Source organism: Vibrio sp. GJ43-1 (assembly GCF_055808835.1).
Window position 1 is genome coordinate 3287273 of the sequence record NZ_CM147884.1, and the last position, 230686, is coordinate 3517958.

The 230686-nt window shown below is 45.2% G+C and carries 176 protein-coding genes, 31 tRNA genes, 6 rRNA genes and 55 pseudogenes (2 of these 268 cut by a window edge); 84 read left to right on the forward strand and 184 right to left on the reverse strand.

What is annotated here, in order from left to right; all coding sequences use genetic code 11:
• Nucleotides 1-513, forward strand: a pseudogene (serA, locus tag AC0L66_RS15525) (phosphoglycerate dehydrogenase) (it extends 716 nt beyond the left edge of the window).
• A gap of 72 nt (nucleotides 514-585) precedes the next feature.
• Here serA and AC0L66_RS15530 read toward each other — a convergent pair.
• A complete protein-coding gene (locus tag AC0L66_RS15530) occupies nucleotides 586-1281 on the reverse strand; it encodes an oxidative stress defense protein (RefSeq protein ID WP_390902884.1) in 696 nt (231 codons plus the stop codon).
• Nucleotides 1282-1435: 154 nt separating this feature from the next.
• Nucleotides 1436-2333 (reverse strand): annotated as a pseudogene (locus AC0L66_RS15535) (LysR family transcriptional regulator ArgP).
• Nucleotides 2334-2443: 110 nt separating this feature from the next.
• Here AC0L66_RS15535 and AC0L66_RS15540 point away from each other — a divergent pair.
• Together AC0L66_RS15540 and AC0L66_RS15545 are read left to right on the forward strand one after the other, a co-directional pair.
• Nucleotides 2444-3064 carry a LysE/ArgO family amino acid transporter gene (locus tag AC0L66_RS15540; RefSeq protein ID WP_473567875.1) on the forward strand — a complete coding sequence of 207 codons (621 nt, stop codon included), beginning with the start codon at nucleotides 2444-2446 and terminating at the stop codon, nucleotides 3062-3064.
• A 3-nt stretch (nucleotides 3065-3067) separates the two neighbouring features.
• Nucleotides 3068-3568, forward strand: a complete 501-nt coding sequence (locus tag AC0L66_RS15545) for a YbaK/EbsC family protein (RefSeq protein WP_265673592.1) — start codon at nucleotides 3068-3070, stop codon at nucleotides 3566-3568.
• Nucleotides 3569-3600: 32 nt separating this feature from the next.
• On the opposite strand, the pseudogene AC0L66_RS15550 reads toward AC0L66_RS15545, so the two are convergent.
• The 4 genes and pseudogenes from AC0L66_RS15550 to epd form a co-directional block, all read right to left on the reverse strand.
• Nucleotides 3601-4465: pseudogene (locus AC0L66_RS15550) on the reverse strand (mechanosensitive ion channel domain-containing protein).
• Between the two features lie 262 nt (nucleotides 4466-4727).
• The gene (gene fbaA / locus AC0L66_RS15555) at nucleotides 4728-5804 is read right to left on the reverse strand and encodes a class II fructose-bisphosphate aldolase (protein WP_265673590.1); all 1077 of its coding nucleotides are present in this window, start codon (nucleotides 5802-5804) and stop codon (nucleotides 4728-4730) included.
• Between the two features lie 137 nt (nucleotides 5805-5941).
• Entirely contained in the window at nucleotides 5942-7105 is a 1164-nt protein-coding gene (locus AC0L66_RS15560; protein ID WP_473567877.1) for a phosphoglycerate kinase, read from the reverse strand.
• Nucleotides 7106-7255: 150 nt separating this feature from the next.
• On the reverse strand, nucleotides 7256-8281 hold the full coding sequence (epd, locus tag AC0L66_RS15565; RefSeq protein WP_265673588.1) for an erythrose-4-phosphate dehydrogenase: 1026 nt from the start codon (nucleotides 8279-8281) through the stop codon (nucleotides 7256-7258).
• Between the two features lie 282 nt (nucleotides 8282-8563).
• Here epd and AC0L66_RS15570 point away from each other — a divergent pair, with 282 nt between their 5' ends.
• Nucleotides 8564-8794, forward strand: a complete 231-nt coding sequence (locus AC0L66_RS15570; RefSeq protein ID WP_265673587.1) for a hypothetical protein — start codon at nucleotides 8564-8566, stop codon at nucleotides 8792-8794.
• A 53-nt stretch (nucleotides 8795-8847) separates the two neighbouring features.
• Here the strand turns inward: AC0L66_RS15570 and tkt are convergent, their stop codons facing one another.
• Nucleotides 8848-10842 carry a transketolase gene (tkt, locus tag AC0L66_RS15575; protein WP_473567879.1) on the reverse strand — a complete coding sequence of 665 codons (1995 nt, stop codon included), beginning with the start codon at nucleotides 10840-10842 and terminating at the stop codon, nucleotides 8848-8850.
• Nucleotides 10843-10859: 17 nt separating this feature from the next.
• On the reverse strand, nucleotides 10860-11012 hold the full coding sequence (locus tag AC0L66_RS15580) for a hypothetical protein (RefSeq protein WP_473567880.1): 153 nt from the start codon (nucleotides 11010-11012) through the stop codon (nucleotides 10860-10862).
• Between the two features lie 156 nt (nucleotides 11013-11168).
• On the opposite strand from AC0L66_RS15580, the gene metK reads away from it, so the two are divergent.
• The 8 genes and pseudogenes from metK (at nucleotide 11169) to ruvX (ending at nucleotide 17730) form a co-directional block, all read left to right on the forward strand.
• Complete coding sequence (gene metK / locus AC0L66_RS15585) at nucleotides 11169-12323, forward strand: methionine adenosyltransferase (RefSeq protein ID WP_265676298.1); 1155 nt, start codon at nucleotides 11169-11171, stop codon at nucleotides 12321-12323.
• Between the two features lie 348 nt (nucleotides 12324-12671).
• Nucleotides 12672-13468: pseudogene (locus AC0L66_RS15590) on the forward strand (DUF2189 domain-containing protein).
• 73 nt (nucleotides 13469-13541) lie between these two features.
• Complete coding sequence (locus AC0L66_RS15595; RefSeq protein WP_265676372.1) at nucleotides 13542-14039, forward strand: SprT family zinc-dependent metalloprotease; 498 nt, start codon at nucleotides 13542-13544, stop codon at nucleotides 14037-14039.
• Nucleotides 14040-14132: 93 nt separating this feature from the next.
• Complete coding sequence (locus AC0L66_RS15600) at nucleotides 14133-14843, forward strand: endonuclease (RefSeq protein ID WP_265676300.1); 711 nt, start codon at nucleotides 14133-14135, stop codon at nucleotides 14841-14843.
• 99 nt (nucleotides 14844-14942) lie between these two features.
• Complete coding sequence (rsmE, locus tag AC0L66_RS15605; protein ID WP_265676301.1) at nucleotides 14943-15674, forward strand: 16S rRNA (uracil(1498)-N(3))-methyltransferase; 732 nt, start codon at nucleotides 14943-14945, stop codon at nucleotides 15672-15674.
• A 13-nt stretch (nucleotides 15675-15687) separates the two neighbouring features.
• Nucleotides 15688-16635: a glutathione synthase gene (gshB, locus tag AC0L66_RS15610; RefSeq protein ID WP_265676302.1), complete on the forward strand. Its 948-nt coding sequence runs from the start codon at nucleotides 15688-15690 to the stop codon at nucleotides 16633-16635.
• A gap of 97 nt (nucleotides 16636-16732) precedes the next feature.
• On the forward strand, nucleotides 16733-17302 hold the full coding sequence (locus tag AC0L66_RS15615) for a YqgE/AlgH family protein (RefSeq protein WP_250615846.1): 570 nt from the start codon (nucleotides 16733-16735) through the stop codon (nucleotides 17300-17302).
• A 2-nt stretch (nucleotides 17303-17304) separates the two neighbouring features.
• Nucleotides 17305-17730 carry a Holliday junction resolvase RuvX gene (gene ruvX, locus AC0L66_RS15620; RefSeq protein WP_265676303.1) on the forward strand — a complete coding sequence of 142 codons (426 nt, stop codon included), beginning with the start codon at nucleotides 17305-17307 and terminating at the stop codon, nucleotides 17728-17730.
• Between the two features lie 123 nt (nucleotides 17731-17853).
• Here the strand turns inward: ruvX and luxS are convergent, their stop codons facing one another.
• From luxS to AC0L66_RS15730, 22 genes and pseudogenes are all read right to left on the reverse strand, one after another.
• Nucleotides 17854-18372, reverse strand: coding sequence for an S-ribosylhomocysteine lyase (gene luxS / locus AC0L66_RS15625; protein WP_265676304.1), 519 nt, complete (start codon nucleotides 18370-18372; stop codon nucleotides 17854-17856).
• Nucleotides 18373-18505: 133 nt separating this feature from the next.
• A pseudogene (gene gshA, locus AC0L66_RS15630) lies at nucleotides 18506-20089 on the reverse strand (glutamate--cysteine ligase).
• Nucleotides 20090-20176: 87 nt separating this feature from the next.
• The gene (locus AC0L66_RS15635) at nucleotides 20177-23032 is read right to left on the reverse strand and encodes a M16 family metallopeptidase (protein ID WP_265676307.1); all 2856 of its coding nucleotides are present in this window, start codon (nucleotides 23030-23032) and stop codon (nucleotides 20177-20179) included.
• 9 nt (nucleotides 23033-23041) lie between these two features.
• Nucleotides 23042-23497, reverse strand: coding sequence for a YqaA family protein (locus AC0L66_RS15640; protein WP_265676308.1), 456 nt, complete (start codon nucleotides 23495-23497; stop codon nucleotides 23042-23044).
• On the reverse strand, nucleotides 23491-24441 hold the full coding sequence (locus tag AC0L66_RS15645) for an NADP-dependent oxidoreductase (protein WP_473567884.1): 951 nt from the start codon (nucleotides 24439-24441) through the stop codon (nucleotides 23491-23493). Before AC0L66_RS15645 ends, AC0L66_RS15640 begins: the two co-directional genes overlap by 7 nt.
• A 182-nt stretch (nucleotides 24442-24623) precedes the next feature.
• Nucleotides 24624-25754, reverse strand: coding sequence for a sodium ion-translocating decarboxylase subunit beta (locus AC0L66_RS15650; protein WP_265676310.1), 1131 nt, complete (start codon nucleotides 25752-25754; stop codon nucleotides 24624-24626).
• Between the two features lie 9 nt (nucleotides 25755-25763).
• Nucleotides 25764-27549: pseudogene (oadA, locus tag AC0L66_RS15655) on the reverse strand (sodium-extruding oxaloacetate decarboxylase subunit alpha).
• Nucleotides 27550-27580: 31 nt separating this feature from the next.
• Nucleotides 27581-27838, reverse strand: a complete 258-nt coding sequence (locus tag AC0L66_RS15660; protein WP_265676312.1) for an oxaloacetate decarboxylase subunit gamma — start codon at nucleotides 27836-27838, stop codon at nucleotides 27581-27583.
• A 400-nt stretch (nucleotides 27839-28238) separates the two neighbouring features.
• A tRNA-Arg gene (locus AC0L66_RS15665) sits at nucleotides 28239-28315 on the reverse strand.
• Between the two features lie 38 nt (nucleotides 28316-28353).
• Nucleotides 28354-28430, reverse strand: a tRNA-Arg gene (locus AC0L66_RS15670).
• A 62-nt stretch (nucleotides 28431-28492) separates the two neighbouring features.
• Nucleotides 28493-28569, reverse strand: a tRNA-Arg gene (locus AC0L66_RS15675).
• A 40-nt stretch (nucleotides 28570-28609) separates the two neighbouring features.
• Nucleotides 28610-28686, reverse strand: a tRNA-Arg gene (locus AC0L66_RS15680).
• A gap of 63 nt (nucleotides 28687-28749) precedes the next feature.
• Nucleotides 28750-28826, reverse strand: a tRNA-Arg gene (locus AC0L66_RS15685).
• A gap of 39 nt (nucleotides 28827-28865) precedes the next feature.
• Nucleotides 28866-28942 (reverse strand) — tRNA-Arg (locus tag AC0L66_RS15690).
• A 65-nt stretch (nucleotides 28943-29007) separates the two neighbouring features.
• Nucleotides 29008-29100 (reverse strand) — tRNA-Ser (locus tag AC0L66_RS15695).
• Nucleotides 29101-29135: 35 nt separating this feature from the next.
• A tRNA-Arg gene (locus tag AC0L66_RS15700) sits at nucleotides 29136-29212 on the reverse strand.
• A 51-nt stretch (nucleotides 29213-29263) separates the two neighbouring features.
• Nucleotides 29264-29356, reverse strand: a tRNA-Ser gene (locus AC0L66_RS15705).
• 210 nt (nucleotides 29357-29566) lie between these two features.
• Nucleotides 29567-29764 carry a carbon storage regulator CsrA gene (gene csrA / locus AC0L66_RS15710; protein WP_009847619.1) on the reverse strand — a complete coding sequence of 66 codons (198 nt, stop codon included), beginning with the start codon at nucleotides 29762-29764 and terminating at the stop codon, nucleotides 29567-29569.
• A gap of 92 nt (nucleotides 29765-29856) precedes the next feature.
• Nucleotides 29857-31042 (reverse strand): annotated as a pseudogene (locus AC0L66_RS15715) (aspartate kinase).
• Nucleotides 31043-31297: 255 nt separating this feature from the next.
• Nucleotides 31298-33883, reverse strand: coding sequence for an alanine--tRNA ligase (gene alaS, locus AC0L66_RS15720; RefSeq protein ID WP_473567887.1), 2586 nt, complete (start codon nucleotides 33881-33883; stop codon nucleotides 31298-31300).
• Nucleotides 33884-34121: 238 nt separating this feature from the next.
• A pseudogene (gene recA / locus AC0L66_RS15725) lies at nucleotides 34122-35163 on the reverse strand (recombinase RecA).
• A 148-nt stretch (nucleotides 35164-35311) separates the two neighbouring features.
• A pseudogene (locus AC0L66_RS15730) lies at nucleotides 35312-35822 on the reverse strand (CinA family protein).
• Between the two features lie 113 nt (nucleotides 35823-35935).
• Here AC0L66_RS15730 and mutS point away from each other — a divergent pair.
• A pseudogene (gene mutS / locus AC0L66_RS15735) lies at nucleotides 35936-38495 on the forward strand (DNA mismatch repair protein MutS).
• 87 nt (nucleotides 38496-38582) lie between these two features.
• Here mutS and AC0L66_RS15740 read toward each other — a convergent pair.
• On the reverse strand, nucleotides 38583-39386 hold the full coding sequence (locus tag AC0L66_RS15740; RefSeq protein WP_265676321.1) for a glycosyl hydrolase 2 galactose-binding domain-containing protein: 804 nt from the start codon (nucleotides 39384-39386) through the stop codon (nucleotides 38583-38585).
• Nucleotides 39387-39513: 127 nt separating this feature from the next.
• Entirely contained in the window at nucleotides 39514-39930 is a 417-nt protein-coding gene (gene rraB / locus AC0L66_RS15745; RefSeq protein WP_250615864.1) for a ribonuclease E inhibitor RraB, read from the reverse strand.
• Nucleotides 39931-40489: 559 nt separating this feature from the next.
• Here rraB and arcA point away from each other — a divergent pair.
• The 5 genes and pseudogenes from arcA (at nucleotide 40490) to AC0L66_RS15770 (ending at nucleotide 45028) form a co-directional block, all read left to right on the forward strand.
• Nucleotides 40490-41710 carry an arginine deiminase gene (arcA, locus tag AC0L66_RS15750; RefSeq protein WP_265676322.1) on the forward strand — a complete coding sequence of 407 codons (1221 nt, stop codon included), beginning with the start codon at nucleotides 40490-40492 and terminating at the stop codon, nucleotides 41708-41710.
• 120 nt (nucleotides 41711-41830) lie between these two features.
• Nucleotides 41831-42837: pseudogene (gene argF, locus AC0L66_RS15755) on the forward strand (ornithine carbamoyltransferase).
• 288 nt (nucleotides 42838-43125) lie between these two features.
• Nucleotides 43126-44055, forward strand: a complete 930-nt coding sequence (gene pyrB, locus AC0L66_RS15760) for an aspartate carbamoyltransferase (RefSeq protein ID WP_265676324.1) — start codon at nucleotides 43126-43128, stop codon at nucleotides 44053-44055.
• A gap of 12 nt (nucleotides 44056-44067) precedes the next feature.
• The gene (gene pyrI / locus AC0L66_RS15765) at nucleotides 44068-44529 is read left to right on the forward strand and encodes an aspartate carbamoyltransferase regulatory subunit (protein ID WP_265676326.1); all 462 of its coding nucleotides are present in this window, start codon (nucleotides 44068-44070) and stop codon (nucleotides 44527-44529) included.
• Between the two features lie 109 nt (nucleotides 44530-44638).
• A complete protein-coding gene (locus tag AC0L66_RS15770) occupies nucleotides 44639-45028 on the forward strand; it encodes a RidA family protein (RefSeq protein WP_265676327.1) in 390 nt (129 codons plus the stop codon).
• A gap of 86 nt (nucleotides 45029-45114) precedes the next feature.
• Here the strand turns inward: AC0L66_RS15770 and AC0L66_RS15775 are convergent, their stop codons facing one another.
• From AC0L66_RS15775 to mlaF, 8 genes and pseudogenes are all read right to left on the reverse strand, one after another.
• Nucleotides 45115-45843, reverse strand: a complete 729-nt coding sequence (locus AC0L66_RS15775) for a 1-acylglycerol-3-phosphate O-acyltransferase (RefSeq protein ID WP_265676328.1) — start codon at nucleotides 45841-45843, stop codon at nucleotides 45115-45117.
• 69 nt (nucleotides 45844-45912) lie between these two features.
• A complete protein-coding gene (gene murA / locus AC0L66_RS15780; RefSeq protein ID WP_473567891.1) occupies nucleotides 45913-47178 on the reverse strand; it encodes a UDP-N-acetylglucosamine 1-carboxyvinyltransferase in 1266 nt (421 codons plus the stop codon).
• Nucleotides 47171-47443, reverse strand: coding sequence for a BolA family iron metabolism protein IbaG (gene ibaG / locus AC0L66_RS15785; protein ID WP_473567892.1), 273 nt, complete (start codon nucleotides 47441-47443; stop codon nucleotides 47171-47173). The genes murA and ibaG overlap by 8 nt, the downstream gene beginning before the upstream one ends.
• A gap of 9 nt (nucleotides 47444-47452) precedes the next feature.
• Complete coding sequence (locus AC0L66_RS15790; RefSeq protein ID WP_265676330.1) at nucleotides 47453-47752, reverse strand: STAS domain-containing protein; 300 nt, start codon at nucleotides 47750-47752, stop codon at nucleotides 47453-47455.
• Nucleotides 47749-48414, reverse strand: coding sequence for an ABC transporter substrate-binding protein (locus AC0L66_RS15795; RefSeq protein ID WP_473567894.1), 666 nt, complete (start codon nucleotides 48412-48414; stop codon nucleotides 47749-47751). The genes AC0L66_RS15790 and AC0L66_RS15795 overlap by 4 nt, the downstream gene beginning before the upstream one ends.
• The gene (mlaD, locus tag AC0L66_RS15800) at nucleotides 48395-48883 is read right to left on the reverse strand and encodes an outer membrane lipid asymmetry maintenance protein MlaD (RefSeq protein WP_265676331.1); all 489 of its coding nucleotides are present in this window, start codon (nucleotides 48881-48883) and stop codon (nucleotides 48395-48397) included. Before mlaD ends, AC0L66_RS15795 begins: the two co-directional genes overlap by 20 nt.
• Nucleotides 48884-48900: 17 nt before the next feature.
• Nucleotides 48901-49681, reverse strand: a pseudogene (gene mlaE / locus AC0L66_RS15805) (lipid asymmetry maintenance ABC transporter permease subunit MlaE).
• Nucleotide 49682: 1 nt separating this feature from the next.
• Nucleotides 49683-50477 carry a phospholipid ABC transporter ATP-binding protein MlaF gene (gene mlaF, locus AC0L66_RS15810; RefSeq protein WP_265676333.1) on the reverse strand — a complete coding sequence of 265 codons (795 nt, stop codon included), beginning with the start codon at nucleotides 50475-50477 and terminating at the stop codon, nucleotides 49683-49685.
• 301 nt (nucleotides 50478-50778) lie between these two features.
• Between mlaF and AC0L66_RS15815 the strand changes: the two genes are divergently transcribed.
• The 12 genes and pseudogenes from AC0L66_RS15815 (at nucleotide 50779) to mgtE (ending at nucleotide 59965) form a co-directional block, all read left to right on the forward strand.
• Nucleotides 50779-51747 (forward strand): calcium/sodium antiporter, encoded by a 969-nt coding sequence (locus AC0L66_RS15815; RefSeq protein ID WP_265676334.1) that lies wholly within the window; start codon nucleotides 50779-50781, stop codon nucleotides 51745-51747.
• Nucleotides 51748-51757: 10 nt separating this feature from the next.
• Nucleotides 51758-52726 (forward strand): KpsF/GutQ family sugar-phosphate isomerase, encoded by a 969-nt coding sequence (locus AC0L66_RS15820; protein WP_473567896.1) that lies wholly within the window; start codon nucleotides 51758-51760, stop codon nucleotides 52724-52726.
• Nucleotides 52726-53284, forward strand: a pseudogene (kdsC, locus tag AC0L66_RS15825) (3-deoxy-manno-octulosonate-8-phosphatase KdsC). Before AC0L66_RS15820 ends, kdsC begins: the two are co-directional and overlap by 1 nt.
• Nucleotides 53281-53846: pseudogene (lptC, locus tag AC0L66_RS15830) on the forward strand (LPS export ABC transporter periplasmic protein LptC). Before kdsC ends, lptC begins: the two co-directional pseudogenes overlap by 4 nt.
• A complete protein-coding gene (lptA, locus tag AC0L66_RS15835; protein ID WP_473567898.1) occupies nucleotides 53827-54321 on the forward strand; it encodes a lipopolysaccharide transport periplasmic protein LptA in 495 nt (164 codons plus the stop codon). Before lptC ends, lptA begins: the two are co-directional and overlap by 20 nt.
• Nucleotides 54322-54332: 11 nt before the next feature.
• Complete coding sequence (gene lptB / locus AC0L66_RS15840) at nucleotides 54333-55058, forward strand: LPS export ABC transporter ATP-binding protein (protein WP_265676340.1); 726 nt, start codon at nucleotides 54333-54335, stop codon at nucleotides 55056-55058.
• 45 nt (nucleotides 55059-55103) lie between these two features.
• A complete protein-coding gene (locus AC0L66_RS15845; RefSeq protein WP_473567900.1) occupies nucleotides 55104-56570 on the forward strand; it encodes an RNA polymerase factor sigma-54 in 1467 nt (488 codons plus the stop codon).
• A gap of 25 nt (nucleotides 56571-56595) precedes the next feature.
• The gene (gene hpf / locus AC0L66_RS15850) at nucleotides 56596-56883 is read left to right on the forward strand and encodes a ribosome hibernation promoting factor (RefSeq protein ID WP_265676343.1); all 288 of its coding nucleotides are present in this window, start codon (nucleotides 56596-56598) and stop codon (nucleotides 56881-56883) included.
• A gap of 1 nt (nucleotide 56884) precedes the next feature.
• A complete protein-coding gene (gene ptsN / locus AC0L66_RS15855) occupies nucleotides 56885-57331 on the forward strand; it encodes a PTS IIA-like nitrogen regulatory protein PtsN (RefSeq protein ID WP_265676344.1) in 447 nt (148 codons plus the stop codon).
• An 18-nt stretch (nucleotides 57332-57349) separates the two neighbouring features.
• Nucleotides 57350-58207, forward strand: a complete 858-nt coding sequence (gene rapZ / locus AC0L66_RS15860) for an RNase adapter RapZ (RefSeq protein ID WP_265676345.1) — start codon at nucleotides 57350-57352, stop codon at nucleotides 58205-58207.
• Nucleotides 58208-58216: 9 nt separating this feature from the next.
• Nucleotides 58217-58492 carry an HPr family phosphocarrier protein gene (locus tag AC0L66_RS15865; protein WP_265676346.1) on the forward strand — a complete coding sequence of 92 codons (276 nt, stop codon included), beginning with the start codon at nucleotides 58217-58219 and terminating at the stop codon, nucleotides 58490-58492.
• 114 nt (nucleotides 58493-58606) lie between these two features.
• The gene (gene mgtE / locus AC0L66_RS15870) at nucleotides 58607-59965 is read left to right on the forward strand and encodes a magnesium transporter (RefSeq protein ID WP_473567903.1); all 1359 of its coding nucleotides are present in this window, start codon (nucleotides 58607-58609) and stop codon (nucleotides 59963-59965) included.
• Nucleotides 59966-60137: 172 nt separating this feature from the next.
• On the opposite strand, the gene rplS is transcribed toward mgtE, so the two are convergent.
• From rplS to ffh, 5 genes and pseudogenes are all read right to left on the reverse strand, one after another.
• Entirely contained in the window at nucleotides 60138-60491 is a 354-nt protein-coding gene (gene rplS, locus AC0L66_RS15875) for a 50S ribosomal protein L19 (protein ID WP_265676348.1), read from the reverse strand.
• 49 nt (nucleotides 60492-60540) lie between these two features.
• Nucleotides 60541-61290, reverse strand: a complete 750-nt coding sequence (gene trmD / locus AC0L66_RS15880) for a tRNA (guanosine(37)-N1)-methyltransferase TrmD (RefSeq protein WP_265676349.1) — start codon at nucleotides 61288-61290, stop codon at nucleotides 60541-60543.
• Nucleotides 61291-61325: 35 nt separating this feature from the next.
• A complete protein-coding gene (rimM, locus tag AC0L66_RS15885; protein WP_265676350.1) occupies nucleotides 61326-61880 on the reverse strand; it encodes a ribosome maturation factor RimM in 555 nt (184 codons plus the stop codon).
• 20 nt (nucleotides 61881-61900) lie between these two features.
• The gene (gene rpsP, locus AC0L66_RS15890; RefSeq protein WP_250615891.1) at nucleotides 61901-62149 is read right to left on the reverse strand and encodes a 30S ribosomal protein S16; all 249 of its coding nucleotides are present in this window, start codon (nucleotides 62147-62149) and stop codon (nucleotides 61901-61903) included.
• A gap of 430 nt (nucleotides 62150-62579) precedes the next feature.
• A pseudogene (gene ffh, locus AC0L66_RS15895) lies at nucleotides 62580-63968 on the reverse strand (signal recognition particle protein).
• A gap of 172 nt (nucleotides 63969-64140) precedes the next feature.
• On the opposite strand from ffh, the gene AC0L66_RS15900 reads away from it, so the two are divergent.
• Both AC0L66_RS15900 and AC0L66_RS15905 read left to right on the forward strand, forming a co-directional pair.
• Nucleotides 64141-64935 carry a cytochrome C assembly family protein gene (locus tag AC0L66_RS15900; protein ID WP_265676352.1) on the forward strand — a complete coding sequence of 265 codons (795 nt, stop codon included), beginning with the start codon at nucleotides 64141-64143 and terminating at the stop codon, nucleotides 64933-64935.
• A 104-nt stretch (nucleotides 64936-65039) separates the two neighbouring features.
• A pseudogene (locus AC0L66_RS15905) lies at nucleotides 65040-66312 on the forward strand (HlyC/CorC family transporter).
• Nucleotides 66313-66387: 75 nt separating this feature from the next.
• Here AC0L66_RS15905 and metH read toward each other — a convergent pair.
• Nucleotides 66388-70065 carry a methionine synthase gene (gene metH, locus AC0L66_RS15910; protein WP_265676354.1) on the reverse strand — a complete coding sequence of 1226 codons (3678 nt, stop codon included), beginning with the start codon at nucleotides 70063-70065 and terminating at the stop codon, nucleotides 66388-66390.
• A 301-nt stretch (nucleotides 70066-70366) separates the two neighbouring features.
• On the opposite strand from metH, the gene AC0L66_RS15915 reads away from it, so the two are divergent.
• Complete coding sequence (locus AC0L66_RS15915; RefSeq protein WP_265676355.1) at nucleotides 70367-71692, forward strand: cation:proton antiporter; 1326 nt, start codon at nucleotides 70367-70369, stop codon at nucleotides 71690-71692.
• A gap of 340 nt (nucleotides 71693-72032) precedes the next feature.
• Here the strand turns inward: AC0L66_RS15915 and AC0L66_RS15920 are convergent.
• The 8 genes and pseudogenes from AC0L66_RS15920 to mutY form a co-directional block, all read right to left on the reverse strand.
• A tRNA-Asn gene (locus tag AC0L66_RS15920) sits at nucleotides 72033-72108 on the reverse strand.
• Between the two features lie 54 nt (nucleotides 72109-72162).
• Nucleotides 72163-72238: transfer RNA gene (locus AC0L66_RS15925), tRNA-Phe, on the reverse strand.
• Nucleotides 72239-72245: 7 nt separating this feature from the next.
• Nucleotides 72246-72321 (reverse strand) — tRNA-Thr (locus tag AC0L66_RS15930).
• Nucleotides 72322-72395: 74 nt separating this feature from the next.
• Nucleotides 72396-72471: transfer RNA gene (locus AC0L66_RS15935), tRNA-Phe, on the reverse strand.
• Between the two features lie 103 nt (nucleotides 72472-72574).
• Nucleotides 72575-73707: pseudogene (gene mltC / locus AC0L66_RS15940) on the reverse strand (membrane-bound lytic murein transglycosylase MltC).
• A gap of 52 nt (nucleotides 73708-73759) precedes the next feature.
• Nucleotides 73760-74032 carry an oxidative damage protection protein gene (locus AC0L66_RS15945; RefSeq protein ID WP_473567906.1) on the reverse strand — a complete coding sequence of 91 codons (273 nt, stop codon included), beginning with the start codon at nucleotides 74030-74032 and terminating at the stop codon, nucleotides 73760-73762.
• Between the two features lie 14 nt (nucleotides 74033-74046).
• Nucleotides 74047-74283, reverse strand: a complete 237-nt coding sequence (locus AC0L66_RS15950; RefSeq protein ID WP_473569281.1) for an NUDIX domain-containing protein — start codon at nucleotides 74281-74283, stop codon at nucleotides 74047-74049.
• 23 nt (nucleotides 74284-74306) lie between these two features.
• Nucleotides 74307-75092 (reverse strand): annotated as a pseudogene (mutY, locus tag AC0L66_RS15955) (A/G-specific adenine glycosylase); the annotation flags it as partial.
• A 152-nt stretch (nucleotides 75093-75244) separates the two neighbouring features.
• On the opposite strand from mutY, the gene trmB reads away from it, so the two are divergent.
• Nucleotides 75245-75964 carry a tRNA (guanosine(46)-N7)-methyltransferase TrmB gene (trmB, locus tag AC0L66_RS15960; protein ID WP_473567908.1) on the forward strand — a complete coding sequence of 240 codons (720 nt, stop codon included), beginning with the start codon at nucleotides 75245-75247 and terminating at the stop codon, nucleotides 75962-75964.
• 71 nt (nucleotides 75965-76035) lie between these two features.
• Nucleotides 76036-76958: pseudogene (gene glsB, locus AC0L66_RS15965) on the forward strand (glutaminase B).
• 89 nt (nucleotides 76959-77047) lie between these two features.
• On the opposite strand, the gene AC0L66_RS15970 reads toward glsB, so the two are convergent.
• From AC0L66_RS15970 to AC0L66_RS16010, 9 genes are all read right to left on the reverse strand, one after another.
• A complete protein-coding gene (locus AC0L66_RS15970) occupies nucleotides 77048-77551 on the reverse strand; it encodes a hypothetical protein (RefSeq protein ID WP_473567909.1) in 504 nt (167 codons plus the stop codon).
• Nucleotides 77527-78903, reverse strand: coding sequence for an LTA synthase family protein (locus AC0L66_RS15975; protein ID WP_473567910.1), 1377 nt, complete (start codon nucleotides 78901-78903; stop codon nucleotides 77527-77529). The genes AC0L66_RS15970 and AC0L66_RS15975 overlap by 25 nt, the downstream gene beginning before the upstream one ends.
• Before the next feature lie 95 nt (nucleotides 78904-78998).
• A complete protein-coding gene (hemW, locus tag AC0L66_RS15980) occupies nucleotides 78999-80150 on the reverse strand; it encodes a radical SAM family heme chaperone HemW (RefSeq protein ID WP_265676362.1) in 1152 nt (383 codons plus the stop codon).
• A gap of 2 nt (nucleotides 80151-80152) precedes the next feature.
• Nucleotides 80153-80755, reverse strand: coding sequence for an XTP/dITP diphosphatase (locus AC0L66_RS15985; RefSeq protein WP_473567912.1), 603 nt, complete (start codon nucleotides 80753-80755; stop codon nucleotides 80153-80155).
• Between the two features lie 45 nt (nucleotides 80756-80800).
• On the reverse strand, nucleotides 80801-81232 hold the full coding sequence (locus AC0L66_RS15990) for a DUF4426 domain-containing protein (RefSeq protein ID WP_265676364.1): 432 nt from the start codon (nucleotides 81230-81232) through the stop codon (nucleotides 80801-80803).
• A 26-nt stretch (nucleotides 81233-81258) separates the two neighbouring features.
• Complete coding sequence (gene yggU / locus AC0L66_RS15995; protein ID WP_473567913.1) at nucleotides 81259-81546, reverse strand: DUF167 family protein YggU; 288 nt, start codon at nucleotides 81544-81546, stop codon at nucleotides 81259-81261.
• Nucleotides 81546-82103: a YggT family protein gene (locus tag AC0L66_RS16000; protein ID WP_250615907.1), complete on the reverse strand. Its 558-nt coding sequence runs from the start codon at nucleotides 82101-82103 to the stop codon at nucleotides 81546-81548. The genes yggU and AC0L66_RS16000 overlap by 1 nt, the downstream gene beginning before the upstream one ends.
• Before the next feature lie 28 nt (nucleotides 82104-82131).
• A complete protein-coding gene (proC, locus tag AC0L66_RS16005) occupies nucleotides 82132-82950 on the reverse strand; it encodes a pyrroline-5-carboxylate reductase (protein ID WP_265676366.1) in 819 nt (272 codons plus the stop codon).
• A gap of 49 nt (nucleotides 82951-82999) precedes the next feature.
• The gene (locus AC0L66_RS16010) at nucleotides 83000-83707 is read right to left on the reverse strand and encodes a YggS family pyridoxal phosphate-dependent enzyme (protein ID WP_473567915.1); all 708 of its coding nucleotides are present in this window, start codon (nucleotides 83705-83707) and stop codon (nucleotides 83000-83002) included.
• A gap of 25 nt (nucleotides 83708-83732) precedes the next feature.
• On the opposite strand from AC0L66_RS16010, the pseudogene AC0L66_RS16015 reads away from it, so the two are divergent.
• Nucleotides 83733-84773: pseudogene (locus AC0L66_RS16015) on the forward strand (type IV pilus twitching motility protein PilT).
• 9 nt (nucleotides 84774-84782) lie between these two features.
• Nucleotides 84783-85893, forward strand: a pseudogene (locus tag AC0L66_RS16020) (PilT/PilU family type 4a pilus ATPase).
• Between the two features lie 121 nt (nucleotides 85894-86014).
• Here the strand turns inward: AC0L66_RS16020 and AC0L66_RS16025 are convergent.
• The 20 genes and pseudogenes from AC0L66_RS16025 to dusA all read right to left on the reverse strand — a co-directional run bounded on the left by AC0L66_RS16025 (nucleotide 86015) and on the right by dusA (nucleotide 106568).
• Nucleotides 86015-86090, reverse strand: a tRNA-Asn gene (locus tag AC0L66_RS16025).
• A 26-nt stretch (nucleotides 86091-86116) separates the two neighbouring features.
• Nucleotides 86117-86192: transfer RNA gene (locus tag AC0L66_RS16030), tRNA-Thr, on the reverse strand.
• Between the two features lie 33 nt (nucleotides 86193-86225).
• Nucleotides 86226-86301, reverse strand: a tRNA-Asn gene (locus tag AC0L66_RS16035).
• Nucleotides 86302-86322: 21 nt separating this feature from the next.
• Nucleotides 86323-86398 (reverse strand) — tRNA-Thr (locus AC0L66_RS16040).
• A gap of 56 nt (nucleotides 86399-86454) precedes the next feature.
• Nucleotides 86455-86530 (reverse strand) — tRNA-Phe (locus tag AC0L66_RS16045).
• Between the two features lie 225 nt (nucleotides 86531-86755).
• Nucleotides 86756-88383: pseudogene (locus tag AC0L66_RS16050) on the reverse strand (methyl-accepting chemotaxis protein).
• A 580-nt stretch (nucleotides 88384-88963) separates the two neighbouring features.
• Nucleotides 88964-89040 (reverse strand) — tRNA-Asp (locus tag AC0L66_RS16055).
• Between the two features lie 70 nt (nucleotides 89041-89110).
• Nucleotides 89111-89226 (reverse strand): 5S ribosomal RNA (gene rrf / locus AC0L66_RS16060).
• Nucleotides 89227-89358: 132 nt separating this feature from the next.
• Nucleotides 89359-92248: ribosomal RNA gene (locus AC0L66_RS16065) — 23S ribosomal RNA — on the reverse strand.
• 355 nt (nucleotides 92249-92603) lie between these two features.
• Nucleotides 92604-94158: ribosomal RNA gene (locus tag AC0L66_RS16070) — 16S ribosomal RNA — on the reverse strand.
• Between the two features lie 408 nt (nucleotides 94159-94566).
• Nucleotides 94567-94682 (reverse strand): 5S ribosomal RNA (gene rrf, locus AC0L66_RS16075).
• Nucleotides 94683-94814: 132 nt separating this feature from the next.
• Nucleotides 94815-97704 (reverse strand): 23S ribosomal RNA (locus AC0L66_RS16080).
• 316 nt (nucleotides 97705-98020) lie between these two features.
• Nucleotides 98021-98096: transfer RNA gene (locus AC0L66_RS16085), tRNA-Glu, on the reverse strand.
• Between the two features lie 68 nt (nucleotides 98097-98164).
• Nucleotides 98165-99719 (reverse strand): 16S ribosomal RNA (locus AC0L66_RS16090).
• Together the 16S, 23S and 5S rRNA genes with 2 tRNA genes alongside form the textbook arrangement of a ribosomal RNA operon.
• 650 nt (nucleotides 99720-100369) lie before the next feature.
• Complete coding sequence (locus tag AC0L66_RS16095) at nucleotides 100370-101143, reverse strand: phosphoadenylyl-sulfate reductase (RefSeq protein WP_265677649.1); 774 nt, start codon at nucleotides 101141-101143, stop codon at nucleotides 100370-100372.
• Nucleotides 101136-102850, reverse strand: a pseudogene (gene cysI, locus AC0L66_RS16100) (assimilatory sulfite reductase (NADPH) hemoprotein subunit). The gene AC0L66_RS16095 and the pseudogene cysI overlap by 8 nt, the downstream one beginning before the upstream one ends.
• A pseudogene (locus AC0L66_RS16105) lies at nucleotides 102850-104704 on the reverse strand (assimilatory sulfite reductase (NADPH) flavoprotein subunit). Before AC0L66_RS16105 ends, cysI begins: the two co-directional pseudogenes overlap by 1 nt.
• Before the next feature lie 97 nt (nucleotides 104705-104801).
• A complete protein-coding gene (locus tag AC0L66_RS16110; RefSeq protein ID WP_265677652.1) occupies nucleotides 104802-105032 on the reverse strand; it encodes a thymidylate kinase in 231 nt (76 codons plus the stop codon).
• A gap of 100 nt (nucleotides 105033-105132) precedes the next feature.
• Entirely contained in the window at nucleotides 105133-105342 is a 210-nt protein-coding gene (locus AC0L66_RS16115; protein ID WP_265677653.1) for an envelope stress response protein PspG, read from the reverse strand.
• A 224-nt stretch (nucleotides 105343-105566) separates the two neighbouring features.
• Nucleotides 105567-106568, reverse strand: coding sequence for a tRNA dihydrouridine(20/20a) synthase DusA (gene dusA, locus AC0L66_RS16120; RefSeq protein WP_473569283.1), 1002 nt, complete (start codon nucleotides 106566-106568; stop codon nucleotides 105567-105569).
• A 103-nt stretch (nucleotides 106569-106671) separates the two neighbouring features.
• On the opposite strand from dusA, the gene AC0L66_RS16125 reads away from it, so the two are divergent.
• The 3 genes from AC0L66_RS16125 to AC0L66_RS16135 all read left to right on the forward strand — a co-directional run bounded on the left by AC0L66_RS16125 (nucleotide 106672) and on the right by AC0L66_RS16135 (nucleotide 108448).
• Nucleotides 106672-106839 (forward strand): hypothetical protein, encoded by a 168-nt coding sequence (locus AC0L66_RS16125; RefSeq protein ID WP_265677654.1) that lies wholly within the window; start codon nucleotides 106672-106674, stop codon nucleotides 106837-106839.
• Nucleotides 106840-107524: 685 nt separating this feature from the next.
• Nucleotides 107525-107974 (forward strand): zinc uptake transcriptional repressor Zur, encoded by a 450-nt coding sequence (gene zur, locus AC0L66_RS16130; RefSeq protein WP_428754783.1) that lies wholly within the window; start codon nucleotides 107525-107527, stop codon nucleotides 107972-107974.
• Between the two features lie 12 nt (nucleotides 107975-107986).
• Nucleotides 107987-108448, forward strand: coding sequence for a chemotaxis protein CheX (locus AC0L66_RS16135; RefSeq protein ID WP_250619358.1), 462 nt, complete (start codon nucleotides 107987-107989; stop codon nucleotides 108446-108448).
• A gap of 139 nt (nucleotides 108449-108587) precedes the next feature.
• On the opposite strand, the pseudogene pmbA reads toward AC0L66_RS16135, so the two are convergent.
• Nucleotides 108588-109933: pseudogene (pmbA, locus tag AC0L66_RS16140) on the reverse strand (metalloprotease PmbA).
• A gap of 118 nt (nucleotides 109934-110051) precedes the next feature.
• Here pmbA and yjgA point away from each other — a divergent pair.
• A complete protein-coding gene (yjgA, locus tag AC0L66_RS16145; protein ID WP_265677656.1) occupies nucleotides 110052-110612 on the forward strand; it encodes a ribosome biogenesis factor YjgA in 561 nt (186 codons plus the stop codon).
• 78 nt (nucleotides 110613-110690) lie between these two features.
• Here yjgA and thiQ read toward each other — a convergent pair.
• The 5 genes and pseudogenes from thiQ to mpl form a co-directional block, all read right to left on the reverse strand.
• Nucleotides 110691-111397 (reverse strand): annotated as a pseudogene (gene thiQ / locus AC0L66_RS16150) (thiamine ABC transporter ATP-binding protein).
• Nucleotides 111398-111402: 5 nt separating this feature from the next.
• Nucleotides 111403-112998 carry a thiamine/thiamine pyrophosphate ABC transporter permease gene (gene thiP, locus AC0L66_RS16155; RefSeq protein WP_473567918.1) on the reverse strand — a complete coding sequence of 532 codons (1596 nt, stop codon included), beginning with the start codon at nucleotides 112996-112998 and terminating at the stop codon, nucleotides 111403-111405.
• A 97-nt stretch (nucleotides 112999-113095) separates the two neighbouring features.
• The gene (gene thiB / locus AC0L66_RS16160) at nucleotides 113096-114085 is read right to left on the reverse strand and encodes a thiamine ABC transporter substrate binding subunit (protein ID WP_473569285.1); all 990 of its coding nucleotides are present in this window, start codon (nucleotides 114083-114085) and stop codon (nucleotides 113096-113098) included.
• Between the two features lie 167 nt (nucleotides 114086-114252).
• A pseudogene (locus AC0L66_RS16165) lies at nucleotides 114253-114874 on the reverse strand (flavin prenyltransferase UbiX).
• On the reverse strand, nucleotides 114874-116223 hold the full coding sequence (mpl, locus tag AC0L66_RS16170) for a UDP-N-acetylmuramate:L-alanyl-gamma-D-glutamyl-meso-diaminopimelate ligase (protein WP_473569286.1): 1350 nt from the start codon (nucleotides 116221-116223) through the stop codon (nucleotides 114874-114876). Before mpl ends, AC0L66_RS16165 begins: the two are co-directional and overlap by 1 nt.
• A gap of 257 nt (nucleotides 116224-116480) precedes the next feature.
• Here mpl and fbp point away from each other — a divergent pair.
• Nucleotides 116481-117495, forward strand: a pseudogene (gene fbp / locus AC0L66_RS16175) (class 1 fructose-bisphosphatase).
• 150 nt (nucleotides 117496-117645) lie between these two features.
• On the forward strand, nucleotides 117646-118176 hold the full coding sequence (ppa, locus tag AC0L66_RS16180) for an inorganic diphosphatase (RefSeq protein ID WP_473567920.1): 531 nt from the start codon (nucleotides 117646-117648) through the stop codon (nucleotides 118174-118176).
• Between the two features lie 69 nt (nucleotides 118177-118245).
• Here ppa and AC0L66_RS16185 read toward each other — a convergent pair whose 3' ends face one another.
• From AC0L66_RS16185 to tamA, 3 genes are all read right to left on the reverse strand, one after another.
• Nucleotides 118246-118596, reverse strand: a complete 351-nt coding sequence (locus AC0L66_RS16185; RefSeq protein ID WP_473567922.1) for a DUF2799 domain-containing protein — start codon at nucleotides 118594-118596, stop codon at nucleotides 118246-118248.
• Nucleotides 118597-118680: 84 nt separating this feature from the next.
• Complete coding sequence (gene tamB, locus AC0L66_RS16190) at nucleotides 118681-122499, reverse strand: autotransporter assembly complex protein TamB (RefSeq protein ID WP_473569288.1); 3819 nt, start codon at nucleotides 122497-122499, stop codon at nucleotides 118681-118683.
• The gene (gene tamA / locus AC0L66_RS16195) at nucleotides 122499-124214 is read right to left on the reverse strand and encodes an autotransporter assembly complex protein TamA (protein WP_265677394.1); all 1716 of its coding nucleotides are present in this window, start codon (nucleotides 124212-124214) and stop codon (nucleotides 122499-122501) included. The genes tamB and tamA overlap by 1 nt, the downstream gene beginning before the upstream one ends.
• A gap of 166 nt (nucleotides 124215-124380) precedes the next feature.
• Here tamA and msrA point away from each other — a divergent pair, with 166 nt between their 5' ends.
• A complete protein-coding gene (msrA, locus tag AC0L66_RS16200) occupies nucleotides 124381-125001 on the forward strand; it encodes a peptide-methionine (S)-S-oxide reductase MsrA (RefSeq protein ID WP_265677393.1) in 621 nt (206 codons plus the stop codon).
• A gap of 81 nt (nucleotides 125002-125082) precedes the next feature.
• On the opposite strand, the gene AC0L66_RS16205 is transcribed toward msrA, so the two are convergent.
• Nucleotides 125083-125283 (reverse strand): DUF1107 family protein, encoded by a 201-nt coding sequence (locus AC0L66_RS16205; RefSeq protein WP_265677392.1) that lies wholly within the window; start codon nucleotides 125281-125283, stop codon nucleotides 125083-125085.
• Between the two features lie 280 nt (nucleotides 125284-125563).
• Here AC0L66_RS16205 and AC0L66_RS16210 point away from each other — a divergent pair, with 280 nt between their 5' ends.
• The 6 genes and pseudogenes from AC0L66_RS16210 (at nucleotide 125564) to AC0L66_RS16235 (ending at nucleotide 131154) form a co-directional block, all read left to right on the forward strand.
• Nucleotides 125564-126115, forward strand: a complete 552-nt coding sequence (locus AC0L66_RS16210; RefSeq protein WP_265677391.1) for a YtfJ family protein — start codon at nucleotides 125564-125566, stop codon at nucleotides 126113-126115.
• Nucleotides 126116-126585: 470 nt separating this feature from the next.
• Complete coding sequence (gene zrgA, locus AC0L66_RS16215; RefSeq protein ID WP_473567926.1) at nucleotides 126586-127344, forward strand: zinc uptake protein ZrgA; 759 nt, start codon at nucleotides 126586-126588, stop codon at nucleotides 127342-127344.
• Between the two features lie 63 nt (nucleotides 127345-127407).
• A pseudogene (locus tag AC0L66_RS16220) lies at nucleotides 127408-128098 on the forward strand (ABC transporter ATP-binding protein).
• Complete coding sequence (locus tag AC0L66_RS16225) at nucleotides 128095-129354, forward strand: ABC transporter permease (protein WP_473567928.1); 1260 nt, start codon at nucleotides 128095-128097, stop codon at nucleotides 129352-129354. Before AC0L66_RS16220 ends, AC0L66_RS16225 begins: the two are co-directional and overlap by 4 nt.
• A 10-nt stretch (nucleotides 129355-129364) precedes the next feature.
• Nucleotides 129365-129886 (forward strand): DUF3299 domain-containing protein, encoded by a 522-nt coding sequence (locus AC0L66_RS16230; protein ID WP_473567929.1) that lies wholly within the window; start codon nucleotides 129365-129367, stop codon nucleotides 129884-129886.
• A gap of 362 nt (nucleotides 129887-130248) precedes the next feature.
• Nucleotides 130249-131154: a TIGR03899 family protein gene (locus AC0L66_RS16235; protein WP_265677382.1), complete on the forward strand. Its 906-nt coding sequence runs from the start codon at nucleotides 130249-130251 to the stop codon at nucleotides 131152-131154.
• A gap of 145 nt (nucleotides 131155-131299) precedes the next feature.
• Here the strand turns inward: AC0L66_RS16235 and cysC are convergent, their stop codons facing one another.
• The 5 genes and pseudogenes from cysC to cobA form a co-directional block, all read right to left on the reverse strand.
• Entirely contained in the window at nucleotides 131300-131917 is a 618-nt protein-coding gene (gene cysC / locus AC0L66_RS16240) for an adenylyl-sulfate kinase (RefSeq protein WP_473567931.1), read from the reverse strand.
• A gap of 30 nt (nucleotides 131918-131947) precedes the next feature.
• A complete protein-coding gene (locus AC0L66_RS16245) occupies nucleotides 131948-133672 on the reverse strand; it encodes an SLC13 family permease (RefSeq protein WP_265677380.1) in 1725 nt (574 codons plus the stop codon).
• Between the two features lie 102 nt (nucleotides 133673-133774).
• Nucleotides 133775-135187 (reverse strand): sulfate adenylyltransferase subunit CysN, encoded by a 1413-nt coding sequence (gene cysN, locus AC0L66_RS16250; RefSeq protein WP_265677379.1) that lies wholly within the window; start codon nucleotides 135185-135187, stop codon nucleotides 133775-133777.
• Nucleotides 135188-135205: 18 nt separating this feature from the next.
• Nucleotides 135206-136135: pseudogene (gene cysD / locus AC0L66_RS16255) on the reverse strand (sulfate adenylyltransferase subunit CysD); the annotation flags it as partial.
• A gap of 36 nt (nucleotides 136136-136171) precedes the next feature.
• A pseudogene (cobA, locus tag AC0L66_RS16260) lies at nucleotides 136172-136995 on the reverse strand (uroporphyrinogen-III C-methyltransferase).
• A gap of 349 nt (nucleotides 136996-137344) precedes the next feature.
• Here cobA and cpdB point away from each other — a divergent pair.
• Both cpdB and AC0L66_RS16270 read left to right on the forward strand, forming a co-directional pair.
• The gene (gene cpdB / locus AC0L66_RS16265; protein WP_473567933.1) at nucleotides 137345-139306 is read left to right on the forward strand and encodes a 2',3'-cyclic-nucleotide 2'-phosphodiesterase; all 1962 of its coding nucleotides are present in this window, start codon (nucleotides 137345-137347) and stop codon (nucleotides 139304-139306) included.
• 94 nt (nucleotides 139307-139400) lie between these two features.
• Nucleotides 139401-139853 carry a GNAT family N-acetyltransferase gene (locus AC0L66_RS16270; protein ID WP_473567935.1) on the forward strand — a complete coding sequence of 151 codons (453 nt, stop codon included), beginning with the start codon at nucleotides 139401-139403 and terminating at the stop codon, nucleotides 139851-139853.
• Nucleotides 139854-139869: 16 nt separating this feature from the next.
• On the opposite strand, the gene AC0L66_RS16275 is transcribed toward AC0L66_RS16270, so the two are convergent.
• A complete protein-coding gene (locus AC0L66_RS16275) occupies nucleotides 139870-140466 on the reverse strand; it encodes an OapA family protein (RefSeq protein ID WP_473567937.1) in 597 nt (198 codons plus the stop codon).
• Between the two features lie 212 nt (nucleotides 140467-140678).
• On the opposite strand from AC0L66_RS16275, the gene AC0L66_RS16280 reads away from it, so the two are divergent.
• Both AC0L66_RS16280 and AC0L66_RS16285 read left to right on the forward strand, forming a co-directional pair.
• Nucleotides 140679-141302, forward strand: coding sequence for an FKBP-type peptidyl-prolyl cis-trans isomerase (locus AC0L66_RS16280; RefSeq protein WP_265677375.1), 624 nt, complete (start codon nucleotides 140679-140681; stop codon nucleotides 141300-141302).
• 91 nt (nucleotides 141303-141393) lie between these two features.
• A complete protein-coding gene (locus tag AC0L66_RS16285; protein WP_473567939.1) occupies nucleotides 141394-141864 on the forward strand; it encodes a DUF2780 domain-containing protein in 471 nt (156 codons plus the stop codon).
• A gap of 118 nt (nucleotides 141865-141982) precedes the next feature.
• On the opposite strand, the gene rplQ is transcribed toward AC0L66_RS16285, so the two are convergent.
• From rplQ to fkpA, 37 genes and pseudogenes are all read right to left on the reverse strand, one after another.
• A complete protein-coding gene (gene rplQ, locus AC0L66_RS16290) occupies nucleotides 141983-142369 on the reverse strand; it encodes a 50S ribosomal protein L17 (protein WP_031493230.1) in 387 nt (128 codons plus the stop codon).
• Nucleotides 142370-142395: 26 nt separating this feature from the next.
• Nucleotides 142396-143389: pseudogene (locus AC0L66_RS16295) on the reverse strand (DNA-directed RNA polymerase subunit alpha).
• 24 nt (nucleotides 143390-143413) lie between these two features.
• Nucleotides 143414-144034, reverse strand: a complete 621-nt coding sequence (gene rpsD / locus AC0L66_RS16300; protein WP_265677369.1) for a 30S ribosomal protein S4 — start codon at nucleotides 144032-144034, stop codon at nucleotides 143414-143416.
• A gap of 35 nt (nucleotides 144035-144069) precedes the next feature.
• A complete protein-coding gene (gene rpsK, locus AC0L66_RS16305; protein ID WP_001118870.1) occupies nucleotides 144070-144459 on the reverse strand; it encodes a 30S ribosomal protein S11 in 390 nt (129 codons plus the stop codon).
• Between the two features lie 18 nt (nucleotides 144460-144477).
• A complete protein-coding gene (gene rpsM / locus AC0L66_RS16310; protein WP_102471324.1) occupies nucleotides 144478-144834 on the reverse strand; it encodes a 30S ribosomal protein S13 in 357 nt (118 codons plus the stop codon).
• 149 nt (nucleotides 144835-144983) lie between these two features.
• Nucleotides 144984-145097, reverse strand: coding sequence for a 50S ribosomal protein L36 (gene rpmJ, locus AC0L66_RS16315; RefSeq protein ID WP_000868186.1), 114 nt, complete (start codon nucleotides 145095-145097; stop codon nucleotides 144984-144986).
• Nucleotides 145098-145124: 27 nt separating this feature from the next.
• A pseudogene (gene secY / locus AC0L66_RS16320) lies at nucleotides 145125-146460 on the reverse strand (preprotein translocase subunit SecY).
• Between the two features lie 20 nt (nucleotides 146461-146480).
• Nucleotides 146481-146916 (reverse strand): annotated as a pseudogene (gene rplO / locus AC0L66_RS16325) (50S ribosomal protein L15).
• A gap of 5 nt (nucleotides 146917-146921) precedes the next feature.
• The gene (gene rpmD / locus AC0L66_RS16330) at nucleotides 146922-147101 is read right to left on the reverse strand and encodes a 50S ribosomal protein L30 (protein ID WP_102471327.1); all 180 of its coding nucleotides are present in this window, start codon (nucleotides 147099-147101) and stop codon (nucleotides 146922-146924) included.
• 5 nt (nucleotides 147102-147106) lie between these two features.
• Nucleotides 147107-147608 (reverse strand): annotated as a pseudogene (gene rpsE / locus AC0L66_RS16335) (30S ribosomal protein S5).
• Nucleotides 147609-147622: 14 nt separating this feature from the next.
• On the reverse strand, nucleotides 147623-147976 hold the full coding sequence (gene rplR / locus AC0L66_RS16340; protein ID WP_250619389.1) for a 50S ribosomal protein L18: 354 nt from the start codon (nucleotides 147974-147976) through the stop codon (nucleotides 147623-147625).
• Between the two features lie 9 nt (nucleotides 147977-147985).
• Complete coding sequence (gene rplF / locus AC0L66_RS16345) at nucleotides 147986-148519, reverse strand: 50S ribosomal protein L6 (RefSeq protein ID WP_265677365.1); 534 nt, start codon at nucleotides 148517-148519, stop codon at nucleotides 147986-147988.
• Between the two features lie 12 nt (nucleotides 148520-148531).
• The gene (rpsH, locus tag AC0L66_RS16350) at nucleotides 148532-148924 is read right to left on the reverse strand and encodes a 30S ribosomal protein S8 (protein WP_265677364.1); all 393 of its coding nucleotides are present in this window, start codon (nucleotides 148922-148924) and stop codon (nucleotides 148532-148534) included.
• 29 nt (nucleotides 148925-148953) lie between these two features.
• A complete protein-coding gene (gene rpsN, locus AC0L66_RS16355) occupies nucleotides 148954-149259 on the reverse strand; it encodes a 30S ribosomal protein S14 (RefSeq protein ID WP_265677363.1) in 306 nt (101 codons plus the stop codon).
• 17 nt (nucleotides 149260-149276) lie between these two features.
• Nucleotides 149277-149816 (reverse strand): 50S ribosomal protein L5, encoded by a 540-nt coding sequence (rplE, locus tag AC0L66_RS16360; protein ID WP_250619391.1) that lies wholly within the window; start codon nucleotides 149814-149816, stop codon nucleotides 149277-149279.
• Nucleotides 149817-149840: 24 nt separating this feature from the next.
• Nucleotides 149841-150159, reverse strand: a pseudogene (rplX, locus tag AC0L66_RS16365) (50S ribosomal protein L24).
• An 11-nt stretch (nucleotides 150160-150170) separates the two neighbouring features.
• Nucleotides 150171-150542: a 50S ribosomal protein L14 gene (gene rplN / locus AC0L66_RS16370; RefSeq protein WP_017036074.1), complete on the reverse strand. Its 372-nt coding sequence runs from the start codon at nucleotides 150540-150542 to the stop codon at nucleotides 150171-150173.
• Between the two features lie 160 nt (nucleotides 150543-150702).
• A complete protein-coding gene (rpsQ, locus tag AC0L66_RS16375; RefSeq protein WP_265677362.1) occupies nucleotides 150703-150957 on the reverse strand; it encodes a 30S ribosomal protein S17 in 255 nt (84 codons plus the stop codon).
• Complete coding sequence (gene rpmC / locus AC0L66_RS16380; protein WP_102471336.1) at nucleotides 150957-151148, reverse strand: 50S ribosomal protein L29; 192 nt, start codon at nucleotides 151146-151148, stop codon at nucleotides 150957-150959. The genes rpsQ and rpmC overlap by 1 nt, the downstream gene beginning before the upstream one ends.
• Nucleotides 151148-151558 carry a 50S ribosomal protein L16 gene (gene rplP, locus AC0L66_RS16385; RefSeq protein WP_265677360.1) on the reverse strand — a complete coding sequence of 137 codons (411 nt, stop codon included), beginning with the start codon at nucleotides 151556-151558 and terminating at the stop codon, nucleotides 151148-151150. Before rplP ends, rpmC begins: the two co-directional genes overlap by 1 nt.
• 11 nt (nucleotides 151559-151569) lie before the next feature.
• Nucleotides 151570-152268: a 30S ribosomal protein S3 gene (gene rpsC, locus AC0L66_RS16390; protein WP_265677359.1), complete on the reverse strand. Its 699-nt coding sequence runs from the start codon at nucleotides 152266-152268 to the stop codon at nucleotides 151570-151572.
• Between the two features lie 17 nt (nucleotides 152269-152285).
• Nucleotides 152286-152618, reverse strand: a complete 333-nt coding sequence (gene rplV / locus AC0L66_RS16395) for a 50S ribosomal protein L22 (RefSeq protein ID WP_102471339.1) — start codon at nucleotides 152616-152618, stop codon at nucleotides 152286-152288.
• 9 nt (nucleotides 152619-152627) lie between these two features.
• Nucleotides 152628-152906, reverse strand: a complete 279-nt coding sequence (rpsS, locus tag AC0L66_RS16400) for a 30S ribosomal protein S19 (RefSeq protein WP_102471340.1) — start codon at nucleotides 152904-152906, stop codon at nucleotides 152628-152630.
• A gap of 19 nt (nucleotides 152907-152925) precedes the next feature.
• Nucleotides 152926-153750, reverse strand: coding sequence for a 50S ribosomal protein L2 (gene rplB, locus AC0L66_RS16405; RefSeq protein ID WP_102471341.1), 825 nt, complete (start codon nucleotides 153748-153750; stop codon nucleotides 152926-152928).
• Between the two features lie 15 nt (nucleotides 153751-153765).
• Entirely contained in the window at nucleotides 153766-154068 is a 303-nt protein-coding gene (gene rplW, locus AC0L66_RS16410; protein WP_031495626.1) for a 50S ribosomal protein L23, read from the reverse strand.
• Nucleotides 154065-154667, reverse strand: coding sequence for a 50S ribosomal protein L4 (rplD, locus tag AC0L66_RS16415; protein WP_265677358.1), 603 nt, complete (start codon nucleotides 154665-154667; stop codon nucleotides 154065-154067). Before rplD ends, rplW begins: the two co-directional genes overlap by 4 nt.
• 16 nt (nucleotides 154668-154683) lie before the next feature.
• Nucleotides 154684-155313 carry a 50S ribosomal protein L3 gene (gene rplC, locus AC0L66_RS16420; protein WP_265677357.1) on the reverse strand — a complete coding sequence of 210 codons (630 nt, stop codon included), beginning with the start codon at nucleotides 155311-155313 and terminating at the stop codon, nucleotides 154684-154686.
• Nucleotides 155314-155327: 14 nt separating this feature from the next.
• On the reverse strand, nucleotides 155328-155639 hold the full coding sequence (rpsJ, locus tag AC0L66_RS16425; protein WP_473567943.1) for a 30S ribosomal protein S10: 312 nt from the start codon (nucleotides 155637-155639) through the stop codon (nucleotides 155328-155330).
• A gap of 535 nt (nucleotides 155640-156174) precedes the next feature.
• On the reverse strand, nucleotides 156175-157359 hold the full coding sequence (tuf, locus tag AC0L66_RS16430) for an elongation factor Tu (protein ID WP_473567945.1): 1185 nt from the start codon (nucleotides 157357-157359) through the stop codon (nucleotides 156175-156177).
• A 124-nt stretch (nucleotides 157360-157483) separates the two neighbouring features.
• A pseudogene (fusA, locus tag AC0L66_RS16435) lies at nucleotides 157484-159582 on the reverse strand (elongation factor G).
• A gap of 77 nt (nucleotides 159583-159659) precedes the next feature.
• A complete protein-coding gene (rpsG, locus tag AC0L66_RS16440; RefSeq protein ID WP_102471084.1) occupies nucleotides 159660-160130 on the reverse strand; it encodes a 30S ribosomal protein S7 in 471 nt (156 codons plus the stop codon).
• Between the two features lie 116 nt (nucleotides 160131-160246).
• A complete protein-coding gene (gene rpsL, locus AC0L66_RS16445; protein WP_005417208.1) occupies nucleotides 160247-160621 on the reverse strand; it encodes a 30S ribosomal protein S12 in 375 nt (124 codons plus the stop codon).
• A 175-nt stretch (nucleotides 160622-160796) separates the two neighbouring features.
• Complete coding sequence (gene tusB, locus AC0L66_RS16450; protein ID WP_265677955.1) at nucleotides 160797-161060, reverse strand: sulfurtransferase complex subunit TusB; 264 nt, start codon at nucleotides 161058-161060, stop codon at nucleotides 160797-160799.
• Between the two features lie 8 nt (nucleotides 161061-161068).
• Complete coding sequence (tusC, locus tag AC0L66_RS16455) at nucleotides 161069-161425, reverse strand: sulfurtransferase complex subunit TusC (protein ID WP_473567947.1); 357 nt, start codon at nucleotides 161423-161425, stop codon at nucleotides 161069-161071.
• Nucleotides 161422-161817, reverse strand: a complete 396-nt coding sequence (gene tusD, locus AC0L66_RS16460; protein ID WP_265677958.1) for a sulfurtransferase complex subunit TusD — start codon at nucleotides 161815-161817, stop codon at nucleotides 161422-161424. The genes tusC and tusD overlap by 4 nt, the downstream gene beginning before the upstream one ends.
• 2 nt (nucleotides 161818-161819) lie before the next feature.
• Nucleotides 161820-162521 carry a helix-turn-helix transcriptional regulator gene (locus tag AC0L66_RS16465; protein WP_250618761.1) on the reverse strand — a complete coding sequence of 234 codons (702 nt, stop codon included), beginning with the start codon at nucleotides 162519-162521 and terminating at the stop codon, nucleotides 161820-161822.
• A gap of 192 nt (nucleotides 162522-162713) precedes the next feature.
• Nucleotides 162714-163499, reverse strand: a complete 786-nt coding sequence (fkpA, locus tag AC0L66_RS16470; protein WP_265674899.1) for an FKBP-type peptidyl-prolyl cis-trans isomerase — start codon at nucleotides 163497-163499, stop codon at nucleotides 162714-162716.
• Between the two features lie 168 nt (nucleotides 163500-163667).
• Here fkpA and AC0L66_RS16475 point away from each other — a divergent pair, with 168 nt between their 5' ends.
• Nucleotides 163668-164651, forward strand: coding sequence for a WD40 repeat domain-containing protein (locus AC0L66_RS16475; protein WP_473567949.1), 984 nt, complete (start codon nucleotides 163668-163670; stop codon nucleotides 164649-164651).
• A 4-nt stretch (nucleotides 164652-164655) separates the two neighbouring features.
• On the forward strand, nucleotides 164656-164883 hold the full coding sequence (locus AC0L66_RS16480) for a SlyX family protein (RefSeq protein WP_265674897.1): 228 nt from the start codon (nucleotides 164656-164658) through the stop codon (nucleotides 164881-164883).
• Between the two features lie 42 nt (nucleotides 164884-164925).
• Here the strand turns inward: AC0L66_RS16480 and rlmB are convergent, their stop codons facing one another.
• The 13 genes and pseudogenes from rlmB to tsaE all read right to left on the reverse strand — a co-directional run bounded on the left by rlmB (nucleotide 164926) and on the right by tsaE (nucleotide 180051).
• Nucleotides 164926-165669: a 23S rRNA (guanosine(2251)-2'-O)-methyltransferase RlmB gene (gene rlmB / locus AC0L66_RS16485; protein ID WP_265674896.1), complete on the reverse strand. Its 744-nt coding sequence runs from the start codon at nucleotides 165667-165669 to the stop codon at nucleotides 164926-164928.
• Complete coding sequence (gene rnr / locus AC0L66_RS16490) at nucleotides 165666-168155, reverse strand: ribonuclease R (RefSeq protein WP_473567952.1); 2490 nt, start codon at nucleotides 168153-168155, stop codon at nucleotides 165666-165668. The genes rlmB and rnr overlap by 4 nt, the downstream gene beginning before the upstream one ends.
• Nucleotides 168156-168258: 103 nt before the next feature.
• A complete protein-coding gene (gene motX, locus AC0L66_RS16495; protein WP_265674906.1) occupies nucleotides 168259-168894 on the reverse strand; it encodes a flagellar protein MotX in 636 nt (211 codons plus the stop codon).
• Nucleotides 168895-169141: 247 nt separating this feature from the next.
• Nucleotides 169142-170458: an adenylosuccinate synthase gene (locus AC0L66_RS16500; RefSeq protein WP_265674894.1), complete on the reverse strand. Its 1317-nt coding sequence runs from the start codon at nucleotides 170456-170458 to the stop codon at nucleotides 169142-169144.
• Nucleotides 170459-170607: 149 nt separating this feature from the next.
• Entirely contained in the window at nucleotides 170608-170793 is a 186-nt protein-coding gene (locus AC0L66_RS16505; RefSeq protein WP_265674893.1) for a DUF2065 domain-containing protein, read from the reverse strand.
• Nucleotides 170794-170863: 70 nt separating this feature from the next.
• On the reverse strand, nucleotides 170864-171844 hold the full coding sequence (gene hflC, locus AC0L66_RS16510; protein WP_265674892.1) for a protease modulator HflC: 981 nt from the start codon (nucleotides 171842-171844) through the stop codon (nucleotides 170864-170866).
• 2 nt (nucleotides 171845-171846) lie between these two features.
• A complete protein-coding gene (hflK, locus tag AC0L66_RS16515) occupies nucleotides 171847-173046 on the reverse strand; it encodes an FtsH protease activity modulator HflK (RefSeq protein ID WP_265674891.1) in 1200 nt (399 codons plus the stop codon).
• Nucleotides 173047-173090: 44 nt separating this feature from the next.
• A pseudogene (hflX, locus tag AC0L66_RS16520) lies at nucleotides 173091-174381 on the reverse strand (ribosome rescue GTPase HflX).
• Nucleotides 174382-174425: 44 nt separating this feature from the next.
• Nucleotides 174426-174689, reverse strand: coding sequence for an RNA chaperone Hfq (hfq, locus tag AC0L66_RS16525; RefSeq protein ID WP_250618659.1), 264 nt, complete (start codon nucleotides 174687-174689; stop codon nucleotides 174426-174428).
• Between the two features lie 188 nt (nucleotides 174690-174877).
• Nucleotides 174878-175825, reverse strand: coding sequence for a tRNA (adenosine(37)-N6)-dimethylallyltransferase MiaA (gene miaA / locus AC0L66_RS16530; protein WP_473567953.1), 948 nt, complete (start codon nucleotides 175823-175825; stop codon nucleotides 174878-174880).
• Nucleotides 175822-177826: pseudogene (gene mutL, locus AC0L66_RS16535) on the reverse strand (DNA mismatch repair endonuclease MutL). The gene miaA and the pseudogene mutL overlap by 4 nt, the downstream one beginning before the upstream one ends.
• Nucleotides 177827-177873: 47 nt before the next feature.
• Nucleotides 177874-179566 (reverse strand): annotated as a pseudogene (locus tag AC0L66_RS16540) (LysM peptidoglycan-binding domain-containing protein).
• 20 nt (nucleotides 179567-179586) lie between these two features.
• Complete coding sequence (gene tsaE, locus AC0L66_RS16545; protein WP_265674887.1) at nucleotides 179587-180051, reverse strand: tRNA (adenosine(37)-N6)-threonylcarbamoyltransferase complex ATPase subunit type 1 TsaE; 465 nt, start codon at nucleotides 180049-180051, stop codon at nucleotides 179587-179589.
• A gap of 245 nt (nucleotides 180052-180296) precedes the next feature.
• On the opposite strand from tsaE, the pseudogene queG reads away from it, so the two are divergent.
• Nucleotides 180297-181425, forward strand: a pseudogene (queG, locus tag AC0L66_RS16550) (tRNA epoxyqueuosine(34) reductase QueG).
• A gap of 687 nt (nucleotides 181426-182112) precedes the next feature.
• Here the strand turns inward: queG and AC0L66_RS16555 are convergent.
• From AC0L66_RS16555 to orn, 12 genes are all read right to left on the reverse strand, one after another.
• Nucleotides 182113-182188: transfer RNA gene (locus AC0L66_RS16555), tRNA-Gly, on the reverse strand.
• Nucleotides 182189-182218: 30 nt separating this feature from the next.
• Nucleotides 182219-182295 (reverse strand) — tRNA-Met (locus AC0L66_RS16560).
• 58 nt (nucleotides 182296-182353) lie between these two features.
• Nucleotides 182354-182429 (reverse strand) — tRNA-Gly (locus tag AC0L66_RS16565).
• Nucleotides 182430-182459: 30 nt separating this feature from the next.
• Nucleotides 182460-182536 (reverse strand) — tRNA-Met (locus AC0L66_RS16570).
• A gap of 58 nt (nucleotides 182537-182594) precedes the next feature.
• Nucleotides 182595-182670, reverse strand: a tRNA-Gly gene (locus AC0L66_RS16575).
• Between the two features lie 30 nt (nucleotides 182671-182700).
• Nucleotides 182701-182777 (reverse strand) — tRNA-Met (locus AC0L66_RS16580).
• 58 nt (nucleotides 182778-182835) lie between these two features.
• Nucleotides 182836-182911: transfer RNA gene (locus AC0L66_RS16585), tRNA-Gly, on the reverse strand.
• Between the two features lie 30 nt (nucleotides 182912-182941).
• A tRNA-Met gene (locus tag AC0L66_RS16590) sits at nucleotides 182942-183018 on the reverse strand.
• A 58-nt stretch (nucleotides 183019-183076) separates the two neighbouring features.
• Nucleotides 183077-183152, reverse strand: a tRNA-Gly gene (locus tag AC0L66_RS16595).
• Between the two features lie 30 nt (nucleotides 183153-183182).
• Nucleotides 183183-183259, reverse strand: a tRNA-Met gene (locus AC0L66_RS16600).
• 58 nt (nucleotides 183260-183317) lie between these two features.
• Nucleotides 183318-183393, reverse strand: a tRNA-Gly gene (locus tag AC0L66_RS16605).
• A 177-nt stretch (nucleotides 183394-183570) separates the two neighbouring features.
• Nucleotides 183571-184116: an oligoribonuclease gene (gene orn, locus AC0L66_RS16610; RefSeq protein WP_265674885.1), complete on the reverse strand. Its 546-nt coding sequence runs from the start codon at nucleotides 184114-184116 to the stop codon at nucleotides 183571-183573.
• 87 nt (nucleotides 184117-184203) lie between these two features.
• Here orn and rsgA point away from each other — a divergent pair.
• The 4 genes and pseudogenes from rsgA to AC0L66_RS16630 all read left to right on the forward strand — a co-directional run bounded on the left by rsgA (nucleotide 184204) and on the right by AC0L66_RS16630 (nucleotide 188991).
• Nucleotides 184204-185272 (forward strand): annotated as a pseudogene (gene rsgA, locus AC0L66_RS16615) (small ribosomal subunit biogenesis GTPase RsgA).
• A gap of 152 nt (nucleotides 185273-185424) precedes the next feature.
• Nucleotides 185425-186297 (forward strand): archaetidylserine decarboxylase, encoded by an 873-nt coding sequence (gene asd / locus AC0L66_RS16620; protein ID WP_473567954.1) that lies wholly within the window; start codon nucleotides 185425-185427, stop codon nucleotides 186295-186297.
• 248 nt (nucleotides 186298-186545) lie between these two features.
• Nucleotides 186546-187962: pseudogene (locus AC0L66_RS16625) on the forward strand (SLC13 family permease).
• A 134-nt stretch (nucleotides 187963-188096) separates the two neighbouring features.
• A pseudogene (locus AC0L66_RS16630) lies at nucleotides 188097-188991 on the forward strand (DMT family transporter).
• Nucleotides 188992-189016: 25 nt separating this feature from the next.
• Here AC0L66_RS16630 and epmA read toward each other — a convergent pair.
• A pseudogene (epmA, locus tag AC0L66_RS16635) lies at nucleotides 189017-189988 on the reverse strand (elongation factor P--(R)-beta-lysine ligase).
• A gap of 248 nt (nucleotides 189989-190236) precedes the next feature.
• Between epmA and frdA the strand changes: the two are divergent.
• From frdA to AC0L66_RS16660, 5 genes and pseudogenes are all read left to right on the forward strand, one after another.
• Nucleotides 190237-192055 (forward strand): annotated as a pseudogene (gene frdA, locus AC0L66_RS16640) (fumarate reductase (quinol) flavoprotein subunit).
• A pseudogene (locus AC0L66_RS16645) lies at nucleotides 192055-192815 on the forward strand (succinate dehydrogenase/fumarate reductase iron-sulfur subunit). The pseudogenes frdA and AC0L66_RS16645 overlap by 1 nt, the downstream one beginning before the upstream one ends.
• Nucleotides 192816-192817: 2 nt before the next feature.
• Complete coding sequence (gene frdC, locus AC0L66_RS16650; protein ID WP_250618672.1) at nucleotides 192818-193201, forward strand: fumarate reductase subunit FrdC; 384 nt, start codon at nucleotides 192818-192820, stop codon at nucleotides 193199-193201.
• A 10-nt stretch (nucleotides 193202-193211) separates the two neighbouring features.
• Nucleotides 193212-193574 carry a fumarate reductase subunit FrdD gene (gene frdD, locus AC0L66_RS16655; RefSeq protein ID WP_265674879.1) on the forward strand — a complete coding sequence of 121 codons (363 nt, stop codon included), beginning with the start codon at nucleotides 193212-193214 and terminating at the stop codon, nucleotides 193572-193574.
• A gap of 152 nt (nucleotides 193575-193726) precedes the next feature.
• The gene (locus AC0L66_RS16660; RefSeq protein ID WP_428754083.1) at nucleotides 193727-194422 is read left to right on the forward strand and encodes a VV20781 family protein; all 696 of its coding nucleotides are present in this window, start codon (nucleotides 193727-193729) and stop codon (nucleotides 194420-194422) included.
• Between the two features lie 83 nt (nucleotides 194423-194505).
• Here the strand turns inward: AC0L66_RS16660 and efp are convergent, their stop codons facing one another.
• Nucleotides 194506-195072: an elongation factor P gene (gene efp / locus AC0L66_RS16665; RefSeq protein WP_250618675.1), complete on the reverse strand. Its 567-nt coding sequence runs from the start codon at nucleotides 195070-195072 to the stop codon at nucleotides 194506-194508.
• A 34-nt stretch (nucleotides 195073-195106) separates the two neighbouring features.
• On the opposite strand from efp, the gene epmB reads away from it, so the two are divergent.
• Both epmB and AC0L66_RS16675 read left to right on the forward strand, forming a co-directional pair.
• The gene (gene epmB, locus AC0L66_RS16670) at nucleotides 195107-196129 is read left to right on the forward strand and encodes an EF-P beta-lysylation protein EpmB (protein ID WP_265674877.1); all 1023 of its coding nucleotides are present in this window, start codon (nucleotides 195107-195109) and stop codon (nucleotides 196127-196129) included.
• An 81-nt stretch (nucleotides 196130-196210) separates the two neighbouring features.
• The gene (locus AC0L66_RS16675; protein WP_473567956.1) at nucleotides 196211-196693 is read left to right on the forward strand and encodes an MgtC/SapB family protein; all 483 of its coding nucleotides are present in this window, start codon (nucleotides 196211-196213) and stop codon (nucleotides 196691-196693) included.
• Nucleotides 196694-196793: 100 nt separating this feature from the next.
• Here the strand turns inward: AC0L66_RS16675 and AC0L66_RS16680 are convergent, their stop codons facing one another.
• The 3 genes from AC0L66_RS16680 to AC0L66_RS16690 all read right to left on the reverse strand — a co-directional run bounded on the left by AC0L66_RS16680 (nucleotide 196794) and on the right by AC0L66_RS16690 (nucleotide 199544).
• Complete coding sequence (locus tag AC0L66_RS16680) at nucleotides 196794-197360, reverse strand: VC2662 family protein (protein ID WP_473567958.1); 567 nt, start codon at nucleotides 197358-197360, stop codon at nucleotides 196794-196796.
• Nucleotides 197361-197546: 186 nt separating this feature from the next.
• The gene (gene groL, locus AC0L66_RS16685) at nucleotides 197547-199184 is read right to left on the reverse strand and encodes a chaperonin GroEL (protein WP_250618679.1); all 1638 of its coding nucleotides are present in this window, start codon (nucleotides 199182-199184) and stop codon (nucleotides 197547-197549) included.
• Between the two features lie 69 nt (nucleotides 199185-199253).
• Nucleotides 199254-199544, reverse strand: a complete 291-nt coding sequence (locus AC0L66_RS16690; RefSeq protein ID WP_102471149.1) for a co-chaperone GroES — start codon at nucleotides 199542-199544, stop codon at nucleotides 199254-199256.
• Between the two features lie 233 nt (nucleotides 199545-199777).
• Between AC0L66_RS16690 and AC0L66_RS16695 the strand changes: the two are divergent.
• A pseudogene (locus AC0L66_RS16695) lies at nucleotides 199778-201117 on the forward strand (MATE family efflux transporter).
• 50 nt (nucleotides 201118-201167) lie between these two features.
• On the opposite strand, the gene cysE reads toward AC0L66_RS16695, so the two are convergent.
• From cysE to AC0L66_RS16715, 4 genes are all read right to left on the reverse strand, one after another.
• Complete coding sequence (gene cysE / locus AC0L66_RS16700; protein WP_473567959.1) at nucleotides 201168-201989, reverse strand: serine O-acetyltransferase; 822 nt, start codon at nucleotides 201987-201989, stop codon at nucleotides 201168-201170.
• 128 nt (nucleotides 201990-202117) lie between these two features.
• Entirely contained in the window at nucleotides 202118-203140 is a 1023-nt protein-coding gene (gene gpsA, locus AC0L66_RS16705; protein WP_473567960.1) for an NAD(P)H-dependent glycerol-3-phosphate dehydrogenase, read from the reverse strand.
• A 168-nt stretch (nucleotides 203141-203308) separates the two neighbouring features.
• On the reverse strand, nucleotides 203309-203776 hold the full coding sequence (gene secB, locus AC0L66_RS16710) for a protein-export chaperone SecB (RefSeq protein WP_265674872.1): 468 nt from the start codon (nucleotides 203774-203776) through the stop codon (nucleotides 203309-203311).
• 161 nt (nucleotides 203777-203937) lie between these two features.
• Nucleotides 203938-204372, reverse strand: coding sequence for a rhodanese-like domain-containing protein (locus tag AC0L66_RS16715; protein ID WP_265674871.1), 435 nt, complete (start codon nucleotides 204370-204372; stop codon nucleotides 203938-203940).
• 384 nt (nucleotides 204373-204756) lie between these two features.
• On the opposite strand from AC0L66_RS16715, the gene gpmM reads away from it, so the two are divergent.
• Together gpmM and AC0L66_RS16725 are read left to right on the forward strand one after the other, a co-directional pair.
• Complete coding sequence (gpmM, locus tag AC0L66_RS16720) at nucleotides 204757-206289, forward strand: 2,3-bisphosphoglycerate-independent phosphoglycerate mutase (protein ID WP_473567961.1); 1533 nt, start codon at nucleotides 204757-204759, stop codon at nucleotides 206287-206289.
• 125 nt (nucleotides 206290-206414) lie between these two features.
• A pseudogene (locus AC0L66_RS16725) lies at nucleotides 206415-207546 on the forward strand (murein hydrolase activator EnvC family protein).
• 53 nt (nucleotides 207547-207599) lie between these two features.
• Here AC0L66_RS16725 and AC0L66_RS16730 read toward each other — a convergent pair.
• The 3 genes from AC0L66_RS16730 to zapB all read right to left on the reverse strand — a co-directional run bounded on the left by AC0L66_RS16730 (nucleotide 207600) and on the right by zapB (nucleotide 209746).
• Entirely contained in the window at nucleotides 207600-208589 is a 990-nt protein-coding gene (locus AC0L66_RS16730; protein WP_473567963.1) for a DHH family phosphoesterase, read from the reverse strand.
• A 118-nt stretch (nucleotides 208590-208707) separates the two neighbouring features.
• The gene (locus AC0L66_RS16735) at nucleotides 208708-209352 is read right to left on the reverse strand and encodes a TetR/AcrR family transcriptional regulator (RefSeq protein ID WP_473567965.1); all 645 of its coding nucleotides are present in this window, start codon (nucleotides 209350-209352) and stop codon (nucleotides 208708-208710) included.
• Between the two features lie 151 nt (nucleotides 209353-209503).
• A complete protein-coding gene (zapB, locus tag AC0L66_RS16740) occupies nucleotides 209504-209746 on the reverse strand; it encodes a cell division protein ZapB (protein WP_250618688.1) in 243 nt (80 codons plus the stop codon).
• Between the two features lie 336 nt (nucleotides 209747-210082).
• On the opposite strand from zapB, the gene glpX reads away from it, so the two are divergent.
• The 3 genes from glpX (at nucleotide 210083) to AC0L66_RS16755 (ending at nucleotide 212299) form a co-directional block, all read left to right on the forward strand.
• Complete coding sequence (glpX, locus tag AC0L66_RS16745; protein WP_473567967.1) at nucleotides 210083-211090, forward strand: class II fructose-bisphosphatase; 1008 nt, start codon at nucleotides 210083-210085, stop codon at nucleotides 211088-211090.
• A 146-nt stretch (nucleotides 211091-211236) separates the two neighbouring features.
• Entirely contained in the window at nucleotides 211237-211854 is a 618-nt protein-coding gene (locus AC0L66_RS16750; RefSeq protein ID WP_265674865.1) for a helix-turn-helix transcriptional regulator, read from the forward strand.
• Nucleotides 211855-211969: 115 nt separating this feature from the next.
• Entirely contained in the window at nucleotides 211970-212299 is a 330-nt protein-coding gene (locus AC0L66_RS16755; RefSeq protein ID WP_265674864.1) for a DUF3135 domain-containing protein, read from the forward strand.
• Between the two features lie 81 nt (nucleotides 212300-212380).
• Here AC0L66_RS16755 and AC0L66_RS16760 read toward each other — a convergent pair whose 3' ends face one another.
• Nucleotides 212381-212806 (reverse strand): DUF805 domain-containing protein, encoded by a 426-nt coding sequence (locus AC0L66_RS16760; protein ID WP_265674863.1) that lies wholly within the window; start codon nucleotides 212804-212806, stop codon nucleotides 212381-212383.
• A 14-nt stretch (nucleotides 212807-212820) separates the two neighbouring features.
• Entirely contained in the window at nucleotides 212821-213168 is a 348-nt protein-coding gene (locus AC0L66_RS16765; protein ID WP_250618693.1) for a 5-carboxymethyl-2-hydroxymuconate Delta-isomerase, read from the reverse strand.
• Nucleotides 213169-213411: 243 nt separating this feature from the next.
• Here AC0L66_RS16765 and tpiA point away from each other — a divergent pair, with 243 nt between their 5' ends.
• The gene (gene tpiA, locus AC0L66_RS16770; RefSeq protein WP_250618694.1) at nucleotides 213412-214182 is read left to right on the forward strand and encodes a triose-phosphate isomerase; all 771 of its coding nucleotides are present in this window, start codon (nucleotides 213412-213414) and stop codon (nucleotides 214180-214182) included.
• Between the two features lie 158 nt (nucleotides 214183-214340).
• On the opposite strand, the gene pfkA is transcribed toward tpiA, so the two are convergent.
• The 3 genes from pfkA to AC0L66_RS16785 form a co-directional block, all read right to left on the reverse strand.
• Nucleotides 214341-215303, reverse strand: a complete 963-nt coding sequence (pfkA, locus tag AC0L66_RS16775; RefSeq protein WP_473567969.1) for a 6-phosphofructokinase — start codon at nucleotides 215301-215303, stop codon at nucleotides 214341-214343.
• 287 nt (nucleotides 215304-215590) lie between these two features.
• On the reverse strand, nucleotides 215591-216499 hold the full coding sequence (gene fieF, locus AC0L66_RS16780) for a CDF family cation-efflux transporter FieF (RefSeq protein ID WP_265674861.1): 909 nt from the start codon (nucleotides 216497-216499) through the stop codon (nucleotides 215591-215593).
• Nucleotides 216500-216633: 134 nt separating this feature from the next.
• Nucleotides 216634-217137: a CpxP family protein gene (locus tag AC0L66_RS16785; protein ID WP_265674860.1), complete on the reverse strand. Its 504-nt coding sequence runs from the start codon at nucleotides 217135-217137 to the stop codon at nucleotides 216634-216636.
• Between the two features lie 183 nt (nucleotides 217138-217320).
• Between AC0L66_RS16785 and AC0L66_RS16790 the strand changes: the two are divergent.
• The 4 genes and pseudogenes from AC0L66_RS16790 (at nucleotide 217321) to AC0L66_RS16805 (ending at nucleotide 221270) form a co-directional block, all read left to right on the forward strand.
• Nucleotides 217321-218006, forward strand: a pseudogene (locus AC0L66_RS16790) (response regulator).
• A gap of 2 nt (nucleotides 218007-218008) precedes the next feature.
• Nucleotides 218009-219398 (forward strand): annotated as a pseudogene (gene cpxA / locus AC0L66_RS16795) (envelope stress sensor histidine kinase CpxA).
• Between the two features lie 89 nt (nucleotides 219399-219487).
• Nucleotides 219488-220614 (forward strand): annotated as a pseudogene (locus tag AC0L66_RS16800) (M14 family metallopeptidase).
• 179 nt (nucleotides 220615-220793) lie between these two features.
• Nucleotides 220794-221270, forward strand: coding sequence for a tRNA (cytidine(34)-2'-O)-methyltransferase (locus AC0L66_RS16805; protein ID WP_473567970.1), 477 nt, complete (start codon nucleotides 220794-220796; stop codon nucleotides 221268-221270).
• 116 nt (nucleotides 221271-221386) lie between these two features.
• Here AC0L66_RS16805 and rpmG read toward each other — a convergent pair whose 3' ends face one another.
• The 3 genes and pseudogenes from rpmG to radC form a co-directional block, all read right to left on the reverse strand.
• A complete protein-coding gene (rpmG, locus tag AC0L66_RS16810; protein ID WP_002535344.1) occupies nucleotides 221387-221554 on the reverse strand; it encodes a 50S ribosomal protein L33 in 168 nt (55 codons plus the stop codon).
• Between the two features lie 14 nt (nucleotides 221555-221568).
• Nucleotides 221569-221805 (reverse strand): 50S ribosomal protein L28, encoded by a 237-nt coding sequence (gene rpmB / locus AC0L66_RS16815; RefSeq protein WP_076589033.1) that lies wholly within the window; start codon nucleotides 221803-221805, stop codon nucleotides 221569-221571.
• Nucleotides 221806-222101: 296 nt separating this feature from the next.
• Nucleotides 222102-222778: pseudogene (radC, locus tag AC0L66_RS16820) on the reverse strand (RadC family protein).
• 236 nt (nucleotides 222779-223014) lie between these two features.
• On the opposite strand from radC, the pseudogene coaBC reads away from it, so the two are divergent.
• The 4 genes and pseudogenes from coaBC (at nucleotide 223015) to lpxM (ending at nucleotide 226956) form a co-directional block, all read left to right on the forward strand.
• A pseudogene (gene coaBC / locus AC0L66_RS16825) lies at nucleotides 223015-224203 on the forward strand (bifunctional phosphopantothenoylcysteine decarboxylase/phosphopantothenate--cysteine ligase CoaBC).
• A gap of 257 nt (nucleotides 224204-224460) precedes the next feature.
• Nucleotides 224461-225051, forward strand: a complete 591-nt coding sequence (gene slmA, locus AC0L66_RS16830; protein ID WP_250618704.1) for a nucleoid occlusion factor SlmA — start codon at nucleotides 224461-224463, stop codon at nucleotides 225049-225051.
• A gap of 5 nt (nucleotides 225052-225056) precedes the next feature.
• A complete protein-coding gene (lpxL, locus tag AC0L66_RS16835) occupies nucleotides 225057-225998 on the forward strand; it encodes an LpxL/LpxP family Kdo(2)-lipid IV(A) lauroyl/palmitoleoyl acyltransferase (RefSeq protein ID WP_265674679.1) in 942 nt (313 codons plus the stop codon).
• A 7-nt stretch (nucleotides 225999-226005) separates the two neighbouring features.
• On the forward strand, nucleotides 226006-226956 hold the full coding sequence (gene lpxM, locus AC0L66_RS16840; protein ID WP_265674677.1) for a lauroyl-Kdo(2)-lipid IV(A) myristoyltransferase: 951 nt from the start codon (nucleotides 226006-226008) through the stop codon (nucleotides 226954-226956).
• 104 nt (nucleotides 226957-227060) lie between these two features.
• Here the strand turns inward: lpxM and mutM are convergent, their stop codons facing one another.
• The 3 genes from mutM to AC0L66_RS16855 are packed head-to-tail and all read right to left on the reverse strand — an operon-like array spanning nucleotide 227061 to nucleotide 228993.
• Nucleotides 227061-227873 (reverse strand): bifunctional DNA-formamidopyrimidine glycosylase/DNA-(apurinic or apyrimidinic site) lyase, encoded by an 813-nt coding sequence (mutM, locus tag AC0L66_RS16845; RefSeq protein ID WP_265674675.1) that lies wholly within the window; start codon nucleotides 227871-227873, stop codon nucleotides 227061-227063.
• 46 nt (nucleotides 227874-227919) lie between these two features.
• Nucleotides 227920-228468, reverse strand: a complete 549-nt coding sequence (locus AC0L66_RS16850; protein WP_473567973.1) for a hypothetical protein — start codon at nucleotides 228466-228468, stop codon at nucleotides 227920-227922.
• A gap of 6 nt (nucleotides 228469-228474) precedes the next feature.
• Entirely contained in the window at nucleotides 228475-228993 is a 519-nt protein-coding gene (locus AC0L66_RS16855; RefSeq protein ID WP_265674673.1) for an FxsA family protein, read from the reverse strand.
• Nucleotides 228994-229340: 347 nt separating this feature from the next.
• Between AC0L66_RS16855 and aspA the strand changes: the two are divergent.
• Nucleotides 229341-230686 (forward strand): annotated as a pseudogene (gene aspA, locus AC0L66_RS16860) (aspartate ammonia-lyase) (it continues 107 nt past the right edge of the window).

The window sequence follows — 230686 nt, forward strand, 5'->3', positions numbered from 1 at the left end:
TCGTGGCACCGTTGTCGATATCCCAGCACTTTGCTCGACGCTCGAAGCAGGTCACCTGTCCGGTGCGGCTATCGATGTGTTCCCAGAAGAGCCAAAGACCAATGCTGACCCATTCGAGTCACCATTGATGAAGTTTGACAACGTGATTCTAACGCCTCACGTAGGGGCTCGACACAAGAAGCTCAAGAAAATATTGGTGTGGAAGTGGCTGGAAAACTGGCTAAGTACTCTGACAATGGCTCAACACTGTCTAGCGTTAACTTCCCTGAAGTATCACTGCCAGAACACCGTGAATGTTCTCGACTGCTGCATATTCACCAAAACCGCCCTGGTATTCTGACGCAAATCAATACCATCTTTGCGAAGGAAGGCATTAACATTGCTGGTCAATATCTGCAAACAGCCTCAGATATTGGTTATGTGGTTATTGATGTGGAAACTGCACGCTCAGAAGAAGCATTAGAGCAACTGAAGCTCATTGAAGGTACGCTGCGCGCGCGAATTTTACATTAATTCTCTGCTGTAGGTATGACCTTCAACGTATCGCTTTCAAATAAAAATGCCCTTGCAAAGCAAGGGCATTTTTTAGTTCGATAACTTGTACACCACATCCACTCTATCACGGATAGTAATCACCGAATCTTGATAGCTGTTAGATTCAGGTTGACTGTCCATCATCATACTTCTCATCACGACAGGCTGATTTTGCGGCTGTTTATAGGTAATTTGCCACACTTTCCCAAGCTTTTGCTCAAACCCTTGCGCTAATGACTGGGCTTTTTTCTGTGCATCTTGGATAGCCGCAGTCCGTGCTTTCGCTTGATACTGACTTTCGTCTTTCACTTTTAAACGAATATTGTCAACTTGGTTAATCCCAGATGCCAAGGCCGAATCTAAATAATCATTAAGCCTTTCTATATCCATGACCTGAACGGTCACCGTTCTCGATGCTCGATATCCAACTAACTCAGGCTGACCTTTATCAGGGTATTGATATTGGGGGGTAAGATACAAATTTGAGCTTTTAATATCCTCTTTGCTTACACCCGCACTCGCCAGTTTCGCCAAAAAGGTATCGACAACTGAATCTACACCTTCTTTCGCTTGATCGGCATTGAGTTGTGACTGAACCACTCTAACGGAAAACTCCGCCATATCAGGCGTTGCTTCTATTTGCCCATACCCTGTTGTCACAATATGGGGAAAGTCTACCTGGCTTGCAACACTTGGCAGCGCAATAAAACTGGCGGCTAGAGCACAAAGCGTCAATGTTGATTTCATTATCTGTTTCCTCATCTAAGCAAAGATCGATTACTCAATGTTAGGCAAAATAATAACGTATGAGTTCCATCAAATGATAACCCTGACAAAACAATGACGTTATCGATAAACGTGTGGTTTGCTGACGATTTAAAAACACAGCGCCCGCTCCCCCTTACTGTGGCAAATACGCATGGGCGTAATGAGTAATGGCATCCGATAATTCACCAAGCACACCGCTTTCCAGCTGCCAATGATGCCAGTAGATACGATGTGACAGCTCAATATTAGGTGTCAGTTCAACTAGAGCCCCGCTGGCTAACTCATCCTCTATTTGCAGTCTCGGAATCAAACAGTAAGCCACATGCGGCGACCGCGAGCTTAACAAAGGCTTCTGAACTCCGCACTGTATGCTTAAGAATACTGCCAGGCATAATACTAAAGTGTTTATTAACAAAGTGTTGGTGCATTTTATCATGCTGATCAAAGGCCACAGCAGGCGCTTTTATCAACGCCTCGCGATTAACACCGTGATTAAAGTAACGCTTAATAAAACTTGGACTGGCCACACAAAGGTAGTCGACTCGGCCTAAATAATCCGCCACGCAACCCGGAATCGATTGTGGCTCTAAACTGATGGCTCCAACCACTTCGCCATTTTTAAGCTTTTCAATGGTCCGTCCCTCGTCATCCACAATAAGATCCAGCTCGATACGTTTAGACTCAACTAAAGGAAATAGACTGGGCAATAACCACGTCGCCAAACTATCGGCATTGGTCGCCAATGAGACGGACAGGGGTTTATCACTAAACTCAGACGTCAGCTCAGGTACCAATTCCTGTTCCAATAAGCACACACGGCGATAGAGCCCAAGCAGCTTTTTTCCTACGGCGGTTGGTCGTGGTGGCTGCTCTCGCACCAATATCGGTTGAGCGAGCCATTTTTCGAGTTGCTTAACTCGCTGAGAAACGGCAGACTGAGAAATATAAAGATGCTCCGCCGCCTTTTCAAAACTCCTTTGCTCAACAATCGCATCCAATGCTTCTATCCATTTGTAGTCAAGACCGCGCATCACCCTCTCCCATTAGACTTCCTTATAAAGCATAAATATTATTAATTTAACTAATGATAGTAAAAACCGTATTCTCACGCTCTCTTTAATTATTCAACTAGGAAATAAAAGTGAATTTTTGGGTACTTCTTCAAGGTTTTGGGCTAGGGGCGACAATGATTATTCCAATAGGCGCTCAGAATGCCTATGTATTGAATCAAGGGATTAAGCGCAATCACCACCTGACAACCGCAACAGTATGTAGCCTATTAGATGCGACTTTTATTTCTCTGGGCGTTTTTGGTGGCGGGGCCATTTTATCTCAAAATGAAATGCTACTTACCATGGTGACCCTAGGGGGGATCCTATTCTTAATGGGTTACGGCATGCTGTCATTACGTAGTGCTTTTAAACAACCCGCAAGCAGTGAGTCTAACGGAGAAGTATTGGCCAGAGGCAAGAGAACCGTTATTTTCGGTGCGCTTGCCGTTACGGTATTAAATCCCCACCTCTATCTTGATACCGTGGTCATTTTAGGCTCAATCGGTGGCCAATTTGAAGGAAGTGACAGAATGGCATTTGCTATTGGTACCGTTTTGGCCTCATTCGTTTGGTTTTATTCGCTGTCTATAGGCGCGGCGAAACTTGGCCCGACACTATCAAAACCGAAAGTAAAAAAGGGCATTGACCTAACTGTTGCGGCAATGATGTTTACTATTGCCGCAATGCTGACAAAAGGGCTTATAGCGTAACTGATGACAAATCGAACCCAAGAAATATATCAAACAAATAGGAAGCTCCTTCATCACCTATCGATCTCGTATCAACAATGGCAACATGAACCTATTTTAGACTTTGCTACCGATGAGCGGATCGCTCAGCAACTTGGCTGGACAGGTACTCATAGCAAGAGTTTGTTCTTAAAAAAGAAAGGCGGTGGCTTTGCGCTATTCTTGACTGACAAAGATAGTCGCTTAGACAAAACGCAGCTTAAGCAATTGCTAGGTAAGCGAACTTCAATCTGCAGCAATGACGAGATGATGGAGGAAATAGGTTGTCTTCCCGGCGCAGTATGCCCGTTTGGGTTACCTGAAGACATCACGCTTGTCGTCGATAGTCACTTGTTCACGCTCGAAGAGATTTTATATACACCTGGATTACCTGAGTGGACCTTTGCGATATCAGGTGCCGATCTGCATTTGCTGCTAACTACGATTCCTAACCACGTTATCGAAGCAAAAAAAGGTGAAGCTTGACGCTTCACCTTTTCACTGCAAACTCTAAAATCTTAGTCCGCTTTATTTAGATGTACGTCCATTTGAGGAAATGGAATTTCGATACCTTCTGCATCTAATGCTTCCTTGATCGCTTGTAGCGAATCAAAGTACACGTCCCAATACTGCTCAGTACGTACCCAAGGACGAACCACAAAATTCACTGATGAATCGGCTAGAGCAACAACACCAACAGTGATACCTGGCTCTTTAAGAATACGCTCGTCCGCTTCTAATGTTTTACGAATTACTTCTTGCGTTTTCTTCAAGTCAGCACCGTAAGATACGCCAATCACATGATCAATACGACGGGTTGCATGACGAGAGTAGTTAGTAATTGGTGAACCAATCACTGAAGCGTTAGGAACAACGACCATTTTGTTATCTGGTGTCGTTAAAATAGTTTGGAAGATTTGAATCGCATCCACAGAGCCAAGCTACGCCACCAATCTCAACATAGTCACCAGATTTAAACGGACGGAAAGCAACTATCAGTACACCTGCGGCAAAGTTAGACAGTGAACCTTGCAGTGCTAAACCAATAGCCAAACCTGCCGCACCAATTACCGCGACAACAGAGGCGGTTTGTACACCGACTCGGCTTAAGGCAGCAATCAATACAATAACGAACAAGGTATAGCGCACAATGCCATTCATGAACTCGACGACAGCTTTGTCCATCTTCTTCTTGTGCAAAACCTTAGAAACACTGTTTGCCACCGCTTTAACAAACAAGTTACCGATAAATAGAATCAAGAGCGCTGAAATGATGTTGACACCATATTGAACAAATAAGTCAGAGTTATTTGTTAGCCATTGTTCAGCTTTTGACAGACCATCCACCAGCGGGGTCTCGATATCCATAGACTCACCAGCCATACGTTTTACCTCATATTAAAATTTCAACATTCCGCTCGACCCACTAGTTACCACTGCTTAGTTAGCCAAACCACTTCCGCTTCATACAACATTGAATACATGAATATTCAAGATACATTACTTAACAAAAGGTTACGCAATCAGGTGACTTTGTGCCAGTTTTTTTCACCGCTTTAACTTTATTTTCATAAGACACAAAAAAAGCCGCTCAAAAGAGCGGCTTTTTAAACGGTCTATCAGTTAAATCTTATAAGATTTAAACTTATAGTACGTCGATAGCGTTAAGGTCAGCGAACGCTTTCTCTAGACGAGTTACCATAGAAGCTTGACCTGCACGTAGCCATACGCGTGGATCGTAGAACTTCTTGTTTGGTGCAGCTTCGCCAGTTGGGTTGCCGATTTGACCTTGTAGGAAATCAAAGTTTTCAGCAGAGTAAGTACGGATACCGTCCCAAGTCGCCCACTGTGTATCAGTATCGATGTTCATTTTGATAACACCGTAGCCGATAGACTCTTGGATTTCTGCTTCAGAAGAACCAGAACCACCGTGGAATACGAAGTTTAGAGCGTTAGGTGCGATACCGAACTTCTCTGCACAGTATGCTTGAGAATCACGTAGGATAGTTGGAGTCAGTACCACGTTACCTGCTTGGTAAACACCGTGTACGTTACCGAAAGAAGCCGCGATAGTGAAACGTGGGCTGATAGCCGTTAGTTTCTCGTATGCGTACGCTACATCTTCTGGAGAAGTGTAAAGCTCAGATGCGTCCATGTGAGAGTTATCAACGCCGTCTTCTTCACCACCAGTACAACCTAGTTCGATTTCAAGAGTCATACCCATTTTCGCCATGCGAGCTAGGTATTGACCAGAGATTTCGATGTTCTCTTCTAGAGACTCTTCAGAAAGGTCAATCATGTGAGAAGAGAATAGTGGCTTACCAGTTTGAGCGAAGAACTCTTCACCCGCGTCTAGAAGGCCGTCGATCCATGGTAGTAGTTTCTTAGCAGCGTGGTCAGTATGAAGAATAACTGGAACACCGTAAGACTCAGCTACAGCGTGTACGTATTTCGCACCAGCAACTGCACCTAGGATTTGTGCGCCTTGACCTTCAAGCTTAACGCCTTTACCAGCAAAGAAGCCAGCGCCACCGTTAGAGAACTGAACAACAACTGGAGCTTTTACTTTAGCTGCTGCTTCAAGAACACCATTGATAGAGTCAGTGTTAACCACGTTTACTGCAGGAAGTGCAAATTTGTTCTCTTTTGCTACTTCAAATACTTTCTGTACGTCATCGCCAGAGATAACACCAGGTTTTACGAAGTCGAAGATCTTAGACATGGAATAAGTCCTATTTTCTGTCGTTTTAAATAAAAAAGGGCAATCGTTTGCTCACAATGGGCGGCATTGTATCAAAGTTAACCACGCATTGCAGCATAGATAAAAGCGAGCCATAAGCTCGCTTTATCAAAAAATAATTAAACTTTAGCGCGCTCTTCAAGCATCGCTACTGCTGGTAATACTTTTCCTTCAACAAACTCAAGGAACGCACCACCACCAGTTGAAATATAAGACACGTCAGCTTTAATGCCAAACTTGTCGATAGCCGCTAGCGTATCGCCACCGCCAGCTACAGAGAAACCTGCAGATTCTGCAATTGCTTTAGAAATACCCGCTGTACCTGCTTCAAAGTTCTTGAATTCAAATACGCCTACTGGGCCATTCCAAAGAATAGTTTTAGCGTTACCGATGATTTCTGCAAGCGCCGCCGTTGAATCTGGACCAAGGTCGAAGATCATGTCGTCGTCTTGAACGTCAGCCACGTTTTTGATTTCAGCTTCTGCGTTTTCATCAAATGCTTTTGCACACGCAACATCAGTGGCAACAGGAATTGCACACTCTTTCATTAGCTTCTGCGCGGTTTCAACTAGGTCTGCTTCATAAAGAGACTTACCTACGTTGTGGCCGTCAGCTGCGATAAACGTATTTGCAATACCACCACCAACAACCAGTTGGTCAGCGATTTTAGAAAGAGACTCAAGAACAGTAAGCTTAGTCGATACTTTAGAGCCACCAACAATAGCAACAAGAGGACGAGCTGGGTTGTCCATTGCTTTGCCTAGAGCTTCAAGCTCAGCAGCAAGAAGAGGACCAGCACACGCGATTGGCGCGTTCATGCCAACACCGTGTGTAGACGCTTGAGCACGGTGAGCCGTACCAAATGCATCCATTACGAAGATGTCACAAAGTGCAGCATACTGCTTAGACAATGCTTCTTCGTTTTTCTTCTCGCCTTTGTTGAAGCGAACGTTTTCAAGAACGACTAGCTCACCTGCGTTTAGCTCTAAGCCATTCAGGTAATCTTTTGCTAGTTTAACGTCGCAATCAAGTGCGTCGTTTAGGTAGTTAACAACAGGTTGTAGAGAGAACTCTTCAGCGTATTCGCCTTCAGTAGGACGACCTAGGTGAGAAGTCACCATAACTTTAGCACCTGCTTCTAGGCAAAGCTTGATGGTTGGTAGCGATGCTAGGATACGAGCATCTGAAGTTACTTTGCCTTCTTTTACAGGAACGTTTAGGTCAGCACGGATAAATACGCGTTTACCTGCTAGATCCAGGTCAGTCATCTTGATTACAGACATGTTTAGTCCTCTCAACTAAAAATAAATAAAGTTTTTGAAAACTCGGCATCATGCCAAGTTTATGAATTCATCAACTGCTTACTTATATTGAGCCCATCAATATTAATTTCAACCCTCAAAATTAATATTTCGCTCAAGTAGCATCTTAAACTATTGAGACGCTTGCATGGCTAAAGCCGTATCAAGCATCCGATTGGCGAAGCCCCACTCATTGTCACACCACACTAGCATTTTAACTAAGCGTCCATCGCTGACTCGCGTTTGCGTACCATCAACAATTGCGCTGTGTGGATCGTGATTAAAGTCGATTGAGACTAGCGGCGCTTCAGTATAGTCAACAATGCCGCCTAATGTACACCGAGATGCGTTAATAATGACTTGATTTACGTCATTAACTTTCACATTTGTATTTATAGTTACACTTAAATCCATAGCGGTGACATTAACTGTCGGCACTCGTACAGAAATTGCTTCAAATTTGTTAGAAAATTTCGGAAATATTCTCTCAATACCTTTATGAAGTTTGGTATCAACAGGAATGATGGATTGACTCGCCGCTCGGGTACGACGCAAGTCCGGGTGATAGGCATCGATCACTTGCTGATCATTCATGGAAGAATGGATAGTAGTAATGGTACCCGAGTCGATACCAAAGGCGTCATCAAGCACCTGTATAATAGGTACAATACAATTCGTCGTACATGAGCCGCTAGATACGATGGTGTGCTCCTTTTTAAGGGAGTCGTGATTCACACCGTAGATTATGGTGTTATCAATATCATGAGCACCAGGGTGTGAGAATAGTACCTTTTTCGCACCCGCTGCAATATGCTCTAGACCATCGGCTCGACTACCAAAAACACCCGTACAATCTAAAACAATATCGACGTCTAAATTACGCCACGGCAATAGATTGATGTCCGCGAGGTGAAGAATTCGGATACTGTCAAACTCGCCATTCGAATGATTGACATACAAATACTCCTGATCATGAGAGATTTTCTTGGCGAATCGACCATGACTGGTGTCATATTGAAGCAAGTGAGCCATTGCCTCTGGTTGAGCAAGCTCATTCACTGCGACGATTTTTATTTTATCATTCTTGCCGCTTTCATAGATTGCTCGAAGGACATTTCGTCCAATGCGACCAAAGCCGTTAATTGCTACCTTTAGCATCGCATTACATCCTTAAATTCACGTTATAGAGGGTGTGCATATTAACCGATCGACATCGTTTACGCGACATCGTTTACGCAACTTGGTTTCACAACATTAGCTTCATGACATAGCTCTCGCATTCACGCTTTTTGCAATAATCACGGGAAAAAACATAAATCGTTGCGAAGCACTCCAAGAAATACCCCTCAGCCAACCAAGTGAGAGCTGTTACTATCGACGTGACGCATAAGCTTCGTGCCATTTGAACGACCTCGTTTTCACTGCACGGGAGGTGTGCTCATGTTTACAGGCAAACATCATTGCCAGTCATGCAATAAAGAAACTATTCATAAAGAGGTCTTGATAAGAAAACCCAGCAGCTATGACCAACAGCCCACTTTCCTAGGACGGTTTAAGCTATTGCTGCATAGCTTTATTAACGGCGGGCATTACTACGATATGGATCGCTATATAGCGTGCCAAACTTGTGGACAACGTAAGTTGGATAACAAGGGTAGTGAGTTTGAATAGACATAAAAAAACCGAGCCTTGGCTCGGTTTTTCATTTCAAGAAAACAAGAGGCTTACGCTAAAAGCTCTTTTGCAGTATTCACAACGTTTTCCGTTGTAAAGCCAAACATCTTGAATAGCTCACCCGCTGGCGCAGACTCACCAAATGTTGTCATCCCGATGATCTTGCCACCAAAGCCAACATACTTGTACCAGAAGTCAGCAATACCCGCTTCAACTGCAATACGAGCTGTCACGTCAGATGGCAATACAGATTCACGGTACTGCGCATCTTGCTTATCAAATGCATCGGTTGCTGGCATTGAAACCACACGTACCGCTTTACCTTCTGCAGTCAATTGCGCAGCCGCTTCAACAGCTAGCTCAACCTCAGAACCTGTTGCAATAAGAATTAACTCAGGCTTACCTGCACAATCTTTCAGGATGTAACCACCCTTGGCGATGTTTGCTACTTGCTCTGCGTCACGATCTTGCTGCGCAAGGTTCTGACGAGAGAAGATCAGAGATGTAGGGCCATCTTTACGCTCAATCGCCAGTTTCCAAGCCACTGCAGATTCAACTTGGTCACATGGGCGCCATGTGCTCATGTTTGGAGTTAAACGTAGCGATGCGATTTGCTCAACTGGTTGGTGAGTCGGACCATCTTCGCCAAGACCGATAGAGTCATGCGTGTATACTTGGATGTTTTGAACTTTCATCAAAGCAGCCATGCGCATTGCGTTGCGAGCGTATTCCATAAACATTAGGAATGTCGCGCCGTACGGTACGAAACCGCCGTGCAGAGCGATACCGTTCATGATAGCCGTCATGCCGAATTCACGAACACCGTAGTGGATGTAGTTACCTGAGAAGTCTTCTGCCGTTAGCGACTTAGAACCAGACCACATGGTTAGGTTAGAAGGCGCAAGGTCAGCCGAGCCGCCCATGAACTCAGGAAGCATTTGACCAAATGCTTCTAGTGCATTTTGAGACGCTTTACGCGATGCGATGTTTGCTGGGTTAGCTTGAAGATCAGCAATGATTGCTGATGCTTTTTCTTCCCACTCCGCTGGCAACTCACCGTTTGTACGACGAGTAAACTCAGCCGCAAGTTCTGGGTAAGCCGCTGCGTAAGCGTCAAACTTAGCATTCCACGCTGCTTCTTTAGCTGCGCCCGCTTCTTGTGCATTCCATTGCGCTGCGATATCAGCTGGAATTTCAAAAGGACCGTGCTCCCAACCCAGCGCGGCTTTAGTTGCTGCAATTTCATCGGCACCTAGTGGTGCACCGTGGCAGTCGTGCGTACCAGCTTTGTTTGGAGAACCAAAACCGATAACGGTTTTAGTACAGATTAACGTAGGACGAGGATCGGCCTTCGCCGCTTCAATCGCTGCATTAATGGCATCAGAGTCGTGGCCATCAACGGCAGGGATAACATGCCAACCGTAAGCTTCAAAACGCTTAGGCGTATCGTCAGAGAACCAACCTTCTACTTCGCCATCAATCGAGATGCCGTTGTCATCCCAGAAAGCAATCAGCTTACCAAGACCTAGCGTACCCGCTAGTGAGCATGCTTCGTGTGAGATACCTTCCATCAGACAGCCATCACCCATGAAGGCATAAGTAAAGTGGTCTACGATATCGTGACCTTCTTTGTTGAACTGCGCCGCCAACGATTTTTCTGCCATCGCCATACCAACCGCGTTGGTGATGCCTTGACCTAGCGGGCCCGTTGTCGTCTCTACACCCGGTGCGTAACCATACTCTGGGTGACCAGGGGTTTTAGAGTGTAACTGACGGAAGTTTTTCAGATCATCGATTGATAACTCGTAACCGCTTAAGTGAAGCAGAGAATAAATCAACATAGAACCGTGGCCGTTTGACAAAATAAAACGATCACGATCAGCCCATTCAGGGTTTTGAGGGTTGTGATTTAGGTGAGAGCGCCAAAGTACTTCGGCGATATCAGCCATACCCATAGGGGCGCCTGGGTGACCAGAGTTGGCTTGTTGAACACCATCCATGCTAAGGGCACGGATTGCATTAGCTAATTCTTTACGAGACGACATGTCTGCTCCTGAGTGCATTAAGCGAATTTCAAGTTGATTCCTTGCTGAATAAAGTCAGCGGCAAGCATTGTCGCAAAGCCCCCAACCTCTGCAAACGTTTTACCGCCATTTTGAGCATTTTTACTGGGTTTTTTTACCCCGTTCCACTGTGATACCTCCAAAATGCGCAAACGTTTGGCTATAACATAAAAGTAAAAATCGCTTGATTCTCAAACATCGATGACTAGAATAGACGTCTAGATGTAGATACACCTACAAAATATCATTGTATTTTTTATAGGCGAGCACAATATTGCTGGCCTTATTTAACTGTAATTGGAGCTCTCATGGCTAAGCACCTGTTCACTTCTGAATCTGTTTCAGAAGGACATCCTGATAAAATTGCTGACCAAATTTCTGATGCTGTACTTGACGCAATTCTAGAACAAGACCCGAAAGCGCGTGTTGCTTGTGAAACGTATGTAAAAACAGGCATGGTAATGGTTGGTGGTGAAGTCACGACCTCAGCGTGGGTAGACATCGAAGAAATCACTCGTGAAACGGTTCGCGAAATTGGCTACGTTCACTCTGATATGGGCTTTGATGCCGACTCTTGTGCAGTACTAAACACCATTGGTAAGCAATCTCCAGACATCAACCAAGGTGTTGATAAAGCCGATCCAAAAGAGCAAGGCGCGGGTGACCAAGGTATCATGTTTGGTTACGCGACTAACGAAACGCCAATCCTAATGCCAGCTCCGATTACTTACTCTCATTTACTTGTGAAAAAACAAGCTGAAGTTCGTAAGAGCGGCAAACTTGATTTCCTTCGTCCAGATGCGAAATCTCAAGTTACCTTCCAATACGACCAAGGTAAGATCGTTGGTATCGATGCGGTTGTACTTTCAACTCAGCACTGCGATTCCGTCACAACACCAGATCTTCGTGAAGCCGTAATGGAAGAGATCATCAAGCCAGTACTTCCGGCTGAGTGGATCAACAAAGACACTAACTTCTTCATCAACCCAACGGGTCGTTTCGTTATCGGCGGTCCTATGGGCGATTGTGGTCTAACGGGTCGTAAGATCATCGTTGATACCTACGGCGGCGCAGCTCGCCACGGTGGCGGTGCGTTCTCTGGTAAAGATCCATCAAAAGTTGACCGTAGTGCAGCATACGCGGCACGTTATGTAGCGAAAAACATCGTTGCTGCTGGCATGGCAGATCGTTGTGAAATTCAATTGTCGTACGCTATCGGTGTTGCTGATCCTACGTCGATCATGGTTGAAACATTTGGTACCGAGAAAGTCGCACACGACATCATCATTGAAGCAGTTCGTCAAAACTTCGACCTGCGTCCGTACGGCCTACAAGAAATGTTGAACCTGCTTCAACCTATCTACAAGCAGACGGCGGCTTATGGTCACTTTGGTCGTGAAGAATTCCCATGGGAAGCGACTGATAAAGCGGCAATCCTACGTGACTTTGCTGGTATTAAATAACGCTCTCTATCACGCATAGCGATAATTCAAACAAAAAGCCCTCAAAAAATATTTGAGGGCTTTTTTTACTATTAGTAATCATTTCAATCACTTTGTTATAAAAGTGTTATAAAGCTGCGTTATGGCCCATCTTTTCTACCCTACAAAAATTGTGTTTTTTCCCGACTAGGTCAATAGTTAACGTTAAGAGTATCGATGCAGAATGAGAATTACGCTAACTCATCAACACGCATCCTTAACTCCATTTTGGGAACACGCTGCGCCAATACCGTGATCACATGATCATACGGCTCGTTCATGTCCCTTAAATCAGAGACGAAGGCCAGATTGTCAAATCAGGGAGGACATATGCCTCGAACCGCTCAGACAGAAGACTTCCAAAAAAAACACGAAGTCAAAGATCAGGATTACGCTAAAACCATACCTTGTAACCAAGTCAGCATTTCTGCACCCTTTCACTGGCTCGCACTGGGCCTGCATGACCTAATCAGAATGCTGCGGTTATCAGCGCATTTTATGGGCTGTGTTTTACCGCAGCAGCCGTCGCGATTGTTCAGCTAGTACAGTGGCAAGGTACCCATTTAGTCATCATGCCAAGCCTTGTGGTGTATATGCTCATTGGCCCTTTCCTTGCATTAGGGCTTTATGACGCCGCTTGGGAAAGAGAGAAAGGTCATAAGGCCAGCTTATTTCATTCCATGAAAGCCATTGGTCGCAACTCCACCTCACAGTGGGCGTTCGCCGTGTTGCTCGCGGTTGCCATGATATTTTGGATGAGAATAGCCGCGCTGTTACATGCGCTTTACCCATCCGTCCAAGGCGCGCCACTGACAGAATTCGCTCCATTTCTCATTACTGGCTCTGTGATTGGCTTTGTCATCGCTAGCATCATATTTAGCTTATCGGCTTTCTCTATCCCTCTCATGATGGAACGTCGAGTTGATGTAATGACGGCGGTTTTCACCAGTTTTAATGCGGTCAAATCGAATATCCCAGCCATGATTGTCTGGGCATTCATTATTTGCGGTGGAATACTGATTGGCTTTGCCACCTTTGGGTTAGGTATGATTATCACCATGCCGATATTAGGATATGGTACTTGGCACGCCTATCATGAAGTCATTAAGAAAAGACACCATACGTAGTCTTGCTTTACTAGCCCGCTAACCTACAATAACGCCCTTCCATAGGGCGTTATTAGGTTTAACCATGGCTTCATTGACGACTGACTTACACTATCGAGCGTCAAAGCGCTTGGCCGAGTGCATATCAATTGCCGAGCAACACTTCCAACAAACTTTGCCAATACCGACACTCAGCTTCAAATTAAGAGGTAAGGCGGCGGGTAAAGCTTATCTACAAACATGGGAAATTAGGCTGAACCCAGTTCTCTTTACAGAAAACTGCGATACCTTTATTGATGAGGTTATCCCGCATGAGGTCGCCCACCTGCTTGCCTTTAAGTTCTATGGTCGAGTCCCTGCTCACGGTGCTCATTGGCAGTCCATAATGCACCACGTATTTAATGTCTCACCGAAAACCACTCACGCCATGGATATCACATCGGTACAAGGCAAAACATTTGAATATCAATGCCAATGCTCGACCTACCCGTTAACGATTCGCCGACACAACAAAGTACAACGGCAGCAAGCACGCTACTTATGTCAAAAATGCCGCGCTGCTCTTCAATTTTCGGGTAAGCAGCTTAGCTAGTATCCACGATGTCATTAATGTCAAATAAGGTAGTAGTCATAGACTAAAGTGCGATCTAAACTAGGTTATCTAGCACTTTTATCAGACTTATAAATGACCATTCGCGTAACTTCGGCCCTTGTAGTAGGCCTACTTTTTCTGCCCTTAACCGTACAATCAGCACCACCGAGCAGCTTTAGCTCAGCCAAAAGGCAGGCGGTTAAAATCTACGCCGATCACCCTATTAGCTTTTACTGCGGTTGTGATATTCAGTGGCAAGGAAAAAAAGGCACGCCCGATCTCGACTCTTGCGGCTATCAAGTTCGCAAACAACAAAAACGGGCAAGCCGAATTGAATGGGAGCACGTTGTTCCTGCATGGCAATTTGGCCACCAGCGTCAATGCTGGCAGGAAGGAGGACGAAAAAACTGCACTAAAAATGACAAAACGTTCCGATTAATGGAAGCGGATCTTCATAACCTGACACCTGCTATTGGCGAAGTGAATGGCGATCGCTCCAATTACAATTTTAGTCAGTGGAATGGCGTTGATGGTGTGAGCTACGGTCGATGCGAAATGCAGGTCAATTTCAAGCAACGTAAAGTGATGCCACCCGATAGAGCAAAAGGCTCGATTGCTCGAACCTATCTTTATATGAGCCAAGAGTATGGCTTCACACTGTCAAAGCAACAAAAACAGCTTATGAATGCGTGGAATCGTTCTTATCCCGCAGATGCATGGGAGTGTGAGCGCGACAAACGTATTGCTTCACGACAAGGTAACAATAACCCTTTTGTGGTCGCAGCTTGTCGTGATCGCTCGTAGGGCTAGAACATTGACTATTTTAGCCAGCAAGCCCTTGTAATTTCTGGGGCTTGCATCCATGTTATACCTCAATACCTTTTTTGTTCGTTGGAAGTTACTATGCGCGTACCTCGTATTTATCACCCTGAAACCATTGTCAGCTTGGGTAGACTCGCACTGAGCGAGGATGCATCCAATCACATTGGCCGTGTATTACGAATGAAAGAAGGCCAAGACGTATTACTCTTTGATGGCAGTGGACATGAATTTCCAGCCACTATAGATGAAGTCACAAAAAAATCAGTCACTGTCGCCTTAACCGAGAAAGTCGCTCACAGTATTGAGTCTCCGCTCGATCTGCATTTAGGGCAAGTAGTCTCTCGCGGTGACAAGATGGAATTTACCATCCAAAAATCGGTTGAATTAGGCGTCAATACCATCACCCCGCTTATTTCAGAGCGTTGCGGTGTAAAACTGGACCCTAAACGCTTTGAAAAAAAGATGCAGCAATGGCAAAAGATCGCCATTAGTGCCTGTGAACAGTGCGGCCGCAATACCGTGCCGACAATACGCCCAATCATGTCATTGGAACAATGGTGTGCAGAACCCTCTGACGCGCTAAAGCTCAATTTGCACCCTAGAGCAAAATACTCGATTAACACACTGCCTGAGCCAATTAGCAAGGTCAGACTGTTGATTGGCCCTGAAGGCGGCTTGTCTCCTCAAGAGATCGAGATGACGGAACAATACCAATTTGAAGAAACCCTGCTTGGCCCCCGCGTACTGAGAACGGAAACCGCTGCCTTAACAGCGATAACCGCCCTCCAAGTCCGCTTTGGCGATTTAGGCTAACTGGAGAACACGCATGATTAAACTCGGAATCGTAATGGACCCAATCTCGTCCATTAACATCAAAAAAGACTCTAGCTTTGCCATGATGCTCGAAGCGCAGCGTCGTGGCTATGAAATCCATTATATGGAAATGCAAGACCTGCACCTTGACCAAGGCGTTGCGGTTGCCGATACAAAAGTAGTAACGCTTAAAGAAGATCCGGCAAGCTGGTATGAGTTCACCTCAGAGCAGACGATTGAACTCGCTGATCTCGACGCCGTTCTTATGCGTAAAGATCCTCCTTTTGATACTGAGTTTATCTATGCGACCTATATTCTTGAACGAGCAGAAGAGAAAGGCACATTAATCGTTAACAAGCCGCAAAGTTTGCGCGATTGTAATGAAAAGCTCTTTACAGCGTGGTTCCCAGAACTCACCCCAACCACTATCGTGACCCGTAAAGCGGAGAAAATTAAAGCTTTCCGTGATACTCATGGCGATGTGATCCTAAAACCATTAGACGGTATGGGTGGCGCTTCAATTTTCCGCGTCAAGCAAGATGATCCAAACGTGTCGGTAATTATTGAAACACTCACCAATCACGGGCAAAACTACGCAATGGCGCAAACTTTTGTTCCCGATATCAGTAACGGTGATAAACGTATTCTCGTGGTTGATGGTGAACCAATGCCTTATTGTCTCGCTCGCATCCCAGCAAAAGGGGAAACACGTGGCAACCTTGCGGCAGGCGGTACAGGTGAAGCTCGTCCACTAAGTGAGACAGATAAACAAATCGCCCTTGCTGTTGCTCCCACTTTGAAAGAGAAAGGGTTAATATTTGTAGGTCTTGATGTTATTGGCGATAAACTGACAGAAATCAATGTGACAAGCCCAACTTGTATTCGCGAGATTGAAGCGGCATTTGATGTTTCTATTACTGGTAAGCTGATGGATGCTATTGAGCGCCGATTAGGTCAATAACCGAGGTTTGTGCCCGTGGTTAACTTAGCATAAGCCAACAGTTATGACTGATAGTTAACACCACAGGTTCCAAACCATGTCACGTTAGGAGGCGAAAATGAACTTAGCTAATCATTTTCTTGTAGCAATGCCCGGAATGAAAGACCCTTACTTTCAACGTACGGTTATCTATGTGTGCGAGCACAATGATGATGGTGCGATGGGGATTATCATCAATACCCCTATTGATGTCACCGTGGCCAACATGCTGTTGCAAGTACAAAATGAGCTACCCATCGCCTCCCAAACGCAGCACAGCAAAAGCCTAGATGAACCGGTTTTAAATGGGGGACCTGTCTCGGAAGACCGAGGCTTTATCCTGCATAAACCCAAAGATAAATATCAATCCAGTATCCAAATTACCGAAAAGATCTCCGTGACCACATCTAAAGACATCCTCGCGGTACTCGGCACTGATGCTCAACCAGAAAACTATTTGGTCGCCTTAGGCTACGCCGGGTGGGACGCGGGTCAATTAGAAACGGAATTGGCGGATAATTCTTGGCTAACGATTGAAGCAGACACTAGCGTGATTTTTGACACTCCGGTCAAAGATCGCTGGCACAGCGCTGTTCAAATGCTCGGTATTGATATTGCACACCTCTCCACTCAAGTTGGGCACGCATAGTCATGACAACAAGAACCATACTCGCCTTTGATTTTGGTACCAAAAGTATCGGAAGTGCCATAGGGCAAGAAGTGACAGGGACCGCGAATCCTTTAAAAGCGTTCAAAGCTAAAGATGGTATTCCCAACTGGGATGACATTGAGAAAACAATTAAAGAATGGCAACCCGATTTGATCGTTGTTGGGCTACCGACCGATCTTCATGGTAAAGATCTCGAGAGTATCACCCCAAGAGCGAAAAAGTTTGCTAACCGACTACACGGGCGCTTTGGTCTGCCCGTCGAGCTTCAAGATGAGCGCCTATCAACGACAGAAGCGAGAGCTGATCTGTTTAGTATGGGCGGTTATAAAGCCCTATCGAAAGGCAATGTAGACTGCCAATCGGCAGTCGTGATTCTAGAAAGTTGGTTTGAAACCCAATGGGGCTAACATCAAGTTGCTAACCTATTCTCGCTCTCTGATTCACGATCAGCGATTCTCACTCGCTTGAGCGCGAAGCTAAAATACAAAAAAAGGATGGCTAGGCCATCCTTTTTTGCTTTCATCGACTCACTAGTCCACTTTAAGCTCTTGTAGCATCGAGTCAGGCAACGCCAATTCATCGTTTTTATTCACTTGAATACCCGCAGCAATGATCGTCGTAGCAATCGATTTAGCCTCTTCTAGAGAGTGCATCGCGGCCGTACCACATTGGTACTCATTCAACTCAGGGATCTTGTTTTGGCTTTCTACTTTTAGTACATCTTGCATTGAGTCTAACCATGCTTGTGCGACGTCTGACTCAGAAGGTGTACCAATCAAGCTCATGTAAAAACCAGTACGGCACCCCATTGGAGAAATATCGATAATTTCAACTTGCTCGCCATTTAAATGCGCACGCATAAAGCCCGCGTATAAGTGCTCAAGTGTATGAATCCCTGTTTCAGACAAGATATCTTTATTAGGTACCGTAAAACGAAGATCAAACACAGTGATCGTATCACCCTTTGGCGTTTGCATTGTTTTGGCTACGCGCACAGCAGGGGCGTGCATTTTAGTGTGATCGACGGTAAAGCTATCCAATAAAGGCATCGTTGTTTCTCCGTTAAGGCTTCAAGACATGAAGCTTAGCATTCAATAGTGTATGGTCATTGTAAAAGCACAGCACACACGGTGCAAGCCGAGTATCTTCAGACTCGGCTTACGTGCAGATTGACTGAACTTACTAGTCCGCTTTCGTTTGCAGGTGAGCAAAGTAGTCCGCTAAAAACTCATCAAAGCCTTGCGTATCCGCCGCTTCAATGTCTTTCTGCGCCGCAAATGAGCGAGTCACTTCTTCTTCCATCATCGCCTCGCTATAAGTGCGATAACGTTGTTCCGTGTTGCTATTTCGGTATTTTTTACCTAACTCACAACCTACTTTTCCTAAACCACCCAACTCTTTCGTCATCGACAAAAGTTGACCTGAAATCGTTTGCTGAGGATCATCGTTCCATTGTTCTAACAAGTTGCACACCGCAACATAGTCATCACTGCCGTGCGCTTCATCCATGACAATAGCAATACTGCGAAGATCGTCAAAGACGCGCTTAACCCAAAGCTGGCTAGAGAGTTTTTCACCTTCACAACCAATTTTAAGCTCCAAGCCTTTTTTACGCCCTTCAAGAATGACTTTGTTCCAGTTCTGACGCCAGCATTCCAGCTCACAATCATCCATCGGCTCTGAATCTTTCAGCGCACACCACGTGATAAATAGATCGAGGAAACGAATCTGCTCTTTTGTAATACCAATAGGACTAAATGGATTCACATCCAACGAACGGACTTCAATGTATTCAACACCGTAGCTTCCTCGATAGCGCTTCAGACGGTTTTTCCCCGTTTTTCGCTACTCGCTTTGGTCGAATGGGTGCATAGAGCTCATTTTCAATTTGCAGAACGTAATCATTTAATTGACGGTATTCACCGTCAACTTTGACACCAATTTTGGCAAAGTCATCCGATGGGGTGTGAATCGCTTCATTCAACCCTTCTAAGTATTGATTAAGGCTGTTGAAACCGATTTTAAGCGAGCTTTGCGCATTATTGGTATAACCTAAATCGCTCAAACGCAATGACGTTGCTTCTGGGAGGTAAAGTGTTCCACCTATTTTTTCAAACGGCAGCGCACTCTCTTTTCCTTGCACGAACGAACTGCATAAGGCTAGTGTGAGGCTCCAAAGAAATAAGGGATGAGCCAACCAAAACGGTAGTAATTTCGGATTAAACCAAAATACCCTTCCGATTTAGAGGCTTGGCGAGAGGGCTCATCTTGTTCACCATAAAGCGCATCCCAAAAAGACTCTGGGAACGAAAAGTTAAAGTGCACACCTGAAATAACCTGCATTAAGCTGCCATAACGGTGCTTTAAACCTTGTCGGTACAAGGTTTTCATTCGTCCTGCATTTGAACTGCCGTACTGCGCAAGGGCAATATCATCTTCTTTGCCGACGTAGCAAGGCATCGAAAGCGGCCAAAGCTTTTCGTTGTCTAACTTCGCTTGAGTGAAGTGATGAATATCTGACAGTTGATTAACGAGAGTATCCACGTCGTGGGAGACTGGCGTAATAAACTCGAGTAATGATTCAGAAAAGTCCGTTGTAATATATTCATTCGTCAGCGCAGAACCTAGCGAGGTAGGGTGAGGCGTCATAGCCAATTGGCCATCTTCGGTATAACGTAACGTCTCTCTTTCTACACCGCGACCAAACTCTTTAAAGACAGTCTGATCTTTAGCAACCTGCTCCAGTCGCGTAGCAAAATTAGTCAAAATGCGATTCGCTTATATGTTGTTGTTCCAATTGAGGGCTAGGTGAAACATTATCAATGCCACTCCTATCCCCCCTATATGGTCACTCTATTGAGAGATTTCAAGCATTTCAATTGGAATATTCAGTTTCTCTAATTGTGGTTTTAATGCCTTGGCATCACCCACGACAATAATCTGATACTGACTCGGGTCAAACCATTTTTCCGCTAGGGCATCCAACTCCGATTTTTCAACGGTTTCAACAATCTCGTTACGCTGCTTGAGGTAATCTCTGTCTAAACTATAGGTCAAAATACTCGATAGTAAGCTGGCTTTTTGGCTCGGAGTTTCGTACGTCAACGCATCTTGCTGACCAACCGCTAATCGCATGAAATTCAGTTCATCTTCTGTCATGCCATTGTCACTGTAATTTTTTAGCTCTTTAAGCAACTCTTCAATGGAAGCAATGGTTGAATCTGCACGTACCTGTGCACTAAAAACGATCGCGCCCACTTCGCGGTTACTGGCAAAGTACCCACTCGCACCATAGGTGTAGCCTTTATCTTCACGTAAATTCTGATTAATCCTGCTATTAAAATTGCCCGCCAAGTTAAAGTTCGCTAAGCGGCTCAAATACAACTCTCCCGTTGCATCAAAGCGCATCCCTTGGCGAACCAAACGCACAATGCTTTGTGGCGCGGCGGGTTTATCCACCAAGTAAATGTGTTGACCCGCTAACGGCTTCACCGCTTCTGGAGCCAACAGAGGGGCAGCTGCACCCTGCCAGTTTTTCCAAAAGCCAAGATTTTGCTCTATCTGTTTACGGCTTACATCACCAACCACCACAATTTGCGCACTTTGCGGCGTGTAGTGCGAACGATAGAAGGCTTTAACTTCATCGAGTGTAATGGAGGCAATCGACGACTCTGATCCGTCAGAAGAACGCCCAAAGACCGTATCACCAAACAGTACATCACGTGTTGCTTGCGATGCCATCCAACTTGGTTTCTGATGCTGATATACCAAACCTTCTAACATCTGTGCTTTCAGGCGGTCAAAGTCACTCTGCTTCATCGCTGGGTTAAACAACACGTCTTGAACTAGCGCTAATGTTTGAGTCAGATTTTTCTCTAGAGAAGAGACGGTGACTCGTGTCGAGTACGAGCCTGCGCTGATGCTAATTTGGCTACCAAGCTGGTCAAGCTTTGCTTGCAGTTCTTCGACACTTAATGTTGTTGTGCCCTCTTCCATCATGGAGGCTGTCATACCAGCAAGGCCTTCTTTGCCTCTCTCGACGTAACGCTCTCCCGCTGGTAACTGAAAATGTATTTCTACGGTTGGTGTTTCTGAGCTCACGGTACCAAGTAGCTCACTACCGTTATCAAAGTGTACTTGGTAAAGCTCTGGCATGGTTGCTTTTACTGCCTGCGCCACTTCTGGCATCGCGCTGCGATCAAAATCATCAACCGGACGGCGGAACGTTAACTGATCTTCGGTCACTTTGACATAAGCAGGTAGCGTGCGTTTAGGGGTCTCAAAGTTCGCCTGTTGCACCGCCATATCCGACTGCCCCACAGGTACCACACTTAATGTCACTTTCGGTTTGTTGTTGATGAATTGATTGTAAGCCGCTTTAACATCTTCAGGTGTGACTGCACGGATCTGAGTAAGCTGCTGCTCTAACCTGTCTGGTTGATTAAAGAAGGTTTGGTTAGACGCAAGCTGCGTGACTTTGCCTTTAACACTTTGCAACGCAAAGACTGAGCCTGATTCAGACAATCCCGTGATCTGTTCTAAACGAGCCTGACTAATGCCTTCTTTTTCAAACTCATCCAGCGTGCTCAACAATTCTTGATAAAGTGCCTTTAAGCCATCTTTATCTGTTGAAGCGCCCATTGCATACACAAAGAAATTGCATGACAACTCATTACATTCGGTAAAAGCACCTGCATCGAGCGCTTTCTGAGTCTTAATCAACTTTTGATACAGTAATCCATTCGTCCCGCCACCAATAGCATCAGCCATTGCTTCGAGTGTGGCTTGATTGTCAGCCCCTCTATAGCTATCGGTCGGCCAGCCTATGACAACCATAGGTTGACGAATTCGGTCTTCTAATGTGACGTAACGATCATTTGGGACAATAGCTGGCTGTTTCGGCGCCTTATCGACACTTGGACCTTTTGGAATAGAACCATAGTACTTACTAATCCACTGTAAGGTCTGCTCGGTATCGATGTCGCCACCAATAGTTAATACCGCATTATTTGGACCATACCAACGTAAAAAGAAAGCTTTTAGATCATTCACATCCACACGATCTAAATCCTCTACATAACCAATTGGCTGCCACGAATATGGATGCCCTTCTGGATACATGGCCTCACCCATTTTTTCCCAAACTAAGCCGTAAGGGCGATTATCGTAATTTTGTGCGCGTTCATTTTTTACTGTATCTCGCTGGATCTCAAATTTGTGCTGAGAAACTGCGCCAAGTAAAAAGCCCATACGATCGGCTTCAAGCCAAAGAATTTTTTCTAACTGATTCGCAGGGACAGTTTCAAAGTAGTTGGTGCGATCACGTGTCGTGGTGCCATTAAGCGTACCACCAGCTTCGGTGATAATTTTAAAATGTTGCTGGTCACCAACGTGTTCCGAGCCTTGAAACATCATATGCTCAAAAAAGTGTGCAAAGCCCGATTTTCCCACTTCTTCGCGCGCAGAACCTACATGATAAGTGACATCGACATGCACTAACGGATCGGAATTATCAGGGGCAAGGATGACCGTTAAGCCATTATCTAACTGGTACTTCGAATAGGGGATCATCGTTTTACTCGGATCCGGCTTTGCTTCTTCAATCAGACGCACACCATCAGGCAAGTTAACTGTCGTCGATGTTGTAGTCTCGCTGCTACAACCGTAAATAAAGACTAACGACATCATGCCGAGCCAGATCTTTTTCATATATGCTCCTTAGAAGAGACCAAAGAAGATCGCTGCCAATGCAGCGTAGCGAAGCGCCTTACCAATTGCGATAAGTACAACACAAGGAAGAAATTTCATTCTTAACCACCCTGCGGCTAAACACAGGGGATCACCAATGACAGGTAGCCAACTGAACAACAGTGTCCAGTAACCATATTTTTGTATCCAAGCTATGGCTTTATGACCATGCTTTTCGTTTTGAGTTCGATTTGGTAACCAAAGACCGATCCAGTAATTCGTCAACCCACCGAGAGTGTTACCAATTGTCGCTACCAAAATAACGGTCAAAGTACTGTACTGACCTAGACTTAACGTTGCAACTAATCCTGCTTCCGACCCACCGGGTAGCAACGTCGCACTTAAAAAACCGGAGATAAATAAGACCGCTAACGCAGAGTCGGCAAACCAAGACTGCGCTAGATATTGAGAAAACGACTCTAACATTGCATATCCAATAAGACTTTCCCACGCGTGCGGCTGGTTTCAACTTGCTTATGAGCGCTAATAACATCATGCCATGGGAAAATGTGCTGTATTTCTGTTTTTAGTAAACCGACTCCGACCATATAAAGCAATGTCTCCATCTGTTTAGGATCTGGCGACACCAACATGCCGCTGGCACTAAAACCTAGCAGCGTCGCTTTCTCACAGACGAGTTCAGCCGTTACTGTAGGAATGGTGATCACTCGTGCATGGTCTTTTAAACACTTCAATGCATCAAGTGCAACCTCTCCACCAACAAGGTCAATCAGAACATCGATATCAGATAACCGTTCCGAGGCAGGTGCAAATTGATAGTTAATCGCATGTGCACCAAGCGTTGCCAGATAGTCCAAATTAGCTTCACTGCATGTGGTATACACTTCCGCTTTTGTCGCAATCGCAATTTGCACCGCAATATGCCCCACACCACCCGCTCCTGCTAAAATAAGGACACGCTCGCCTTCTTTAACTTGTGCTTTATTAATCGCTTGAGCGGCAGTTTGACCCGCCAAAGGCAATGCCGCCGCCGCTTCCAAAGTCACTGTGCTAGGGATTGAGGATAGCTCGCTCTCTGGGACGCAAACGTATTGGCTATACCCCCCACCTAGAGCCGGAAACCCAATAAAGCCCGCCACTTCATCACCAACAGAGAAACGGGATGCATTGTCGCCGCACTGCTCGATTTTCCCCGAAATGTCATATCCAGGCACCCAAGGCAAGTTGTCTTTATTCTCACTGGCTGCCCAACCAAGACCCGCCCGTGTTTTGACATCAATTGGATTAATGCTAGAAAACGCGACTCTGACTAGCACTTCCCCCTTCCGGGGTGTTGGCATGTCAATTTCACGCGTTTGGAGCACCTCTGGCGCGCCAAATTCAGGGATTACAATTTGTTTGCATTGCATGTCACTATCCTTTTTTCGTGCAGTGACAACATATTAGCCATTTAGTACCCAGACTACTAGGTCATTAAATCAACCATTCACTGCCGCTATGTAACAAAATAAGCGCCAGATATCGTATCTGAAATACGATAGGCAACAAAAAGGGGAAGCTTAGCTCCCCCTTTTACTATCTAGCAACCTGATTAGCCAACCAGCGCCAGTAGTATGCCTGCCGCAACGGCTGAGCCTAATACACCAGCAACATTTGGTCCCATCGCATGCATCAACAAGAAGTTTTGTGGGTTGGCCTCTAAACCAACTTTATTCACAACTCGCGCTGCCATCGGTACCGCAGAAACACCTGCAGCGCCAATTAATGGGTTAATGTCCTCTTTAGAGTACTTATTAAGAAGCTTAGCCATAAGCACGCCTCCAGCAGTACCAATACTAAATGCCACGGCCCCTAGGGCTAAAATGCCTAAGGTTTCAACGTTTAAGAATTGATCCGCTTGTAACTTTGAACCAACACCTAGCCCTAAAAAGATCGTCACTATGTTAATCAGCTCGTTCTGCGCGGTTTTTGATAGACGATCAACGACACCAGCCTCACGCATCAAGTTACCAAGACAAAACATTCCGACCAATGGCGTAGCTGAAGGTAAGAACAAGATAGTCATCAACAAGACAGCTAGAGGAAAGAGGATCTTCTCACCTTTACTAACATGACGCAGCTGAGCCATTTTTATCTTACGCTCTTCCGGAGTCGTCAGTGCTTTCATGATAGGCGGCTGAATTATCGGTACCAATGCCATGTAACTATACGCCGCAACCGCGATGGCTCCCAATAAATCTGGGGACAAACGGCTAGCTAGGAAAATAGCCGTCGGCCCGTCGGCACCACCAATAATGGCAATCGACGCCGCATCTGGCATAGAAAACTCCATACCAGGCACGTAGTTGAGTAAGATTGCGCCAAATAGCGTTGCAAAAATACCAAACTGGGCCGCAGCGCCTAGCCACAACGTTTTCGGGTTGGCAATTAATGCCCCGAAATCGGTCATGGCACCGACGCCCATAAAGATTAACAGTGGAAAAACGCCAGTTTCAATACCGATGTAATACACGTAGTACAATAAGCCGCCGGGATCGGTGAATCCAGCATTAGGGATATTAGCGAGCACTGCACCAAAGCCGATCGGCAATAGCAACAGTGGTTCAAAGCCCTTCTTTATCGCTAAAAACAGCAATAAACCACCGACTAACATCATACAGATCTGGCCAAACTCAAAGTTAGCGATCCCTGTTTCTGACCATAAGGTCATCAATCCGTCCATGGTACTCCCTTACGCCAAACTAACGAGAGGTGCGCCAACGGTAACCGCATCGCCCTCTTTGACATGTATATCGTGCACCACACCACTTTGCGCTGCTCGAACCTCTGTTTCCATTTTCATGGCTTCTAAAATCAGTAGTACGTCGCCCTCTTCCACCTGAGCACCGGACGCGACGTTGACCTTAAAGATATTACCTGCCAACGGTGCACCTACCGCTTCTACGTTCGTAGCAGCAACTGGGGCAGCTTGTACAGGAGCGGCGGCAGAAGGCGTGACTGATGTGAGTTCACCTTTAGGACCGACTTCAACATCATAAACTTGTCCATCCACCTTCACGCTATAAGACTCAATTCCACCACTGCTCGGTGCCGGAGACGCGGCTTGAGCAACGGGTTTCGCTGTTTCTAACGTCGGCGCTGGTTCAAATGCATCGGGATTGTGACGATTTTTTAGGAACTTTAATCCTACTTGTGGGAACAAGGCATACGTCAGTACATCATCAACCGTATCCTCTGCTAAGGAAATCCCCTCGGATTTCGCCTTAACGAGCAGCTCATCGGTTAATGTATGCATTTCCGCTTCCAATCGATCCGCAGGACGACAAGTAATAGGCTCTGCACCATCGAGTACTTTTGCTTGTAGCTCGGCGTTCACTGGTGCTGGCGCAGTTCCGTACTCACCTTTGAGGACACCAGCCGTCTCTTTAGTGATACTCTTATAACGCTCACCAGTCAGCACATTAATGACCGCTTGAGTCCCGACAATTTGCGATGTTGGCGTGACCAATGGAATATGCCCTAAGTCTTCGCGTACGCGAGGGATCTCTTCAAGTACTTCATCAAGACGATCAGCGGCGCCTTGCTCTTTAAGTTGACCTTCCATGTTAGTCAACATGCCACCCGGCACCTGAGCAATCAAAATACGCGAATCGACACCTTTCAGTTGTCCTTCCCATTTTGCGTATTTTTTACGAACTTCTCTAAAGTAAGCCGCGATAGGCTCAATTTGTTCTAGTTTGAGGTTAGTATCACGCTCAGTCCCTTGTAACATCGCCACCACGGTTTCAGTTGGTGTGTGACCATAAGTCTGACTCATTGATGAAATAGCGGTATCTAAAATATCAATGCCGAGCCTCAACCGCTTTTACTGCCGTTGCCGCAGATAAACCCGTTGTAGCATGGCAATGCAACGCGAGTGGCACATCACAAGACTCTTTAATTCTCGTGATAAGATCTTCTGCTTCATAAGGTTTTAAAAGACCTGCCATGTCTTTTATACAAAGAGAGTGACAGCCAAGATCTTCAAGGCGTTTCGCTAGATCAACCCAAGTATTCGTGTTGTGTACTGGACTTGTGGTGTAAGACAATGTTCCTTGTGCATGGGCACCCACGTCAACAGTTGCCTTCACTGCTTTTTCAAAGTTGCGAACATCGTTCATCGCATCAAAGATACGGAAAACATCCATGCCATTGGCATGAGCACGTTCAACAAACTTTTCCACTACGTCATCAGCATAATGGCGATAACCCAATAAATTCTGACCACGCAGAAGCATTTGCATCGGCGTATTTGGCATTGCCTTCTTTAGTTCACGTAAGCGCTCCCAAGGATCTTCACCCAAGAAACGAATACATGAATCAAAAGTGGCACCGCCCCATGTTTCCAACGACCAGTAGCCGACTTTATCCAGCTCGGCGGCAATAGGTAACATATCTTCAATTCGCATACGGGTAGCAAACAGTGATTGATGGGCGTCACGAAGTACCACGTCCGTGATAGCTAGTGGTTTAGACATGCTCATTAACTCCTTTTAATCTTAACTTAATCTATTTTGCGGCCGAAGTGCGGTATTGGTGTACGGCTGCAGAAATAGCAGCGACAACACTCGGGCTAACAGTATTCGATGGGGACAGTGATGGTTTAGTTTGTTTTGGGGCAGCGATCGGCTCTGGCGCTTCTTCTGGCACCAATTTCGACATTAACCGAACGAGATAAACAAGAATAGTTAGAAATACGAATACAACGGACATGCCCGTTAGCATTAGGGTAGCCGCATCGCCTAGCAGGCTTCCAATATTAGTCATTTTGCGTCCTTTCTTTGTCATCCTGACAAGTCATTCAACCAAGTACTAGGCATCATTGCCTAAGGTTAGATATGCATACGTTCTTACATTGCTTCCATTGCAAGAGGACTAGGATTATCTCGATTGGTGAAAGTTTGTCAATTTTGTTTAATCTAGAGTTGCCATTAAAACGTTATTCAAACGAAAAACTATGATGAAGCCGACAATTTATCGTGTAAGACACGTTACACAGAACTTCATACTGAGTGAACAACATAACAAAGTAAGGGTTTAAAACTGAGACACGCTTAAAATTACAAGTAACTTTCTTTTAAAAAACAGCCATTTGTAATAATAAGGTTAGTGATATGATCATTTTTTGTTAATAAAAAACCCCGCCAAAGGCAGGGTTTTAAATAAGTGGCGCGTCCTGGAGGATTCGAACCTCCGACCGCCTGGTTCGTAGCCAGGTACTCTATCCAGCTGAGCTAAGGACGCACAGATGCTTAATATTACTATCAAACACTTCCAAATTGTGGCGCGCTCTGGAGGATTCGAACCTCCGACCGCCTGGTTCGTAGCCAGGTACTCTATCCAGCTGAGCTAAGAGCGCACAAAGTTTTAATATCGTATTCTTTTTAAGAAAACCATATCAGGATCTAAGACCCTAAAAGGTGGCGCGTCCTGGAGGATTCGAACCTCCGACCGCCTGGTTCGTAGCCAGGTACTCTATCCAGCTGAGCTAAGGACGCACGGGATGTTTAATATTGCTATTAAACATTTTCCAAATTGTGGCGCGCTCTGGAGGATTCGAACCTCCGACCGCCTGGTTCGTAGCCAGGTACTCTATCCAGCTGAGCTAAGAGCGCACAAAGTTTTGATGTCGTATTCTTTTTCAAGAGAGCGGCATCAGGATCTAAGACCCTAAAAAGTGGCGCGTCCTGGAGGATTCGAACCTCCGACCGCCTGGTTCGTAGCCAGGTACTCTATCCAGCTGAGCTAAGGACGCACAGTATGCTCGATATTACTATCAAACATTTTCAAATTGTGGCGCGCTCTGGAGGATTCGAACCTCCGACCGCCTGGTTCGTAGCCAGGTACTCTATCCAGCTGAGCTAAGAGCGCGCAGAATGTGAAGCATATCACATTAAATTGTCTTGAGAACAAAAAAATTGACTCAAGGTCAATAATGGCGGTGAGGGAGGGATTCGAACCCTCGATACGGCTATAAACCGTATACTCCCTTAGCAGGGGAGCGCCTTCAGCCTCTCGGCCACCTCACCGTCTTGTATTGCTAATCTTCCTTTGCAAGGGGAAGTGGCGCGCTCTGGAGGATTCGAACCTCCGACCGCCTGGTTCGTAGCCAGGTACTCTATCCAGCTGAGCTAAGAGCGCATCATTTACTTCGTTTTATGAATTGCTTCATAAAATTAAGCAGTGCAAGAATGGCGGTGAGGGAGGGATTCGAACCCTCGATACGGCTATAAACCGTATACTCCCTTAGCAGGGGAGCGCCTTCAGCCTCTCGGCCACCTCACCGTCTTGCGGAGGCACATATTACGATTTACCAAAAATAAGTCAAACACTTTCTTGGCAAAAATTGCAAAAAACAGCTTAACCGTTGGCAAATTAATCAAAGTGCCACATAAGCACATTTTCACTGTTTAAAATTCGCACTAAGTCTAAGACATAATGGCAAATTGTAGATAATAAAAAGGCCAGCAAAATGCTAGCCCTCTTTAAAAGAAATTAGTAGTTGCCTGGTGCAACATTACCATTTCCCTTTTCTGCTTGAATGCGCATGTAAATTTCTTCACGGTGCACTGATACTTCTTTAGGAGCATTAACACCAATGCGAACCTGGTTACCCTTTACACCCAATACAGTAACAGTGACTTCGTCACCAATCATTAATGTTTCACCAACACGGCGAGTCAAAATCAGCATTCTTTGCTCCTTGAGTAATCTCTAATTATCTTGCTACGAAACACATTATCCAACATAAGTTATATTTTCGTAAACTATCTTCTAACAACTATTTACCCCAAATAGGCCAATTTCTCTTCTCTTGAAACGGTGTCATTGGAAATAATGTAGTTATCATGCAGTACGTTAGCCGCTTTGTCGATAGCCTCGGAGGCTATAACGAAAGTAAATGAGTGTTTATCTTCACAAAAGTGTAGAACAGATATTTCCGCCAAGTTGAGAAGTTGTTGAGATTGTGAGGTAAAGGGTGGCGAGATATCCCCCACAACGGTTACCAGCCCTACTGGACTTTTTTCTGTCGCAACCTCGGATAACATGGCCACAACTCTGTGTATCGCATCAGGCTGAGCAATTAGGGTGTAATCAGCGTCATCGGTAATCTGACAATCAATCTCGATACCACACAACTTAATTTGCTGGTCAATACGCTGCTTTTGGTGCACTGGTATCGATATTGCGAGCAAATGCTTTTTCAATGCGATACCAGACATACCTGGTGTGGGGTTCCATCCCTTAACCAACGTGCCAGATCCTGATTCAAAGCTTGAGAGTACACGTAGCGGAACATCATTTTTCCCGGCATGCGTTACGCAAGGTAGGTGCAGTACTTTTGCCCCTTTTTTCGACATAACTTCCATAGTGGTAAAGTCAATTTTATCTAAACACTTCGCATTCACCACAACACGTGGGTCAGCGGTATAAACACCCGCTACATCAGTATAGATTTGGCACTCATCAGCCAACAGCGCGGCCGCTAGTGTTACTGCGGTCGTGTCCGAGCCCCCCTTCCCAGAGTAGTAATATCGCCAAGGGCATTAACCCCCTGAAAACCTGCAACAATAACAATGAGGTCATCGTCTAGGTAGCGCTGTATTACTTGCGTGTTTATTTCGCTAATCGTGGCGTGGTTATGCTGATTATTTGTCTGGATCTGAGCTTGCTGCCCTGTCAACGAGACAGAATGATGCCCTAATTTACTCAAGGCCATGGCTAACAGTGCCATGGACACTTGCTCCCCGTAGAGAGCAGGACATCGAGCTCACGAGCATTCGGTACACTATCAATTTGTTTTGCCAACTCAACTAAGCGATTTGTCTCACCTGACATCGCAGATACCACGACTACAAGTCGATTACCCGCCAATTTAGCTTGAATCACTTGCTCTGCAACGCTTTGAATTCGCTCAATAGAGCCAACCGAAGTCCCACCAAATTTTTGTACGATTAGCGGTTTGTTCACCAGTTTTCACCTTCCCAGACAGCAGTAATGTGCCTTTGACTCATTGGGATCTACACCATTTGCCAGCTGAACCAGTCCTTCGTTAGCAGCAGCCAACACACTCGAAGCATGGTAAAGCTCTAGCGTGGTCATAGAACCATAAAATTATAACGCATTAGTTTGCATTGCCATTGACTGCGCTTATCAAAGGCACCTTAAAGCAACAATGCCCAATCAATAGCTATTGATTGGGCATTGTATTACGAGCTTAAATCGTTACAAGCGTTCTTCTAACCAAACGCGTACCGACAGAAGCGCTTCTGGCAGTGCCTCAACATCTGTGCCTCCAGCTTGGGCCATATCTGGACGGCCACCGCCTTTACCACCAATCTGTTCCGCTACCATCTTAACGAGATCACCCGCTTTGACTTTACCGATAAGATCTTTTGTCACACCAGCAATAAGACCGACTTTTCCATCCGCTACGTTGGCAATCAAAATAACGCCGCTACCCACTTGGTTCTTAGCATTATCGACCATAGTACGTAAGTTTTTATTGTCAGCACCTTCAATCGCTGCGACCAATACTTTTGTCCCTGCGATGTCTTCAACTTTACCCATGATATTGGCACTTTCTGCCGCCGCCATCTTGTCTTTCAGTTGTTGAATTTCTTTTTCAAGCGACTTCGACTTTTGAGCCGACTCTGCGAGTTTGGCTTCTAGTGCATGCTGTTGAGCTTCCACAGCATCAAGTGCTGTTTCACCCGTTACCGCTTCAATACGACGGATCCCGGCAGCAATACCACCTTCTGACGTGATCTTAAACAGACCAATATCACCCGTATTGTGTGCGTGAATACCGCCACACAATTCCGTTGAGAAGTCACCCATTGAAAGTACGCGAACTTCTTCGTCATATTTCTCGCCAAAGAGCGCCATCGCGCCTTTTTTCTTCGCCGATTCAATGTCCATAACTTGAGTTTCAATGCTATGGTTAATTCGAACCTGTGCGTTAACAAGTCGTTCAACTTCTTTAATTTCTGCTTTTGTCATGGCTTCTAAATGAGAGAAGTCAAAACGCAAGCTGTCGGCTTTAACTAAAGAGCCTTTCTGTGCAACATGCTCACCTAATACTTGACGCAATGCAGCGTGCAATAAGTGGGTCGCCGAGTGATTCAACGTAATCGCAGCACGACGCTCAGCATCAACGATGGCATCCACATCATCATGTTTAGCAAGCACACCTTCAATCAGCTCGCCATGGTGCGCAATCGCATTACCTAGCTTTTGAGTATCTTCAACTTTGAAGCGTCCTGCCGATGTTTTCAATACACCAGCATCACCACACTGACCACCAGACTCAGCATAGAAAGGCGTTTCTTCAAGAATCACAATCGCTTTATCGCCCGCAGAGAGTGCGTCGACTTCGTTGCCTTCAACAAATAGTGCTGCAACCGTGCTAGCCCCTTGCGTCGCGCTATAACCACAGAACTCGGTGTTTGTGTCAACTTTGATCGTCGCATTGTAATCAGTACCAAATTGACCCGCTTCGCGAGCACGTTGGCGCTGTGCTTCCATTGCTTTTTCAAAGCCCGCTTCATCAATAGTAAACTCGCGTTCACGAGCCACATCATTGGTTAAGTCAGCAGGGAAGCCGTAAGTATCGTAAAGCTTAAACACGGTTTCGCCATCAAGGATTTTCTCGTCGCCAAGTGCGTCCAGGGCATCATTTAGGATGACCATGCCACGCTCAAGTGTGCGGCTAAAGTTTTCCTCTTCGATACGTAGTACTTTTTCAACCAGCGCCTGCTGCTTCTTCAGTTCTTCGCCAGCTGTGCCCATGATCGTAGCCAGAGTGCCAACAAGCTTATAGAAGAACGCACCTTGTGCCCCCAGCTTGTTACCGTGACGTACAGCGCGACGAATAATACGACGTAATACGTAACCACGACCTTCATTTGAAGGCATCACACCATCAACGATCAGGAATGAACATGAACGAATGTGGTCTGCAATAACACGTAACGACTGGTTAGATAGGTCTTCATAACCAATCGTCTCTGCCGCGTCTTTGATTAGTGTTTGGAAAACATCGATTTCATAGTTGGAGTGCACCCCTTGCATGATGGCAGAGATACGCTCAATACCCATGCCCGTATCTACTGACGGCTTAGGTAATGGCTCCATCGTACCGTCAGCGTGACGGTTGAACTGCATAAAGACGTTGTTCCAGATCTCGATAAAGCGGTCGCCATCTTCTTCAGGCGTGCCAGGGCGTCCACCCCAAATGTGCTCACCGTGATCATAGAATATTTCCGTACAAGGACCACATGGACCCGTATCACCCATCTGCCAGAAATTATCTGACTCGTAGGCTTTACCACCTTTTTTGTCACCAATACGGATAATACGGTCAGCAGGAATACCAACTTTTTTATTCCAAATCTCAAACGCTTCGTCATCGGTCTCGTAGATTGTGACTAATAGGCGCTCTTGTGGAAGTTTCAATGCTTCTGTCAGGAATTCCCAAGCAAAGCCAATCGCATCTTCTTTGAAGTAATCACCAAAGCTGAAGTTACCCAGCATTTCGAAGAAAGTATGGTGACGAGCAGTAAAGCCAACGTTTTCAAGATCGTTGTGTTTACCACCAGCACGGACACAACGCTGCGACGTCGTCGCACGCGTATAGCTGCGTTTTTCTGAACCTAGGAAGCAGTCTTTGAACTGGTTCATCCCGGCGTTAGTGAAAAGCAACGTTGGATCATTGTGAGGAACCAATGATGAACTTTCTACGATTTGGTGCCCTTTGCTCTCAAAGAACTTAAGGAACGCGTTGCGAACCTCATCTGTGCTCATGTACATGCAGCTTTTCCTGAAATAATTCGAGTTAGATTTTGGGGACATATTGTAACCCCATGAATAAGCATTCGCCTAGTCTTCTCATAAAAAAGGACAGAAACAAAGCGATTTCATCGGTCATGTTAGGCAAGAAAAGTGATGTCTGCTACACAGACTTTACCGATAGAAATAATAAAGCCCCGCATTAGCGAGGCTTTATTCAATTTCAATCTATTTTAGGACGAGACAAGCTCAGTCAGCGTTAGAATTCTTCTTCTGCTGGAGCTTCACCTTTTTCAGGCTCTTCTGGTAGCGCAGGGGTAAGCAACATTTCACGAAGTTTTGTATCAATCGCTAGTGCAGCCTCAGGGTTTTCACGAAGATATTTACCTGCGTTTGCTTTACCTTGACCAATTTTATCGCCATTGTAGCTGTACCATGCACTAAGCTTTTTCAACGAGCTTGTGCTTCACGCCTAAGTCAATCAGCTCACCTTCACGGTTAAAACCTTTGCCATACAAAATTTGCGTTTCTGCTTGCTTAAATGGCGCAGCAATTTTGTTCTTAACGACCTTGATACGTGTTTCGTTACCAACAATCTCATCGCCTTCTTTGATAGAACCTGTGCGACGGATATCAAGACGAACGGAAGCATAAAACTTAAGTGCGTTACCACCCGTGGTTGTCTCTGGGTTACCAAACATCACACCAATCTTCATACGAATTTGGTTGATGAAAATACACATACAGTTAGACTGCTTAAGGTTACCTGTTAGCTTACGCATTGCTTGAGATAACATACGAGCTTGCAGACCCATGTGGCTATCGCCCATTTCGCCTTCAATTTCAGCTTTTGGCGTTAGTGCTGCAACCGAGTCGACAACCATGACATCAATCGCACCAGAACGCGCTAATGCATCACAAATTTCAAGCGCTTGCTCACCCGTATCGGGCTGAGAAACCAACAGCGCATCGATATCTACACCTAGCTTTTTAGCATAAATCGGGTCGAGTGCGTGTTCTGCATCGATGAAAGCACAGGTTTTACCAACACGTTGCGCTGCCGCAATCAGTTCGAGTGTTAACGTGGTTTTACCTGATGATTCTGGACCGTAAACTTCAACGATACGTCCCATTGGCAGACCACCCGCTCCCAACGCGATATCAAGAGAAAGTGAACCCGTTGAGATAGTTTCAACATCCATCGTACGGTTGTCACCAAGGCGCATGATAGAACCTTTACCAAATTGTTTTTCAATTTGACCTAGTGCTGCTGCTAATGCCTTTTGTTTATTCTCGTCCATTACTTTCTCCACAAGTATCCGCTAGGGATAACACGCTATGCGCAATTCTTAAAATAAGTGAGCGGTTAGTATTAAAAGTGACCGCGATATGGTTTTATTATACTGTTGATTCATACAGTGTCTATAGCTGTATGAAAATTTTATTGGTTTATTTAAAAGGGCGCCCTTCTAGAACCGAATGATACAAGATGAGCAAAGCATGCAACACCGCTTGTTGTCTGACTTGCGCACGATCTCCACGAAAACAACACGTCTCCGTCAAGCTCCACCCTGAAGAGGATGCCCAAGCAAAACATACCGTCCCTACTCGGTTTATCTTCTGTCCCGCCGCCAGGTCCTGCAATTCCACTAATTGCAACACTCAACGTCCCATTAGAAAACTGCAACGCGCCTCTCGCCATTTCAGTCACAACCGCTTCACTCACCGCCCCTTCTTGATGCAGCGTTTCTGACGATACTTGCAGCATCTCAAATTTAGCTTCATTGCTATAAGTCACAAAGGCGCGGTCAAACCACGCCGAGCTCCCTGCTATATCAGTAATCGCCGTCGCGACCCCACCACCAGTGCAGGACTCCGCGGTGACCAGCCGCTGATTTTTATCAAGGAGCAGCTCTCCAAGGGTTGCGCTTAATTCTTGAATATTGTGCATAAATTCCATCCTTCAACGCCGTTAACACAGCACGGTCGTACAGTTACTAACAATGTCTCTTTCCGCTCAGGGCGGTTTCACGTATCCTAACAACACTCCAAACTAGCAGCAAAGATGTCACAGTGAAATCGGAACAAAAACACACGCCAATGATGCAGCAATACCTGAAGCTAAAAGCTGAAAACCCAGAGATATTGCTTTTTTATCGCATGGGAGATTTCTACGAGTTATTTTATGACGACGCAAAAAAAGCGTCTCATCTACTCGATATTTCTCTAACCAAACGCGGCGCCTCTGCTGGCGAGCCAATTCCAATGGCGGGTGTTCCCTTTCATGCCGTAGAAGGTTATCTCGCAAAGTTAGTACAGTTAGGCGAATCTGTCGCTATCTGTGAGCAAGTGGGCGATCCCGCGACGAGCAAAGGCCCGGTAGAACGCCGAGTCGTTAGAATCGTAACACCAGGCACGGTGACTGACGAAGCGTTACTCTCTGAGCGACTCGACAATCTCATTGCCGCAATTTATCACCACAATGGTAAATTTGGCTATGCGACTTTAGACATCACCTCTGGTCGATTCCAACTTTGTGAGCCAGAAACCGAAGAAGCGATGTTGGCAGAGCTGCAAAGAACCGCGCCTAAAGAGCTGCTCTTTCCAGAAGATTTTGAGCCCGTTGATATTATGGCGAGCCGCAACGGTAACCGTCGCCGACCTGTTTGGGAATTTGAAATAGAGACAGCCAGACAACAGCTCAACCAACAGTTCGGTACCAAAGACCTGGTTGGTTTTGGCGTTGAACAATGCCTGCTTGGGCTATCCGCAGCAGGGTGTTTGATTCAATACGTCAAAGATACTCAACGAACCGCACTGCCTCATATCCGCGCATTAACACTTGTCAGCCAAGATCAATCCGTGATCTTGGATGCGGCGACGCGACGCAACCTTGAGCTCACACAGAATCTATCTGGCGGTTACGACAATACTCTTGCTGAAGTGCTTGATCATACAGCAACAGCCATGGGCAGTCGTATGCTTAAGCGTTGGATTCATCAGCCAATGCGTTGTCAAAAAACACTCAACTATCGTCTCGATGCTATCTCAGAGCTAAAAGAAGACACGCTATTTTCTGAACTTGCTCCAGTCCTTAAACAGATTGGCGATATCGAACGTATATTGGCGCGCCTTGCACTGCGTTCTGCTCGACCTAGAGACATGGCTCGCCTACGTAGTGCCATGCAACAACTGCCTGATCTTGCCCTCAGTTTAGAATCGGTGTCACACCCATATTTACAACAGCTCGCTCAGTTTGCAGCACCCATGAACGACGCCTGTGAATTGTTAGAACGTGCCATTAAAGAAAACCCACCGATTGTGATTCGCGACGGTGGGGTTATTGCTGATGGCTATCATGCTGAGCTTGATGAATGGCGTGAGCTTGCCAATGGCGCAACGGCTTACTTAGATAAACTGGAACTCGATGAGCGCGAACGTCACGGTATCGACACCTTAAAAGTGGGCTATAACAACGTCCATGGTTTTTTTATTCAGGTGAGTCGTGGTCAGAGCCACCTTGTGCCCGCCCATTACGTACGCCGCCAAACGCTAAAAAATGCCGAGCGCTACATTATTCCAGAGCTTAAAGAACACGAAGACAAGGTTTTAAGCTCGAAATCTAAAGCACTTGCGATTGAAAAGCAGCTCTGGGAATCGTTGTTTGATCTTCTGCTCCCTCAGCTTGAGCAATTCCAAAACTTGGCATCAGCACTGTCTCAACTCGATGTACTGCAAAATTTAGCCGAGCGCGCAGAAAGCCTAGACTATTGCCGTCCGACCATCAGCGACAAAGTAGGATTAAGTATTCAAGCAGGTCGTCACCCTGTGGTCGAGCAAGTGATGAACGACCCGTTTATTGCCAACCCAATTTCACTGAGTGCGCAACGACAAATGTTGATCATTACCGGACCCAACATGGGGGGTAAGTCGACCTATATGCGTCAAACGGCACTGATCGCCCTACTGGCTCACATTGGATCTTACGTCCCGGCGGAGAGCGCTGAAATTGGGTCGATTGATCGTATCTTTACTCGTATCGGCGCTTCTGATGACTTAGCATCAGGTCGCTCAACCTTTATGGTGGAGATGACAGAAACCGCAAATATTTTGCACAACGCCACTCCAAATAGCTTGGTGTTAATGGACGAAATAGGCCGTGGTACTAGCACCTATGACGGTTTGTCCCTTGCCTGGGCAAGCGCTGAGTGGTTGGCTGCAAAAATTGGCGCGATGACCTTATTCGCCACTCACTATTTTGAACTCACTGAGTTGCCCAACCAGTTACCTCATCTTGCTAACGTGCATTTAGACGCGGTTGAACATGGCGATTCCATTGCCTTCATGCATGCCGTTCAAGAGGGGGCGGCAAGCAAGTCCTATGGACTCGCGGTTGCTGGACTTGCTTAGTGTGCCAAAAGCAGTCATCAAAAATGCGCGTCAAAAACTTAGCCAGCTAGAGCAACTCGCACAGAAACCCACTCCTTCCTCTTCTCGAGTGGACGTGGCGAACCAACTTAGTCTGATCCCGGAACCAAGTGAAGTCGAAGAGGCATTAGCGGGGATTGATCCCGATGACCTCACTCCGCGCCAAGCACTTGAAGCCCTTTATCGCCTTAAGCATATGTTGTAGATCTCGCCATAACCGCTAGTTACACATGCGAAAAAGCGACCATTAGGTCGCTTTTTAACATTAAGTGGTACGTGCTTATAAACAAGATCAAAGTGGGCAATGCGTCGCACAAAGGGAGCGATTTAACACTACATCCAACGTCTGCTCTTGCCCATCGAGCTCGACATATAATGGATATACATCATCACTATTCGGCTGCTTAGGATCCGTATATCGCGGCGCTTCCACTTGAAACAACGCAGACACTTGCTGCTTTCTTACGTCAATGGGCAATGAGTAAGTCATGCCGTTAAATTTTACTGACGCCGACAATAAACCTGAACGATACGTTTTGTAGTAAAGATCCACCTTAAACTCACAACCACCACCATGGTGCCAAATTTGCTCCATAGCCACGTATTCTAAGCGAACATGAGGAATAAATTGCAAGTAAGGTAAATGCCAAATGCCCATTCTTGGGTCATTTTCAGGCGACATCACTCCTAATGAACATTGAGGCGTTGCAGCCTCTTCATCGACGAGTAAATCCTCTTCATCATACTCAAGGAACAGCACTTCAATGCGATTACGTCCAAGCTGTAGATGGGGTCGCACTTCTTTACGGTATGTCACTTCACTGCCGTCGCAATCCATAACAGCAACACCGTTAACTCTTACTTCCGCAAAGTAATCAATACCAGAGAAAACAAGATCGACAGCTGGGTGCGATAATTCATGCTCAGTCAGCTCAAAATCATGCATCAGATGCCATTCTTGCTCAGCAATCGTTGCTTCAGACAAGGTTTCTGGGAGGATTTGACTCAGGGCACCGGGAAATTGCAGATCCCCTTGAGGAATAGAAAGATCGGTCAGCGGGGAAAGCTGCCAATAACCTGAAATGTTTACTTTCATTGTAATAATGAGACCTACGCCGTATTTTGCGCAGTATAGTCAAATTGTTGCTAGAAAGATACCGTTGTTAAAAGCATGAACAAGAGACAAAAAAGGCCAGCAATGCTGGCCTTTCAATCAATGACGCTTACTCTTCGTCGGCATCATCTTCTTCGGTGTACAAGGCGTCTTCGCCTTCATAGTACGTACCCCAACCATCGTAGATGATGTCGTACTTTTCAGCGAGGTTCACAAGCTTTTCAACCTGAGCATCTATTTGCTCAGCGTTTAGCGCTGATTCCATCGTCGCATCACAACAAAGTAGCTTATTGCCATCTTCGTCTTCTGTTTCTTCAGCTTCAAGGACTTCAAAGCCCAACTTGAATGCTTCGACCACCGCTTTTTCTAAACGCTCAAAATCTTCAGCGAAAAAATGATGCTCGATCTCATAAAGAGAGTCTGGATCACTACCATCTTCAATTAATGCTTGAATGATATCGCGAGTTTCTTCCTTTTGAATTTCGATCAATTCTTCAACGGTTAGATACTCATCTTGTTGAGACATAAAAGTGCTCCAGCTAAATTAGGTTATCGGACGAATAATACGGTATGTCGCTATAAATCGAAAGATCGAAGCGAGATCTTTCGCAACAAATTTTCACTATTGTTGATTTTTTTAGATCGATCGAGATCACAGATACATAAATTTAACATTTCACTGTTACATTACGAGTCATGGCAATTTATGTCGCAGTACGTCATTTTGGCATCATCATCACCAAAGAAAAATTATGACTTCATTTTGCATATCATCTCGCCGCACCTCAGAGCGCTCATGTTGGTTTTAATCACTGTGCAAAGGAAAAACCATACCATTTTGTGTATTTATGCACTGATAATCGATGGATAGTAATGCCTCATCCGTTCCCCTTGCTGAATATTCAAGCAATAATGTCACGCTTACGCCGTTGACCAAAGCAGAAAATTTGTCTGCTTTGCATTCAAAAAATACCCATTAGTTGCTGCATATTGGCCTATTTGCAGCAACTAACGCCAGTTTCCACACTTGCATCTTGATAACAAGCTTGTCATAAATAGCGCATTGAAAATGGAAAGGAATCACAATGAGCACGTTGTACGTAGGGTCTGAAGTTGGCCAATTGCGCCGAGTATTACTAAATCGCCCGGAAAGAGCGCTTACCCACCTCACACCATCCAATTGTCATGAACTGTTATTTGATGATGTGTTGGCGGTGGAAGCTGCAGGGGTTGAACACGACGCATTTGCTGACACACTGCGTAGCCAAGAGGTCGAAGTACTACTACTTCACGATCTTCTTGTAGAAACACTTGCCGTACCAGAAGCAAAGTCTTGGCTGCTTGAAACTCAAATTTCAGATTATCGTTATGGCCCTATCTTTGCCGACGAGCTGAAAATTTACCTAGCAGAGATGGACAACGAACACCTTGCCTCTATTTTACTTGGCGGCCTTGCTTACTCAGAGCTGCCCATTAAAACCACGTCAATTTTACAAAAAATGAGCCGCCCACTCGATTTCGTTATCGAGCCTCTACCTAATCACCTATTTACTCGTGATACTTCATGCTGGGTTTATGGTGGCGTCTCATTAAATCCAATGATGAAACCTGCTCGTCAACGCGAAACTAATCATTTGCGTGCTATCTACCGTTGGCATCCTACTTTTGCGGGCCAAGATTTCATCAAGTACTTTGGCGATGAAGACTTACACTACGACAATGCCAATATTGAAGGCGGTGATGTCCTTGTCATTGGCAATGGCGCGGTACTTGTCGGAATCTCTGAGCGCACAACTCCTCAGGGTGTCGAAAACTTAGCGGCGAACCTCTTTAAAACTGGTCAAGCAAGCCAAGTGATTGCTCTGGATCTTCCTAAACATCGCTCTTGCATGCACCTTGATACTGTCATGACACATATGGACGTCGATACCTTTTCTGTCTACCCAGAAATTATCAGCGACAAGCTTGATACATGGCGACTCACTGCCGCTCCAGAAGGAAAAATGCAAGTTGAGAAACTGCCTAACTATTTAACTGCGCTGGAAAGTGCTCTCGATGTCGATAAACTGAATATCATTACGACTGGTGGTGACAACTATGAAGCTGAGCGTGAACAATGGAACGACGCAAACAATGTGCTGACCGTCAAGCCTGGTGTTGTCATCGGTTATGAAAGAAATGTCTATACCAATGAAAAATATGACAAAGCAGGAATAGAGGTTCTCACAATTCCTGGTAATGAACTAGGCCGTGGGCGTGGTGGCGCACGCTGTATGAGCTGTCCAATAGAACGGGATGGCATCTAGTTATCACGAGCAAAAAGCGCCATACCTAGCGCTTTTTTTAATTCAATCAAAAAATAAATATTCACTTTAAAAGCATTTATATGTATAAATAAGCTAACCCTCACTCACTAGGTACGGCACATGGCTTATAACTTACGTAATAGAAACTTTTTAAAGCTTCTCGATTTTACGCCCAAAGAAATTCAATTCCTTCTCGACCTTTCTCTGTCTTTAAAGTCGGCAAAATACGCGGGCACAGAACAAAAAAACTGGTCGGAAAAAATATTGCGTTAATCTTTGAAAAAGCCTCGACCCGTACCCGATGTGCTTTTGAAGTAGCAGCGTTTGACCAAGGTGCACAAGTCTCTTACCTAGGGCCTTCTGGGTCTCAAATCGGCCATAAAGAGTCAATGAAAGACACCGCGCGAGTGCTAGGTCGAATGTATGACGGCATCGAATATCGAGGCTTTGGACAAGAGATTGTTGAAGAGCTTGGCGCACACGCAGGTGTCCCAGTCTGGAATGGCTTAACCGATGAATTCCACCCCACACAAATCTTAGCGGATTTTCTCACTATGCTTGAGCATGGCAAAGGAAAACAACTGCATCAAATGACCTTCGCCTACCTTGGTGATGCCCGTAATAACATGGGCAACTCTCTTATGGTGGGCGCGGCAAAAATGGGCATGGATATTCGCTTAGTGGCTCCAAAAGCCTTTTGGCCAGAACAGGCGTTAGTCGAAGAGTGCCAGGCTATCGCAGAAAAAACAGGCGCAACGATCACCTTAACGGAGAATGTAGCGCAAGGTGTTAAAGGCTGTGATTTTCTCTATACCGACGTGTGGGTATCGATGGGCGAACCTGCTTCGGCTTGGGAGGAACGTATTGCACAAATGAAGCCTTACCAAGTCAATATGGCCATGCTTGAATCCACGGGTAATCGTGATGTGAAATTTATGCACTGCCTACCAGCATTCCATGATGACCAAACGACTATAGGCAAAGAGATTGCGGAAAAATATGGCCTTAATGGTTTAGAGGTCAGTGATGAAGTGTTTGAATCCGAACATTCTATCGTCTTTGATGAAGCAGAGAATAGAATGCACACCATAAAAGCGGTGATGGTTGCGACACTTGGCAATGGATAAAAAGTCACAATATAACGGTTAAACCTTTGATGTAATCGCTTGCGCTCACAATTGTTAAGAGTATAATCCTCGGCAATTTGTCAGGGGGATAGTACATGGCGCAACCGAGTTTCAATACATTGCTGAGCTTTACTACATGTTTAAGCGTTAATGCAGTGGCAACTCACGATAGGTTCTTTACTTATCACGCACCGTTATTATTTCCTATTGAATACTAAGCCTCCCGCTATGGGGGGCTTTTTTATGGCTGCTAACTCTGGTTTAGTTTTAACTATAGGGAAGATAAACATGGCGAATACGCTGTACCAAAAGCACATTATCTCAATTCCTGAGCTGTCTCGTGAAGAGCTAGAACTCATCGTGGAAACGGCTGGACAACTTAAGTCAAACCCACAACCTGAGCTGATCAAAAATAAGGTGATCGCGAGCTGTTTCTTTGAACCCTCAACTCGTACTCGCCTATCATTTGAAACAGCTATCCAACGCATTGGTGGTGATGTCATTGGTTTTGATAGTGGCGGCAATACATCGCTGGCTAAAAAAGGCGAAACACTTGCTGATTCCGTTCAAGTTATCTCCTCATACGTTGATGCTTTTGTTATGCGCCACCCACAAGAAGGGGCAGCTCGCCTTGCGTCTGAGTTTTCAAATGGCACGCCAGTTATCAATGCCGGTGATGGTGCGAATCAACACCCGACACAGACTCTTCTGGATCTCTACAGCATTTATGAAACACAAGGGCGACTCGATGACATCAATGTCGCATTCGTTGGTGATCTTAAATATGGTCGAACGGTTCACTCGCTAACTCAAGCGCTAGCAAAGTTTAATAATGTGCGTTTTTATTTCATCGCGCCAGAAGCACTTGCCATGCCTGACTATATCTGTGAAGAGCTAGAAGAATCGGGCATCAAGTTTAGTATTCACCAAGAGATTGAAGAAGTGGTGCCTGAACTGGATGTGCTTTATATGACTCGAGTGCAAAAAGAGCGATTTGATGAATCAGAATATGCGCACATCAAGTCAGCCTACATCTTGTCCGCGGATACCTTGAAACAAGCACGCGACAACCTAAAAGTCCTTCACCCTCTTCCTCGCGTTGATGAAATCACCGTGGACGTTGATAAAACGCCTTACGCTTACTATTTCCAGCAAGCAGAAAATGGCGTCTATGCGCGTGAAGCGCTCTTAGCTCTTGTGTTAAATGAAACGTTGTAAGGTAGGCATAACATGACTAAAGAAACTCAACTGCAAGTCGAAGCAATTAAAAACGGTACGGTCATTGACCATATTCCTGCCAATATTGGTATCAAGGTATTAAAGCTATTTGCGATGGATCAATCCCAGCAACGGGTAACGATTGGTCTAAACCTTCCTTCTTCAGCATTGGGCAGTAAGGACCTACTCAAAATTGAGAACGTCTTCGTTAGTGAAGAGCAAGCGAATAAATTGGCACTTTATGCGCCTCATGCCACGGTAAACCAGATCGAAAATTACGAAGTCAGTAAGAAGTTAGCACTGGAATTGCCAGAGCATATTACAGGCATCTTTGAGTGTCCAAATACGAACTGCATTACTCACAATGAGCCAGTAGACAGCAGCTTCCAAGTCTTCGAGAAGCATGATGACATTCGCCTAAAGTGTAAGTACTGCGAGAAAGTCTTTGCAAGAGAGATCCTAACTGAGCGCTAAGCACAATAATGTTATTAATCAAGCCTACTAAATGTAGGCTTGATTTTTATGGAGCCAGTTGGCAGTCTAGTCGTTATATTATTTCCCCTAAAACAATGGAAGATGAACAATGACTAAAGTACTTCATACTGAATCGGCTCCAGCTGCAATTGGCCCTTATGTTCAAGGCGTCGATCTCGGCAATATGGTTCTGACTTCAGGTCAAATTCCAGTCAACCCGATCACTGGCGACGTCTCTGATGATATCTCTGAACAAGCCCGTCAATCTCTAGACAACGTAAAAGCAGTTGTCGAATCATCAGGTCTAACGGTTAGCGATATTGTAAAGATGACGGTTTTTGTTAAAGATTTAAATGACTTTGGTACAGTCAATGAAGTCTACGGCAAGTTTTTTGATGAACACCAAGTTGCCAACTACCCCGCTCGTTCATGTGTTGAAGTTGCACGCCTACCAAAAGATGTGAAGATTGAAATCGAAGCCATCGCGGTTCGCAAATAACTCGCTCTCGACTTGTTTCACTATCGATTCGATAAAATATTGAAACGCTAGAAACTAAAAAGGGTTGTTCACACAACCCTTTTTTATTATTTCTTTTTATTGAGTTCGATAACTTCTGCATCAAGCTGCTCTAGCTTATGCTTCATCTGCTCTCGACACAGGTTGGCAAGTTCTCGAATATTATCCTTACTGCACCCTTCGGTAGAAACAGGTGGCAGCATTTCAACAATGATATGACCATTATCCCACTTATTCAGCTTTAAGTGAGAAGTGCTGCTACACACGATGGGGATAATTGGCACTTTCGCACCTATTGCAGCATGAAATGCGCCAGTTTTAAAGGGTAGCATCCCACGACCACGTGAACGCGTTCCTTCCGGAAACATCCAAACCGATAGATTGCTTTTCTTCATGCTGTCGACAACTTGGTCGATCGTCCCTTTCGCCTTGCTACGATTTGCGCGATCAATCAAAATATTCCCCGTGAGATAATACAACTGACCAAAAAAGGGCATCCACGCTAAGCTCTTTTTCCCAACCGTCACAACATTGGGTGTCACAGCGGCAGAGACAGTAAATAAATCCCAATTGTTCTGGTGGTTAGCAATATAGACATGCTGACCACGCTGATAGGCATCTTCTGGCAATCTAAGTTCGAGTTTAACGCCAAAGACTTTAGACATAGCGCCAAAGTAGCGGCCGAATCTAAATACGTGTTTTGGATTTCTTGGGCTCAATAAACAGTAGCCACACCCAAAAACAAACATGACGATAGCGAAAATAGCCACTGCGATGCAGCGGAAAAAAGCGATCATTTTGTGCTCCGACAAATATCAAAAAAAGCCGAAACCTCTCGATTCCGGCTAATTACTATTACTTAAACGCTATTCAGAGCCCTGAATGCGAGTAATATTCGCACCGAGCAACGTTAGCTTATCTTCAATGCGATCATAACCGCGATCGATATGGTAGATACGATCAACAATCGTTTCACCTTTCGCGATGCAGCCTGCGATAACCAAGCTTGCGGATGCTCGAAGATCCGTTGCCATCACTTGCGCACCACTCAACGATTCAACATCACCACAAATCACGGTATTGCCTTCGATGTCAGCTTTTGCACCCATTCTCATCAGTTCAGGTACATGCATAAAACGGTTTTCAAAGATGGTTTCGGTAATGACGCCACCACCTTTTGCCATAATATTTAATAGCGTAAACTGCGCTTGCATATCCGTTGGAAACCCTGGATGTGGTGCGGTACGAATAGAGACGGCTTTTAGATCACGTCCGGTCATATCAAGCGAAATCCAGTCTTCACCACTTTCAACCTTTGCTCCCGCTTCTTCAAGCTTAGCGATAACCGCTTCTAACAAATGCGCACTGGTGTTACGACATGTTACTTTACCGCCAGAGACTGCAGCGGCAACTAAAAATGTTCCGGTTTCAATGCGATCCGCAACCACACTGTGTTTGCCACCAGAAAGGCGCTCAACACCTTCAATGGTAATCGTATCCGTACCTGCGCCAGACACTTTTGCTCCGATAGCATTCAGGAAGTTCGCCGTGTCAACAATTTCAGGCTCGCGCGCCGCATTATCTAGAACAGTCTTTCCTTCTGCTAAAGTCGCAGCACACATAACGGTAATCGTCGCACCAACACTCACTTTGTCCATGACAATATGAGCGCCCTTTAAGCGACCATCGACTTCTGCTTTCACGTAACCATCTTCTAATGTAATGGTCGCACCAAGCTGTTCAAGGCCGTGAATATGCAGATCAACGGGTCTAGCACCAATTGCGCAGCCACCTGGAAGAGACACTTGGCCTTTACCAAATCGAGCCACCAGTGGACCTAGAGCCCAAATAGAGGCACGCATGGTTTTCACTAAATCATAAGGTGCGCAAAATTCATTAATTTGGCTACCATCGACATGAACTGAACCATTACGGTGAACTTTAGCGCCTAGACGGCCTAGCAGCTTCATCGTGGTATCGATATCACGTAAACGAGGAACATTCGCTACTTCTACTGGCTCTTCTGCAAGAATCGAAGCAAACAAAATTGGTAGTGCTGCATTTTTAGCACCTGAGATCAACACTTCACCTTGTAGCGGTGTGTCCGATCCAATAACTTTAAACTTATCCATTACTTAACCTTACAGTGACATCAACTTTTTTATCTCGAGCCCACTCTTCTGGAGTGAAGGCTTTTATCGAGACGGCGTGGATGTCATTACGCTGAATGTATTCCATCAGAGGCTTATAAATCATCTGCTGTTTTTTAACTCGGCTCATGCCTGCGAATTGAGCATCTACTGCGATCACTTCGTAGTGGCTACCTTCACCTTTAACATGTACTTCTTCTAGGTTTAGTTCGCTTTGCAATAGTTCCTGTACTTTTGTGCTATCCACAAGATACTCCTAAATGTGTTTCTCAATTACCGATTCAACATTACTTAGCTGAAACAACATTTTCAGCTCGTCGGGCACGAAGCTGAGCATTATATGACACTTTCGATTTTTTGCATGCTCTATTAAGTGAATTAGCATCACCATACCAGCAGAATCTATACGTTCTACCTCTTTTAGAGACACATTAATACTAGATTCAGGGTAGTCAAGCGCCTCAATTTGCTTCCAAAGTGAAGGAACGCTATCGCGAGTCAAGATACCGCTGAGACATAAATTGCTACCATCACTAAAGTCGAATTTAGCATTCACTGTCCTGACTTCCCTTCAAATCGAATCGATGCCTGAGACAATGCCTCCAATTCTTTCGCCACGGAGACGATGCCCTCTTGACGAATTTTACTGTTCCACTCTGATTGCTTACTCGACAATAGGCTGATACCTTCGGCGATCATATCAAACGCTTTCCAATCACCGGTTTTCTTATCTTTTCGTAGTTTGAACTCGAGATTAATGTTAGGTCTTGGCGAGTCCAATATCGTGACTCGCACGCCCGTTATCGTGGTTTTATCGTCAATAATAGGCCTAGGCCCAAATTGAATCTCTTGTCCTGTATATTGAGTTAACACTTGCGCATAAGAGGTGACGAGATATTCGCGAAAAGCTTTTGCAAACTCTAATACGTCCTCGCGCTTCGCCCCTTTTAAATTCGGACCTAACAATTTCAATGCCGCATAACGATCGTTGACGTAAGGCATCAGCTCTTCCTCAACCACCACTTTTAGGTAATTAGGGTCGCTTTGAACTAACGCCTGCTCTTTTGCCAGTCTCGTAAAAGTACGATCCGCTACCTTTTGCATCATCTCGTAAGGCTGACTTTTATCAATATCTTGGGCTGAAACACTGAACGTCCCTAAAACAACCATCAGCATCACCCAAATTCTGATCACGGTATTACTCTTTGTTAGTATCATCTGAATTTCCTCCAATGCTGTACAGTACTTGCCCTATCATATCTTCTAACACTAAGGCTGATTTGGTGTCTTCGATTCTGCCTCCATCCACCAAGTACTCTTCATCATCAAATATAAAGCCTGGAACAAGACCAACATATTGTTCACCAATCAACCCTGAGGTAAGGATCTGTGCACTAGAAGTATCCGGAAACTGATAGTCAGCATTAATCGATAACTCAACAACGGGTAAATAACTTTCCTTATCAAGGTGTATTTTACTGACTCTTCCAACAACGACCCCTCCTACTTTGACTGGAGAGCGTGCTTTTAAGCTACCAATATTGTCAAATCGAGCCTCTAATGTGTAAGTATCCGTTGAACCAAGCCCTTTAACGTCAGCAACCTGAAAAATGATAAACAAAATTGCGCAAAGTCCTGTGAGGACAAAGCCTCCCACCCACAATTCTAGCTTTCTAGTTTGTTGCATTCATAATTCCTTTATTCTTAATTACCAAACATCAATGCGGTTAGCACAAAATCCAAACCTAATACTGCCAATGACGAGTGAACAACCGTTCTTGTTGTCGCCTGGCTGATACCTTCTGATGTTGGTACAGCATCGTAACCATTAAAGAGTGCTATCCAAGTCACCGTTATCGCAAATACAATACATTTTAACGCACTGTTACCAATGTCTCTTCCCAACTCTACCGATGACTGCATCGCCGACCAAAAACTCCCATGATCGATACCTTTCCAATCCACGCCGACTAACTGCCCGCCCCAAATACCAATGGACATAAAAATCATCGCCAACAATGGCATCGAAATCACGCCAGCCCAAAAACGAGGAGCAATCACACGTTTTAGCGGGTCCACAGCCATCATTTCCATACTCGATAACTGCTCTGTCGCTTTCATCAAGCCTATCTCCGCCGTTAACGCAGAACCCGCTCGACCTGCAAATAACAATGCCGTCACAACCGCGTCCGAGCTCCCTAAGCAGTGACAACGACACCATTTGCCCAAGACTACCTTCCGCCCCATAATCCACCAGCACGACATAACCTTGTAGACTCAATACCATGCCAATAAATAGTCCCGAAACGGTAATGATGGCAAGAGACTGTACACCCACATTGTGTAATTGTTTAATTAGCAAAGGGAAATGTTTTATTGGTTGAGGCTTCGATAACAGCACGCCCAATAATACAAAGGTCGCACGTCCCCACGACTGACAAAACATCAGAGTGCGATGACCGAGCTTTTGTACCAGCTGTAACATATTAAAAAAGGTCCTGTTCTAGTGACTTGGCAGGATAACGAAAAGGCACAGGGCCATCAGCATCACCAACTAAAAACTGCTGCACTCTAGGGTCTGGGTTATTTCTAAGCTCCTCCGGTGAGCCTTTAGCGACGACTTTCCCGTCGGCCAACAAGTATACCCAGTCCGCAATGGACATGACTTCAGGGACATCGTGTGATACGACGATAGAAGTAAGATTAAGCGCTGTGTTTAACGAGCGAATTAATTCAACCAACACCCCCATGGTAATAGGGTCCTGCCCAACAAATGGCTCATCATACATTATCAGTTCGGGGTCGAGCGCAATGGCTCTTGCCAATGCAGCTCGCCGTGCCATACCACCCGAGAGCTCACTTGGCATTAACTGCGCCGCACCTCGCAGACCCACCGCTTCAAGCTTTAATAACACCAACGTTCGTATCAATGGTTCTGACAGCTGGGTGTGCTCTCGAAGGGGAAAAGCAACATTGTCAAAGACGGTAAGATCCGTAAACAGTGCCCCAGACTGAAACAGCATGCTCATTTTTTTTCGTACGTCGTATAAGCGTTTACGAGATAACGTGGGGATATTGGCATCTTCAAACCAGATCTCGCCACTATCTGGGTACAACTGCCCGCCGATTAGACGCAACAACGTTGTTTTACCTATTCCAGACGGCCCCATGATTGCCGTGATCTTTCCTTTAGGCACATGCAATTCGATATCATCGAAAATTACACGTTCACCTCGAGAGAATGACAGTCCTTTCACGGAAACCAAGTCATTGTTTGACATAGAGTTCCTTATCAATAAAGCCAAATCCGCAGAGCCTTACATCATAATGTTCGCAACGCACAATGAAAACCCTAAAATGATGATGGTTCGCGATACCGCAACAAACATGTATGAGTATTCATCGCATTTCCGACCGATAATGGCATGATCATTGATGCAGCACTCGGATTCACCACTATTATTAGCGTATATGGTTCTGAAACATATTGTGCATTTTATTTGTTGATTAGCTTCCATTTTGGATGCTAAACCGTCAAAATTACCCGCCAAATATCTTAATAAAAGTGAATGGATCTAAAGCATGCTTGAAGCAGTGGTGTTTCTTATTATTGGTCTGGTATTTCTAGTATGGAGTGCAGACAAACTCGTTTATGGTTCCGCAGCTTTAGCGCGAAACTTTGGTATATCACCGCTAGTCATTGGTATGACGATCCTAGCTATGGGCTCTTCTGCGCCAGAAATGATGGTTTCAGCAACGGCAGCCCTAGAAGGTAAAACGGACACCGCCGTCGGTAACGTTCTTGGCTCAAACATCGCCAACATAGCGCTGATCCTTGGTATCACCGCTATGATCAAGCCACTTTCAATTTCGTCTGGCATTTTAAGGCGTGAACTCCCGCTGATGATTGCGGTCACACTAATTGCTGGTGTTTTACTTTGGGATAGCCATTTAGGCTTTTATGAAGGCATCATCCTATTTGCGCTATTTGGTGCCTTCATCATCGCTATGCTTCACATCAGTAAAGCGGAAAAAGCCAGTGGCGGAGACGTCATGCTTGACGACCAAGAGTCCGAAATTCCAGAAGGGGTGAGTAACGGCAAAGCCGCTATGTGGGTTATTATTGGTCTCATTATTCTCCCTATCGCTGCTGACCGTCTCGTCGATAGCGCCGTGACCATCGCACAATATTTTGGTATGAGTGACCTTGTTATCGGTTTAACCATCATTGCAATTGGTACCAGCTTACCTGAACTCGCCGCTTCTTTGGCTGGCGTATTAAAAGGCGAAGATGACATGGCCGTCGGCAATATCATTGGCTCCAATGTCTTTAATATTCTTGCCGTAATGGGCATACCTGGCGTATTAAATCCGTCAGTATTGAGCGAATACGCTATGGGTCGTGACTTTTGGGTCATGCTCGGTGTGTCACTGTTACTTGTGGTCATGGCACTTGGAAAATCTCGCAGTATCAATCGCCTAGAAGGCTTTGTCTTATTTGCCTGCTTCCTAGCTTACCAAATCTACCTCATCGCCAATATGGCAGCTTAGGAGTCACACTATGCCTTCATTTGATTATATCGGTTCAGCAAAGCGCGTATTGAACACTGAAATCTTGGCTCTACAAAATCTTGAACATTACATCGATGCGAATTTTGAAGCGGTTTGTCATACCGTTTTGAACCACCAGGGCAAAGTGATTGTCATGGGGATGGGCAAGTCTGGCCACATAGGCAAAAAAATGGCGGCGACCTTTGCTAGCACGGGGACATCTGCTTTTTTCGTGCACCCTGGTGAAGCGGCGCATGGTGACTTGGGTATGATTGAAGCACAAGACCTCGTTATTGCGATTTCTAATTCTGGTGAGTCCCATGAAATCATCAGTCTTTTCCCTGTTTTTAAACGCCTAGGAATCACGACCGTAAGCATGACGGGCAAGCCAACCTCGACCATGGCTAAGCTCTCCGATCATCACTTACAAATCACCGTGCCTAAAGAAGCATGCCCATTAGGTCTAGCGCCTACATCAAGCTCCACCGCCACTCTTGTCATGGGAGACGCCTTAGCGATCGCCCTGCTTGAAGCGAGAGGGTTTAGTGAAGAAGATTTCGCACTCTCTCACCCTGGTGGTGCGCTTGGTCGTAAGCTACTGCTAAAATTAAGTGACATCATGCACTCTGGAGAGGCATTGCCCTTTGTTACCCCAGAAACCCTCATCCGCGATGCCCTGCTAAGAATTACCGAAAAAGGGTTAGGCATGACCGCTGTGGTCAATGAGTCTCGTGAGCTACTCGGTATTTTTACCGATGGCGACTTGCGACGCATTTTAGATAAACGCATTGACATTCACACGACGAGTATCGGTGAGGTGATGACGCTAAACCCGACTACGGCAACGCCAAATATGCTTGCGGCAGAAGGGCTTAACCTAATGCAATCTAGAAACATTAATGGCCTAATTCTATTAGAAGACAATCAGGTTGTCGGGGCGCTCAACATGCACGACTTACTAAAAGCGGGGGTAATGTAATGACTCAAATGACCGAAACACTTTATGGTCCGATCGCTACCACCCTTGTGAATAAAGCGGCACAAGTGCAACTGCTTATTTGTGATGTCGATGGGGTCTTTTCTGATGGCCTTGTCTACATGGGTAATGATGGCGAAGAGCTCAAAACCTTCCATACTCGTGACGGATATGGCGTCAAAGCCCTTATGAGTGCGGGTATTGAAGTCGCCATTATTACAGGTCGAACATCGAAAATTGTTGAAAACCGAATGAGTGCTTTGGGTATTTCTTTGATTTATCAGGGCCAGGATGACAAGGTCATTGCGTACCAAGATATCTGTAATAAACTCAATATAGCCGCCAGCGAAACGGCGTATATTGGTGACGATCTCATTGACTGGCTAAGTTATGGAACAAATTGGCTTTAGTGTTTGCGTGGCTGATGGACACCCGTTATTGGCAAGAAAGGCAGATTATGTCACCTCTATACCTGGAGGACGTGGGGCGGTACGAGAGGTTTGCGATATTATTTTAGAGTCGAAAGGGCAACTAGAACGTCATAAAGGTTTGAGTATATGAGTCTATCTCGTACTCTTTATACCCTTTTATTCATCATATCACTTGGTTGCGCGTATTATCTCTATACCAAAGAGGATACTGGCGTGATTCAAGTAGCGCCGAATATTGAACTTCCAGCCTTTAGTGGTAAAGATCTGCACAACATTTCTTATTCCGATAATGGTGTGCGCAGCTACAGCATTAACTCCATCCATCTCGAGCATTTTTCCAAAAAAGGCGAGACGGTGTTTGAGCGGCTTAGGTGCTAAAAATCTATGCGCAAGGCACGACTCAAGAATGGGAAATTTCAGCGGCAAAAGCCATTCTCGATAAACAAGATGTGCTAACGCTCTATGACGATGTCATTGCTAGAAATTTGCTTGATGACTCAGGTTTCGATACTTTATCAACAGACCAGATGAGCATTCAGTTAGACAATCGTGATTTTTGGGCTGATACTAACGTTCTTATGTTAGGCCCACAGTTTGAAACGCGTGGGGATGCGATGAAAGGAAACTTCGCAGACAACCTCGCAGAGCTCTATAAAAAAGTGAATAGTAAATATGAAACTCTCACACCTTAGCCTTGGGCTTTGCCTGATGTTCCCAGTAGCCGCATACGCACTCTCTACGGATACAGAGCAACCCGTGTATATCGACTCTGACAGCCAACAGCTTGATATGAAAAGTAATCAAGTCACGTTCGTTGGTGATGTAAAACTAAAACAAGGCAGCATTAATATTAATGCAGACAAGATTATAGTCACCAGAGAAGCGAAAACTGGAGCCCTTCAAGTCATTGAAGGATATGGTGATTTAGCGACTTTCTCACAGTTAACTGACGACGGTAAAACCTTGTACGGCGAAGCAAAGGCGTTACATTATGCCTTGCAAGCGGATCAATTAACGATGACGAACCAAGCCATGCTATCGCAAGATGGCAGCATTATTCGAGGCACCAAAATTCGCTATCGAATATCATCACAAAAACTTATTGCTGATGGTAACGCTAATGAACGAGTATCTACCGTTCTTCAACCTCAACAAGCTCAAGAGTAAATATTTCGATTATGGCGCTACTTAAAGCAACTCACCTGGCAAAAAGCTATAAAAATCGAAAGGTCGTGTCTGACGTGAGCCTCTCCGTAGAGTCAGGTCAGATTGTCGGCTTACTCGGTCCTAATGGTGCGGGTAAGACCACTTCATTCTACATGATCGTTGGGCTAGTTCCTCGAGACGAAGGGTCAATTACCATCGATGACGAAGACATCAGTATTTTACCGATGCACAGCCGCGCGAAAATGGGCATTGGCTATTTACCGCAAGAAGCGTCTATTTTTAGAAAACTAAGCGTTGAAAATAACATCTTAGCGGTACTAGAGACCCGTAACGAGTTGACGCAAGAGGAGCGTCAGGATCGTTTAGAAGACTTGCTCGAAGAGTTTAGTATTCAGCATATCCGTAAAAGTGCTGGTATGGCACTGTCTGGTGGTGAACGCCGCCGTGTCGAAATTGCTCGAGCATTAGCCGCTAACCCGCAATTTATCTTGCTCGATGAACCTTTTGCCGGGGTTGACCCTATCTCGGTTATTGATATTAAAAAGATTATCGAACACTTAAGAGACCGAGGTCTCGGCGTTTTAATCACAGACCATAACGTGCGTGAAACACTTGATGTTTGTGAAAAAGCCTACATTGTCAGCCAAGGTCACCTGATCGCCGAAGGAACACCGGAAGATGTTCTCAATAATGAACATGTAAAACAGGTTTATCTCGGAGAACAATTCCGACTATGATTTAATAGTCAGGTAGAACATTTATTAATAGGCCAACAAGACTGCATGAAACCCTCATTACAACTCAAGCTAGGTCAACAGTTAGCAATGACGCCACAACTGCAGCAAGCCATTCGCTTATTGCAGTTGTCTACACTCGATCTTCAACAAGAAATTCAAGAAGCCTTGGATTCTAACCCACTACTTGATGTTGAAGAGTCAGTAGAAGAAACTAGCGCTAATGAAGAAAAGACTAGCCTAGAAAAAAAAGAGGACACCAGTCTTGAAGCAACAAACGAGCCTGAGCCGAAAGACAGCTCTGAACTCATCGAGTCCTCTGAGATAACTACTGATTTAGAAATTGATACCACGTGGGATGATGTATACAGCGCTAATACTGGTAACACGGGTATTAGTTTGGACGACGACCTGCCTATCTACCAAGGCGAAACCACGCAATCTCTTCAAGACTACCTAATCTGGCAACTCGATCTTACTCCGTTCTCCGACACCGACCGAGCCATAGCTTTAGCGGTTATCGACGCGATTGATAGCCAAGGCTATCTCACTCAATCGTGTGAGGAGTTACTCGAAAGTGTTGATATTGACGATCTTGAACTTGACGAAGTAGAAGCGGTCCGTAAACGTATTCAGCAATTCGACCCACTAGGTGTGGCGTCAGTGAATTTGCAAGATTGCCTCTTGCTGCAACTGGCCACGTTCCCTGAAGATACCCCGTGGTTGCATGAGGCCCGACTGATTTTGGCCCATCATATTGACCAATTGGGCAATCGTGATTACAAACTCGTGATTAAAGAGACTAAGCTAAAAGAGACAGAACTTCGAGAAGTCCTACAGCTTATTCAACAACTCGATCCTCGTCCCGGCAGCAAGATTACGCCAGATGAAACCGAGTATGTGGTCCCTGATGTCTCTGTTTTTAAAGACCGCGGTAAGTGGGTCGTACAAATTAACCCTGACAGTGTGCCTCGATTAAAGGTCAATCAACAATACGCGCAGCTAGGTACCGGGAATAGCCCAGATAGCCAATATATTCGCTCAAACCTGCAAGAGGCCAAATGGCTAATCAAAAGCCTAGAGAGTCGAAATGAGACTCTGCTCAAAGTCGCGAAATGTATTGTTGAACATCAGCACGACTTCTTTGAATATGGAGAAGAAGCGATGAAACCTATGGTATTGAATGACGTTGCGTTAGCGGTTGATATGCACGAATCAACAATATCTAGGGTAACCACACAGAAGTATATGCATACGCCACGTGGTATTTTTGAACTGAAATATTTTTTCTCAAGCCATGTATCAACAGACAATGGTGGTGAGTGCTCCTCTACCGCCATTCGAGCCCTTATCAAGAAGCTTGTTGCTGGTGAAAATTCAGCCAAGCCATTGAGCGATAGTAAAATCGCAGCTCAGCTAGCTGACCAAGGCATCCAAGTTGCTAGACGGACTATAGCAAAGTATCGAGAGTCGTTAGGCATCGCACCTTCAAGTCAGCGCAAACGCCTACTTTAAGGCCCACAACCAAAAAGGAAAGTCTATGCAAATTCAAATCCAAGGCCACCATGTTGATCTTACTGAGTCCATGCAAGACTACGTTAATAGTAAATTTCAGAAACTAGAACGCTTTTTTGATCATATAAATACCATTCAAGTGATATTACGTGTTGAAAAATTAAATCAGATCGCTGAAGCTACGCTCCACATAAATCAAGCTGAAATTCATGCGACAGCGGAAGACGAGAGTATGTACGCGGCGATCGACTCACTCGTTGACAAGCTTGTCCGACAATTGAATAAGCACAAAGAAAAAATAAGTAATCACTAACATGCAAATAAGTGAAGTATTGACTCTGGACTGCACAAAAAGTGCAGTCCCTTGTACGAGTAAAAAACGCGCCCTTGAAATCATCAGTGAAATTGCGGCTGAACAGACGGGTCAAAACTCAACAGAATTGTTTGAGTGCATGCTAAATCGAGAGAAAGTCGGCAGTACTGGTATCGGAAATGGTATTGCGATCCCTCACGCGCGAATGCAAGATAGCGATAAAGCTGTCGCCATCCTGTTACAGTGCCAAGAGCCTGTTGAATTTGATTCAATAGATAATCGACCTGTTGATTTACTGTTTGCGCTGCTAGTGCCTGATGCTCAATGTAAAGAGCACCTTAAGACTCTGTCGTGTATGGCAGAGCGCTTGAACGACAAAGCGGTGCTTAAACAACTGCGTAAAGCCCAAAGCGATCAAGAGCTTTACGATATTATCGTTAGCCACTAATTATACAGAGTCAAAATTATGCGATTGGTTGTTGTGAGTGGGCATTCTGGTGCTGGGAAAAGCGTTGCTCTTAGGGTACTAGAAGACTCTGGTTACTACTGCGTAGATAACCTACCCGTCGATTTGCTTGATCATTTTGTTGAGAGTACTCAAGACTCTCAACAAAATGTTGCGGTCAGCATTGATATTAGAAACCTACCAGAAAATTTAAACCAACTCAGCATAAAGCTTGATGAATTGGCTAAGCAGCACGACGTAAAAGTATTATTTCTCGATGCGACAAAATCGGTTCTTCTTACTCGCTATAGCGAGACAAGACGGATTCACCCGCTTTCCCAACAAAAAGAAAAACTCTCTCTCGAGCAAGCGATTGATCTTGAGCACAAACTGTTAAAGCCAATCAAAGAGCAAGCCGACTACTTGATCGACTCTAGTGAACGCTCTATTCACGATCTTAGTGAAACCATCCGCATCGAACTAGAAGGCAAAGAGAAAAAAGAATTAGTGATGGTATTCCAATCATTTGGATTCAAATATGGGATGCCCAACGATGCCGACTACGTATTTGATGTGCGCTTTCTTCCCAATCCTCACTGGCAACCTGAGCTAAGACCACTCACTGGTCTTGATGCCCCGATCAAATCATTTCTCGAGTCACACCCTGAAGTCATTGAGCTGAAGTTACAAATCCAAAACTTCATAGAACGATGGTTGCCATTACTAGAGAAAAACAACCGCAGCTACTTAACGGTCGCCATCGGTTGCACAGGGGGCAAACACCGCTCAGTCTACATTACTCAGCAAATTGGTGAGTACTTTGCTCAAAGCGGGCATCAGGTCCAAATACGGCATGCTTCGCTAGAACATCATCAATAGGAACCTTTCATGTCGACATCCCGAACTGTTTTGATTCAAAATCGTTTAGGGTTGCACGCACGTGCAGCCGTCAAACTCGTCGAACTCGCACAAAGCTTTCATGCTACCGTTACCGTTTGCAATCACGAACAAAAAGAAGCGACGGCGGACAGTGTCATGGGGCTACTGATGTTAGAGTCCGCACAAGGTGAATTCATCACTATCAAAGCCGATGGAGAACAAGCTGAGCAAGCCCTACAGGCGGTTTGCGAACTGGTTGAACATCGTTTTGATGAAGATGAGTAAGCCAATTCTTAGCGAGTAAAAATTTCGCACTGCCATTTATACGTTGTTATTAATTAACGTGTAGAATTAGGCTAATATTCAGTACATTAAAGCAGTTAAGTTCAAGGGGTAGCCATGGCAGAGCAAATAGAATTCGACCAAGCTCACCAAACGCTCCAAGAAGTAAGTGAAGCGCTAGAAAATGGTCGCTTTGTTTACGTACGCAGACAGCTTCAGGATATGGAACCTGAAGACATTGCCCACCTTCTCGAGGCCTCCCCTCGTAAAAGTCGCGACGTCCTTTGGCAACTTACCGACCCTGAAGACTACGGCGAAATTCTTGATGAATTAAATGAAGACGTCAAAGATAACCTTGTGTCTAAAATGGCACCAGAGAAGCTGGCGGAAGCAACAGAAGGCATGGACACCGATGATGTCGCCTATGTTTTGCGAAGCCTGCCTGATGACGTCTCACGAGAAGTACTTTCCCAAATGGACACGGCTGACAGGCAGCGTGTAGAGACCGCCCTTTCCTACCCGGAAGACAGTGCCGGCGGCATCATGAACACTGACGTAATTACTATTCGTGGTGATGTCGATGTCGATGTGGTACTTCGCTACCTTCGCATGCGAGGGGAGCTCCCTGAAGCGACGGATGCCCTCTATGTCATCGATGAAGAGAGCATGCTAATAGGACACTTATCTCTCAGTACCATTTTGACCACTCAACCCGACGTAAAGGTGATTGATGTCATGGATGACGCTGACGAGGCTATCCATGTGGAAACCAGTGACTCTGATGTCGCATCCTTATTTGAACGTCGAGACTGGGTCTCAGCGCCAGTAGTAGATAGTGACCACCACCTTGTTGGTCGTATTACTATCGATGATGTTGTCGATATTATTCGAGAAGACGCCGAACACTCAATGATGAGCATGGCAGGGATGGATGACGATGAAGATACATTCGCACCAGTCGTCAAATCAGCAAGGCGCCGAAGCGTATGGCTGGGCGCCAATGTCCTAGCGGCACTTGCTGCGGCTTCTGTTTCTAATATGTTTGAAGCCACCTTAGAGCAAATGGCAGCTATCGCCGTGCTGATGACCATTGTACCTTCAATGGGAGGGGTTGCAGGGAACCAAACCGTCGCCCTGGTCATTAGAGGCCTTGCATTAGGCCACATTGGTGACAGTAACAAGCGAGAACTTTTACTGAAAGAAGCGGCGATAGGCTTTCTAAACGGCATATTATGGGCATTAATTATTGGCGGTATTGTCGTGGCGTGGAAAGGAAACTGGATGCTAGGAGGCATTATTTCAGCCGCCATGCTAACCAACTTACTGGTGGCAGGTATTGCTGGAGTCACGATCCCTATCTTCTTGAAGAAAATGAATATTGACCCAGCGCTTGCAGGCGGCATGGCATTGACGACAATTACCGATGTGATCGGTTTATCGGTCTTCCTTGGCTTAGCCACCGTACTCCTCACCTAACTGTCTTCACAGCGCTATCTCATTCGGCCCCTACTATTATCGTAATATTGGGGGCTTGTATCGTAATATTAGGGGCTGGTTTCCCCCAGAGACTAAAAATAAAGACGAAGTACAATAAAAAAACGGAGCCCATTGGGCTCCGTTTTTATTTGAGAACGCTAGTCTAATAGCATTACTTCTTAGTAAGTTTCTCTTTGATACGAGCTGACTTACCAGAACGCTCACGTAGGTAGTACAACTTGGCACGACGTACTGCACCACGGCGTTTAACTTCGATGCTATCAACCATTGGAGAGTGAGTTTGGAACGCACGCTCTACACCTTCACCGTTCGAGATTTTACGAACTGTGAATGCAGAGTGAAGACCACGGTTACGAATAGCGATTACAACGCCTTCGTATGCCTGTAGACGCTCACGGTCACCTTCTTTTACTTTAACCTGAACTACAACAGTGTCACCTGGTGCAAATTTAGGTAGGTCTGATTTCATTTGCTCTTCTTCAAGAGCCTTGATGATGTTACTCATGTTCTTAAATTCCTAGAATAAACTGATACTAAAATAAATAGGTTACTGCTTACTTTTCATCTAAACGATACGCTTTGACAAATTCAGCCAGTAATTGTTCCTGTTCGTCAGTCAGAGCTAGGTTTTCCAGGAGTTCCGGTCTTCTTAGCCAAGTACGGCCCAACGACTGTTGTAGTCGCCAGCGACGAATGTCTTTGTGATTTCCAGACTTTAATACACTAGGTATTTCCAGTCCGTCCAACACGTCAGGGCGCGTGTAATGCGGACAATCCAACAAACCATTTGCAAAAGAGTCTTCTTCTGCTGACGCAAAGTCACCCAATACTCCCGGAACAAACCGAGACACTGAGTCAATCAACGTCATGGCTGGGATCTCCCCACCCGTCATCACAAAATCTCCAATTGACCATTCTTCGTCAACTTCAGTTTGGATGATGCGCTCATCTACCCCTTCATAGCGACCACATATCAACACTAGGTTGTCGTTCTTCGCTAATTCCTCTACCCCTTGCTGATCGAGCTTTCGACCTTGGGGAGATAGGTAAATCACTTTCGTCTTACCCGGTGATGCAGCTTTGGCAGTTTTAATGGCATCGCGCAAAGGCTGAACCATCATCAACATACCTGGACCACCACCGTAAGGTCTATCATCGACAGTGCGATGTTTGTCATGAGTGAAATCTCGAGGATTCCATGTCTCAATAGACAATAAACCTTTTTTAACCGCTTGACCTGTTACTCCGTAGTCAGTAACGCTGCGGAACATGTCTGGAAACAGGCTAATTATGCCAACCCACATCTGTTCTCTCGCTCTGTTGGTTACCAGCTACTGGATTAGAATCCAGGATCCCAGTCAACTTCGATCCGTCGAGCTTCGCGATCAACATTTTTGATCACTTGCTCTTCAAGGTACGGTACCAACCGTTCCTTTTGCCCAAAAGCATCTTTAAGATTTGCTTTCACTACCAAAACATCGTTTGAACCGGTTTCTAACATGTCAGTTACTTCACCTAAGTCGTAACCTTTTGTTGTAAACACTTTCATGCCAAACAATTCACGCCAGTAGAATTCATCTTCTGACAGCTCAGGCAGCACCGCTGGGTCGATTGCGATTTCAAAGTTAGTCAGTAGGTGAGCTTCTTCTCGAACCTCTAAACCTTCTAGCTTACACACCATACCTTTGTTATGGCGCTTCCAACTTTCAACCTTAACCTCAACCCATTTGCCCTTTTGGTTAATATACCAAGGGCTGTAATCAAAAAGGTTTTCAGGATCGTCTGTATAGGAAAAAACTTTCAGCCATCCACGAATGCCATAAGTAGAACCTAATTTACCTACAACAATTCTTTCGCTTTGGTTACTCATCGTGTCTTTACCTTTCATCGACATACTGCTTACTGAGCTAATAATTAAGCCGCTTTTTGAGCGTCTTTAACTAGCTTAGCTACGCGGTCAGAAACTGTAGCGCCTTGGCTAACCCAGTGGTTAACGCGCTCTAGATCTAGACGTAGGCCTTCTTCTTGACCTTGAGCAGTTGGGTTAAAGAAACCTACTTTCTCAATGAAACGACCAGTTGCAGCATTGCGGCTATCCGCTACTACGATTTGATAGAATGGACGCTTCTTCGCGCCGTGACGTGCCAAACGAATGGTTACCATATCGTCCTCTTTGCTTTCTCAATAATAAAAATGACCTCAGAAGCGTTTCTCTTATGAAAAACCTGAGGTCTCGTGCCAAAATAAAGCCCCGGAATTTTACTCTTATTCCGTTTCAATGCAAGGTATTTAGCTATTTTTTCACCAGCACAAACGAGAGCTTTGTAGTGTGATTGAGTTAACAGTTTGAAAAGTAACATCACAACGATGAGAAATTAAACACAACTCATGATTAAAAAACCAACAATCGTTCTATAATTTCCGCTCACAAACAAGCCGTCACTCACCGCGATAACTGACATCTTTGATAGGTTGTATTTAGGTAGAAGCTGGCGATATAAAAACGGGTTACTCACATCGTTGTGAGCAACCCGAATTTCAAAATGGGTAGAGAAGCTGTGTTAGCTAGCTCATTCTATGAACAGCATGTCAATTAGCGTCCAAATGGGTTAAAACCGCCGCCGCCCATGCCGCCACCGCCCATCATACCTTGCATATTACGCATCATGCCGCGCATGCCACCTTTTTGCATCTTCTTCATCATCTTTTGCATTTGGGTAAACTGCTTAAGAAGACGATTAACATCTTGAACTTGAGTACCAGAACCTGCAGCAATACGCTTTTTGCGTGAGCCTTTAATAAGCTCTGGACGCTGGCGCTCTTTCATCGTCATAGAGTTGATGATGGCTTCCATCTGCTTAAACATTTTGTCATCAACTTTATCTTTAACATTATCTGGGACGTTCGACATGCCTGGTAGCTTGTCCATCATTCCCATCATTCCACCCATATTTTGCATTTGGCCAAGCTGTTCACGGAAGTCTTCAAGGTCAAAACCTTTCTTTTCCTTAAACTTCTTAGCCATTTTTTCGGCTTTTTCGGTATCGACATTACGCTGTAGGTCTTCAATCAACGACAGCACATCACCCATGCCTAAAATACGCGATGCCACACGATCCGGGTGGAAAGGTTCAAGCGCGTCAGTTTTTTCACCCACACCCAAGAACTTAATCGGCTTACTCGGTAATATGACGAACCGATAACGCAGCACCACCACGTGCGTCACCATCAACCTTGGTAAGAACGACACCCGTTAATGGCAGCATGTCCCCAAACGCTTTTGCCGTGTTCGCAGCATCTTGATGCGGTCATCGCATCAACAACGAATAGCGTTTCAACAGGATCGATAGCCGCGTGAAGATCGCGAATCTCTTCCATCATTTCATGATCAACCGCGAGACGACCCGCCGTATCAACAATCAATACGTCGTAGAATTTTTTCTTCGCATGCTCAATCGCATTGTTGGCAATATCAATCGGTTTTTGATCTGCCGATGAAGGGAAGAAATCAACGCCTACATCACTCGCCAATGTCTCAAGCTGTTTAATCGCCGCCGGGCGATAAACATCGGCAGACACAACCAGTACTTTCTTCTTCTCACGCTCATGGAGCATTTTTGAAAGCTTACCAACACTGGTCGTTTTACTAGGCACCTTGCAAACCTGCCATCAAAATAACGGCAGGTGGCTGTGCGGCAAGATCTAAAGCTTCATTCGATTCGCCCATCACAGACTCAAGCTCTGCTTGAACAATCTTGATGAACTCTTGGCCTGGTGTCAGCGATTTAGACACCTCAACACCAACGGCACGTTCTTTAACGCCTTTAATGAACTCGCGGATAACAGGCAATGCCACATCCGCTTCCAGAAGCGCCATGCGAACTTCGCGTAACGTGTCTTTAATATTCTCTTCGGTCAAACGACCTTTACCGCTGATGTTCTTCAGCGTTTTGGATAGACGATCCGTTAAATTCTCAAACATTTTTTTCTCTTCGCTTAAAAATTGCGATCAATTATGGTGAGTATACCTTAGCCAGCGATCAGAGTCATACTTAACAAGATCAAATACTAATCAATACTTTTTACATATGCCGTAGCTCATTGGGTCGATGCAGGGTATAATTCAAGCTCTAAACCATAGATTTTTAGGCAAAATGGACAGTTTAATCGCAACATCTGCAGCCATTTTTTATGCGCTTGCTATCGCTACCATCATCCCAGGCTTGGTTCAACAAGTCGGGATCCGCACGAAAACTGTTCTCATCAGTGCTTCGCTAGCCCTGCTATGTCATGCCTGGTTGCTAAGTGATCTTATCCTAAGTGGCTCTGGACAAAACCTTAGCATCCTAAATGTCGCCTCACTGATTGGCTTTATTATTTCACTCTTTATGAGTGCGGCTATGATGAAAACGCGCATTTGGTTTTTACTGCCTGTCGTCTACAGCTTTGCCGCTATCAACTTATCCGTCGCGGCATTTGTACCGACCGCCTTCATTACCCATTTAGAACATAATCCAAAGCTATTGCTTCATATTGCGTTAGCATTATTTTCGTATTCCACGTTATCCATTGGGGCTCTTTATGCTATCCAACTTGCTTGGCTCGATCACAAACTAAAAAATAAGAAAGCGTTGGGCATCAACCCGAACTTACCCCCATTAATGATGGTGGAAAGGCAACTTTTCAAGATCATTTTAATTGGAACCGCTCTACTCAGTGCCACACTGATCACAGGTTTCATCTTTGTCGAAGATATGTTTGCTCAAGGCAAGGCGCACAAAGGTATCCTGTCATTCATGGCATGGGTAATTTATTCTGTACTGCTTTGGGGTCACTACCATAAGGGATGGCGTGGTAAAAAAGTGACTTGGTTTGCCATTGCTGGCGCAACATTGCTCACCTTAGCGTACTTTGGTAGTCGCTTTGTTCAAGAAATCATACTCAACTAATTCAGAATGACGCCTTGCTCACTGTTATTCAAAAGTAGCATTGACATCAAGCGTCAACTCGCTCATTAATTGACCAATACTATTATTAAAGGAACGGCTACGTTTTGGACGACATTTCGACCTAGTATTTTATTTGCGATTCTCGCAGGTCTGATTGTAATTTCCGGCTATTTTTCTGGTTCAGAGACAGGGATGATGTCTTTGAATCGCTATCGACTCAAACATCTCTCAAAAACGGGTCATAAAGGCGCAAAGCGCGTTGAACGATTATTAAATCGTCCAGACCGCCTGATAGGATTAATCCTTATCGGAAACAACCTCGTCAATATTCTCGCGTCTGCAATTGCAACCGTTATTGGCTTACGTCTTTATGGGGATGTTGGTGTCGCGATAGCAACGGGCGCCTTGACCCTTGTTATTTTAGTCTTTGCGGAAGTCACCCCAAAAACTCTGGCCTCTCTCTATCCCGAGCGAGTGTCCTTCATGAGCAGCATCTTACTCACCATTTTAATGAAGTTACTCTCTCCTCTCGTCATTCTGGTTAACTTCATTACTAACGGCTTTATTCGACTTCTTGGCATTAAAGCTAACCACAATGATGAAGACCACTTAAGCTCTGATGAATTACGTACCGTGGTTAATGAAGCCGGGTCATTAATCCCTAGACGTCACCAAGACATGCTGATTTCAATTTTGGATCTTGAACATGTCACCGTAAACGACATTATGATTCCACGTAATGAAATCACCGGTATCAACATCAATGATGATTGGAAATCTATTGTGCGCCAGCTAACACACTCCCCTCACGGTCGAGTGGTACTTTATCGCGATCAAATAGATGAAGTTGTCGGTATGCTAAGACTTCGTGAATCTTATCGTCTTATGCTAGAAAAAAATGAATTCACTAAAGAGACACTGTTGCGCAGCGCCGATGAAGTCTACTTTATTCCGGAAGGCACTCCCCTCAACGTACAGATGCTAAAATTTCAGCGTAATAAACAGCGGATTGGTCTTATCGTCGACGAATATGGCGACATCAACGGTCTTGTAACGCTAGAGGATATCTTAGAAGAGATTGTTGGTGAATTTACCACTTCTATCGCCCCAACCTTAGCTGAAGAAATTTCACCACAAGGCGATGGCAGCTTCTTAATCGAAGGCAGCGCAAATATACGAGACATCAACAAAGGATTAAAGTGGTCACTACCCACCGATGGTCCAAGAACGCTTAATGGCTTAATGCTTGAGCACTTAGAAGATATTCCTGAAAGCCATCTAAGTATCGAAGTGGCCGAGCACCAAATGGAAATTGTCGAACTAGAAGAAAACCGAATAAAAATGGTTAAGGTCTTCCCTAAAAACCATCAGTCTTGATAGACGCATTTTCATCCAGAAAAAAACGGCTCTTTATGAGCCGTTTTTTGATTGTCTACTTCAGACACACTCGCGTTAGTTTATATTTGGTCCCAGCCACTTTTCAGCTTCAAGCCTATCCCAGCCTTTGCGATCTGCATAGCTCAACAATTGATCCTCTTGAATTTGAGCTATGGCAAAATAACGCGAATCTGGGTGGGAAAAATACCAACCAGACACCGACGCTCCTGGCCACATAGCATAGCTTGTTGTTAGCGACATATTGATAGATTCTTCCACTTGAAGTAAATCCCAAAGCGGCCCTTTCTCTGTGTGCTCAGGACATGCAGGGTAACCCGGCGCAGGTCGAATACCTTGGTATTTTTCACGAATCAGATCTTCGTTATCCAATGACTCATCGGGAGCATAACCCCAAATGTCTTTACGAACACGGACATGTAAGTATTCCGCAAATGCCTCTGCTAGGCGGTCAGCAACGGCTTGAATCATAATCGCATTATAATCATCGCCATTCGCTTTATATTCATCAGCTAACTCTCGCTCTCCAATTCCGCCCGTTACAGCGAAGGCACCTATCCAGTCATGCTTACCACTGCTCTTCGGTGCAATGTAGTCTGATAGACAGTAGTTAAAACCTTTAGGTTTCTTGGTTTGCTGTCTTAGATTACACAATAACTGTTTGACTTCGGTTCGTGACTCATCGGTATATACTTCAATATCGTCATCAACGCTGGCAGCAGGAAATAAACCACAGATGCCTCGCGCCTTCAGAAGTCCTTCTTTTTCAACACGATCGAGCATATCGTTCGCATCCTTAAACAAGCGCTTCGCTTCTTCACCAACTTCTTCATGTTCAAAGATTTTCGGATACTTACCCATTAGTGTCCACGTCATAAAAAATGGCGTCCAATCGATATACTCTCGCAACGTCGCAACGTCAAAGTCATCGAAAATATGAATGCCAGGTTTTAATGGTGCTGGAGGCGTATAACTATCCCAATCAATCGCGACTTTATTGTCTCGAGCTTGCTCAAGTGTGACTGGCGCGGTTCTTGGCTTCTTACGATTATGCTGATCACGTACACGGTCATAATCAATATCGAGCTTGCTAACAAAATCTGGTTTCAACTCGTTCGACAGTAGCGAAGTACACACGCCTACCGCCCGCGATGCATTGTTAACATAGACAACGGGCTGATTGTAATTTTGTTCAATTTTAACAGCGGTATGCGCTTTAGACGTCGTGGCGCCACCGATGAGCAATGGTAGGTCAAAGCCTTGTCGCTCCATTTCTTTAGCAACATGCACCATTTCATCTAACGATGGGGTAATCAATCCTGACAGACCAATAATATCGACGTTTTCTTCTTTAGCTACCTTCAATATTTTTTCGCACGGCACCATGACGCCAAGATCGATGATCTCGTAATTATTACATTGCAGTACAACGCCAACAATATTTTTACCGATGTCATGAACATCGCCTTTTACCGTCGCAAGCAATATTTTACCGTTGGTAGAGCCCGCTTCTTTCATCGCATTAATAAAAGGTTCTAAATGTGCCACCGCCTGCTTCATAACTCGAGCGGACTTCACTACCTGAGGTAGGAACATTTTGCCTTCACCAAATAAATCACCAACCACATTCATACCATCCATTAACGGACCTTCAATGACGTGTAGTGGTTTTTCGGCATTAATGCGCGCTTCTTCGGTATCCTCAACAATAAACTCGGTTATGCCTTTTACCAACGCATGCTCTAAGCGTTTTTCGACCGACCAAGTGCGCCACTCCAGTGCACTGGCATCTTCTTCCTTACCCACACCCTTATTCGCATATTCAGAGGCAATGTCCAGCAATCGCTCTGTTCCATCATCGCGACGGTTTAAGACTACGTCTTCAACCGCTTCACGAAGCTTATCTGGAACATTGTCATAAACCTCTAACTGACCCGCGTTGACGATGCCCATATCCATACCATTTTTAAAACAGTGGTAAAGGAACACCGCGTGAATCGCTTCACGAACGTAGTTGTTGCCACGGAATGAAAACGAAACATTCGAGACCCCACCGGAGATCATGGCGTGAGGCAAATCTCGTTTGATATCTGCGACGGCTTCAATAAAATCGACGGCATAATTGTTATGCTCATCAATCCCTGTCGCAACTGCGAAAATATTAGGGTCGAAAATGATGTCTTCCGGTGGGAAACCCACTTCATCCACCAGCACGCGATAAGCTTCAGTACAAATTTCAATTTTTCTTTCACGAGTATCCGCTTGGCCCACTTCATCGAATGCCATCACAATGACGGCCGCGCCATAACGACGAATCAACTTAGCTTGCGCGACAAATTTTTCTTTGCCTTCTTTTAACGAAATCGAGTTAACGATCCCTTTACCTTGGATACATTTCAATCCCGCTTCAATCACTTCCCATTTAGAGGAGTCGACCATAATCGGTACTTTGGAGATTTCAGGCTCTGACGCACAAAGATTTAAAAATCGCACCATGCAGGCTTCAGCGTCTAGCATGCCCTCATCCATATTGATATCGATGATCTGTGCACCGTTTTCAACTTGCTGACGTGCGACTTCGAGTGCTTCATCATAGAGCTCTTCTTTGATGAGACGCTTAAAACGAGCGGAGCCTGTCACATTGGTTCGCTCACCGACGTTAATAAATAAACTGTCTTTTTCTATGGTTAGCGGCTCTAAACCTGACAACCGACAAGCCACAGGAATATCAGGTAATGCACGAGGTGTTACGCCTTCCACGGCTAACGACATCTGACGAATATGCTCAGGAGTGGTTCCACAACACCCCCCGACTAAGTTTAGAAAGCCACTTTGTGCCCATTCACCAATGTGCTCTGCCATGTCTTCAGGCGATAAATCATACTCGCCAAATGCGTTAGGAAGACCTGCGTTAGGGTGAGCGGAAATATAGCCTTCACCAATACGGGAAATTTCTTGCACGTATTGACGCAGTTCATCAGGGCCTAGCGCGCAGTTAAGACCAAACGAGATAGGATTGACATGACGTAATGCGTTATAAAAAGCTTCGGTGGTTTGTCCGGATAACGTCCGTCCAGACGCATCGGTGATGGTCCCCGAAATCATAATAGGCAAATCGACATCAAGCTCTTCAAGTACCGTTTCAACCGCAAACGCACAAGCCTTAGCGTTCAGCGTATCAAATACAGTTTCGATCAAAATAAGATCCGAACCACCTTTAATCAAGGCTCGAGTAGACTCAGAGTATGCAATAACGAGCTCATCAAATGAGACGTTGCGGTAGCCGGGATCATTCACATCGGGAGAAATTGAACACGTTCGGTTTGTCGGGCCTAAAACTCCGGCAACAAATCTTGGTTTGTCCGGGTTCTTTGCCGTCCACTCATCAGCGACTTCGCGAGCAAGGCGCGCCGCTTCGAAGTTAATCTCATCACTCAAAGATTCCATATCATAATCGGCCATCGCAATCGTAGTGGCGTTAAATGTATTGGTTTCAAGGATATCGGCACCCGCTTCTAGGTAAGCACTATGGATTTCTTTGATGAGTTCAGGTTGAGATAAAACCAAAAGATCATTATTACCTTTAAGATCGGATGGCCAATCAGCAAAACGTTCCCCTCGATAATCGGCTTCTTCCAACTTATAGCCTTGAATCATCGTCCCCATCCCACCATCAATAAGTAGGATGCGTTTTTTCAATTGAGTCTCAATCACTTGTCTAATGCTGCTTACCACAATACTGCCTCGTTCCTTGCTGTTGTAGCCATCCTATCATAGTAACTTTAGAAATCTAGACGTCTAAAATAACTTTTGAGTGCTTTATTTCCAACCAAACTAACTAAGTCCAATCTCTCTCGCAACCTTTTCATTACTTCCTATGTCATAACAAGAATAAAAACAAAACTCGACGTAAAGAAGGTCAATTGATGACTAAACGTTCTATACCTAAAAGGTATGAATTTTCAATTAGTGATTGATCTTCACTCACGACAGGAACAAAATCCTATTCACAATTTATTACAATTAAGGTGACGTAATGTCCGTTTATCAGACACTCTGTTTTTTGTCTGCAGCAGCAATGCTGATTGCATTCATCAATAGTAAGATCGGTAAAATGCAAACCACCATCGCAATTACTGCGGGAGCCATGATCCTTTCTTTAATGATTCTCATTGGAGGACAAAACGGTTGGTTCGATCTAACGGGTGTCGCCTCTAAAATGGTCGCCAATATTAATTTCGAAGACTTTCTTCTTAAAGGCATTTTGGGCTTTCTTCTGTTCGCTGGCGGCCTAGGCATAAAATTGCCTCACCTGAAAGATCAACGGTGGGAAATCACCGTATTAGCATTAGGCGCCACGCTGTTTTCAACCTTTTTTATTGGCGCTGTGCTTTATGGATTTTGTCAGTTTATCGGTGTGCCATTTGACCTAATTTACTGCTTACTCTTTGGCGCGCTTATCTCCCCGACCGATCCTATCGCCGTGCTAGCCATTGTAAAAAAACTGGATGCGCCTGAGCGAATTTCAACACAAGTAGAGGGCGAATCTTTATTCAACGATGGATTTGGCTTGGTGATTTTCGTTACGCTATACACGATAGCCTTTGGCAACGAAGCTCCCAGTGTGACCGGGGTTTCCTTACTCTTCTTGCAAGAGGCCGTCGGCGGCATTGTTTATGGTTTTTTACTTGGTCTACTGTTTCATTACCTAATAAGTGCAACGGATGACCACTCAATGGAATTGTTGCTCACTATTGGTATTCCAACTGCAGGTTATGCCTTCGCGGATGTCCTACACGTCTCTGGCCCACTATCCATGGTGGTATCAGGCATCATGATTGGCAACTGGACTCGCTATATTGGTTTTTCAAAAGAATCAGAAGAGCATCTTGACCATTTCTGGGAATTAGTGGATGAATTTTTAAATGGCGTGTTGTTCTTATTGATCGGTATGTCGATGCTGCTATTTCAATTTCATGAAGAAGATTGGATTCTTATGGCTTTCTCCATTCCACTGGTATTAGGGGCTAGATATTTAAGTGTCGCGTTATCCTACGTAGGTTTTAAACGTTACCGACGTTATAACCCATGGTCGATAAGAATACTTACATGGGGTGGCTTAAGAGGAGGACTAGCGCTTGCTATGGCGTTATCAATACCAGCAGGGGTGTGGGTAATTGAAGATAAACTCATCGACGTGAAAGAGATTATCCTCGTCATGACTTACTCTGTGGTTGTGTTCTCCATTTTAATCCAAGGTTCAACTATTACTCCTATGATTGAAAAAGCCAAGTTAGCTGAAAAAAACATGGCGAATAAAGATTCGACTCCAACTGATATTTCATCAGATAAGACTGAATAGTACATTCTATTTCAATGCATTCAGAGAGCAGAAATAACGGATAATCTTTGTAAACTCCGCTCTGCTCTCTGTCCCCCCTCAGTAACAAGCAATAAAACCAACTGAAAGAGCTGTAGAGGCCGATACCCGCGCCAACCCTAGCTACCCTATACCCTTTCAACCAGCGTTCAATGGCGGGACTAGAAAGTGGCAAACCAATCAAATGCGCAATAAACAAGAAATACGACGGGGATAACGAAAGCGCGCCAAGCCCCTTAGGGCAGCACGATGCAAAACGATCAAGTGTAAAAGTATCAGATGCAAAAAAGGCCTCATCTTTCGATGAGGCCTTTTTCTAAAGTGGCTCCCCTTGCAAGACTTGAACTTGCGACATACGGATTAACAGTCCGCCGTTCTACCAACTGAACTAAAGGGGAATTATCTGTGTTAACATCAGGTCCTAAGACCATTATTTGTTAAGCACCAAATAATGGTGCCTCGAGGCGGAATCGAACCACCGACACGAGGATTTTCAATCCTCTGCTCTACCGACTGAGCTATCGAGGCAAAAGAATGGTGCCGACTACCGGAGTCGAACTGGTGACCTACTGATTACAAGTCAGTTGCTCTACCTACTGAGCTAAGTCGGCACACTAAATTCTTTATGCTTCTGTTCGTGCTACAAATCTTTACTAAAAATCGTTGGCACCAACAAATCAAATTGTGGTGCCCGGAGGCGGAATCGAACCACCGACACGAGGATTTTCAATCCTCTGCTCTACCGACTGAGCTATCCGGGCAACGGGGCGCTATTAAACGGATTTTCCGCTCTCCCGTCAACAGGTTTTTTAAAAAAACTTCAAAAAACCGTTTAAGCGCTGCATTTTTCAGCAAAAGTAACTATTAACCCTTTCCTGCGTTAAAATCCTTTTTGAATTTTGTTACTTTTTCTAGGTATCGGCGTGATTCAGAATTTGGGTGTTTTTTCGTTAATGCCCAATAAACTTGATTAGGTTGCAAAGAATTCAAATCATTCATTGCTCGCTTTCTATCTTTGCTGAACGTATTCAATACTCCCCCGTCCCACCGTTATACGCTGATATCATGCTGTACTCGAGAGATGTTGGATGACGAACCGCCTTCAGGTAGCGATTTTTTAGGATATAAAAATAAGCCGTACCGGTATCAATATTCTGCTCGGGATTAAAAAGGTACTCTGGCGATGGTTCACCAGGCTTATTTTTAACCAGCTTAAATACGTCTCGTCCCGCCGTTTTGGGCACCACTTGCATCAAACCATACGCATTGGCCCAACTTACCGCATAAGGATTAAAGCTACTTTCCGTTTTGATGATGGCGTATATGAGGTCTTCTGGGATGTCATATTTGAGCGACGCGCGCCTAACGATATCGGCATATTGATAACTTCGTTTGCTCGCATGGTCTTTTACCATGGGGATTTCTACGTAGTACGCTTTTTTATAATCGACATTCTTTGTTTTGACTTTATTGGCAATAAGATAGTCCGCAAAGCGACTCGCACGCCACGACCATTGCATCGGTTTTTGCTCTTGGTCGACAACTTGGTTGTAAAGAAAGGGCTGCCCCTCAAGCTTAATACTGCGAGACGAGAATAAATCGACACTCGCGGGATCATCAGGAGTGAGCAAGGTTGTGACGATCGCATTTTTAAGATGCTTTTCCGGCTCAGTAGGCGAGACGGTTTCAATCGTTATCAACCCTTTGCTAAAATCGACTTCTGCGCGACTCAGGTAATTATCAATGTACTTGACGTAATTGCTTTTCCCCGCCACTTTAATCTCACGGCTACCCCAGCGCTTTTCGATATTGCCATTGAAGCTACCAATTAAGGCATCCATCGCCTTGGTATCTTTGAGGTACTGCCCTGGAAGTTCAGCAAGGTTTTTAGCAAAACGGTTGGTCGGTTCATAATTAACATCGTAAATTTTTTCAATAAATTCACGGCTGCAGCCTACTAGCAGTATCGGTACCAAGAAATAAATCAGTTTTTTCATAGTCGCTAATAAAAACACCACGCTAGGTGGTGTTTTTCAATATCCTTATTTCTTACTCTGACGGCGGCGTGTACCCATCGATCACGATGTCTTTCCCTTCAAATAGAAAGTTGACCATTTCGGTTTCAAGCAACTTTCGATGTTCAGGATCCATCATGTTAAGTTTTTTCTCGTTGATCAGCATCGTTTGCTTAGATTGCCACTGCGCCCACGCTTCTTTTGATACGTTGTCGAAAATACGTTTGCCCAAACCACCAGGGTACAGCTGAAAGTCTAACCCTTCAGCATCTTTTTGTAGTCGAGCACAGAAGACCATACGGCTCATAATGTTATCCTTAATTATATTCGTTGCAAGGCATGGATAAGCTGCTTGACTGGTGCAGCTAAGCCAACCTTATCTGGTTTAGACATGTTATACCAAAGACCTTGCGACGGTTCCATGATCATTGTAGGAAGCTGATTCAAGGTCACGATGATTGGCGTTATATCGAGATGGTAATGGCTAAAAGTATGGCGAAAAGCAATATCTGTTTCCGTCGACTGAATGACACCTTCTTCAATGTTCAGTTTATCCAAGGTCTCCTTGATATCAGCCACTTGGCTTTCAGGGAAGCAAAAAGTCCTCCCCAAATCCCAGATTGAGGACGTTGCGCTAACCAAACGTCCTCCTTGTACTTTAAAATCACAAACCATGTTTCTTTTTCTGGCTTAATCTTTTTCGGTTTTTTACCAGGAAATTCTAATTGCCTATCTTGCTTGTTAGCGACACACAGCGTTGATACTGGACACAGTGTACATTTGGGACGGCTGCGCGTGCATACCAACGCCCCCATATCCATCATGGCCTGATTATACTTATCTGTCTGTGTTGACGGTGTATGACTCTCTGCTATTTCCCACAACACGTTCTCGACTTTCTTCTGCCCAGGCCAACCTTCTACTGCAAAGCTTCTCGCTAGGGTGCGTTTTACATTGCCGTCCAAAATAGCATGGGGCAATTTATACACCGACGACAAAACAGCCGCAGCGGTTGAACGCCCAACACCAGGCAACGCATTCATGGCCTCAAGCGATTTAGGAAATTCGCCCCCATGTTCACTCATCACGATTTGTGCGGCTTTGTGTAAATTGCGAGCCCTTGCGTAATACCCAAGCCCAGTCCATAAATGAAGTACTTCATCTTGTGGGGCACAAGCTAGGTCTTCCACTGTGGGAAAATGTTGTAAAAAACGTTCAAAGTATGGAATAACAGTGGTGACTTGTGTCTGTTGCAACATAATCTCAGATAACCAAACTTTATACGCAGTTTTGTCTTGTTGCCACGGGAGAGACTTTCGTCCGTATTTTTCATACCAATCTAAAATTGAGCTTGCATAAGGCGTCACATTTCTTCTCTTTTTACTTATAATTTGCGCGAAATTGCACCACACTTATTGAAAGAAGTAAAACACTGGGAATTTCCTGAGTAATAACACTTGCACCTTGGCAAATTCTTTGGATAATTCCCGCTCTGATTATTGATTGAACAGGCAGACCAATGAGTGAAGTGACAACAAATGAATACACAGAAGATGGCAAGCTAGTACGTAAAATACGCAGTTTTGTCCGTCGCGAAGGACGCCTAACAAAAGGGCAAGAAGCCGCGATGGAAGCATGCTGGCCAACAATGGGTATTGATTACCAAGACACTTTACTCGATTGGAATCAAGTATTTGGCAACGATAACCCCGTTATTCTAGAGATTGGATTTGGCATGGGTGCCTCACTCGTTGAGATGGCAAAAAATGCACCTGAGAAAAACTTCTTTGGTATTGAAGTGCACAGCCCAGGTGTTGGCGCTTGTCTGTCTTCAGCGAGAGAAGCCGGTGTAACGAACTTACGTGTTATGTGTCATGACGCCGTTGAAGTTTTCGAAAATATGATTCCAGACAGCAGCCTAACGACGCTACAGCTGTTTTTTCCAGATCCTTGGCACAAAAAACGTCATCACAAACGTCGCATCGTACAATTAGACTTTGCGGAAATGGTGCGCCAAAAGCTTAAGCTTGAAGAGGGCATTTTCCATATGGCCACCGATTGGGAAAACTACGGTGAACATATGATTGAAATCATGAATCAAGCACCAGGCTACGCCAATACGGCGACGGACGGAGACTTCATCCCAAGACCTGAAGATCGACCTCTGACGAAATTTGAGGCTCGCGGCCATCGACTCGGTCACGGTGTTTGGGACATTAAGTTCCTCCGTACGAAGTAACACTACGCCCCATTCGAAAGCCAACATTATGTTGGCTTTTTTGTTCCTAGCCCTTTACCTCTCAGGTGTATATGAAACCAACTCAGCAAATATTATCGCAAATCGTGAGCGAAGTTCGCCCTCTTATCGGTCAGGGTAAGGTCGCAGACTACATCCCTGCACTTGCTCGTGTCGCCAATGATAAGATTGGTATAGCGGTATGCACCAATGATGGCGAGATTATTTGCTCAGGGGACGCGGAAGAAGCTTTTTCCATACAATCCATTTCCAAAGCGTTAAGTCTTACCTTGGCGATGATGCTATACAAACCAGAGGAGATTTGGCAACGGGTTGGCAAAGAGCCGTCTGGACAAGCTTTTAATTCTCTAATTCAGCTCGAGATGGAACACGGTATTCCACGTAATCCATTTATCAATGCCTAGGTGCCATTGTCGTCGCAGACCTATTACAAAGCCGCTTGTCTGCGCCTAAGCAACGCATGCTCGAGTTTGTAAGGCTACTTTCAGGTGACAATCATATTGTCTACGACAAGGTGGTTGCAGCCTCTGAAATGATGCATAGCGATCGTAATGCGGCTATTGCCTATTTGATGCGTTCTTTTGGAAATTTTGAAAATGAAGTGATCCCGGTTCTTAATAACTACTTTCACGCATGCGCATTAAAAATGAGCTGTGTCGACTTAGCAAAAACCTTTAGCTACCTCGCCAATAAAGGTCAATCGGTCCACACAAAGAAACACATTATCACGCCAACACAGACCAAGCAGCTCAATGCTATGTTAGCCACTTGTGGACTGTATGACGGAGCAGGTGAGTTTGCTTATCGAGTAGGTATGCCCGGGAAGTCTGGTGTGGGTGGCGGTATTGTCGCGATAGTTCCAGGCGAGATGACCATCGCGGTATGGTCTCCTGAACTAGATTCATCGGGGAACTCCTTAATCGGCACTCGCGTCTTAGAGATGCTATCTACTCGAATAGGTCGTTCGATCTTTTAGTGACAGCCACCAGCATGACGTGTCTTCAATAACAATAAAGCCAGCAAATATTGCTGGCTTTATTGTTATCTGTTCAATTTATTGGCCGCTTAATATTGCTGGGTAGTGCCATCAAATAGGTGCTGTTGACTATACAACATGTAGCGTTTTCCTTGCTGATACATAGTCTGAAACTCTGGTGAATCACATGTTTGCTCAGTGAGGGTGGTCGTGTTATCGCCAATTTGGTAACACGCTTCTTTCTCCCCAGACGTTGCGTTGATTCTCACCAACTTTTGTTGTGCTGCCCAATAGAATTGATTATTAACCGTAAAATCAGCCCCTTGTTGGTAATTCGAAGACAACAAACTTCGGCCAGAGAACCCACTCACTTCGCCACCTAACCAGTCCATAATCGTTGGTGCAATATCTTTGTGTGCCCCCGCGACATCTAACTCCTGTGGAGTAAGTTCTGTATTAATGCCAACCATTAAAAACGGGATTGATACATGACGTAAATCACTACGAGATCCAACCATTGTATGATCCGCGACCAGCACTAATAACGTCGGTTTTTCCGTTTGCGCTTTCAGCTTCGAGACAAATCGTTCCAAAGATTGATCGGAATAATTGACGACACTGCGGCGAGTCTCATCCGGAGTTGACTTACCGAAAGCATAATCCGATTCATTCGGTAAATAGCTATCGTGAGTCGTGCTCGAGTATTAATGACCATAAATTGAGGCTGTGAGTGAGACGCCAGCTTTTCCAAAGCAAAATCATAGATGCCATCATCCATGTAACCCCAATAATTCTGCTCTTGTCCCACGTCTTCATAATCAAACTTACCAAATGAATCCGTGAATCCCAAAGCTTGAGCAAACGCACCGACCATCCCTTTACCACTACCTTGGACAAACGTGGTGTGCCAACCTTGCTCTTTTAATACTTGAGGCAAGCATTGGTAAGGCATACTCTCCAAGCGGCTACCAGCAACGCTGCCTCCGACTGGATTGGGGTGAGAACACATTGTGGTAAAGACACCTTCCACCGTTCGAAAGCCATTCGAATAGAAACTCGTGGTGGTCAATGACTCTTCTCGAAGAGAATCGAAAAAAGGTGTGGTATCAAATTCCGACCCGTAACTTTTCATATCAAAGGCCGTCCAGCTCTCCAGCAAGACAACAATCACATCATGATCAGAAAGCGTTTCTAGCTGAGTTGATGCAGTTCGGCTAAGTTGCTGGCGCAAGCTATCCATCGCCTCTGGCGACTGTTCAGGCGTCCAACGGTGGCCAGATTTATCTTCACCAATAAGAGAATAATAGGTAATGCCATACGGAGCACTCCAAGCAATACGCGCCTGATTCACGTCACCTATTTTGTAAGCATACATGGGACTTTGTGGTTTATCACTAAATCCACCACGAACCGCCGTAACCGTCAATAAAACCCAAACTAAGGCTATTGCAATACTGTTATACCATTTGTTGGCAAAGCGAATCGCAGGAACACAACGAATAACCACATAGCTATAAATCGCCAGCAATACCACAGCAACAAGTATCAAATGACCAAACTGAGTTAAGGCAGTGCTTGCGAGTTCCAGCTCCATCCCTTTGCCAAGATGCAAGTCAACCGTTACATGGCGACTAGCTTGGCTTAAATAAATCGTATCCCCCACAGTCGTGAAGATAATCCACGTTCCGCATAGCACTAACCATACTTTATGGCAGAGCTGATGAGCCTTAGAAAACGGGGCGATAGGCAATAACAACAGAAAGCCTAAACAGGACAGCAAAAAGGAAACCGTTAGATCAAATCTCACTCCCCAAGCTGTTGCCTTAAAGAATTCTAGCAATGAGGTAGTGGTATACGAAAATTCGTACCACCCAAGGAAGGTAACTTTGGAAATCACTGCCAATAATATGAATGACAGTAGCACTCGAGAAAGAGAAAGAAACATAACGCACCTAAAAACAATATATTACAGCATCCATACTGTTAAATTATCCAAGGCGCGTATATTAATGAGCTTTTACACAGTTGTGAAGTAAGTTACTAGATTTCGAAGATCTCTAGCAGATCATTGAGGAATAGCTTCCCTTTCTCTGTTAACTGCCAAGCTTCACCAGTATCGGTAATAAATTGACGCTCTAGCGCTTCAGCAATTGGTTTTTGAATCACATCTAGGCTTAGTCCAGTCCGTGTCACGAAATCTTGCTTAGGACACGGTTCGAGTAACCTAAAACGATTCATAAAGAACTCAAAAGGGCGATCTTGTAGAGAAACGTGAACTTCGCTATCTAGGTATGGCTTAACCAAATTCAGATACCCTCTTGGATGCTTAACTTTACTGGTACGAAGGATTCTCCCATCAGTAAAGCTTAACTTGCCATGAGCACCACAACCAATCCCAAGGTAGTCACCGAAGCGCCAATAATTGAGGTTATGCTGGCACTGGTAACCATGCTGACTGTACCCTGATATTTCATATTGCTCATAGCCTGCATTCGCGAGCATTTGATGACCTTTTTCAAAGATATCCCACAAGTCGTCTTCATCAGGCAGCGTTGGTGGCTTTGAATAAAATAACGTATTCGGCTCAATGGTTAGCTGATACCAAGATAAATGTGGCGGCGCTAAATCAATGGCCTGTTGCAGATCCTCAAGCGCGTCGTCGATGGTTTGCTCTGGTAAGCCATGCATTAAATCAAGATTAAAACTGTTTAGTCCTATTTCATGCGCCAGCTTGGCGGCGGTTACCGCCTCTTTCGCGCCATGAATACGCCCAAGTCGTGTCAGCTTTTCTTGCTGAAAACTCTGCACGCCAACAGAAATACGAGTCACCCCTGCGTGCTGATATTCGGCAAAGCGCTCAACCTCGATAGTCCCAGGGTTTGCCTCCATCGTGATTTCTATATCGTCACTAAATGGTAAACGGCGCTGTACCTGCTGCAATAGCTTCGCGATATATTGAGGCTCGATCAAGCTTGGTGTGCCGCCACCAATAAATATGGAATGCAATGGACGGACATCATCTTGCAGCTGATAGCGCATGATATCGGCATCCAAGTCCTCGATGAGTGCTGTCATATACTCCTGCTGAGGAATCCCTCCCTTAAGAGCATGCGAGTTAAAATCACAATAAGGGCACTTTTGCACACACCAAGGTATATGTATGTATAGACTAAGTGGCGGTGGCACTAGCATAGCTAAAGTCCCTGTGACTGAATCAGAGAAAACAGCTCACTTAGCGCTTTTCCACGATGAGACAACTGCTTCTTCCTTACAGGCTCAAGCTCCGCTGAGGCACAGTTATCTTCAGGCACAAAAAAGATAGGATCATAACCAAAACCCCGCTCTCCCGCTCTCTCAAATAAAATTCGCCCCTCCCATTTCCCGTGGCAAACGATCGGTGTAGGGTCATTAGCATGACGCATTAGTACTAGAACACAATGAAATCGAGCGGTACGCTTAGATTCTGGCACCTCGGCAAGTTCGGTTAAAAGCTTGTCGATGTTCGTCGCATCTGTCGCACCCTCACCCGAATAACGAGCAGAGTAAATACCCGGAGCGCCGTTGAGGTAGTCAACTTCAAGACCGGAATCGTCCGCTATCGCAGCTAAGCCAGTCTCTTTTGCAGCGTGTCTAGCTTTGATAATGGCGTTTTCTATAAACGTCGTGCCAGTTTCTGCAACATCAGAGACATGAAACTCACTTTGCGCGTGCACTTCAAAACCAAAGTCCGCCAGTAAATCGGCCATTTCCCGAACTTTGCCTTGATTACCCGTCGCCAATACTATTTTTGTGCTCATATTGTTCGTCTCTATTTACGCTCCTACCGACCCGTCGGTGTGAAGCTATTTTTCTGTATAAAGCTGTTGTGAAAATGAAATCGGCCCACGCCCTTTCATTCCTGCGTCGACATCAATCGTAAACTGATAACGCTCTTCATTTGTGATACTAAACTGAGCGAGATAGTATATCGCATCGCCTTCTTTAATTTCTTTAAAATCTAATTTTTTCGTTTGCCCTATTAGATTTTTAGCCTCTCCTGTAATCTCTGCCGACATTGCTGGTTTTCCAAGGCTTGCGCGATCTAACACGCTGATGTTAACAATCGCAATTGTGTCATTTCTCTTCAGGCCATAGCTTCGCGCGACTTCTGGCGTCAAAAAAGTTGAGTTAAATACCACATAGTGTACTTCCGCATCTTTGATTGTTTTGTACTGCCCGGCATACCCCGCCGTTGAAAACACCAGTAAGACCAATAACCATACGTACTTTCTCATCACTATCTCCTTGTAAAAAAAGACCCTCATAAGAGGGTCTGAAATTCATTTGGCGTCAACACGGGATCAATCACTCTTATCTGCTTATGTCGACCCAGTTCACCCTTTTCGATACAAACCTGACTTTTGGCGACTTTACACATTTTCGCTAAGTACTTAATCAAGTGAGCATTCGCTTTGCCGTCTACTGGGGGCGCTGTAATCGCTATCTTAAACTCATTGCCATGCAGGCCAACCAGTTTATCACGACTGGCCTTGGGCTGAATGTAAACATGCAGCACTAGATCACACCCATCCCAAGCAACCGCTGACACTATAGTTTATACCAAAGTGGGCCAACGAAATCGCCCATCAGAAAGTTGGCAAATTGCAAGACGATAAATAAAACCAGCACGCTCAAATCAAAGCCACCCATTGCTGGTAAAATCCGGCGAATTGGCGCAAGCATTGGCTCTGTTAGTTGATGAAATACGAACTCGATAGGGCTTCGACCTTGGCTAACCCAACTCAAAATAGCTCGAATTAATAAGACCCAGAAAAGCAAACCGCCCGCTGCTTTTAGTAAAGATAACAAGCCCAAAAATAAGAAATCTGGACTAAAGCTAAAGTTTGCACCAGCCGCAATTAATACCAAGGCAACATACTTACCAACACATAGTAAATAAGCGAATACCACCGTCGCCAAATCAAGCCCACCTATCGATGGAATAACTCGGCGAAGCGGGGCGACAACAGGCTGCGTCGCTTTAACAATAAACTGTGAAAATGGATTATAAAAATCGGCGCGAGAGGCTTGTAGCCAAATGCGCAGAAGCACAACCATGATGTACAAATCGAACAGTGTCGACACCAAAAAACTCATTGCATTCATAAGTAACCTTTACGATTTTGTAGATACGTTAAAATTGTTTTTCCATTTCTTCCGCGCGAGAAATAGCTGCTTGCATCGCTTGAGAGACAATATCTCGAAGACCGCTATCTTCGAAGGTTCTTACCGCCTCTGCTGTTGTTCCACCTTTTGATGTGACCTGCTGCCTTAAAGTGGCAAGATCTGTATCGGGGTTACAGCATACCATCTTAGCGGCCCCATACGCGGTTTGCTGTACCAGCAAACGGGCTGTTGCTTCATCCATTCCATTGCGCATGGCCTCTTGCTGAATCGCCTCCATAAAGAGAAAGAAGTACGCTGGTGCACTACCCGCAGCTGCAATCACGTCGTTAATAGCCGATTCTTTCTCTACCCAGCATACCTTGCCTACCGCTTCCATTAAGTCAGTAGCAAATTGCTTATCTAGAGAGAGTATTGCCTCATTCGCATACAAGCCACTCATTCCCTCCCCTAAAAGAGAAGGCGTGTTAGGCATAACACGTACTAAATTGAGTTCTGTAGCAAACATTTCCTCAAGGCGTTGAATAGAAATCCCCGCCGCAATGGAGACGACGAGCTTACTATTAAAATCAACCCCAACGAAGCCACGAACGACCGTTGCCATCAATTGTGGTTTTACTGCTAAAACAATCACATCAGCTTGCTCTGCCGCTTGAAGGTTATCATGAGTTGTCATGACACCGTATTCATTCGCTAGAGCAATTAACTTCTCTTTACTTGGGTTCGTCGCTGTGATTTTCGTAGGTTCATAACCACTGGCAACCAGCCCCGCAATAATTGAGCGCGTCATGTTTCCTGCGCCAATAAAAGCAATCTTTCTTTGTTCCATTAAAGATATTCCTAAACAAAGAGGCAACATAAGCGCCTCTAAACAATAATTATTGCTGTCCGTAATCTCGAGCACCAAAGATCGCTGTTCCGATACGAACCATTGTGCTTCCAGCTGCAATAGCAGCGTCCATGTCACCACTCATTCCCATGGAAAGCGTGTCGATATTGGCATACTGCGCCGCCAGTTTATTATTCACTTCTCGCAATACCATAAACGCTTGAAGCTGCTCTTCATATCCAGAGACATTAGCCGGAATAGACATCACCCCTCTAAGCACCAAATTGGGCAAGGCATCAATGACTTCTGCCAGTTCAAATACCTGATCAATTTGAGCTCCTGACTTTGTCGCTTCCTCGCTCGTGTTCACCTGTATGAGCACTTGTAATGGTCCCATACTCGATGGTCTTTGATCATTTAGACGCTGAGCTGTTTTGGCACGATCAATAGTGTGAACCCAATCAAAATGCTCAGCGACAACACGAGTTTTATTTGATTGAATCGGCCCTATAAAGTGCCATTCAAGATCAAATTCAGGGTGATGGTCGTTAAAGAACGCAACCTTAGATGCGCCTTCTTGAACGTAATTCTCACCAAACTGTCGCTGTCCTGCCAAGGCGGCCTGAATGATCGCTTCGTTAGGTTTCGTCTTACTGACAGCAAGCAATTGCACCTCACCTTGCACTCTCCCGCAATTTTGTTCTGCGCGAGCTATCTGGGTGGTGATTAGTTCTATATTTTGTTGAATACTGGTCATAGGTTACAAATCATAAGGAAATTAAATGGATATCACCGAGTTGCTAGACTTTAGTGTAAAGCATAATGCTTCAGATCTACACCTTTCCGCAGGCGTACCACCAATGGTACGAATTGACGGAGAAGTAAGAAAACTTGGTATCCCGGCTCTCGATCACTCTGCTGTACACAAGTTAATCTTTGATGTCATGAATGACAAGCAAAGAAATGATTATGAGTCCCGACTTGAAACCGATTTTTCTTTTGATATCCCCAATGTCGGCCGATTCAGGATCAATGCATTTAATCAATCCCGAGGATGCTCAGCTGTATTTAGAACCATCCCAACAACAACGCCTACCCTCGCACAGCTGGGCGTCCCAGATATTTTAACCGATATCGCAAACATTGAACGAGGCCTCGTTCTGGTGATCTAAACCCAACAGGTTCAGGAAAATCAACAACACTGGCTGCAATGGTTGATCATATCAACCAAAGCAAAAATAAACATATTCTGACGATTGAAGATCCCATTGAATTTGTTCACCAAAATAAGAAATGCTTAATCAATCAAAGAAGTGCATCGCGACACGCACAGCTTCCAAAACGCACTACGATCGGCGTTACGTGAAGATCCTGATGTCATTGTTGTCGGAGAACTTCGCGATCAAGAAACGATCAGCCTTGCTCTGACTGCTGCTGAAACTGGACACTTAGTCTTTGGAACATTACACACCGTTTCTGCGACTAAAACCATCGACCGTATCATTGATGTATTTCCTGGTAACGACAAAGATATGGCTCGCTCGATGTTATCAGAATCACTACGAGCGGTTATCTCGCAGCAACTTATAAAGCGCACAAATGGCGGCCGCATCGCATGCCACGAAATCATGACTGCAACACCTGCAATTCGAAATTTAATTAGGGAAGATAAAGTGGCACAGATGTACTCAATGATACAAACGGGCGCCGCTCATGGAATGCAAACGCTAGAACAACATAGCAAGCAATTACTCTCTCAAGGTATTGTTGAACTCGAAGAAGTGAATAAACAGGTCACCCAACATAACTCGATGTTTCATTAGGACGCAGTAATGAACAATATTGATGCCATCCTCGATCAAATGTTGACACTCAATGCCTCGGATCTCTACCTCACTGCTGGTGCCCCTATACTCTATCGAGTTGACGGAGATTTAAAGGCAATAGGTGATAGCTTATCTAATGCTGAGGTTACTACACTTCTAAAATTGATGATGGACGACGCAAAATATAGCGCCTACCTTGCAAGCAAAGAATCTAACTTCGCCATTGTTCGAACTACTCGGTCGATTTCGAGTCAGTGCTTTTTTTCAAAGAGAGCTACAAGGTGCTGTGATAAGAAGAATAGAAAGCCGTATTCCCACCTTTAAGGAACTTTCCCTTCCAGATGTGCTGCAAACCCTCTCAATAGCAAAAAGAGGCCTTGTCCTAATTGTTGGTGCAACAGGCTCAGGTAAATCCACAACAATGGCGGCAATGACTGGATATCGAAACCAACACCGAACAGGGCATATCCTCACGGTAGAAGACCCGATAGAGTTTATTCATGAACATCAAAAATGTATTGTGACTCAGCGAGAAGTGGGCCTCGATACTGAGAGCTATGCTGTGGCACTGAAAAATTCACTTCGGCAAGCACCTGATATGGTTTTAATCGGCGAAATCAGAACAAGAGAAACGATGATGTATGCCATGTCCTTTGCAGAAACCGGACACCTTTGTATGGCAACACTGCATGCTAACAACGCCAGTCAAGCGATCGAGCGCATTCTTCACCTTGTACCGAAAGAACAAAAAGAGCAGTTTCTTTTCGACTTAAGTTCAAATCTCAAAGGTATTATTGGACAGCAACTCATTAGGGATAAACAAGGCAAAGGTCGTCATGGTGTATTCGAGATACTACTCAATAGCCCAAGAGTTTCTGAACTGATTCGTAAAGGAGAGCTTGGCGAAATTAAAGTGGCTATGAGTAAATCTCGAGAGATTGGAATGCAAACCTTTGACCAATCACTCTTTGATTTAGTAAACGCAGGTAGTATCAACGAAGAGGACGCGCTACACAGTGCAGACTCATCCAATAACCTCCGTTTAATGCTAAAGCTAGCCAATTCAGAAACGTCTTCTAAGTCGGAACTATCGAAAATAAAAATAGACATGAGCTAGAAAGAAGTGCTCGTTTTACTCCCTTCTGAACTCGTGAATAGAGGCGTTTAACTGGAAGAAATCTAATTCACTTTTAAAAAAGCAAAAAGGCCTCATCTTTCGATGAGGCCTTTTCTTAAAGTGGCTCCCCTTGCAAGACTTGAACTTGCGACATACGGATTAACAGTCCGCCGTTCTACCAACTGAACTAAAGGGGAATTACTAGTTATACTCGAGTAAAGAGTGGTGCCGACTACCGGAGTCGAACTGGTGACCTACTGATTACAAGTCAGTTGCTCTACCTACTGAGCTAAGTCGGCACATAAAAACAAGCTAAGCTTATTTTTAAAAAGTGGCTCCCCCTGCAAGACTTGAACTTGCGACATACGGATTAACAGTCCGCCGTTCTACCAACTGAACTAAGGGGGAATTACTATATTGTGTAAAGAATGGTGCCGACTACCGGAGTCGAACTGGTGACCTACTGATTACAAGTCAGTTGCTCTACCTACTGAGCTAAGTCGGCGCACTTATCTTTACTTATTGACGCTTATTTTACTAAGCACCAACAATTTTAAATCGTGGTGCCCGGAGGCGGAATCGAACCACCGACACGAGGATTTTCAATCCTCTGCTCTACCGACTGAGCTATCCGGGCAACGAGGTGTATTAAACGGCTTTTCGGCCTTAACGTCAACACTAAATTGCAAAAAAAATATCGTTTGTCGATTTTCTATACTTAGCGTTCTATTTTTATGCATTTTGCGCCCACAATTAAGCCCTGTGGGCATACAGGGCTTAAGTTAAACCATGATTCCTTCCGCTAACCCTTTACTTAATTCCTGCATTAACTGAAGAAAATAGCTGTTTTTAACTCGATAACTTAACCGTTTTTGACTTCAAACTGATTCATTTTTTCAGTTAACTCTCCAGACAGTAGACCAAGAGAACGAGTCGCCGCTCTTGTTTGTTCAACTACCCCCCTTAATTCGCCGCCACTTTGCTCTATCAAATTAATTCTTACCGATATGTCATCGCTCACTTCAGTCTGCTCTGCGGCCGCCGTTGCTATCTGATGACTCATTTCAGAGATTTTTTCTAAGCTAACCACTACGTCATGTAGGGCTCGAGAGGCAGTTTGAGACTCTTCTACCGTTGCTTGACTGGTTTCGGTACAACTTTGAATACTTTGAATCGCTTTTTTGAGCCCGATTGGAGGTTCGAGATCATATCTTGAATCTCTTTCGTGCTGCTCTGTGTTCTTCCTGCTAAACTCCTTACTTCATCAGCAACAACCGCAAAACCCCGACCTTGCTCACCAGCGCGAGCAGCCTCAATTGCAGCGTTCAATGCCAGTAGATTCGTTTGTTCAGCAATATCACCAATAACCTCCAAAACACGCGCAATATTATTCACATCACTATCAAGCTCTGAGACCGCTGTATTCGCCCCATCCAATTGATGGGCTAGACCTTCGATATTTGAAAGGGCTGAAGAAATAAGCGAACTAACATGCTGGCTCTGCTTATCAGCTTCATCCGTACTCAACGCGGTATCCGTAGCAGACTTTGCCACATGACTTGCTGATGAAGCCATTTCTGTCATGGCGGTCGCAATCATCTCAGTGCTCTGTTGCTGGGTTTGCGTGAGTGTTGCAATAGAGAGTGCTCTCTTGTCTGTTTCAGAAAGCTGAGAACCAATAGAGCCAGTAACCTTTTCAATACTAGAAAGAAGTGCCGCTAGAGAATAATTCATCTGCTGAACAGAATGGTAAATACTGCTGGTTTGCGCTTTATTATCAAATTTAGTTTCAATTTTTCCCGACGCGACACTTTGAACAGCGTGCAGCACATCGGCAGGTTCTCCTCCTAATATCGCCAGTATCTTCCGAAGTGAAATAAGTAGAGTTGACAATATAATCGCCATAATCAGTACGCATAGCCCTAATTGCCACTGCGCTGTCGACCAGAAACGCTGATTAACTTCATTGAAGCCTATACCAGTACCAACGACCCACTGCCATTTCGGCGTTCTCTCGGCAATAGATAGCTTATTTTCAATCTCGCCATTAGGGAGTCTCTGAGACCACTCATATTCAATTAGATGATCCTTTCGATTACCTAGCGCCTTAACAATAATCTCACCGACACTTCTACCGGAGCTATCTTTAAAATCGTGAAAGCTAGTCCCGTGTAACTGAGGGTCTAAAGGCGCAGCTATGAAAGTCATATTTTCATCGGCGACATAAACATACTCATTATCTTTATAAATGTTGTTACGAAGCACTCTGGTCGCAATCATTTTCGCATCATTAGTACTCAAGACCCCTTCGTCAGCGAGTTTTTCTAGCTGAACAATCGTTGAATATGTACTGGTGAATATTTCCGTCACTCGCATCTTGTTGTCATTATTACTCGCTAGACGCAAGGCCCAAAGACCCGTAATGGTCACTGCTACCATGGCAAATAGGATTATTAATGACAAAAAATAAGTTTGTGTTTTTAACTTCATAGAACAGCTCTAAGTTATATCGCATAGAATTTTATAAGTAATTCGACATATTAGTCAGCCATTTTCAAATAGAAAGCACTTTATTACAGAACTATGACTGCGATTAAATTCACGAAGAAAAATATGTTTTCATCTAAACTTTTAAACCTTTTGGTCGACTCATGAAGAATTCTCAAAAAGGAAATCTTCATCTGTCTCACTTAGCTAGGTCCTAGGTGTAAACAAGAATGCCAAAACTCACCTAAGTGACATATACGCCGCTTAGGCGAATTCTAGGTAACAGAGAACCGTACTTTTTAGGGATGATATAGCACATTCAGACTGGAGAAAAACCATACTGACATGGAGTAACTCATTATATGCGCCAGGGAAGGCAGGGTGGGGAAACGCAAACGTCACAAATTCCCAACCTTCCAGCAGGGACGTCTAGCATAAGGGTGGGGGTAAGTGTCAGGTAAACAAGACTCGAACTAGCGTAATAGACCACTTATCTAAGAACAAGGTAAGCGGCTGAACGATCAAGCACAATTTATTTTAGACGTAAAAAAGCCCCAGTCTTTCGACTAGGGCTTAGTATAAGTGGCGGAGTGGACGGGACTCGAACCCGCGACCCCCGGCGTGACAGGCTGGTATTCTAACCAACTGAACTACCACTCCGCAGTGTCTATTCAGCATAATGCTATTTCTTGTTCTCATCTTTCATTAAAAAGATAACAACGAAATTAAAGCCTGGCGATGTCCTACTCTCACATGGGGAAACCCCACACTACCATCGGCGCTACTGCATTTCACTTCTGAGTTCGGCATGGGATCAGGTGGGTCTGCAACGCTATGGTCGCCAAGCAAATTCTTCTTTTACTTTCAGCTTTTCATAAAAACTGAAGGCAAAATTAATCTGGAAAGCTTAATAAAAGTTCTTAATACACATTCAATTATGTTCTTGCTTTGAGTCCATCAAAACCCTTTGGGTGTTGTATGGTTAAGCCTCACGGGCAATTAGTACAGGTTAGCTCAATGCCTCGCAGCACTTACACACCCTGCCTATCAACGTTCTAGTCTTGAACAACCCTTTAGGACACTTAAAGTGCCAGGGAAGACTCATCTCAGGGCTCGCTTCCCGCTTAGATGCTTTCAGCGGTTATCGATTCCGAACTTAGCTACCGGGCAATGCCATTGGCATGACAACCCGAACACCAGAGGTTCGTCCACTCCGGTCCTCTCGTACTAGGAGCAGCCCCCTTCAATCTTCCAACGCCCACGGCAGATAGGGACCGAACTGTCTCACGACGTTCTAAACCCAGCTCGCGTACCACTTTAAATGGCGAACAGCCATACCCTTGGGACCGACTTCAGCCCCAGGATGTGATGAGCCGACATCGAGGTGCCAAACACCGCCGTCGATATGAACTCTTGGGCGGTATCAGCCTGTTATCCCCGGAGTACCTTTTATCCGTTGAGCGATGGCCCTTCCATTCAGAACCACCGGATCACTATGACCTACTTTCGTACCTGCTCGAATTGTCATTCTCGCAGTCAAGCGGGCTTATGCCATTGCACTAACCACACGATGTCCAACCGTGTTTAGCCCACCTTCGTGCTCCTCCGTTACTCTTTGGGAGGAGACCGCCCCAGTCAAACTACCCACCAGGCACTGTCCGCAATCCCGATTAGGGACCAACGTTAGAACATCAAGCATACAAGGGTGGTATTTCAAGATTGCCTCCACACACACTAGCGTGCATGCTTCAAAGGCTCCCACCTATCCTACACATGTAGGGTCAATGTTCAGTGCCAAGCTGTAGTAAAGGTTCACGGGGTCTTTCCGTCTAGCCGCGGGTACACTGCATCTTCACAGCGATTTCAATTTCACTGAGTCTCGGGTGGAGACAGCGTGGCCATCATTACGCCATTCGTGCAGGTCGGAACTTACCCGACAAGGAATTTCGCTACCTTAGGACCGTTATAGTTACGGCCGCCGTTTACCGGGGCTTCGATCAAGAGCTTCGACCTAAGTCTAACCCCATCAATTAACCTTCCGGCACCGGGCAGGCGTCACACCGTATACGTCATCTTACGATTTTGCACAGTGCTGTGTTTTTAATAAACAGTTGCAGCCACCTGGTATCTGCGACTCCTAGTAGCTCCATCCGCAAGGGACTTCACCGCCAAGAGCGTACCTTCTCCCGAAGTTACGGTACCATTTTGCCTAGTTCCTTCACCCGAGTTCTCTCAAGCGCCTTGGTATTCTCTACCCGACCACCTGTGTCGGTTTGGGGTACGATTTCTTATAATCTGAAGCTTAGAGGCTTTTCCTGGAAGCATGGCATCAATGACTTCACTACCGTAGTAGCTCGACATCGTATCTCAGCGTTAGTAGTGGTCCGGATTTACCTAAACCACCCGCCTACGTACTTGAACCTGGACAACCATCGCCAGGCCCACCTAGCCTTCTCCGTCCCCCCATCGCAATTATAAGAAGTACGGGAATATTAACCCGTTTCCCATCGACTACGCCTTTCGGCCTCGCCTTAGGGGTCGACTTACCCTGCCCCGATTAACGTTGGACAGGAACCCTTGGTCTTCCGGCGAGGAGGTTTTTCACCCCCTTTATCGTTACTCATGTCAGCATTCGCACTTCTGATACCTCCAGCAGACCTTACAGTCCACCTTCAACGGCTTACAGAACGCTCCCCTACCCAATATGATAAATCATATTGCCGCAGCTTCGGTGTATAGCTTAGCCCCGTTACATCTTCCGCGCAGGCCGACTCGACTAGTGAGCTATTACGCTTTCTTTAAATGATGGCTGCTTCTAAGCCAACATCCTAGCTGTCTAAGCCTTCCCACATCGTTTCCCACTTAGCTATACTTTGGGACCTTAGCTGGCGGTCTGGGTTGTTTCCCTCTCCACGACGGACGTTAGCACCCGCCGTGTGTCTCCCGGATATTACTTACTGGTATTCGGAGTTTGCAAAGGGTTGGTAAGTCGGGATGACCCCCTAGCCTTAACAGTGCTCTACCCCCAGTAGTATTCGTCCGAGGCGCTACCTAAATAGCTTTCGGGGAGAACCAGCTATCTCCAGGTTTGATTGGCCTTTCACCCCTAGCCACAAGTCATCCGCTAATTTTTCAACATTAGTCGGTTCGGTCCTCCAGTTGATGTTACTCAACCTTCAACCTGCCCATGGCTAGATCACCTGGTTTCGGGTCTATATCCAGAGACTGAACGCCCAGTTAAGACTCGGTTTCCCTACGGCTCCCCTAAACGGTTAACCTTGCCACTGAATATAAGTCGCTGACCCATTATACAAAAGGTACGCAGTCACCCAACAAGTGGGCTCCTACTGCTTGTACGTACACGGTTTCAGGTTCTATTTCACTCCCCTCACAGGGGTTCTTTTCGCCTTTCCCTCACGGTACTGGTTCACTATCGGTCAGTCAGTAGTATTTAGCCTTGGAGGATGGTCCCCCCATATTCAAACAGGATATCACGTGTCCCGCCTTACTCGTTTTCACTGATTATGATGTGTCGGTTACGGGGCTATCACCCTTTACTGCGGCACTTTCCAGAGCCTTCACCTGCATCATTAAAAGCTTAAGGGCTAGTCCAATTTCGCTCGCCGCTACTTTCGGAATCTCGGTTGATTTCTCTTCCTCGGGGTACTTAGATGTTTCAGTTCCCCCGGTTTGCCTCATTAACCTATGTATTCAGTTAATGATACGTGCTTATGCACGTGGGTTTCCCCATTCGGAAATCCCAGACTCACAGGTTATTACTACCTAATCTGGGCTTATCGCAAGTTATTACGTCCTTCATCGCCTCTGACTGCCAAGGCATCCACCGTGTACGCTTAGTCACTTAACCATACAACCCCAAAAGGTCTTATGTATGGCAAACAACCAAAGTCGCTATCTCATTATTTGAATGAGCGAGATAGCATTCGATTTTGCCGGACTCAAATATAAACCTCACAACCGAAGTTGTGCTGTTTCCAAGAACACTTGAATGTGTGTTGGTACCTACATCTTAAAGACATAGGATTTGAGAACTTTTATTTGAACAACATTAAATCAAATGTTGTTCGTCAGCTTTCCAAATTGTTAAAGAGCATAAAGCACAAAGCTTTAATCAATGAGTAAACATTAATTAAAGCTCTATTGTTCTTAACTAATCAAACCTAATCAATCTGTGTGAACACTCATCAAGATAATCTTTCGTATAAGGAGGTGATCCAGCCCCAGGTTCCCCTAGGGCTACCTTGTTACGACTTCACCCCAGTCATGAACCACAAAGTGGTGAGCGTCCTCCCGAAGGTTAAACTACCCACTTCTTTTGCAGCCCACTCCCATGGTGTGACGGGCGGTGTGTACAAGGCCCGGGAACGTATTCACCGTGGCATTCTGATCCACGATTACTAGCGATTCCGACTTCATGGAGTCGAGTTGCAGACTCCAATCCGGACTACGACGCACTTTTTGGGATTCGCTCACTATCGCTAGCTTGCTGCCCTCTGTATGCGCCATTGTAGCACGTGTGTAGCCCTACTCGTAAGGGCCATGATGACTTGACGTCGTCCCCACCTTCCTCCGGTTTATCACCGAGCAGTCTCCCTGGAGTTCCCACCATTATGTGCTGGCAAACAAGGATAAGGGTTGCGCTCGTTGCGGGACTTAACCCAACATTTCACAACACGAGCTGACGACAGCCATGCAGCACCTGTCTTAGAGTTCCCGAAGGCACACCTGCGTCTCCGCTGGCTTCTCTAGATGTCAAGAGTAGGTAAGGTTCTTCGCGTTGCATCGAATTAAACCACATGCTCCACCGCTTGTGCGGGCCCCCGTCAATTCATTTGAGTTTTAATCTTGCGACCGTACTCCCCAGGCGGTCTACTTAACGCGTTAGCTCCGAAAGCCACGGCTCAAGGCCACAACCTCCAAGTAGACATCGTTTACGGCGTGGACTACCAGGGTATCTAATCCTGTTTGCTCCCCACGCTTTCGCATCTGAGTGTCAGTATCTGTCCAGGGGGCCGCCTTCGCCACTGGTATTCCTTCAGATCTCTACGCATTTCACCGCTACACCTGAAATTCTACCCCCCTCTACAGTACTCTAGTCCGCCAGTTTCAAATGCAGTTCCGAGGTTGAGCCTCGGGCTTTCACATCTGACTTAACGAACCACCTGCATGCGCTTTACGCCCAGTAATTCCGATTAACGCTCGCACCCTCCGTATTACCGCGGCTGCTGGCACGGAGTTAGCTAAGTGCTTCTTCTGCAGCTAACGTCAAATCCATACGCTATTAACGCATGAACCTTCCTCACTGCTGAAAGTACTTTACAACCCGAAGGCCTTCTTCATACACGCGGCATGGCTGCATCAGGCTTGCGCCCATTGTGCAATATTCCCCACTGCTGCCTCCCGTAGGAGTCTGGACCGTGTCTCAGTTCCAGTGTGGCTGATCATCCTCTCAGACCAGCTAGGGATCGTCGCCTTGGTGAGCCATTACCTCACCAACTAGCTAATCCCACCTGGGCATATCCTGACGCGAGAGGCCCGAAGGTCCCCCTCTTTGGCCCGAAGGCATTATGCGGTATTAGCCATCGTTTCCAATGGTTATCCCCCACATCAGGGCAATTTCCCAGGCATTACTCACCCGTCCGCCGCTCGACGCCCAACAAATCACCCGAAGGGTCAATGTTGTCGTTTCCGCTCGACTTGCATGTGTTAGGCCTGCCGCCAGCGTTCAATCTGAGCCATGATCAAACTCTTCAATTTAAGATTTTGTCGGCTCAATGAATACTGACTTCAAAACTGTCCCTTACTTAAAAAGTAAGAAGTAATTTTAAAGCTATTATCGTTCCAACAGAACGATAATGAATTTTGACTGTGTGACAGTAAGCGAGCTTACTACCCTTAGGTCACGTGTTCATTGAAAACCATTTTACTTCCGAAGAAGTGGTTCGTTTCTACTTTGCAGCAGAAGCAAACATAATGATTATCATCAACAAGTGTCCACACAGATTGATATAGGTCTATATTGTTAAAGAGCTTTGCTTTCAATGCCTTAGCACCTAAGCAGGACGCGTATAATACGCTATCTACTTTGAAAGTCAACATAATATTCTAAGTATTTGCTTAAAAAACTATGTTGACTCGTCTCAATTGAGACAAGTCGATATTAAAGCCTGGCGATGTCCTACTCTCACATGGGGAAACCCCACACTACCATCGGCGCTACTGCATTTCACTTCTGAGTTCGGCATGGGATCAGGTGGGTCTGCAACGCTATGGTCGCCAAGCAAATTCTTCTTTTACTTTCAGCTTTTCATAAAAACTGAAGGCAAAATTAATCTGGAAAGCTTAATAAAAATTCTTAATACACATTCAATTATGTTCTTGCTTTGAGTCCATCAAAACCCTTTGGGTGTTGTATGGTTAAGCCTCACGGGCAATTAGTACAGGTTAGCTCAATGCCTCGCAGCACTTACACACCCTGCCTATCAACGTTCTAGTCTTGAACAACCCTTTAGGACACTTAAAGTGCCAGGGAAGACTCATCTCAGGGCTCGCTTCCCGCTTAGATGCTTTCAGCGGTTATCGATTCCGAACTTAGCTACCGGGCAATGCCATTGGCATGACAACCCGAACACCAGAGGTTCGTCCACTCCGGTCCTCTCGTACTAGGAGCAGCCCCCTTCAATCTTCCAACGCCCACGGCAGATAGGGACCGAACTGTCTCACGACGTTCTAAACCCAGCTCGCGTACCACTTTAAATGGCGAACAGCCATACCCTTGGGACCGACTTCAGCCCCAGGATGTGATGAGCCGACATCGAGGTGCCAAACACCGCCGTCGATATGAACTCTTGGGCGGTATCAGCCTGTTATCCCCGGAGTACCTTTTATCCGTTGAGCGATGGCCCTTCCATTCAGAACCACCGGATCACTATGACCTACTTTCGTACCTGCTCGAATTGTCATTCTCGCAGTCAAGCGGGCTTATGCCATTGCACTAACCACACGATGTCCAACCGTGTTTAGCCCACCTTCGTGCTCCTCCGTTACTCTTTGGGAGGAGACCGCCCCAGTCAAACTACCCACCAGGCACTGTCCGCAATCCCGATTAGGGACCAACGTTAGAACATCAAGCATACAAGGGTGGTATTTCAAGATTGCCTCCACACACACTAGCGTGCATGCTTCAAAGGCTCCCACCTATCCTACACATGTAGGGTCAATGTTCAGTGCCAAGCTGTAGTAAAGGTTCACGGGGTCTTTCCGTCTAGCCGCGGGTACACTGCATCTTCACAGCGATTTCAATTTCACTGAGTCTCGGGTGGAGACAGCGTGGCCATCATTACGCCATTCGTGCAGGTCGGAACTTACCCGACAAGGAATTTCGCTACCTTAGGACCGTTATAGTTACGGCCGCCGTTTACCGGGGCTTCGATCAAGAGCTTCGACCTAAGTCTAACCCCATCAATTAACCTTCCGGCACCGGGCAGGCGTCACACCGTATACGTCATCTTACGATTTTGCACAGTGCTGTGTTTTTAATAAACAGTTGCAGCCACCTGGTATCTGCGACTCCTAGTAGCTCCATCCGCAAGGGACTTCACCGCCAAGAGCGTACCTTCTCCCGAAGTTACGGTACCATTTTGCCTAGTTCCTTCACCCGAGTTCTCTCAAGCGCCTTGGTATTCTCTACCCGACCACCTGTGTCGGTTTGGGGTACGATTTCTTATAATCTGAAGCTTAGAGGCTTTTCCTGGAAGCATGGCATCAATGACTTCACTACCGTAGTAGCTCGACATCGTATCTCAGCGTTAGTAGTGGTCCGGATTTACCTAAACCACCCGCCTACGTACTTGAACCTGGACAACCATCGCCAGGCCCACCTAGCCTTCTCCGTCCCCCCATCGCAATTATAAGAAGTACGGGAATATTAACCCGTTTCCCATCGACTACGCCTTTCGGCCTCGCCTTAGGGGTCGACTTACCCTGCCCCGATTAACGTTGGACAGGAACCCTTGGTCTTCCGGCGAGGAGGTTTTTCACCCCCTTTATCGTTACTCATGTCAGCATTCGCACTTCTGATACCTCCAGCAGACCTTACAGTCCACCTTCAACGGCTTACAGAACGCTCCCCTACCCAATATGATAAATCATATTGCCGCAGCTTCGGTGTATAGCTTAGCCCCGTTACATCTTCCGCGCAGGCCGACTCGACTAGTGAGCTATTACGCTTTCTTTAAATGATGGCTGCTTCTAAGCCAACATCCTAGCTGTCTAAGCCTTCCCACATCGTTTCCCACTTAGCTATACTTTGGGACCTTAGCTGGCGGTCTGGGTTGTTTCCCTCTCCACGACGGACGTTAGCACCCGCCGTGTGTCTCCCGGATATTACTTACTGGTATTCGGAGTTTGCAAAGGGTTGGTAAGTCGGGATGACCCCCTAGCCTTAACAGTGCTCTACCCCCAGTAGTATTCGTCCGAGGCGCTACCTAAATAGCTTTCGGGGAGAACCAGCTATCTCCAGGTTTGATTGGCCTTTCACCCCTAGCCACAAGTCATCCGCTAATTTTTCAACATTAGTCGGTTCGGTCCTCCAGTTGATGTTACTCAACCTTCAACCTGCCCATGGCTAGATCACCTGGTTTCGGGTCTATATCCAGAGACTGAACGCCCAGTTAAGACTCGGTTTCCCTACGGCTCCCCTAAACGGTTAACCTTGCCACTGAATATAAGTCGCTGACCCATTATACAAAAGGTACGCAGTCACCCAACAAGTGGGCTCCTACTGCTTGTACGTACACGGTTTCAGGTTCTATTTCACTCCCCTCACAGGGGTTCTTTTCGCCTTTCCCTCACGGTACTGGTTCACTATCGGTCAGTCAGTAGTATTTAGCCTTGGAGGATGGTCCCCCCATATTCAAACAGGATATCACGTGTCCCGCCTTACTCGTTTTCACTGATTATGATGTGTCGGTTACGGGGCTATCACCCTTTACTGCGGCACTTTCCAGAGCCTTCACCTGCATCATTAAAAGCTTAAGGGCTAATCCAATTTCGCTCGCCGCTACTTTCGGAATCTCGGTTGATTTCTCTTCCTCGGGGTACTTAGATGTTTCAGTTCCCCCGGTTTGCCTCATTAACCTATGTATTCAGTTAATGATACGTGCTTATGCACGTGGGTTTCCCCATTCGGAAATCCCAGACTCACAGGTTATTACTACCTAATCTGGGCTTATCGCAAGTTATTACGTCCTTCATCGCCTCTGACTGCCAAGGCATCCACCGTGTACGCTTAGTCACTTAACCATACAACCCCAAAAGGTCTTATGTATGGCAAACAACCAAAGTCGCTATCTCATTATTTGAATGAGCGAGATAGCATTCGATTTTGCCGGACTCAAATATAAACGTCACAACCGAAGTTGTGCTGTTTCCAAGAACACTTGAATGTGTGTTGGTACCTACATCTTAAAGACATAGGATTTGAGAACTTTTATTTGAACAACATTAAATCAAATGTTGTTCGTCAGCTTTCCAAATTGTTAAAGAGCATGTGTTACTTAAACAGTAACCATTTTTAAAGACTCTCGTTTCTAGTAAACGAAATAAGAACACTTATAAATGGTATCCCGTAGGGGAGTCGAACCCCTGTTACCGCCGTGAAAGGGCGGTGTCCTAGGCCTCTAGACGAACGGGACATAGGTGTGTCTTTAATCTTTTTAAACCTAATCAATCTGTGTGAACACTCATCAAGACAATCTTCGTATAAGGAGGTGATCCAGCCCCAGGTTCCCCTAGGGCTACCTTGTTACGACTTCACCCCAGTCATGAACCACAAAGTGGTGAGCGTCCTCCCGAAGGTTAAACTACCCACTTCTTTTGCAGCCCACTCCCATGGTGTGACGGGCGGTGTGTACAAGGCCCGGGAACGTATTCACCGTGGCATTCTGATCCACGATTACTAGCGATTCCGACTTCATGGAGTCGAGTTGCAGACTCCAATCCGGACTACGACGCACTTTTTGGGATTCGCTCACTATCGCTAGCTTGCTGCCCTCTGTATGCGCCATTGTAGCACGTGTGTAGCCCTACTCGTAAGGGCCATGATGACTTGACGTCGTCCCCACCTTCCTCCGGTTTATCACCTAAGCAGTCTCCCTGGAGTTCCCACCATTATGTGCTGGCAAACAAGGATAAGGGTTGCGCTCGTTGCGGGACTTAACCCAACATTTCACAACACGAGCTGACGACAGCCATGCAGCACCTGTCTTAGAGTTCCCGAAGGCACACCTGCGTCTCCGCTGGCTTCTCTAGATGTCAAGAGTAGGTAAGGTTCTTCGCGTTGCATCGAATTAAACCACATGCTCCACCGCTTGTGCGGGCCCCCGTCAATTCATTTGAGTTTTAATCTTGCGACCGTACTCCCCAGGCGGTCTACTTAACGCGTTAGCTCCGAAAGCCACGGCTCAAGGCCACAACCTCCAAGTAGACATCGTTTACGGCGTGGACTACCAGGGTATCTAATCCTGTTTGCTCCCCACGCTTTCGCATCTGAGTGTCAGTATCTGTCCAGGGGGCCGCCTTCGCCACTGGTATTCCTTCAGATCTCTACGCATTTCACCGCTACACCTGAAATTCTACCCCCTCTACAGTACTCTAGTCCGCCAGTTTCAAATGCAGTTCCGAGGTTGAGCCTCGGGCTTTCACATCTGACTTAACGAACCACCTGCATGCGCTTTACGCCCAGTAATTCCGATTAACGCTCGCACCCTCCGTATTACCGCGGCTGCTGGCACGGAGTTAGCTCGGTGCTTCTTCTGCAGCTAACGTCAAATCCATACGCTATTAACGCATGAACCTTCCTCACTGCTGAAAGTACTTTACAACCCGAAGGCCTTCTTCATACACGCGGCATGGCTGCATCAGGCTTGCGCCCATTGTGCAATATTCCCCACTGCTGCCTCCCGTAGGAGTCTGGACCGTGTCTCAGTTCCAGTGTGGCTGATCATCCTCTCAGACCAGCTAGGGATCGTCGCCTTGGTGAGCCATTACCTCACCAACTAGCTAATCCCACCTGGGCATATCCTGACGCGAGAGGCCCGAAGGTCCCCCTCTTTGGCCCGAAGGCATTATGCGGTATTAGCCATCGTTTCCAATGGTTATCCCCCACATCAGGGCAATTTCCCAGGCATTACTCACCCGTCCGCCGCTCGACGCCCAATAAATCACCCGAAGGCTCAATGTTGTCGTTTCCGCTCGACTTGCATGTGTTAGGCCTGCCGCCAGCGTTCAATCTGAGCCATGATCAAACTCTTCAATTTAAGATTTTGTCGGCTCAATGAATACTGACTTCAAAACTGTCCCTTACTTAAAAAGTAAGAAGTAATTTTAAAGCTATTATCGTTCCAACAGAACGATAATGAATTTTGACTGTGTGACAGTAAGCGAGCTTACTACCCTTAGGTCACGTGTTCATTGAAAACCATTTTACTTCCGAAGAAGTGGTTCGTTTCTACTTTGCAGCAGAAGCAAACATAATGATTATCATCAACAAGTGTCCACACAGATTGATATAGGTCTAAATTTTTAAAGAACATTTCTTCACTTGGTCAGCGCTTGGCTTTCCGTTTGAAGAGGCGGCCATTCTAGCGAGATATTCTTTCGTGTCAAACACTTTATTGATTTATTTTTTACTTATTTCAAAAACAAATCTCGAACTCTCTTTTGGCTAGAAGCCTTACTGAACACTGCCGTGAACCCTTATGGGCTCTGCCGTGTCAGTGAGGACGCATTATAGAGATCAGAGTCACATTGGCAAGCGTTTTTTTGAATAAATTGCAAAAATAACGGTTTTTTATTAAAAACCAACCCAAAGGCTTATTTATCCCACTTTACCCTCAATTCAAATACAGGTTATCCACAGAGTTATTAAAAAAAGAGAGCTTTCGCCCTCTTTTTTGTATCTTAATCGTTAGATTCCAGAGCCATCTTGTTCATCATCTTCTTCATGTAGTCCACATTCTCGTTTTAAACCATTAAACCGCGTCTCTTCTTCTTTCATACCCGGCACCCACTTTTGAGTTGTATGCGTATCACCAATAGACAAATAGCCTTCTTCTTTAAGAGGGTGATAACTCAGCCCGTGCAAATGAAGATAGTCTTCTATCTGTTGATTAGACCAATCGATAATAGGAAGAAATTTAAAGCGACCATTTTGAATAGCTAATACAGGCAAACTCGAACGGCTCTCCGCTTGCTCCCTTCTTAAACCTGAGAACCAAGTTTTGACCTTAAGATCTTCAAGCGCACGCTTCATTGGTTCTACTTTATTAATGAGGTTATATTGTTTAATCCCCTCTATACCCTGCTCCCACAACTTACCGTATCTTGCTTCTTGCCAGTTAGGGCTCAGTTTTGCACTATATATGTGTACATTCAGGTCTAGTTGCTGAGTAAGTTGATCAATAAATTGGTATGTCTCAGGAAACAGGTACCCTGTATCGGTGAGTATCACTGGTACATCATCTCTAACCTGGCTTACTAAGTGAAGCATCACCGCTGCTTGCATACCAAAGCTAGAACTAAGAACGTGCTGTCCAGGTAAGTTTTCGAATGCCCAGGCGATACGTTGCTCTGCACTTAACGACTCTAAATGTCCGTTTAGTTCGGCCAACTTGAGGATTTGCTCGGTCTTGGTCAAAGACAATAATGTTTCTAGTTTATAGCCCTCTTCAAATTTAAGCATAGAAATCCCTCTTTGATACTTTGACTTCCTCGATCACGCCAGTTCTTATTACAAAGTCACCAAATGCTTCTTTGTTGGTACGTTTTTGAGCCCACTCTCCAATCAAACTATCCAGCTCCTGCAAGATTTGCTTATCAGTAATGTTCTCTTTATACATCTTAGGCACACGGGTTCCTGCTTTATTACCACCGAGATGAAGGTTATAACGACCAGGCGCTTTGCCCACTAAACCCACTTCCGCCAACATTGCTCGTCCACATCCATTAGGGCAGCCAGTAATACGTAAGATAATGCTCTCTTCTTTAGGTATTTGATGTTTCGCTAGCAGGTCTTCAACCTCAGTAACAAATGATGGAAGAAAACGTTCGGCTTCCGCCATTGCTAAAGGACAGGTAGGAAATGCTACACATGCCATTGAGTCTTTACGCTGCTCACTTACCAGATCATCCATTAAGCCATGTGCACGCGCTATCTTTTCAATTTTGGCTTTCTGCGTTTTACTTACTCCTGCCACTATCAAGTTCTGATTTGCCGTCATTCTGAAATCACCTTTATGTATTTTGGCAATTTCAGCGACACCAGTCTTCAACGGTTTTCCTGGGTAATCGAGCAAGCGACCATTTTCTATAAATAAAGCTAAGTGGTGTTTACCGTCTATTCCTTCAACCCATCCAATACGATCACCACGTTCTGTAAATTCATATGGTCGACTCTTAGAGAAAACGATACCAGCTCGCTTTTCGACTTCAGCTTTAAATACATCTATCCCTACGCGATCTAATGTATATTTGGTTTTCGCATTTTTACGGTTAGAACGATTGCCCCAGTCACGCTGAGTCGTTACCACCGCGGCTGCAACATCTAACGTATTTGCCAGTGGGACAAAACCAAAGTCATCAGCACGTCGTGGGTATGTCGACAGGTCACCATGCGTCATGGCCAAACCACCACCGACGAGAACATTAAAGCCAATAAGCTTGCCAGCGTCTGCGATGGCGACAAAGTTGAGATCATTGGCGTGGACGTCCACATCATTTTGTGGAGGGATTACAACGGTTGTTTTGAATTTCCTTGGTAAATAGTTACTACCAAGGATGGGTTCTTCTTCGGTTGTCTCGATTTTCTCACCATCTAACCAAATTTCTGCATAAGCTCGAGTCTTTGGTAATAAGTGCTCACTGATTTTTTTGCCCACTCGTAAGCTTCTTGATGAAGCTCAGATTCAACTGGGTTCGTCGTACACAAGACATTTCGGTTAACATCACCAGCCGTTGCAATGGAATCAATACCAATACTATTCAACGTCTGGTGCATTAGTTTAATATTAGGTTTCAATACACCATGAAACTGAAACGTTTGACGTGTCGTTAAACGAATGCTGCCGTAGAGACTATGGTCTGAAGCAAACTTATCGATCGCTAACCATTGTTTAGGCGAAATGATCCCTCCCGGCATACGCGCTCGTAACATTACGTTGTGTAGAGGTTCTAACTTTTGCTTGGTGCGTTCATTTCGAATATCACGGTCATCCTGCTGGTACATACCGTGAAATCGAATCAATTGAAAGTTATCAGCGGTAAACCCACCAGTGATTTGATCGCTTAAATCCGATTCAATCGTACCTCGGAGGTGATTACTCTCTCGCTTCAAGCGTTCGTTATCAGCTAATGGGCCCAACACTTGGCCTAAGACTTCTTGTTTGCTCATTAGTACACATCCTTTTGATAACGTTTTGCTTTTCTTAACTCGTTTATGTATTCCTCTGCATCAGCTGAATCTTTACCACCATATTGCTTGGTAATTTCAACTAATGCTGCATTCACATCTTTTGCCATATGCGTTGCATCACCACACACATAAATATGCGCCCCTTCCTGCAACCATTGCCAAACTCGTTCACCTTGCTCTAGTAGACGATGTTGAACGTAAACTTTTTCATGCTGATCACGACTAAACGCAACATCTAAACGATCTAATACACCGGACTTGAGGTACTTTTGCCACTCTACTTGATATAAGAAATCTTGAGTAAACGTCCTGTCACCAAAAAACAGCCAATTTTTACCTTTAGCCTCTCTACTCTCACGCTCTTGAATAAAGCTCCGGAATGGAGCAATACCCGTACCCGGCCCGACCATAATAATAGGCGTGTCGTTATCTTCAGGGAGCTTAAATTGCTTGTTATGTTCAACAAAGACTTTAACCTCTCCACCTTCTTCTAACCCTTTAGCTAAATGGTAAGAAGCCCCGCCATATCGTGTTTCTTCACCTTTGTCATATTCTACCAGCGCCACTGTCAAGTGAACTTCTTCATCCACTTCTGATTGGCTTGACGCTATCGAGTATAAACGTGGTGTTAGACGACGCAGTATAGATAGAAGCGATGTGGCCTCGAGTTTGGTTTTCTTCTCTTTGAGTACATCAATCACTTGAGTTTCAGCTGAATACTCTCTTAGCTGATCTTTATTCTCGACTAATTTCAGCAGTTTTTTACTACCTGATAACTCGGCATATTTGGTAATAAGCTGCGGATTTGACGCTGTCACTTCGTAGTTCTTAATTAACGCTGTACGCAATGAAACACTTTCACCATCAACATCGACACTTTCAATGCCAGATAGATTGGTCTGTGCAAGAATCGCATCCACCAGCTCGCTACTGTTTTCAAACCAAACACCCAGTGCATCCCCCGCTTGGTAGGTCAGCCCAGAGTCTTCTAAATCAATTTCAATGTGACGAACATCTTTACCTGAATCACGCCCGGTTATTTTTTGGCTTGTTAACAGTGTCGCAGTATAAGGGTTCTGCTTGGTATACGACGACGCAGCGCCTGCCGTTGCGACAGGTAACGTCACAACATCTGCTGGTTGAGACGATAAATCATCTTTGATCACTTCAAGCGCTTTAAGGCGCCATTCTGCTGCTGAAACGTCGTAGTCGACATCACAATCCAACCTTTCGATGAATGGAGTTGCGCCTTGCTTCGTTAAGAATGCATCAAAATCCTTACTAGGTTTGACAGAAAAACTCGTAGCTTGAGTCACCAAGGCCAATCACACCAAATTTTAGATTGGTGAGTTTAGGGACTTTTTTAGACTGCAGAAACTCATGTAATTCAATCGCATTGTCTGGTGCTTCGCCTTCACCATTCGTCGACGCAACAAAAATAACGTGGGTTTCTTTCGCTAAGTTTTTACCTTTATAGTCACTTGCATCGAACAACTGTGCGGAAATACCGTGAGCAGAAGCTTCTTGCTCAAGCGCTTCCGCTACACCTTTAGCATTACCAGTTTGAGAGGCGTAAATAATAGTCAGCTTACCCGCGGGGGCAGCAGCAACGGCAGAAGTCACGGCACTGGCGACAGGGGTCAATTGTGCTGAGTTTTGAGATTGGCTTAATCCCCAAAAGTACCCACTTACCCAGGCTAATTGGTTAGAAGATAAAGCGGTTGATGCTTGCTGTAGTTGAGATAACTGCTGATCATTAATAGGAGCAGCTAAACCCGGTAATTGTTGTTGTGTATTTCCATTTGATGACATAGTCACGACATCCCTAATCATTGCGTGACGATAGATTAACCAACCATTTTAATAACAAGAAAGAATAGATATGAATGTTTTATAACTTTTTGGAAGAAAGGAAAGGTTTTAAGGTGGGTTACTTAGCTTCAATACGAACCTGAGAGAAGCCAACGGCAAGGGCTGACTTGGACGCTTTATCGAGGTCAACATACTGACATTCAGCACCATGAATGTCCGTTAACATAAGGAATCCCCCTTGTTTGTGGCGAAATTCCACCACCCATCCACCATCCAGTTCAGACGGTTCGATGATCGCTTCAGCCAACAAGTCCTGATGATAAAGGTACTTCAATTCGGTTATTGTCATAATCACTCCCTAAGTATACTGCTCGCCCTATCTGCGCAGGTTGATTAGTATAACTATAGCAAGTGACGACGCGTTCGCTCGTTTAGTTGTTGCAAATATGTTAGCCCTCTCGCGCTATAAATCGATGATACACCCATATAGCTATGACAAAAGCAACAATCCACGGCAGCAACTGGATAACCACCCCCATCATCCCTAACACAAACATAACAGCAAAAGACGCCACTATGGCTAAAGTGACCGTAACAAACGTCACACCAGTCATAACCAACATGCCAATAAATACCATAACAAAAATCAGTTCAAACATATTGCCTCCTCTCGGCACTAACCAAACAACAAAGACACAGTCGCTCAAGCTAAGGTGTATAAATTCGCCTATTGCTAATGAACCATTGTTCTAATAGATAAATTACTAGCACAAACCATTCCAACTTTTAACTTGTTGATTTTTAAGTATCTATAAAACAAAAAAACTCCAACTAACGTCGACGCTAGCTGGAGTTGGTATTTTTTACCATCACATTGGTAAATTTAGACGTCGAGCTCTTTGGGAATCTTAGTCAGCGCAGTTTGAATCACTTCAACCCCAGCGCCTTTCTTATGAGCATTTTCACTAATATAACGACGCCACTGCCTACCGCCAGGCATTGCTTGAAATAACCCAATCATATGTCGGCTGATATGCCCCAAATTAGAACCATTAGCCAATTGCTTTTCAATGTAAGGGCACATCTCTTCTACAACCTGACTACGCTTTTTCACTGGCAAGTCTAAACCAAAGATCTTTTGGTCAACTTCAGCAAGTAAATAAGGGTTTTGATACGCTTCTCTACCAATCATCACTCCATCAAGGTGTGCTAAGTGCTCTAAAGACTCATCTAATGTTTTAACGCCGCCATTTACTCCAATTTGCAAATGCGGAAAATCCTTTTTAATTTGATAAGCTCGAGGGTAATCAAGGGGTGGGATTTCACGGTTCTCTTTTGGACTTAATCCACTCAACCACGCCTTACGAGCATGGATAGTAAAGTCTTGACAACCACCTTGCTCTGAAACGATAGAAACAAAGCGCGTCAGAAACTCATAAGAATCCTGATCGTCAATGCCAATACGTGTCTTTACCGTAACAGGAATCGACACAACCGCTTTCATTGCAGCAATACATTCCGCAACCAGTTCAGGCTCTCCCATAAGGCAAGCACCAAAACGGCCGTTCTGTACCCTATCAGATGGGCAACCAACGTTAAGGTTAATTTCATCATAACCGCGCTCTTGGGCAAGCTTAGCGCAAGTCGCTAAGTCTGTTGGATTTGAACCACCTAACTGCAACGCGACGGGATGCTCTTCCTCGCTGTAAGTTAAGAAATCCCCTTTACCGTGGATAATGGCACCTGTTGTGATCATCTCGGTATACAGCAAAGCTTGCGAAGAAAGCAAACGATGGAAATAACGACAATGCCTATCCGTCCAATCGAGCATGGGCGCAATGGAAAGTCGGCTTGAATGGAAATCGCTTGTGTTGTCTGGCTTCATCATTGTTTTACCTAAGTTTTTAACCACTCAAATCCGCTTTGAATATCATGGGTACTTTGCCTAAATTAGTCCCATAGTCCCCGTAAGATAAGAGGACAACGGAATGCTTTCTCTATCAATGAAAAAAACGGTCGCGACAGAACGGGGAATTCCGCTACAAGGCAACCATCATCGTGAAGAAAAAGCAGGCAATAATACACAGAGAATTAAGAACTTTCAAAAAGAAAGAGCTGACGACAACCTACGCCCTCAGAAGCGCAATCACAGCTGAGGTGTCTGGTATCAACCCGCTTGAAACCCTCCCTCGAAACACTACCCCTTAATAAATTCATGACTGCTAAGGATTTAACTGATTTGCTGAATAGGACTGTGCCGTATTTAATGCCATGTCATCGATAGGCTTAATGACTGGCAACTAAGCTCCAACAATAGCACTACTCGAAACCTGTATTGTCTTTTTCTCTGTTAAGCTGATTTACAGCTGTGGTGATAGCTTCATCCCCTCTTTATATCTAACCCTTCTTTGCTTAATACAAGGAAGGGTTGCCATGTTCTTTTTACTGCCCAACCTGTACAACGACTCTTCGCTCACCACTATCCAATAAAACCAGCTTGGGTTCCCAAGCCCCACAAAAAACATAAAATATTGAAAAATATAAATAAAAAACACAAAAACCAAGCATCACTCTCAAAAAAGTAGCCTATACACTTAGCAATAGGAGTATTTGGCCTATGATGATCCTTTTACTTATAGAGCTGTACATAAGTCGTTAAATATCTCTTCAGAATTAGTCGACTCAAAGTATGACTTTTGATCTCACCTCGAAGTTGACCAATAATCTATGTGACCGAAGCATCGCAATCCATGAATCTATCTGTCGTTCCCCACACGACAATAACGATCTGAGTAGGGAAATAGTATAAGATGTAGGGATATCGCTTAGGTAGGTGGTCATGTGAATCAACAGTTAATCCAACAAGTCGAAGATATTTGTGCCGCTCGTGGTGTTCGCTTAACGCCACAACGTCGCAGTGTTTTTGTTCTAATTTGTGAAAATAAAAAGGCATCAAGTGCTTATGAGCTACTGGAGCAATTAAAGGCCAGTGAACCCAAAGCCAAACCGCCAACCGTATATCGCGCTCTTGATTTTTTATTGGAGCAAGGGTTTATCCATCGCGTGGAATCAACAAACAGCTTTGTCTCATGCTGTTCATTTGGCGAACATAAGCATTTTTCTCATCTTCTGATTTGTGACAAATGCGGCAATGTCGTTGAACTACAAGATGATAATCTGATAGCCTTGTTGAATAGCAACGTTGATAAATATGGCTTTCAATATTCCAACCACGTTATAGAATCTCATGGTACTTGTCAGACGTGTTCGTCATTGGAAGATCACACTTAGATAGAAGAAGTTATGCGCGCTGAATTTGTAAACCCGTTTTTAGCCTCACTCATGAATGTGCTAAAAACAATGGCTTCAATGGAGATAAAGCCATTAAAACCCAGAATTAAAAAAGATGAGGTAGCACGTGGAGACGTGTCCGGCCTTATTGGAATGGTAGGAACGCAATCTCGCGGATCCATGTCTATTACCTTTGAAGAAGGGTTGGCATTGGAAATCATGCAAAAAATGTTGGGCGAACGCCCTCATGGTTTAAATGAAGAAGTGACCGATATGGTCGGTGAAATCACCAACATGGTCACTGGCGGAGCAAAACGTATCCTTGCAGAGAAAGGCTTCGATTTTGACATGGCCACCCCTGTGGTTGTTTCAGGGAAAGGACATACCATTCGACACAAGTGTGATGGTGCCATCATCATCATGCCATTTACCTCAGAATGGGGTAACGCATTTATTGAAATTTGTTTCGAATAGTCATTCCTTTCGAAGGCACCATCTTTCGCGGAATCTTGTCGAATAAACACCACTTTGCCCAACCATAAAAAATGCCAGTCCTTAGATGTGACTGGCATTTTCCTTATTAAGCGAGTTAACCGTATAAGCGATTAAGAGCTTAATCTCCCGCAACTTTCATTGACTCAATCAAGATTGAACCGTATTTGAATCTGCGAGCGGGTTTCAACGTCACTACCAACAGCTACAATGTTTTTAAACATCGTCTCCAAATTAGAAGCGACCGTAATTTCAGATACAGGGTATTGGATCTCTCCATTTTCAACCCAGAATCCAGCAGCCCCGCGTGAGTAATCACCCGTGACAGTATTGACTCCCTGCCCCATAACTTCTGTGACTAACAAACCAGTGCCGAGGGTTTTCAGCATCGCTTCAAAATCTTGTCCGGTATTTTTGACATACCAGTTATGAATACCGCCAGCATGGCCAGTTGGTGTCATATTCATTTTGCGCGCCGCATAACTGGTTAACAAATACGTTGCCAGTTTCCCATCTTTAATAATTTCTAGGTCTTGAGTAAACACCCCTTCACTATCGAATGGGCTAGACGCTAAACCGCGAAGCACATGTGGCTTTTCTTCAACTTGAAACCACTCAGGTAAAATTGTCTCACCCAGTTTATCAAGTAAAAATGACGATTTTCGATATAGATTTCCACCACTAATCGCCATGACTAGATGGCCCATCAAGCTTCATTGCCACATCATTGGCAAATAACACGGGGTACTTTCCGGTTTTTATTTTCTGAGGGTCTAATCTTTGAATGGTTTTGGATGCCGCTTCTTTGCCAACTCGCTCTGGAGACCAAAGATCATCAATGTGGCGGGCAAGCGTGTAGCTATAATCACGCTCCATATCACCATTTTTACCCTGGCCGATCACGCTACAGCTGATACTGTGGCGGCTAGACGCATAGCCAGCAAGCAAGCCGTGACTATTGCCATAAACCTTAACGCCATAATGACTGTCATAACTCGCGCCGTCGCTTTGCTTAATCTTATCACTGTAAGATAATGCCGCTTTTTCTGCTTCAATGGCTCGCTGTGCTGCAACATCAGGATTCGGTTCATCAGGATGGAAAAGATCAAGGTCTGGAATATTTGAGACCATCAACTCTTTCGGTGCAGGTCCTGCAAACGGATCTTCTGACGTATATTGTGCAATATCCAGTGCTGCAGCAACAGTCTGCGCAATGGCTTTTTCACTCAGATCTGATGTCGAGGCACTACCTTTGCGCTGACCTCGGTATACCGTGATGCCAAGAGCACCATCACTGTTAAACTCAACGTTTTCCACTTCGCACATACGTGTTGAGACGCTTAGTCCGGTACTTTTTGTAATGGCGACTTCCGCGGCGTCGGCACTCACAGATGCCATGTCCAAAGCTTTTGCTACCGCGGCTTCCAGCTCAGCTTGCTGCTGAGCGACTTGCTCTCTTACGTCCATAATCCATCTAACTTTTATCAATTATCTTTGCCTAGAATAACAAGCTTTTCGCTTTCTCCCCAGATTTCTTGCTAAAATAGGCAATATTCGTAACGAGATAGTGATATAGGCAGAAAACATGGCTCGCAAAAATCAGAAAGCACCGTGGGAAGAAGAAGAAGAAATCATTTGGGTAAGTCGAACCGAAATGAAAAACGACATGGAAGCGTTACAAAAACTAGGCGAAGAGCTTGTCGGGTTAAAACCTTCCGTGTTGGCGAAATTCCCGCTGAGCGATGACCTAAGAGACGCAATCAAAGACGCGCAACGTTTTAAAAATGAAGCACGCCGTCGACAGTTACAATACATTGGCAAAGTCATGCGTAATGTTGATCCGGAGCCTATTCAAGCCGCACTGGATAAAATCCGCAATAAGCACTCTCAACAAACAGCAGCATTGCATAAGTTGGAAGAGCTAAGGGACAAGATTGTAGAAGAAGGCGATTCAGCGATTGCGGAAGCCTTAGACTCGTATCCAGACCTTGACCGCCAACGCTTGCGCCAACTTGCTCGTCAAGCGAAGAAAGAGAAATCAGCCTCTAAGCCAGCTAAAGCGTTTCGTGAAATTTTCCAAATGCTAAAAGCGGAAGAAGAAGCAAAAGAAGAAGCGCTAGCACAAGAACAAGACCAAAACAGCTAGAGTCAATTTAAGCAGTGAGAGCGAACTCGCTCTCACTGCTTTCTTCACTCTTTTTATCACCGCACCACATCGCCGATTTTAATGCTGAGCCGCAAGAACAAATTTGGCCAACTCAGCGTGGTCATGATGACTGTTCAATGCCTCAATGTTACCCACCACCGAAATACTCCCCTTAGAAAGATAAGCAAAACGATGAGCAATTGCCTTTGCGTCATTCAAGTGATGCGTCACCATGACAACCGTAATAGCATTGTCCTCAGCCAGATTTTTTACCACCGACAGCATCTCTTTCCTCAACAATGGATCGAGCGCAGAAAAAGGTTCATCTAATAGCCACAATGGCCGAGATTGAACAAAACACCGAGCTAAGGCTACCCGTTGCTTCTGCCCCCAGATAGCTCTGAAGGTAAGCGAGATAAGTAGTCTTGTAACCCCACTTTGCTTGCCGCTTCCTTTACTTTCTTCAGGACTTCAGGCGTTCGTTTAAGTGAAGGGTGAATACCAAGAACAATATTGTCTTGAACGGTAAGATGCTCAAAAAGGTTATTATCTTGAAATAGCATCGCCAGCGGTCGCTGATGAGGCTCCAATGGCAACATTGACTGCCCTCCGATAAGGATCTCACCGGATTCCGGTTCGCAAAAGCCAGACACCATTGCCAGTAATGTTGATTTACCCGCACCACTTGGCCCAATTAATGACAATATTTCGCCTTGTTTGACCCCTAAGGTGAACTCAAACCATTCTTGATGATAGCGATATCTTGTTTGCTTTAATTCCAGCATCATGTTTATTGCGACTCCCGATGTCTATTTTTCACTACTAGGCGATCGGTCAGTGCGAACATCCCAATACTTATCGTAAATAACACCAATGAAACCACCGCAGCGGCCTGCATTTGATAACTTCCCAAGAGTTGATAAAGGTACAAGGGAAGCGTTTTAAAATCTTGACTACCAAACAATGCAATCACGGTTAAATCCCCTAACGAAAGGATAAAACTCATTGAAAATGCATGCAGCAATGGCGCTCTTAACGCTCGCCACTCCATACTAAAGAATCGCGCAATCCCTAAGATACCAAGACTCTGCCAAAGTAGATGATACTGGGTTGCCAATTGAAGCATGGGCTGACTGAGCGTTTTAATCACAAACGGCAGAGCCATTAACGCGTTAACCATGACAACAATCACCACGGCCAAACTAAATACATCCGTCATACCACGCAACATCAAGAATGTTGCCGTGCTCAGTACTAGTGCAGGTGTCACCAGTATCACTGTACCAACCAATTCCATTTTATCGGCAAGGCGGGAGCGCTCTTTCAGCCGCAACATTCGCGTGGAACTCACTATCAAGACGCCCACAATCAAAGCAATCACCGCGGAGAACATCGCCACTTGCAAAGACGAAAATAACGACTGCCAAAATATCGTATCCGTTAATACCGTATAGGCTTTGTGATTCAATCCACTAAGGACCACCATCAATAAAGGCGGTATGACAAGCAATAGACTTGCGATGATCCAAAAAGCATCCCAAAGCCGCTTATTCCAGGTATCTGATGATTGAATCGGCGCGGCATGACAAAAAGTGCTCGCCCCCTCCAATACTTTACTAAAGCGTCCTACAAGCAAGACCAATACGGAGCAAATAGCCATTTGCCACATTGCCAATACCGCCCCAACTTGCAAATCAAAGTCGAACTTAATCGCTTGATAGATAGCCAGCTCAATCGTCGTCGCTTTCGGTCCTCCTCCCAATGCCATGACCGTCGCGAAACTGGTAAAGCAAAGCATGAAAACGAGCCCCACAACATGAGGTAGATGTTGCTTAAGTCTTGGCCATTCAACAAACTTAAAACAATTCCAACTTCCCATGCCCAAATGTTTTGCCAGCCTACGCTGTTCACTAGGAACGCTCTCAATCGTCATTAATAATAATCGAGTAGCAAAGGGGAGGTTAAAAAACACATGCGCAATTAAAATGCCATTTAATCCGTAAATGGAAAAAGGCAATTCAATGTTAAATAACGCTAAGAACTGAGCGAGAACTCCCTGATTGCCATACACGGACAAAATACCAAACACCCCAACAAGAACGGGGAGAACAAGGGTGGTTCCAAACACTTTAAGAAGAAAACTTCGGCCGAAAAATCGACGACGCGACAGCGCATGTGCAACAGGCAAAGCCAAGCCAACACTCAAGCCTGTAGAAAGAGTGGCTTGATAGAGGCTAAATTTGGCGACATGAAGATAGTAGCTATCCGTAATTAAATCACTGAAATTGGCAAGTGATGAATAAGATAACAACGTCCAAAGCGATGCCACCACATAACTTGCGATGATGATGACAATGACAATGCCTGTTTTTGGTGTACGTATCACATAGACCTCGAAAAAAAGCGGCCCAGTAATATAGGCCGCTATATAAAAGTGTTTAACTCAACCAGTTTGGCTTTAGTCTATCACTGGATCACCAAGACTATTGGATAAGCGCAGACTGCCACTCACGAATCCAAGCTTTACGGTTTTTTGCGACTTCATCTGGCGTAAAGGTCAGCGATTTACTCGGTACAGTAAGTGCCTCAAACCCTGTAGGTAGCTCACGATCCACAACGGGATACATCCAGTTGCCTGTTGGAATTTGAGACTGAAAATCATCAGACACGACAAACTGCATAAACTCATCGGCTAATTTGTCGTTTTTGGTATTGGCAACCTTCGCGGCGACCTCGACTTGGGTATAGTGCCCTTCCACGAAGTCAGCGGCAGCGAATCGAGCATCTTGCTCAGCGATTAGGTGATAAGCTGGCGATGTGGTGTACGATAATACCAAATCGGCCTCGCCTTCTAAAAACATGGAATACGCTTCAGACCATCCTTTTGTCACGGTAACGGTTTTTTTCGCTAACTGCTGCCACGCGGCACTGGCGTCATCGCCATACACAGACTTCATCCATAACAGTAAACCTTGCCCAGGCGTCGAGGTTCTTGGATCTTGGTAAATCACACTAAGATCATCACGATCTTCAATCAGCGCTTTAAGACTGGTAGGTGGCGTTTTTACTTTGTCTTTGTTGTACACAAACGCAAAGTACCCGTAATCGAAGGGGACAAACACGTCGTCACTCCAGCCATTGGGCAATACTAAATTATCGGTATCAACCTTGTGGTTCGCGAGTAGACCTGACGCTTTAGCTTCGCTCATTAAATTATTATCAAGACCTAACACCACATCCGCTTTTGAGGAAGCACCTTCAAGGCGTAAACGATTCAGGATCGACACACCATCATCCAAAGCCACCAATTGCAACTCACAATCACATTGAGCTTCGAACGCTTTTTTAATCGCAGGACCTGGCCCCCAGTCTGACGCAAAAGAGTCATAGGTATAAACCGTTAATGTCGATGCACTTGCCACTTGTGTGAGCGCCAGAAGGGAAGTAGCAATGGCTACTTTAGATAAACGGATGCAGTTCACTCATTCTATCCTTAGTTATTGTTTTATCGTCCAAACAGCCTTTGCACCGAAGTATCAGTAGCAACGTTTCAGTAGCAACGTTTCAGTAGCAAAATCTTCATAACAACATTGATGATGAATTGTAACCGCTGCATCACATATTCACCATCCTTATTCCTTTATCTTTGGTCGTACCCCCAACGCGGTACCAAAGCTTGCTCAATGCCCATGTGATCGAGTACTCGCGCGACAATAAAATCAACCAAATCATCAATGCTCTTAGGTTGATGATAAAATCCAGGCGCTGCTGGCATAATCGTTACACCCATGGTGGACAGTTTATGCATATTCTCCAAATGCAATGTCGAGAACGGCGTTTCACGCACGACCAACAACAACTGCCCACGCTCTTTCAATACTACATCAGCAGCACGTTCAATAAGGTTGTCAGACATACCGTGAGCAATGGCAGCCACACTGCCAGCAGAGCATGGGCAAATGATCATTTGCTTAGGCGCTGCAGAGCCCGATGCGACAGGGGAAAACCAATCCTCCTTGCCACACACCACAAGCTTATCTGGTTCGCAATTAAGGCGCGCCACCAGCTGCTTATGAGCTGCATCAGGACCACTAGGTAATTTGATATCATGCTCTGTTGCTAAGACCACTCGCGCCGCTGAAGAAATTAATAAGTGCACGGTATAATCCGCCGCTAAAAGACATTCCAGCAACCTCATTCCATAAGGTGCGCCAGAAGCACCCAGTAAACGCGAGCGTGATAGCCTTGTTGGTTGCGTTCATTAAGCCAATCTCTCTAATAGTTTCTGATGAATACCACCAAACCCACCGTTACTCATTACCAGAATTTGGTCACCAGCTTGCGCTTTAGATTGAATCGCTGCGACTAACTCATCCACGCTGTCTCTAATTACTACTGGCTGAGAACAGCTAGCGGCGATATCGTTGACGGACCAGTCAATGTTATCCGGTTGCAGCAAAAACACCTCATCGGCATGCTGAAGAGAATCGGCAAGTTTATCTTTATGAACACCTCGCTTCATCGTGGCAGAGCGAGGCTCTAATACCGCTAAAATACGCTTTTCACCCACCTTATTCCTCAACCCTTCAAGGGTGAGTTGTATTGCCGTAGGGTGATGTGCAAAATCATCATAAATTTCAATCTGGTTCACTTCGCCTTTGAATTCAAGGCGACGCTTGGTATTAATAAACTTAGCTAATGCAGCACAGGCAAGCTCAGGCGTCACACCGACATGCCTTGCGCCAGCAATAGCCATCAGTGCATTATCCACGTTATGATCACCGACCAAATCCCACTTCACTTCCCCCACTTTGTCGCCATGTAAGTAAACATCAAAATGAGACCCATCTTTATGTTGTTTTAGCGCATTCCAGTCGGCTGAAGCTCCGGTATGCTCGACCTCACTCCAACAACCTCGTCCTAGCACATCTTGAATTGCGCTATCACCTGCCGGAGCTAAGATTCGACCATTCCCCGGCACCGTGCGTACCAAGTGATGGAACTGACGTTTTATCGCTTCAAGATCATCAAAGATATCCGCATGGTCAAACTCAAGATTGTTCATGATTAGGGTTCGTGGATGGTAATGAACGAACTTGGATCGCTTGTCAAAGAAGGCGCTGTCGTACTCATCAGCCTCGACAACAAAAAACATCGACTCACCTAGCCTCGCCGACTGACCAAAATTGCCCAGAACGCCTCCGACTAAAAAGCCTGGCTGATAGCCACACTCCTCTAAAATCCAACTTAACATGCTCGACGTGGTGGTTTTACCATGAGTTCCAGACACAGCAATAACCCAGCGGTCGTGAAGCAAGAACTCTTGTAACCATTGAGGACCCGAGGTGTATTTGAGATTTCGATTCAATACATACTCAACACAAGGGTTACCGCGACTCATTGCATTACCGATCACCACTAAATCTGGCGCAGGATCCAACTGACTAGGGTCGAAGCCCTCAATAATTTCAATCCCCTGAGACTCAAGAAGTGTGCTCATAGGGGGATACACGTTAGCATCACTACCAGTGACTCGATGACCTAACTGTTGAGCTAGAACGGCAGCGCCACCCATAAAGGTGCCACAGATACCAAGAATATGAATATGCATGTTGGGTTCTCTATTGTTCACAGTGCTTCTTTTTGCTTTCGCTATATATACCCAAACCACGCGATAAAAGCGAGGAAGTTAACAGTTACGCGGCATTTTGTGACTTCCATCATACAAACACCCTATTTGTAAGGTTACTTCATTACCATTAAAAAGTTCTGCCCCCTACAATATTCCATGTGTGTAGATGAATACCCCCAACTCGTTCACTCACACTTCTCCCCCAAGATAATAGTTAGCAGATTAAAGGAAAGACCATGTCTGAAATGCGCACCCTAGGCGAATTTATTGTTGAGAAACAAAACGACTTCCCCCATGCCAGTGGTGATTTATCATCCCTTATCTCTTCAATTCGACTTGCCGCAAAAATTGTAAACCGAGAAATTAATAAAGCAGGCCTTGTCGATATCACCTGGTGCAGTAGGTACTGAGAACGTACAAGGTGAAGCACAGCAAAAGCTGGATCTTTATGCTAATGATAAATTTAAAGCGGCACTTGAAGCTCGTGACCAAGTTTGTGGTGTTGCCAGTGAAGAAGAAGATGAAGCTGTAGCCTTTAATAAAGAACTGAATAAGAACGCAAAATACGTCGTGCTAATGGATCCTCTTGATGGTTCTTCTAACATCGATGTAAACGTATCTGTCGGCACTATCTTCTCCATCTACCGTCGAGTCTCACCAATTGGTACGCCTCCCACTCAAGAAGATTTTTTACAGCCAGGAAATAAACAAGTCGCTGCTGGTTATGTTGTCTATGGTTCTTCAACGATGCTGGTTTACACCACAGGTAAAGGCGTCAACGGTTTCACCTACGATCCCTCTATCGGTACCTTCTGTCTATCCCATGAAAACATGATGATTCCTGAAGATGGTTCGATCTATTCCATTAACGAAGGTAACTACATCCGCTTCCCTATGGGCGTGAAAAAATACATCAAGTACTGCCAAGAAAATGAGCCAAGTGAAAACCGCCCATATACCTCGCGCTATATCGGTTCTTTGGTGTCAGATTTCCACCGCAACCTGTTAAAAGGCGGTATTTATCTGTACCCGAGTACGCAAAGCCACCCGAGCGGAAAGCTTCGTTTGCTGTATGAGTGCAACCCAATGGCCTTCATTATGGAACAAGCTGGCGGAACAGCCTCTGATGGTAATCAGCGTATTATGGATGTTAAGCCAACAGAACTTCACCAGCGAGTGCCTTTCTTTGTAGGCTCAAAACGTATGGTAGAAAAGGTTGAATCTTTCTTGGAAGAATACCCAGAACAATAAATTTTCTACAAATTAAACAAATTAGAAGTGCCTCTCAGTGAGGCACTTTTTTGTTTTAATTTTCAGCGTATATACTTTATTTAACCCATTTGAATGATAACGCCTATCCTTAATATCTATAGGGATTTAGAATCAAGAAGGAAGATCCAAATGAGCTTAAACCACGTACCTGTCGGTAAGTCACTACCTGATGATATTTATGTCGTCATTGAGATCCCAGCTAACGCCGATCCGATAAAATATGAAGTAGATAAAGATTCTGGCGCAGTGTTTGTCGACCGATTTATGTCCGCACCTATGTTTTATCCCTGCAACTATGGTTATGTTAACGACACGCTTTCACTCGATGGCGACCCTGTGGATGTTCTCGTACCAACACCGTATCCACTCATCCCAGGTTCTGTCATTCGCTGTCGCCCAGTGGGCGTTCTGAAAATGACGGATGAATCGGGCGAAGATGCTAAAATTTTTGCTGTTCCGCACAGCAAAATATCAAAAGAGTACGAACACATCCAAGATGTAAATGATATTCCTGAGCTACTTAAAGCCCAAATTACCCAGTTTTTTGAGCGTTATAAAGAACTAGAGCCAGGTAAATGGGTAAAAGTAGAAGGGTGGGCTGATATTCACGCCGCTCGAGAGGAAATCATCAGCTCCTATGACCGAGCACAACAAAAATAGTCACCATCAAAAAGCGCTCTTTATGAGCGCTTTTTGATTATACTCACTTAACGCTGGAACATCATTCTATCAGCGCTTAGCTCTAGATTGCTTCCCTCGCCAATATTCTTCCAAATAGGTACGGCTAACATCTTGGCAAATCCCGTAGTAAATCTTACCACTCAACCCCAAAACAAATGGGTCCTGCTGGCAATACGTCTCCTTTCCTAACGCATACCCCATTTGATATTGCTTATATTGAGCAGGACTCAAAGAGGGCGTATCCTGCTCCAACTCACTACGATCTTTGATAACGTAGCCTTTCATGGCCCAAGCTTGGCCAAACTCTTGCCATGCTTGGTTATCCTCACCTGTTGGTGGCTGTAATTGAACACACCCTACCATCAGTAGCCCTAAAATCAGCACGCTATAATTTTTCATGGCTAACCTCACGCAAACTTTCAGCTTAGTTAATCGGTCTTATAACTTATTAACTGTAGCAGCATCTCTCGAGTTAAACGGCCATCAATCAACTTCAAATTGATATAAGAAGACCACAGAGCTATAGAGCCCCGACACCGCCTCAACATAAAAATCTTCAATAATGCGATAACGGATAGTGAACTCACCCAGTGAGTTAAAGATGCCGACGCCATACTTTACCTGCAAGCCCGGTAATACATAGCCACTAACGGTAACTTGAGAGTCATCCCCCGTACCAGCGGTATCTAATTGTAGGTCTTGAACCCCAAACGCTTGACCAATTTCACCGACCACCTTGCCGCTTTTTGCCAAACTTAAACCTATAAGCGTCGTTGTCAGCGCATTGCCTCCAGTCTCGCCATCGATGTCTTGACCTCGTAATAGATAAGATAACTTATTTGCCTGTGGCATCGTCGGATCAGAAAATAGCTCAATCTTCGGCTGCGTTGCCAAACCCGTTACCTTCACCCCTGCCGTGACATCATCAGCGGTGGTGTCTGGATTACGGATGGCGGTAATATTGACATAAGGTTGATCAACAGGCCCTGTCATCAGGATCTTACCTTCTTCAATCAATAGATCTTGTCCAAAAGAGTTATAAGAACCATTCACAATGTTCACTTCCCCTTGGATAAATGGCCCTTTATCTTTTTGGGAGACATGAAGCTTGCCGCGCAAACCACCTTTAAGACCAAAAGCAGAGACGGTGAAATCATTACCAATAGAGATTGAAACGTCAGTTTCAATATTGAAAGGTACTGGTATTGAATCGTCTTGCGGTGTTAAATCAGCATTGAGTATCACCTGATCACTCGACACCGCTACCGCACTTGGTGGCAGCTCTTCGACTACAATGCGTCCCCATGGTAAACCAATGCTACCAGTGACTTTAGCCAGCTTTGGTGTGGCCTCAATGGTCATATCAGGTACCACTTTCACTTTGACCATTGGTGGCACATCGACCTTTAATTCTTCAGCAAAGACTCGCAGTTTTGTTCGCCAATCTTGTAGATCTTGCCAATTCCCGTCGCCGTTAATCAACAGTTCGCCATCGGTGGTCTGAATTTTTGCATCAAGCTTGCCATCATAGCCATTGAGATTAAGCACAAGTCCACCAGACTCCACCTGTATCGGAGAAATATCACCTTTCAGTGATAAGTCTTCTACTTTAAGATCGCCGTACAATTGAGGGTGTAGAGCATCGCCTTTTATCTGAATAGAGGATGATAAGTTAGCTTGCAGCTTGTTAAATTCACCAATGATGGGCTGTAAGAAGTCAAGATTAAACGTGGAGAGATTTAGCTCGCCTTCAATTTGCTTGTCCTCTTCCAGTACATTAGGCAGCGTCACTTTGCCTGATAGGTCGCCATTATCGGTAACATCAAGTAACCAAGATGCATCCAATTGGTCATTGGCCAAGTTGGCTTTGAGTTCTATCGACTCCCACCCAACCACAAGCGGGATTTCTAACTCCTGAGTTACCTGCCCTTTTGGTAATCTAACGTCTACTTTCACTTCAGGCGAGACCTGTGGTGCCCATTTCGCCCATATTGTGGCGCTGGCCGAACCTTCTAGGCGGGTTTGCTCAGGAACATACGCTTTAATCTGTTCAAAATTGAAGTTCTTCAACGTGACCAACGCTTCACCCGAAGTGCTGACTTGAATATCCTTTTCTAAACAAACACGCGACTCTGACTGCTTCCAGCAGTGGGCGCTGACGTCAGCACTTTGTTTGTCTACATCAACTTTCACTTGAATCGGGTTTTGCAGGTGTAACGGCCCTTGCTCCGTTTCAAAGTGAGCGCTCGCTAACTCACCAGACCATATCAAACTAGGCTTATCAATGAGTTCACCGACAACACTTAACTGAGCGGAGAGCAACGTTGAAACCAGATCTAAGTCCAGTTCATGCTTTGCCTGCGTGCCTTGTAAACTGACATCTAGTGAATCAACGTTATGTTCTTGATATTGAATGCCCGAGGCCTGCAAACGAATATCGGCTTTGGCCTGATCTATAGGCAATGGTTTCGCTTCACCGGAAAGCGATAACGTGTCGATACTCGCCTCTTGCTGCCATTTAGCCTTCTTGACCTGCAGATCTAAACGTACATCAGGCTCTTGCATCTTACCTTTTAGGGCAATGGTGCCGACCAACAAACCTTGTAAGTCAGGGACAGTCTTAGCTAGATCGGGAAAGTCGATGGCGACATTCATATCCCAATTTTTACGCAAGCTGCCTTTCGCGCTCATATTGTTTGGGCCATGCGCTAACGACAAGCCATCCGTATTGACACTCAGCTCTCCTGATCCTGACTTGTCCGCAGCCTCTACTTGCCCTTTTACCAATAATGGGTAATCTCGCAAAATACCGACGATGTCGAGTTTAGGTACTTGTACTTGCCAGCCACCAGCGTCGGTCAACGCACCTGAAGTCACGATTTGGCCACTAATGTCTCCTTCGGCTTCTGGCCATTGCAGCCCTGGCTGAATATGCGACAGCATCATGTCCGCCTTCCAATTGACAGGCGCTTCCCAATTCGCCATGACCGAACCTTGAATGGAGCCACCGAGAGAATTGATCGTCAACGTTTCAAGATTAATCTGTTTAAGATCGCCTTTACCTTGTAATTCAACCGCAACATCTGGAATTGGCTTGCCCGATGCCTGTGTTTTTAACACTACTTCGTAGCTGTCCAGCGACCCTTTAGCTTTAAGCTGGTCAACAATAACCTGATACTCACTCTCACCTTTCAAAGGCCACGCAGCCTTGCCATCCGACAAAACAACATCAAACGGTAACGTAGGCGCTAATGGCTGAATATTCCCAGATAAAGCGGCGTCAATAACCCCTGAAAAATGACTATCCAGGTGCAAGTCACCAACACTGCCCTTAGCGGTAAGCGCCAGTTTTTGTCCAGTAAGATCTGTTTCTTTTAATTGGGCATCCAACGTGATATCAAGGGGGTAATCTTTTATTAGCGCAACGTTGCCCGACAAAGAAGCATCAACCTGCGGCATGGCTAATTCAAGACTTTCGACATGAACATCATGTTTACCCGCGAAGCCTTGCAACCCAAGGTGATGGACAACAATCGGCTCTTCTTGCTGTAAGGTAAAGTCTCGAATATCAAGGCGAGTAATATTGACAAATAAAGGAATGAGGACTTCTGGCAACTCAATTGCGCGCGCAGGCTCTGCCGTTGCAGGATTCTTAACGGCTGTCGAGGTCTCTGCAGCTACAGCGGTATTCGCCATCGAGGTGTTTTTCTTAGCTGCGACCTCTGATACCTCTTCTGCCGGAGGTAACGCTACGCTCGGGGTCGCAAGCAGGGTTTTACCTATAGTTAGTTTCGAGCTGGTCATAGAAAGCGATGTAGTAAAGCTGTCCCAACTCACTTTTGTGCCCAAAATATCCAGTTTAATATCAGCCAGATTCACCTTACCGATCGCGATGGGAATGGGTGTCGATATACGAGTAAGCGGCTCTGAAGGTTCAGGAGAAGGCTCACTCGGCGCGATTTCAGGCATGGAAAAGTCGAGTCCCTGAACCGACAGTTCATTAATACACACTCTAGGATCACTGAGACAATTGAGATCGACGGCTAGTGTCAGAGAGTCTGCCGCTAAATCGATAAATAGAGAATCATCTTTAAACGTTACATTATTTAAAGTAAAACGAGGAAATAACGCCCCTTTGGTTGACTCTACTTTAAGTTCAGGTAACGCTTGGTTTGCTCCCCATAAAATGGCCGTTAATCCAGTATTGGTAAACAATGCAAAGGCAAGGGTTGCCAATAAGAGCGTCACCATCAGTATGAAGGTCACAGACAACCACTTTGTCACCCGCCAAACTTTTAACATCATAACTCTGGCCCTAGACTAAAGTGAACTCGCCATTCTGCCTCAGGCTTTTGATCGAGTCCCTTAGCAAAATCAAATTTAATAGGCCCTACTGGTGATACCCAACGTATCCCAACACCCGCACCACGCTTCCAAACTGGCGTATCATCAAAGGCATCACCCACATCAAAGAACGTTGCCGCCCACCAGTTATTGTAGATACGGTATTGATACTCTAGCGTGCTGGTTGCCAAATATTGGCCACCAGTCTTAGTCCCACCCGTATCAACAGGAGAAATACTTTCATAGTCATAACCCCTAATACTGTTATCACCACCCGCGTAGAAACGCAAAGATGGCGAGAGTTTCGAAGGGTCATCGGCAATGTTGGCACCAACATCAACCTTAAATATGCCGCGATGGTTTTCGCCAATACTGCTGATCCATGTTGAGGTCCCTCGCATTCTAAACACCGAGGTTTCTGATAACGCCCGCTTATCACCGACCTCGAACATAATGGTTTGTTTATTACCACTCATTGGTAATACACCACCACGAGATACTACACGTGAGTAAGAAAGCCCCGGTAAAACAAACTGACCAACATCGCCTTCTAAATTACGCTCATAGTCTTCAACCAAATATCGGATGTAAGCGGTACGGTGCCAACCACTATCGAGCACCCAGTGCCGTTCAAAACCCAAATTAGATTCGAGCGTCTTTTTATCCGAACGATTGACGTTTTTCAGGCCATACTGAATCACGTAATAATCTCTCAACACATCATCTAATGGAATTTTATAGGCGGCAGTGACCTGTTGTTCAGGAATGGATAAATCAAGACTGGTATTAAAGCTGTGACCACGAGAGTTAATCCATGGCTTTTTCCATTTAAACTTAACTTTCGCCCCGACATCGGTCGAATAACCTAAACCCGTTTCAAATTGATTTTTTACCTGCGGCGCTAGTGACACCTTCATCGGCAACTCTCGACCCTTGCCAACCTGCTCCAAGTCGGGCTCAACAAACACCGACGAAAACCACTCGGTGTTCGACAAACCTTGGTTATATTCCCCCACCTTTCCAACCTGATAGTAATCACCACTTTTGTATGGCTGTAGTGATTGCACGCGGTCAATATCTATCTGGCTACCTGTTATCGTGGAAGACCCAAATTTATAACGAATGCCGCTATCAAAATGTAACCGAATGAATGCTTGATTGAGCTCTGGCACAACTTCGAGGCGACTCAGTGTGTACGCGCCGTCAAAGTAGCCTTTTTGCAAGGCTAAATTGCGAAGACTCGACTTTAACGTGTCATATTCACCCTGATTGAGTATCCGTCCTTCTTTGACTGGCGTCACCCGAATCAAGCGCAAAAAGTCGGCGTCTTCTTTCGCCTCTCCGGTGAGTTCAACATCCACCAGTTTAATTCGCATCGGTTGCCCTGGCGTTACTGCCACCGTTAATTCATCTTGCTGCTCATTGGTCGAGAACTGAATCTCAGCATGATAGTAACCTAACGCATTCAACGCTGAATGAATTTCTTTAGTAATACGAGATTGAAAACGCAGCGACGTAGAGTATTCGCTCGGGGAGATCGCAGATACATACGCATCCACATTTTCTTTTAACGGGCCGCTCAATCCATTGATGTTCAACTCGATATCTTCAGCTGCCATGAGTGACATTGAAGCGACCATGAACATTAGCGGTGGAAAAACTCTCTTTATCATGCTTTATTGTCGAGACTGAAATTCGCTATTTTTGTTATTACGTTAAATGATAACTCTGTTCAATTTGTAAGTCTGTATTTAACAACTCATACCCATAGAAAAGTATCATTTTTCATACAATATTTCGTTACCCACACGGCCGATAGTCGACTAAGAAGGAATCCCTATGCGAAAAACGGACATGATTTCAGAAGCAGAAGCGCTTCCTGGCAGAGCAAATGCCATCGCCATAATGGAACCACACTTTATATACCACAATGATATCACCGCTCCTTTAGCAGAGCATGAAGAAAGTATTATAGTTGGCTTAGGCTGTTTTTGGGGAGCAGAACGTGTTTTTTGGCAACTCCCTGGCGTCACGAGCACCTCTGTCGGTTACGCGGGTGGCTATACACCCAACCCAACCTACGAAGAAGTGTGCTCAGGCATGACTGGACATACTGAGGTTGTGCGTATTGTCTATAACACCAAACTCACGACGCTCACGGCTATTCTCAAAGTATTTTGGGAAAAACACGACCCGACTCAAGGAATGCGTCAAGGTAATGATGTGGGCACGCAGTACCGCTCTGCTATCTATTGCGACGATGACAAACAGCTAACACTAGCACAAGCCACTAAACAGCAATTTCAGCAGGCGCTGGGCAATAAAGGCGACATTCAAACCGAGATTCGACTCTCTGACCATTACTATTTTGCTGAAGTCTACCACCAGCAATATTTAGCAAAGAATCCCAATGGCTATTGCGGTATAAGCGGAACGGGCGTTTGCTTCCCTCCTCAATAAAAATAGGCAGCATGCTAGATTAGCGTAAAAAAAATGCCCCAGACAAGTCTGAGGCATTTTTTATTGTTTGGTCTAGACTGCTTACATCGCTAACGCAGCAATCTCACCATTAATCTCTTTAAAGGCATCCAGTTTACGTCTGTCTTCCATCCCCGGAAGTAACACCTTGCCATTGTCGAACATAAACAATCCAAGACCAGCAATAAAAAATTGCCCTTTGAATAACGTTTTTACAAACTTTGCGATCTGTTTAGGACGATAAACCGTAAATTTTCTTAGCATAACCTAACCTCAATATCCATTTGAGTAAATGTCGTCTTGCAGCGCTTTTTTGCGGTGCCTCGCAATATCTTTTGCGTCTATTGACAAGTATACCTGAACTTTCGCATTAGACAAAATGAAATTAACATCTTTGCAACAAGTTATAAATCACTGTTATGCTTGTGATGATTTTATCAAGTTCAGTACATGTCTTGGTCAAATTAACAGTGACAAGTTGTAGTTAACCTAAGGTTCACCTATGGTTATCGCGATTATCAAATAATAATATGGAAATATCACAATGAAACTAAAGTCTCTCCTCTCTTTAACGTTACTCTGTCTGCCAACACTCGCATTTGCGACCAATGTACAAGTTGGCTCAGCAGCACGTTCCGTCTCCGTCGATGCTCACGGTGAGCTTTTACTCGAAGGCGACACCATCAATTATAGCGCATGGAAGAGTGCACAAATGCTCGGAAAAGTACGCGTGATTCAGGCTATTGCAGGACGTAGCAGCTCGAAAAAAATGAACGCTCCACTCATGGCAGCCATTACTGATGAAAAATTCCCAGAAGACAGCTATCAAACAACAACAGTGATCAACCAAGACGATGCAATGTGGGGAACGGGATCATTCGTAAAATCCTCGGCAGAAGACAGCAAGAAAGAGTTTCCTTGGTCATCCATGGTACTTGATGAACATGGACTGGTGGCAAGTGCATGGCAGTTAGAAGCTGAAAGCTCCGCTATTATTGTGCAAGATAAATCCGGGAAAGTACTATTCGTAAAAGAAGGGGTGTTAAGTGACGAAGAAGTTAACACCGTTTTAGGGCTAATCAAACAAAACCTATAAGTGAAACCACCGCAAGGGAGTCCCTTTCTCCCTTGCTTATTCCCTCGTAAATAAACCTCACCATTCATCTGGGAAAAAAATTCAATTGTTATACTATAACAATTGAATTTAAATCGAGAGTTCATGTCGTGTTACGAACCCATACCGTTACATCAGATACACCCTTGTATCATGCTCTCGCATTGGCTTTACTTCTACTCGCTATTAATTTTATTTCCATCGAACATCACTATGATCAACATAGCGATCATCTGCATCACCAGTGTGCGCTTTATGGCAAAGGCTCACATTCTATCCCGACCTCTAGCTTAGCCATTCAACTTCCAACCTTGACTCCAGATACCACTTTACCGTCTTTCAATGAAGTGGAAAATCAACCTCCTTTGTCTGTTTCAGCACGCTCTCCACCGATGATAAGTTAACGTATACATCCCTATTTTCACTCAATATTTTACCTATTAGGAATCACCATGAAATTACGTATGACCTTACTCGCCGCTATCATCGCTTCCCCTATTGCTGTCGCAAATGACGAGTTTCGTCAACATGACGCTCATGTCCATGGACAAGTAGCAATGAACATCGCTCAAGACGGCCAAGACTTATTATTCGAAATTACAGCACCGGGCGCCGATGTTGTCGGATTTGAGCATAATGCGAAAAGTGAAGCCGAGAAGAAGACACTTGCTAACGCTGAAGCCTTATTGGCCCAAGCGGACAAGATCTTTACCCTACCAAGCTCGCTAGGCTGTACACTCGTTGATACTCATGTTGAACACGGGCTAGGCGGGCATGACAACCATGAAGAACATGGACATGAGAAACACGCTGAGCATGATAGCCATGAGCATCACGACCATGAGGAACATGACGAGCATGACAGCCATGAGCATCATGACCATGAGAAACACGCCGAACATGACAGCCATGAGCACCACGACCATGAGAAACACGCCGAGCATGACAGCCATGAGCATCATGACCATGAGAAACATGCCGACCACGACCACGACCACGACCACGACCACGACCACGACCAGCATGATGGACACGGCGAATTTACCGTGCAATACCAATTTAGCTGTTCAAACCTATCTGACCTCTCAACAATTGAAACCCAATGGTTTACTCACTTCCCATCAACCGAGAAAGTATCCGTCAACCTATTAACCGATAATGCTCAATCTGCTAGTGAGCTCAACTCCACGTCAACTACGATTCAATTTTAACGGATTCGACTCAGTTAACTGCTGCCCTGAGCTTTCGCTCGGGGCATATCTTGTGAGGTTTTTATGACGAGTGTAATTGAGCTCAGCAATGTTTCTTTTTGCTGGCAAAAAAACCAGCCGCCCACCATCGATATCCCAGAGCTCATCATCGAGCAAGGTGAGCACTTATTTTTAAAAGGGCCAAGTGGCAGCGGAAAGTCGACACTATTAAGCCTACTAACCGAGTATTAATACTGCCGACTCTGGTGAGGTAAAAGCACTAGGGCAATCCTTGACCCAGTTGCCATCACGGCACCGAGATCGTTTTCGAGCCGATCATATTGGTTATATTTTTCAACAATTTAACCTAATCCCTTATCTGTCGGTTGTTGATAATGTCACGCTCCCTTGTGAGTTTTCTCAGCACCGACGAAATAAAGTGTCAGGTACACTGCAAAACGAGGCTAAGCACTTACTACAACAGTTGCACCTTGACCCACAGCTATGGATGAAGCCTGTTGTTGAGCTAAGTATCGGTCAACAGCAAAGGGTGGCGGCTGCGCGCGCGTTAATCGGGCAACCAGAAATACTCATTGCTGATGAACCCACATCCGCCCTCGACCATGATAATCGCGAAGCCTTCATTACACTGCTAATGGACCAAGCAAACCAAGCAAACTCAACCATGGTATTCGTTAGCCACGATCCAAGTTTAGAGCCACTGTTTAGTCGCAGTGCCAATTTGACTGTTTTAAATCAGGCGAGGTCATCATGAGTATCACCCTAAAACTGGCTTGGAAAAGCGTGCTCAATCGCAAAACCACCGCCATACTCACCATACTCACCGTCGCAATTTCCGTTATCTTATTAATGGGCGTCGAACGTATTCGTACTCAAGCAAAAAGTAGCTTTGCTAATACTATTTCTGGCACCGATTTAATCGTCGGAGGACGGTCAGGCCAAATCAACTTATTGCTCTACTCGGTATTTCGCATTGGTAATGCCACGAACAATATTGATTGGCGAAGCTTTGAGGAATTTAGTCAGCACAAAGCCGTCAAATGGGCGATTCCTATCTCTCTTGGAGATTCGCATAAAGGCTTTAGAGTCATGGGCACCAATCACAGTTATTTTGAGCACTATCAGTACGGCAAAAAGCAGGCTTTGACCTTTAGCCAAGGTCGTGCTTTTGATAGTGTATTTGAAACTGTTCTCGGCTCAGACGTGGCAAAATCATTAGGCTATAAGATTGGCAGTGAAATCATTATTGCTCATGGTATTAGCGATGTGAGTTTCAGCCGCCATGATAACCTCCCTTTTAAAGTCGTCGGTGTTTTGGCTCCAACTGGGACACCCGTAGACAAAACTGTACATGTCTCACTCGGTGCTATCGAAGCCATACACGTAGGGTGGGAAACAGGGGCTAACTTGGGTAATGCCCCGAGTAAAAAACAATTAGAAAATCTGGACTTCCAACCCAAACAAATTACTGCAATGCTAGTTGGGCTAAACAGTAAAATTCAAACATTTGCACTACAAAGACAAATCAACACCTACAAACAAGAGCCATTAAGCGCCATCATGCCTGGTATCGCCTTACATGAACTCTGGGGGTTAATGAGCGTGGCAGAGCAAGCTCTGTTAATGGTCTCTATTTTTGTTGTGGTTGCTGGTTTGATGGGAATGTTATCTAGCTTATTAACCAGCCTGCAAGAGCGTCGACGTGAAATGGCGATTCTGCGGGCAATGGGGGCAAGACCGAGACATGTTTTTGCCTTATTGGTCAGTGAAGCAACGGCTTTAACAACGGTCGGTATAATAGTGGGGGTTGCAGGCACTTACGGTCTACTTGCCATTGCGAGCCCCATCATTGCGTCACAATATGGTATTAGTATAACCTTATCAGGCATCAGCCAGCATGAATGGCTACTACTTGGTTTTGTGCAGCTGGCGGGGATCCTTATCGGCTTCTTCCCTGCATTACGTGCCTATCAACAATCTTTAAGTGATGGTATGACCATCCGAGTATAACGAGATCTTTATGACAATATTCACTCGCATAAGCTGTGTCATTATGCTGACTCTGGGCTTATGTCTACCACCAGCACTCGCTCAAGGTAGCGAAAATACCGATAGCGAAGTGCTGAAACTTGATTGGATCGATTTAATCCCCGAAGCGGAGCGAAATCAGTTTGATGCTGTCGGTATGCCTATAACCAATCACTCTGGTGGGCAAATGGAACAGTCAAAAGTGGGCACCGTTCGTCAAGAGCTTAATGGCAGCACAGTAAAAATACCAGGCTTTGTCGTCCCCCTAGAAGGCGATGAAGATACCGTGACTGAATTTTTGTTGGTGCCCTATTTTGGTGCTTGCATACATGTACCACCACCACCGCCAAACCAAATCGTTTATGTGAAATTTAAACAAGGCGCACCAGTGCATCGTCTATGGGATGTCATTTATGTGGTAGGAACACTGAAGACAGAGACCATCAATTCTGAACTTGCCGAGACAGGTTACTTAATTGAAGGTCTCCATATTGAAGATTACGATGATAACTAGAATGCACATAACAAATACGCAACAAAAAACTGCGTAACGAAAATGGATGGTTTGCTAGCGTATAGTATTTAACTGATATAGGTTGAAAGATACGCTAGCACGCCGATATAGACGCCTAGTAACAATACCGTCGAGATATGTTTCTTGAGTTTAGGTTCTCCTGAGTGCCGCATAACGCCCCCCTTACTTACTCACTAAATTTAACAAATATTTATCATTTAGCCTAGGTATTTTTACAACATACCCGCTCTAATTGTTAAATCGGAAAATAGCTCACACAAATAGCGCTAGTCATATTGGCAAAACCTCGTTAAATTTATCTTTCATCCCAAACTCTCATTCAACCTGCCAAGTGTATGACTATGAGCAATGTAACGACCAGCAGTCCATCTCCAATCATTGAGGCGACATCCGCGCGTAATGAGCAAACTCAGAAAAAGAGTTCTCATATGCGTGACAGTGCGAGTCGTATCCGAGCCATTGCTCAAACCCACTTGCTTGATGCTCTCATCGGTGAAGAGTCCCCCAGCAAAAGTGTTTTTGAACGAGCAATACAACGAGACAAACAGCGCAAAGAGCAACGACAAAAAAACCTGGAGCAAATCGTCAAGTTGTCACTTCAAGCATGTAACAGCGAAGTATCCAGCGAACCCGATTTTGATTGGCTATTGCGCTTTTTTGATATGGCTCAGGATATTCATAATACATCCATGCAAAAGCTCTGGGCGCAAGTGCTCAAAAGAGAAGTCACTAATCCCGGATCCACCTCAATGAAAGCACTAAAAACGCTTAGGGATATGACACCAAAAGAAGCTCAAACACTGCAACGAGCCGCCTCTCTTGCGTGCAGCTTTGGTGCAGACAGTAGCCGAAAGCTACTACTAGGGATCAAACATCATGCGGGACTCTTTAGCTTTTCAAAAAGAGAGAGCTTCGATGAACTGAGCCTAGGTGAGTTTAACCTGCCATATTCAAGCCTATTATTGCTCATAGAATTGGGGATTTTATTAGGCACAGAACTGGAATCAGGGGAGATAGCACAAGAGCCTGCATTGAAACTCAACTACCAGGGAAGCGAGTTTCAGCTGCAATCGAAGCTAAAGGGTATTCGGCTAACCTACTATCGCTTTACTCCAACAGGGAATGAATTATGCCAGCTGTTAGGGCATCGCGGTAATACTCATTACCAAGAGAAACTGGTGAATTTGCTCAACAGAAAATTTACTGTCGCGGGTGAAGTAACGTCATCTTTTCACCACCAGGTCTAATGATAGTCAGTCATCACTAACATGGGATACAAAGGAATACAAAGGAATAGAGTGTGCCCCCTATTCCTTACCCACCTAGCCTGGCCCTTTTACATAAAGTCATCACATGGAATAAAATCATCGCCTGAATAGTAATCGGGTGGGATTAACCAATGATCCCTTTTTCTTTAAGTACTGCTAAGCAGTCGGCCACCAACAATGCGACACTTTTCTCGCTCGCTTGAAGATGAATGTCTGGGCCTATAGGTTGTTCATATTCAGAATCAATGCCAGTAAAGTTAGCGATCTCGCCTGCTCGTGCTTTCTTATACAAGCCTTTAGGATCCCTTGATTCACAAACCTCTAGACTCGCGTCCACAAACACCTCTAAAAACTCCCCTTCAGGAAGCAGTGATTTCACTAACGCGCGCTCCTCTCTATGAGGAGAGATAAAGGCAGAAAGTACAATTAATCCAGCATCCGCCATCAGTTTTGCTAACTCACCAACACGGCGAATATTTTCACGTCTGTCTTGTTGCGAAAAGCCAAGATCTCGACACAAACCGTGTCTAACATTATCCCCATCCAGTAAGTAAGTGTGGTGACCCAAACGAAGTAACTCCGTTTCTAATGCCCCCGCAACCGTGGACTTCCCAGCACCAGAAAGTCCGGTAAACCATAATACAACTGGCTTTTGCTGCTTTAATTCTGAACGCTGCAATTTGGTGACGTAATGCTGATGCCAGATCACGTTCTCGTCTTTATCTAAAGTAATGTCCGACATATAAATCCTTAATAGTCACTCTCATCAATATTAAAATGGAAAGAAGTACGGAATAAGCGCTAATACCAGTACCGAATACACGATAGAAATAGGGATGCCTATTCGCAGATAATCTTTAAGTTGGTAATTACCAACGCTATACACCAATAAGTTAGTTTGATAACCATACGGTGAAATGAAACTTGCACTAGCGCCAAATAACACCGCCATAATAAACGGCATCGGATCTACGCCGTAGCCCACTGCCATACTGTAGCCAATAGGAAAAGCGAGAGCCGCTGCGGCGTTATTGGTAATCAGCTCCGTAAGAATTAAGGTCACTAGATAAGTCGCCACTAAAGCCCCAAAGACTCCCCAACCGTTAAACAACTCCATAAACATCTCGCCCATCCGTACAGATAGGCCCGTTGAGATCATCAATTGAGCAATAGATAACGCGGAACCAACAATCACCACAATGTCGGTAGGAAAACGTCGTCTTAATTCACCGATATTAACGATACCAAACGCAAGAATCGCGATGAGATATAGCGCGAGCCCTTTAATAATCGGCAAAATGTTAGTCAGAGCTAACGCTATTACCGCAACAAAACCCAACAACACGTAACTCGATTTTGCTATATCCAATCGGGCACTTGAATCTAAGTCATTCACTAAGACAAACTCTTTACGATACTTACGTCTTTCATCGTCAAAACGTTTTCCAGGCGCTAAAACCAAAGTATCACCCGCTTGCAAAACAATGTTTCCTAACCCGCCTTCCAAACGTTCGTGCCCACGGCGAATAGCTACAACTACCGCATCAAACTTGTCACGAAAATGACTCGATTTCAGCGTTTTATTACAAAACGTAGCCGAGGAACTCACCACGACTTCAAGAAGGTTTTGACCATTTAAATGGTGCTGTCCAAAAAACGTCAGTCCATTGATTTCTTGCAGAGTATTAACACTCTCTACGTCACCACAAAATAACAACCTATCCTTTGCCTTCAACACAAAATCGGGCCCAACTGAAGCAAGCGTGTCACCATCGCGTACCACTTCCGCTAAAAACAATTTTCTTAATGCACGTAAGTTATTCTCAGCAATACTGCCACCCACAAGGGGTGAGCCTGGTTCAACCCTAGCTTCTAAAAAGTACGGCAGTTCATCTTGATTATCATCATCGTAGTTTGGTAATAGGTAGCTCAGTGGAATCAGAATAATGACACCACCAACTAAGACACTCAAACCAATCCAAGTGGGTGCAAAAAAATCAAGACTCGGTAATCCTACATCTTCAACAAAGCTATTAATGATCAGGTTGGTTGAGGTTCCTATGAGCGTTAGTGTTCCCCCCAAGATGGCCGCATAAGACAAAGGAATGAGTAATTTAGAAGGCGCATGGCGTTGGTTACGTTTAATCGCCCCGATAAGCGATACCACGACAGCAGTATTATTGGTAAACGACGACAACAGGGCCGTAGAAATCCCCAGTTTGGCGACCACCGACCCCAGCCTTCCGGTTGCAATAGAACGGCTTACCCAGCTAATCAAGCGTGTTTTCTCTAAAGCGGCAGACGACATAATCAACAGCACTAACGTCAATAATGATGAGTTAGTGAAGTTAGTGGCAATGACACTTAATTCTGTCATACCACTAATGAAAGCGATGAACGCCGCACCAGCGAAAATAAGGCTAGGTTTAATTTGAGTTGCGATTAAGCAGCTAATGATTGACATCAATAGCGCTAAGACGACTCCCTGTTCCCACATAATCCTTATCCTCGATAGCGGTTATGCGGTCGATTGAACTGTCATTCTTCTGACTCGATCATCGACCGTATAAACCATCATTCACCACACCGTGGTTGCACGTTAAATCTTTGCGTCCCACTCAGGGAAGTGCTTCATAATTAACGCCTTCAACTCACTTTCAAAAGCACCTATGCGCTCTTTAGGTGAACGTTCTTGCTCTGCTAACGCATCACGCACTAAGCCAGCGCCAACCGTCACGTTGGTCAGGCGGTCAATGATAATAAAGCCTCCGGTATCTTGAACCACATCGTAGTTATCAATGGCTACAGACTCAGTAAGTGACCACTCACACAAGCCAATACCATTAAGAGGTAAGGTTTCAGTTTCAAATGATGCGAGCGTATTAATGTCGTACTGATGACGCACCGCCTCTAATTGACCTTGGGTTTTCTTACCAGCAATTTTGATGTCGTACGTTTTTCCCGCCGCCAGTGCGTCATCTGTCATCCAAACCACATCGGCAAGCAATCGGTTGGAAGACGTTACCTTAGCGTTTTGCTTAACGATCAAATCACCTCGGCTAATATCAATTTCATCGCTCAATGTTAGCGTGACCGCTTGTCCAGCAAAGGCTACGTCCAAGTTTCCATCAAACGTGACAATACTCTCGATGGTGGATGTTTTTCCTGATGGTAGTGACTTAATTTCATCACCAACTCGAACTTCGCCCGAGCCAATCGTCCCCGCAAAACCGCGAAAGTCTAAATTTGGACGGCTGACATATTGCACAGGAAAACGGAATTCCCCATAGCGTCTGTCTTGATCGATATCGACATTCTCAAGCAACTCTAAAAGCGGCTTTCCTTGATACCAAGGCATGTTTTCGCTGGGCTCAACCACGTTGTCGCCGTCAAGCGCAGACAAAGGAATAATTTGAATATCAATCCCTTTACCTAGTTTTTCTGAAAAAGCTAAATAATCATCACGAATGGATTCAAATCGTTGCTGGGAAAAATCAACTAAGTCCATTTTGTTTACGGCAACAACAAAGTGCTTTAAGCCCAACAGGCTAGCGATAAAGGAGTGGCGACGAGTTTGATCTAACATGCCTTTACGGGCATCCACCAAAATCACCGCTAAATCACAGGTCGATGCCCCGGTAGCCATGTTGCGAGTATATTGTTCATGCCCTGGAGTATCGGCAATGATGAACTTTCGCTTTTGAGTCGAAAAATAACGGTAAGCCACATCAATGGTAATACCTTGTTCGCGCTCAGCTTGCAGACCGTCAACTAACAGCGCAAGGTCAGGCTTATCCCCTGTCGTCCCGACGCGTTGGCTATCTGAGTGAACCGCAGCTAACTGATCTTCATAAATTTGCTTGGAATCATGGAGCAAGCGCCCAATTAACGTACTCTTACCATCATCCACTGAACCACAGGTCAGAAATCGAAGTAAGGATTTGTGTTGATGCTGATTGAGGTATCCCTCAATGCCTAGCTCGGCAAGTTGTGCTTCTACTGCGCTATTCATAATGTGTCCCTTCGATCCTTAGAAATATCCCTGACGTTTTTTAAGCTCCATTGATCCAGACTGATCATGGTCGATCGCACGACCTTGTCTTTCACTGGATGTCGCAACCAGCATTTCTTCAATAATTTCCGTCAACGTCGCCGCTTCCGATTCCACGGCTCCGGTAAGTGGGTAACAACCGAGTGTTCTAAAGCGGACGCTTTTGTTCTCTACTTTTTCATCTGGTCGAATGTCCATTCGTTCATCATCAACCATGATTAACATGCCATCGCGTTCCACCACTGGTCGCTCAGCAGCCAAGTAAAGCGGTACAATATCAATGCCTTCTAAGTAGATGTATTGCCAGATATCCAGTTCCGTCCAGTTTGAAAGAGGGAAAACGCGAATGCTTTCACCCTTGTTGATCTGCCCGTTATAAGTTTTCCATAATTCAGGGCGTTGGTTCTTTGGATCCCAAGTATGATTTTTGTCGCGGAATGAGTAAACGCGCTCTTTCGCTCTGGATTTTTCTTCATCACGACGTGCCCCACCAAACGCCGCATCAAATCCATAGTGGTTCAACGCTTGCTTGAGTCCTTGAGTTTTCATGATATCCGTGTGTTTTGAAGAACCATGCACAAATGGATTTATCCCCATCGCCATACCTTCTGGATTTTTATGTACCAAAAGCTCAAAGCCATAGTTTTTCGCCGTACGATCACGAAATTCAATCATCTCTTTGAATTTCCAATCCGTATCGACGTGCAATAACGGAAAAGGTATTTTCCCCGGGTAAAACGCTTTTCTAGCCAGATGCAACATGACTGAAGAGTCTTTACCGATCGAATACATCATGACCGGATTATCGAATTCGGCAGCGACTTCACGAATAATGTGAATACTCTCCGCTTCCAGTTGTTTGAGGTGAGTGAGTCTTTCTTGATCCATTTGTTGTGCTTCCTTTTTTGCGAGTAAAGGCCATTAAACCTCTACCAGACTGAATTCCTATGCACTCTTAACTTTGAGTACTTGAGTCGATGCCTCACCAAACCAAGCAAGATCTTTCGCTAATTCAACGACCTCGCCTACTACGATCAATGATGGTGCCTGTGCATTTGTCGCCAGATCCGCAAGATCTTTAAGTTGACCGACAAAGACTTTCTGCGTCTGTTGGGTGCCACGTTCAATGATGGCAATAGGCACTTCTGGGCTTCTTCCATGGAGAACCAATTGCTGCTGAATATGGTCGGATTTCATCAATCCCATATAAATCACGAGCGTTTGCTTAGGGCGTGCAAGTGTCGACCAATCCATGTCGTCACTGTTGGACTTTAGATGCCCAGTCACAAACAACGCGGATTGCGCGTAATCACGATGGGTAAGAGGAATTCCCGCATAAGCGGTTGCCCCCGCCGCTGCGGTGATACCTGGAATCACTTGAAACGAAATACCTGCTTGCGCCAACACTTGCAGTTCCTCACCACCGCGGCCAAACATAAAAGAGTCTCCCCCTTAATTCGAACCACTTTATGACCACTTTGAGCAAACTCGAGGAGTAACTGGTTGGTTTTTTCCTGAGGTACACTGTGATGCCCAGCTCGTTTGCCAACGCACACCAAAACCGTACTTTCTGGCACCAATGCCATTATTTCATCAGACACTAGGTAGTCATATAAAACGACATCTGCCTGCTGCAAATAATTAAGAGCCTTGAGGGTCAACAACTCAGGGTCGCCTGGACCAGCACCGACCAACGCCACTTCGCCAGATTTAAGTATCGAAGTTTGCAATTTGGGTTTTTGTGAACTCATCACCAATTGAGGCGTCATTTTCAATTTCGTAATTTGCTTAAAAGGCTGATCCATTGTGGCGGTCCATCGCGTCTCTGATGATGGCATTATGACCAACTGGCTATATTACCGGAAATTCTAAAATTTCATTTTTTATTCCAAAAACCACTATAGGATGAATTTTGAGACTTTTGCTACACCGAACAACGCAAGGCGGGTTCACAGGAACTATGGTTAACAGCAAAGTGTGCAGATGAGACTTGCGAGCCAAATATCACAATAACAACCAATTTAGATCACACTTTATCTATGTATGAAAAATAACTTTCATAACAAATTGATACAATAAGCATGTTTTGAAACAAACTTCCATAAAAAGGATATAAAGATGAAAGTGGCAGTGAAACCGATTTCGATCGCCGTTCTTAGCGGCATGCTTGCAATAGCGGGCCCAGTTATGGCCGATGAGATTAAGCTTAGAATAATCGAGACAACCGACATTCATACGAATGTGATGGATTACGACTACTACAAAGACAAGCCTTCACAAAAGATCGGCTTAGCTCGAACTGCCACTTTGGTTAAAGAAGCCCGCAAGGAAGTCACTAACAGTGTCTTAGTCGATAATGGAGACCTTATTCAAGGTAGCCCAATGGGTGACTACATGGCAGCTAAAGGGGTCAAAGAGGGTGATGTTCACCCTGTCTATAAAGCGATGAATCAGCTTAATTATGACGTAGGGAACATTGGTAACCATGAATTTAACTATGGACTCGACTTTCTCGCTGCGACATTAAAGGGAGCTAATTTCCCTTACGTCAGTGCCAACGTGTTTGACCAGAAAACAGGGGAACACTACTTCAAGCCTTACCTCATCAAAACTCATACCTTCATAGACAATGACGGAAAATCGCAAGAAGTTAAGATAGGTTATATCGGATTTGTTCCACCGCAGATTATGGTTTGGGATAAGAAAAACCTCGAAGGTAAAGTGTTTGCCAAAGACATTAAAGCAACCGCTGAAAAGCTTGTTCCTCAAATGAAAAAAGAGGGAGCTGATATTATTATCGCCATCCCTCACTCTGGTGTATCCAGTGACCCATACAAAACTGGTGCGGAAAACTCTACGTATTACCTATCGGAAGTAGAAGGTATCGACGCGATTGCATTTGGGCATTCTCACTCGGTATTTCCAGGCAAAGGCTTTGACAATATTCAAGGTGTCGATAACCAAAAAGGTACCATCAATGGCGTTGCTGCCGTCATGCCAGGCCGTTGGGGCAGCCATGTGGGTGTAATGGACTTAATGTTAGAGAAAGCAGGCGATAGCTGGAAAGTCACGAACGCACAAACTGAAGCTCGCCCTATCTATGATGCCAACAATAAAAAAGCCATGGTTGATGCCGATAAAGGGATCGTAAGTGCAGTAAAAGATGACCATGATGCCACTCGTGACTTCGTTAACCAGCCAATTGGCAAAGCCAATGATGTCATGTACAGCTTCCTAGCATTAGTACAAGATGATCCTACGGTGCAAATCGTCAACCTTGCACAAAAAGACTATGTCGAAACCATGATCCAAGGCGACCCTGACTTGGATGGTCTCCCAGTACTTTCAGCTGCGGCGCCATTTAAAGCTGGCGGTCGAAAAAATGACCCCGCTAACTTTACTGAAGTTGAGTCAGGCCAACTGACTTTCCGAAATGCCGCCGATCTATATCTATATCCAAATACGCTAGTGGCATTAAAAATGTCAGGTAAAGAAGTCAAGGAATGGCTAGAGTGTTCTGCTGGACAGTTTAAACAAATTGATATTACCACTGACCAGCCACAGTCTCTCATTGATTGGGATGACTTCCGCACGTATAACTTCGATGTTATGGACGGAGTAGCCTATCAAATCGACGTGACTCAACCGGCTCGTTACGATGGCAACTGTAAACCACGGAGTGAAGACAGCGAGCGCATTGTCAACTTGACGTATCAAGGCAAGCCTATCGATATGAGTCAGACCTTTATTGTCGCCACCAACAACTATCGTGCATACAGTAACAAGTTCCCGGGAACAGGCAGTGAGTTTATCGCCTTTGATTCTCCAGATGAAAACCGCACCATTGTGGCGAATTACATCTCTAAGATCAGTAAAGAAAAAGGGGAAGTGACACCTAGTGCTGATAACAACTGGACATTTGCGCCGATTACATCAAAAGTAAAAGTTGATGTTCGCTTTGAAACATCACCTTCTGACAAAGCGGCACAATTCATTAAAGACAAGGGGCAATATCCAATGGAGAAAGTCGCGACGGATGACGTTGGCTTTGCTGTCTATCGTATAGACCTACAAAAATAATTGCTCATTGTTCGCTATTAAGCCACGCTGATGCGTGGCTTTTTTATTTTATCCGGTTTACTCTACATGCTGATCTGGTATAGGTGATAGATGAATGCTGACTTGGAAAACAAAGACATTTAATGAATTAAGCACACTTGAGTTGTATCAACTATTAAAATTGCGAGTTGATGTGTTTGTTGTCGAACAAACTTGTCCCTACCCAGAGCTCGATGATAAAGATCACCAAGAAGGCGTGCACCAATTGCTTGGCTACGATGAGGATGAACTTGTCGCCTGCGCAAGACTGCTACCTCAAGGGGCCAGCTACCATAATGTGAGCATTGGGCGAGTTGCGACCAAAGAAAGCCATCGCGGAAATGGATTGGGTCACATTCTAATTGACCATGCAATCCAAGAATGTCACCGCTTATGGCCCGATGAAAATATCATGATCGGTGCTCAATATCATCTCCAAGCCTACTATGGAAAACACGGCTTTTTAGCTTGTTCAGAGCAATATTTAGAAGACGATATCCCACATATCGACATGAGACTGACGCGATAGCGTCAGCCTAATTTTACTACTTACTGCGTCCAAAACCGCCATCAGATAGGCGAAAGAACATCACCGATTGCTCACCTTTTTCGATCTGCAAGATATCTAGCTGCCCCTCTTGGCTGTACTTGAAGCGAATAAGCTGCCCTTGTTTAATTCGGCTTAGCGGTTTGTCGCTACCTTCAACACGAGCCAGAGAGTTCAGATCTGCCATCGGCAATTGGTTTTTACGAAAAACTTGCGCAAGCGTATCGCCTTTCTTCACCGTATATTCATGCCATTGTGTCTCAACCGTCTCTTCTGATTGGACAGCGCCGCTTTGTTCACTCAATGACTGAGTGTTGACACTGACCGTTACACGCTGATTAGTAGGACTTGGCTGCGTCACATCGCTATCACTTGAAGGCCAAAGTAATAGTACAATCACAACAGGGGCTATAACGCTCAATAAACGACGATGCAACCGAGGTAAGCCCAACCAAAACGTACTGGTCTTTTCTTTAAGCACTAAACTCTGGGCTATAATCGTTGTTTTGATTTTTGAAAAGTCTATGTTTGCCCATAAGGCCTTAACCGACTGTAAGGGATCGCTTTTCTGCTTTTTCCTTTGACGACGATTCATTCCTATCCGTCTCCTGCTACACAACGGCTCCAGTTTAAGAAAACCCACGATCAGAGTATAGAAAAATCGTAGGAAAACCTATTTATAGCAGCCTAATGTCACAAGTTTTACAACTTCCTCAAATTAAATAGTAAAACTTCTTAAGACCATTCCGGTTTTATTTAAGAACTGGTATCCTTTCGGCTTCATTCGATAAGTAAAGAGAGACCGTCATGTCTGACGTGAAATTAGAAACTGTAGAACAAAAAGCAAGCTACGGTATTGGTCTACAAATGGGCCAACAACTTGCAGGAAGCGGCCTAGAAGGTCTTAACGTTGATGCTATCGCTAAAGGTATCGCAACAGCACTTACTGGTGATATGCCTGAAATCGAAGTTGACGAGATCAACAACGCATTACAAGACCTACACACACGTGCAGAATCTGTACGTCAAGAAGCGGCTAAAGCAGCGGCTGCAGACGGTGAAGTATTCCTAGCGGACAACGCACTTCGCCCAGAAGTAACGGTTCTAGAATCTGGTCTACAGTACGAAATCATCACTGAAGGTACGGGTGAAATTCCAACTTCAGACAACACTGTACGTGTTCACTACCACGGTGAGCTAACTGACGGAACTGTTTTTGACAGCTCTGTATCACGTGGCCAACCAGCAGAGTTCCCTGTAACTGGCGTAATTAAAGGTTGGGTTGAAGCACTTCAACTAATGCCTGTTGGTTCTAAGTGGAAGCTTTGTATCCCACAAGATCTTGCATACGGTGAACGCGGCGCTGGCGCAGCAATCCCACCATTTGCAGCTCTTGTTTTTGAAGTAGAGCTTCTAGAAATTCTAGGCTAATCTTCAATAAGCAATAAAGAAATAAAGCAGTGACTCGTCACTGCTTTTTTTCGTCTAAACTTACGATCAAATGCAATAAACGGATCGTATTATGAATAAAGCTCTTCCCTTCGTATTATCACTTTCACTTCTAGCCTTGCCAACCATGGCCGAATTCGACTTACCCGAAATTGACTCAAGCTCCGCAAATAGTCTGCTTAGCAGTGCGAGTTCATTGAGCCAATTTCAAGACTCAACGGTCGTAAATGACCTAACCAATAACTTATCAGTATCTCCCGAGCAAGCCTCTGCTGGCGCAGGCGCATTACTCTCTTTGGCTCAAAGCAAATTGGGAAGTAATGGGGTATCTGAGCTCAACTCACTCATTCCGGGGCTATCATCTTTAGATAGTAGTGGCTTGCTAAAATCGGTGGAAAGTATGGAGGGTGTGAAAAGTGCGTTCTCGGCGGTCGGACTTGATCCTAGTATGATTTCTCAATTCGCACCTGTCGTTTTGGAATACTTAGGGGCACAAGGTGCGAGCTCAGAACTTGTAAGTTCATTAACCAGTCTCTGGCAATAATTGATGACTATAAACTAAGGACTGCGCCTCTCGTTCGTTCGCAACAAGTTCATCAAAATACAGATACAAAAAAGCCGAGCATAAATGCTCGGCTTTTCAGTTCTTACGAACCTACTGATTACTCAGCAGCAGCTTCTTCAGATGCTTCTGGGCGATCTACAAGCTCAATGTAAGCCATTGGAGCTTTATCACCAGCACGGAAGCCAGCTTTTAGGATACGAGTGTAACCGCCTTGACGGGCAGCAAAACGTGGACCTAGTTCGTTGAATAGTTTCGCAACTACTTCGTTATCACGAGTACGTGCAAATGCTAGACGACGGTTAGCAACACTGTCAGTCTTAGCTAGTGTAATCAAAGGCTCAACTACGCGACGTAGCTCTTTTGCTTTAGGCAATGTAGTCTTGATTACTTCATGACGTACAAGAGAGCTAGCCATATTGCTGAACATCGCTTTGCGATGACTGCTGTTGCGGTTGAGTTGACGACCACTCTTACGATGGCGCATGACCTAATCCTTCTAACTAGTATCGATTAATCTTCAGCGATAGACGCTGGTGGCCAGTTTTCTAGGCGCATGCCCAGAGAAAGACCACGTGATGCAAGTACGTCTTTAATCTCAGTAAGAGATTTTTTACCAAGGTTAGGCGTTTTAAGTAGCTCAACCTCAGTACGCTGTACAAGATCACCGATGTAGTGAATCGCTTCTGCTTTCAGACAGTTAGCAGAGCGAACTGTTAGTTCAAGATCGTCTACAGGACGCAGTAGAATAGGATCGAACTCCGGCTTCTCTTCTTTCTCCTCAGGAACACGTACATCACGAAGATCTACGAATGCATCCAATTGCTCAGCTAGAATAGTAGCTGCACGACGGATAGCTTCCTCAGGTTCAAGAGTACCGTTCGTTTCCATGTCGATGACAAGCTTGTCTAAGTCAGTACGTTGTTCTACACGAGCTGCTTCAACAGCATAGGCGATTTTATCGACTGGGCTGTATGTAGCATCTACTAGTAGACGACCGATTGGACGCTCATCTTCTTCAGTATGGATACGAGCTGAAGCTGGAACGTAACCACGACCACGTTCAACTTTGATACGCATAGCGATCTCAGCGTTGTCATCCGTTAGGTGACAAATAACGTGTTCTGGGTTAGCGATCTCTACATCACCATCATGGGTGATGTCACCTGCAACAACAGGGCCTGAGCCTGATTTATTCAGCGTAATGAATACTTCATCTTTGCCTTCGGCAACGCGAACAGCCAGACCTTTCAAGTTAAGCAATATCTCAAGGATATCTTCTTGAACGCCTTCTTTAGTGCTGTACTCGTGCAGAACGCCTTCTATTTCAACTTCTGTTACAGCACAACCTGGCATAGAAGATAGTAGAATGCGACGAAGTGCATTACCTAGAGTGTGACCGAAACCACGCTCTAATGGCTCAAGAAGTTACTTTTGCGTGTGTCGTGCTGATCTGTTCAATATCAACAAGACGTGGCTTAAGAAATTCTGTTACAGAACCCTGCATTGTGTCCTCTCTTTTGTTTAAACCTTACTTAGAGTAAAGCTCGACGATCAAGTGTTCGTTAATGTCAGCAGATAGGTCAGAACGCTCAGGCATACGCTTGAATGTACCTTCCATCTTACCAGCATCTACTTCAATCCAAGTTGGTTTTTCACGTTGTTCAGCAACTTCTAGAGCAGCCTTAATACGAGCTTGCTGTTTAGCTTTCTCGCGGATAGTAACAACGTCGTTAGCCGAAACTTTGAAAGAAGGAACGTTTACAACTTTACCGTTAACTACGATAGCTTTGTGGCTAACTAGTTGACGTGCTTCTGCGCGAGTTGCGCCAAAGCCCATGCGGTAAACTACGTTGTCAAGACGACCTTCAAGAAGCTGAAGTAGGTTTTCACCCGTGTTGCCCTTAAGGCGAGCAGCTTCTTTGTAATAGTTACGGAATTGTTTTTCTAGAACGCCGTAGATACGACGAACTTTTTGCTTCTCACGAAGCTGAACGCCATATTCAGATAGACGACCGCGACGAGCGCCGTGTACACCTGGTGCGTTATCAATTTTACACTTGGTATCGATCGCACGTACACCAGACTTAAGGAATAAGTCAGTACCTTCGCGACGGCTAAGCTTCAGCTTAGGACCCAAATATCTTGCCATGATTCTTCTCCAATTATCCCAGAAACGTTATACGTTTATACGCGACGTTTCTTAGGTGGACGACAACCGTTATGAGGGATTGGTGTAGCATCAACAATGTTTGTGATGCGGAAACCAGCAGCGTTCAGTGCACGAACAGTAGATTCGCGACCTGGACCTGGACCCTTAACCATAACTTCCAAGTTCTTTAGACCGTATTCTTTCGCCATTTCAGCACAACGTTCAGCAGCAACCTGTGCAGCAAACGGAGTGGATTTACGAGAGCCACGGAAACCTGAACCACCTGCAGTAGCCCAAGCAAGAGCGTTACCTTGACGGTCAGTAATGGTTACGATTGTATTATTGAAAGAAGCATGAATGTGCGCTACGCCATCAGCAACTTGCTTGCGTACGCGCTTACGAGCGCGTGTTGGTTGTTTAGCCATTGTACTCTACCTTCCCGACTATTTCTTGATCGGCTTACGCGGACCCTTGCGGGTGCGAGCGTTGGTTTTAGTACGCTGTCCACGTAGTGGTAGACTGCGACGATGACGAAGACCACGGTAACAGCCAAGGTCCATAAGACGCTTGATGTTCATTGATACTTCACGACGTAGATCACCTTCTACAGTGTATTTTGCAACACCATCACGCAGTTGATCGATCTGTTCTTCATTTAGTTCACTGATCTTAACATCTTCAGCAATACCTACTTCAGCTAGAATAGCTTGAGAGCGAGTCTTACCGATGCCGTAAATCGCAGTTAAGGCGATTACAGCATGTTTTTGATCAGGAATGTTAATGCCTGCTATACGGGCCATTATTCACTCCATAGTGTTTCGTAAAAGAATTATCCGCAACAAAGCCCGTCTAGGATACGTTGCGGGATACTACTTCTTTTGCACGCAAAAGGTAGGTCGAGGAATATACTCGACCATACCTCATATTTCAAGTAAAAATTTCTGCTTAATTAGCCTTGGCGCTGTTTATGCTTTGGCTCACTGCAGATCACTCGCACAACACCGTTGCGCTTAATGACTTTACAGTTACGGCAGATTTTTTTAACGGAAGCACGAACTTTCATTGCTAAACTCCGTAAATGAAATCTGAATTAACGGCCTGAGCCCTTCAGATTTGCTTTTTTCAACACAGAATCATACTGTTGAGACATCAGATGAGTCTGTACCTGTGCCATGAAATCCATGATAACTACCACTACGATGAGTAGTGATGTGCCGCCGAAATAGAAACGTACGTTCCAAGCGACCATCATGAACTCGGGAATCAGACATATAAAGGTAATGTATAGCGCACCCGCTAGGGTTAATCTAGTCATTACTTTATCGATATACTTCGCTGTCTGCTCTCCTGGGCGGATACCGGGTACGAATGCACCAGACTTCTTCAAATTGTCTGCTGTTTCTCTTGGGTTGAAAACCAACGCCGTATAGAAGAAACAGAAGAAAATTATCGCTGCAGCATAAAGCATTACATACAATGGTTGACCAGGGCTAAGAGCCAAAGACACATCAGTTAACCAACCGAATGCGCTGCTCTCACCATTTTGACCAAACCACTGAGCCAATGTTCCTGGGAACAAGATAATACTTGATGCAAAGATTGCCGGGATTACACCTGCCATGTTGATTTTCAACGGCAAGTGAGTACTTTGAGCTGCAAAAACCTTACGGCCTTGCTGTCTCTTCGCATAGTTAACGACGATTCGACGTTGACCACGCTCCATAAACACTACAAAGTAAATAACGGCAAACGCTAATACAGCAATAAACAACAAAAGAAGAACGTGCAGTTCACCTTGACGCGCTTGCTCGATTGTTTGACCGATTGCCGAAGGCAATCCAGCAACAATACCTGCAAAGATGAGAATAGAAATACCATTCCCGATTCCACGCTCTGTAATTTGTTCACCTAACCACATTAAGAACATGGTATCAGGTTACTAAACTTACGGTCGCAATCAGCGTAAACATGGTTTGGTTGATAACAACCAGATTATTGACCATGTTTGGAAGGCCAGTTGCAATACCTATTGCCTGGAATGTTGCAAGTACAAGCGTACCATAACGCGTATATTGGCTAATCTTACGACGCCCTGCCTCACCCTCTTTTTTGAGTTCGGCTAACGCTGGATGAACTACAGTTAGCAACTGGACAACAATAGAAGCCGAAATATACGGCATGATGCCCAGTGCTAAAATAGATGCACGCTCTAGAGCACCACCGGAGAACATGTTAAACATTTCTACGATGGTACCTTTTTGCTGTTCGAACAAATCGGCAAGTACAGCCGCGTCAATACCAGGAATCGGCACAAAAGAGCCAGCACGAAACACGAGTAACGCACCAAGTACGAATAAAAGGCGCGACTTGAGCTCGTTTAAGCCACTTTTTGCACTGTTAAAATCTTGTCCTGGTTTCTTAGCCATCTGTACCTCATCCCTCGAGATTATTCCTCGATTTTACCGCCTGCAGCTTCGATTGCAGCTTTAGCACCTTTTGTCACGCGTAGACCTTTAACAGTCACAGCTTTCGTTAGTTCACCTGAAAGAACAACTTTTACAAATTCGATGTTCTTAGTGATAACGTTAGCCGCTTTAAGACTGTTTAGATCAACAACATCACCTGTTACTTTCGCTAGCTCAGCTAGACGAACTTCAGCAGACACTAGGCTCTTACGAGAAGTGAAACCGAATTTAGGTAGACGCTGTTTCAAAGGCATTTGACCGCCTTCAAAGCCTGGACGAACACTGCCGCCAGAGCGTGATTTTTGGCCTTTATGACCACGACCTGCTGTTTTACCAAGGCCAGAACCGATACCACGGCCTACGCGCTTCTTAGAAGGCTTAGAACCCGCAGCGCGGTGATAGAGTATTCAAACGCATTCTGATTACTCCTCAACTTTAACCATGTAGTAAACCTTGTTGATCATACCGCGTACACACGGAGTATCTTCAAGCTCTACTGTATGGTTGATTTTACGAAGGCCTAAACCTTTAAGACACGCTTTGTGCTTAGGTAGACGACCGATTGAACTCTTAGTTTGAGTCACTTTAATAGTATTAGCCATGGTTCTTACTCCGAAATCGATTCAACAGTTAGACCACGCTTAGCAGCTACCATTTCTGGTGACTTAACGTCTACTAGACCAGCAATCGTTGCGCGAACAACGTTGATTGGGTTAGTTGAACCGTAAGCTTTCGCTAATACGTTGTGAACACCTACAACTTCAAGTACTGCACGCATCGCACCGCTGCACGATGATACCAGTACCTTCTGCAGCTGGCTGCATGTAGATCTTAGAGCCCGAATGACGACCTTTCACCGCGTGGTGAAGAGTGCCTTCGTTAAGCGAAATCGTAACCATGTTACGACGTGCTTTTTCCATTGCTTTTTGAATCGCAGCAGGTACTTCACGGGCTTTACCGTAACCGAAACCTACACGACCATTACCGTCACCAACTACTGTTAGTGCAGTGAAGCTCATGATTCGACCACCCTTAACCGTCTTAGAAACACGGTTAACAGCGATTAGCTTTTCTTGCAAATCACTAGCTTGTTGTTGTTCTTTTGCCATCGTCCAACCCTACCTTAGAATTTCAGACCAGCTTCGCGAGCAGATTCTGCTAGCGCCGCTACTCGACCGTGGTATTGGAAACCAGAGCGATCGAATGCAACTGTAGAAACGCCTTTTTCAAGAGCGCGTTCTGCAATTGCTTTACCAATTGCTTGAGCTGCTTCGATGTTACCAGTGTTCTTAACTTGCTCACGGATCGCTTTTTCTACAGTAGAAGCGGAAGCGATGACCTCAGAGCCGTTTGATGCGATAACCTGAGCGTACACATGACGCGGAGTACGGTGTACAACTAGGCGAGTTGCACCCAGTTCTGCAATCTTACGACGCGCACGTGTAGCACGACGGATGCGAGATGCTTTCTTATCCATAGTGTTACCTTACTTTTTCTTAGCTTCTTTGGTACGCACATTTTCATCTGCGTAACGAACACCTTTACCTTTATAAGGCTCAGGCTCACGGTAAGAACGAATGTCAGCTGCAACTTGACCTACTAATTGCTTATCGCAACCAGTAATGATGATCTCAGTTTGGCTTGGACACTCGGCTTTAATACCCGCTGGCAACTCGTGCTCAACTGGGTGAGAGAAACCTAGAGTTAGGCCTACAGCGTTGCCTTTAATAGCAGCACGGTAACCAACACCCTTAAGAGTCAGTTTCTTAGTAAAGCCTTCGGTAACACCAACAACCATGTTGTTAACTAGTGCACGAGCAGTACCTGCTTGTGCCCAAGCGTTAGCAACGCCTTCTTTCGGTCCGAAAGTTAGGTTGTTCTCTTCCTGTGCAACAACTACTGCGCTGTTAAGAACGCGAGTAAGTTCACCTTTGCTACCTTTTACAGTAACTTCTTGGCCGTTTAGTTTCACCTCTACGCCAGCTGGAATAGCGACAGGTGCTTTAGCAACACGAGACATAGTCTACTCCTATTAAGCTACGTAACAGATGATTTCACCGCCAAGGCATGCTTTACGAGCAGCACGGTCTGACATCAGACCCTTGGAAGTAGATACGACAGCAATACCCAAACCACCCATTACAGATGGTAGCTCGTTGTTCTTCTTGTAAACACGAAGACCAGGACGAGATACACGTTTGATTTGCTCGATTACAGGTTTAGCTTGGAAGTACTTAAGTGTAACTTCTAGCTCAGGTTTTGTTTCGCCTTCAACAGCGAAATCTGTAATATAACCTTCAGCTTTCAGCAAAGCAGCAATTGCAACTTTAAGCTTTGAAGAAGGCATTTTAACAGCAACTTTATTTGCTGCCTGACCGTTACGAATACGGGTCAGCATATCCGAAATCGGATCTTGCATGCTCATATGATTTACTCCAAATGATTAAGTGGCAATTACCAGCTAGCCTTACGAAGTCCAGGAATCTCGCCTTTCATGCAAGCTTCACGAACTTTAATACGGCTGAGACCGAACTTACGTAGGAAACCGTGTGGACGACCAGTTTGGTTGCAACGGTTGCGCTGACGTGATGCACTTGAATCACGTGGAAGAGATTGCAGTTTAAGAACCGCATTCCAACGATCTTCTTCTGATGCGTTAACATCGCTAATGATAGCTTTTAGCGCAGAACGCTTTTCTGCGAACTTAGCTACTAGCTTCGCGCGTTTTACTTCGCGCGCTTTCATTGATTGTTTAGCCATAACAGTAACCCTTCACCTTACTTACGGAATGGGAAGTTAAAGGCAGCCAGCAGAGCTCGGCCTTCCTCATCGTTTGCAGCAGACGTCGTAATAGTGATGTCTAGGCCACGAACACGGTCTACTTTATCGTAGTCGATTTCCGGGAAGATGATTTGCTCGCGAACGCCCATGCTGTAGTTACCGCGTCCGTCAAAAGACTTAGCGCTAACGCCACGGAAGTCACGTACACGTGGAAGTGCGATAGAGATTAAACGCTCTAAAAATTCCCACATACGTTCGCCACGCAAGGTTACTTTACAACCAATTGGGTAGCCTTCACGAATTTTGAAACCTGCAACAGATTTACGCGCTTTAGTGATAAGAGGCTTTTGACCAGAGATCGTTGCCATATCAGCTGCTGCGTTTTCTAGCAGTTTCTTATCGTTGATTGCTTCACCAACGCCCATGTTTAGGGTGATTTTCTCAATCCTAGGGACTTGCATGACGCTTGAGTAGCTGAACTCTTTGGTCAGTTCAGCAACTACAGACGACTTGTAGTAATCATGCAGTTTCGCCATAGTAGAACTCCAAATTACTTCTAATTAGTTAGAAACAGTTTCGCCGTTAGATTTGAAGAAACGAACTTTCTTGCCATCTTCGATACGGAAACCGATGCGGTCTGCTTTACCAGTAGCCGCGTTGAAAACTGCAACGTTAGAAGCATCAATAGCTGCTTCTTGTTCAACGATGCCACCTTGTTGACCTAGAGCCGGAACCGGCTTTTGGTGCTTCTTAACAAGGTTAATGCCTTCAACGATAACTTTACTAGGTCGCTAGAACCTTAGTTACTTTACCTTTCTTGCCTTTATCTTTACCAGCAAGAACGATTACTTCGTCGTTACGACGGATTTTAGCTGCCATGTTGCCGCTCCTTACAGAACTTCTGGTGCTAGTGAAACAATCTTCATGAATTTCGCATTACGAAGTTCACGAGTCACTGGACCAAAGATACGTGTGCCGACTGGTTGCTCAGTAGTGTCGTTCAACAATACACAAGCGTTGCGGTCGAAGCGAATGACAGAGCCATCTGGACGACGTACGCCTTTACGGGTGCGAACTACCACCGCCTTCAGGACATCACCTTTTTTTACTTTACCGCGAGGAATTGCTTCTTTCACAGTAACCTTGATGACATCACCGATGTGTGCATAACGGCGGTGAGAGCCACCCAGAACCTTAATACACATTACTCTACGAGCGCCGGAATTATCCGCAGCGTCGAGTGTACTTTGCATTTGGATCATGTTAGTGCTCCGCTAAATATTAAAAACTAGACCCTCTCGGGTCGGGCTGCCTCTTTAAAGGGATGCGAACTATACCACCCTTTTTTGAGATTGGGTAGACAAAAAATAAGCGGCCCCCAAATTAAATCGGAGCCGCTTGATTTTTAAGCAAAATTCTTAATTAAGATTTCGCTTTTTCTACGATGTTTACCAATGTCCAAGACTTCATCTTAGACAGTGGACGACATTCACGAACTTCAACAGTGTCGCCAATGCCACACTCGTTGTTTTCGTCATGTGCGTGTAGTTTAGTCGTACGCTTTACGAATTTACCGTAAATTGGGTGTTTAACCATGCGTTCGATTGCAACAACAATAGACTTATCAGCCTTGTTGCTAATTACACGACCTAGTTGGGTACGAATTTTGTCGCTCATTATGCGCCTGCCTTCTCAGTCAAAACAGTTTTCACACGTGCGATATCACGGCGTACAGCTTTAAGAGTATGAGTTTGCTGAAGTTGACCAGTTGCACCTTGCATGCGCAAGTTAAACTGTTCACGTAGCAAATTCAATAGCTCGGCGTTAAGCTCTTCAACGCTTTTTTCGCGTAGATCTTGTGCTTTCATCACATCACCTGCTTAGTTACAAATGTAGTTTTGAACGGCAGTTTGCGAGCCGCTAGGCGGAACGCTTCACGTGCCAACTCTTCAGGTACACCGTCCATTTCGTACATAACCTTTCCAGGTTGGATTTGGGCTACCCAGTACTCAACGTTACCTTTACCCTTACCCTGACGAACTTCAAGTGGCTTTTCTGTGATTGGCTTATCTGGGAACACACGGATCCAGATTTGACCTTGACGCTTCACGTGACGTGTCATTGCACGACGTGCCGCTTCGATTTGACGAGCAGTCAAACGACCACGGCCAACAGCTTTAAGACCGAATTCGCCGAAGCTTACATCAGTACCTTTAGCTAGACCACGGTTACGACCAGTCTGAACCTTACGGAACTTAGTACGTTTAGGTTGTAGCATCTGTCGACTCCTTACTTACGGCCTTTACGCTGCTTCTTAGGCTTATCGCCTTTTGGCTCTACTGCGTTAGCAGCTGGCATTCCGCCTAGAATCTCACCTTTGAAGATCCAAACTTTAATGCCGATCACACCGTATTGGGTGTGAGCCGAAGAAGTTGCGTAATCAATGTCAGCACGTAGAGTATGTAGAGGTACACGACCTTCACGATACCACTCAGAACGTGCAATTTCAGCGCCGCCTAGACGACCGCTTACTTCCACTTTGATACCTTTAGCGCCTAGACGCATAGCATTTTGAACCGCGCGCTTCATAGCACGACGGAACATAACACGACGCTCTAGTTGAGAGGCGATGCTATCAGCAACTAACTTGCCGTCTAGCTCAGGCTTACGTACTTCAGCGATGTTAATTTGCGCTGGTACACCTGCGATTTTAGCTACAGCTGTGCGTAGCTTCTCAACGTCTTCACCTTTCTTACCGATAACAACACCAGGACGAGCAGTGTGAATAGTCACACGGATGCTCTTCGCTGGACGCTCGATAACGATGCGTGATAGAGACGCTTTTGCTAGTTCCTTAGTAAGAAACTGACGTACCTTGAAGTCGCCGTCTAGGTTGTCAGCGAAATCTTTGGTATTAGCAAACCATGTAGCATTCCAAGGCTTAACGATGCCAAGACGAATACCATTTGGATGTACTTTCTGACCCATTGCTTATCTCCTAGCTTTTAGCGATCTGCTACAACAACAGTGATGTGGCTTGAACGCTTCAAGATACGGTCGGCACGGCCTTTAGCACGAGGCATAATACGCTTCATGATAGGGCCTTCATCTACGAAGATTTTAGCGACATTAAGATCGTCGATATCTGCACCTTCGTTATGTTCCGCATTCGCGATTGCTGATTCTAGAACTTTCTTGATCAATTCAGCAGCTTTTTTGTTGCTGAAAGTAAGTAGTTCTAGCGCTTGATCCACGTTTTTACCGCGGATTTGGTCTGCAACTAAGCGAGCTTTCTGTGGAGAAATACGAGCAAAGTTATGTTTAGCGATAGCTTCCATCATCTACTCCTATTTCTTCTTAGCTTTCTTATCTGCAGCATGGCCGCGATAAGTGCGAGTTGGTGCAAATTCACCCAGTTTGTGACCGATCATTTCTTCGGTAACGAAAACTGGTACGTGCTGACGACCATTATGGACAGCGATGGTCAAACCGATCATAGTAGGTATGATCATTGAGCGACGGGACCAAGTCTTAACAGGCTTTTTGTCTCCGCTTTCCACCGCTTTCTCTACCTTCTTCAGCAAGTGTAGGTCAATAAAAGGACCTTTCTTGAGAGAACGTGGCATGGCGATTCCTCTTTATAGATTATTTATTACGACGACGTACGATGTACTTGTCAGTGCGCTTGTTCTTACGAGTCTTAAAGCCTTTAGTAGGCTGACCCCAAGGAGATACTGGATGACGGCCACCAGAAGTACGACCTTCACCACCACCGTGTGGGTGGTCTACCGGGTTCATTACCACACCGCGAACGGTTGGACGAACACCGCGCCAGCGGCTAGCACCAGCTTTACCTAGTTCACGTAGCATGTGCTCTGCATTACCAACTTCACCGAGCGTAGCACGGCCTTCTGATAATACTTTGCGCATTTCACCTGAACGTAGGCGTAGAGTTACATATGCACCATCGCGAGCGATAAGTTGTGCGTATGCACCTGCAGAACGAGCAATTTGTGCACCTTTACCAGGCTTCAGCTCAACACAGTGAACTGTAGAACCTACAGGGATGTTACGCATCGGCAGAGTGTTACCTGCTTTGATTGGCGCATCAACACCTGACTGGATAGAGTCACCCGCTTGGATGCCCTTTGGTGCGATAATGTAGCGGCGCTCACCGTCTGCGTACAGAACTAGAGCAATGTTTGCGCTACGGTTTGGATCGTATTCTAGGCGCTCAACTTTCGCTGGGATGCCATCTTTAGTACGTTTGAAGTCAATCAAACGGTAGTGATGTTTGTGACCACCACCGATGTGACGTACTGTGATACGACCGTTGTTGTTACGACCACCGTTCTTAGAGTTTTTCTCTAGAAGTGGTGCGTATGGCTTACCCTTGTGCAGGTCAGTGTTAACAACTTTAACAACGTGACGACGACCAGGGGAAGTCGGCTTACATTTAACAATAGCCATTCTTAACTACTCCTGTTATTCCGCGCCGCCAACAAAGTCAAGGTCTTGACCTTCAGCCAAAGTAACATACGCTTTCTTAACGTCGCTGCGGCGACCTTGGCGTAGACCTTGGCGTTTAGTCTTACCCTTAAGAATAAGAGTATTTACAGACTTAACTTCAACTTCAAATAGCTTTTCAACAGCTGCTTTGATCTCTTTCTTCGTTGCATCTTTTGCTACTTTGAAAACGATAGTGTTCGCTTTCTCTGCAGCCATAGTTGCTTTCTCAGAAATGTGCGGAGCACGTAGAACTTTTAGGATACGCTCTTCAGTGATCATGCTAGCATCTCCTCAACTTGCTTAACTGCGTCAGCAGTCATTAGAACCTTGTTGAAGCCGATTAGACTTACTGGATCAATCGCAGCAACGTCACGAGCATCAACTTTGTAAAGGTTACGAGCAGCTAAGAATAGATTCTCATCTACTTCGCTAGTCACAATAAGAACGTCCGAAAGCTCAAGTTCATTAAGCTTAGCAATTAGCTCTTTTGTTTTTGGTGCTTCAACTGAGAAGTTGTCTACAACAACTAGACGCTCTTGACGAACAAGCTCAGAAAGAATGCTTTTCATAGCACCGCGGTACATTTTTTTGTTTACTTTTTGGCTGTGATCTTGTGGTTTCGCAGCAAAAGTAACACCACCTGTACGCCAGATTGGGCTACGAATTGTACCAGCACGCGCGCGGCCAGTACCTTTTTGACGCCATGGCTTAGCGCCACCGCCAGATACTTCAGAACGAGTCTTTTGAGCACGAGTACCTTGACGAGCACCTGCTGCATAAGCAACAACTACTTGGTGTACAAGAGCTTCGTTGAAGTCACGTCCGAAAGTAGTCTCGGAAACAGTTAGTGCATCAGCACCTTTAACCATCAATTCCATTACTTACTCCTAGACGTTATGCTTTAATAGCTGGTTTAACGATCACGTTGCCGCCTGTTGAGCCTGGTACTGCACCTTTAATAAGGAGCAAACCGCGCTCAGCGTCAACACGTACGATCTCTAGGTTTTGAGTCGTTACACGCTCAGCACCCATGTGACCTGCCATTTTCTTGCCTTTAAATACGCGACCTGGAGTTTGGCATTGACCAATTGAACCCGGTGCACGGTGAGACAAGGAGTTACCGTGAGTCATATCTTGAGTAGAGAAGTTCCAACGCTTAACAGCGCCTTGGAAGCCTTTACCTTTAGATGTACCAGTAACGTCTACTTTTTTAACGTCGTTGAATAGTTCTACATTTAGCTCAGCGCCAAGTTCAAACTCTTCGCCGTTTTCCAAACGGAATTCCCAAAGACCGCGACCTGCTTCAACACCTGCTTTCGCAAAGTGGCCAGCTTCTGGCTTAGAAACACGGCTAGCTTTCTTCTCACCTGCAGTGATTTGGATTGCTGCATAACCGTCAGTCTCAAGTGATTTAACTTGAGTTACACGGTTCGCTTCAACCTCAACAACTGTTACAGGGATAGAAACGCCTTCTTCGGTAAATACGCGGGTCATACCCACTTTACGTCCGACTAGACCAATCATTATTCTTATCTCCCTTAACCTAGGCTGATTTGAACATCAACGCCAGCAGCAAGATCAAGACGCATTAGAGCATCAACAGTTTTATCTGTTGGCTCAACGATGTCGATCAAACGCTTGTGAGTACGAATTTCGTACTGATCACGTGCATCTTTGTTGACGTGTGGAGAGGTAAGAACAGTGAAACGCTCTTTACGAGTAGGAAGTGGAATAGGACCACGAACCTGTGCGTAGGTACGCTTAGCTGTTTCAACGATTTCCGCAGTAGACTGATCGATTAGCTTGTAATCAAAAGCCTTTAGGCGGATACGAATACGTTGGTTCTGCATGAGACAGAGCTCCAAAATTAATTATTACACAAACAATATCGCCACTCATACTCGCTAAGGCGAGAGAATGTCGATTGATTTATGTGAAACCGTAGCACTCTAATTGAATGCATTGTCAGCTAATTTTCGATTAACCTAAATCTGTTTTAGTGTGTAAACGCTAAAACATAAGGGTTAATTGTATTAACTGCGAACATAAGCTGAGTCTACGTTACTAAACATCTACGTGAGTAGGCGTTTACTCCTCAGTGCTCATTGGTTCACAACTGGCTAGGCCAGAGCGCGCTATTATACAGAACAAGTTTGGAGTTGCAATAGGTGAAGGGAAATTAATCAACACGTAACTATTCTGCTGTGGTTCAACAAAAAAAAAACTAAGGGAGTGAGCCAGAACGGTGAATGAGATCAGCTTTCTATTCAATAAGATAGGACGACATAATACGACCCTAAGTAAGGGTTCATAAAAATGAGTTAATAAAAAGAGGAGCCTAAGCTCCCCTTTTTTAGTGCGGTATTCGCAAGATTTTGCTAAAAATTAAGCAAAGATCTTAGCAACAACACCAGCGCCTACTGTACGGCCACCTTCACGGATAGCGAAACGTAGACCTTCGTCCATTGCGATTGGAGCGATTAGCTCAACAACCATTTGGATGTTGTCGCCAGGCATTACCATTTCTACGCCTTCTGGTAGAGAGATATCACCAGTTACGTCAGTTGTACGGAAGTAGAACTGTGGACGGTAGCCTTTGAAGAACGGAGTATGACGGCCGCCTTCGTCTTTAGAAAGTACGTATACTTCAGACTCGAACTTAGTGTGTGGGTTGATAGAACCTTTAGCAGCAAGTACTTGGCCACGTTCAACGTCATCACGCTTAGTACCACGTAGAAGTGCACCAACGTTCTCACCAGCACGACCTTCGTCAAGCAGTTTACGGAACATTTCAACACCAGTACAAGTAGTCGTTGTAGTATCTTTGATACCAACGATTTCTACTTCGTCACCTACGCGTAGGATACCGCGCTCGATACGACCAGTAACAACAGTACCACGACCTTGGATTGAGAATACATCTTCAATAGGTAGTAGGAACGGTTGGTCAACAGCACGCTCTGGTTCTGGGATGTAAGAATCTAGTGCTTCTGCAAGCTCAACGATCTTGTCTTCCCACTGCTTCTCGCCGTTTAGAGCGCCAAGTGCAGAACCTTGGATAACTGGTAGGTCATCACCTGGGAATTCGTACTCAGAAAGAAGTTCACGAACTTCCATTTCTACTAGTTCTAGTAGCTCTTCGTCATCAACCATGTCACATTTGTTCATGAATACGATGATGTAAGGGATACCAACCTGACGGCCTAGTAGGATGTGCTCACGAGTTTGAGGCATAGGGCCATCTGTTGCAGCAACAACAAGGATACCACCATCCATTTGTGCAGCACCAGTGATCATGTTTTTAACATAATCCGCGTGTCCTGGGCAGTCAACGTGTGCGTAGTGACGCGCTGGAGTGTCGTACTCTACGTGAGAAGTAGCGATTGTGATACCGCGCTCACGCTCTTCTGGAGCGTTATCGATAGATGCGAAGTCTTTAGCTACACCGCCGTAAACTTTAGCAAGAGTAGTACAGATAGCTGCAGTTAGAGTTGTTTTACCGTGGTCAACGTGGCCGATTGTACCAACGTTTACGTGCGGTTTCGTACGTTCAAATTTTTCTTTAGACACGATCGTGTTCCTTCCTAGTTATGATTCGCCTCGAGAACGAATTAAATTCGAGGCGCGCCAGAAATTGCTATTTTATGCGTCAATTTTCGTCAACGCAATAGATTCGTTATTAAACAATAGCTGATTAGCTACGCTGTGCAATAATAGCGTCTGCTACATTCTTCGGAACTTCAGCGTATTCACTAAATTCCATCGAATATGATGCTCGGCCTTGTGTTGCAGAACGTAGATCAGTTGCGTAGCCAAACATCACAGAAAGTGGGACTTGAGCACGGACAATTTTAAGACCAGCGTGGCCATCATCCATACCTTCGATCATGCCGCGACGACGGTTAATATCGCCTACAACATCACCCATCCAGTCTTCTGGAGTCGTTACTTCAACTTTCATCATAGGCTCAAGAAGGACTGGCTGCGCATCAAGCGCACCCTTCCTGAAGGCCATCGAGTAGAGCGATCTTAAACGCCATCTCGCTTGAGTCGACATCGTGGTACGAACCATCGAACAGTGTCGCTTTAACATCCAGCATAGGATATCCAGCTAATACACCGTTGTTCATTTGTTCTTCGATACCTTTCGATACCGAACTGATGAATTCCTTCGGAACTACACCACCAACGATTTCGTCTACGAATACAAACCCTTCTCCAAGTTCTGACGGTTCGAGCTTAAGCCATACGTGACCATATTGACCACGACCACCAGATTGGCGAATGAATTTGCCTTCAACTTCTGTGTTGCCACGAATAGTTTCGCGGTAAGCAACTTGAGGTTTACCCACGTTACAATCAACACTGAATTCACGTTTCATACGGTCAACGATAATGTCTAGGTGAAGCTCACCCATACCTGAAATAAGCGTTTGGCCTGTTTCGTCATCGGTTTCCACACGGAACGATGGATCTTCCGCTGCGAGTTTACCCAGCGCAATACCCATTTTTTCTTGGTCAGCTTGAGAGCGAGGCTCTACAGCAATCTGAATAACCGGATCAGGGAACTCCATGCGTTCAAGAACCACTTTATGGTTTTGATCACACAAGGTATCACCCGTCGTTACGTCTTTAAGACCGATTGCAGCTGCAATGTCACCCGCACGAATTTCTTTCACTTCTTCGCGTTTATTCGAGTGCATTTGAACGATTCGTCCGAAGCGTTCACGTTTCTGTTTCACTGCGTTATAGACCGCATCACCGGAGTTCACAACACCAGAATAAACACGCATAAACGTCAGAGTACCCACGAATGGGTCAGTGGCAATTTTAAAGGCTAATGCCGCGAATGGTTCGTTGTCGTCTGCATGACGTTCAACTTCATTCTCTTCTTCATCAAGGCCTTTAATTGCTAGGTACATCAATCGGAGAAGGAAGATACTCAACAACTGCATCTAGTACCGCTTGCACACCTTTGTTCTTAAATGCACTACCACAAGTGGCGAGTACAATTTCATTATTTAGTGTACGAGTACGTAGACCAAACTTGATTTCGGCTTCTGTGAGTTCGCCTTCCTCAAGATATTTGTCCATGAGTTCTTCATTTGCTTCAGCAGCAGCTTCAACTAAGTTGTTACGCCACTCTTCCGCTTCTTCTAGCATATCAGCCGGAATGTCCTCGTATGAGAACGTCATGCCTTGATCGGCTTCATTCCAGTTAATAGCTTTCATCTTGATAAGGTCGATAACACCTTTAAAATCTTCTTCTGCACCAATGTTAAGTTGGATAGGAACCGGATTTGCACCAAGACGATTTTTAATTTGGTCCACAACGCGTAGGAAGTCTGCCCCGGCACGGTCCATCTTATTGACGAATACCATACGAGGAACACCGTATTTATCGGCTTGACGCCATACAGTTTCAGATTGCGGTTCAACACCTGACGATCCACAGAATACAACTACGGCACCATCAAGCACACGCAAAGAACGCTCTACTTCGATAGTAAAGTCAACGTGTCCTGGGGTATCAATGATATTAACGCGATGATCTTGGAATTGTGCTTCCATACCACGCCAGAAGGTAGTCGTAGCAGCAGATGTGATAGTAATACCACGCTCTTGCTCCTGCTCCATCCAGTCCATGGTAGCAGCACCATCGTGCACTTCGCCGATTTTGTGAGATAGGCCAGTGTAGAACAGAATACGCTCACTTGTGGTTGTTTTACCTGCATCTACGTGAGCCACGATACCGATATTACGATAGCGCTCAATAGGAGTTTTACGAGCCACGATTGTATCCTCTTACTAAGGTTAACCTTAGAGTAAAGAAAAGCGCTGCGAGGGAGACTCGCAGCACTGTAAAGGTATTACCAGCGGTAATGAGCGAATGCTTTGTTAGCATCAGCCATGCGGTGAACGTCTTCACGTTTCTTAACCGCAGTACCTTTGTTCTCAGACGCATCTAGCATTTCTGCAGCAAGACGTTGAGCCATAGATTTTTCACCACGCTTACGCGCAGCTTCAACTACCCAACGCATAGCAAGAGCGTTACGGCGAACCGGACGAACTTCTACAGGTACTTGGTAAGTTGAACCACCCACACGGCGAGATTTAACTTCTACCGATGGACGAACATTTTCAAGAGCTTCTTCAAATACAGCTAAGTGATCTTTACCAGATTTCTCAGCCATAGTTTCTAGTGCAGTGTAAACAATTTTCTCTGCAGTAGATTTTTTTCCGTCAACCATAAGGATGTTAACGAACTTTGCCAGCAATTCAGATTTGAACTTAGGATCTGGAAGGATCTTACGCTGACCAATTACGCGACGACGTGGCATGGATATTCTCCGTTGTCTTCTTCAGGTTATCCAAAACTTTTCAGTTTCTTCAAAAATTAAAAAATGAAAATTTAGTGTTTGGCCTTACTTAACGCCTTTCTTTACAGAAAGAAACATTAAGACTTAGGACGCTTCACACCGTACTTAGAACGACCTTTCTTACGGTCGTTTACGCCAGCACAGTCAAGTGCGCCGCGAACAGTGTGGTAACGAACACCCGGAAGGTCTTTTACACGACCGCCACGGATTAGTACAACACTGTGCTCTTGAAGGTTGTGACCTTCACCGCCGATGTACGAAGTCACTTCGAAGCCGTTCGTTAGACGAACACGACATACTTTACGAAGTGCTGAGTTAGGTTTTTTAGGTGTAGTAGTGTAAACACGAGTACAAACACCACGTTTTTGTGGGCACGCTTCTAGTGCAGGCACGTTGCTTTTAACAACTTGCTTTGCACGAGGCTTGCGTACCAACTGGTTAATAGTTGCCATTAACTAGCTCCTGATTTACTTGAAAGTAAGCTTTGTGAAAAATCTAGCCCTAACCGCCAATGGCAATTAGGGACGCAAAATTCTATGCAGCAGTGGGATGTGTGTCAAGAAATATACAGATCTTTTTTATGTGGCGGGTGTAAAAATTTTCATCAAAACAAGCAAAAAAAGCACATTAGTCCCAAGTAATACTTGTCTCATGCTGTTCAGTTAGAGAAACAAAACCTTTAAAATCGGTAACTTGCACTACTTTCACCGAGTTCTCCTCCAGCCCTCTTGCTTGTAAATCTTCACGTAAAACAAAGATGGCATGGTTGGGAGCCTGAGTAAGCAAAGTGGCTAAATAAGTCGCATCTTGGAGCAATATCGTCGCATCTTGAGAGGATGCGTATTCTTGCGCTCGCCTAAAGCCCACTTCATTCTTAATAATATGCAGCATAAATGGCCTCAGTAAGTCAGTATTTTGTTACACGATGCCAATTCGGCTGAGATAACGTCGGGCATGACGACATGGCAATCGGTGATCAGATCCTCACGGCTTATTCCGAAACGGGTCACACTTTGTTGGCACACGTAAACTTGCTCGATATCATAGAGATCTAACAACTTAAATGCACTGATATAGTCCCTTGATAGCACTTGTTTTGGATCTTGCTTACTACGCAGTTGATTCACACCGTCAGCAACGAAAAACACCTTGATGTCATCACAATAGGCAGAAGCTGCGAGCAGCGCATCTAAACCTTCCCTACCCCGAGCACTAGCGTGGGGCATAGAGGTAAATACAAAACCTAATATAGTCAAAATTGTACCACTCTATCTTGCGTCAGCATGGCTTCCGCTAGACTCCCTAATCCTGCTAACTCAAAACCATCAGCAAGGTTGTCTCCATCAAGCTGATGCTGTGTCGCCTCTTGGCTACCAACCACACCCCGTCTCAATGAAGCGGCAACACAAGTCTCTAGACGGACCTGGTACTTTTGAGCTAAAACTTGCCATGCAGAAACTAAATCAAATTCATCATTCGCGGGTACGGTTAATCTAGACGCGTTATGCACCCCATCTTGATAAAAAAACACGCTAGTAAGTCGATGACCTTTCTCAAGCAGTGCTAACGCAAATAGGTAAGCGCTGCGAGCGGACTGCTCTCCATATACCGAGCCATTCACTACCAACGTGTAGGTTAAGCTGGTCACGATTATTCGTCCTCAGTTTTGCGCTGACGAATATACAGGTAAACCGTGTGTTTCGAGATATTAAGACGGTCTGCTACGCGGTTGATGGCATCTTTAATATCAAAGATGCCTTTATCGTAGAGCTCCATAACAATTTGGCGGTTCTTGGTATTATTCGAAACCGACTTATCGGCATTAATATCTTCGATCGTGCGCTCTACCGTCTGGTCGACCAACTCTTCGACATCGCTGGCAAAGTTAACCGATGAAGCCGCGTCCTTTGCTTCTTGCGTTGGCATAAATGACTGTAAAACCTGAGAAAATGGTGCATCAAGGTTAACGTTAATACACAGCAAACCAATAACACGGTTATCACCATTACGAATAGCAATGGTGATGGATTTCATGAAAACACCGCCCTTTGCTCGAGTAAAGTACGACCGTGAGAAGTTTCGTTCTGAACCCTCGATGTCTTTTAGCATTTTCAGCGCAAGATCAGTGATTGGTGAGCCTACTTGGCGCCCTGTATTTTCCCCATTAGCAATTTTAATCGCTGAGGTATTCAAGTCTTCCAACGAGTGCAAAACAATTTCACAAAAAGGGCCGATGAGACTTGCCAGTCCATCAACCACCGCTTCGTAAGATTTAAGAATAATTTTGTCATGCTCAGTGAATGGCGCCACATCGACGGATTCCATTTCAAGCAGCATATCGGCGTTAACCATGTCAGTCACAGTGCTTTGACCTTCGATACTAAAAAAATTGATGTAAGTTTATCAGATAATTTGAAGTACTCACCTAAGTAAGTCTTCAACAAGTGATTTAGGGCAAAAAAAGTGCAGTCTTTTTGCCCTTAGGGAAATTAAAAAGAAAAAAAGGCTCACCAATGTGAGCCTTAATATACTTTTCATGGCCAATTATTGAGCAGCTTCAGCGCTCTCGCCATCAATTTTCAATAATTCCACTTCGAACACAAGTGTCGAGTTTGCTGGAATAGTCGGTGTGTCTTGTTCGCCATACGCAAGCTCAGGTGGAATAACAAACTTGTACTTTGAACCGACTTGCATCAGTTGCACACCTTCCGTCCAACCTGGAATAACGCGGTTTAGAGGGAACGTTGCAGGCTGGCCACGCTCATAAGAGCTGTCAAATTGAGTACCGTCAATCAACGTACCTTTGTAGTGTACTTCAACGGTATCCGTCTCTTTCGGTTGATCGCCTGTTGCCGCTGTTTCTACCTGATAAAGAAGACCCGACTCAGTTTTTGTTACGCCTTCTTGCTTCTCAAATTCAGCACGGAAGTCATCACCAGCTTTTTGTGCAGCCGCTGCTTTTTCTACAGCCTGTTGCTGCATCGTTTCTGCAACGCGCTTATCTAGACCTTCCAATGCTGCTCGGATTTCATCTTCTGACAGTGTTTCTTTGCCAGCAAATGATTCTTCGATACCTTTAAGTACCAATTCTTTCTTAAGCTCAATACCAAATTCTGCTGGCTTTTCAATGCTAGTGCTTAGGTAAGTTGCGAAAGAAACACCAATTGCATACGCAGCTTTGTCATCTTCCGTTTTAAAGTGAACCGCTTTGCCTGTTTCTGCTTGCACTTGCTCTTGTGCTGCTGGCTCTGCTTTCGGCTCTTCTTTTTGACAACCTACTGCCAACATTACTGTCGCTGCAAGTAGCGACACTTTAAATATCGATTTCATTCTTTTCTCCAATTTATGGACACGCTATAGATTTAGCAGCTAGTCGAAGCAATTCGCCTTGTTTTTCGAGACGCTATGCGTAACTATTTAAATCTAGTCACTATTTAAATCTTACAAGAACTATAAATATACTCGCTTAGGCTCAAGACTCAATGTGGAATATCGGTAATGATGCGAATAATATCTCATTCTGTAGTGTACTTAATTGTCATCAGTCTGTTAAATGGCTGCTTTTTCTCCAATAAAGCAGAGAAACGTTGGGATCTTACGTTAGAAGGTTCAACTAGCCTGGCGCTTAGCCGAGATGCGCGATTTGCGCTCTTGTATACTAAACAACAACATTTGCAGCTTTGGGATCTTCAAGATAATCAGCTACTTGCTAAACTTGGCATCCAAGATCCTGACGAAAACATCATTTCACTCATTCGCTTTTCTGACAATGGGCGCTTTGCCGTCACCGCAACTCAAACCAACTTTGCTATTTGGGACCTCGCTTGGTCTCAATCAACCGGGTTGTGGTCTATTGCTGATGGTTTAATCCAAGACATCGCCATTGGTAACAATGGCGAAGAAGTGTTACTTGGATTAAGTAATGGTAAAGCAATTTTCATCGATTTAGTCACCGGAAGACGATTAGAGTTCCTTGCTCACGTAGAAAAAGTGAATTCTGTGGCCTTATCTCCAAATGCAAAATATGCCCTCACGGGCGGAAACGATCATAATGCTTATTTTTGGAGCACTGAATCAGGGCAGGTTCTGCATCACTTCCCCCATGAACAGCGTGTAGGGACGGTGGAATTGCAACGTGATGGTCTTTACGCACTCACCGCTGACACCGGAAACAACGCCATTATTTGGAACTTAAAGACGGGCACACAAAAAAGTCAACTAAGCAGTTGGTCACGACAACTGATTTTTTCAGCAGCACGATTTTCTGATGACGGGCAGCGACTAGCGACAGGTTCACCGTCATCACGCTTAATTGTTTGGGACACGGATTCTGGAGAAAAAATTAATAGCTATGATGTAGAGATGCTAAAAGATGTGCGCCCTCCAAGAGGGGTAGTGTATGATGCAGCCTTCAAAGATAACCAACAGGTACTCTCCGCCTCCTCTGCTGGTGTCGTGCAGGCGTGGTCCCTTAACGAGTGATCAAATGACTAAAGAGCGTTACGAAATACTAGAAGAAAGAATCAACGATATGGAGTGCAAAATTGCATTTCAAGAACAAACGATTGAAGAGCTCAATGATGCGCTGACTCAACAGCAGCTGTTGATCAGTAAGATGCAAGACCAAATGAAATATGTCGTTGGTAAAGTGAAGAATATGGATTCGCCGAATCTTGCTGATCCATCGGAAGAAACCCCTCCTCCGCATTACTAAAAAGGTCAGCATACGCTGACCTTTTATTTTTATAACGGTCGCTTACTTCGTAAGTGAACGCTGTCTCACCGCTTCGAACAGACAGATGCCAGATGCCACCGATACGTTCAAGCTCGATACAGAGCCAGCCATCGGGATCTTAATAAGATCGTCGCACGTTTCACGTGTGAGTCGTCTCATTCCATCCCCTTCCGCGCCCATAACGATGGCTAGAGGACCTGTTAGTTTAGCTTGATAGACATCGTGCGTCGCCTCTCCAGCCGTACCCGCGATCCACACACCGTGTTCTTGCAGTGCGCGCATTGTTCTTGCAAGGTTGGTGACTCGTACCAACGGTACGGTTTCCGCCGCCCCACAAGCTACTTTGCTTACTGTTGCCGTTAATGGCGCAGATTTATCTTTTGGCACGATCACCGCCGCAACACCTGCTGCATCCGCATTACGTAAACAAGCACCCAAATTATGGGGGTCTGTTACGCCATCCAAAATTAAAAATAATGGCTGGTCATGACTGGCTAAGATGGTATCTAAGTCGTTTTCATTTAACTGCTTAGCGGGTTTCACCTTCGCAATGATACCTTGGTGGTTCGCACCACTTGCTTTGTCATCAAGTACTTTCCGCCCCATTTGCTGAATCGAGCAGCCAATTTGGCCTAGTTCATTTAGCAAAGGTAGCAAGCGATCGTCTTGACGGCCTTTTAGAACAAAAGCTTCGATAAAGCGTGCAGGGTCTTTCTCTAATACTGCTTTTACAGCATGAATGCCGTAAATAAATTCATTACTCATGGTTTTAACCTTGAAATATTATTTCTTTTTCGCGCCGCTACGGTTTTCGCTCGAGGTTTTTTACTTCGAGCTTTCCCAGGTTTTGCTTTGGAACCCTTAGCGGGCGACTTCTGTTCTTTGCCGTCCGGGCGCTTCGTTGGCTCAACTAGTGGCGTTGCTTTGCCAGAACGTCTACTTTTCGCGACACCTTGCTTCTTCGCTTTGGCTTTGCTTTGCGCTTCCGCAACGCGCTTCTTCGCCGTTTTTCCTTTACCACGTACTTTACGATCGGTACCGACTAATTCAAAGTCGATTTGCTTATCGTTTAAATTTACCGCTAAAACTTTCACTTTAACCGCATCACCTAGTCGATAAATCGCACCGAAACTTTCACCAATTAATCGCTGCCCTACTGCATCAAATTGATAGTAATCGTTAGCTAAATTGGAAATATGAACCAATCCATCAATATGCAATTCTGTCAGGCGAACAAAGAAACCGAAGCCCGTTACATTGGCGATAACACCATCTAACTCTTCTCCGACATGGTCCTGCATATATTCGCATTTGAGCCAATCCGATACATCTCGGGTGGCGTCATCGGCACGACGCTCAGTCATTGAACACTGCTCACCGTAGTAATCCATATCATCAAACGAATAATGATAGCCGCCTGTCGGCGTCCAACGATCTTGATTACGCCCTGCTTCTTTGGCAATCAGATACTTAATCGCGCGATGAAGCAACAAATCAGGATAACGACGAATCGGGGAAGTAAAGTGCGCATAACGCTTTAGCGCCAAACCAAAGTGGCCACAATTATCAGCGTTATAGACCGCTTGCTTCATTGAGCGTAGTAGCATGGTCTGGATCAGCTCTTTATCCTGACGTTCACGGATTTGTTTGATTAAGTCTGCGTAATCTGTGGGTGAAGGCTCTAGCCCACCCGTCAAATTAAGACCTAGTTCGCCTAGGAAATCTCGGAAAGCCGTAAGTCGTTCTTCCCCTGGAGATTCGTGAATTCGATATAACGCGGCCTCTTTCGCCTTCTCCACTAATGAAGCAGACGCAATATTGGCCAAGATCATGCACTCTTCAATGATCTTATGGGCATCATTGCGAATTACAGGCTCAATACGGTCAATTTTTCTTTCCGCATTGAAAATAAACTTAGTTTCTACCGTTTCAAATTCAATAGCACCACGTTGATCTCGGGCAGTTTTCAGCACCTGATACATGCGATGTAGCTCTTCAAGGTGAGGGACGACTGGGTCATAACGCTCTCTGAGCTCCGTATCACCTTCTAAGATATCACTCACCTTATTGTACGTCAGTCGTGCGTGGGAGTTCATCACCGCTTCATAGTGCTTATAACCCGATAGCTTACCAGTATCCGAAATGGTCATCTCACACACCATACACAAGCGATCAACTTGTGGGTTTAGCGAACAAAGTCCATTAGACAGCACCTCTGGCAACATTGGGACAACCTGTGAAGGGAAATACACCGAGTTGCCGCGTTTTATCGCTTCTTTATCTAGCGCAGAGTCTGTTCGTACATAATAACTCACATCTGCGATAGCGACCCATAAACGCCAGCCACCACTTTTCTTGCGCTCACAATACACCGCATCATCAAAGTCTCGAGCATCTTCCCCATCTATCGTAACGAGTGGTAACTCACGAAGATCAACTCGGCCTTCTTTTGCCTCTTCCGGCACTGACTCACCAAATTGTGCGACATATTTGTCGACCTCTTCAGGCCAAATATGGGGGATCTGATGAGCTCGAATAGCAATTTGTGTTTCCATACCTGGTGCCATATTTTCACCAAGTACTTCAACCACTTGCCCAGCCATTTTCCGAGACTTAGCGCCACGATCGGTCACTTCAATAACCACAACGTTACCCATACGAGCGCCGTTACGATGTTCATTAGGAATCAGAATATCATGGCTAATACGAGAATCATCGGAAACGACATAGGCATAGCCATACTCCAAGAAAAAGCGTCCTACGATATGGTCCTTACGCGCTTCAAGTACTCGAACCAATCGACCTTCTTTGCGCCCTCGCTTGTCTTTACCTGTAGGCTGAACGAGAACAAAATCACCATGCAGCAAAGTGCGCATCTGATGATGCGGTAACAACACGTCTTGGTCTTTATTTAAGCTACCTTCAGGTCTCACCCAACCGTGGCCGTCTTTGTGACCAATGACGGTACCCTTAATCATTTCAAACTTATCTGGCAAGGCATAGCACTGACGACGTGTAAAGACGAGCTGTCCGTCTCTTTCCATTGCACGTAGACGACGACGTAACCCTTCATATTGTTCTTCACCAGACAGTCCTAGCGATTCAAACAGATCGTTACGGTTCATTGGGACGTTGACACCTTTTAAGAAATCAACAATGAACTCTCTGCTCGGAACGGGATTTTCGTAGTTTTGGGATTCTCTTTCGGCAAAGGGATCGTCGACACGATTTTCGCTAGGCTTATTCGACATAGTCAGACCTATTTTGAGGGGAGGTATAGGTCGATTATAACTGACTGGGGAGATAAGCTACAGAAATCGTTTATCATTCTCTAGCTAAAACGTACAGCAGGGTTTACCAAAAATCGCTACGACGCTTCGCTCGAGCAATAATATTCTGTGGCATGCGTGACTCTAAGCCCCGACGTAGCATCGAGATTCGTTTATGCTTCAAATTATCCGGAGTCACTGAGTTATAAAGCCAGCGGTAGGCGTCTTCGTAATCTCTTGGGCTACCATAATCACGCAGCAACAACTCGGCAAGTTGAATCCTTGCGTCTATATTACCCATGGATGCCGCTTCACGAAAATAAGGAATCGCTCGCTCTTTATCCTCTTGGACAAATGTACCTCGAGAGTAATAACGCCCCAACTGCTCTAACGCGACAGGCAATCCTTGATGAGCGGCATTTTCCATATAGTAAAGTCCAAGCTCAACATCCTGAGGAACACAAACACCCCATGCTAACATATCGCCATATAGGAACTCATAAGAAGGCAGGTTTATGCGGGTGGCGCGCGCCATGATATCTTCAACAAGTTGACAGTTATCCGCTTTCACTCTCGCAAGGTGACGGTTCTCACTAATCAATTTAATCAGCTGATCTTCAGAATAGATTGGGACTGGTGCACCGACGCTTTCAGCTTGAGCCGATTTCAAAGTGCCAAGTAACGACAGACAAATCAACGCTGTTATTTTGTGTCGCCTCATCACTATATCATTTCCTCATATCCCAAAGACCACGTGCGGCTTCAATAAGCCGCTGTTCCCATTTTATCGGCAAACATCGAGTTCACTTTAATAGAAACCACAAAAAAACGGCAAAATTTTGCCACTTGAGCACGGCATAAGCGTAACGATGTCAAAAAAATGGCAGAAGATCACAGTTAGGGCAAACTGGTAGACATAAAAAAACCAGCGTAAGCGCTGGTTTCTATTCATCAATTCAGTCTTCGAATTAAACTTCGAAAGGGTGAACCTTAACGATAGTTTCGTTACGATCTGGACCCGTAGAGATGATATCAACTGAAACACCAGTTAGCTCTTCAATACGCTTGATGTAATCTAGAGCGGCTTTTGGCAGCTGCTCGATAGACGTCGCACCAAAGGTAGTTTCAGACCAACCAGGCATCGTTTCGTAAATTGGCGTTGCTTCTTCAAACGCTTCTGCAGCCATTGGAGAAACTTCTAGAATAGCGCCATTTTTCATCTTGTAACCAGTACAGATTTTTAGCTCTTCTAGGCCATCTAGTACATCTAGCTTCGTTAGGCAGAAACCAGAGATAGAGTTAATTTGTACCGCACGACGCATAGCAACAGCATCAAACCAACCAGTACGACGTAAACGACCTGTTGTTGCGCCAAATTCATGACCAACATCGCCTAGGTGCTTACCAACAGGGTCTTGCTTGTCTAGACCGTCATACAATTCAGTCGGGAATGGACCTGAACCAACACGAGTACAGTAAGCCTTAGTAATTCCAAGGATGTAACCGATGTGACGAGGACCAAAACCAGAACCAGCAGCAACACCGCCAGCAGTTGTGTTTGAAGATGTTACATACGGGTAAGTACCGTGGTCGATATCGAGAAGCGTACCTTGTGCACCTTCAAACATGATCTTGTCGCCACGCTTACGCGCTGCATCTAGTTCGTCAGTAACATCAATAACCATTGAGGTGAGTAGGTCTGCATAAGCCATGCATTGCTCAAGAACTTCGTCGTAGCTTACCGCTTCAACTTTGTAGAAATGCTCTAGTTGGAAGTTATGGAATTCCATTACTTTCTTAAGCTTTTCTGCAAACATTTCTTTATCGAAAAGATCGCCAACGCGAAGACCGCGACGAGCCACCTTATCTTCGTAGGCAGGACCGATACCACGACCCGTCGTACCAATTGCTTTTTTACCTAGAGCGATTTCACGCGCTTGGTCAATAGCAATATGGTAAGGAAGAATTAGAGGACAAGCTTCAGAGATGAAAAGACGCTCACGTACTGGAATACCACGTTCTTCTAACGGCTTCATTTCTTTTAATAGTGCATCTGGAGACAGAACAACACCATTACCAATAACGCATTTAACGTTATTGCGAAGGATACCTGATGGAATTAAATGAAGAACGGTTTTTTCACCGTCAATGACTAAAGTGTGACCTGCATTGTGACCGCCTTGATAGCGAACCACGTATTTTGCATCTTCAGTTAAAAGGTCTACGATTTTACCTTTACCTTCGTCACCCCATTGGGTGCCCAGAACGACTACGTTATTTCCCATCTTTCCAATCTGATTGCTAGTTAAAAAAGGATTCTAGCACCGAAATGTGACTTTGTGCAGTCATTTTTTGGACATTAATCGCTAACACGGTTCTAAATATCTGTCTTTTATAAATAAAATCAATCTGTGATTTGTTTTCCAGACTCAGCTCAAGACAGCATAAATACCATCACTGCACCAGCAACAACTAGGCAACCGCCTACACGCCGCAGTTGGTGATCAGGCTGGGATACTAATTGGCCTATCATAGCTCTCCACCCCTTAGGTGCTAACAATGGCCCAAGCCCTTCAAAAATTAATACCAAGCCAATCGCTAACCAAAATGATGTGGTCATGTTTTTCTCCAAATAAGAAAAAGGCCCATCTAAGACAGGCCTTTTATCGTAGTAAATTTTACCGCTTCAGTTACTTAACTGGCGCACCGTTGGCGTCATTCATGTAACGGAAGAATTCACTCTTAGGATCAAGAACTAGGATATCGCTCTTGTCCGCAAAAGAAGTTCGGTATGCTTCAAGTGAACGGATAAAGCCGTAGAACTCAGCATCTTTGCTATAAGCACTTGCATAAACTTTGGCAGCTTCAGCATCTGCTTCACCTCGCGTTACACGCGCTGTTTTATCGGCTTCAGCTAGCACAGTCGCTACTTCAAGCTCTGCTTGAGCACGAATAACCTCTGCTTTCTCACGACCTTGAGAACGGTGTTTACGAGCAACTGATTCACGTTCAGCTCTCATACGACGATAAATTGACTCACTGATTTCATCCGGTAAGTTAATTTTCTTCATTCGGAAGTCAACCACTCTAACGCCGAGATCTTTCATCGCACTTTCGCGGGTATCTCTCAGAACGTTATCCATGATTTTGTCACGTTCTCCGTCAATCTCAAGCGCCTGTTTAGCAGCCTCAGTTGTCACTTCTTCGCTGTCTGCACTATCCGGAAGTACATCTTTATTACGTGGACCTGAAACGATTTGCTTGATTTCTCGCGAACCAATTTCAGAACGTAATACATCTGTCACTTTTCTTTCGAGTAACGCTTGAGCGGTCAGCGAGTCACCACCACCTGTCGCCAGATAGTATTGACGGAAATCTTCAATCTTCCACTTAACGTAGGTATTGATGATTACGTCTTTTTTCTCTGACGTTACAAAACGGTCACCACGGCCGTCCATCGTTTGAATACGCGCATCGAGTGTTTTAACGCGATCAAACAACGGCATTTTGAAGTGCAACCCTGGCTCGTAGATACGAGATACATTATTGTCATCGCTCAGTACTCGACCGAAACGGATCACAATACCTCTTTCACCTTCAGGGATGACAAACAAAGACATCAGCATTAATGCCAACGCAACCACTAATACTGGTATTGCTAATTTACGCATTATTAGTATCTCCCTTGACGTGAGTTCGAGTCGCGTGAAGTTGTCGAACTTGCTGGTGCGTCAGTTGACTTTGCGTCCAATTGAATCTCATCGTACGCCGATGTGGACTGTGGCTTACGCGCTTTATTTGAAGACTCTTGTCCCGCCAATTTATCAATCGGCAAGTACAATAGGTTGCCACTTGATTCTGAATCAATCAGCACTTTAGAAGTATTGGAATATACCTCTTCCATTGTATCTAGATACAGTCTATTACGTGTGACTTCTGGAGCCGCTTGGTATTCAGGCAACAATTTTTCGAACTGTGCAACCTGACCCTGAGCTGAATTAATAATACGCTCTGAGTAACCTTGTGCTTCTTTCTTCAAACGTTCCGCTCGACCCGTTGCTTTCGGAATAATTTCATTCTTGTAAGCTTCGGCTTCACGAATGAAACGCTCTTCATCCTCACGAGCAGAAATCGCATCATCGAACGCATCTTGTACTTGCGTCGGTGGACGTGCCGATTGGAAGTTCACATCAACAAGCGTAATACCCATATCGTAATTATCGATAATGCTATTCAACGTTTCTTGCGTACTTTGTCGAATAAGCTGACGACCACTCGTTAGAATGCTATCCATCAACGCATCACCGATAACCGCACGAAGTGCAGAATCAGTGGCTTGACTTAAGCTGTCATCCGCATTGGTTACCACATACAAATATTTGTAAGGATCTGAAACGCGATACTGTACATCCATTCCTACCGTGACAACGTTCTCATCTTTCGTCAGCATGGTGCCTGATGCACGTAGCGAACGAATAGCTTGTACGTTAACCGCTTGGTACTCATCGATAAAGCGAGGTCGCCAGTTAAGACCTGGATCAACGATACGATCGTATTTGCCGAGGCGAAGAACAACACCACGCTCAGCTTCACCAATGGTATAGAAACCAGAAGCGAACCAAATGACAACGGCAATCAATGCAATAACACCAAAGCCGATTGCGCTACCGCCACCGCCTATTGATGGGCCACCGCCACCTTTCTTGCCAAACTTACCACCAATCTTTTGACTTAGCTTGTTGAAAACTTCGTCTAAGTCAGGCGGACCTTGATTACGGTCGCCGGACTTGCGGCCATCGCGATTATTATTGCCCCAAGGGTCATTATCGCGGCCGTTGTTTCCATTATTATTACCAGGCTCATTCCACGCCATTAGGAAGCTCCATCATTATTATGACGTTATACTGTAGCAGTCCTTTAAGTAACGATAAAGTCACTCAAAACTGCCCCTTCTCTCTTCTCAAGTCTAGACCAATCTATTTGTTGCATCCGAATATCAATCAACAAGTTACCATCTGTATCATATTCTTCCCGCAGAATACATTTCATATCAAAAAATGTACTACGAATGCGGCCTTGATACTGTGGCGGAATTCTCAATTGATACTGAACCATTTGGCTCACTAAACGCTCAGTCAGCGCTTCGAACAACAGTTCAATTCCTTGCCCTTCCATGGCAGAAACCCAAACGGTTCTCGGTAGTCCTTCGTCATCTCGCTCTATACGAGGACGTTGGCCTTCTAGATTGTCTATTTTATTCATCACGACTAGAGCTAGGTACATCACCAGCATCAATCTCTTCTAGCACGTCATGAACAGCTTGCATGTTCTCACGAAAACGGTCATCACTTGCATCAACAACATGTAACAAAATGTCTGCTTCTTGCGTTTCTTGCAGTGTGGCTTTAAATGCCGCGACCAAATCGTGCGGAAGATGACGAATAAATCCAACCGTGTCAGCTAGAATTGAAGTGCCTACATCAGCCAATTCAATTTTTCTGAGTGTTGGATCCAACGTTGCGAATAGCTGATCCGCCGCGTACACGCCCGCTTCAGTAATACAGTTGAACAGTGTCGACTTTCCTGCGTTGGTATAACCCACCAAAGAAATCGTCGGGATCTCTGCTCGGTTTCTGGCTCGTCTGCCTTGTTCACGCTGTTTCGCAACTTTTTCTAAACGACGTAAAATCGTTTTGATTCGGTCACGTAATAATCGTCGGTCAGTCTCAAGTTGAGTCTCACCGGGACCACGTAAGCCAATACCACCTTTTTGTCTTTCAAGGTGCGTCCAACCGCGAATCAATCGTGTAGATATGTGACGCAACTGCGCGAGCTCGACTTGCAACTTACCCTCATGGGTTCGCGCACGTTGAGCAAAAATGTCCAGAATCAAACCCGTTCGATCCAATACTCGACATTTACACAAACCTTCTAAATTACGCTCTTGGGCTGGAGAAAGTGCATGATTAAAAATAACCACATCAGCACCAGTTAATTGTACAACCTGTGCAATTTCCTGAGCCTTTCCTTCGCCAACATAGTATTTCGGGTGAGGAGACTGACGACTACCTGTCACAACCTGCAGGTTGTTAACGCCAGCTGAAGACACCAGCATCTCAAACTCGTTGAGATCTTCCCACTCACCTTCTTGCGTGAAGTTGATATGAACAAGAACAGCCTGCTCCCCCGATTCATAACGGTCAAACAAGCTACCAACTCCTATTTATGATGTTTACTGTACGAGATAGAGTATTAATCTTCAGATTTCTCTTGTTGGCGATCATTCGCTGGACGCTCGCCCGTGTGGTGACTCACCGCACGTGCAGGTACAACGGTCGAAATCGCATGCTTATAGACCATTTGGTTAACGGTATTTTTCAATAAGATCACAAATTGATCGAAAGACTCGATTTGACCTTGTAGTTTGATTCCGTTTACAAGATAAATCGAAACAGGAATGCGTTCACGACGAAGCGCATTCAGGAATGGGTCTTGAAGAGATTGCCCCTTAGCCATTTTTATTTTCCTTATATTAATATTTTTAGTTTTAATTATTTAGCTATTGGTACACTACGAGTTGTGTGGCCTTTGCATCTGAGCTAAACCAATGAAATACCCGTTAGTTTTATAATCATAGAACAACAATTCACTTTGAAAACAAAACTCAGTTCCTTTTTGGGTACAAATATACAAAAGCGACTACATTATACACAGTTAATGCCATCGGATGCTATGGCGTCTGTGAGAGTTTTCATTGCACTCTCAATGTGTTCGCTATCCAGCCAAACCAGATCTTCCCAACTCCTTAACCAGGTAATCTGACGTTTAGCCAATTGACGAGTAGCACAGATTCCGCGAAATATCGCATCATCAAAACTACAGTCCCCATCTAAATATTCCCACATTTGTCGGTACCCGACACAACGAATAGATGGTAGATCGGGATGAAGATCTTTTCGAGCATATAATGCTTTTACTTCATCTTCAAAACCTGCTTGTATCATTTTATCGAAACGTAATTCAATTCGTTTGTGTAACAAAGCACGATCTTTGGGCGCTACAGCAAATTGTTTCACTCGAAATGGCAACGGCTCCCCTTTCACTTCCGTCAGTTCTGTCAGGGACTTATCTGATATTCGATACACCTCTAGCGCGCGAGAAAGACGCTGCGGATCATTAGGATGAATTCTATCAGCTGAGACAGGATCAATCGCCCTAAGTTCATCATGGAGAGCTTGCCAACCTTTATCTTGAGCTTCTTGCTCTAATTGCTTACGTATCTCAGGGTCAGCCGCAGGCAAAGGAGATAACCCTTGCAACAACGCTTTGAAATAAAGCATGGTGCCACCGACAAGCAGGGGAATTTTACCTTCTGCGTGTATTTTGGCGATCTCTGCTAGCGCATCGCGTCGAAAATCGGCTGCAGAATAAGCGTCGCTTGGATCGAGTATGTCGATAAGGCGATGGGGCGCCGCCAATAACTCATCAGCATCAGGCTTAGCGGTACCTATATCCATACCTTTATAGATCAAAGCAGAATCAACACTGATGATCTCAACAGGGTATTGCTGACGAAGGCGTATCGCAAGATCGGTCTTACCTGATGCGGTAGGACCCATTAAAAATAAAACTAACGGTAATTTCTGACTCATGATGAAAACGCTGCAATTGTGGCCGTAAAATCGACAGGACGAACAAACTTAGTATCGCTTAAAGGTAGCTTACCATCGAATAACTGCTCCAAATTACTCAGCAACTGAACAGATTCCGATAATGTGTAACTACTTTTCACTTGCAGCACTTTCTTTGCTAACCAAAGACTCAGTTCATTTTGGTTAAGGTCATGCTGCTCAAGGGTTGCCAAGTATGACAGCATTTCATCAATTAACAATTGCAAATTTTGCTGCCGAAGGGGCGAAGGGACGCCCATTACCATCACGGTTTGCTTGTTTCTAACTTTAATATCAATCGCAAAAGATGACAAAAGTTCCACCTGAGATTCAACGAGCTTCAGCTGGCTATCATTCACCTTTAATGATAACGGAACAAGCAAGGGCTGCATCGTCAACGAAGCCCGCTTAGGATCTAATTGTGCAAACAGCTTATAGAATTCCGCTCGAGGTAAGGAAACAAGCGCGCAATCAGGATCCGCCTTAACCAAGAGATAACGCGACCCAATAACTGTTACGGCCTTACCAATGTGCTCAACGGCCGTCTGGTGCACCTCCGTTTCAACCACCGAAGCGCTAGAGACATCCAGAAAGTCAGGCGTTTGCAATAGTGTTTGATACACTTTTGCCTCTTCAAGAGTTGGTGGATTCTCAACGTGCCTTGAGCCAGAGCGGTTTGACGTTTTCGCAGATGACCTTTCTGAAGCCCACGGATTGGATGGTGAACGCTCTGAAATTCCCTGCTGAGGCCTAGTTTCAGACAAAGAGCTAGGTTTGAGACTCAACACTAGGACGATAATCACTCCGTCCTGGGTAAGTAGGTGTACTGGCCACCGCATTCATCACCGTCTCTGCAACAGAATCCGCGTTTGAGCGACTTTTCCGCTCATCTTCATTTTTTTGCTCGATCAATGCTTCATCTGAGCTAGCTTCACTCACATCCTGGGTAAACCCAGCAGTGGATACTTGAGGTAGATCTATTGATTTTGCTTGGACTAACGCATCACTTAGCGCTTGATAAATAAAATCATGCACCAATCTTGCTTGGTGAAACCTAACCTCATGCTTAGCGGGATGAACATTAACATCGACCTGATGGGGATCAATTTCAATAAATAACACGAAGGCAGCATACTGATCCGCAGACAAGCTCGACTCGTAACTTTGCCGGATAGCATGATTAATCAGCTTATCCCGCATCATCCGTCCATTAACATAACAATATTGAAGATCGTTTTGCGCCCGTCCACCTTCTGGTGTGGTAATCCAACCATGAAGCTTTAGGTCGTGATGCTCTAGCTCAATTCTGAGCATATGACGAACAAACGCCGCGCCGCACACCGATGCAATTCTTTTTTCAGCCTGAGCTTCATTTTTTGCCGCTCGATATTGCCGGACTAACTTACCGTTATGCTTAACGTTAATAGACACATCAAAACGGCTTAACGCGATGCGTTTTAGTAACTCATCAATATGAGTAAATTCTGTTTTTTCCGTGCGTAAAAACTTACGCCGTGCTGGCGTATTGAAAAATAGATCCAGCACCTCTACCGTTGTGCCAATAGGATGGGCCGTTGGCTTCAAGTTCACCGCCATATCTCGCCCTTCAGCGTAGGCACTCCACGCTTGCTCCTGAGCGGTCGGTCTTGAGGTCAATGTCAGTCTTGATACTGAACTAATACTGGCTAGAGCCTCACCACGGAAACCTAAGCTAACAATTGCCTCTAGATCATCTAAAGTGTGGATCTTTGATGTCGCGTGACGACTGAGAGCCAATTGTAGCTCATCCTTAACAATGCCTTTGCCATTGTCGCGAACTCGAATGAGCTTTGCGCCACCTTTTTCAATATCGATATCAATACGAGTCGCGCCAGAGTCAATACTATTCTCCACTAACTCTTTTACCACCGAAGCGGGTCTTTCAACTACCTCTCCTGCGGCAATCTGGTTTGCTAATCTAGCTGGAAGAATTTTTATTGTCACACCACGACTCCGAGTCATCAAAATATAAACATAGTCAACGCTGCACGTTACCTATTAGGAATAATCAAAACCTGCCCAACTGCGAGCTGATCTGAACGTAACTTGTTCGCCTCACGTATGCTTTGTATCGTCACGTCATAGCGTGAAGCAATCTTACCTAAAAACTCACCCCGCTTAACGGTATGCTTTCTGACTGGCAAGTCTTTGAGGCTGACCGATACTTTCAGTTTTTGACCGAGTCGTAACGTATCCGATTTTAGGTTGTTCTCGCGCTTGATATCGGCAACTGACACTTTGTACTTGCTCGCAATTTTTCCAAGGTATTCCCCTTTCGCTACCGTATGTGTGACAACTTTCGTTTCAACGGTATTAACCTTGCTGCTCACTTTTACTGGCGCACTGTTTCCTGGGATAATTAAAACTTGCCCTACCGCCAATCCATTACTCTTCAGTTTATTCGCCGATTTAATCGACGAAACAGAAGAACCGTATTGCTGAGCAATCACTGATAACGACTCGCCACGTTTCACCGTGTGTTTACGTTGCTGACCTTTATTGGCAAACAAAGTGCCTTCTGGCGGGTTAGCCTCAAAATACTGGACTAGCGCCGTTGCTAATGCGCGCGCCAGCTTATCTTGGTGACTACGCGTAGTAAGTAAGCGCTCTTCACCGGGATTGGATATAAAGCCAGTTTCAACCAGTACCGATGGTATGTCTGGTGATTTCAGTACTGCAAGACTGGCATTGACTAAGCTCTTTTTTATGCAAATGAGCCACTTTCCCCATTTCTTTTAATATTTTTGTGGCGACTTTATAGCCTTCTTTTTGGGAGTGACTAAATTGTAAGTCAAGCAACGTTTGACTGACGTTTTTGTCATTTGAATTCTTCGCTAACGCTTCTCCCGCACCACCAAGTAATTCGGACTGTTGCTCATGGTTTTCTACCCAACGGGCAATTTCAGTATTCGCTCTTCTGGTATTCAAAACAAATACTGACGCCCCGCGAGGTTGTGGCGTTCGAAAAGCATCCGCATGAATAGAGACCAACAGGTGTGCTTTATTTTTACGAGCAATATCCGAACGTTTATTCAAATTAACGAAATAATCACCGCGTCGAGTCAGTACCGCTTTCATTCCTGGGATAGCATCAATTTGCGCCGCAAGTTTTTTGGAGACACTCAACGTTACATGCTTTTCATATTTTTTTGTCGGCCCAATAGAGCCAGGATCTTCTCCACCGTGTCCGGCGTCGATGGCAACGACAATATCGGCCGTGCCGCGTAATTGTGACGCATCACGACTGACGGCGGTCTTACTGTTTGCAACAGCCGTAGGTTTCGCCTGAGTCGCTTTTCCATGAGGAAGATCGATAACAAGACGGTGTCCATATTGTCCGCCAGGTGTTGGGTTCAAGGTAAATAACTGAGGAGTTAGTGCCTGCTTTAATTCAAAAACAAGACGATAAGTACCCTTCTTTGGAGGAGAACTTTTTCTTACTTTGCTCAATACTGGACTGTCCGTCACATTAAGTGGCAGCGTAGTATTTAGCGCCGTATTGTTAAGGTCTACCACAATACGGCTTGGGCCAGATAAAGAGAAATAGCTAAAATCAGCCTTTGACTTAAGGTCAATAACGACTCGAGTCTCATCCGGAGATGGCCAAACCCGTATCCCTTCAAGCGTATTCGCCCACACAAGCGTAGGGAAAAGAATGACGATGGCCAGCATGAGCACCTTCATGCGACTAAACAAACGATTGATCAATTTAACTCCAATTGACTAATTAGCTGAATTCCATATTCAGAGTTTGCAGTAAATGTAATTTCACGCGCTTCTCCAACGTATCTAAGGTCAATATCAAGATCAGCGGCTGGTAATACGCCCTCACCTTTTTCAGGCCATTCAACTAAGCAAATCGCATCATCAGAGAAGTAGTCACGAATCCCCATAAATTCCAGTTCTTCAGGATCCGCTAGACGATACAAATCAAAGTGATAAATATTCCACTGCTTGAGTTGATAAGGCTCCACTAACGTATACGTCGGGCTTTTCACATTCCCTTGATGCCCCTGGCTTTGAATAAACCCTCGGCTAAACGTTGTTTTCCCCGCCCCAAGATCACCGTGTAAATAAATGGTTGTTTGTTTTGAGCAGAGATTAGCGAGTTTAGTTCCAATTAAAACAGTGGCTGCTTCATCAGCTAAGGCAAATTTTTTAGTGTTCATCACATTTTTCTCTGAATACGTCGGTTGAGAGGTGAAATAGTAAACTGTGTCGCTTTTTGTAGACAAGTGTTGTTGTGTAAGTAATTAGAAAATTTACCATTAAAAACGGTGAATCCCTACAAAGTGATGATAAATACCCACCAACCCCCGCACAAATTTGGATATCTGTCTTTTTTCTACTCATACTTTGGATACAAACAGATTTGAGTATAGAATACGCGTCCTTTTTGAATAGAGTGATCGTGATGGATTTAGATAAGCTTGCCAACGACATCAAACAGTGGGCGAAAGAACTGGGTTTTCAAAAAGCAGGTATTAGTGATATCAGCTTAGAAGATCAAGAAACATCACTTAACCACTGGTTGGCAGCTAAGCTATCACGGTGAAATGGCTTGGATGGAATCAAACCAAGATTTACGCCTCCACCCCGACCGACTTCACCCCAACACATGCCGTATCATCAGCGTTCGTATGAACTACCTCCCAGAAGATGCACATTTTGCCAGCAATCTGCAAAATAAGCATACAGGCTATATCAGTCGCTACGCACTGGGTCGGGATTATCACAAACTTATTCGCAACCAATTAAAAAAGTTAGGTCAAAAGATTGAAAGTGAAGTCGGTGCTCTGGGTTACCGACCATTTGTCGACTCTGCACCCGTGCTCGAGCGCCCTCTAGCAGAAAAAGCAGGGTTGGGATGGACAGGTAAGCACTCTTTAATACTCGACAAAGATGCTGGCTCTTGGTTTTTCCTTGGCGAGTTATTTATCGACCTACCACTTCCTATCGATATGCCCGTTGAAAGTCAGTGTGGAAAATGCACTGCATGCATAACCTCATGCCCAACTAATGCCATCTTAGATAATGGCGTCGTCGATGCTAGGCGATGCATTTCATACTTAACCATTGAGTATGATGGCATTATCCCTGAAGAATTCCGAGATGCGATTGGCAATCGAATTTACGGCTGTGATGATTGCCAGTTAGTCTGTCCATGGAATCGATTCTCTGACATCAGCAAGCAAGTCGACTTCCAGCGACGTTCAATATTCAATGAGCCGGACTTAACAGCATTAATAGCTTGGGATGAATGTACATTTTTAAAAAACATGGAAGGCTCTGCCATTAGGCGTATCGGACATGAGCAATGGCGCAGAAACATCATTATTGCGCTAGGCAATGCCCCCTTTCAAGCGGAGTATCTTGCCGTACTCGAAAACCTCAAGGGTGAAAGTGCGTTGCTGGACACTCACATCGACTGGGCACTGGAAAAGTTACGTTCTCAAGAAGATAAATTGTCACTAAACAAAATAGACAGCAGAAACCAACGTCTTATTCGGATAGTGCAAAAAGGGCTACCGCGCGATTCATAACATCAAGAAGTCTCATATCGACATTGCCAATAAATCAAATAAATTTTCTTGACTAACATCTCATATTTGAATTTGTGGAAAAACAAAAATTTCATTCGTGCTATGTGCTTGTGAAAACAGGTTAAACACAGATGCAATATATGACTAGGATCAAAAAAACGTCACTTGTTGATCATTTAAATGCAGCAACACAGAATGAGAAATCAAACAAAACAATAACAAAATCAATGCCTTAGATTTAAATTATCTACTTTCTCGTTCCCTCGTTACTGTAAAGATCTTTCAATGACTTAGCTAACATATCGAGTAAAAACAATTTATCAACCAAGTTATCCACATACGATAAGATGTGGATAAGTCTGTTGATTTAAATGTAAGCGTACCGTAGAAAAAGGCGTTAACCTATATCCACAGAGTTGAATAACTACAGGAATAGCAGCGCAGACGCATTACAGAGACGAAACCGTCTCAATAATAAAAAACGTTACAAACTAACTAAATTGTTTTGGAGTGATGCTTCTCAGCATTAGGAAAGAGCGGCAGCGAAAGGACTAAGTTTCTCAACTTTGCTTGTATGGAATGCTGCTTTAGGCTTTCTCGAAAAAAGAAAGCATAGCGACTAACAAAACTTGCTCTACAGAAAGCAGAACAAGCTTTAAACCTCTATCGGGTTAAACGGCGCTAAAATGGAGCGATACATCGGGTTCGAACCGATGACCTCAACCTTGGCAAGGTTGCGCTCTACCAACTGAGCTAGTATCGCATATCAACAGCCAATGCTATTGATTAAATGTGGTTGCGGGGGCCGGATTTGAACCGACGACCTTCGGGTTATGAGCCCGACGAGCTACCAAACTGCTCCACCCCGCGTCCGAATTGTAGTCACCGTTAAGTACCGTGAGAACTGTCACTTTCTACTAAGAGAAAATGGAGCGATACATCGGGTTCGAACCGATGACCTCAACCTTGGCAAGGTTGCGCTCTACCAACTGAGCTAGTATCGCATATCAACAGCTAATGCTATTGATTAAATGTGGTTGCGGGGGCCGGATTTGAACCGACGACCTTCGGGTTATGAGCCCGACGAGCTACCAAACTGCTCCACCCCGCGTCCGAATTGTAGTCACCGTTAAGTACCGTGAGAACTGTCACTTTCTACTAAGAGAAAATGGAGCGATACATCGGGTTCGAACCGATGACCTCAACCTTGGCAAGGTTGCGCTCTACCAACTGAGCTAGTATCGCATATCAACAGCCAATGCTATTGATTAAATGTGGTTGCGGGGGCCGGATTTGAACCGACGACCTTCGGGTTATGAGCCCGACGAGCTACCAAACTGCTCCACCCCGCGTCCGAATTGTAGTCACCGTTAAGTACCGTGAGAACTGTCACTTTCTACTAAGAGAAAATGGAGCGATACATCGGGTTCGAACCGATGACCTCAACCTTGGCAAGGTTGCGCTCTACCAACTGAGCTAGTATCGCATATCAACAGCCAATGCTATTGATTAAATGTGGTTGCGGGAGCCGGATTTGAACCAACGACCTTCGGGTTATGAGCCCGACGAGCTACCAAACTGCTCCATCCCGCGTCCGAATTGTAGTCACCGTTAAGTACCGTGAGAACTGTCACTTTCTACTAAGAGAAAGTGGAGCGATACATCGGGTTCGAACCGATGACCTCAACCTTGGCAAGGTTGCGCTCTACCAACTGAGCTAGTATCGCATATCAACAGCCAATGCTATTGATTAAATGTGGTTGCGGGAGCCGGATTTGAACCAACGACCTTCGGGTTATGAGCCCGACGAGCTACCAAACTGCTCCATCCCGCGTCCGAATTGTAGTCACCGTTAAGTACCGTGAGAACTGTCACTTTCTACTAAGAGAAAGTGGAGCGATACATCGGGTTCGAACCGATGACCTCAACCTTGGCAAGGTTGCGCTCTACCAACTGAGCTAGTATCGCATTGAACGTGTTTCGTCGTTCAGGGCTGCGAATTATAAGAGCATTTTTTTGTGATGCAAGTCCTATCGATAAAAAACATTCATTTTTTTTCCGTTTGATGAAAAAGCACACAAAAACACCTTATTTTTCTTGAAACTAGAACAAATCAGCCTCGCTATGATTCCAATATAGATTCGACTAAATGGAGAAAATAGTTTCACGATAGTATTTTAGTTCAGCGATCGACTCACGAATATCATCAAGAGCGAGATGAGTACCTTGCTTACTAAAACCATCTAAAATCTCTGGCTTCCAACGGCGAGTCAGTTCTTTTAAGGTACTCACATCGATGTAACGATAGTGGAAATACGCTTCAAGCTCTGGCATGTGCTTGTATAAGAAGCGACGATCTTGCCCAATACTGTTACCACAGATAGGCGACACCCCTTTTGGTACCCATTGCTCTAAAAACGCTACCGTCTCTACGATTGCCTGCTGTTCCGTATACGTGCTTTCCATCACACGGGCGACAAGCCCACTCGCAGTATGAGTGTTGGTGCACCAGTCATCCATTTTTGCTAACTCAGCCTCAGACTGATTGATAGCAATGACAGGGCCTTCAGCAAGAATATTCAACTGGCTGTCTGTCACTATGCTCGCAATCTCGATAATTTTATGTTGCTCAGGATCGAGTCCTGTCATCTCTAAATCAACCCAGATTAAATTCTGTTCGCTAAAAGACATATCGCCCTCGTCTATTTGTTTTCCGCTAAAAGAGGTACTATACCGAAATAAATTTCAGTAACCCAAATGGTTTGATGCATTGGCATCATAAAATATCGTGGCGAAAAAGAAAAACTAACCAAAGGCCAAGTGCGTCGAGTACGCAGCAACCAAAGCAAAAAACTTAAACAAGAAGAAACCGTTCAATGGGATGAAACCATGCTAGGAGCGGTCAAACAAGGTTTAGTGATTACTCGCTTTGGTCAACATGCCGACATTGAAGATCTTGAAACTCAAGAAGTTCACCGTTGTAATTTACGACGTGGCATTGAGTCTCTCGTCTCTGGCGATCATGTAAAATGGCGTGTAGGCATTGAATCTATGCATGGTATTTCGGGTGTTGTAGAGGCCGTCGAGCCACGCAGCTCAATACTCACACGCCCAGACTATTACGACGGCCTAAAGCCCGTTGCAGCCAACGTTGACCAAATGGTGATTGTTTCGGCCATTGCGCCGGATTTATCGTTTAACATCATCGATCGCTACTTGGTGGCATCGGAAACGTTGCAAATTGCTCCGCTATTGGTTCTAAACAAAGTTGACCTGATTTCAGAAGAAGACAAAGCGGATATTTATGCCTCCTTAAACGCTTACAAGCGTATTGGCTATGACGTTGCCTTTGTCAGCAAAGAAACCGAGCGAAGGGATCCAAGAACTGGAAAGCTACCTCAAAGATAAAGTGAACATCTTTGTTGGGCAATCTGGAGTAGGCAAATCAAGCTTAGTCAATGCTCTCATGCCCGAATTAGAAATTGAAGAGGGGGCCATTTCTGAAAACTCAGGATTAGGTCAGCATACGACGACAGCCGCTCGACTCTACCACTTCCCATCAGGGGGCGATCTTATCGACTCTCCAGGGGTTCGTGAGTTTGGACTTTGGCACTTAGAATCTCATGAAATCACTGAAGCTTTTGTCGAGTTTCGTCCTTACCTAGGTGGTTGTAAGTTTAGAGATTGCAAACACTTAGATGATCCTGGCTGCATTCTTCGTGAAGCGGTTGAAAACGGCAGCATCGATAAAGGCCGCTTTGACAACTATCACCGAATTTTGGAGAGCATGGGTGAGAACAAAGCCAATCGACAATACTCGCGCAATAAGAAAGCGGATCTGGGTTGATTAAAACTCTACGCTTGCCTTTATGCCGCGAGTTTGCCGTCACGCACAACGTCAGCACTGGAATTGGACTAAGTACTGACATTTCGTGAGATTTACATTAATATCTCGCGCCCTGAATTCGAAATACACAATTAATGTTGGAATAGTAAGCAATGGATAAGATTAAAGTTGGACTTCAATATTGGCTACCAAAACACGGTTTAACCCGTTTAGTCGGTAAACTAGCATCAGCAAAAGCTGGTGGTCTAACGACAGCTATCATTCGTTGGTTTGTAAAACAATATAACGTCAATTTAGATGAAGCTTTGTACTCAGATCCAGCTCACTTCGAGACTTTTAACGAATTTTTCGTTCGTGAACTCAAACCAGGTACTCGACCAATTGCAGAAGGTGAGTCTGTCATCACCCACCCCGCAGATGCGTGTGTGAGCCAATTTGGTCCTATTGAAGATGGTAAGCTAATCCAAGCTAAAAACCATCACTACACAGCACAAGAGCTATTGGGCGGAAGTGAAGACCTCGCTAAAGAGTTTGCCGATGGCGAATTTGCAACGCTTTATCTCTCTCCCCGCGACTACCACCGTGTACACATGCCGTGTGATGGTACATTACGCCAAATGATTTATGTCCCTGGCGACCTATTTTCAGTCAATCCGCTTACCGCGGAGAATGTGCCTAATCTGTTTGCTCGTAACGAACGAGTGGTATGTATCTTTGATACTGAATTCGGCCCAATGGCGCAGGTTCTTGTCGGTGCAACGATCGTCGGCAGCATTGAACTTATATGGGCTGGTACCGTAACACCGCCAACTGGCAGCTCCGTTCATACTTGGGACTACCCTGCTGAGGGTAATAAGTCTGTTGTATTGAAAAAGGGAGAAGAAATGGGTCGCTTTAAGCTAGGCTCAACGGTCATTAACTTGTTTGCCCGTAATCGCATCCGCTTTGATGAGACAATGGCGAACACCACCCCTACCGTTATGGGCACACCTTATGCTCATGTGGCAGAACGTAACGACAGCTAAGTAGCTAAGTAGCTAAGTAGTAAATAACTAGTCCAGTCAAAAGAAACGGTGCAAATTTGCGCCGTTTTTTATTGCCTTATTCTCAGCTTTCTTAACGATTCTGCTTGATACAAATTGTTGACGTAAAACAATAATCTCACCAAAAAATCCTCCATGATTTCAAAACTCTAACCTTAGTCGAAGACCCCAAGGCGATTATCTTTTAATCTATTTAATAGACGAATTTTTGATTTGAGATAATATTGCCTATGCCCAAGATAAATAACGGGGTTTTGATCCGGCTCCTGATCTGCTTTATGGTTCCCCTTGGTGTGTTAATGATGCCGATTGATGCCATTCCCATCGACGATCTCACGCTTATTCAACATCGACTACTCGCTATTTTCTTACTCGCTGCACTACTCTGGGTTCTAGAGCCTGTTCCTGTTTTTGCCACCTCAATTCTTATCATTGCCTTAGAACTGGTCATGATTTCAGATAAAGGATTGCACCTATTTCGCACGCCACCAGCAGGCCACGACTTAGGTGAGTTGATGAAATACACCGACATCTTTAGTGCTTTTTCATCGCCTATTATTATTTTATTTATGGGTGGTTTTGCCTTAGCGATTGCCGCGTCTAAATACGAACTCGACAACAACCTCGCCCGTGTCTTACTTAAGCCTTTTGGCCAACAGCCGAAATTTATCATGTTGGGGTTAATGTTAATCACTGCAGTTTTTTCGATGTTTATGTCCAATACCGCCACCACAGTGATGATGCTAGCCTTGCTTGGACCTATTGTTGCTTCTGCGCCCAAAGGCGACATTGGCATCAAAGCGTTAGTGTTATGCATTCCTATTGCGGCGAATACGGGGGGGATAGCAACACCAATAGGAACCCCGCCCAATGCAATAGCATTGCAATACCTCACAGGAGAAAACACCATCGACTTCCTGCAATGGATGATGATGGGGCTGCCTTTTGTCATCATTCAACTGACCATTGCTTGGTTTTTGTTACAACGCTTTTTCCCATCCTCACAAGACAAAATGGTACTAAAGCTAAACGGGACATTCCAAAAAAACTGGCGAGCCATCGTGGTATACGCCACCTTCGCCACCACCATTTTGCTTTGGATGACGACTAAGTTACATGGCATGAATACCTATGTGGTTTCCATCATTCCACTTGCGGTGTTTACGCTGACGGGAATCATGGGTAAAGAAGAGCTCAAGCTCATTAACTGGGATGTGCTTTGGCTCGTTGCTGGTGGTATCGCGATTGGCATTGGCTTAGATAAAACCGGGCTCGCCGTCGCCCTTGCTCACGCGATTGACTATGAATCACTTTCGCCAATGGCTGTAGTGCTAACACTTTCTGTCGTCTGTTGGCTAATGGCTAATTTCATGTCGAATACTGCCACAGCAAACTTACTGATGCCTATCGCTGCTGCTATTGGTGCCTCGATGGAAAGCCTAGCCACTATTGGTGGTTTACAAGGTCTGCTCGTCGTTGTCGCATTTTCAGCGTCGTTAGGGATGATTCTTCCTGTCTCCACGCCTCCTAATTCTCTTGCCTACTCTACTCGGTCTGATTGAAAGCAAAGACATGGCAAAGATGGGGCTGATCCTTGGCGTGGTTGGTTTACTCATTGTCTATACCGCCGCATGGATCCTAACCTAGTACGCTAGGCCACACTTAAGCAAGTACCAACGTCGCAATGAAATCCACTCTATCTGGTGGATTTCATTGCGCTTTACTAAGCCGCATAGTACAACCTGTTTAGCGATAGGATTTCTAATTGAATAGGGAAACTCATGGGGTTTGAGTGGTTTGCACTTATTGCCGCCTTTTTGTGGGCGGTGTCTAGCATTATTTCCGTGACACCAGCACGCCACCTTGGCTCTTTTGCCTATAGTCGGTGGAGAATGGGATGTACTGCTCGGCATACTCACTACGATGGCATTACTTACGAATGGCTGGGGAAGCGTGGCCTACACCCATATCACGCCGATGGCGCTATCGGGGCTTATCGGGATCTTTATTGGTGATACCGCGCTATTTGCTTGCTTAAATCGAATGGGGCCACGCCAGGCTGGGTTACTCTTCTCTTGTCACGCCGTTTTTTCCGCCATACTCGGTTACTTTCTTTTTTCTGAAACCATGAATTCCATGGAGCTGATGGGCTCAGCACTCGTATTTTCAGGGGTCGCAACCGCGATCTTTTTTGGCCGTAAGCAAGCCAAGCCATCAGCAAATCGCTTCGAGGAAATTCGAGGAAAGGTTTGGATTGGTGTCGCACTCGGTATTACCGCGGCACTGTGTCAGGCGCTGGGGGGGATTATCGCCAAACCCGTGATGCAAACTACTATCGACCCTATTGCTGCGTCCGCGATTCGTATGATTACCGCCTTTATTGCCCATAGCTTATTTTGGCTAACTGGGGCAAGACTGGCAAAAAGTATCAACCCAATCACCCTGCCCATCTTTGGTATTACCGCTCTAAACGGCTTTCTTGCCATGGCAGTGGGTATGACTCTCATCCTGTTTGCCCTACAAACGGGTAATGTCGGTATGGTAGCGCTACTTTCTTCGACAACCCCCATCATGGTATTGCCACTACTATGGCTATACACCAAGCAACGACCTAACCGCTACGCTTGGTTAGGTGCGTTACTCGCCGTCACGGGTACAGGAATACTCGTCAGTTAGTGATTAAGCATGGAACGGAAAACAATTACGCGATCGGAAATGGAAAAGCCGTCACTTGATCGATATGTTCAGCGCCTATGGCCAGCATAATCAGCGCGGTCAATCCCCAACGCCACACCTGCGCATGGTGGTAGCCCCGCCTCTAGAGCGGCAATCAGGTGGTGGTCAATAGGCTGGACAGGTAACCCCATTGTAACCCTCTTCTGATTGTCTTGTTCAAAACGCGCAAGCTGCTCTTGTGGGTTATCGAGCTCATGGAAGCCATTAGCAAGTTCGATGCCCTTAAAATACACCTCAAAGCGATCGGCCACCCTAGGATCATTCGCGTTAACTTTTGCTAATGCCGCTTGTGAAGCAGGAAAATCATAAACAAAAGCAGGAGAGTTCAAGCCAATTTTAGTTTCCACTCCCATACTAAATAGCAGTTGCAATAAGGTATCTCGGTCTTCTTCACTGTCTGCAATATCAGACAAGCCTAACGTCCCAGCAGCAACCCGAAGCTCTGACATGGAAGCGGTGAGCGGACAGACGGCCAGTGCCTGAATAAACGCTTGTTGATACGTCATTCGCTCCGCTTTCTCTCCTTTTAATACTAGAATCAATAGTTCATCCATTTCATCCATTAGCTGGTGATGATCAAACCCAACGCGGTACCACTCCAACATGGTAAACTCGGGATTGTGGTAACGACCGCTCTCTTCATTGCGAAACGCCTTCGCTATCTGATAGATACAGCCACTCCCCGCCGCCAGCAATCGTTTCATATGAAATTCAGGGCTCGTCATGAAATACAAGCGCCTACCATCTGCGTAACCAGGTCCAACAAATTCGGTATCAAACGTTTGCAGGTGTACATCTGTCACCGTGGCATGACTCATGGCTGGCGTGTCCACTTCCATGACACCTTTTGATAAGAAAAATTGACGTATATTGCGAATAATCTCTGCGCGTTTTTTAGCAAAGGTATTGATGCTGTAGGTTGCCAGTCGCTGTAAATCATAATCAAACTCATTAGCTGTAGTTATTGATAATTGTACAAATTCAAAGATACCCCACAATTATAAGTGACGTTAATCACACATCATATAAATACTATGCCTCTCTTTGCATTTCCGATGAAAAAACCTAACTCAATCAATTTTTTTGCCCGGCGCCTTATCTACTATAGCCCTTAGTTTTTATCTGCTTATTTAAGCGCTAATTATCAACCGCGAGTTCAACTCGCTCTCACACTGGAGGATAACTGTGAAGACAATTACCACAGATATCGCAGTCATCGGCGCTGGTGGCGCTGGTCTTCGAACTGCTATTGCAGCCGCTGAAGCAAATCCTGACATGGAAGTTGCTCTTATCTCGAAAGTTTACCCGATGCGATCGCACACGGTCGCGGCTGAGGGTGGCTCTGCCGCTGTAATCAAGGATGAAGATAGCCTAGACAATCACTTCAACGATACCGTTGGTGGTGGTGACTGGCTTTGTGAACAGGATGTTGTTGAGTATTTCGTAAAAAGCGCAACCAAAGAAATGATCCAAATGGAGCAATGGGGCTGCCCGTGGAGCCGTAAAGAAAATGGCGAGGTCAATGTTCGTCGTTTTGGTGGCATGAAGGTGGAACGAACCTGGTTTGCTGCGGATAAAACTGGCTTCCATATGCTGCATACGCTATTCCAAACCTCAATGAAGTATGACCAAATCAAACGATTTGATGAGTACTTTGTGGTTGATCTTCTTGTTGTCGAAGGCGAAGTGCAAGGTCTGATCGCCATTCATATGTCGGAAGGCGAACTCGTGACCATTAAAGCGAAGTCTGTTGTACTCGCAACGGGTGGCGCTGGTCGTGTTTATCACTGTAACACGAACGGCGGCATTGTGACTGGCGATGGTATGGCAATGGCGTATCGTCATGGTGTGCCACTACGTGATATGGAATTCGTGCAATACCACCCAACAGGGCTTCCTGGCACTGGTATCCTGATGACCGAAGGTTGTCGTGGTGAAGGGGGGATTATCGTCAACAAGAATGGCTACCGTTACCTACAAGATTACGGCATGGGCCCAGAGACACCAGTCGGCGAGCCGAAAAACAAATACATGGAACTGGGTCCTCGTGACAAAGTTTCTCAAGCATTTTGGCATGAGCAGCAAAAAGGCAATACCATCAAACACCCATTGGGTGATGTGGTTCACCTAGACTTGCGTCACCTTGGCGAAGAGTACTTACAAGAACGTCTACCGTTTATCTGTGAACTTGCCAAAGCTTACGTCAACGTTGATCCAGCCAAAGAGCCAATCCCAATTAGACCAACCGTCCATTACACCATGGGTGGTATCGAGACCAATGGTCAATGTGAAACGCGTATACAAGGTCTATTCGCAGTCGGTGAATGTGCATCTGTTGGCCTTCACGGCGCTAACCGACTAGGCTCCAACTCACTGGCTGAGTTTGTTGTATTTGGTCGTGTTGCTAAGCGAACAAGCGGTTGAACGTGCACAAACCTTTAAAGGCTGGGATGACGCAGCAATTGCGAAACAAGTGGAAGCCGTTGAAGCGCGCATTGCCGCCCTACTCAACCAAAATGGCGACGAAAACTGGGCCGACATCCGCACAGAAATGGGTCATACCATGGAAGCGGGTTGTGGTATTTACCGTCAAGAAGACTTAATGCAAGCCACACTTGAAAAGATTGCTGAGCTTAAGCAACGTTATAAAAACATTGGTATTAAAGATAAAGGGAAAGTCTTCAACACAGACTTACTGTACGCCATCGAAGTGGGTTACGGTCTTGAAGTCGCTGAAGCCATGGTGCACTCCGCCATTCTGCGTAAAGAATCCCGTGGTGCGCACCAACGTTTAGACGATGGCTGCACAGAGCGTGATGATGAAAAATTCCTAAAACACTCTCTCGCTTTCTTCCAAGAAGACAACGCACCAAGCATCGATTACAGCGATGTAAAAATCACCAAATCCCAACCTAAAGCCCGTCTTTACGGTGAAGCTGCAGAGAAAGCTGCCGCTGCAGAAGCAAAAGCCGCTCAAGAAAACAATGCAGAGGAGCAAGCATAATGTCCGCAAATCGCATTCAGAAAGTAGAAATCATGCGTTACGACCCGGAGAAAGACTCTGAGCCTCGCATGCAAATGTTTGATGTCCCGTTTGATGAAACCATGTCAGTTCTTGATGCTATTGGTTACATCAAAGATAACCTAGATAAAGACCTCTCCTACCGTTGGTCTTGTCGCATGGCGATTTGTGGTTCTTGTGGCATCATGGTCAACGGTGTCCCTAAGTTAGCGTGTAAAAGCTTCTTACGAGACTACACCTAGGTGGCGTGAAAATCGAGCCGCTCGCCAATTTTCCAATCGAGAAAGACTTAATTGTCGATATGACGCCCTTTATTGAGCGCTTAGAAGCGATTAAACCTTATATCATTGGTAACGACCGTACCCCAGAAGATGGTGCAAACCTGCAAACACCAGAACAAATGGCGAAATATAAGCAATTTGCTGGCTGTATTAACTGTGGACTTTGCTACGCAGCTTGCCCACAGTTTGGTTTAAACCCTGAGTTTATTGGCCCTGCCGCCCTGACTCTGGCACATCGCTATAACCTCGACAGCCGTGACAATGGCAAGAGCGAACGTATGGCACTCATCAACGGCGAAAATGGCGCATGGGGTTGTACCTTTGTTGGCTATTGCTCAGATGTTTGCCCTAAAAATGTCGACCCAGCGGCGGCGGTAAACCAAGGTAAAATTGAATCTTCAAAAGACTTTGTTATTGCCATGCTCAAGCCTGATGGCTCACCAAAGAATGTGGAGGCATAACCATGAGCAATAGAAAACCTTATGTTCGCGAAATAAAACGCACTTGGTGGAAAAATCATCCTTTCTACCGTTTCTACATGTTGCGTGAAGCCACGGTATTGCCACTGATTCTATTTACGATTTTCCTAACCTTTGGCTTAGGCGCACTCGTTAAGGGACCAGAGGCTTGGCAAGGTTGGTTAGCATTTATGGCCAATCCAATTGTGATTGCCATCAACATTGTTGCGCTCGCAGGCAGCTTATTCCACGCTCAAACCTTTTTTAGCATGATGCCGCAAGTTATGCCGATTAAACTAAAAGGCAAAGCGGTAGAAAAGAAAACCATCGTGCTGGCGCAATGGGCGGCCGTTGCAGCAATTTCTCTCATTGTGCTGATTATCGTCTAAGGAGACCACTGTGATTAACCAAAACCCTAAACGTTCAGACGAGCCCGTATGGTGGGGACTATTTGGTGCAGGCGGCTCATGGTTTGCCATGATTACTCCTGTTACTATTCTTGTCCTTGGCATTCTTGTGCCAATGGGCATCATCGACGCGCAAGCATTAAGCTATGAGCGAGTTGCAGGCTTTGCCACTAGCTTTATCGGTGCACTCTTTGTCATCGCCACATTAGCCTTACCAATGTGGCATGCGATGCACCGCCTTCACCATGGTATGCATGATCTAAAAATTCACGCTGGTGTGGCAGGCAAAATTGCGTGCTATTTCTTTGCAGGTCTTATTAGTGCATTAGCAGTGATCTTTATCTTTATGATTTAACGTTCAAAATGCCGAAAAGGGTAGCGAATTCGCTACCCTTTTTATTATCTACCAGTGTGTGAGCCATCATCCATTCAGACAATCTCTTACATTCCTTCATTTCCTCCCCCTATACAATCCGCGCCGATTTATAATAAAAAAGAGATGTAACAATGAAAAAGTCTATTTGCGCACTCGTTATTTCCAGTGCTCTTTTTGGGTGTGGTAGCACCGTTGATATGAAAAAATCAGACGCGGTTTCTGCACAACCAGAGCTCACACTAAAAACCGATGGCACATTTTGGGGATTCGGTCCCGAAGGTTCATTTGATATAGCGGGTCTCTATCACGGAAAATACTCACGTAGTGCGTCCACGAGTTCTTGGTTTAATACCATTAATAGTAAAGAAGGGGACATGGTTGCAGAAATCACTCGCACTGACAGCGGGGAAACTTGGACACTTGTTTGTAGTGGCGGTGGCACCAGCGTCGATCTCGGCAGCTTTTCGTTTGGTGGTAACGGGCCGTACATTTGTCAGATCAGTGAAGCGGGTCAAGCGATTGGTGAGTATGAGATGGCAAGAAAGTCTGAAGCGATCAGCCTATCAACGGCGAAGAAAGAAATCGGCTTCATTCGACTCGGTAGTACCCACTTTAACGTTGAGTCGATTCACGAAGGTGAAGGTCTACTGATGAGTGTCGATAATCCGCTTGGCTATAGCTTTAGCAGAGGCAGCCAAGAGATTGCTGCCGCGCAAACCAATGGTACGATAACACTTCAAACACTGGCCAACTTACCCAATACAGAAATGAATACCCTTGCGCTCGGTACGGTTGCCAGTGCATTAAGTTGGCGTCCGCAGGAATAACGCCCTCTATGTCTTAAACATAAACTGGATTTCAAACATAAAAAAAGGTCGCCTAAGCGACCTTTTTAATCTCGAAAGCCATATTACTTAACACGGCCTACATATTCTGCAGTACGAGTGTCAACTTTTACCACTTCACCGATTTGAATAAATAGCGGAACACGTACAACGGCACCCGTTGTTAATGTCGCAGGCTTACCGCCTGTACCTTGTGTATCACCTTTTAGACCAGGATCGGTTTCTGTGACTTCTAGCTCAACAAAGTTAGCTGGCGTAACAGAAATCGGCGTGCCGTTCCAAAGTGTAATCATACAAGGGTTGTTTTCTACCAACCATTTCGCATTGTCACCCACCGCTTTTACGTCTGCAGCGATTTGTTCGAATGTTTCATTGTTCATAAAGTGGTAGAATTCACCGTCTGAGTATAGGTAATCTAGATCGATATCCATGACGTCAGCGACTTCAAAGCTCTCGCCTGACTTAAATGTTTTCTCTAACACCTTACCAGACAGTAGTTTACGAATTTTAACACGGTTAAATGCTTGACCTTTACCTGGCTTCACGTATTCATTTTCTAGAATCACGCAAGGCTCGTTATCCAGCATTAATTTCAAACCGCCTTTAAATTCATTAGTGCTAACAGTAGCCATTGTATCCTCTTAGTATTCTTCGAGTTAAAATTTAATGTCGCCTATCATAACCCGAAATCTTGTTTCTGTTGAGCAAAACTGGCTCAAACAGCTATCCAATGCGATCTCAGACCCGTATCAGTTGCTTAAACAACTAGAAATTGATACGGCGCCATGGGAAAGCGGCCTACGTGCAAGGAAACTATTTCCGATGCGTGTCCCTCAAAGCTTTGTCGAACGAATGGAAAAAGGCAACCCATACGACCCGCTCTTACAACAAGTACTGCCATTAAGCCAAGAGTTCGACGTCCATGCTGGGTATTCAGAAGATCCGCTAGAAGAACAAGGTTCCGTGGTTCCCGGATTACTACATAAGTACCAAAGTCGCGCCTTAATGATAGTCAAAGGTGGCTGTGCGGTTAACTGCCGCTATTGCTTCCGACGTCACTTCCCTTATGAAGATAATAAAGGCAACAAAGCAAACTGGCAGTTAGCGCTGGACTATATTGCCAACCAACCAGACATCAACGAAGTCATTCTCTCGGGGGGTGATCCATTAATGGCGAAGGACAAAGATATCGAATGGCTTATCACGCATATAGAATCTATCCCGCACATTAACACACTGCGTATTCACTCTCGTTTGCCAGTGGTAATTCCGGATCGCATCACAGAATCACTGTGTGAGATGCTACAACAGACTCGATTAAATACCGTTCTGGTTACACACATCAACCATGCTAACGAAATTAATCCCGCCCTATCACTGGCAATACAGCACATCAAGCGAGCGGGCGTCACAGTACTTAATCAAAGCGTGTTACTAAAAGGCATCAATGACAGTGTTGAAAGCCAAGTTGCGCTGAGTCATGCCCTATTTAATAGCGGAATACTGCCCTACTACCTGCACGTGCTTGATAAAGTGCAAGGCGCAGCGCATTACTTTGTCGACGATCATCAAGCAAAACAGCTCATGCATGGGTTGATCGAGCGTGTCTCCGGCTATTTAGTACCAAAACTCACTCGTGAAGAAGGAGGCAGAACCAGCAAAACACCTCTCGATCTTCACCTTGAGTAACGTTTTTCGTCTCGATAAAATTTATTTGTTCGCCTGCCCGGTCTAATAAACAGATACTGCTTTTTTTGGGGGGGCATATTTGTGGAATTAGCAGCACTTTTGGATTTGGGGCCATTCTCATGGCAGGCACTGGCATGCTGTATGCTTAATGGCACACTGATTGGTCTTGAAAGGCAAACACGAGGCAAACCCGTCGGGATCCGCACGTCTATTTTAGTGCTATCTGGCACCTATCTCTTTATGTCAATGGCCATTTCATTATCCCCAAACACTCTTGATCAAGCCCGAGTATTAGGACAAATCATTACTGGTGTCGGCTTTTTAGGCGCTGGGGTCATGATGTCTGAAAATGGTAAGATTCATGGTGTGACTTCAGCGGCCGTCATCTGGCTACTTGCCGGGCTGGGCATGATGATTGGACTGGGGCATTACAAGGCCTCTATCATCCTTACTTTACTGGCACTCACCATACTACTTGGAGTCGATAAGGCAGAAAGTAGCTTTCAAAGCTTACGCCGCGGTGTCCACCAAACCTTTCAACGACGCTCTAAACGTCGAAAGTAACAATATAGGCATAAAAAAGCCCCAAAAACATCGAGTATTCGGGGCTTTTACCTCACGCTTTGCCAATCAACTTCATGTCATTACACAAAGTTAATCGAGGCTATTTAGCGAAGTTAATAATTGGGAAGCACTTGAAGAAACCGTTGTCGGCACAGTTAATCAAACCAATCTGAACACCGTCGATAGTATTCGTTTTGTTAAAGATACCCAATTGGAAGTTAGATTTCTTTGAGAAACTGGCAATACCGATATCAGCCATTGTGTTACCTTCCGAGTAGTTTACCGCACTCCAGTTAAGGCCTTTTACGTCGTTAGTGACGTTGACCATGCCAAGGTTAACACCCGTTGTTGAACCTGTATTCCAGTTGAAAATACCAAGTGATGCGCCTTTCATTTCTTGAGTGACTTTAGAAGCACCAAAGAATAGACCAAAGTTTACACCGATTGTACGCTGAGTTTCAGACATACCCAATACAGAAAAGTCGACACCTTTTACTTCATTCACTTGACCGTGAAGAACAGATAAACGTACACCACCAACCGCATTGGCGTCTGGCGCATTAAATCCGTTTAAAGATGAAAACATAACTGGCGTGCTATCTGCTAGCGCCATTGGGGAAATAGAGAGTGCTGCTGCCACTGCAAGGGCTGATACGACTTTTTTCATTATTTTGTCTCCACTGACATTATCATTCGTCTTCAATAACTATAGACGATGCTATTGCCGCTAACTATAGCGCATGTCAGTAAATTGTCATAACCCGTAACATATTAGCCACTCAATCGTTGATTATTGAAGCAGATACAAAAAAGCCAGAGGTTTCCCTCTGGCTCTGTCGGCAATTTCTTACACTTACATCATGCCAGGCATGCCACCCATTCCGCCCATATCAGGCATCGCTGGTGCGTCTTTTTGAGGTGCGTCAGTCACCATTGCTTCTGTTGTGATCATAAGACCCGCAACCGATGCGGCAAATTGTAGTGCACTACGCGTTACTTTTGTTGGGTCAAGGATACCCATTGCAATCATATCGCCGTATTCACCTGTTGCCGCGTTGTAACCGTAGTTACCTTCGCCCGCTTTCACGTTGTTAGCTACCACTGACTCTTCGTCACCTGCGTTTGCAGTGATTTGACGAATTGGCGCTTCCATTGCGCGAAGTGCTACGCGGATACCCACTGTTTGCTCTTCATTGTCGCCTTCAAGGCCTGCCACTTTCGATGCCGCGCGGATAAGTGCAACACCACCACCAGCAACCACACCCTCTTCAACAGCAGCACGTGTTGCATGAAGTGCATCTTCAACACGGTCTTTCTTCTCTTTCATTTCAACTTCTGTTGCAGCGCCGACTTTAATCACCGCTACACCGCCAGCCAATTTCGCTACGCGCTCTTGAAGTTTTTCTTTGTCGTAATCAGAAGTTGCGTCTTCAACTTGCTGACGAATCTGTGTTACGCGACCTTGAATCATCGCTTCATCGCCCGCGCCATCAATGATGGTTGAGTTTTCTTTAGTGATCGTCACGCGCTTGGCTTGACCTAGATCTTCTAATGTTACTTTCTCAAGGTCTAGGCCTATTTCTTCAGAAATCACCGTACCGCCCGTTAGAATAGCGATATCTTGTAGCATAGACTTACGACGGTCACCGAAACCAGGCGCTTTAACAGCAGCCACTTTCACGATGCCGCGCATGTTGTTCACTACTAACGTTGCTAGTGCTTCACCTTCTACGTCTTCTGCAATGATAAGCAGTGGACGAGATGCTTTAGCAACCGCTTCTAGTGTTGGTAGCAGCTCACGGATGTTCGATACTTTCTTGTCGATAAGAAGAATGAACGGGCTCTCTAGATCAACACTGCCAGCTTCTTGGTTGTTGATGAAGTAAGGAGATAGGTAACCGCGATCAAATTGCATACCTTCTACTACGTCTAGCTCATCTTGTAGCGCCTGACCTTCTTCAACGGTAATAACGCCATCACGGCCTACTTTTTCCATCGCTTCAGCAATAATGTTACCCACTGTCGCGTCAGAGTTTGCTGAGATAGTACCCACCTGAGCGATGGCTTTGGTATCTTTACATTCAACAGATAACGCCTTTAGTTCTTCAACTGCAGCAACCACCGCTTTGTCGATACCACGCTTAAGATCCATTGGGTTCATACCCGCAGCAACGGCTTTTAGACCTTCAGAGATGATAGATTGAGCCAGTACGGTTGCAGTTGTTGTTCCGTCACCCGCCGCATCATTAGCTTGAGAAGCGACTTCTTTCACCATTTGTGCGCCCATGTTCTGGAATTTGTCTTCCAGTTCAATTTCACGCGCAACAGAGACACCATCTTTAGTAATTGTTGGTGCACCAAAAGATTTGTCTAGTACCACGTTACGGCCTTTAGGACCCAGTGTTACTTTTACCGCGTCAGCTAGAACATTAACACCTTCTAGCATTTTGATTCGTGCGTCGTTGCCAAACTTAACGTCTTTAGCAGCCATTGTTTATTTCCTTATCTAAATTCAGTGGATAGCTTGTTTAGAGTAAAAAATTACTCAACGTCTACTTAATTATTCTACGATAGCCATGATGTCATTTTCAGACATGATCAATACTTCTTTGCCATCGATTTTTTCAGTTTTCGTGCCGTAGCCTTCAGCGAAGATAACCGTGTCACCCACTTTAACGTCCAATGCTTGAACTGACCCGTTTTCTAGAATGCGGCCATTACCTACAGCCAGCACCGTACCACGTGTTGATTTTTCTGCAGCAGACCCCGTAAGAACGATGCCACCAGCAGATTTAGATTCAACTTCTTTGCGCTCAACGATCACGCGGTCGTGTAGAGGACGGATATTCATCGGTCGTGTCTCCTGAATTAATTAATATGTTAGCTTTGAGAATGCCTTAATTCGGCTTGTGATAATTATGTTGGGGACGATTGGGTTGATCCCAAGGGGCAGGAGACAAAATTTTGTGACAAAAATAACGAAATTGAGCTTTCCCACCAACAATACATAAGGATTGAGGGGGTTCTCGCACGATTTGGCGAATTCCTGTATCCTAAGCCCCTGTTTCATCAGCGATGAATTCTATGCAAGATAAGCATGGGCTGCTCTCTGCCCCCATCCCCACAGTGCTCAAACAAATGACGGTTCCCATGGTGTTTGGCATGATAGCGATCTTGGCTTTCAACCTCGTTGATACCTTTTTTATTGCTCTATTAGGTACCCAATCACTCGCTGCGGTCAGTTTTACGTTTCCTGTCACCTTTGGAGTGAACTGCATTACGATGGGGATCGGTGTGGGCCTTTCTACCATTATCGGTCGACTGCTGGGACAAGGTAATACTCGCAACGCCGCGCAATTTACCACTCATGGTCTCATTCTTGCGGTGATCTTGGTCACCCTTGCCTCTACGCTGGGGCTCTTTACCATTGACCCGCTGTTTCGCATGCTAGGGGCCAGCGAGGATATCATTCCACTCATCGACCAATACATGGTGATTTGGTACTTCACCATCCCGCTACTGGTTATCCCTATGGCAGGCAATAGCGCCATTCGCGCCACAGGCGATACTAAAACGCTTGAGCTAAAATTATGATGCTTTCTGGGGTATTAAACGGCATTTTGGATCCGCTGTTTATCTTTGGCCTAGGTCCGTTCCCTGAACTCGGTATTCAGGGCGCTGCCATTGCGAGTGGTTTTGCTTGGTTTGGCGCTTTACTGGGTTCGCTTTTCGTCCTAACTAAACGCGAAAAACTGCTGGGGAAAATTAACCCCGCTGCGCTACTAAAAGACTGGGCAGCTATTTTAAAAATTGGTACACCGTCTGCGTTATCCACGGCGATGTCGCCTATTTCTGGCGCGATCTTAATGAAGATGCTCTCCGTTCACGGCACGGCTGCCATCGCCGCTTATGGCGCAGCGCAGCGGGTAGAGTCTTTACTCATTCTGGTGCTCATTTCTTTAAGCTCAGCTTTAACCCCTTTTATGTCGCAGAACTTTGGTGCCAAACAACCGGAGCGCAGTTTCTCAGGATTATTCCTCAGCATGCGCTTTTCAATCCTATTTCAGCTGATGGTATTTATTATGATGGTGCCACTCAGTATTCCGATTTCCGCCATGTTTTCTCAAGAAGCGGCGGTACGGGAAATCCTTTGGCATTACTTGCTCGTGGTTCCATTTAGCTATGGGTTTCAGGGGATTATCATGATGCTAGGCAGCGGACTCAATGCGCTTCACTTACCGAATAAGGCCTTTATGTGGAGTGCCATGCGTTTGTTCATATTCACACTCCCCGCAGCTGCGATTGGCAATCACTGGTATTCGTTAGAAGGGCTCTTTATTGGCGTGGCGGTGGGTAACGTTGTGGGCGGAGTGCTGGCTTATTTGTACGCAGTAAAAATACGAAAAGCCCAGTGTTCACACTGAGCTTTTACCTCTGAGCCGTTCTATTTAGATATCGCTGAATTGACTCAGGTTTAGATACCATCACCACCGACAAAAGTTTGTGATTTACCGTTAAATTGTTGGTCCATATCCAAAGACGGCATATCCGTTTTCGGCTTACCGACAATTTTCGCTGGCACCCCAGCCACAGTGGTGTGAGCAGGCACGGCTTGCAGTACGACGGAACACGAACCAATTTTAGCACCCACCCCCACTTCGATATTACCCAGGATCTTAGCACCTGCGCCTATCATCACGCCCTCGCGAATTTTAGGGTGACGGTCACCGCCCTCTTTTCCTGTGCCACCTAAGGTCACATCTTGAAGTATCGATACGTCGTTTTCGACCACCGCCGTTTCACCGACAACAATACCGATTGCGTGATCGAGCATGATACCTTTACCGATACGTGCCGCTGGATGAATGTCCACTTGGCACGCCACTGAGATCTGATTTTGTAAATACGTGGCTAATGCCACTCGCCCTTGCTTCCACAGCCAGTTGGCGACACGATAGCCCTGTAGGGCATGAAATCCCTTTAGATACAAAAGCGGCATCGAATACATAGAGACAGCGGGGTCACGATTCACTGTGGCACAAATATCACAAGCTGCGGCATCAGTAATTGAAGGGTCTGCCGCAAAGGCTTGCTCTACCACTTCACGTACCGCCATCGCTGGCATAGACGCGGTCTTAAGCTTATTCGCAAGAATATAGCTCAATGCCGCCCCTAGACTTTCGTGATTAATGATTGTGGCATGATAAAAGCTTGCCAGCATCGGCTCTTCTTCCGACTGCTTACGCGCTTCTTTTATAATGCACTGCCATACTTTTTGTTTTTCACAGTGTTTCATGTTCTGTCCTAAGAGTAGTCTCTAGCCTTAAAAGCCGTGCGTCGCGACTTCCTCATCTCGCGTCACGTTAATATAGACGCTACACATAAAGCAACAACGCATACGCTTCAGCGCTTATTTTACAACGCTTATTGCTTCTCTGCTTTTTTATCTCTTGCTAGTAGATCTTGCGCAGCGAGCATCGCATCCTTTCCTTGATACAATACTTGATAGATTTGGTCAACAATTGGCATCTCAACACCCACTCTTTGTGACAGCAACCAAACCTCTTTGGTATTACGATAACCTTCAACCACTTGACCAATTTCAGTTTGTGCAGAATCGACATCTTTACCCTGACCTAACGCTAAACCAAAGCGACGGTTACGAGACTGGTTATCGGTACACGTCAGCACTAAATCGCCAAGGCCAGCCATACCCATAAAGGTATCCGGCTTCGCGCCGATTGCGACACCTAAGCGAGTCATTTCAGCTAAACCTCGAGTAATCAATGCCGTTCGCGCATTGGCTCCAAAACCGATTCCATCCGACATACCAGCGCCAATCGCAATCACATTTTTAACGGCGCCGCCTAATTGCATACCGATAAAATCATCATTAGCATAAACACGGAATGTTTTACTGCAGTGGATCTTGTCTTGCAGCTCAGTCACAAACTGCGTATTCGTCGACGCAACAGCAATAGCCGTTGGCATTCCAGCCGCCAATTCTTTTGCGAACGTCGGGCCAGAAAGTACCGCTAAAGGGTAGCTATCACCAATAATATCGCTAGCAACGTCTTTTAGAAGACGACCACTTTCAGGCTCTAGCCCTTTGGTTGCCCAACAGATACGACTGTCTTCACGTAAGTGCGGCTTCATGCTCTCTAGCACAACACCAAATACATGACTCGGAACAACAATCAGTAAATCTTGGCTGGCTTGCACCGCTTTTTGAAGATCGGATTCAACAATGAGTGACTCAGGAAAGTCTATTCCTGGCAAAAAGTCATGGTTCGCTCGATCGGCCTCTAGGCGAGCCATATGTTCAGGATCGTGCCCCCAGATGACTACGTTTGCACCGTTTCGTGCCAGAGAGATGGCTAGCGATGTCCCGTAGGATCCCGCGCCAATAACTGTCATTGAAATATCTTTCCCGTATGCGTTACTCATAACACCACCACGTCATAGTTTGAAAGCCACAGCTAAACGTTTAGTCTCTAAAAAGTTTCATTTCTAAAGCTTAACCGTGAAAATAAAAAATGCACATCGCTAGGCGCTGTGCATTTTCAAAAAGGTTGCGAGTTCTTGCAAAGCGACCGCCCTGCGTCGAACAGCGAATTACGCTTCTGCTTGCTCTTCTGATTGAGCTTGCTGCTGAAGGTAGTTCATGAACAATGCATCAAAGTTAACTGGTGCTAGGTTCAGTTGTGGGAACGTACCTTTCATCGTTAGGCTAGAGATAGTTTCACGAGCATAAGGGAACAAAATGTTCGGGCAGAAAGCGCCAAGGCAATGTGCCAGTTGGCCCGCTTCCATTTGCTCAGCTGTGAAAATACCACCTTGCTGAACTTCACAAAGGAATGCTGTGTCTTCTGCATTCTTAACCGTCACCGTTAGACGAAGTACCACTTCGTAAACGCCTTCTCCTAGTTCACGGCTTTGCGTGTCTAGGTCTAGCTTAACATCTGGGTTCCATTCTTTTTGAAACATGTCCGGTGAGTTTGGCGCTTCAAAAGAAAGATCTTTTAGGAAGATACGTTGAATTGTGAAATTCTGTTGTGCTTCTTGAGGTGCTGCTTCAGCCATGATGAATATCCTTTATAATACGTCTAAAATTAACGAAACCGTTTTTGAGTTGTCTGGCAGACTAGCCGAGCCAATGTTTTATGACTAGGCGAGCCGCTAATTCCGTGGCATTTATCACATCCCTACGCAAGAAATGCCGCGAAAACGCTCAATGACTAGGGTTACTTCTTACCTTTAATCAGCGGCAGGTTTGCTTCGCTCCAAGCTGACAGGCCGCCTTTCAGCACATATACCTGTTCAAAACCTGACTTCGCGAGCAAGTTTGCACTCTCTTGTGCCGTTTGACCCGTCTTACATACCACAATGATTGGGTCTGATTTTTTGTTTTCAAGGCTAGGCGTTGATTCTGCTTTAATATCGGAAGGAAGTACGTTGACAGCATCCGTAATGTGACCACGTTTGAAATCGTCTTTTGAACGAATATCCACTACGAGTGCACTGTCATGGTTCATCATTTGAGTCACCTGAGCTGCAGAAACTTCTTTGTACGCGGCATTGGCAGACTTCACGAAGTTAGCAATCAGAGCTACAAAAAGGGCGGCCCAAACCACGGCCATGATCATATTTTGTTGTAAAAAATCTAAGTACTCTTGCATAGCTTGCGCTCTTAATTAGTTGAAGATGAAATTCAGACGAGGAGTATAACGGCTTCGCCGCCCTCTGGCGAGGGGGGAACTTGTTTCGAATAAATAATTGAGATCCCTCTTTCGCTATTGCAGCAATAGCGCAAAGCAATTGGTCAACATCACCACATCTGCGCTATTAATAGCTGAGCATTTAAGGAATCAATGACGTTTAGCATCTATGATTACCTCACTACAACAGCAAATGTGTGCAATTAACTTTCAAAAAACTGAAAACAAGCTACGGTAATCACAAACAATATTTGATCTGCCACTACTGTTTTGGTTAAAAAGTGTAGTAAAATTACGCTAATTTGTTTTCAGTAAAGTTATTTTAGATTCGACGAGGTTATAACTATGTCAGCTAAGAAGCCTATGGCTCTAGTCATTCTTGACGGTTGGGGATACCGTGAAGATAACGCAAGCAACGCAATCAATAACGCAAAAACTCCAGTAATGGACGGCTTGTGGGCAAACAATCCACGTACACTTATTTCAGCTTCTGGTATGGACGTCGGTCTTCCAGATGGTCAAATGGGTAACTCTGAAGTGGGTCACACCAACATTGGTGCTGGCCGAGTGGTCTACCAAGACCTCACTCGTATTACTAAATCTATCGCTGATGGCGAATTTGGTCAAAATGAAATCCTAGCCGCTGCAATGGATAAAGCCATCGCGGCGGGTAAAGCGGTTCACCTAATGGGTCTGATGTCTCCAGGTGGTGTTCACTCTCACGAAGACCACATTTACGCTGCTGTTAAAATGGCGGCTGAGCGTGGCGCTGAAAAAATCTACCTACACTGCTTCCTAGATGGTCGTGATACGCCACCACGCAGTGCTGAAGGTTCACTCAAACGCTTTGAAGCACTGTTTGCTGAGCTTGGTAAAGGCCGTGTAGCTTCTCTTGTTGGTCGTTACTACGCAATGGATCGTGATAACAACTGGGATCGCGTTGAAAAAGCCTACGACCTGCTTACTCAAGCAGAAGGTGCCTACACGTTTGACTCGGCGGTTGCTGGTTTAGAAGCGGCTTACGCTCGTGAAGAAAACGATGAGTTTGTTGCGCCAACTGAGCTACGCGCTGAAGGTCAAGAGTCTGCGGCTATCCTTGATGGCGATGCAGTTATCTTTATGAACTACCGTGCTGACCGTGCTCGTGAAATCACGCGTGCATTCGTTCCTGCCTTTGAAGGCTTTGAGCGTAAAGTATTCCCAGCAGTAGACTTTGTTATGCTAACGCAATACGCAGCCGATATTCCTCTGCTTTGCGCATTCCCACCAGCATCGCTAGAAAACACCTACGGTGAGTGGCTATCTAAAGAAGGTAAGACTCAACTACGTATCTCTGAAACAGAAAAGTACGCACACGTGACTTTCTTCTTCAATGGTGGTGTTGAGAACGAATTTGACGGCGAAGAGCGTCAGCTTGTTGCTTCTCCAAAAGTGGCGACGTATGACCTACAACCAGAAATGAGCTCTGAAGAGCTGACTGAGAAAATGGTTGCTGCTATTAAGTCAGGCAAATACGACACTATCATCTGTAACTATCCAAACGCAGATATGGTTGGTCACACTGGCGTTTACGAAGCCGCAGAACAAGCGATTGAAGCTTTGGATGCAAGCGTTGCGAAAATCGTTGAAGCCATCAAAGAAGTGGATGGTCAAATGCTGATCACTGCCGACCATGGTAATGCGGAAATGATGGTTGACCCAGTCACTGGTGGCACCCACACGGCTCATACCAACCTTCCAGTTCCTCTTATCTATATTGGTAACAAGGACATCGAGTTCAAAGAAGGCGGTAAACTGTCAGACCTAGCACCAACCATGCTATCCATGACAGGCATGAGCATTCCTGCTGAAATGTCAGGCGACATTCTTGTAAAGTAATGACACAAGTCTGATAAAACGCCGATGCTTATGCGTCGGCGTTTTTGTATGCTTGCACCTATTATCGCTTTTCAATAAAGTAGTGACCTAAGACGGACTTGCCCTCTTCTCTCAGCGGATACGACATGCACTCTAATCACAAGACGCCCTTCCTTGTTGTTCTTACGACTCTCATAATTGGGGTTACAGCTACGATTACACCGCTAAACAGCGCGGCAAACCAAAATGAGCTTTCTGGAGTAAAAAGCGAGATAAAGCGTCAACAGCAGGGGTTAAGCCAACAACAAAAAGAGTTAGATAAGCTGCAAAAGGCGTTACGTGAGCAAGAAATTGGTATCTCGAACATTGAAAAGACTATCCAATCTACCACCTCACAACTGGCCACCGCTAACCAAAATATTGATAACCTGCATCAGCGTGTTATTGCTCTCACTGAACAAAAAAAGATTCAGCAAAAAATATTAGCCGAGCTCGTCCAGACGTATTACATCACCAAACAAAACCGTAATACCTCTAGTATGTTTAATAACGACTCCAATGACGATCGCATCAGTCAATACTATCAACATCTTGCTGCCGCTCGGGCCGACACATTAGAACAACTCTCCACCACGGAACAACAACTTGTTGAAAGTGAAAGAGCCCTTGAATTAGAACGTAACCAAATCGCGCAACTGCTTCAGCAACAAAAAGACAAACGCGATGCATTGGCGAAAAATCAGCGTAGCCGAAAAAGCACCCTCAGCAAGATTAAGAAAAGCATCTCCGGTGATAAAACCTACTTAACTGAATTGCAGCGTAATGAGACCCGCTTAAAAGCCGAGATCGCCAAGGCTGCCAAACGTAATCAAGTGCCAATGGATGGACTCGCCAGACAAAAAGGCAAATTGCCCTGGCCAATCAAAGGCAGCGTTTTACATAACTTTGGCACCAAGCAAACCTAGTCAAGCGAACTGGAAAGGCATGGTTATTTCAGCTAAATACGGCACACCCATCAAGTCGGTTTATTCGGGCACGGTCGTCTTTGCTGATTATTTACGAGGCTATGGGCTAGTTGTATTGCTTGATCACGGCAAAGGTGACATGACACTCTATGGTTACAACCAAACGCTACTCAAAAAAGAAGGGGACAAAGTCGCCGCTGGAGAAACCATCGCACTGGCTGGTGACACAGGTGGGCAATCCAGAGCCTCGCTCTATTTTGAGATTCGCCGCAACAGTAAAGTTCAAAACCCGAAAAGCTGGCTAAAACGCTAGTTCGGTAGCGTCGTTCCGGCAAACCTTACTGATAGTCCGTGACAGACGTTCTTTTACTGCCCTTCTTTTACTTGATAATAAGCGAGCGCCGTATCAATAAGTCGCTGAATACAAGCTCGCGGTAGCTGGTTGATTCCACCCGCGGCTTCTCTCCCGCCCCCAGTATCAAATTGACTACAAATCGCAGCCGCACCTTGCTTATTGTTCAATGGCGCGCGCACTGACACCGTATAACAAACCTGATCATCCTCCCCTCTTAGATCTCGCTCGACTAAAGTAATATGCGCACGCGAAGGGTTGAGGTTGGCAAGGTCATTAATATACGTCCCTGACATACGTCTTGCCGCCGCCGTGGCAGGTAACGACACGACTTGGAGTGAGGCAGAATCAAATAACGTCGTCGCTTGACTCAGCGCCGACTGATCTTTTTCAAATGCCGCTAACAAGGTGTAATAAGGGGAATGAGTATCGTCTCTGCATTCAAAAGGGGTACGATAGCGTAATAGCTGCTTATATAAATCCACCGGAGGAATGTGTAAATCCTCCAACTTTTCTCCATAGCCATTATAGTTAACCAAAGTGCCTAATTGGCGCAAGAAACGCCTATCAACATCGTTGAGATTTTCTTTGTCTGCCAATGACTCCGCACTGGCAATCATATTATCTCCATACGCTGCCGTGATCGCCCATAATCGGTGTTGGTCTGCAAGTTGGTCATTGACGATTAAGGCTGTACAGGTATTCGCATCTAGATTGATATGGCTGGTCAAATACGCCGATTCTGGTGGCTCTGTCGCCTTATGGTGGTCAATATAGGTGACGGGGATCTGGTGGGTGAGCAGAGCATTGAGTGCAGCTCTATTTTTATCCATCGAGATATCAAGCACGGTTACAGAACTGGCCTTTTGGAGCGAGACGCGCTCAAGCAACGCAATATCACGTTTAATACCGGAGATGAGCTCACTGGGTCTAGGATCTGATAACCTCAGTTGTAACAACGACAATATTCCATCCGCATCACCATTAAAAACGTCGTAGTGCATCTTGCATCCTTTCATCTGAAATATTGGCTCTAAATAACAATAAACCCTACTGTGACAGCAGGGTTTATTGAAATACGAATTGGCTATATGACATGAGTGAATGACGTGTCGCCGATCACTAGGTATTCGCTCCACCCATCATTTTCACGCCATCTTCAAGCAACGAGAGCTGCTCTTGACCTTTCGGTGTCGCTACTGGTTTCACTACATTAATCATATGCAGCATCCCTTGCTGAATCACCTCTTCGGTGATCTTAGTCTTGGGAGACATCGCGGATTGGTAACTCAGCCACCCCACAGCCATCATATGTAATGTCGTCACCATGGATTTGAGTTCTTTTTCGTTCAAGCAAAGTAATTCAAGGTCAACAAAAGCACGAAGTATATTCACTAAATTTCCTTGCAGCCTCTCTTGCACCACAATGTACTCTTCGTGCAGTTTTGCGTCTCGCTGTAAGATCTCAGGCAGGTTCGCGTAGAAAAAACGGTACTTCCACATAAGGGTGAAAATCGAATTAAGGTAATGCTTCAGCAACGCTAAGCTTTCTTGCTGCCCCTGGACGGGCGTAAATCGCTCGATCAACTCCTGAGAATAAAGCGTAAAAATATCTCGCACAATTTCTTGCTTGTTGCTGAAGTGGTAATACAGGTTACCAGGACTGATTTCGATATAAGCAGCGATATGGTTGGTCGTCACATTACGTTCACCGTCTGAATTGAATAACTCTAGGGCGGCATGCACTATTTTATCACGCGTTTTCATTCTCAATTATCCTTTGCCTGTTTTGCGCTAGTATACGTGTTCAACTTGTGAGCGAAAGTGTGAGATCGCAATAGTCTGACTGGTTCGACCAACTGAATACAAAAAAAGCACTCACAAGGAGTGCTTTTCACAAATCTAAGGGACTGACGATTTATTCTACTTCGTCCATTTTACCAAGAAGGTTACGGATGCGTTCTTGCCATTGCGTATGCTCACGCTGCATCACTTCAGCCTTTTGCTCAAGTTCTTCGCGGCTGCTACGCAGCTCGTCAGCTTGACTAGTCAGTTGAACTTTCTCTTCCTTCAACTCTTCAACTTCCATTTGAAGAAGAGCGATAGTGTCAACTGCAGTTTGAATTTTTGCTTCTAGTTGTTCCAGTACTTCAAAAGACATCTCGGCCTACCTTGTTAAATTCTATGTAATGAAATAGCTTCATTCTACGTTGCCCCATTCTACTCAGCCTCGAGAAGATAGACACGCCCTATATTGCAGATTTTTCACTATTCGGTCAAAAAAACGACGTAAACTAACAAAAGAGGTAATTAAACCATACCGACTGATCGCAACTAAGCCTTATTATTCAAGGTCTCCTACGACGATTTTGATAAATAACCCACTAACCGCCCTCAGGTTTGCGCAGTATCAAACAAAAAAGCAAACGTTTCCTTCTTGGTATGTTAAAATTCGCGCCGTAAATTCTTTTGTCAACTTTCATCTATTGGAGTCAATATGAAGCGCGATTTAGCGATGGCTTTTTCACGAGTTACCGAAGGTGCCGCTCTGGCTGGTTATAAATGGTTAGGGCGTGGCGATAAAAACGCTGCGGATGGGGCTGCCGTTGAGGTGATGCGTACCTTACTGAACAAAACCGACATCAGTGGTGAAATCGTTATCGGTGAAGGTGAGATTGATGATGCACCAATGCTGTACATTGGTGAACAGGTTGGCATTGGTGGCGACGCCGTTGACATCGCGGTAGACCCGATTGAAGGTACGCGCATGACAGCAATGGGACAGTCAAATGCCTTGGCTGTGCTTGCTGCTGGAGAAAAAGGCAGCTTTTTAAAAGCCCCTGACATGTACATGGAGAAACTGGTTGTCGGCCCTGGCGCTAAAGGGGCTATCGATCTAAACCTGTCACTCACCGATAATTTAACCAATATTGCTGCTGCACTCGGTAAACCTTTAGACACATTGGTTGTGACCACGCTCGCGAAACCAAGACACGATAACGTTATTGCTGAAATGCAAGCTATGGGTGTTCGCGTCTTTGCCGTGCCTGATGGTGATGTGGCCGCTTCAATCCTAACCTGTATGCCAGACAGTGAAGTGGATGTGATGTACTGTATTGGTGGCGCACCTGAAGGCGTGGTATCGGCTGCAGTTATTCGCGCACTTGATGGTGATATGCACGCACGCCTACTTCCTCGTCATGAGGTCAAAGGCGACAACGAAGAAAACCGTACAGCGGGTGAGCTTGAGTTAGAACGCTGTAAAGAGATGGGCGTTGAAGCCAATGTCTTACTACGAATGGAAGATATGGCTCGTAGTGACAATGTTGTTTTCTCCGCGACTGGTATCACTAAAGGTGATCTTCTAGAAGGCATTACACGCCAAGGTAACATTGCTACAACTGAGACACTGTTGATTCGTGGCCGTTGTCGTACTATTCGTCGTATTAAGTCTATCCACTACCTAGAGCGAAAAGACCCTGAGATCAGAGGCATTATTCTGTAGTGTCGATGGGGTAACAAAAAAGCGCTGCAACGACAGCGCTTTTTGTTGCCATCCACTTGATAGTAAATAATTTGCTTTATAAAGCTTATCGGCCATAATAGCGTCAGTTATTGATTCTCACTGCACCTGAACGACCGGACAACGACATGAAAGCAACTGACCACATCATTGATATCATCAAGCGCGAAGGTGCGGTCACAGCAAAGCACGTTGCACAACGACTCAACATCACCACAATGGGCGCTAGGCAACACCTTCAATCACTTGAAAGTGACGGTTTGCTGCACATTGAAGATGTGAAAGTCAAAGTCGGACGCCCCAACCGTCACTGGTCTTTAACAGACAAAGGTCATGCGAACTTCTCCGATAGACACGCCGATCTTACCGTTCAATTCATTGATGCTATTGAGACAGTTTTCGGCTCCGAAGGGCTAGAAAAAGTGGCAAAAGAGCGTGAATTAATCACCCTTGCTAACTACGCTGAGCAGTTGATAGGACTCAGCGATCTCGAAAGTAAAATCATCAAACTCACCGAATTACGTGAGAAAGATGGTTATATGGCAGAATATCAAAAAGACCATTCCAGCTTTATTCTCATTGAAAATCACTGCCCTATTTGTAAAGCCGCGAGCCGATGCAAAGCCCTGTGCCAATCCGAACTCAATGTCTTCCAGTCTCTTGTTGGTGAAAATACTCGTGTCGAACGTGATGAGCATATTGTTTCTGGTGCTCGACGCTGCGTCTATCGTTTCACTCAGCGATAAGCTCCCAGAGCCCTGTGTCTTATTATTGAGACAACTCACATTTAAACTGTGACTTTGATCAATAACTCCTAACCTCATTGTACATGCATGGAGCAATGCTAGATGAGGATGAATCATGGCTGATCCACTTACTCTACCTTCTTTCGATGAACTTGCCGCAATGGCAAAGCACAATCCCGAACAACTCAGTCGCTTACGTCAAAACCTGTGTCAGGAGCTTATTGAGTCTTGTTCAACACAGATGCAGCCTCGACTGCAAGCTCAACAATCTCACATTGAACGAGTGCTTAGACGCGCTAGCAACCCTATTCATGCCAACGTACTATTACGACAAGAGCTGCTCCGACAATTTGTAAAGTTCTCACAGGCACTCAATGGTGAATTGAGTAAAAAGCAACCGAAAGCCACCATTTTACCGTTCAACAAGAAAGAAGACTGGCGATAAAAAAGGAAGCGAATGCTTCCTTCTTAGTATTTAAAGAGTATGGGTAATTAAACTGTATGGGTATTTAAACCAGCGCGGTATTTAGACAGGATCTTTACCGAACTGGTTATCGCCCGACGTGCCTTTTAAGAATCCGCATTCAACTAAGATCCACAATCCACAGCCAATCGCCGCTAAAGAAATCATGTTTTGCAGTAATGAAGGTTGCGCTGCGGTAGCAGGATCTAGAGTGGGGAGACTTAAGCGCCCTATCACCAAAGGAATATTCAGTAACAACCACCAACTCGACTTATTACGGTCATGCCATCGCTTTGCGGTGATCAGCAAATCGGGGATCAAGATAACCAACAAGAATGCGGGTAACAAAATATGGATAGCCCCAGGCGCTAGCACGTTCATACCCTGTGCAAAGCCCACAATACTCAAATAATAACAAACGTTCCATACCCAAAACGTTTTGCGCCCAACTCGCCCTTGAGACGAAAATAGCAGTGATTTAAACGACATGACCTATTCTCACTTTACTGACTGATTTTTTGGAAACACGACTTATCCATATCCCGTATGTTCACCGTTAAGCTCTTCAAATGCCCAGCTTGTTGTTTAAGGACATCCATTAACTTCCTCGACAGCTCTCGCTTTTGCTCTTCCGTTCGCCCCGATAGGAGCTCGAAGCTAATATGTACAAAATCTTCACTGTCACCATGTTCTCCAATAAGCCAATTATGACAGCGTAGAGAGCGAGACTTAACTGAGTCCATTTCAAACAAGCCACAGTGTAGCGTAACTTGATGCAAGTCCTCCAGTAAGCCTTGTATATTCAAGCGCTGATCCGCTGTGTTTGAATATTCCATTACCAGATTTGGCATCATCTTTCCTTTGAATTGAGAACTAAGCGACAAGGTATAGCAAGCTAAAAGGAAAATTCCGAGAACTAATCTATTATTCTGTTTACCAAGTCACGATGATGGCCATACTCACTACGATTCATGAAAGCGAGAAAGTCATGACTCGAATCATGATCTACATGAATTAATCTGTTATATTCTTTCGTATTCACGTTTGTTTTTTACATTCGTACTTTTAAAAACATTGATTTTGGAGAAAATCTTATGCGTCAACCTGTAGTTATGGGTAACTGGAAACTCAATGGCAGCAAAGCAATGGTCACGGATCTGCTTACTGCACTTAATGCGGAACTTGAAGGCGTAACTGGCGTTGATGTAGCCGTTGCTCCACCAGCACTTTACGTTGACCTTGCAGAGCGTACGCTAACTGACGCGGGTAGCGCAATTATCCTTGGTGCTCAAAACACTGACGTGAACAACAGTGGTGCTTTCACTGGTGATATGTCTCCAGAAATGCTGAAAGATTTTGGCGCAACTCACATCATCATTGGCCACTCTGAGCGTCGTCAATACCACAACGAATCTGACGAGTTCATTGCTCAAAAATTCGCATTCCTAAAAGAAAATGGTCTAACACCTGTTTTCTGTATCGGTGAGTCTGAAGCTCAAAACGAAGCGGGTGAAACTGAAGCGGTATGTGCTCGTCAAATCGATGCTGTAATCAACAACTCAGGTGTTGAAGCGCTTAACGGTGCAATCATCGCGTACGAACCAATCTGGGCTATCGGTACAGGTAAAGCAGCAACAGCTGATGATGCTCAACGCATCCACGCTTCTATCCGTGCACACATCGCAGCAAAAAGCGAAGAAGTGGCGAAGAACGTTGTTATCCAATACGGCGGTTCTGTTAAGCCTGAAAATGCTGAAGCTTACTTTGCACAACCAGACATCGATGGTGCTCTAGTTGGCGGCGCAGCACTAGACGCGAAAAGCTTTGCAGCTATCGCGAAAGCGGCGGCAAAAGCAAAAGCGTAAGTTTGTTCTTCAATAGGTGAGCGTCATCGACATCACCTATTGATAGACATAAAAAAACCGCTGAGTAATCAGCGGTTTTTTTTGTGTCCAATCATTACTCTCCAACAGCATGTTCACACCAAAATTGAAGTGAACATGACTCTTTGGTGAGCTATCGATTAGAACAACTCTTCAGCAACCTTGTACAAATCATCGCGTACAGGGCGCTTCATGTTCTCGATCGCATCAATAATATCGTGATGAACAAGAATCTCTTTCTGGATCCCCACACAACGTCCACCATGACCTTCCATCAATAGGTGTACCGCGTAGTTACCCATGCGAGATGCGAGTACTCGGTCAAACGCTGTAGGACGACCGCCACGCTGAATATGACCAAGAACCGTTGCACGAGTCTCACGACCTGTCGCGTCTTCGATTTCTTTAGCAAGATCATTCGCGTCCATCATAAGCTCTGTTAGCGCGATAATGGCATGTTTCTTACCTTTGGCAATACCGTCTTTAATATTGCTAATCAGCTGCTCTTTATCAAGACCCGTTTCAGGTGTAATAATGTACTCACAGCCACCTGCAATAGCAGACATCAGAGTCAAATCACCACAGTGACGCCCCATGATTTCTACGATAGAGATGCGTTGGTGAGAAGACGATGTATCACGTAGACGGTCAATCGCGTCAATAACCGTGTTAAGTGCTGTCAGATAACCAATCGTGTAATCTGTACCCGCAATATCATTATCAATGGTGCCAGGTAGACCGATACATGGATAACCCATTTCAGTCAGTTTTTTCGCCCCCATGTAAGAGCCATCGCCACCAACAACCACTAGCGCTTCAATGCCGTGCTTCTTCAAGTTTTCAATCGCTTTTTCGCGAACTTCGACTTCTTTAAATTCTGGGAAACGTGCAGAACCTAGAAATGTACCGCCACGGTTAATAACATCAGAAACACTAGAGCGATCTAGTTTCTTAATGCGATCTTCATAAAGACCTAAATAACCGTCGTAAACACCGTATACTTCTACGCCTTCTGACAAAGCCGTACGAACCACACCGCGCACTGCAGCATTCATACCTGGTGCATCACCACCACTTGTCAAAACACCGATTTTCTTAATCATGCTCACCCTCGATTTAGCAATCTAATTTCAATTTAAGTATGGCGCACTTCGCGACATACGGAATTCTTATTGTTTTCGCTACGTTTACATGGCTTCCGCTACGTAAAATCGTCTTGTTCCCCAAAACATTGACGACGTAACTTTATTACTTATGTAAGAGTATTACAGTTTATAGGCTAAATTGTGTTGATTCACATCAGAATCGCACTTTTTTATCACGAGCCCTAACAATAAACAATCAATTTTCGTTATGCCACAACGGCAATCTATCACTCTTCAGCCCCACTCTACCAATCCGCTTCCAACTGCTGTTTTTCGTCTTTAATGACCACAGAATAAGGGTCCTGATGAATAAGGACATCCGCTTCGGGAAACGCAGACATCAATCTTTCTTCAACTTCATCGGCAATCCGATGCGCTTCGATCAATGGCATTAAATCATGTAATTCAAGATGTAACTGAATAAAACGAACGGGGCCTGACATACGCGTTCGTAGCTGATGGACACCCAACACCCCTTCTACCTCAGTACACACTTGTCGGATTTGTTGTAACTCTTCCTCGGGAAGCTGTCGGTCTAATAGCGATTGCACCGCCGTGTACGCCATTTTAAACGCACTAACCAAAATAAACACACCGATACCGATCGCAAACACAGAGTCAGCTTGACCAATACCATACCAGCTCAGGCCAAGTGCCAACATGATAGCGGCATTCATATAAATATCAGTTTGATAATGTAACGAATCAGCAGCGATGGCCTGACTGCCTGTTTTCTTAACCACGTAGCGCTGAAAAGCCACTAACCCAGATGTCACCACTAAAGCAAAGAGGCTGACATAAATACCTAACTCTGGCGAGCGAAGTTCGGTTGGCCTGAAAAAATGGTCAATCCCGTTAAGGATAAGGAAGCAAGCTGAACCGGAAATAAACATCGCTTGCGCCAACGCCGCGAGAGACTCCGCCTTACCGTGACCAAAAGTATGCTCTTTATCTGCGGGTTGAAGCGCATACCGCACGACAACTAAGTTGACGGCTGAGGCTGCTATATCCAATAAGGAATCAATCACGGAAGCTAACAAGCTCACGGAGCCTGTTGTCCACCACACGATAATTTTGGTAATCAATAGAAGGGTTGCAATGATGGTTGCAGCCCAGGCTGCCATTGTGACGAGTTTTGCGTAACTGTTTTTCATCTTCCGTGACGTTTTAGCTCAACATGACGCAAGTATACTTATTATTAGTGACAAAAATAGAAAAAGTGGCCAATTGGCCACTTTTAAAATATATCCACAGCGAAGCTAAGTGAAGTCCATTAGTAGAAATCGCGTTACTTTGCCGCTCTTGATTCCATTTTGCTTACGCACTTTTGCATGCGCTCTTGCTGTACTTCTTTAAGCTTAGCTTTTTGCTCTGGCGTCAAGATGCTGAGCATCTCATGTTGCTTTTCCATCATTTTAACGCGACGCTCGGTTTGCGTAGCGACCATTTCAGAAGCAAGTTCGTTGGCTGCGGCAGCATCAAACGTATCAGCAAGGACGACGTCTTGCATTTTTTGATGACGGGTCTGCATTTCTGAGGCTTTAGTCGCTGCATTCTCGCTGAATTTCGTCTTCATTTCTGACTTCATGGATTGACGCATCTCTTTCATTTGCTCTTTCTGCGCATCCGTCAAATCAAGCTGGCTAAACACTTTACGGTCAAAACCACCACACTGACCTTCACCACCTTTACCATGATGGCCGCCTTTGCCGCCATACGCTAAAGCACTCGCGGTTGCGAAAGTAAGGGGAAGGACCGCAGCTACAAGAACAAGTTTTTTTGCTAGTTTCATAATCAATACCTTTGTTTTTTGAAGATAGCTGCGTTTGCATCCGTTTGCTTTGCAGCGCTTGAGTATAGAATAGAACTTAGTACGTAAAGCAACGCATGTAGAGCGTAAAGAATCGTAAAGATAGATATTTACAATAATTAACGCATTATTATTACCACGCAGTTAGTTTTTAAGAGATGCCCCATGATGAATATTCTGATTATTGATGATGACACCGAACTCACAAGCCTGTTAAAAGACATATTAAGCTTTGAAGGGTTTCAGGTTAGTGAGGCCAATGACGGCTTAGCCGGATTGGAAGCGATGAACCACGACATCGATCTTGTATTAATGGACGTCATGATGCCGCGCCTCAATGGTATGGACACGTTGAAAAAACTACGAGAACAATGGCAGACACCTGAGTGCTAATGCTAACAGCGAAAGGCGAAGAGATAGATCGGGTGATTGGTCTGGAACTTGGTGCCGATGATTACCTTCCTAAACCTTTTAGCGATCGAGAGCTTTTGGCACGCATTAAGGCTATTTTGCGCCGAACACAATCCATCCAAGCAGAACCGAGCCGTGATTGCGTGCGCTTCGACGACATTGAGGTCTTCCCCGGCAAGCAAGAAGCCACATGCCAAGGCCAAGCAATAGAGCTCACTAGTACCGAATTTGCACTGCTGCATTACTTCGTTTTAAAGCCCGGTGAAACCCTGACAAAAGAGGCACTCAGTCTAGATGTCTTAGGAAAACGATTGTCCGCTTTTGACCGTGCGGTTGATATGCACGTCTCCAACTTAAGAAAGAAATTACCAGAAAAACAAGATGGTAAGCCTAGAATTAAAACACTGCGTGGCCGAGGCTACCTGTTTGTTAAGGAGTAACGATGAAGCTGCCTAATTTTACCAGTTTATATGGCCGTATTTTTGCCATTTTCTGGTTTACCATGTTGTTGGTACTTATCGCCGTTCTCTCATTACCTCACCTTGATCCTCGAGTCGCTCGAGAAGTTCAAGGGGAACATCTAGAACGGCTATACAAATTACGTGATAACCTCGAAAACCGCTTCGATGGCCAAAACAACCTAGGCAAAATCATCTATCGCTTTGATAAACCGCCCACGCGAACCAACAGCCACCGAAATACTAATGGCCCTCGGCTATTTCTCGCAGATATGGACGGTAATATTTTAAGCACTCAACGTCATGAAGACTTTAAAATAAAAGCGCTGAAGAATTTCATCACTTCGGTAGAATCACCACAAAAGCCAATGCAAAAGCTCTATGGTAAATATATGCTTGCTAAGCCCAGTGCCTGTCACTCTTGCCGAACAAAAGTTGCAATTATTCATTGGCTTAAAGTGGAACCAGCCACCACCCTTCCTACTACGAATGTTTGATAAGCCATTCCAACTACTGCTCGTTGTTATGGCGGTGAGTACACCATTATTACTGTGGCTGGCATGGGCACTGACACAACCAGCCAGACGCTTAGAGCGCGCGGCCAAACGGGTGGCGAAAGGGGAGTTCAAGCCAGATCCTAGCTTAGAAAAAGGCACTTCTGAATTTAAACAAGCCGGGACCAGCTTTAACCAAATGGTGGCAGCCGTAAACCAGATGATTTCAGGCCAGCAACGGTTATTGTCTGATATCTCTCATGAATTACGCTCTCCCTTAACTCGCCTACGCATGGCAACAGCCTTGGCTACTCGTAAACAGGGAGAAAGCTCGGAGCTTTCGAGAATAGATACTGAAGCACAACGTCTAGAACAAATGATTTGCGAGTTGCTCGAGCTTTCTAGAATGAATACCGACAGCCATATTGTTCGGGAAAATCAACCCGCAAGTAGCCTATGGGAAGCCATATTAGATGATGCGCAGTTTGAGGCTGAACAAATGAATAAAGCCCTGACGTTTTCTGCTATTCCAGAAGCCTACGTATGCGGAAACCCTAAACTGCTGATGAGCGCCATTGAGAATATTATTCGTAATGCGATTCGCTATGGCGACACCGTGATTAATGTCGATATTCAGCAACATACCGAGAGTCTGCTGATCACCGTTGAAGATGACGGACCTGGCGTTCCAGAAGATGAATTGAACGATATTTTTCGACCTTTCTATCGAGTCTCTACCGCGCGCGACCGCGACTCTGGGGGAACGGGACTTGGGTTAGCCATTACACAAAGCGCCATACTGCAACACAGCGGTCAAATCGAGGCTTCTCGCAGCGCATTAGGTGGGCTTAAAATGCGTGTAGAACTGCCTCTGGCCTAAAACAAAAATAGCAGCATCAAGCGATATAGATTCTGCTATCTTTGTGATAGCCTCGCCGATAGTGATTAGCCTAAAAGGTATCAGAACCAATGAAAATTTTTAGTAACTTCGATAGTGGCAACATATGTGTTGTCAATGCTGACCACAAAGATGACATTCAACTGCGCATCAACAATGACAACCAATCTGAATTCTATCAATGGTTTCACTTCCGCCTTGAAACGACACCAGAGCAGTCGCATACCGTTAAGCTGATTGATCTGGCTAAGTCTGCCTACCCTGAAGGCTGGAAAGGCTATGATGTGGTGGCGTCTTATGATCGCGAAGAGTGGTTTCGTATTCCCGCCGACTTTGATGGCGACACGCTCTCATTCAACGTCATTCCTGAGCATGGCTCTATTTATTTTGCTTATTTTGCTCCATACACCTATGACCGCCATCAAGATCTACTGCATATGGCGCAAAGTGCGCACCACTGCTCGCTAGAAACGCTTGGTCATACGTTAGACAATAACGACATGAGCCTGCTGACCTTTGGTGAACCAGAAGAAGGCAAAAAGAAAATCTGGGTCATTGCCCGTCAGCATCCTGGGGAAAGCATGGCGGAATGGTTCATCGAAGGGATGATCCAGCGCTTACTTGATGACAGTGATACTGTGAGCCGAGCGTTACTAGAAAAAGCCGTTCTGTATGTCGTCCCGAATATGAACCCAGATGGCAGTATTCGTGGACACCTAAGGACTAACGCAGCAGGGGTTAACCTCAACCGTGAGTGGCAAACCCCTTCAATGGAGCAGAGTCCAGAAGTCTTCTTGGTTCGTGAACGTATGCTAGAAACTGGCGTAGATATGTTCCTCGATATCCATGGTGACGAAGCCATCCCTTATAATTTTGCTGCTTAGGTTCTGAAGGTATCCCTAGCTACGACGCCGCGTTTGCCAAACTAGAGGCCACTTTCAAACAAGCATTATTAACGATAACACCGGAATTCCAAGATGACATCGGTTACGACAAAGACGAACCAGGCAAAGCGAACCTGACTGTCGGCTCTAATTGGGTAGCCGAGCAATTCCACTGCTTATCGTACACGATTGAAATGCCATTTAAGGACAACAATAGCTATCCTGACCCTCTTTATGGCTGGTCACCAGAGCGCAGCGTTATCTTTGGCCACGATATGCTTGCTGCAACCCTTGCAGTGAGCGACAAAATCTAACGACATGAATTAGAAAAGATATCGCCCTATGCTAAATGCACATCCATTGGTATAGGGCTTTCGGATTCCCTTCGCTACTTTGCTTATACCGCGAACTCGTCCACACTCCCCTTGAACACATTACCAACCACATAAGGTATACTCTCGCCATAATTTAGAAATTAGTGAGAAGTCACGTGATGTTTGATATCGCACTCTACGAGCCAGAAATCGCTCCCAATACCGTCAATATAATCCGCCTAAGTGCCAATTGTGGTGCTAATTTGCATCTCATCGAGCCGCTAGGGTTCGATCTTGAAGAGAAAAAAGTGAGACGTGCTGGACTGGACTACCATGACTTAGCCCGTGTAAAACGACACAAAGACTATGCAGCGTTCATTGCCTACTTAGATGAGCATAACCCGGGGCATCGCATCTTTGCCTGTACGACAAAAACGACGGGACATCATACCGATGCTAACTTTAAAAAAGGGGACGTGCTGTTATTTGGTCCAGAAACTCGCGGGTTGCCCGCAGATCTTATCGATAGCCTACCTATGGAACAGCGCATTCGCATCCCAATGATGCCTGATGCACGAAGCCTAAACTTATCCAATGCGGTAGCTATTATCGCTTACGAAGCATGGCGTCAGTTTGATTTTCAAGGTGCAAGCTAATTGCTGACACAAAGGTAACGACCACGCATTACGCTTGGTGTTGCCTTTCTTACACAGCAATAAAAAACCCAGCTAAAAGCTGGGTTTTCATTACATGACAAATTGAAACCAATCAATTACTTGATTTTAGCTTCTTTGTACATAACGTGCTGGCGAACAACTGGATCAAATTTCTTGATCTCAAATTTACCTGGCATGTTACGCTTGTTTTTGTCAGTAGTGTAGAAGTGACCAGTACCTGCAGAAGATACTAGACGAATTTTCTCACGAATGCCTTTAGCCATTTGCGTAATTCCTCTTAAACGTTCTCGCCACGGGCACGTACGTCAACAAGAACAGCATCGATGCCTTTCTTATCAATGATACGCATACCTTTAGCGGTTAGACGTAGTTTAACAAAGCGTTTTTCGCTTTCTACCCAGAAACGATGAGTTTGTAGGTTCGGCAGAAAACGACGCTTAGTAGCATTTCGTGCGTGTGAACGGTTGTTACCCGTTACAGGACGCTTACCAGTTACTTGGCATACTCGGGACATGAATGTCTCTCCAAATCGTTTCAGCTCGATATCAACCTTGGTGGCCGAACCTCAAATACAAGAGGCCTTACCATTATGGAATACCCATACAAGGCTATCAAAGGTCGCGCATTATACTAACTTGCAATGCATTGCTCAAGACCCGAACAGATCCTTTTTTAGGATTTGTTGATCTTTTTGCTGCGAGCTGGCGTTAGATGATACTTTTAGTGCGCGAATAATAGCAGAAAAATATCAAAACAAAAGACCCGTCTCACAGATATTACAATAAAAAGTTAATTTCATCGCCAATCTGGTCAAATCCAGCCTCTTTCCGCAAATGATACCACTTCCCCCTCTCCCACCACAAAATGGTCTAACACTCTAATATCCACTAAACCCAATGCATCAGATAATCTTCTTGTGATTCGCCGATCGGCTTGACTAGGCTCAGCAATGCCAGAAGGATGGTTATGGGCAAGTATCACCGCAGCAGCATTATGGGCAAGTGCACGTTTAACCACCTCCCTCGGATACACTGACGCGGCATTAATGGTCCCCTCAAACATCACTTCATCAGCAATGACGCGATGCTGATTATCCAAAAACAGCACGTAGAAGGCTTCCCGCTGGCGATCTCGAAGCATGGACGTCAAATAATGCTTGGTATGTTCAGCACTTTGCAACGCATCGCCGCGCTCTATCTGCTCTGACAGATACCGCTTGCTCATTTCCAATACCGCTTGCAATTGAACATACTTGGCAACGCCCAACCCTTTATGCTGACAAAAGTCTTCCGCAGACGATGAAAAGAGCGCCCGCAATGAACCAAAGCGCTTAATGAGTGAGTCAGATAACTGAATCACATTGGTGCCCTTAATGCTTAGGTTCGCAAAAAGATAGCAAGCAGTTCAGCATCGGTTAACGCTGAACTGCCCTGCTTAAGCAGCTTTTCTCTTGGAAGTGACTCCGGCGGCAACGATTTGAGCCCCATAACTGACACCTGTTTATTCTATAAATGAAGATGTCGGTTATTTCCTAATCATCGTTAGAAAGATAGTCCGGTAGGACCCAGACGCGAGATAAGCGCGATTTCGATGTAATAATGATGTTTCTTTATATTGAACAAGGAGTGAGAAATGCTTGAAAGTAGCGAGATTCGGACGCATTTGCTATCTTAGCCGCAGCTAAATTTAAGGAGCTAGTTATGCAAACGTTGGCGGGAAAAAAATACTACTTGGGATCAGTGGCGGTATCGCTGCTTATAAATGTGCCGAGCTGACTCGTCGACTCATTGAGCGAGGTGCTCAAGTTCAGGTAGTCATGACAAACGCAGCCAAAGAATTTATTACTCCGCTCACCATGCAAGCTGTCTCTGGTCGCCCTGTTTCTTATAGTTTGCTGGATCCAGCCGCCGAAGCATCAATGGGACATATTGAACTCGCAAAGTGGGCTGACTTAGTTTTATTAGCCCCTGCGACGGCCGATCTGATCGCCAGAATGTCTGCTGGCATGGGGAATGATTTACTGACGACTTTAGTCTTGGCGACTAACGCTCCGATTGCCGTCTCTCCAGCCATGAATCAACAGATGTATCTTAATGTCGCGACCCAAGAAAACATCGCGACACTTGCTCGTCGCAATATGATGATTTGGGGTCCTGCTGCGGGTGAACAAGCCTGTGGCGATGTGGGTCCAGGTCGCATGCTAGAACCAATGCAGCTCGTCGAGCAATGCGAGCAATTTTTTAGCCCTAAACCTTTAGCGGGTAAATCTGTTGTAATAACGGCAGGTCCAACCCGCGAAGCGATTGACCCCGTTCGCTATATTTCCAACCATAGCTCTGGAAAAATGGGATTCGCATTAGCCTCAGCCGCCCAGCAGCTCGGCGCAGACGTCACCCTTATTGCCGAGCCCCGTATCAATAACAACGCCACATGGTGTTAAGCGTATAAATGTGGTCAGTGCTGAAGACATGCACCAAGCCGCCATGGCACAAGCCACCAGCCACGATATCTTTATCGGTTGCGCTGCCGTTGCTGACTACCGACCTGTTGATATTGCCGCTCAGAAAATCAAGAAGACTGCCGATAATAATGATATGCAAATTACGATGGTGAAAAACCCTGATATCATCGCCGCCGTTGCCGCGTTATCAGTCTCTCGACCATTCACCGTTGGGTTTGCCGCAGAAACTCAAGATGTCGAAGCGTACGCGTTAGATAAGCTCAAACATAAGAATCTGGATATGATTTGTGCAAATGATGTATCTGTGGCAGGACAGGGCTTTAATAGCGACACAAATACGATTACCGTGTACTGGAATGGTGGTCAACACACGCTAGGCTGCGCAACCAAGCTCGCGCTCAGCCATAGCATTGTACTGACGATTGCCGATCAAATGTCGAGCACGAATTAGCAATACACGATTTAGAATAGTTAGCTTAGCAAGACACATTGAATCGAAAACCCATGCTGACCCCGTCGGTTTATGCCAGATGCGCGCGTGATTTCTGCAATCAGATAACGCTTGAGAATTGAACAGAGATTGTTACCTAGCTCAATCATTTAGCATCTAAACCTACGTGGATAAAATGACCTTAGGTACACTATTTCGTCTACTTAAGGTTTTTTGTGATCAATTGGCAAAGCTGTAATCAAAAAGGAATAGGATTTATGTCCGTTACGAGAAAGTCGAATAGAAAAGAGGAAATCCTGCAAGCTCTAGCTCAAATGCTAGAGTCAAACGAAGGAACCTCTCGCATCACTACCGCTAAACTTGCTAAGCAAGTAGGTGTGTCTGAAGCGGCGCTCTATCGTCATTTCCCAAGCAAGGCTCGTATGTTTGAGGGATTAATTGAGTTCATTGAAGAATCGCTCATGTCTCGCATTAACCGCATCCTAGACGAAGAAAAAGATACCCTTACCCGTATTCAACTCGTTTTACAGCTCATTTTGGTTTTTTCCGAGCGTAACCCAGGACTCAGCCGTATACTTTCCGGTCATGCCCTGATGTTTGAGAATGAACGATTACGCGATCGTATCAATCAGCTCTACGAAAGAATTGAGACATCTTTACGTCAAATCTTGCGTGAGCGCAAAATTCGCGAAGGAAAAAGCTTTCCTGTTGATGATAAGATTCTCGCCGCGCAATTACTTGGTCAAGTTGAAGGCAGCCTGAACCGATTCGTTCGCTCTGATTTTAAGTATTCACCAACAGCAACCTTTGATGAATATTGGGCACTCCTAAAATTGCAATTACAGTAACCCTTATGAAAATAGATAAGAAACCCGATTTCACTCTATCCTTATTGCACCCAAAACACTGGGGTGTCTGGTTCGGATTTGGTTTACTCGCCCTCATCGTCAATGTACTGCCCTACTCCTTACTCTTTAGGTTAGGTCGTGGTATCGGTAAATTTGGTATGAGATTTGGCGGCAAGCGCGCCGATATTGCGCGTCGTAACCTCGAGTTAGCCTTTCCAGATAAAACACAGCAAGAGATGGATGAGTTTATTGAAGAGAATTTCAAAAACTCCGGTATGGCGTTAATTGAAACGGGGATCACTTGGTTTTGGCCGACTTGGCGTTTTCAGCGCTTACTCGTCGTCAAGGACATCACGGCTCTTAAACAACATGAAGCGAATAATAAAGGGGTGCTGCTGTGCTGTGTGCACGCCCTTAATTTAGAAATTACCGCCCGCGCTTTTGCCGTTTTAGGGTTACCTGGCTATGGCGCTTATCGCCCACACAGCAACCCTGCCTATGAATTCATTCAGTATCGCGGACGAACACGAAACGGCAATCAACTGATTTACCGCACCGATTTGAAGAAAATGATCAAGGTTATGCGCCAAGGTCATCGTCTCTTTTATCTTCCAGACCAAGATTATGGTCACAATAAATCGGTATTTGTGCCTTTTTTCGCGGTGCAAGAAACTTGTACAACAACAGGTACCAGCATATTGGCTCACACCAGTCGCTGCGCCATTGTTCCGGGCTCTGGCTTTCGAAATTCCGATGGCAAGTATGAAATCATTGCAGGTCAATCTATCGAAGATCAATACCCCCGAAAAGACGATGTCGCCGCAGCAGCCTACATGAACCACTATGTTGAAGAGATTATCTTGCGAGCGCCAGAACAATGGTTATGGATGCACAAACGCTTTAAGTCTCTTCCCGATCATTCACTCACTAACTCTCGCTATCTATAGGGGTGCTATGAGCAACCAAAATAATACTGAGAAGCACCTCTATGACCCGCGTTTTCAATGGTCTTTCCTACACCCTAAACATTGGGGAACATGGTTAGGGGTCCTGCTCGCGGCGTTGTTGGCGTTTATTCCGGCTAAACCTCGCGACCGCTTCGCTCGCTACTTATCCACATTCATTGTTAAAAAGAACGGTCGAGTCATACGCCGTGCCCGTATTAACCTAGAGAAGTGCTTTCCAGAAAAGTCGCAGCAAGAAATCCAAGCGATTGTGGATGAAACCTTTGCCAAGGCAGCGCAATACTTATTGGGTTACTCTGAGTTCTTGGTGCGTTCGACTAAGCATAATCAAAGTCGTGGTGTGATGATCGGCGAAGAAAATTTACTGCCCCTTCTTGATGCCGGAGAAAACGTCATCATATTGGCACCACACGCGTGGGCCGTTGATTACCCTGCTGTCATGCTGGCTGCCCAAGGGCATAAAGTCACCACCATTATGAAGCCACAAAATAACCCTATTGGCGACTGGCTCATGCACGTACAGCGCATGCAGTATGGCGGAAGAATCTTTGCGCGTAGTGCTGGCGTTAAACCGTTCGTGCGTTCTATCAAGGATGGCTACATTGGCTATTGGCTGCCTGACGAAGACCATGGTCCTCAAAACTCGGTTTTTGTTCCTTTCTTTGCAACAGAGAAAGCGACGCTAAAAGGCTTTGGTAAAATGTCTCGGCTATCGCGAGCGAAAGTAGTGCCAGTATTACCCGCCTATAACGACAAAACCAGCCAGTATGAAGTTCACATCCTTCCGGCGATTGAAGGCTTCCCTACAGGTGATGAAGAATCAGATGCTCGCGCCATGAATAAGGCGATCGAAGATCTACTTAAAGAAAGGCCAGAGCAATACATGTGGAATTTGTATCTCCTGGAAACCCAAAGAGACGGTTCTAGGATCTACCAATAACAAAAAAGGGCTTGCCGTCATCAACGGTAAGCCCTTTTTTATTTGTCTCGTCTTATCAAATACTCATGCGTTCAAGTCCTCTCGGCACCCTATATCACACATCATCACTCTGGCTGACAGAGCTCACAATAGAAGGTGTTTCTCTGACCTATCTTTTGCTCTTTAATCTCCTCGCCACACCGCTTGCAAGGCTCACCAGCACGACCATAAACCAGTAACTCTTGAGCAAAGTACCCAGGCTTACCGTCTGTTTGGGAGAAATCTTTTAGAGTGGTACCACCTTGTGCAATGGCTTGGGCTAATATCGCTTTTATCTCTTTGACAAGTCGTTGCCAATCGGACATTTTCAAGCGATGAGTCGCCGTTAATGGATGGATACCCGCGCTAAACAAAGATTCACTGGCATAAATATTACCAACACCGACCACATTGGCATTGGTCATGATAAACGTCTTCACAGCCACACGCTTATTTTTAGCCCGCTCCATCATCCACTGCGCAGAAAAATCATCGGTTAGTGGCTCTGGTCCGCAATTGTCCAAAAGCTCATGAGACTCGCCAGGCGCGCACCATAACCATGCGCCAAAACGACGAGGATCGTTATAACGCATGACTTTACCATTGCTTAATACTAAATCGACGTGATCATGTTTTTCTGGAGATGGGGGATGAGCGAGTACTCGTAAGCTCCCCGACATCCCCAAATGAATAATGGCGCTACCTTTCGCGGTATCAATCAACAAATACTTGGCTCGACGGCGAATATTTAAAATCGCTTCACCATGTAACTGGTGAATATCCTCCGGGATCATCCAGCGCAACTGACGCTTGCGAACAACGATTTCTTGAATAGTTTGATTCAGTAGATGCGGACTAATACCAAGGCGGGAAACCTCTACTTCTGGCAACTCAGGCATAAATTCCTCTATTTATTTCTGTTGTTCGCTATTACGTCGCATGCTATTACTTCGCGTAAAGTGGTAGAAGATCACCTTCATCAAAGCTTACCGCGACCCATTCTTGCTGATACGTAGTCATTAACCAAAACTGATCCAGTCGATAAGCCGTAACTCGTTGTGGTTCCTCTGCTTCTTGATACCACACTTCAATGGTGACTGGGTTTTCAAGGGCAGGTTTCAGGCGCTGTAAAGTAGGCTCATCAACAACCGTGCCACGGATCCCTTGCCAGTTAAGTACCAACTGATTCGCCTGGTCATTAAAGCGCTCAGGGATAGCAAGCCACTGAGCTTGCTCCAGCGAGGATGACCCACCCTCTAAATAGAGCTGTAGCCCCGCCGCGTTTATTTCGATGACGCGATCGTTAGGATTTAAAATCATCCCTGGCAACCATTGCCCTTGAGAGGACTGCTCTTGAGAGGACGCCTGGGGTTGCGGCGAGATAAGGTACTGCTTAATAAGCGTTGGTGCCGCCATCACTCCCATAAAGAGAATAATGGCGATCATTAAAACGTTGTTCCAACGTCGCCGAGTCAGCTTAAAGCGAGTTAACATAAGCGGTCAGTTCAACTTGTTTCTATCGTTGTCATCTTTGCGTTCGAATTCACCTTCAAACGTATTGCTATCTTGCCCTTGACCATCAAATGGACCGCGCTGAAACGGATCGTGGGACTGAAAGCCACCTTGGGAACCGTGACCTTGATGGAAACCGCCTTGCATGGTGTTAACCACTACTTTGCTCATCAAGTATTTTGCAATGGCCGCACGAGGGGCGGGTAATAACACCAACATTCCCATCGCATCCGTCATGAAGCCTGGCGTCAGTAACAGCACACCAGACACAGCAAGCATAACGCCTTCCACGATTTGCTGGGCTGGCATCTCACCTTTCTGAAGGCGCGTTTGTACCGACATCAACGTTTGTAGCCCTTGGCTACGAACTAATGTCGCCCCAACAAAAGCCGTGATTAAAACTAAGCCAATGGTCGGCCATAGCCCTAAGAAGCCACCCACTTGAATAAACAAGCCAATTTCAATAATTGGCACACAAATAAAGAGTAATAATAATATCGGAAACACTGTGTCCTCCTTGGTTTGCTGTCAGTTTACGCCCACATTGAAGCAAACCACAAATAATTCGCTCACATTGCTTAGTATTGCCAAAGAAATAGTTTTACAAGGTATGTACCCAAGCGTAAGTAAATAATTATTTGATGCGCATCTCATCCCACATCAATCGATAAGATTTCTGCAATAATTAGGTTAAAAGGTGATCCAGCTACTATTTTTATGTGCCACTTTGAGTAATATGTTTCCTATAAATCAGGACGTAATAACCAGCCAATTATTCTGGCGAATGGATTCTTTAAAACAGATATGGCAAAGACCCTGTAATCTAAGCAGAACAATTATCTAAGGATCCAAGTATGGCTACTTCCACCCTCGCTCCAAACACAGCGGCTAAAGCCACTCGCATCGAAGAAGATCTATTAGGTCAACGTCATGTTCCAGCGGATGCTTATTACGGCATTCATACTCTACGCGCGATTGAAAACTTCAATATCTCCAATGCCACTATCTCTGATGTGCCTGATTTTGTGCGCGGCATGGTAATGACGAAAAAGGCAGCAACGCTGGCTAACCGTGAGCTAGGCGTCTTACCTAAAGATGTGGCGCAGTACATTATTCAAGCCTGTGATGTGATCTTAGAAAGCCGGTAAATGCATGGACCAATTCCCGTCGGATGTTTTCCAAGGTGGTGCGGGTACATCGGTTAACATGAACACTAATGAAGTGATTGCTAACGTTGCCCTTGAATTAATGGGCAAAGAAAAAGGCCAATACGAGTTCATTAACCCTAACGACCACGTAAACAAAAGTCAGTCAACCAACTGCGCCTACCCAACGGGCTTCCGTATCGCGGTCTTCAACAGCGTGAAAAAACTCATGGACTCAATCGAATACCTAAAAGGGGCATTCGAATCTAAGAGCCAAGAGTTCTCTGGTATCTTAAAAATGGGCCGTACTCAACTACAAGATGCTGTGCCGATGACGGTAGGCCAAGAGTTCCACGCCTGGGCGGTAACGCTTAACGAAGAAATTAAAAATCTTGACTATACCTCTAAGCTTTTGCTCGAGGTTAACCTGGGCGCAACCGCAATTGGTACTGGTCTTAACGCAGCACCGGGTTATCAGGAATTAGCCGTTAAGCACCTATCCAGCGTTACCGGACTTGAGTGTGTACCTGCAGAAGATTTGATTGAAGCAACGTCAGACTGTGGTGCCTACGTAATGACGCACAGCGCCCTAAAACGCTTAGCCGTTAAGCTATCTAAAATCTGTAATGACCTTCGCCTGCTCTCTTCTGGCCCTCGCTCAGGCTTAAACGAGTTAAACCTACCAGAGCTGCAGGCTGGTTCATCAATCATGCCAGCAAAAGTAAACCCAGTCGTTCCAGAGGTGGTAAACCAAGTGTGCTTTAAAGTCCTTGGTAATGACAATACCATTTCGTTTGCTGCTGAAGGTGGACAACTGCAACTCAACGTGATGGAACCAGTCATTGCACAGAGCATGTTTGAATCCTTAGAGATCCTAAAAAATGCCTGTGTAAACTTACGAGACAAGTGTGTTGATGGCATCACTGTGAATAAAGAAGTCTGTGAAAGTTATGTGTATAACTCAATTGGTATCGTAACGTATCTGAACCCTTACATCGGTCACCACGAGGGCGATATCGTCGGAAAAATCTGCGCAGAAACCGGTAAAAGTGTTA

Coding starts and splice junctions, on each gene's coding strand:
- AC0L66_RS15645 (WP_473567884.1), bottom strand. CDS start 24,441: ATGCAATGCAAACAAATTGTAATCCCTGAATTTGGCGCGCCAGAGGTG.
- AC0L66_RS16850 (WP_473567973.1), bottom strand. CDS start 228,468: ATGTTAACTCGCTTTAAGCTGACTCGGCGACGTTGGAACAACGTTTTA.
- AC0L66_RS16690 (WP_102471149.1), bottom strand. CDS start 199,544: ATGAATATCCGTCCTCTACACGACCGCGTGATCGTTGAGCGCAAAGAA.
- rpsP (WP_250615891.1), bottom strand. CDS start 62,149: ATGGTAACCATTCGTTTGGCACGTCACGGCGCGAAGAAGCGTCCATTC.
- AC0L66_RS16735 (WP_473567965.1), bottom strand. CDS start 209,352: ATGAAAACGCGTGATAAAATAGTGCATGCCGCCCTAGAGTTATTCAAT.
- rplD (WP_265677358.1), bottom strand. CDS start 154,667: ATGGAATTGATGGTTAAAGGTGCTGATGCACTAACTGTTTCCGAGACT.
- AC0L66_RS15740 (WP_265676321.1), bottom strand. CDS start 39,386: ATGAAAGTAAACATTTCAGGTTATTGGCAGCTTTCCCCGCTGACCGAT.
- AC0L66_RS16750 (WP_265674865.1), top strand. CDS start 211,237: ATGAAAGCAACTGACCACATCATTGATATCATCAAGCGCGAAGGTGCG.
- AC0L66_RS15975 (WP_473567910.1), bottom strand. CDS start 78,903: ATGTTTCTTTCTCTTTCTCGAGTGCTACTGTCATTCATATTATTGGCA.
- hemW (WP_265676362.1), bottom strand. CDS start 80,150: ATGCTAGTGCCACCGCCACTTAGTCTATACATACATATACCTTGGTGT.
- AC0L66_RS15530 (WP_390902884.1), bottom strand. CDS start 1,281: ATGAAATCAACATTGACGCTTTGTGCTCTAGCCGCCAGTTTTATTGCG.
- AC0L66_RS16095 (WP_265677649.1), bottom strand. CDS start 101,143: ATGCTTAAATTTGAAGAGGGCTATAAACTAGAAACATTATTGTCTTTG.
- gshB (WP_265676302.1), top strand. CDS start 15,688: ATGATTAAACTCGGAATCGTAATGGACCCAATCTCGTCCATTAACATC.
- AC0L66_RS16225 (WP_473567928.1), top strand. CDS start 128,095: ATGAGTATCACCCTAAAACTGGCTTGGAAAAGCGTGCTCAATCGCAAA.
- rpsM (WP_102471324.1), bottom strand. CDS start 144,834: ATGGCCCGTATAGCAGGCATTAACATTCCTGATCAAAAACATGCTGTA.
- AC0L66_RS15985 (WP_473567912.1), bottom strand. CDS start 80,755: ATGAGCACAAAAATAGTATTGGCGACGGGTAATCAAGGCAAAGTTCGG.
- AC0L66_RS16680 (WP_473567958.1), bottom strand. CDS start 197,360: ATGAAAAAAGTCGTATCAGCCCTTGCAGTGGCAGCAGCACTCTCTATT.
- ruvX (WP_265676303.1), top strand. CDS start 17,305: ATGACAACAAGAACCATACTCGCCTTTGATTTTGGTACCAAAAGTATC.
- rplF (WP_265677365.1), bottom strand. CDS start 148,519: ATGTCTCGTGTTGCTAAAGCACCTGTCGCTATTCCAGCTGGCGTAGAG.
- rplN (WP_017036074.1), bottom strand. CDS start 150,542: ATGATCCAAATGCAAAGTACACTCGACGCTGCGGATAATTCCGGCGCT.
- tsaE (WP_265674887.1), bottom strand. CDS start 180,051: ATGAACACTAAAAAATTTGCCTTAGCTGATGAAGCAGCCACTGTTTTA.
- AC0L66_RS16230 (WP_473567929.1), top strand. CDS start 129,365: ATGACAATATTCACTCGCATAAGCTGTGTCATTATGCTGACTCTGGGC.
- gpmM (WP_473567961.1), top strand. CDS start 204,757: ATGTCAGCTAAGAAGCCTATGGCTCTAGTCATTCTTGACGGTTGGGGA.
- pfkA (WP_473567969.1), bottom strand. CDS start 215,303: ATGATTAAGAAAATCGGTGTTTTGACAAGTGGTGGTGATGCACCAGGT.
- rnr (WP_473567952.1), bottom strand. CDS start 168,155: ATGTCGAATAAGCCTAGCGAAAATCGTGTCGACGATCCCTTTGCCGAA.
- mlaF (WP_265676333.1), bottom strand. CDS start 50,477: ATGTCAAACAATGACTTGGTTTCCGTGAAAGGACTGTCATTCTCTCGA.
- rplP (WP_265677360.1), bottom strand. CDS start 151,558: ATGCTACAACCTAAACGTACTAAGTTCCGTAAGGTTCAGACTGGTCGT.
- alaS (WP_473567887.1), bottom strand. CDS start 33,883: ATGTACATGAGCACAGATGAGGTTCGCAACGCGTTCCTTAAGTTCTTT.
- cysN (WP_265677379.1), bottom strand. CDS start 135,187: ATGAATAGCGCAGTAGAAGCACAACTTGCCGAGCTAGGCATTGAGGGA.
- AC0L66_RS16235 (WP_265677382.1), top strand. CDS start 130,249: ATGAGCAATGTAACGACCAGCAGTCCATCTCCAATCATTGAGGCGACA.
- rpsN (WP_265677363.1), bottom strand. CDS start 149,259: ATGGCTAAACAATCAATGAAAGCGCGCGAAGTAAAACGCGCGAAGCTA.
- fieF (WP_265674861.1), bottom strand. CDS start 216,499: ATGAAAAACAGTTACGCAAAACTCGTCACAATGGCAGCCTGGGCTGCA.
- luxS (WP_265676304.1), bottom strand. CDS start 18,372: ATGCCTTTATTGGATAGCTTTACCGTCGATCACACTAAAATGCACGCC.
- mutM (WP_265674675.1), bottom strand. CDS start 227,873: ATGCCTGAGTTGCCAGAAGTAGAGGTTTCCCGCCTTGGTATTAGTCCG.
- AC0L66_RS16185 (WP_473567922.1), bottom strand. CDS start 118,596: ATGAAAAATTATAGCGTGCTGATTTTAGGGCTACTGATGGTAGGGTGT.
- AC0L66_RS15900 (WP_265676352.1), top strand. CDS start 64,141: ATGGACAGTTTAATCGCAACATCTGCAGCCATTTTTTATGCGCTTGCT.
- rplV (WP_102471339.1), bottom strand. CDS start 152,618: ATGGAAGCTATCGCTAAACATAACTTTGCTCGTATTTCTCCACAGAAA.
- AC0L66_RS16205 (WP_265677392.1), bottom strand. CDS start 125,283: ATGCTAAGAAAATTTACGGTTTATCGTCCTAAACAGATCGCAAAGTTT.
- AC0L66_RS16275 (WP_473567937.1), bottom strand. CDS start 140,466: ATGAATCGTCGTCAAAGGAAAAAGCAGAAAAGCGATCCCTTACAGTCG.
- trmD (WP_265676349.1), bottom strand. CDS start 61,290: ATGTGGGTTGGCATAATTAGCCTGTTTCCAGACATGTTCCGCAGCGTT.
- hfq (WP_250618659.1), bottom strand. CDS start 174,689: ATGGCTAAGGGGCAATCTCTTCAAGACCCATTCCTGAATGCGCTTCGT.
- groL (WP_250618679.1), bottom strand. CDS start 199,184: ATGGCTGCTAAAGACGTTAAGTTTGGCAACGACGCACGAATCAAAATG.
- lptA (WP_473567898.1), top strand. CDS start 53,827: ATGAAACTCTCACACCTTAGCCTTGGGCTTTGCCTGATGTTCCCAGTA.
- AC0L66_RS16475 (WP_473567949.1), top strand. CDS start 163,668: ATGATGCGAATAATATCTCATTCTGTAGTGTACTTAATTGTCATCAGT.
- mlaD (WP_265676331.1), bottom strand. CDS start 48,883: ATGCAACAAACTAGAAAGCTAGAATTGTGGGTGGGAGGCTTTGTCCTC.
- AC0L66_RS15945 (WP_473567906.1), bottom strand. CDS start 74,032: ATGAGCCGTATGGTCTTCTGTGCTCGACTACAAAAAGATGCTGAAGGG.
- AC0L66_RS16465 (WP_250618761.1), bottom strand. CDS start 162,521: ATGGTTAACGCCGATATGCTGCTTGAAATGGAATCCGTCGATGTGGCG.
- AC0L66_RS16660 (WP_428754083.1), top strand. CDS start 193,727: ATGAAAAAGTCTATTTGCGCACTCGTTATTTCCAGTGCTCTTTTTGGG.
- rplS (WP_265676348.1), bottom strand. CDS start 60,491: ATGAGTAACATCATCAAGGCTCTTGAAGAAGAGCAAATGAAATCAGAC.
- mgtE (WP_473567903.1), top strand. CDS start 58,607: ATGGCAGAGCAAATAGAATTCGACCAAGCTCACCAAACGCTCCAAGAA.
- rpsJ (WP_473567943.1), bottom strand. CDS start 155,639: ATGCAGAACCAACGTATTCGTATCCGCCTAAAGGCTTTTGATTACAAG.
- rapZ (WP_265676345.1), top strand. CDS start 57,350: ATGCGATTGGTTGTTGTGAGTGGGCATTCTGGTGCTGGGAAAAGCGTT.
- AC0L66_RS15635 (WP_265676307.1), bottom strand. CDS start 23,032: ATGAAAAAGATCTGGCTCGGCATGATGTCGTTAGTCTTTATTTACGGT.
- lpxM (WP_265674677.1), top strand. CDS start 226,006: ATGAGCAACCAAAATAATACTGAGAAGCACCTCTATGACCCGCGTTTT.
- fkpA (WP_265674899.1), bottom strand. CDS start 163,499: ATGAAATCGATATTTAAAGTGTCGCTACTTGCAGCGACAGTAATGTTG.
- AC0L66_RS16245 (WP_265677380.1), bottom strand. CDS start 133,672: ATGTGGGAACAGGGAGTCGTCTTAGCGCTATTGATGTCAATCATTAGC.
- cpdB (WP_473567933.1), top strand. CDS start 137,345: ATGAAAGTGGCAGTGAAACCGATTTCGATCGCCGTTCTTAGCGGCATG.
- rpsD (WP_265677369.1), bottom strand. CDS start 144,034: ATGGCAAGATATTTGGGTCCTAAGCTGAAGCTTAGCCGTCGCGAAGGT.
- rplC (WP_265677357.1), bottom strand. CDS start 155,313: ATGATTGGTCTAGTCGGACGTAAAGTGGGTATGACCCGCGTATTTACC.
- lpxL (WP_265674679.1), top strand. CDS start 225,057: ATGAAAATAGATAAGAAACCCGATTTCACTCTATCCTTATTGCACCCA.
- ptsN (WP_265676344.1), top strand. CDS start 56,885: ATGCAAATAAGTGAAGTATTGACTCTGGACTGCACAAAAAGTGCAGTC.
- AC0L66_RS15815 (WP_265676334.1), top strand. CDS start 50,779: ATGCTTGAAGCAGTGGTGTTTCTTATTATTGGTCTGGTATTTCTAGTA.
- arcA (WP_265676322.1), top strand. CDS start 40,490: ATGAGCACGTTGTACGTAGGGTCTGAAGTTGGCCAATTGCGCCGAGTA.
- AC0L66_RS16755 (WP_265674864.1), top strand. CDS start 211,970: ATGGCTGATCCACTTACTCTACCTTCTTTCGATGAACTTGCCGCAATG.
- secB (WP_265674872.1), bottom strand. CDS start 203,776: ATGGCTGAAGCAGCACCTCAAGAAGCACAACAGAATTTCACAATTCAA.
- slmA (WP_250618704.1), top strand. CDS start 224,461: ATGTCCGTTACGAGAAAGTCGAATAGAAAAGAGGAAATCCTGCAAGCT.
- miaA (WP_473567953.1), bottom strand. CDS start 175,825: ATGAGTCAGAAATTACCGTTAGTTTTATTTTTAATGGGTCCTACCGCA.
- AC0L66_RS15600 (WP_265676300.1), top strand. CDS start 14,133: ATGACCATTCGCGTAACTTCGGCCCTTGTAGTAGGCCTACTTTTTCTG.
- AC0L66_RS16760 (WP_265674863.1), bottom strand. CDS start 212,806: ATGTCGTTTAAATCACTGCTATTTTCGTCTCAAGGGCGAGTTGGGCGC.
- AC0L66_RS15640 (WP_265676308.1), bottom strand. CDS start 23,497: ATGTTAGAGTCGTTTTCTCAATATCTAGCGCAGTCTTGGTTTGCCGAC.
- AC0L66_RS15915 (WP_265676355.1), top strand. CDS start 70,367: ATGTCCGTTTATCAGACACTCTGTTTTTTGTCTGCAGCAGCAATGCTG.
- proC (WP_265676366.1), bottom strand. CDS start 82,950: ATGGAACAAAGAAAGATTGCTTTTATTGGCGCAGGAAACATGACGCGC.
- metK (WP_265676298.1), top strand. CDS start 11,169: ATGGCTAAGCACCTGTTCACTTCTGAATCTGTTTCAGAAGGACATCCT.
- AC0L66_RS16715 (WP_265674871.1), bottom strand. CDS start 204,372: ATGCAAGAGTACTTAGATTTTTTACAACAAAATATGATCATGGCCGTG.
- rpmG (WP_002535344.1), bottom strand. CDS start 221,554: ATGGCTAAAGGCATTCGTGAGAAAATTCGTCTAGTATCTTCTGCAGGT.
- AC0L66_RS16010 (WP_473567915.1), bottom strand. CDS start 83,707: ATGACCAGTATTCAACAAAATATAGAACTAATCACCACCCAGATAGCT.
- AC0L66_RS16785 (WP_265674860.1), bottom strand. CDS start 217,137: ATGAAACTAGCAAAAAAACTTGTTCTTGTAGCTGCGGTCCTTCCCCTT.
- glpX (WP_473567967.1), top strand. CDS start 210,083: ATGAAGCGCGATTTAGCGATGGCTTTTTCACGAGTTACCGAAGGTGCC.
- rlmB (WP_265674896.1), bottom strand. CDS start 165,669: ATGAGTAATGAATTTATTTACGGCATTCATGCTGTAAAAGCAGTATTA.
- AC0L66_RS15795 (WP_473567894.1), bottom strand. CDS start 48,414: ATGATACTAACAAAGAGTAATACCGTGATCAGAATTTGGGTGATGCTG.
- AC0L66_RS15770 (WP_265676327.1), top strand. CDS start 44,639: ATGACTAAAGTACTTCATACTGAATCGGCTCCAGCTGCAATTGGCCCT.
- orn (WP_265674885.1), bottom strand. CDS start 184,116: ATGTCTTTTAGCGAACAGAATTTAATCTGGGTTGATTTAGAGATGACA.
- rimM (WP_265676350.1), bottom strand. CDS start 61,880: ATGTCGATGAAAGGTAAAGACACGATGAGTAACCAAAGCGAAAGAATT.
- tamA (WP_265677394.1), bottom strand. CDS start 124,214: ATGATAAAGAGAGTTTTTCCACCGCTAATGTTCATGGTCGCTTCAATG.
- AC0L66_RS16500 (WP_265674894.1), bottom strand. CDS start 170,458: ATGGGAAATAACGTAGTCGTTCTGGGCACCCAATGGGGTGACGAAGGT.
- hflC (WP_265674892.1), bottom strand. CDS start 171,844: ATGCGTAAATTAGCAATACCAGTATTAGTGGTTGCGTTGGCATTAATG.
- AC0L66_RS16280 (WP_265677375.1), top strand. CDS start 140,679: ATGTCTGACGTGAAATTAGAAACTGTAGAACAAAAAGCAAGCTACGGT.
- AC0L66_RS16210 (WP_265677391.1), top strand. CDS start 125,564: ATGAAACTAAAGTCTCTCCTCTCTTTAACGTTACTCTGTCTGCCAACA.
- rpmJ (WP_000868186.1), bottom strand. CDS start 145,097: ATGAAAGTTCGTGCTTCCGTTAAAAAAATCTGCCGTAACTGTAAAGTC.
- AC0L66_RS16285 (WP_473567939.1), top strand. CDS start 141,394: ATGAATAAAGCTCTTCCCTTCGTATTATCACTTTCACTTCTAGCCTTG.
- dusA (WP_473569283.1), bottom strand. CDS start 106,568: ATGAAGCCAGACAACACAAGCGATTTCCATTCAAGCCGACTTTCCATT.
- gpsA (WP_473567960.1), bottom strand. CDS start 203,140: ATGAGTAACGCATACGGGAAAGATATTTCAATGACAGTTATTGGCGCG.
- AC0L66_RS15660 (WP_265676312.1), bottom strand. CDS start 27,838: ATGACTAATATTGGAAGCCTGCTAGGCGATGCGGCTACCCTAATGCTA.
- rplE (WP_250619391.1), bottom strand. CDS start 149,816: ATGGCGAAACTGCATGATTACTACAAGTCGTCTGTAGTTGCTGAACTG.
- rpsQ (WP_265677362.1), bottom strand. CDS start 150,957: ATGAGCGACAAAATTCGTACCCAACTAGGTCGTGTAATTAGCAACAAG.
- rpmD (WP_102471327.1), bottom strand. CDS start 147,101: ATGGCTAATACTATTAAAGTGACTCAAACTAAGAGTTCAATCGGTCGT.
- rsmE (WP_265676301.1), top strand. CDS start 14,943: ATGCGCGTACCTCGTATTTATCACCCTGAAACCATTGTCAGCTTGGGT.
- AC0L66_RS15865 (WP_265676346.1), top strand. CDS start 58,217: ATGTCGACATCCCGAACTGTTTTGATTCAAAATCGTTTAGGGTTGCAC.
- AC0L66_RS16125 (WP_265677654.1), top strand. CDS start 106,672: ATGCTTTCTCTATCAATGAAAAAAACGGTCGCGACAGAACGGGGAATT.
- rplR (WP_250619389.1), bottom strand. CDS start 147,976: ATGGATAAGAAAGCATCTCGCATCCGTCGTGCTACACGTGCGCGTCGT.
- rplB (WP_102471341.1), bottom strand. CDS start 153,750: ATGGCTATTGTTAAATGTAAGCCGACTTCCCCTGGTCGTCGTCACGTT.
- AC0L66_RS15570 (WP_265673587.1), top strand. CDS start 8,564: ATGTTTACAGGCAAACATCATTGCCAGTCATGCAATAAAGAAACTATT.
- AC0L66_RS16270 (WP_473567935.1), top strand. CDS start 139,401: ATGCTGACTTGGAAAACAAAGACATTTAATGAATTAAGCACACTTGAG.
- zrgA (WP_473567926.1), top strand. CDS start 126,586: ATGAAATTACGTATGACCTTACTCGCCGCTATCATCGCTTCCCCTATT.
- epd (WP_265673588.1), bottom strand. CDS start 8,281: ATGCTAAAGGTAGCAATTAACGGCTTTGGTCGCATTGGACGAAATGTC.
- AC0L66_RS16000 (WP_250615907.1), bottom strand. CDS start 82,103: ATGAATGCAATGAGTTTTTTGGTGTCGACACTGTTCGATTTGTACATC.
- rpsL (WP_005417208.1), bottom strand. CDS start 160,621: ATGGCAACTATTAACCAGTTGGTACGCAAGCCTCGTGCAAAGCAAGTT.
- AC0L66_RS16765 (WP_250618693.1), bottom strand. CDS start 213,168: ATGCCAAATCTGGTAATGGAATATTCAAACACAGCGGATCAGCGCTTG.
- fbaA (WP_265673590.1), bottom strand. CDS start 5,804: ATGTCTAAGATCTTCGACTTCGTAAAACCTGGTGTTATCTCTGGCGAT.
- AC0L66_RS15560 (WP_473567877.1), bottom strand. CDS start 7,105: ATGTCTGTAATCAAGATGACTGACCTGGATCTAGCAGGTAAACGCGTA.
- efp (WP_250618675.1), bottom strand. CDS start 195,072: ATGGCTACTGTTAGCACTAATGAATTTAAAGGCGGTTTGAAATTAATG.
- AC0L66_RS15775 (WP_265676328.1), bottom strand. CDS start 45,843: ATGATCGCTTTTTTCCGCTGCATCGCAGTGGCTATTTTCGCTATCGTC.
- murA (WP_473567891.1), bottom strand. CDS start 47,178: ATGGATAAGTTTAAAGTTATTGGATCGGACACACCGCTACAAGGTGAA.
- AC0L66_RS16110 (WP_265677652.1), bottom strand. CDS start 105,032: ATGACAATAACCGAATTGAAGTACCTTTATCATCAGGACTTGTTGGCT.
- AC0L66_RS16505 (WP_265674893.1), bottom strand. CDS start 170,793: ATGACCACATCATTTTGGTTAGCGATTGGCTTGGTATTAATTTTTGAA.
- mpl (WP_473569286.1), bottom strand. CDS start 116,223: ATGCATATTCATATTCTTGGTATCTGTGGCACCTTTATGGGTGGCGCT.
- rplW (WP_031495626.1), bottom strand. CDS start 154,068: ATGATCACTGAAGAGCGTATCCTAAAAGTTCTACGTGCTCCGCACATT.
- rpsC (WP_265677359.1), bottom strand. CDS start 152,268: ATGGGTCAGAAAGTACATCCAAATGGTATTCGTCTTGGCATCGTTAAG.
- AC0L66_RS16135 (WP_250619358.1), top strand. CDS start 107,987: ATGCGCGCTGAATTTGTAAACCCGTTTTTAGCCTCACTCATGAATGTG.
- AC0L66_RS15650 (WP_265676310.1), bottom strand. CDS start 25,754: ATGGACGGATTGATGACCTTATGGTCAGAAACAGGGATCGCTAACTTT.
- tamB (WP_473569288.1), bottom strand. CDS start 122,499: ATGTTAAAAGTTTGGCGGGTGACAAAGTGGTTGTCTGTGACCTTCATA.
- AC0L66_RS15845 (WP_473567900.1), top strand. CDS start 55,104: ATGAAACCCTCATTACAACTCAAGCTAGGTCAACAGTTAGCAATGACG.
- hpf (WP_265676343.1), top strand. CDS start 56,596: ATGCAAATTCAAATCCAAGGCCACCATGTTGATCTTACTGAGTCCATG.
- trmB (WP_473567908.1), top strand. CDS start 75,245: ATGAGTGAAGTGACAACAAATGAATACACAGAAGATGGCAAGCTAGTA.
- AC0L66_RS15820 (WP_473567896.1), top strand. CDS start 51,758: ATGCCTTCATTTGATTATATCGGTTCAGCAAAGCGCGTATTGAACACT.
- frdC (WP_250618672.1), top strand. CDS start 192,818: ATGAGCAATAGAAAACCTTATGTTCGCGAAATAAAACGCACTTGGTGG.
- AC0L66_RS16730 (WP_473567963.1), bottom strand. CDS start 208,589: ATGCACTACGACGTTTTTAATGGTGATGCGGATGGAATATTGTCGTTG.
- csrA (WP_009847619.1), bottom strand. CDS start 29,764: ATGCTGATTTTGACTCGCCGTGTTGGTGAAACATTAATGATTGGTGAC.
- zapB (WP_250618688.1), bottom strand. CDS start 209,746: ATGTCTTTTGAAGTACTGGAACAACTAGAAGCAAAAATTCAAACTGCA.
- AC0L66_RS15615 (WP_250615846.1), top strand. CDS start 16,733: ATGAACTTAGCTAATCATTTTCTTGTAGCAATGCCCGGAATGAAAGAC.
- asd (WP_473567954.1), top strand. CDS start 185,425: ATGGATAAGATTAAAGTTGGACTTCAATATTGGCTACCAAAACACGGT.
- rpmC (WP_102471336.1), bottom strand. CDS start 151,148: ATGAAAGCACAAGATCTACGCGAAAAAAGCGTTGAAGAGCTTAACGCC.
- cysC (WP_473567931.1), bottom strand. CDS start 131,917: ATGTCGGACATTACTTTAGATAAAGACGAGAACGTGATCTGGCATCAG.
- rpsG (WP_102471084.1), bottom strand. CDS start 160,130: ATGCCACGTCGTCGCGTAATTGGTCAGCGTAAGATCCTTCCAGATCCT.
- lptB (WP_265676340.1), top strand. CDS start 54,333: ATGGCGCTACTTAAAGCAACTCACCTGGCAAAAAGCTATAAAAATCGA.
- AC0L66_RS16480 (WP_265674897.1), top strand. CDS start 164,656: ATGACTAAAGAGCGTTACGAAATACTAGAAGAAAGAATCAACGATATG.
- tpiA (WP_250618694.1), top strand. CDS start 213,412: ATGCGTCAACCTGTAGTTATGGGTAACTGGAAACTCAATGGCAGCAAA.
- epmB (WP_265674877.1), top strand. CDS start 195,107: ATGTCGCCTATCATAACCCGAAATCTTGTTTCTGTTGAGCAAAACTGG.
- yjgA (WP_265677656.1), top strand. CDS start 110,052: ATGGCTCGCAAAAATCAGAAAGCACCGTGGGAAGAAGAAGAAGAAATC.
- msrA (WP_265677393.1), top strand. CDS start 124,381: ATGCGAAAAACGGACATGATTTCAGAAGCAGAAGCGCTTCCTGGCAGA.
- rpsK (WP_001118870.1), bottom strand. CDS start 144,459: ATGGCTAAACAACCAACACGCGCTCGTAAGCGCGTACGCAAGCAAGTT.
- AC0L66_RS15990 (WP_265676364.1), bottom strand. CDS start 81,232: ATGAGAAAGTACGTATGGTTATTGGTCTTACTGGTGTTTTCAACGGCG.
- ppa (WP_473567920.1), top strand. CDS start 117,646: ATGAGCTTAAACCACGTACCTGTCGGTAAGTCACTACCTGATGATATT.
- motX (WP_265674906.1), bottom strand. CDS start 168,894: ATGAGGCGACACAAAATAACAGCGTTGATTTGTCTGTCGTTACTTGGC.
- rplQ (WP_031493230.1), bottom strand. CDS start 142,369: ATGCGCCATCGTAAGAGTGGTCGTCAACTCAACCGCAACAGCAGTCAT.
- rpsH (WP_265677364.1), bottom strand. CDS start 148,924: ATGAGCATGCAAGATCCGATTTCGGATATGCTGACCCGTATTCGTAAC.
- AC0L66_RS15545 (WP_265673592.1), top strand. CDS start 3,068: ATGACAAATCGAACCCAAGAAATATATCAAACAAATAGGAAGCTCCTT.
- pyrI (WP_265676326.1), top strand. CDS start 44,068: ATGACTAAAGAAACTCAACTGCAAGTCGAAGCAATTAAAAACGGTACG.
- rpmB (WP_076589033.1), bottom strand. CDS start 221,805: ATGTCCCGAGTATGCCAAGTAACTGGTAAGCGTCCTGTAACGGGTAAC.
- hflK (WP_265674891.1), bottom strand. CDS start 173,046: ATGGCGTGGAATGAGCCTGGTAATAATAATGGAAACAACGGCCGCGAT.
- rraB (WP_250615864.1), bottom strand. CDS start 39,930: ATGTCTCAACAAGATGAGTATCTAACCGTTGAAGAATTGATCGAAATT.
- rpsS (WP_102471340.1), bottom strand. CDS start 152,906: ATGCCACGTTCTCTCAAGAAAGGTCCTTTTATTGACCTACACTTGCTG.
- AC0L66_RS16805 (WP_473567970.1), top strand. CDS start 220,794: ATGTTTGATATCGCACTCTACGAGCCAGAAATCGCTCCCAATACCGTC.
- pyrB (WP_265676324.1), top strand. CDS start 43,126: ATGGCGAATACGCTGTACCAAAAGCACATTATCTCAATTCCTGAGCTG.
- AC0L66_RS16115 (WP_265677653.1), bottom strand. CDS start 105,342: ATGTTTGAACTGATTTTTGTTATGGTATTTATTGGCATGTTGGTTATG.
- cysE (WP_473567959.1), bottom strand. CDS start 201,989: ATGAAACACTGTGAAAAACAAAAAGTATGGCAGTGCATTATAAAAGAA.
- tkt (WP_473567879.1), bottom strand. CDS start 10,842: ATGTCGTCTCGTAAAGAATTAGCTAATGCAATCCGTGCCCTTAGCATG.
- tusB (WP_265677955.1), bottom strand. CDS start 161,060: ATGCTGCATATTATTAAGAATGAAGTGGGCTTTAGGCGAGCGCAAGAA.